At 73.4% G+C, this 227,908-nt stretch carries 190 protein-coding genes, 6 tRNA genes, 2 pseudogenes and 1 riboswitch (2 of these 199 cut by a window edge); of the genes and pseudogenes, 95 read left to right on the forward strand and 103 right to left on the reverse strand.

Translation table 11 applies throughout. From position 1 onward, the window contains the following. The 4 genes from ACIQ9P_RS10400 to ACIQ9P_RS10415 form a co-directional block, all read right to left on the reverse strand. A protein-coding gene (locus tag ACIQ9P_RS10400) for a GAF domain-containing protein (protein WP_402352880.1) crosses the window boundary here: on the reverse strand, positions 1-192 show its 5' end (the start). 1,755 nt of this gene lie to the left of the window's left edge; 192 of the gene's 1,947 nt are visible here — the first part of the coding sequence; its start codon is at positions 190-192; its stop codon lies off the left edge, out of view. A gap of 104 nt (positions 193-296) precedes the next feature. Beyond that, positions 297-3,815: a thiol reductant ABC exporter subunit CydD gene (gene cydD / locus ACIQ9P_RS10405; protein WP_402352883.1), complete on the reverse strand. Its 3,519-nt coding sequence runs from the start codon at positions 3,813-3,815 to the stop codon at positions 297-299. A 4-nt stretch (positions 3,816-3,819) separates the two neighbouring features. Further along, positions 3,820-4,845, reverse strand: a complete 1,026-nt coding sequence (gene cydB, locus ACIQ9P_RS10410; protein WP_402352886.1) for a cytochrome d ubiquinol oxidase subunit II — start codon at positions 4,843-4,845, stop codon at positions 3,820-3,822. 31 nt (positions 4,846-4,876) lie between these two features. After that, positions 4,877-6,427, reverse strand: coding sequence for a cytochrome ubiquinol oxidase subunit I (locus tag ACIQ9P_RS10415; RefSeq protein ID WP_402352889.1), 1,551 nt, complete (start codon positions 6,425-6,427; stop codon positions 4,877-4,879). Positions 6,428-6,731: 304 nt separating this feature from the next. Between ACIQ9P_RS10415 and ACIQ9P_RS10420 the strand changes: the two genes are divergently transcribed. Beyond that, the gene (locus tag ACIQ9P_RS10420; RefSeq protein WP_402352892.1) at positions 6,732-7,547 is read left to right on the forward strand and encodes a nucleotidyltransferase domain-containing protein; all 816 of its coding nucleotides are present in this window, start codon (positions 6,732-6,734) and stop codon (positions 7,545-7,547) included. 59 nt (positions 7,548-7,606) lie between these two features. On the opposite strand, the gene ACIQ9P_RS10425 is transcribed toward ACIQ9P_RS10420, so the two are convergent. Then, positions 7,607-8,533 carry an oxidoreductase gene (locus tag ACIQ9P_RS10425; RefSeq protein WP_402352895.1) on the reverse strand — a complete coding sequence of 309 codons (927 nt, stop codon included), beginning with the start codon at positions 8,531-8,533 and terminating at the stop codon, positions 7,607-7,609. A gap of 57 nt (positions 8,534-8,590) precedes the next feature. Between ACIQ9P_RS10425 and ACIQ9P_RS10430 the strand changes: the two genes are divergently transcribed. Next, positions 8,591-9,271, forward strand: coding sequence for a DNA-binding response regulator (locus tag ACIQ9P_RS10430; RefSeq protein WP_402352898.1), 681 nt, complete (start codon positions 8,591-8,593; stop codon positions 9,269-9,271). Here ACIQ9P_RS10430 and ACIQ9P_RS10435 read toward each other — a convergent pair. From ACIQ9P_RS10435 to hisC, 8 genes are all read right to left on the reverse strand, one after another. After that, entirely contained in the window at positions 9,249-9,860 is a 612-nt protein-coding gene (locus ACIQ9P_RS10435; RefSeq protein WP_402352901.1) for a Uma2 family endonuclease, read from the reverse strand. The genes ACIQ9P_RS10430 and ACIQ9P_RS10435 overlap by 23 nt on opposite strands. A 127-nt stretch (positions 9,861-9,987) precedes the next feature. Beyond that, the gene (locus ACIQ9P_RS10440) at positions 9,988-11,598 is read right to left on the reverse strand and encodes a sensor histidine kinase (protein WP_402352904.1); all 1,611 of its coding nucleotides are present in this window, start codon (positions 11,596-11,598) and stop codon (positions 9,988-9,990) included. 20 nt (positions 11,599-11,618) lie between these two features. Then, positions 11,619-12,374, reverse strand: coding sequence for a response regulator transcription factor (locus ACIQ9P_RS10445; protein WP_093861266.1), 756 nt, complete (start codon positions 12,372-12,374; stop codon positions 11,619-11,621). 279 nt (positions 12,375-12,653) lie between these two features. Further along, a complete protein-coding gene (locus tag ACIQ9P_RS10450; RefSeq protein WP_402352908.1) occupies positions 12,654-13,310 on the reverse strand; it encodes a hypothetical protein in 657 nt (218 codons plus the stop codon). Between the two features lie 16 nt (positions 13,311-13,326). After that, positions 13,327-14,538, reverse strand: coding sequence for an ABC transporter permease (locus ACIQ9P_RS10455; RefSeq protein WP_402352911.1), 1,212 nt, complete (start codon positions 14,536-14,538; stop codon positions 13,327-13,329). Continuing rightward, positions 14,535-15,386 (reverse strand): ABC transporter ATP-binding protein, encoded by an 852-nt coding sequence (locus ACIQ9P_RS10460; RefSeq protein ID WP_402352914.1) that lies wholly within the window; start codon positions 15,384-15,386, stop codon positions 14,535-14,537. The genes ACIQ9P_RS10455 and ACIQ9P_RS10460 overlap by 4 nt, the downstream gene beginning before the upstream one ends. Further along, positions 15,386-16,855: an efflux RND transporter periplasmic adaptor subunit gene (locus tag ACIQ9P_RS10465; RefSeq protein ID WP_402352917.1), complete on the reverse strand. Its 1,470-nt coding sequence runs from the start codon at positions 16,853-16,855 to the stop codon at positions 15,386-15,388. Before ACIQ9P_RS10465 ends, ACIQ9P_RS10460 begins: the two co-directional genes overlap by 1 nt. 343 nt (positions 16,856-17,198) lie before the next feature. After that, entirely contained in the window at positions 17,199-18,269 is a 1,071-nt protein-coding gene (gene hisC, locus ACIQ9P_RS10470; protein ID WP_402352919.1) for a histidinol-phosphate transaminase, read from the reverse strand. A gap of 333 nt (positions 18,270-18,602) precedes the next feature. Here hisC and ACIQ9P_RS10475 point away from each other — a divergent pair, with 333 nt between their 5' ends. From ACIQ9P_RS10475 to ACIQ9P_RS10485, 3 genes are all read left to right on the forward strand, one after another. Further along, the gene (locus ACIQ9P_RS10475; protein WP_078879728.1) at positions 18,603-19,760 is read left to right on the forward strand and encodes a LacI family DNA-binding transcriptional regulator; all 1,158 of its coding nucleotides are present in this window, start codon (positions 18,603-18,605) and stop codon (positions 19,758-19,760) included. 148 nt (positions 19,761-19,908) lie between these two features. Further along, on the forward strand, positions 19,909-21,132 hold the full coding sequence (locus tag ACIQ9P_RS10480; RefSeq protein ID WP_402352922.1) for a metallophosphoesterase: 1,224 nt from the start codon (positions 19,909-19,911) through the stop codon (positions 21,130-21,132). 396 nt (positions 21,133-21,528) lie between these two features. Beyond that, positions 21,529-22,227 (forward strand): hypothetical protein, encoded by a 699-nt coding sequence (locus tag ACIQ9P_RS10485; protein WP_402352925.1) that lies wholly within the window; start codon positions 21,529-21,531, stop codon positions 22,225-22,227. A 67-nt stretch (positions 22,228-22,294) separates the two neighbouring features. On the opposite strand, the gene ACIQ9P_RS10490 is transcribed toward ACIQ9P_RS10485, so the two are convergent. Next, positions 22,295-23,230, reverse strand: coding sequence for a LysR family transcriptional regulator (locus tag ACIQ9P_RS10490; RefSeq protein ID WP_402352928.1), 936 nt, complete (start codon positions 23,228-23,230; stop codon positions 22,295-22,297). A 108-nt stretch (positions 23,231-23,338) separates the two neighbouring features. Between ACIQ9P_RS10490 and ACIQ9P_RS10495 the strand changes: the two genes are divergently transcribed. Beyond that, positions 23,339-23,731, forward strand: coding sequence for a VOC family protein (locus ACIQ9P_RS10495; protein ID WP_402352931.1), 393 nt, complete (start codon positions 23,339-23,341; stop codon positions 23,729-23,731). Positions 23,732-24,004: 273 nt separating this feature from the next. Continuing rightward, a complete protein-coding gene (locus ACIQ9P_RS10500) occupies positions 24,005-25,438 on the forward strand; it encodes an LPXTG cell wall anchor domain-containing protein (protein WP_402352934.1) in 1,434 nt (477 codons plus the stop codon). 135 nt (positions 25,439-25,573) lie between these two features. Here ACIQ9P_RS10500 and thiC read toward each other — a convergent pair whose 3' ends face one another. Continuing rightward, complete coding sequence (thiC, locus tag ACIQ9P_RS10505) at positions 25,574-27,346, reverse strand: phosphomethylpyrimidine synthase ThiC (RefSeq protein ID WP_402353887.1); 1,773 nt, start codon at positions 27,344-27,346, stop codon at positions 25,574-25,576. 55 nt (positions 27,347-27,401) lie between these two features. Further along, positions 27,402-27,536: riboswitch (TPP riboswitch) on the reverse strand. 164 nt (positions 27,537-27,700) lie between these two features. Between thiC and ACIQ9P_RS10510 the strand changes: the two genes are divergently transcribed. The 7 genes from ACIQ9P_RS10510 (at position 27,701) to ACIQ9P_RS10540 (ending at position 35,137) form a co-directional block, all read left to right on the forward strand. After that, positions 27,701-27,907, forward strand: a complete 207-nt coding sequence (locus ACIQ9P_RS10510; RefSeq protein WP_402352937.1) for a hypothetical protein — start codon at positions 27,701-27,703, stop codon at positions 27,905-27,907. A 125-nt stretch (positions 27,908-28,032) separates the two neighbouring features. Continuing rightward, entirely contained in the window at positions 28,033-29,598 is a 1,566-nt protein-coding gene (locus tag ACIQ9P_RS10515) for an SPFH domain-containing protein (RefSeq protein WP_402352939.1), read from the forward strand. A gap of 81 nt (positions 29,599-29,679) precedes the next feature. Continuing rightward, positions 29,680-30,693, forward strand: coding sequence for a 3-oxoacyl-ACP synthase III family protein (locus ACIQ9P_RS10520; protein ID WP_402352942.1), 1,014 nt, complete (start codon positions 29,680-29,682; stop codon positions 30,691-30,693). Then, a complete protein-coding gene (locus ACIQ9P_RS10525) occupies positions 30,690-31,430 on the forward strand; it encodes a glycosyltransferase family A protein (RefSeq protein ID WP_402352945.1) in 741 nt (246 codons plus the stop codon). The genes ACIQ9P_RS10520 and ACIQ9P_RS10525 overlap by 4 nt, the downstream gene beginning before the upstream one ends. Before the next feature lie 94 nt (positions 31,431-31,524). Then, positions 31,525-33,012 (forward strand): class I adenylate-forming enzyme family protein, encoded by a 1,488-nt coding sequence (locus ACIQ9P_RS10530; protein ID WP_402352948.1) that lies wholly within the window; start codon positions 31,525-31,527, stop codon positions 33,010-33,012. After that, positions 33,009-34,190 carry a cytochrome P450 gene (locus tag ACIQ9P_RS10535; RefSeq protein WP_402352951.1) on the forward strand — a complete coding sequence of 394 codons (1,182 nt, stop codon included), beginning with the start codon at positions 33,009-33,011 and terminating at the stop codon, positions 34,188-34,190. The genes ACIQ9P_RS10530 and ACIQ9P_RS10535 overlap by 4 nt, the downstream gene beginning before the upstream one ends. Beyond that, positions 34,181-35,137: an NAD-dependent epimerase/dehydratase family protein gene (locus tag ACIQ9P_RS10540; RefSeq protein WP_402352954.1), complete on the forward strand. Its 957-nt coding sequence runs from the start codon at positions 34,181-34,183 to the stop codon at positions 35,135-35,137. Before ACIQ9P_RS10535 ends, ACIQ9P_RS10540 begins: the two co-directional genes overlap by 10 nt. Positions 35,138-35,227: 90 nt before the next feature. Here ACIQ9P_RS10540 and ACIQ9P_RS10545 read toward each other — a convergent pair whose 3' ends face one another. From ACIQ9P_RS10545 to ACIQ9P_RS10555, 3 genes are all read right to left on the reverse strand, one after another. Then, complete coding sequence (locus ACIQ9P_RS10545) at positions 35,228-35,428, reverse strand: DUF5326 family protein (protein ID WP_030305494.1); 201 nt, start codon at positions 35,426-35,428, stop codon at positions 35,228-35,230. A 259-nt stretch (positions 35,429-35,687) separates the two neighbouring features. After that, positions 35,688-36,356, reverse strand: coding sequence for a thiaminase II (gene tenA, locus ACIQ9P_RS10550; RefSeq protein WP_320438441.1), 669 nt, complete (start codon positions 36,354-36,356; stop codon positions 35,688-35,690). 57 nt (positions 36,357-36,413) lie between these two features. Continuing rightward, complete coding sequence (locus ACIQ9P_RS10555; protein ID WP_402352958.1) at positions 36,414-36,731, reverse strand: cupin domain-containing protein; 318 nt, start codon at positions 36,729-36,731, stop codon at positions 36,414-36,416. Positions 36,732-36,845: 114 nt separating this feature from the next. Here ACIQ9P_RS10555 and ACIQ9P_RS10560 point away from each other — a divergent pair, with 114 nt between their 5' ends. Next, positions 36,846-37,220: a phage holin family protein gene (locus ACIQ9P_RS10560; protein WP_402352961.1), complete on the forward strand. Its 375-nt coding sequence runs from the start codon at positions 36,846-36,848 to the stop codon at positions 37,218-37,220. A 182-nt stretch (positions 37,221-37,402) separates the two neighbouring features. After that, positions 37,403-37,930 (forward strand): NUDIX domain-containing protein, encoded by a 528-nt coding sequence (locus ACIQ9P_RS10565; protein WP_402352964.1) that lies wholly within the window; start codon positions 37,403-37,405, stop codon positions 37,928-37,930. A 19-nt stretch (positions 37,931-37,949) separates the two neighbouring features. Here the strand turns inward: ACIQ9P_RS10565 and ACIQ9P_RS10570 are convergent, their stop codons facing one another. The 4 genes from ACIQ9P_RS10570 to pdhA (ACIQ9P_RS10585) all read right to left on the reverse strand — a co-directional run bounded on the left by ACIQ9P_RS10570 (position 37,950) and on the right by pdhA (ACIQ9P_RS10585) (position 43,632). Beyond that, complete coding sequence (locus tag ACIQ9P_RS10570; protein ID WP_402352966.1) at positions 37,950-39,836, reverse strand: globin domain-containing protein; 1,887 nt, start codon at positions 39,834-39,836, stop codon at positions 37,950-37,952. A 231-nt stretch (positions 39,837-40,067) separates the two neighbouring features. Beyond that, on the reverse strand, positions 40,068-41,468 hold the full coding sequence (locus ACIQ9P_RS10575; RefSeq protein WP_402353890.1) for a dihydrolipoamide acetyltransferase family protein: 1,401 nt from the start codon (positions 41,466-41,468) through the stop codon (positions 40,068-40,070). 5 nt (positions 41,469-41,473) lie between these two features. Next, on the reverse strand, positions 41,474-42,496 hold the full coding sequence (locus ACIQ9P_RS10580) for an alpha-ketoacid dehydrogenase subunit beta (RefSeq protein WP_402353893.1): 1,023 nt from the start codon (positions 42,494-42,496) through the stop codon (positions 41,474-41,476). Next, a complete protein-coding gene (gene pdhA, locus ACIQ9P_RS10585; RefSeq protein WP_402352969.1) occupies positions 42,493-43,632 on the reverse strand; it encodes a pyruvate dehydrogenase (acetyl-transferring) E1 component subunit alpha in 1,140 nt (379 codons plus the stop codon). The genes ACIQ9P_RS10580 and pdhA (ACIQ9P_RS10585) overlap by 4 nt, the downstream gene beginning before the upstream one ends. Positions 43,633-43,796: 164 nt before the next feature. On the opposite strand from pdhA (ACIQ9P_RS10585), the gene ACIQ9P_RS10590 reads away from it, so the two are divergent. After that, positions 43,797-44,243: an Lrp/AsnC family transcriptional regulator gene (locus tag ACIQ9P_RS10590; RefSeq protein ID WP_078879731.1), complete on the forward strand. Its 447-nt coding sequence runs from the start codon at positions 43,797-43,799 to the stop codon at positions 44,241-44,243. 34 nt (positions 44,244-44,277) lie between these two features. On the opposite strand, the gene ACIQ9P_RS10595 is transcribed toward ACIQ9P_RS10590, so the two are convergent. After that, positions 44,278-44,892, reverse strand: a complete 615-nt coding sequence (locus tag ACIQ9P_RS10595) for a TetR/AcrR family transcriptional regulator (RefSeq protein ID WP_402352972.1) — start codon at positions 44,890-44,892, stop codon at positions 44,278-44,280. A gap of 159 nt (positions 44,893-45,051) precedes the next feature. Between ACIQ9P_RS10595 and ACIQ9P_RS10600 the strand changes: the two genes are divergently transcribed. The 3 genes from ACIQ9P_RS10600 (at position 45,052) to ACIQ9P_RS10610 (ending at position 49,847) form a co-directional block, all read left to right on the forward strand. Then, entirely contained in the window at positions 45,052-46,320 is a 1,269-nt protein-coding gene (locus ACIQ9P_RS10600; RefSeq protein ID WP_402352975.1) for a glycosyltransferase family 39 protein, read from the forward strand. Between the two features lie 169 nt (positions 46,321-46,489). After that, entirely contained in the window at positions 46,490-48,190 is a 1,701-nt protein-coding gene (paaN, locus tag ACIQ9P_RS10605; RefSeq protein ID WP_402352978.1) for a phenylacetic acid degradation protein PaaN, read from the forward strand. A gap of 163 nt (positions 48,191-48,353) precedes the next feature. Beyond that, a complete protein-coding gene (locus ACIQ9P_RS10610) occupies positions 48,354-49,847 on the forward strand; it encodes an FAD-dependent monooxygenase (RefSeq protein WP_402352981.1) in 1,494 nt (497 codons plus the stop codon). A gap of 93 nt (positions 49,848-49,940) precedes the next feature. On the opposite strand, the gene ACIQ9P_RS10615 is transcribed toward ACIQ9P_RS10610, so the two are convergent. Then, positions 49,941-50,507 (reverse strand): CGNR zinc finger domain-containing protein, encoded by a 567-nt coding sequence (locus ACIQ9P_RS10615; protein WP_402352984.1) that lies wholly within the window; start codon positions 50,505-50,507, stop codon positions 49,941-49,943. A 306-nt stretch (positions 50,508-50,813) separates the two neighbouring features. Here ACIQ9P_RS10615 and ACIQ9P_RS10620 point away from each other — a divergent pair, with 306 nt between their 5' ends. From ACIQ9P_RS10620 to ACIQ9P_RS10635, 4 genes are all read left to right on the forward strand, one after another. After that, positions 50,814-51,830 carry a hypothetical protein gene (locus ACIQ9P_RS10620; protein ID WP_402352987.1) on the forward strand — a complete coding sequence of 339 codons (1,017 nt, stop codon included), beginning with the start codon at positions 50,814-50,816 and terminating at the stop codon, positions 51,828-51,830. 228 nt (positions 51,831-52,058) lie between these two features. Further along, a complete protein-coding gene (locus ACIQ9P_RS10625; RefSeq protein ID WP_402352990.1) occupies positions 52,059-52,526 on the forward strand; it encodes a VOC family protein in 468 nt (155 codons plus the stop codon). A gap of 242 nt (positions 52,527-52,768) precedes the next feature. Next, positions 52,769-53,707, forward strand: coding sequence for a pyridoxamine 5'-phosphate oxidase family protein (locus tag ACIQ9P_RS10630; protein WP_402352993.1), 939 nt, complete (start codon positions 52,769-52,771; stop codon positions 53,705-53,707). A 284-nt stretch (positions 53,708-53,991) separates the two neighbouring features. After that, complete coding sequence (locus tag ACIQ9P_RS10635; protein ID WP_402352996.1) at positions 53,992-55,347, forward strand: peptidoglycan-binding protein; 1,356 nt, start codon at positions 53,992-53,994, stop codon at positions 55,345-55,347. Positions 55,348-55,401: 54 nt separating this feature from the next. On the opposite strand, the gene ACIQ9P_RS10640 is transcribed toward ACIQ9P_RS10635, so the two are convergent. Together ACIQ9P_RS10640 and ACIQ9P_RS10645 are read right to left on the reverse strand one after the other, a co-directional pair. Next, positions 55,402-56,166 (reverse strand): TrmH family RNA methyltransferase, encoded by a 765-nt coding sequence (locus ACIQ9P_RS10640; RefSeq protein WP_402352999.1) that lies wholly within the window; start codon positions 56,164-56,166, stop codon positions 55,402-55,404. Positions 56,167-56,171: 5 nt separating this feature from the next. Next, the gene (locus ACIQ9P_RS10645) at positions 56,172-56,858 is read right to left on the reverse strand and encodes a TetR/AcrR family transcriptional regulator (RefSeq protein WP_402353002.1); all 687 of its coding nucleotides are present in this window, start codon (positions 56,856-56,858) and stop codon (positions 56,172-56,174) included. 102 nt (positions 56,859-56,960) lie between these two features. On the opposite strand from ACIQ9P_RS10645, the gene ACIQ9P_RS10650 reads away from it, so the two are divergent. Then, a complete protein-coding gene (locus tag ACIQ9P_RS10650; RefSeq protein WP_402353005.1) occupies positions 56,961-57,620 on the forward strand; it encodes a hypothetical protein in 660 nt (219 codons plus the stop codon). Between the two features lie 34 nt (positions 57,621-57,654). Here ACIQ9P_RS10650 and ACIQ9P_RS10655 read toward each other — a convergent pair whose 3' ends face one another. The 4 genes from ACIQ9P_RS10655 to ACIQ9P_RS10670 form a co-directional block, all read right to left on the reverse strand. After that, positions 57,655-59,802 carry an FUSC family protein gene (locus ACIQ9P_RS10655; RefSeq protein ID WP_402353008.1) on the reverse strand — a complete coding sequence of 716 codons (2,148 nt, stop codon included), beginning with the start codon at positions 59,800-59,802 and terminating at the stop codon, positions 57,655-57,657. A 5-nt stretch (positions 59,803-59,807) separates the two neighbouring features. Continuing rightward, positions 59,808-61,091, reverse strand: a complete 1,284-nt coding sequence (locus ACIQ9P_RS10660) for an HTTM domain-containing protein (RefSeq protein ID WP_402353011.1) — start codon at positions 61,089-61,091, stop codon at positions 59,808-59,810. Between the two features lie 47 nt (positions 61,092-61,138). After that, positions 61,139-61,798, reverse strand: a complete 660-nt coding sequence (locus ACIQ9P_RS10665; RefSeq protein WP_402353014.1) for a DUF5819 family protein — start codon at positions 61,796-61,798, stop codon at positions 61,139-61,141. A 128-nt stretch (positions 61,799-61,926) separates the two neighbouring features. Next, positions 61,927-63,090 carry a rhodanese-like domain-containing protein gene (locus ACIQ9P_RS10670; RefSeq protein ID WP_402353017.1) on the reverse strand — a complete coding sequence of 388 codons (1,164 nt, stop codon included), beginning with the start codon at positions 63,088-63,090 and terminating at the stop codon, positions 61,927-61,929. A gap of 266 nt (positions 63,091-63,356) precedes the next feature. Between ACIQ9P_RS10670 and ACIQ9P_RS10675 the strand changes: the two genes are divergently transcribed. After that, entirely contained in the window at positions 63,357-66,161 is a 2,805-nt protein-coding gene (locus ACIQ9P_RS10675) for a SpoIIE family protein phosphatase (RefSeq protein WP_402353021.1), read from the forward strand. A gap of 64 nt (positions 66,162-66,225) precedes the next feature. Here ACIQ9P_RS10675 and ACIQ9P_RS10680 read toward each other — a convergent pair whose 3' ends face one another. Both ACIQ9P_RS10680 and ACIQ9P_RS10685 read right to left on the reverse strand, forming a co-directional pair. Then, positions 66,226-66,993: a hypothetical protein gene (locus ACIQ9P_RS10680; RefSeq protein ID WP_402353023.1), complete on the reverse strand. Its 768-nt coding sequence runs from the start codon at positions 66,991-66,993 to the stop codon at positions 66,226-66,228. A 218-nt stretch (positions 66,994-67,211) separates the two neighbouring features. Beyond that, entirely contained in the window at positions 67,212-68,981 is a 1,770-nt protein-coding gene (locus ACIQ9P_RS10685; RefSeq protein WP_402353896.1) for a phosphatidylglycerol lysyltransferase domain-containing protein, read from the reverse strand. A gap of 297 nt (positions 68,982-69,278) precedes the next feature. Between ACIQ9P_RS10685 and ACIQ9P_RS10690 the strand changes: the two genes are divergently transcribed. Next, positions 69,279-69,992 (forward strand): response regulator, encoded by a 714-nt coding sequence (locus tag ACIQ9P_RS10690; RefSeq protein ID WP_402353026.1) that lies wholly within the window; start codon positions 69,279-69,281, stop codon positions 69,990-69,992. Then, on the forward strand, positions 69,989-71,128 hold the full coding sequence (locus ACIQ9P_RS10695; protein WP_402353029.1) for a sensor histidine kinase: 1,140 nt from the start codon (positions 69,989-69,991) through the stop codon (positions 71,126-71,128). Before ACIQ9P_RS10690 ends, ACIQ9P_RS10695 begins: the two co-directional genes overlap by 4 nt. Before the next feature lie 127 nt (positions 71,129-71,255). Here the strand turns inward: ACIQ9P_RS10695 and ACIQ9P_RS10700 are convergent. Beyond that, positions 71,256-71,339 (reverse strand) — tRNA-Leu (locus ACIQ9P_RS10700). Positions 71,340-71,757: 418 nt separating this feature from the next. Here ACIQ9P_RS10700 and ACIQ9P_RS10705 point away from each other — a divergent pair. The 6 genes from ACIQ9P_RS10705 (at position 71,758) to pknB (ending at position 80,402) form a co-directional block, all read left to right on the forward strand. Continuing rightward, entirely contained in the window at positions 71,758-72,624 is an 867-nt protein-coding gene (locus ACIQ9P_RS10705; RefSeq protein ID WP_402353032.1) for an FhaA domain-containing protein, read from the forward strand. Between the two features lie 13 nt (positions 72,625-72,637). Beyond that, the gene (locus ACIQ9P_RS10710; RefSeq protein WP_402353035.1) at positions 72,638-73,171 is read left to right on the forward strand and encodes an FHA domain-containing protein; all 534 of its coding nucleotides are present in this window, start codon (positions 72,638-72,640) and stop codon (positions 73,169-73,171) included. 53 nt (positions 73,172-73,224) lie between these two features. Next, on the forward strand, positions 73,225-74,913 hold the full coding sequence (locus ACIQ9P_RS10715) for a protein phosphatase 2C domain-containing protein (RefSeq protein WP_402353038.1): 1,689 nt from the start codon (positions 73,225-73,227) through the stop codon (positions 74,911-74,913). 141 nt (positions 74,914-75,054) lie between these two features. Next, positions 75,055-76,524, forward strand: a complete 1,470-nt coding sequence (locus tag ACIQ9P_RS10720) for an FtsW/RodA/SpoVE family cell cycle protein (RefSeq protein WP_402353041.1) — start codon at positions 75,055-75,057, stop codon at positions 76,522-76,524. Then, positions 76,521-77,978, forward strand: coding sequence for a peptidoglycan D,D-transpeptidase FtsI family protein (locus ACIQ9P_RS10725; protein WP_402353044.1), 1,458 nt, complete (start codon positions 76,521-76,523; stop codon positions 77,976-77,978). The genes ACIQ9P_RS10720 and ACIQ9P_RS10725 overlap by 4 nt, the downstream gene beginning before the upstream one ends. Before the next feature lie 273 nt (positions 77,979-78,251). Continuing rightward, a complete protein-coding gene (gene pknB, locus ACIQ9P_RS10730; protein ID WP_402353047.1) occupies positions 78,252-80,402 on the forward strand; it encodes a Stk1 family PASTA domain-containing Ser/Thr kinase in 2,151 nt (716 codons plus the stop codon). A gap of 345 nt (positions 80,403-80,747) precedes the next feature. Here pknB and ACIQ9P_RS10735 read toward each other — a convergent pair whose 3' ends face one another. From ACIQ9P_RS10735 to ACIQ9P_RS10755, 5 genes are all read right to left on the reverse strand, one after another. Then, a complete protein-coding gene (locus ACIQ9P_RS10735; protein WP_402353050.1) occupies positions 80,748-81,560 on the reverse strand; it encodes a class E sortase in 813 nt (270 codons plus the stop codon). A gap of 34 nt (positions 81,561-81,594) precedes the next feature. After that, entirely contained in the window at positions 81,595-82,899 is a 1,305-nt protein-coding gene (locus tag ACIQ9P_RS10740) for a class E sortase (RefSeq protein WP_402353053.1), read from the reverse strand. A 5-nt stretch (positions 82,900-82,904) separates the two neighbouring features. Further along, a complete protein-coding gene (locus ACIQ9P_RS10745; protein WP_402353056.1) occupies positions 82,905-83,567 on the reverse strand; it encodes an aminodeoxychorismate/anthranilate synthase component II in 663 nt (220 codons plus the stop codon). 57 nt (positions 83,568-83,624) lie between these two features. Then, positions 83,625-83,804, reverse strand: a complete 180-nt coding sequence (locus tag ACIQ9P_RS10750) for a hypothetical protein (RefSeq protein ID WP_402353059.1) — start codon at positions 83,802-83,804, stop codon at positions 83,625-83,627. A 74-nt stretch (positions 83,805-83,878) separates the two neighbouring features. Next, a complete protein-coding gene (locus ACIQ9P_RS10755; protein WP_402353062.1) occupies positions 83,879-84,640 on the reverse strand; it encodes a DUF881 domain-containing protein in 762 nt (253 codons plus the stop codon). Positions 84,641-84,754: 114 nt separating this feature from the next. Between ACIQ9P_RS10755 and crgA the strand changes: the two genes are divergently transcribed. Then, on the forward strand, positions 84,755-85,003 hold the full coding sequence (gene crgA / locus ACIQ9P_RS10760; protein WP_402353065.1) for a cell division protein CrgA: 249 nt from the start codon (positions 84,755-84,757) through the stop codon (positions 85,001-85,003). 362 nt (positions 85,004-85,365) lie between these two features. Here crgA and ACIQ9P_RS10765 read toward each other — a convergent pair whose 3' ends face one another. After that, positions 85,366-86,274 carry a rhomboid family intramembrane serine protease gene (locus tag ACIQ9P_RS10765; RefSeq protein ID WP_402353069.1) on the reverse strand — a complete coding sequence of 303 codons (909 nt, stop codon included), beginning with the start codon at positions 86,272-86,274 and terminating at the stop codon, positions 85,366-85,368. A 262-nt stretch (positions 86,275-86,536) separates the two neighbouring features. On the opposite strand from ACIQ9P_RS10765, the gene ACIQ9P_RS10770 reads away from it, so the two are divergent. Continuing rightward, positions 86,537-87,268 (forward strand): DUF5324 family protein, encoded by a 732-nt coding sequence (locus ACIQ9P_RS10770; RefSeq protein WP_402353071.1) that lies wholly within the window; start codon positions 86,537-86,539, stop codon positions 87,266-87,268. 72 nt (positions 87,269-87,340) lie between these two features. Here the strand turns inward: ACIQ9P_RS10770 and ACIQ9P_RS10775 are convergent. The 13 genes and pseudogenes from ACIQ9P_RS10775 to dnaA form a co-directional block, all read right to left on the reverse strand. Then, a tRNA-Ala gene (locus ACIQ9P_RS10775) sits at positions 87,341-87,413 on the reverse strand. Positions 87,414-87,603: 190 nt separating this feature from the next. Then, positions 87,604-87,732 carry a DLW-39 family protein gene (locus tag ACIQ9P_RS10780; protein ID WP_014137031.1) on the reverse strand — a complete coding sequence of 43 codons (129 nt, stop codon included), beginning with the start codon at positions 87,730-87,732 and terminating at the stop codon, positions 87,604-87,606. A gap of 256 nt (positions 87,733-87,988) precedes the next feature. Beyond that, positions 87,989-88,354 carry a DUF6191 domain-containing protein gene (locus tag ACIQ9P_RS10785; RefSeq protein ID WP_402353074.1) on the reverse strand — a complete coding sequence of 122 codons (366 nt, stop codon included), beginning with the start codon at positions 88,352-88,354 and terminating at the stop codon, positions 87,989-87,991. A 158-nt stretch (positions 88,355-88,512) separates the two neighbouring features. After that, positions 88,513-88,589 (reverse strand) — tRNA-Ile (locus ACIQ9P_RS10790). A 16-nt stretch (positions 88,590-88,605) separates the two neighbouring features. After that, positions 88,606-90,000, reverse strand: coding sequence for a class I SAM-dependent methyltransferase (locus tag ACIQ9P_RS10795; protein WP_402353077.1), 1,395 nt, complete (start codon positions 89,998-90,000; stop codon positions 88,606-88,608). A gap of 283 nt (positions 90,001-90,283) precedes the next feature. Then, positions 90,284-90,940, reverse strand: a complete 657-nt coding sequence (locus ACIQ9P_RS10800; RefSeq protein WP_402353080.1) for a DUF3566 domain-containing protein — start codon at positions 90,938-90,940, stop codon at positions 90,284-90,286. 239 nt (positions 90,941-91,179) lie between these two features. Further along, positions 91,180-93,726 (reverse strand): DNA gyrase subunit A, encoded by a 2,547-nt coding sequence (gene gyrA / locus ACIQ9P_RS10805; RefSeq protein WP_402353899.1) that lies wholly within the window; start codon positions 93,724-93,726, stop codon positions 91,180-91,182. A gap of 121 nt (positions 93,727-93,847) precedes the next feature. Further along, positions 93,848-95,878 carry a DNA topoisomerase (ATP-hydrolyzing) subunit B gene (gyrB, locus tag ACIQ9P_RS10810; protein WP_402353083.1) on the reverse strand — a complete coding sequence of 677 codons (2,031 nt, stop codon included), beginning with the start codon at positions 95,876-95,878 and terminating at the stop codon, positions 93,848-93,850. Positions 95,879-96,128: 250 nt separating this feature from the next. Further along, positions 96,129-96,650, reverse strand: a complete 522-nt coding sequence (locus ACIQ9P_RS10815) for a DUF721 domain-containing protein (protein WP_030392415.1) — start codon at positions 96,648-96,650, stop codon at positions 96,129-96,131. 171 nt (positions 96,651-96,821) lie between these two features. Then, positions 96,822-97,955 (reverse strand): DNA replication/repair protein RecF, encoded by a 1,134-nt coding sequence (recF, locus tag ACIQ9P_RS10820; RefSeq protein ID WP_402353086.1) that lies wholly within the window; start codon positions 97,953-97,955, stop codon positions 96,822-96,824. 41 nt (positions 97,956-97,996) lie between these two features. After that, positions 97,997-98,884: pseudogene (gene gnd, locus ACIQ9P_RS10825) on the reverse strand (phosphogluconate dehydrogenase (NAD(+)-dependent, decarboxylating)); the annotation flags it as partial. A 162-nt stretch (positions 98,885-99,046) separates the two neighbouring features. Next, positions 99,047-100,177, reverse strand: coding sequence for a DNA polymerase III subunit beta (gene dnaN, locus ACIQ9P_RS10830; protein WP_402353089.1), 1,131 nt, complete (start codon positions 100,175-100,177; stop codon positions 99,047-99,049). A 964-nt stretch (positions 100,178-101,141) separates the two neighbouring features. Then, complete coding sequence (dnaA, locus tag ACIQ9P_RS10835; RefSeq protein ID WP_402353092.1) at positions 101,142-103,064, reverse strand: chromosomal replication initiator protein DnaA; 1,923 nt, start codon at positions 103,062-103,064, stop codon at positions 101,142-101,144. 354 nt (positions 103,065-103,418) lie between these two features. Here dnaA and rpmH point away from each other — a divergent pair, with 354 nt between their 5' ends. The 9 genes from rpmH to ACIQ9P_RS10880 all read left to right on the forward strand — a co-directional run bounded on the left by rpmH (position 103,419) and on the right by ACIQ9P_RS10880 (position 110,267). After that, positions 103,419-103,556, forward strand: a complete 138-nt coding sequence (rpmH, locus tag ACIQ9P_RS10840; RefSeq protein WP_030392420.1) for a 50S ribosomal protein L34 — start codon at positions 103,419-103,421, stop codon at positions 103,554-103,556. An 18-nt stretch (positions 103,557-103,574) separates the two neighbouring features. Then, on the forward strand, positions 103,575-104,003 hold the full coding sequence (rnpA, locus tag ACIQ9P_RS10845) for a ribonuclease P protein component (RefSeq protein ID WP_402353095.1): 429 nt from the start codon (positions 103,575-103,577) through the stop codon (positions 104,001-104,003). Next, positions 104,000-104,371 carry a membrane protein insertion efficiency factor YidD gene (gene yidD / locus ACIQ9P_RS10850; RefSeq protein WP_045938903.1) on the forward strand — a complete coding sequence of 124 codons (372 nt, stop codon included), beginning with the start codon at positions 104,000-104,002 and terminating at the stop codon, positions 104,369-104,371. The genes rnpA and yidD overlap by 4 nt, the downstream gene beginning before the upstream one ends. Beyond that, positions 104,368-105,543: a membrane protein insertase YidC gene (gene yidC, locus ACIQ9P_RS10855; protein WP_402353098.1), complete on the forward strand. Its 1,176-nt coding sequence runs from the start codon at positions 104,368-104,370 to the stop codon at positions 105,541-105,543. Before yidD ends, yidC begins: the two co-directional genes overlap by 4 nt. 84 nt (positions 105,544-105,627) lie before the next feature. Then, a complete protein-coding gene (locus ACIQ9P_RS10860; protein ID WP_402353101.1) occupies positions 105,628-106,164 on the forward strand; it encodes a protein jag in 537 nt (178 codons plus the stop codon). Positions 106,165-106,339: 175 nt separating this feature from the next. Beyond that, positions 106,340-107,179 (forward strand): 16S rRNA (guanine(527)-N(7))-methyltransferase RsmG, encoded by an 840-nt coding sequence (rsmG, locus tag ACIQ9P_RS10865; RefSeq protein WP_402353104.1) that lies wholly within the window; start codon positions 106,340-106,342, stop codon positions 107,177-107,179. 296 nt (positions 107,180-107,475) lie between these two features. After that, the gene (locus ACIQ9P_RS10870; protein ID WP_094745482.1) at positions 107,476-108,453 is read left to right on the forward strand and encodes a ParA family protein; all 978 of its coding nucleotides are present in this window, start codon (positions 107,476-107,478) and stop codon (positions 108,451-108,453) included. Next, positions 108,450-109,526, forward strand: coding sequence for a ParB/RepB/Spo0J family partition protein (locus ACIQ9P_RS10875; RefSeq protein WP_402353108.1), 1,077 nt, complete (start codon positions 108,450-108,452; stop codon positions 109,524-109,526). Before ACIQ9P_RS10870 ends, ACIQ9P_RS10875 begins: the two co-directional genes overlap by 4 nt. A 123-nt stretch (positions 109,527-109,649) precedes the next feature. Continuing rightward, a complete protein-coding gene (locus tag ACIQ9P_RS10880) occupies positions 109,650-110,267 on the forward strand; it encodes a GNAT family N-acetyltransferase (protein WP_402353111.1) in 618 nt (205 codons plus the stop codon). Between the two features lie 183 nt (positions 110,268-110,450). Here ACIQ9P_RS10880 and trxA read toward each other — a convergent pair whose 3' ends face one another. The 7 genes from trxA to ACIQ9P_RS10915 form a co-directional block, all read right to left on the reverse strand. Continuing rightward, the gene (trxA, locus tag ACIQ9P_RS10885; protein ID WP_045938899.1) at positions 110,451-110,777 is read right to left on the reverse strand and encodes a thioredoxin; all 327 of its coding nucleotides are present in this window, start codon (positions 110,775-110,777) and stop codon (positions 110,451-110,453) included. Between the two features lie 133 nt (positions 110,778-110,910). After that, positions 110,911-111,876 carry a thioredoxin-disulfide reductase gene (trxB, locus tag ACIQ9P_RS10890; RefSeq protein ID WP_402353114.1) on the reverse strand — a complete coding sequence of 322 codons (966 nt, stop codon included), beginning with the start codon at positions 111,874-111,876 and terminating at the stop codon, positions 110,911-110,913. Between the two features lie 173 nt (positions 111,877-112,049). Then, positions 112,050-113,063 (reverse strand): zf-HC2 domain-containing protein, encoded by a 1,014-nt coding sequence (locus ACIQ9P_RS10895; protein WP_402353117.1) that lies wholly within the window; start codon positions 113,061-113,063, stop codon positions 112,050-112,052. Continuing rightward, positions 113,060-113,797, reverse strand: a complete 738-nt coding sequence (sigM, locus tag ACIQ9P_RS10900; RefSeq protein WP_402353120.1) for an RNA polymerase sigma factor SigM — start codon at positions 113,795-113,797, stop codon at positions 113,060-113,062. Before sigM ends, ACIQ9P_RS10895 begins: the two co-directional genes overlap by 4 nt. 43 nt (positions 113,798-113,840) lie before the next feature. Further along, on the reverse strand, positions 113,841-115,925 hold the full coding sequence (locus tag ACIQ9P_RS10905; RefSeq protein WP_402353123.1) for a protein kinase family protein: 2,085 nt from the start codon (positions 115,923-115,925) through the stop codon (positions 113,841-113,843). A gap of 231 nt (positions 115,926-116,156) precedes the next feature. Continuing rightward, positions 116,157-118,694, reverse strand: a complete 2,538-nt coding sequence (murJ, locus tag ACIQ9P_RS10910; protein ID WP_402353126.1) for a murein biosynthesis integral membrane protein MurJ — start codon at positions 118,692-118,694, stop codon at positions 116,157-116,159. Between the two features lie 56 nt (positions 118,695-118,750). Further along, positions 118,751-121,240, reverse strand: a complete 2,490-nt coding sequence (locus ACIQ9P_RS10915) for a DUF6049 family protein (RefSeq protein WP_402353129.1) — start codon at positions 121,238-121,240, stop codon at positions 118,751-118,753. 380 nt (positions 121,241-121,620) lie between these two features. Between ACIQ9P_RS10915 and ACIQ9P_RS10920 the strand changes: the two genes are divergently transcribed. Next, a complete protein-coding gene (locus ACIQ9P_RS10920; protein WP_402353902.1) occupies positions 121,621-123,042 on the forward strand; it encodes a CCA tRNA nucleotidyltransferase in 1,422 nt (473 codons plus the stop codon). A gap of 94 nt (positions 123,043-123,136) precedes the next feature. Here the strand turns inward: ACIQ9P_RS10920 and ACIQ9P_RS10925 are convergent, their stop codons facing one another. The 5 genes from ACIQ9P_RS10925 to ACIQ9P_RS10945 form a co-directional block, all read right to left on the reverse strand. Next, entirely contained in the window at positions 123,137-124,222 is a 1,086-nt protein-coding gene (locus tag ACIQ9P_RS10925; protein ID WP_402353132.1) for a hypothetical protein, read from the reverse strand. Positions 124,223-124,257: 35 nt separating this feature from the next. Beyond that, complete coding sequence (locus ACIQ9P_RS10930) at positions 124,258-124,908, reverse strand: hypothetical protein (protein WP_402353135.1); 651 nt, start codon at positions 124,906-124,908, stop codon at positions 124,258-124,260. Between the two features lie 122 nt (positions 124,909-125,030). After that, a complete protein-coding gene (locus ACIQ9P_RS10935) occupies positions 125,031-126,368 on the reverse strand; it encodes an MFS transporter (protein ID WP_402353138.1) in 1,338 nt (445 codons plus the stop codon). Positions 126,369-126,497: 129 nt separating this feature from the next. Next, on the reverse strand, positions 126,498-127,580 hold the full coding sequence (locus tag ACIQ9P_RS10940; RefSeq protein WP_402353141.1) for an inositol-3-phosphate synthase: 1,083 nt from the start codon (positions 127,578-127,580) through the stop codon (positions 126,498-126,500). A 128-nt stretch (positions 127,581-127,708) separates the two neighbouring features. Beyond that, the gene (locus tag ACIQ9P_RS10945) at positions 127,709-128,407 is read right to left on the reverse strand and encodes a helix-turn-helix transcriptional regulator (RefSeq protein ID WP_402353144.1); all 699 of its coding nucleotides are present in this window, start codon (positions 128,405-128,407) and stop codon (positions 127,709-127,711) included. 508 nt (positions 128,408-128,915) lie between these two features. On the opposite strand from ACIQ9P_RS10945, the gene ACIQ9P_RS10950 reads away from it, so the two are divergent. Further along, entirely contained in the window at positions 128,916-131,528 is a 2,613-nt protein-coding gene (locus tag ACIQ9P_RS10950; RefSeq protein WP_402353147.1) for a transglycosylase domain-containing protein, read from the forward strand. Positions 131,529-131,725: 197 nt separating this feature from the next. Continuing rightward, a complete protein-coding gene (locus ACIQ9P_RS10955; protein ID WP_402353151.1) occupies positions 131,726-133,264 on the forward strand; it encodes a glycosyltransferase family 87 protein in 1,539 nt (512 codons plus the stop codon). Positions 133,265-133,292: 28 nt separating this feature from the next. Here the strand turns inward: ACIQ9P_RS10955 and ACIQ9P_RS10960 are convergent, their stop codons facing one another. The 3 genes from ACIQ9P_RS10960 to ACIQ9P_RS10970 form a co-directional block, all read right to left on the reverse strand. Beyond that, the gene (locus ACIQ9P_RS10960) at positions 133,293-134,327 is read right to left on the reverse strand and encodes an alanine racemase (RefSeq protein WP_402353154.1); all 1,035 of its coding nucleotides are present in this window, start codon (positions 134,325-134,327) and stop codon (positions 133,293-133,295) included. A 58-nt stretch (positions 134,328-134,385) separates the two neighbouring features. After that, positions 134,386-135,504, reverse strand: coding sequence for a peptidoglycan bridge formation glycyltransferase FemA/FemB family protein (locus ACIQ9P_RS10965; protein ID WP_045938884.1), 1,119 nt, complete (start codon positions 135,502-135,504; stop codon positions 134,386-134,388). 207 nt (positions 135,505-135,711) lie between these two features. After that, on the reverse strand, positions 135,712-136,011 hold the full coding sequence (locus ACIQ9P_RS10970) for a hypothetical protein (protein ID WP_380227504.1): 300 nt from the start codon (positions 136,009-136,011) through the stop codon (positions 135,712-135,714). Between the two features lie 298 nt (positions 136,012-136,309). On the opposite strand from ACIQ9P_RS10970, the gene rpsF reads away from it, so the two are divergent. From rpsF to rplI, 4 genes are all read left to right on the forward strand, one after another. Continuing rightward, complete coding sequence (rpsF, locus tag ACIQ9P_RS10975; protein WP_030304539.1) at positions 136,310-136,600, forward strand: 30S ribosomal protein S6; 291 nt, start codon at positions 136,310-136,312, stop codon at positions 136,598-136,600. A 98-nt stretch (positions 136,601-136,698) separates the two neighbouring features. Beyond that, positions 136,699-137,316, forward strand: coding sequence for a single-stranded DNA-binding protein (locus tag ACIQ9P_RS10980; protein WP_402353159.1), 618 nt, complete (start codon positions 136,699-136,701; stop codon positions 137,314-137,316). A 78-nt stretch (positions 137,317-137,394) separates the two neighbouring features. Further along, entirely contained in the window at positions 137,395-137,631 is a 237-nt protein-coding gene (rpsR, locus tag ACIQ9P_RS10985; protein WP_030304537.1) for a 30S ribosomal protein S18, read from the forward strand. Positions 137,632-137,648: 17 nt separating this feature from the next. Then, entirely contained in the window at positions 137,649-138,095 is a 447-nt protein-coding gene (rplI, locus tag ACIQ9P_RS10990) for a 50S ribosomal protein L9 (RefSeq protein ID WP_402353162.1), read from the forward strand. A gap of 117 nt (positions 138,096-138,212) precedes the next feature. Here rplI and ACIQ9P_RS10995 read toward each other — a convergent pair whose 3' ends face one another. Beyond that, entirely contained in the window at positions 138,213-139,538 is a 1,326-nt protein-coding gene (locus ACIQ9P_RS10995; protein ID WP_402353165.1) for an MATE family efflux transporter, read from the reverse strand. A 596-nt stretch (positions 139,539-140,134) separates the two neighbouring features. Here ACIQ9P_RS10995 and dnaB point away from each other — a divergent pair. Then, positions 140,135-141,628: a replicative DNA helicase gene (dnaB, locus tag ACIQ9P_RS11000; RefSeq protein ID WP_402353905.1), complete on the forward strand. Its 1,494-nt coding sequence runs from the start codon at positions 140,135-140,137 to the stop codon at positions 141,626-141,628. Positions 141,629-141,714: 86 nt separating this feature from the next. Here the strand turns inward: dnaB and manA are convergent, their stop codons facing one another. After that, the gene (manA, locus tag ACIQ9P_RS11005) at positions 141,715-142,914 is read right to left on the reverse strand and encodes a mannose-6-phosphate isomerase, class I (protein ID WP_402353168.1); all 1,200 of its coding nucleotides are present in this window, start codon (positions 142,912-142,914) and stop codon (positions 141,715-141,717) included. A gap of 322 nt (positions 142,915-143,236) precedes the next feature. Here manA and ACIQ9P_RS11010 point away from each other — a divergent pair, with 322 nt between their 5' ends. From ACIQ9P_RS11010 to ACIQ9P_RS11065, 12 genes are all read left to right on the forward strand, one after another. Beyond that, positions 143,237-143,998, forward strand: coding sequence for a polyprenol monophosphomannose synthase (locus ACIQ9P_RS11010; RefSeq protein WP_030392455.1), 762 nt, complete (start codon positions 143,237-143,239; stop codon positions 143,996-143,998). Positions 143,999-144,307: 309 nt separating this feature from the next. After that, a complete protein-coding gene (locus ACIQ9P_RS11015; RefSeq protein ID WP_402353171.1) occupies positions 144,308-145,315 on the forward strand; it encodes an MBL fold metallo-hydrolase in 1,008 nt (335 codons plus the stop codon). 22 nt (positions 145,316-145,337) lie between these two features. Further along, positions 145,338-145,922: a molybdenum cofactor guanylyltransferase gene (locus ACIQ9P_RS11020; RefSeq protein ID WP_402353174.1), complete on the forward strand. Its 585-nt coding sequence runs from the start codon at positions 145,338-145,340 to the stop codon at positions 145,920-145,922. A gap of 97 nt (positions 145,923-146,019) precedes the next feature. Beyond that, positions 146,020-146,286, forward strand: coding sequence for a DUF6457 domain-containing protein (locus ACIQ9P_RS11025; RefSeq protein ID WP_402353177.1), 267 nt, complete (start codon positions 146,020-146,022; stop codon positions 146,284-146,286). Further along, a complete protein-coding gene (locus ACIQ9P_RS11030; protein WP_402353180.1) occupies positions 146,283-147,494 on the forward strand; it encodes a molybdopterin molybdotransferase MoeA in 1,212 nt (403 codons plus the stop codon). Before ACIQ9P_RS11025 ends, ACIQ9P_RS11030 begins: the two co-directional genes overlap by 4 nt. A 77-nt stretch (positions 147,495-147,571) precedes the next feature. Continuing rightward, positions 147,572-148,567, forward strand: coding sequence for a potassium channel family protein (locus ACIQ9P_RS11035; RefSeq protein WP_402353908.1), 996 nt, complete (start codon positions 147,572-147,574; stop codon positions 148,565-148,567). A gap of 11 nt (positions 148,568-148,578) precedes the next feature. Then, positions 148,579-149,142, forward strand: a complete 564-nt coding sequence (locus tag ACIQ9P_RS11040) for a YbaK/EbsC family protein (RefSeq protein WP_402353183.1) — start codon at positions 148,579-148,581, stop codon at positions 149,140-149,142. A 51-nt stretch (positions 149,143-149,193) separates the two neighbouring features. Further along, positions 149,194-150,171, forward strand: coding sequence for an NAD(P)H-quinone oxidoreductase (locus tag ACIQ9P_RS11045; RefSeq protein WP_402353186.1), 978 nt, complete (start codon positions 149,194-149,196; stop codon positions 150,169-150,171). Between the two features lie 171 nt (positions 150,172-150,342). Then, positions 150,343-151,341 (forward strand): hypothetical protein, encoded by a 999-nt coding sequence (locus ACIQ9P_RS11050; protein WP_402353189.1) that lies wholly within the window; start codon positions 150,343-150,345, stop codon positions 151,339-151,341. Between the two features lie 287 nt (positions 151,342-151,628). Next, the gene (locus ACIQ9P_RS11055; RefSeq protein WP_402353911.1) at positions 151,629-152,183 is read left to right on the forward strand and encodes a bacterial proteasome activator family protein; all 555 of its coding nucleotides are present in this window, start codon (positions 151,629-151,631) and stop codon (positions 152,181-152,183) included. 294 nt (positions 152,184-152,477) lie between these two features. Continuing rightward, a complete protein-coding gene (locus ACIQ9P_RS11060; RefSeq protein WP_402353192.1) occupies positions 152,478-153,878 on the forward strand; it encodes a protein kinase in 1,401 nt (466 codons plus the stop codon). A gap of 111 nt (positions 153,879-153,989) precedes the next feature. Beyond that, positions 153,990-155,798, forward strand: coding sequence for a protein kinase (locus tag ACIQ9P_RS11065; RefSeq protein ID WP_402353195.1), 1,809 nt, complete (start codon positions 153,990-153,992; stop codon positions 155,796-155,798). Positions 155,799-155,835: 37 nt separating this feature from the next. Here the strand turns inward: ACIQ9P_RS11065 and ACIQ9P_RS11070 are convergent, their stop codons facing one another. Together ACIQ9P_RS11070 and ACIQ9P_RS11075 are read right to left on the reverse strand one after the other, a co-directional pair. Further along, positions 155,836-156,924 carry a phosphotransferase enzyme family protein gene (locus ACIQ9P_RS11070; protein WP_402353198.1) on the reverse strand — a complete coding sequence of 363 codons (1,089 nt, stop codon included), beginning with the start codon at positions 156,922-156,924 and terminating at the stop codon, positions 155,836-155,838. A 65-nt stretch (positions 156,925-156,989) separates the two neighbouring features. After that, positions 156,990-157,649, reverse strand: coding sequence for a response regulator (locus tag ACIQ9P_RS11075; protein ID WP_402353201.1), 660 nt, complete (start codon positions 157,647-157,649; stop codon positions 156,990-156,992). A 380-nt stretch (positions 157,650-158,029) separates the two neighbouring features. Here ACIQ9P_RS11075 and pdhA (ACIQ9P_RS11080) point away from each other — a divergent pair, with 380 nt between their 5' ends. The 5 genes from pdhA (ACIQ9P_RS11080) (at position 158,030) to ACIQ9P_RS11100 (ending at position 164,767) form a co-directional block, all read left to right on the forward strand. Then, entirely contained in the window at positions 158,030-159,172 is a 1,143-nt protein-coding gene (gene pdhA, locus ACIQ9P_RS11080; RefSeq protein ID WP_402353204.1) for a pyruvate dehydrogenase (acetyl-transferring) E1 component subunit alpha, read from the forward strand. Continuing rightward, entirely contained in the window at positions 159,172-160,146 is a 975-nt protein-coding gene (locus ACIQ9P_RS11085) for an alpha-ketoacid dehydrogenase subunit beta (RefSeq protein WP_402353207.1), read from the forward strand. The genes pdhA (ACIQ9P_RS11080) and ACIQ9P_RS11085 overlap by 1 nt, the downstream gene beginning before the upstream one ends. A gap of 15 nt (positions 160,147-160,161) precedes the next feature. Further along, positions 160,162-161,580 (forward strand): dihydrolipoamide acetyltransferase family protein, encoded by a 1,419-nt coding sequence (locus ACIQ9P_RS11090; RefSeq protein ID WP_402353210.1) that lies wholly within the window; start codon positions 160,162-160,164, stop codon positions 161,578-161,580. 487 nt (positions 161,581-162,067) lie between these two features. Continuing rightward, positions 162,068-163,303 (forward strand): M64 family metallopeptidase, encoded by a 1,236-nt coding sequence (locus ACIQ9P_RS11095; RefSeq protein ID WP_402353213.1) that lies wholly within the window; start codon positions 162,068-162,070, stop codon positions 163,301-163,303. A 99-nt stretch (positions 163,304-163,402) separates the two neighbouring features. Then, entirely contained in the window at positions 163,403-164,767 is a 1,365-nt protein-coding gene (locus ACIQ9P_RS11100) for a nitrate/nitrite transporter (protein WP_402353216.1), read from the forward strand. 80 nt (positions 164,768-164,847) lie between these two features. On the opposite strand, the gene ACIQ9P_RS11105 is transcribed toward ACIQ9P_RS11100, so the two are convergent. Then, a complete protein-coding gene (locus ACIQ9P_RS11105; protein ID WP_402353219.1) occupies positions 164,848-165,687 on the reverse strand; it encodes a Bro-N domain-containing protein in 840 nt (279 codons plus the stop codon). 149 nt (positions 165,688-165,836) lie between these two features. Continuing rightward, on the reverse strand, positions 165,837-166,658 hold the full coding sequence (locus ACIQ9P_RS11110; protein ID WP_402353222.1) for a maleylpyruvate isomerase family mycothiol-dependent enzyme: 822 nt from the start codon (positions 166,656-166,658) through the stop codon (positions 165,837-165,839). A gap of 174 nt (positions 166,659-166,832) precedes the next feature. Between ACIQ9P_RS11110 and ACIQ9P_RS11115 the strand changes: the two genes are divergently transcribed. The 3 genes from ACIQ9P_RS11115 (at position 166,833) to ACIQ9P_RS11125 (ending at position 169,704) form a co-directional block, all read left to right on the forward strand. Then, positions 166,833-167,630 carry a carbon-nitrogen family hydrolase gene (locus ACIQ9P_RS11115; protein ID WP_402353225.1) on the forward strand — a complete coding sequence of 266 codons (798 nt, stop codon included), beginning with the start codon at positions 166,833-166,835 and terminating at the stop codon, positions 167,628-167,630. A 193-nt stretch (positions 167,631-167,823) separates the two neighbouring features. Next, positions 167,824-168,936, forward strand: a complete 1,113-nt coding sequence (locus tag ACIQ9P_RS11120; RefSeq protein WP_402353228.1) for a GntR family transcriptional regulator — start codon at positions 167,824-167,826, stop codon at positions 168,934-168,936. 120 nt (positions 168,937-169,056) lie between these two features. Continuing rightward, positions 169,057-169,704, forward strand: coding sequence for a hypothetical protein (locus ACIQ9P_RS11125; protein ID WP_402353231.1), 648 nt, complete (start codon positions 169,057-169,059; stop codon positions 169,702-169,704). Between the two features lie 123 nt (positions 169,705-169,827). On the opposite strand, the gene ACIQ9P_RS11130 is transcribed toward ACIQ9P_RS11125, so the two are convergent. After that, positions 169,828-170,613 (reverse strand): SLATT domain-containing protein, encoded by a 786-nt coding sequence (locus ACIQ9P_RS11130; protein ID WP_402353234.1) that lies wholly within the window; start codon positions 170,611-170,613, stop codon positions 169,828-169,830. A 471-nt stretch (positions 170,614-171,084) separates the two neighbouring features. On the opposite strand from ACIQ9P_RS11130, the gene purD reads away from it, so the two are divergent. From purD to ACIQ9P_RS11150, 4 genes are all read left to right on the forward strand, one after another. Continuing rightward, a complete protein-coding gene (gene purD, locus ACIQ9P_RS11135) occupies positions 171,085-172,362 on the forward strand; it encodes a phosphoribosylamine--glycine ligase (protein ID WP_402353237.1) in 1,278 nt (425 codons plus the stop codon). 723 nt (positions 172,363-173,085) lie between these two features. Further along, on the forward strand, positions 173,086-174,663 hold the full coding sequence (locus tag ACIQ9P_RS11140; protein WP_402353240.1) for a hypothetical protein: 1,578 nt from the start codon (positions 173,086-173,088) through the stop codon (positions 174,661-174,663). Positions 174,664-174,897: 234 nt separating this feature from the next. Then, positions 174,898-176,439: a N,N-dimethylformamidase beta subunit family domain-containing protein gene (locus ACIQ9P_RS11145; protein ID WP_402353243.1), complete on the forward strand. Its 1,542-nt coding sequence runs from the start codon at positions 174,898-174,900 to the stop codon at positions 176,437-176,439. 106 nt (positions 176,440-176,545) lie between these two features. Then, positions 176,546-177,445, forward strand: a complete 900-nt coding sequence (locus ACIQ9P_RS11150) for a phosphoribosylaminoimidazolesuccinocarboxamide synthase (protein WP_402353246.1) — start codon at positions 176,546-176,548, stop codon at positions 177,443-177,445. A 28-nt stretch (positions 177,446-177,473) separates the two neighbouring features. Here the strand turns inward: ACIQ9P_RS11150 and ACIQ9P_RS11155 are convergent, their stop codons facing one another. From ACIQ9P_RS11155 to ACIQ9P_RS11185, 7 genes are all read right to left on the reverse strand, one after another. Further along, the gene (locus ACIQ9P_RS11155) at positions 177,474-178,094 is read right to left on the reverse strand and encodes a response regulator (protein WP_402353249.1); all 621 of its coding nucleotides are present in this window, start codon (positions 178,092-178,094) and stop codon (positions 177,474-177,476) included. A gap of 25 nt (positions 178,095-178,119) precedes the next feature. Continuing rightward, positions 178,120-179,346 carry a sensor histidine kinase gene (locus ACIQ9P_RS11160; protein ID WP_402353252.1) on the reverse strand — a complete coding sequence of 409 codons (1,227 nt, stop codon included), beginning with the start codon at positions 179,344-179,346 and terminating at the stop codon, positions 178,120-178,122. A 128-nt stretch (positions 179,347-179,474) separates the two neighbouring features. After that, positions 179,475-180,329: an ABC transporter permease gene (locus ACIQ9P_RS11165; protein WP_402353255.1), complete on the reverse strand. Its 855-nt coding sequence runs from the start codon at positions 180,327-180,329 to the stop codon at positions 179,475-179,477. Beyond that, positions 180,326-181,330 (reverse strand): ABC transporter ATP-binding protein, encoded by a 1,005-nt coding sequence (locus ACIQ9P_RS11170; protein WP_402353258.1) that lies wholly within the window; start codon positions 181,328-181,330, stop codon positions 180,326-180,328. Before ACIQ9P_RS11170 ends, ACIQ9P_RS11165 begins: the two co-directional genes overlap by 4 nt. Positions 181,331-181,550: 220 nt before the next feature. Beyond that, positions 181,551-181,626: transfer RNA gene (locus tag ACIQ9P_RS11175), tRNA-Gly, on the reverse strand. A 35-nt stretch (positions 181,627-181,661) separates the two neighbouring features. Then, positions 181,662-181,734 (reverse strand) — tRNA-Gly (locus ACIQ9P_RS11180). A gap of 127 nt (positions 181,735-181,861) precedes the next feature. Continuing rightward, entirely contained in the window at positions 181,862-182,179 is a 318-nt protein-coding gene (locus ACIQ9P_RS11185) for an Lsr2 family protein (RefSeq protein WP_266270671.1), read from the reverse strand. Between the two features lie 466 nt (positions 182,180-182,645). On the opposite strand from ACIQ9P_RS11185, the gene purS reads away from it, so the two are divergent. From purS to ACIQ9P_RS11205, 4 genes are all read left to right on the forward strand, one after another. Beyond that, on the forward strand, positions 182,646-182,900 hold the full coding sequence (purS, locus tag ACIQ9P_RS11190; protein ID WP_402353261.1) for a phosphoribosylformylglycinamidine synthase subunit PurS: 255 nt from the start codon (positions 182,646-182,648) through the stop codon (positions 182,898-182,900). Continuing rightward, on the forward strand, positions 182,897-183,574 hold the full coding sequence (purQ, locus tag ACIQ9P_RS11195) for a phosphoribosylformylglycinamidine synthase subunit PurQ (RefSeq protein ID WP_402353264.1): 678 nt from the start codon (positions 182,897-182,899) through the stop codon (positions 183,572-183,574). The genes purS and purQ overlap by 4 nt, the downstream gene beginning before the upstream one ends. Continuing rightward, positions 183,574-185,829, forward strand: coding sequence for a phosphoribosylformylglycinamidine synthase subunit PurL (gene purL, locus ACIQ9P_RS11200; RefSeq protein WP_402353267.1), 2,256 nt, complete (start codon positions 183,574-183,576; stop codon positions 185,827-185,829). Before purQ ends, purL begins: the two co-directional genes overlap by 1 nt. Before the next feature lie 68 nt (positions 185,830-185,897). Further along, a complete protein-coding gene (locus tag ACIQ9P_RS11205) occupies positions 185,898-186,725 on the forward strand; it encodes a sterol carrier family protein (RefSeq protein WP_402353270.1) in 828 nt (275 codons plus the stop codon). A 54-nt stretch (positions 186,726-186,779) separates the two neighbouring features. On the opposite strand, the gene ACIQ9P_RS11210 is transcribed toward ACIQ9P_RS11205, so the two are convergent. From ACIQ9P_RS11210 to fbaA, 3 genes are all read right to left on the reverse strand, one after another. Next, positions 186,780-187,613 carry a DUF3152 domain-containing protein gene (locus ACIQ9P_RS11210; protein ID WP_402353273.1) on the reverse strand — a complete coding sequence of 278 codons (834 nt, stop codon included), beginning with the start codon at positions 187,611-187,613 and terminating at the stop codon, positions 186,780-186,782. Positions 187,614-187,948: 335 nt separating this feature from the next. Then, entirely contained in the window at positions 187,949-188,362 is a 414-nt protein-coding gene (locus ACIQ9P_RS11215) for a DUF3151 domain-containing protein (RefSeq protein WP_402353276.1), read from the reverse strand. Positions 188,363-188,417: 55 nt separating this feature from the next. Continuing rightward, positions 188,418-189,659, reverse strand: a complete 1,242-nt coding sequence (fbaA, locus tag ACIQ9P_RS11220) for a class II fructose-bisphosphate aldolase (RefSeq protein ID WP_402353279.1) — start codon at positions 189,657-189,659, stop codon at positions 188,418-188,420. Between the two features lie 148 nt (positions 189,660-189,807). Here fbaA and ACIQ9P_RS11225 point away from each other — a divergent pair, with 148 nt between their 5' ends. After that, positions 189,808-190,527 carry a DedA family protein gene (locus tag ACIQ9P_RS11225; RefSeq protein ID WP_402353282.1) on the forward strand — a complete coding sequence of 240 codons (720 nt, stop codon included), beginning with the start codon at positions 189,808-189,810 and terminating at the stop codon, positions 190,525-190,527. Positions 190,528-190,650: 123 nt separating this feature from the next. Here ACIQ9P_RS11225 and pyrE read toward each other — a convergent pair whose 3' ends face one another. The 8 genes from pyrE to ACIQ9P_RS11265 form a co-directional block, all read right to left on the reverse strand. Further along, a complete protein-coding gene (gene pyrE / locus ACIQ9P_RS11230; RefSeq protein ID WP_402353284.1) occupies positions 190,651-191,187 on the reverse strand; it encodes an orotate phosphoribosyltransferase in 537 nt (178 codons plus the stop codon). 50 nt (positions 191,188-191,237) lie between these two features. After that, positions 191,238-192,458 carry a hypothetical protein gene (locus tag ACIQ9P_RS11235; protein ID WP_402353287.1) on the reverse strand — a complete coding sequence of 407 codons (1,221 nt, stop codon included), beginning with the start codon at positions 192,456-192,458 and terminating at the stop codon, positions 191,238-191,240. Between the two features lie 121 nt (positions 192,459-192,579). Beyond that, positions 192,580-194,229 (reverse strand): polyamine aminopropyltransferase, encoded by a 1,650-nt coding sequence (locus tag ACIQ9P_RS11240; RefSeq protein ID WP_402353290.1) that lies wholly within the window; start codon positions 194,227-194,229, stop codon positions 192,580-192,582. Positions 194,230-194,371: 142 nt separating this feature from the next. Next, complete coding sequence (locus ACIQ9P_RS11245) at positions 194,372-194,899, reverse strand: DUF2617 family protein (protein WP_053642292.1); 528 nt, start codon at positions 194,897-194,899, stop codon at positions 194,372-194,374. A gap of 444 nt (positions 194,900-195,343) precedes the next feature. Continuing rightward, complete coding sequence (locus tag ACIQ9P_RS11250; RefSeq protein WP_402353292.1) at positions 195,344-196,534, reverse strand: pyridoxal phosphate-dependent aminotransferase; 1,191 nt, start codon at positions 196,532-196,534, stop codon at positions 195,344-195,346. Between the two features lie 156 nt (positions 196,535-196,690). Next, on the reverse strand, positions 196,691-197,254 hold the full coding sequence (locus tag ACIQ9P_RS11255; protein ID WP_402353294.1) for a YbjN domain-containing protein: 564 nt from the start codon (positions 197,252-197,254) through the stop codon (positions 196,691-196,693). 181 nt (positions 197,255-197,435) lie between these two features. After that, positions 197,436-200,042 (reverse strand): ATP-dependent chaperone ClpB, encoded by a 2,607-nt coding sequence (gene clpB, locus ACIQ9P_RS11260; protein WP_402353297.1) that lies wholly within the window; start codon positions 200,040-200,042, stop codon positions 197,436-197,438. A gap of 71 nt (positions 200,043-200,113) precedes the next feature. Next, on the reverse strand, positions 200,114-201,172 hold the full coding sequence (locus ACIQ9P_RS11265) for a LysR family transcriptional regulator (protein WP_402353300.1): 1,059 nt from the start codon (positions 201,170-201,172) through the stop codon (positions 200,114-200,116). 71 nt (positions 201,173-201,243) lie between these two features. On the opposite strand from ACIQ9P_RS11265, the gene ACIQ9P_RS11270 reads away from it, so the two are divergent. The 3 genes from ACIQ9P_RS11270 (at position 201,244) to ACIQ9P_RS11280 (ending at position 204,946) form a co-directional block, all read left to right on the forward strand. Next, complete coding sequence (locus ACIQ9P_RS11270; protein ID WP_402353302.1) at positions 201,244-202,368, forward strand: TDT family transporter; 1,125 nt, start codon at positions 201,244-201,246, stop codon at positions 202,366-202,368. 582 nt (positions 202,369-202,950) lie between these two features. Then, the gene (locus ACIQ9P_RS11275) at positions 202,951-203,940 is read left to right on the forward strand and encodes a LuxR C-terminal-related transcriptional regulator (RefSeq protein ID WP_402353304.1); all 990 of its coding nucleotides are present in this window, start codon (positions 202,951-202,953) and stop codon (positions 203,938-203,940) included. Positions 203,941-203,944: 4 nt separating this feature from the next. Continuing rightward, positions 203,945-204,946 carry a LuxR C-terminal-related transcriptional regulator gene (locus ACIQ9P_RS11280; protein ID WP_402353306.1) on the forward strand — a complete coding sequence of 334 codons (1,002 nt, stop codon included), beginning with the start codon at positions 203,945-203,947 and terminating at the stop codon, positions 204,944-204,946. A 7-nt stretch (positions 204,947-204,953) separates the two neighbouring features. Here ACIQ9P_RS11280 and ACIQ9P_RS11285 read toward each other — a convergent pair whose 3' ends face one another. From ACIQ9P_RS11285 to dnaK, 6 genes are all read right to left on the reverse strand, one after another. Next, positions 204,954-205,580 carry a hypothetical protein gene (locus ACIQ9P_RS11285; protein ID WP_051740548.1) on the reverse strand — a complete coding sequence of 209 codons (627 nt, stop codon included), beginning with the start codon at positions 205,578-205,580 and terminating at the stop codon, positions 204,954-204,956. A 562-nt stretch (positions 205,581-206,142) separates the two neighbouring features. Further along, positions 206,143-207,174, reverse strand: coding sequence for a hypothetical protein (locus ACIQ9P_RS11290; RefSeq protein WP_402353308.1), 1,032 nt, complete (start codon positions 207,172-207,174; stop codon positions 206,143-206,145). A 203-nt stretch (positions 207,175-207,377) separates the two neighbouring features. Beyond that, on the reverse strand, positions 207,378-207,890 hold the full coding sequence (locus tag ACIQ9P_RS11295) for a heat shock protein transcriptional repressor HspR (protein WP_402353310.1): 513 nt from the start codon (positions 207,888-207,890) through the stop codon (positions 207,378-207,380). 7 nt (positions 207,891-207,897) lie between these two features. After that, positions 207,898-209,055, reverse strand: a complete 1,158-nt coding sequence (gene dnaJ, locus ACIQ9P_RS11300; RefSeq protein ID WP_402353313.1) for a molecular chaperone DnaJ — start codon at positions 209,053-209,055, stop codon at positions 207,898-207,900. 158 nt (positions 209,056-209,213) lie between these two features. Next, positions 209,214-209,846 (reverse strand): nucleotide exchange factor GrpE, encoded by a 633-nt coding sequence (grpE, locus tag ACIQ9P_RS11305; RefSeq protein ID WP_402353316.1) that lies wholly within the window; start codon positions 209,844-209,846, stop codon positions 209,214-209,216. Then, a complete protein-coding gene (dnaK, locus tag ACIQ9P_RS11310) occupies positions 209,843-211,690 on the reverse strand; it encodes a molecular chaperone DnaK (protein WP_402353319.1) in 1,848 nt (615 codons plus the stop codon). Before dnaK ends, grpE begins: the two co-directional genes overlap by 4 nt. 333 nt (positions 211,691-212,023) lie before the next feature. Here dnaK and ACIQ9P_RS11315 point away from each other — a divergent pair, with 333 nt between their 5' ends. From ACIQ9P_RS11315 to ACIQ9P_RS11330, 4 genes and pseudogenes are all read left to right on the forward strand, one after another. Continuing rightward, positions 212,024-214,246 carry a (Fe-S)-binding protein gene (locus ACIQ9P_RS11315; protein ID WP_402353324.1) on the forward strand — a complete coding sequence of 741 codons (2,223 nt, stop codon included), beginning with the start codon at positions 212,024-212,026 and terminating at the stop codon, positions 214,244-214,246. A gap of 386 nt (positions 214,247-214,632) precedes the next feature. Further along, positions 214,633-215,706 (forward strand): annotated as a pseudogene (locus ACIQ9P_RS11320) (sugar phosphate nucleotidyltransferase); the annotation flags it as partial. A 201-nt stretch (positions 215,707-215,907) separates the two neighbouring features. After that, positions 215,908-216,942: a YIP1 family protein gene (locus ACIQ9P_RS11325; protein ID WP_402353327.1), complete on the forward strand. Its 1,035-nt coding sequence runs from the start codon at positions 215,908-215,910 to the stop codon at positions 216,940-216,942. A 151-nt stretch (positions 216,943-217,093) separates the two neighbouring features. Beyond that, positions 217,094-217,984: a metal-dependent hydrolase gene (locus ACIQ9P_RS11330; RefSeq protein ID WP_402353329.1), complete on the forward strand. Its 891-nt coding sequence runs from the start codon at positions 217,094-217,096 to the stop codon at positions 217,982-217,984. Positions 217,985-218,057: 73 nt separating this feature from the next. Here ACIQ9P_RS11330 and dcd read toward each other — a convergent pair whose 3' ends face one another. Together dcd and ACIQ9P_RS11340 are read right to left on the reverse strand one after the other, a co-directional pair. Further along, complete coding sequence (gene dcd, locus ACIQ9P_RS11335) at positions 218,058-218,633, reverse strand: dCTP deaminase (RefSeq protein ID WP_402353332.1); 576 nt, start codon at positions 218,631-218,633, stop codon at positions 218,058-218,060. A gap of 82 nt (positions 218,634-218,715) precedes the next feature. Continuing rightward, positions 218,716-218,952: a hypothetical protein gene (locus tag ACIQ9P_RS11340; RefSeq protein ID WP_402353335.1), complete on the reverse strand. Its 237-nt coding sequence runs from the start codon at positions 218,950-218,952 to the stop codon at positions 218,716-218,718. A gap of 260 nt (positions 218,953-219,212) precedes the next feature. Between ACIQ9P_RS11340 and ACIQ9P_RS11345 the strand changes: the two genes are divergently transcribed. Continuing rightward, a tRNA-Gly gene (locus tag ACIQ9P_RS11345) sits at positions 219,213-219,286 on the forward strand. Between the two features lie 417 nt (positions 219,287-219,703). On the opposite strand, the gene ACIQ9P_RS11350 is transcribed toward ACIQ9P_RS11345, so the two are convergent. The 3 genes from ACIQ9P_RS11350 to ACIQ9P_RS11360 all read right to left on the reverse strand — a co-directional run bounded on the left by ACIQ9P_RS11350 (position 219,704) and on the right by ACIQ9P_RS11360 (position 222,790). Further along, complete coding sequence (locus ACIQ9P_RS11350) at positions 219,704-220,366, reverse strand: TetR/AcrR family transcriptional regulator (protein WP_402353338.1); 663 nt, start codon at positions 220,364-220,366, stop codon at positions 219,704-219,706. Between the two features lie 511 nt (positions 220,367-220,877). Beyond that, a complete protein-coding gene (locus ACIQ9P_RS11355; protein WP_402353341.1) occupies positions 220,878-221,534 on the reverse strand; it encodes a response regulator in 657 nt (218 codons plus the stop codon). Beyond that, the gene (locus ACIQ9P_RS11360) at positions 221,531-222,790 is read right to left on the reverse strand and encodes a sensor histidine kinase (protein WP_402353344.1); all 1,260 of its coding nucleotides are present in this window, start codon (positions 222,788-222,790) and stop codon (positions 221,531-221,533) included. Before ACIQ9P_RS11360 ends, ACIQ9P_RS11355 begins: the two co-directional genes overlap by 4 nt. Before the next feature lie 340 nt (positions 222,791-223,130). On the opposite strand from ACIQ9P_RS11360, the gene ACIQ9P_RS11365 reads away from it, so the two are divergent. The 5 genes from ACIQ9P_RS11365 to ACIQ9P_RS11385 all read left to right on the forward strand — a co-directional run. Then, entirely contained in the window at positions 223,131-223,694 is a 564-nt protein-coding gene (locus tag ACIQ9P_RS11365) for a heme-binding protein (RefSeq protein WP_402353347.1), read from the forward strand. Between the two features lie 243 nt (positions 223,695-223,937). Beyond that, the gene (locus tag ACIQ9P_RS11370; protein WP_402353350.1) at positions 223,938-224,360 is read left to right on the forward strand and encodes a hypothetical protein; all 423 of its coding nucleotides are present in this window, start codon (positions 223,938-223,940) and stop codon (positions 224,358-224,360) included. A gap of 82 nt (positions 224,361-224,442) precedes the next feature. Continuing rightward, positions 224,443-225,327 carry an NAD(P)-dependent oxidoreductase gene (locus ACIQ9P_RS11375; protein ID WP_402353353.1) on the forward strand — a complete coding sequence of 295 codons (885 nt, stop codon included), beginning with the start codon at positions 224,443-224,445 and terminating at the stop codon, positions 225,325-225,327. A gap of 318 nt (positions 225,328-225,645) precedes the next feature. Continuing rightward, complete coding sequence (locus ACIQ9P_RS11380) at positions 225,646-226,923, forward strand: LPXTG cell wall anchor domain-containing protein (RefSeq protein WP_402353354.1); 1,278 nt, start codon at positions 225,646-225,648, stop codon at positions 226,921-226,923. A 143-nt stretch (positions 226,924-227,066) separates the two neighbouring features. Next, a protein-coding gene (locus ACIQ9P_RS11385) for a hypothetical protein (protein ID WP_402353356.1) crosses the window boundary here: on the forward strand, positions 227,067-227,908 show its 5' portion. 490 nt of this gene lie beyond the right edge of the window; the window shows 842 of its 1,332 coding nt (coding positions 1-842); it begins with the start codon at positions 227,067-227,069; its stop codon lies off the right edge, out of view.

Below are 227,908 nucleotides of genomic sequence, written 5' to 3' on the forward strand. Positions count from 1 at the left end.
CCGGTGCGGCGCCTGGTCGGGCTCCGGCTCACCGGCGGCGGGCCCGGCGAAGGTCCCGGCCACGGCCGAGGACGCGGCGGTCCCGGTGGACGGAGCGGCTGTCCCGGACGGCGCGCCGGGCTCGGACGTCGCGGCGGGCTCGGACGTCGCGGCGGGCTCGGCGGGCTCGGGCAGGGCGGGCATGGGGTCCATGAGGACGAGCGTAGTTTGTACGGTTTTCGGCAGAAGTAACGACGCGACGGGCGGCCCCCGACTCCCCGCCCCGGGACCCGGCCGCACGGACCGGGAGACAGCCCCTACCCGACCGCCAGCGGCACGCCCCCGGCCTCCCGCTCGCGCTCGCGCATCGCCCGCAGCCGCCCGTCCGGCCGGGCCAGCAGCTCCGACCAGCCGCCCCGCTCGACCACCCGGCCGCCGTCCAGGACCAGCACCTCGTCCACCGTGCCGTCGTCCAGTCCGGCCAGCCGGTGGGTGATCAGCACGGTGCTCCGGCCGGTGGTGGCGGCGAGCAGGTCGGCGGTCAGGGCGTCGGCGGTGGGCAGGTCCAGGTGCTCGGCCGGCTCGTCCAGGACCAGCACCGGGAAGTCCGCGAGCAGCGCCCGGGCCAGTGCGAGCCGCTGCCGCTGACCACCGGAGAGCCGGGCGCCGTGCTCGCCGACCATGGTGTCCAGGCCGTCCGGCAGCGCATCGGTGAAGTCCAGCAGCCGGGCGGCGGCCAGCGCGGCCCGCAGCTCGTCCTCCCCGGCGTCGGGCCGGGCGAGGCGCAGGTTCTCCCGGAGCGAGCTGTCGAAGACATGGGCGTCCTGGGCGCAGAGCCCGATCACCCGGCGGACGTCCTCCCCCGCGAGCTCCCGGCTGTCCACGGCCCCTGGACGGCCGGCGCCGAGCACCACCGATCCCGCGCGCTGGTCCAGGAAGCGCAGCAGGGTCCGCCCGAGCGTGGTCTTGCCGGAGCCGGACGGGCCGACCACGGCGATCCGCCGGCCGGGGGCGAGGTCGAGGTCGACGCCGGTCAGCGCGTCCACGGTCCGCCCGGGGTGGCGGACGGTCAGTCCGCGGACCGCGATCGGCAGCGGGCGCGAGGGCAGGGCCCGCGCCGGGTCGGGCTCGGCGACGACGGCCGGCGCCTCCAGCACCTCGGCCAGCCGGGCCGAGGCGGCCCGGGCGCGCCGCCGGGCCTGGACGGCGGCCGGCATCCCGGTGACCGCCTCGAAGGCCGCCAGCGGGGTGAGGACGACCACGGCCAGACAGACCGGGGCGAGCGCCCCGGACGCCACCCCGCGCAGCCCCACGGCCGCCGCGGCCGCCGTGGTGAGTCCGGTGAGCAGGGTGATCAGCCCGGTGCCGAGCGCCGCGGTGGCGGCCGAACGGGCGGCCAGGCCGGTCAGCGCGGTGTCGGCGGCGCGGACGGCGGCCAGCCGCCCCGGCAGCGCGCCCGCCACGGTGAGTTCCGCGGTGCCGCTGAACGCGTCCAGGACGGCGGTGGCGAGCCGCCCCCGCGCGGGGGCCTGCCGCCGTTCGGCCCCGGCCGACCAGCGGGCGGTGAGCACCGGCACCACCAGTCCGGCGAGCAGCAGCCCGAGCCCGAGCACCAGACCGGCGGCGGGCAGGAAGGCGCCCATCGCGAGCGCCGCGGCCGTGGAGACCACCACCGCCACCGCGGCCGGGAGCCGCCAGCGCAGGTAGTGGTCCTGGACGGCGTCGACGTCGGCGACCAGCCGGGAGAGCAGGTCGCCGCGCCGGAACGCGGGCAGCCCCGCCGGGGCGAGCACCGCCAGTCGGCGGTAGACCGCCGCGCGCAGGGTGCCGAGGGTGCGCAGCACCGCGTCGTGCGAGACCAGCCGCTCGGCGTAGCGGAAGACGCTGCGGCCGATGCCGAAGGCGCGCACCGCGGTGACGGCCATCATCAGGTGGAGCACGGGCGGCAGCTCGGAGGCCCGGGAGATCAGCCAGCCGGAGGTGGCCATCAGCGCCACCGCGCAGCCGAGCGCGAGCGCGCCGAGCAGCACCGAGAGCGCCAGCCGGGGGCGGACCGCGCCCGCGGCGGGAACCGTCCCCTCCCCGTCCGTCCCGTCCTCGTCCGGCACCGGCGGCGTCGGCAGCCCCCGGTGCGCGAGCAGCGGTACGGCCGCCGGGGGGACGGGGGGAGCGGCCGGTCCGGCCAGCCGGACCAGCCGGTCGGCGGCGGCCAGCAGCGCCGGCCGGTGCGCGACCATCAGCACGGTGCGCGCCGGATCGGCGGCCAGCGCCCGGACGGCGTCCACGACGGCCGCCTCCGAGGCGCTGTCCAGGTGGGCGGTGGGCTCGTCGAGCAGGACCAGCGGACGGTCCCCGGCGAGCAGCACCCGGGCGAGCGCGAGCCGCTGGCGCTGCCCGGCGGAGAGCCCGGCGCCGTCCTCGCCGAGGCGGGTGCCGAGGCCCCGCGGCAGCCGGTCGACGAAGTCGAGGGCGTGCGCGGAGCGCAGGGCCGCGCGCTGCTGTTCCTCGGTGGCCCCGGGCCGGTGCAGGGTCAGGTTGTCGGCGACGGTCCCGGCGAACAGGTGCGGCTGCTGCGGCACCCAGGCGATCTGCCGCCGCCAGCTGTCCGGCTCCAGCTCGGCCAGGTCGTACGTCCGCCCGTCGGCGGCGGTGATCCGGACCGTCCCGGCGGTGGGCGCGGTGAGGCCCAGCAGGACGCCGAGCAGGGTGGACTTGCCGGCGCCGGACGGGCCGGTGAGGGCGACCGTCCCGCCGGGGGCGAGGGTCAGCGAGGCGCCGTCCAGGGCGGGCCCGGTCCGGCCGGGGAAGTCCACCACCAGGCCCTCGGCCTCGATCACGGCCCCGGCCAGGGCGGGCGCGGGGACGGTGCCGGTCGGCGGCAGCGGCGTCTCCAGCACCTCGAAGATCCGGTCCGCGGCGGTGAGGCCCTCGACGCTGGAGTGGTAGAGCGCGCCGACCTGGCGGATCGGGAAGTAGACCTCGGGGGCGAGGACCAGGATCAGCAGCCCGGTCTCCAGGCCGAGGGTGCCGTCGACGAGCCGGAAGCCGACGGTGACGGCGACGAGCGCGACCGAGAGGGTGGAGAGCAGTTCCAGCGCGAAGGAGGAGACGAAGGCGATCCGCAGGGTGCGCAGGGTGGCCCGGCGGTAGTCGGCGGTGATCCGGGCGATGGTGGCGGCCTGGGCCCGGGACCGGTTGAACACCTTGAGCGTCGGCAGCCCGGCGACCACGTCCAGGAAGTGGTGCGAGAGCCGGGACAGGCCCTCCCACTGACGGTCCGTCCGGGCCTGGGTGGCCATCCCGATCAGCACCATGAACAGCGGGATCAGCGGCAGGGTGCCGGCGATGATCGCGGCCGAGGTGACGTCGGCGCCGACGATCCGCAGCAGCACCGTGGCCGGGACGACCACGGCGAGTGCCAGCTGCGGCAGGTAGCGGGCGAAGTAGTCGTCGAGCGCGTCGACGCCCCGGGTGGCCAGGGTGGTGAGTTCGCCGCTGCGCCGGCCCGCCAGGTAGGCCGGGCCGAGCGCGGTGGCGTGGTCGAGCAGCCGGCGCCGCAGGGTGGACTTCACCCGGGCGACGGACCGGTGCGCGACCAGTTCGGTGAGCCAGCCGACCAGCCCGCGCCCGACCGCGGTGAGCACCAGCAGCAGCAGCGGGGTGGTGAGGTCACCGAGCCCGGCCCGCTGCTGGAAGCCGCGCACCACGAGCTCGGCGATCAGGCCCGCCTGGGCCACCACCAGGGCCGCGTTCACCGCCCCCAGCAGGACGGACCCGGCGAGGAAGACCCGGGTGGCGCGGGTGTACGCGAGGAGTCGGGGGTCGACCGGCTTCATGGCCTCAGCCCTGGTCGGGGGCGGCGGCCGGGGCGTGCCCGGGGATGTGCTGGACGCCGATCCGCTTGCGGAACACCCAGTACGTCCAGCTCTGGTAGAGCAGCACCAGCGGGGTGAACACGGCGGCCACGATCGTCATCAGCTTGAGCGTGTACGGCGAGGAGGCCGCGTTGGTCACGGTCAGGCTCCACTCCGGGTTCAGGGTGGACGGCATGACGTCGGGGAAGAGCGCGAGGAAGAGCATCGCGACGGCGGCCACGATCGTCGCCCCGGAGAGCACGAAGGCCCAGCCCTCGCGGCCCACCTGGTTGGCGGCGAGCGCGCCGACCAGGGCGAGCACCGCGACCACCAGGGCGGCCAGGCTCCGGCCGTTGCCGTGGTCGGCCTGGGTCCAGATCAGGAAGACCGCCGCCAGCGCCGCGGCCGCCAGACCGGCCTTCAGGGCCGCGGCCCGGGCCCGGTCGCGGATCTCGCCGACCGTCTTGAGCGCGGCGAACACCGCACCGTGGAAGGTGAACAGGCTGAGCGTCACCAGTCCGCCGAGCAGCGCGTACGGGTTGAGCAGGTCCCAGAAGCCGCCGACGTAGTTCTTCTGCGCGTCGATGTCGACGCCCCGGACGATGTTGGCGAAGGCGACGCCCCAGAGGAAGGCCGGGATCAGCGAGGTCCAGAAGATCGCCTCCTCCCAGTTCCGCTGCCAGCGCGGTTCGGGCCGCTTGGCCCGGTACTCGAAGGCGACGCCGCGCACGATCAGGCAGACCAGGATCAGCAGCAGCGGGATGTAGAAGCCGCTGAAGAGGGTCGCGTACCAGTCCGGGAAGGCCGCGAAGGTGGCGCCGCCGGCGGTCAGCAGCCAGACCTCGTTGCCGTCCCAGACCGGGCCGATGGTGTTGATCAGCACCCGGCGCTCGGCGGTGTTCCGGGCCAGCGGCTTGGTGAGGATGCCGATGCCGAAGTCGAAGCCCTCCAGGAAGAAGTAGCCGATCCAGAGGACGGCGATCAGGACGAACCAGACGTCGTGAAGTTCCATGGTGTGTCGGTCCTATCGATCCTGGGTGGCCTCAGTAGGCGAAGGCGAGCGGCTTGTCGGCGTCGTCGCCGGAGGCGGGACCGCGCAGGGTCGGGTCCTCGGTCGGCGGCCGCTCCTCGGTGACCGGTCCGGCCTTGGCGTACTTGACCAGCAGCCGGACCTCGACGACGGCGAGGATCGCGTACAGCGTGGTGAAGGTCGCCAGGGCGCCGATCTGGGTGCCGATGCCGACGTTGGGCGAGACGGCGCTGGCGGTGGTCATCAGTCCGAACACCGCCCAGGGCTGCCGGCCCATCTCGGTGAAGATCCAGCCGAAGCTGTTGGCGATCAGCGGGAAGCCCATGGTGAGGATGCCGATCCGCCAGCTCCACTTGGTGAGGAAGGGACCGAGCTCCCGTTTCGGCGTCAGCATCAGCCTCGGCACCTCGGTCTCCCCGGTGCGGAACTCCGGGTGGAGGAAGCGCTTCTTCCTGGTGGTCCAGAGTCCGATCACCCCGGCCACGAAGGAGGTCATCCCGAAGCCGATCATGAGGCGGAAGCCCCAGTAGGTGACGAAGATGCTCGGGATGTAGTCCTTGGGGTCGCCGCCGTACTTGGCGGCCTCGGCCTCGGCGGTGTCGTTGATGCCGGGGACGGAGGAGCTGAAGTCGCTGTTGGCGAGGAAGGACAGTATCCCGGGGATCTCCAGCTCCACCGAGTTGTGGCCCTTGCTCACGTCGCCGACCGCGAAGACCGAGAACGGCGCCGGCGCCTTGCTGTCCCAGAGCGCCTCGGCCGCGGCCATCTTCATCGGCTGCTGGCGGAACATGACCTTGGCCAGCGAGTCGCCGCTGAGCGCGGTGCCCAGGCCGAAGACCACCGCGAGCACCAGGCCGAGCCGCAGCGAGGTCCGCATCACGGCGACCTTCTCCGGGGCGGCGGCGGCGCTCTCCGGCTTGCGCTTGGCCTTCCAGAGGTGGAACGAGGCGATGCCGACCATGAACGCGGCGCCGGTGAGGAAGGCGGCGGTCAGAGTGTGCAGGACGACGGTGACGGTGGTGTCCTGGAACAGCACCTTGGCGATGTCGGTCAGCTGGGCCTTGCCGGTGACCGGGTCGATCGCGTAGCCCACCGGGTGCTGCATCCAGGAGTTGGCGGCCAGGATGAAGTAGGCGGAGAGCACGGTGCCGAGCGCGACCATCCACATGCAGGCGCAGTGCAGCTTCCGCGGCAGCTTGTCCCAGCCGAAGATCCACAGGCCGATGAAGGTCGATTCGAAGAAGAAGGCGATCAGCGCCTCCATCGCGAGCGGGGCGCCGAAGACGTCGCCGACGAAGCGGGAGTAGTCGGACCAGTTCATGCCGAACTGGAACTCCTGCACGATGCCGGTGACCACGCCCATCGCGATGTTGATCAGGAAGAGCTTCCCCCAGAACTTCGTGGCGTGGAAGTACTTCTCCTTGTCCGTCCGCACCCACGCGGTCTCCAGCCCCGCCACGATCGCGGCGAGGCTGATGGTGAGCGGTACGAAGAGGAAGTGGTAGACGGTGGTGATGCCGAATTGCCATCGCGCGATGGTTTCGTGAGCGATTGCCAGTTCCACGTCGCCCTCTCTCCAACCGACCCCGTTCGGGTCACATTTCGGACAAACTTCATCTATAGCCGGGGACCGCTGCCCTGGTGCGCACGCTTGCCCGCTTGTGAACGTGAACACGTTCACAAGCTCAGTATCCACCACCCTTATCCGGGAAGAACGGGCGGGGTGGGCCTCCACCGGCGGCGATGCCGTGCGCACAGTCTGCGAACCGGTCCGTCGGGCCACAACGAGCAGCCGGGACGGTGGGACGGGAAATATGGACGGTCCGTAGCATTGACAGCCATCGCCCTGACAGAAAGGCAGGCCCACCGTGGAAGCGATCATCGAAGCGATGGCCGACCGGCTGGCCGGGGTGCCCGGCGTGGTCGGCGTCGTCCTCGGCGGCAGCCGGGCCCGGGGCGAGCACACCCCCGACTCGGACTGGGACCTCGGCCTCTACTACCGGGCCGGCCGCCTCGACCTCGACGCCCTGAGCGCCCTCGCCGGCCCCGGGGTCGAGGTGGCCGGCCCGGGCGGCTGGGGCCCCTGGGTCGACGGCGGCGCCTGGCTGACCGTCGAGGGCCCCGGCCGGGTCGACTGGATCCTGCGCGACCTCGACCGGGTCGACCGGGTCCGCGCCGACTGCCTCGCCGGACGCTACGAGGTCGGCGTCCAGGCCGGCCACCCGCTCGGCTTCTGGTCGCCCTGCTACGTCGGGGAGTTGGCGCTCGGCGTCGTTCTGGCCGACCCGACCGGGGAGCTGACGGAGCGTCGGGCCGCGTACGCGCGCTACCCGGAACCGCTGCGGGCCGCGCTCGTGGGCGGTGCCTGGGAGGCCGGTTTCCTGCTCGACGGCGCGGCCAAGGGCGCGGCCCGCGGCGACACCCTGTACGTCGCGCTCTGCCTCGCCCGCGCCGTCGGAGTCCTGGTGCAGGCGCTGTACGCGGCCGACCGCCGCTGGTGCCTCAACGAGAAGGGCGCCCTCGCGGTGGCCGAGACCCTGCCGACCGCCCCGCCCGGCTTCGGCCCGCGCGCCCGCGCCCTGCTCGCCGCCCCCGGCGGCGACCCGGCGGCCCTCACCGCCACCGTCGCCGCCGCCCGCGCCCTGGCCGAGGACACCGCGGCCGCGCTCCGCCGCGCCGGGTGAACTCCCGGGCCCGGCGGAACAGTCGGGTACCGGGGGCGGAGGACTCGGGCGCGACGGTCCTACTCGGCGGGCGCCGTCAGCGTCTCCAGCTCCGCGAGGTCCGCCGCGTCCAGCCACAGCGCGGCGGCGGCGACGTTCTCCTCCAGATGCGCCGGCGAGGAGGTGCCCGGGATCGCCAGCACCGACGGCGAGAGCGCCAGCAGCCAGGCCACCATCACCTGCGCCCGGGTGGCACCGTGGCGCTCGGCGACCCGGCGCAGGGCCGGGTGCTCGGGCACCCCGGAACCGCCCAGCGGGTAGAACGGGACGAAGGCGATGCCCCGCTCGGCGCAGTCCGCCAGCAGCCGGTCCTGCTCCGGCGTGCGGTCCAGCACGCTGAACTTGTTCTGCACCGTCACCACCGGGGCGATCGCCTCGGCCTCGGCGAGCTGGGCCCCGTTCACATTGCTGACGCCCAGGTGCCGGATCAGACCCTCCGCGCGCAGCTCCGCCAGGGCGGCGAAGGGCTCGGCGATCGACGACTGACTGGGCATCCGGCGAAGGTGGACCACGTCCAGCCGGTCCACCCCCAGCTCGCGCAGGTCGCGGTGGACGGCGGCGCGCAGGGCCTCCCGGTCGGCCGGCTCCAGCCAGCGGCCCTCCGGGTCGCGGCCCGGACCGACCTTGGTGGCGATCACCAGGCCGTCCCGGTAGGGGTGCAGGGCCCGCCGGATCAGGCCGTGGGCGGAGACGTCCCGGAAGAAGTAGAACCAGGCGGTGTCGATGTGGTCGACGCCCAGCTCGACGGCCCGGCGCAGCACCCGGACGCTCTGCTCGGGGTCACAGGCGGGCCCGTGCCAGTCGCGGGAGGGCAGCTTCATCGCGCCGAAGCCCATCCGGGACACCGGCAGGTCGCCGCCGAGGAGGAAGGTGCCGGCGGCGCTCGCGGGGGTGGCGGCGTCGGTGCGGGAGGCGGGGTTCGCGGAGGGTGCGGGAGTCGTCGTCATGGCCCCAAGCCTCGGCCCGGCTCGCGGCGACCCCGACCGATCTGGCACTTTGCTGCCATGAGCACCGATCGGATCATCACCCTGCACGGCGAGCAGGAGCTCGTCCAGCGGGCCGGACACCTCTTCGTCGCCTCCCGCGAGGAGTTCCTGGTCGCCGCCACCGATCTGATGACCTTCTCCGCGGGCGTCAACGCGGCCTTCCGGGAGGGGAAGCGGCCGCACGTCGTCCCCGGCCTCACCATGCGCAAGATGTACAGCCGCCGGGCCCTCGCCGACCCCGAGTCGCTCCGGCGGCTGCGGCGGATCGCCGCCTCCGGCATCGAGATCCGGATCTCCGACGGGCCGATCACCCGGGAGGCGATCGTCATCGACCGGCGCACCGCGATCCTGGCCGGCCCACCGGTACGGGGCGTGCACGCGTACACCGTGGTGAGCGCGCCGGAGGTCGTCGACGGCGTGCGCTCGCTGTTCCGCGCCACCTGGGAGACCGCCACCGCCCTCGCCGACTGCGCCGCCCCGCCGCCCCCGCTGTCCGGCCCCGCCCGCGAGACCCTGCGCGCCCTCGCCGCCGGCCACACCGACGAGACCGGCGCCCGCCTGCTCGGCGTCTCGCTCCGCACCTACCGCCGCCGGGTCGCCGACCTGATGGCCGCCCTCGGCGCCTCCTCCCGGTTCCAGGCCGGCCTGCTCGCCCGGGACCTGCTCCGGGAGGAGGTCAGTCCCGCCGCTCCCCGGTGATCCCCGGCCCGATCGCGAACCCCTTCGCGGGCCCCTCCGGGATCACGGCGTCCTCGCCGTAGGGTGTCCGCTCCGAGCGGGCGTAGGCGCCGCGTTCGGGGTCGGGGCCGGAGAGGACGGTGACGGCGCCGCCGTCGTCGTAGTCGTCGACGATCACGTACACGGGGATGCCGGCGGTGGCGTAGGCGCGGTGCTTGAGGACACGGTCCCGTTGCCGACCTTCCTTGCCCGGAGAGACCGTCTCGACCACCAGGGCCACGCCCGACGCGAGGACGCCGAGACCCTCGGGGTGTTCGATCTCGTCGTCCTCGTCGGGCGCGACAAAAACATCGGGGATCAGCACCTTGAGACCTGCGATGACGTTCCCGTCCTGGGCGGAGCTGAACCCAGTGCCGGCCAAGTGCCGGTCCAGCGCCTTGCTCAATCGCCGATTGACGCTGAAATGACGGTGCCCCCCGGTGGGTGACATCTCAATAGCTCCCTCGATGAGCTCCGCGCGGAAGCCCTCGGGGACCTCCATCGCCCTCCACACCTGCCACAGCGCCTGGTCCAGGTCCACGACGGTCTCCTCGGCTACGAGCGCGATCATTGAGACACCCCTCATTCCCGTCCAGTGTGGTCAGCCCGTGCAAGCCCGCACAAGCTGTACGCGCACGCTCGCACGGAGCTGCCTCCGGGCCGGGGTGAACGAACGGGATTCACCCGATCGGGCGGTTTCAGCGCTGGTGGGGGAGTTCCAGGCGGAAGGTGGCGCCGGTGCCGGGGGCGGTGTGGAGGGTGAGCGCGCCGCCATGGGCGTGGGTGAGGGCGGTGGCGATCGCGAGGCCGAGGCCCGCGCCACCGCGCTGGTCGTTGCGGCTGCGGGAGGCGTCCACGCGGTAGAAGCGGTGAAAGACCAGGGCGGCCTGGTCGGCGGTGAGGCCGGGGCCGGAGTCGGCGACCTCCAGCAGGCAGAGGCCGCCCTCGTGGCCCACCCCGATCCGCACCGGGGTACCGGGCGGGGTGTGCTTGACGGCGTTGCCGACCAGGTTGGTGACCACCTGGCGGAGCCGGGCCTCGTCGCCGAGCACCGGCGCCGGGCCGGGCGGGCCGCTGCCGGCCGGGCCGGTGAGGGCGACCGGGCGGCTCGGGTCGAGGGCGGTGAGGTCGTGCAGGGCGTCCGCGGCGAGGGTGCGCAGATCCATCGGCGCGAGGTCGAGCGGGCGCTCCTCGTCCAGCCGGGCGAGCACCAGCAGGTCCTCGACCAGGGTGCCCATCCGGATCGCCTCGTTCTCGATCCGGTCCATGGTGCGGCTGACGTCGGCCTCGGCGGGCAGGGCGCCCATCCGGTACAGCTCGGCGAAGCCTCGGATGCCGGCCAGCGGGGTGCGCAGCTCGTGCGAGGCGTCCGCGACGAACCGCCGCATCCGGCCCTCGGACTCCGCCCGGGCGGCGAAGGCGGCCTCGATCTGCGCCAGCATGCCGTTGAGGGCGACGGAGAGCCGGCCGACCTCGGTGTGCGCCGGAAGCTCGGGCATCCGGTGCGAGAGCTCGCCGGCGGCGATCCGCTGGGCGCCCTCCTCGATCCGGCGCAGCGGCCGCAGTCCGGTCCGGACGGCGAAGAAGCCGAGCGCGGCGATCACCAGCAGGACGGCGCCGCCGATCGCCAGGAAGGCGGTGCGCAGCCGGCTGACGGTGGTGTCGATGTCCTCGCGGGAGACGGCGACCATCACGTAGGCGGCGCTGGGCACGGGCGCGGCGAAGACGCTGGCCGGGGCGCTCGGCCGCTGGACCGGCAGCACGATCGCCCGCCAGCTTCCCCGCCCGCGCCGGTCGGGCAGGTCGATCGGGCTGTCCGGGTCGACGGCGGCCGGGTCGAAGCCGTCCAGCTGCGGCGCCGGGTCGTTCTCGGACATCGGCTGGCGCACCACGTACTGCACCTTGCCGTCGGTGCCCAGGTACTGCACCAGGTACTGGCTGGGTAGCGAGGCCAGGTACGGGGCGGCCCGCTTGCCGCTGACCGAGGGCTGTTGCTGCTGCTTGGGCTCCGCCCAGCTGTTGCGGGTCGGCGCGCGGCGGGCCAGCGGTTCGCCGAAGCGTTCCAGTTGCTCGTCGAGCCGCTGCACCAGCTGGTGCCGGACGGTGCCGAGCACCACGGTGTCGCTGACCACCAGACCGGTGGTGACCAGGGCGAGCACCAGTACCAGCAGCCGGGCGCGCAGCGACAGCCGGCCGAGCGGACGGCCGAGGCGGTGACCCAGTGGACGGCCGAGCAGCCGGGCGAGCGGCCGGGCGAGCAGCCGGGTGGAGGGGCGCGCGGACGCGCGGCGGGGGAGCGGGAGGGGCATCGGGGCGGCGGGGTCCGGGGTCAGCTCTGCGGGGGGCGGCGCAGGGCGTAGCCGATGCCGCGCACGGTGTGGATCAGCTTCGGCCCGTGGCTGGGTCCGGAGTCGAGCTTGCGGCGCAGGTAGGAGATGTAGGACTCGACGATCGAGAGGTCGCCGCCGAAGTCGTAGGCCCAGACGTGGTCCAGGATCTGCGCCTTGGAGACGACCCGGCCCACGTTGGCCATCAGGTAGTGCAGCAGCTTGAACTCGGTCGGGGAGAGCGCGACCACGACGCCCCCGCGGGTGACCTCGTGGGCCACCGGGTCGAGGACGAGGTCGGCGACGATCAGCCGGCCGTCCTCGGCCGGTCCGCCGGAGCGGCGCAGGATGGCGCGGATCCGGGCGATCAGCTCCTCCAGGCTGAACGGCTTGGTGACGTAGTCGTCGGCGCCCGCGGCGAGGCCCTGGACCTTGTCCCCGACGCCGTCCTTGGCGGTCAGGAAGAGCACCGGCAGGTGGTCGCCGGGGTGGCCGTGGCCGGGGCCGGCGATGAGGCCGCGGCTGGTCTGCTCCCGGAGCCGCTCGACGACGGTGAAGCCGTCGAGGTCGGGGAGCATCACGTCCAGGACGACGAGGTCGGGGCGGTCGACGGCGATCAGTTCCAGCGCTTCGGCGCCGCTGGCGGCGGAGGCCACCCGGAAGCCGGAGAAGCGCAGCGAGGCGGAGAGCAGCTCGCGGATGTTCGGCTCGTCGTCGACGACGAGGAGGTAAGCCTCCCCCTGGCCGCCGTTGTTCACCGCCGGAGCTCCTGGTGTCGAGACAGTGCCTTGCACGGGGGTTCCGCCTCCCGGTCGGACGATGGCGTTCAGCTTGAGGCTAGCTCGGGGAGGCCAAGGGCCATCGATGAATGTTGGATTAACACCTTATCGGGCGGTTTTGTACGGACGGACCCCCAGGTCGGGCCTCGGTGGTGTGCGCACCGTCCCGACGGTACTCCGGCGCAGGTCGGCGGGGGAATACGCGGCCCGGCCCACCGGAGGAGGTCGGGCCGGGCCGCGCGGGCGCGCGGCGGCCGGTCAGCCGCCGGACGCCGTCCGGGAGCCGCCGCCGGCACCTCCGCCGAAGCCGCCGAAGCCGCCGCCGGCGGCGCCGCCCTCGACCAGCTGGGTCGCGGCGTAGCCGCCGTCGGACGGGGTGCCGACCACGGTGACGCTCTGGCCGGGCTGGAGGTCGCCGACCTTGCCCTCCTTGTTGAGCTGCACCTTGGTGCTGTCGCCGGTGGTCACCTTGACGGTGTTGCCGTTGGCGTCGGTCAGGTAGACGGTGGTGCCGTCCACGGCCTTGACCGTGCCCCGGGTGAAACCGCCCTGCCCGCCGCCCTGACCGCCCTGGCCGGTGCCGCCGCCCTGGGCCCCCTGGCCGCCGCCCTGGCCGTTGCGGCGGTTGCCGGCCCCACCGGCACCGGTCGCGCCCGGCCGCGGCTGCTGGGTGCCCGCGGCGGCCGCCCGGCCGGCGCCCCCGGCGGTCTTGGTGGAGCCGTGGTCCCGCTGGTACCAGGCCCCGCCGGCGAAGGCCGCCGTGGCGATCACCGCGCCGGCCAGCACCAGCGGTACCCAGGGCAGTCGGCGGCGCGGCGGGGCGGACAGCTCGGCGCTGACGTCCCGGGCGTCCGGCGCGGTGGAGAGCAGGACGACCTGCTCGGCGGGGGTGGACGGCTCGATCTCGTTGCTCATGGTGTGCGGTCCTTGGTCACTCGTGGCGGAGGGCGTCGATCGGGCGCAGCGAGGCGGCCCGGTTGGCGGGGTAGCTGCCGAAGAACAGGCCGATGGCGACGGCGATCCCGAAGGCGCCGAGCACCGATTCGGGGATCACCACCGGTTCGATGCCGACGATCCGGAAGTGCGAGCCGGCGATCCCGGCCAGCACCCCCAGCCCGGCGCCCACCACCGACAGCAGGGTGGCCTCGGTGAGGAACTGCCCGAGGATGACGCCGCGGGGGGCGCCGAGTGCCTTGCGGATGCCGATCTCCCTGGTCCGCTCGGTGACGGTGACCAGCATGATGTTGGTGATGCCGATCCCGCCGACCAGCAGCGAGATGGCGGCCACCGCGCCGAGCAGCACGGTGAAGGTCTTCGTGGTCGACTCCCGGGCGCTGAGCAGCGAGGTCTGGCTGCTGATCCGGAAGTCCGCCTTGGCCGGGTCGGCGATCGCGTGGGTGCCGAGCAGGATCCGGCTGATCTCGGACTGGGCCTGGGCGGTGCTGTCCGCCGAGGCCGCCTGCACCATGATCTGGTTGACCGAGCCGAAGCCGGTGAAGGCGTTCTGCACCGTCGGCAGCGGCGCGATCAGCACGTCGTCCGGGTCGGTGAAGCCGCTGCCGCCCTTGGCCTTGAGCACGCCGACCACGGTGAACGGGGTGCCGCCGACGACGATCGGCCGGCCCACCGGATCGGCGCCGGCGAAGAGCTGCTTCGCGGTGGTCGCCCCGAGCACCGCGACCTTGCGGGAGGCCAGCACGTCGTCCTGGGTGAAGTACTCGCCGTGGTCGACCTTCTGGTTGGCGGTCTCGAAGTACGCCGGGTAGGTGCCGACGATCGAACCAGGGCTGTAGGAGACGTCCCCGTTCAGGGCGGTGCCGGTGGTGGTCACCACCGGGGCCACCGAGCGGACGGCGTTCGGGTCCGCCTGGGTGGCCAGCGCCTTGGCGTCGTCGACGGTCAGCTTCTTGGTGGTGCCCGCGGAGCGGGAGCCGCCGAAGGAGGAACCGGAGCTGACGGTCAGCGCATTGGTGCCGAGCGAGGTGATCGACTCCTTGACCGCGACCGAGGAGCCGTTGCCGACCGCCAGCAGCAGGATCACCGAGGCGACGCCGATCAGCACCCCCAGCATGGTGAGGGCGGAGCGGACCTTGTTGGCGGCCAGGCCGCCGGCCGCGAAGCGGAGGGTCTGCCAGAGGATCACGCGGGCACCCCCACCCGGTGCAGGGCGGGCGGCGGCCCGTCGACCGGGGCCTGCCGGACGTCCGCGACGATCGCGCCGTCCACCAGCCGCAGCACCCGCTTGGCGTGCCGGGCCACCTCGTCCTCGTGGGTGATCAGCACGACCGTGCGGCCGGTGGCGTTGAGGCCGTCGATCAGGCCGAGCACCTCCTCGGTGGAGCGGCTGTCCAGGTTGCCGGTGGGTTCGTCGGCGAGCAGCATCGCGGGCGCGGTGACCAGTGCCCGGGCCACCGCGACGCGCTGCTGCTGGCCACCGGAGAGCTCGTTGGGACGGTGCCCGGAGCGCTCGGCCAGACCGACCAGGGAGAGCGCGGCGAGCGCCCGCCGACGGCGTTCGGCGGCCCGCACGCCCGCGTAGGCGAGCGGCAGCTCGACCTGCGCGAGCGCGGTGGTGCGGGGGACGAGGTTGAAGGACTGGAAGACGAAGCCGATCTTGCGGTTGCGCACCAGCGCGAGCTGCCCCTCGTCCAGGTGGCCGACGTCGATGCCGTCCAGCAGGTAGCGGCCGGCGGTCGGCACGTCGAGGCAGCCGAGGATGTTCATCAGGGTGGACTTGCCGGAGCCGGAGCTGCCCATCACGGCGACGTAGTCGCCCTGCTCGACGACCAGGTCGACGCCGAGCGGGGCGCCGGTGGCCGGGTCGTCCGGGCCGCGCAGCGCGTGCACGGTGGCGTCGCCGTGGCCGTAGGACTTGGTGAGCCGGTGGATCCGGATCACCGGCGGCGGCGTGTCCGGGTGGACCGGACCGGCCGGGCCGACCGGGTGGACCGGACCGGCGCCCGGCCGGGCGGGGAGGGCGCGGCGGGCCATCAGCGGCCACCGCCCCGTCCGCCGCCCGCGCCGGCACCCGCGCCACCGCCGCCGAGACCGGCCACACCCGCGCCGCCCGCACCGCCGCCGTTGCGGCCGCCCTGACCGCCGGCGCCGGGGAAGGAGCCGTTGGGGAAGCCGTTGGAGCCGCTGGTGGAGGCCAGTTCGACCTTGTCGCCCTCGTTCAGCCCGGTCAGCACCTGCACGGTGGTGTCGCCCTCGACCCCGACCCCGACGGTGACCCGTTCGGTGCTGCCGTCCTCGTGGACCACGGTCGCGGTGCGGCTTGAGCCGGTGCCGGACAGGGCCGCCGTGGGCAGCGAGAGCGCGTTGTCCGCCTCGCCGGTGACCACCGAGACGGTCGCGCTGAGGCCGGTCCGCAGCTTGCCGGTGTCGCCGGAGATCTGGAGCGTCGCCGAGTACTGCACGGCGGCCGCGCCACCGCCGGAGCCGCTCACCGGCAGCGGGCTGACCGAGAGCACCGAGGCGTTGAACTTGCTGTCGGACTGCGCGTTCAGGGTGACGGTGGCCGCCTCGCCCTTCTTGAGCTTGAGCGAGTCCAGCTCGGAGAAGTTCGCGGTGACCTGCATCCCGGTCGGGTTGGTCAGCACGATGAAGCCGCTGGGGGCGGTGGCGGAGCTCCCGGTCGACTTGGTGCCGCTGCCGGAGGTCCCGCCGCCGGCCGCCCCGACCGTGTCGCCGACCTTGGCCGCCACCGAGGCGACCGTGCCGTCCACCGAGGCGCTGAGCGTGGTGCCGGCCAGCGCCGTCTGGGCGTTGGAGAGGTTGGTCTGCGCGGTGGAGAGCTGCTGCTCGGCCTGGGCGACCGCAGCCTCGTCCACCTTGGTGGTGGAGATGGTGGTGGTCTGCGGCTCGGGGACGGCGGGCGGCGCCGCCGGGACGGTGGCCTGCGCGGACGGGGCGGTCTGCCCGGACGGGTCGGCCGAGGGGGCGGACGCGCTGCTCCCGCCCGCCCCACGGCCGCCCGTGCCGCCCGTGCCGTTCCCGCCGGACGACCCCGACGAGCCCGACGAGCCGTTGGCCTTGGCCGGCAGCTGCTGGACGGTCGTGGTGGTGACGCCCGCCCGGGCCTTGGTCAGGTTGGCCGCGGCGGTGTTGAGCGCCGCCTGCGCGGCGTCCACCTGCTGCTGGGCGGCCGTGGTGTCGACGGTGGCGAGCACCTGGCCCTTGGTCACCTGGTCACCGACGGCGACCTTGACGGCCGTCAGCCGCCCGCCGGTGGTGAAGTCCTGGGCGGCGTCGGTGGGCGAGGCCAGGGTGCCGGTTCCGGACACCGTGGCCAGGACCGTGCCCTTGGTCACGGACGCCGTGCGGACCGGGGCCCTGGCGGCCGTGGCACCGGTGCCGTCGTCCAGCACCGTGTACGTCAGGGCGGCGGCACCGAGCAGGGCCACGCCGAGCGCGGAGTTGACGAGGACGGCACCTCGCCGTCGCGGGAACACCTTCATGGCGCACAGCTTCCCGGGGCGCTCTTGCACCGTCCTGGGCGCCGACTGGGAGAAGGCTGACCGGCCGAACCGGGCATTTGCCGCGCTCCGCCCACCGGCGGGGCCCGCTTGGCCGGTTCCGGGCGAGCCGTTGACCGTCCTCCCAGTCGACTCCCAGGAATCCCCAGGCACTCCTGATCGACGCGCCCCGGGGAACGGCCGCGGACCGCCCGGGAAGGCGTCCGCGACGGGACGCGTCCGCGACACCCCGCGGACCGCCCCCGGAACGCGCCGCGGCGGAGCGGGGCAGCCGGTGCGAACCCGGCCGCCCCGCTCCGCCGCGGGGCCTGTCCGAACGAGCGGGCTACAGCTCCTTGCGGAACGCCTCGGCCACCGAGAGGAAGATCGAGTTGCCCTCGACCTCACCGATCGAGATCCGGACGCCCTCGGGGAACGGCCTCACGATCACACCGGCGGCGGCGCACGCGGCCGCGAAGTCCTGCGATCGCTCGCCCAGCTCCAGCCAGACGAAGTTGGCCTGCGAGTCCGGGATCTCCCAGCCCTGGGCCCGCAGCCCGGCCACCACCCGGGTCCGCTCCTCGACCAGCGCGTCGACCCGGACCATCAGCGCGGCCTCGGCCCGCAGCGAGGCGACCGCGGCGTCCTGGGCGAGCTGGACGACACCGAACGGCACCGCGGTCTTGCGCAGCGCGCTCGCGACCGGCTCGTGCGCGACCGCGAAGCCGACCCGCAGGCCGGCCAGACCGTACGCCTTGGAGAAGGTGCGCAGCACGCAGACGTTCGGCCGGTCCCGGTAGAGGTCGAGGCCGTTGGGCACCTCGGGGTCGCGGATGAACTCGATGTACGCCTCGTCGACGACGACCAGCACCTCGGCCGGGACGGCGTCCAGGAAGCGCTCCAGCTCGGCGCGGTGGATCACGTTGCCGGTGGGGTTGTTGGGGTTGCAGACGAAGATCAGCCTGGTCCGCTCGGTGATCGCGGCCAGCATCGCGTCCAGGTCGTGGTCGCCGCCCGCGGTGAGCGGCACCGGCACCGGGGTCGCGCCGGCGATCTGGGTGATGATCGGGTACGCCTCGAAGGAGCGCCAGGCGAACATCACCTCGTCGCCCGGGCCCGCCGTGGCGAGGATCAGCGACTGGGCGACGCCGACCGAACCGGTGCCGGTGGCGATGTGCTCGACCGGCACGTCGAAGTGCTTCGCCAGTTCGGCGGTCAGCTCGGTGACGGCCATGTCCGGGTAGCGGTTGAGCTTGCCGGCCGCCGCCACCGCCGCTTCCAGCACCCCCGGGAGCGGCTCGTACGGGTTCTCGTTGGAGGACAGCTTGTAGGCGTCGGGGCCTGCCGGCTTGCCGGGCTTGTAGCTGGGAATGCCGTCCAGGCTCGGCCTGAGGCGGGGGCCCTGTGCTGCGGTCACGGTCGGTCTCCTTCGGTCTTTCCGCTGCGTTCGCCCGCCACGGTCGGGGTCGCCGCCGTGCCCGGGCAGTCGGAACGCGTGCGGTTCCACCCCGGTCGGGTGCCCTGAACGATACCGACCGCACTCACCCGTAGGGGTGAGATGCCCGGTCGGGTTACAGACGCGGATCAGCCATTCTGCTGGGTTCCTTTGGCACATGTCAGAGGTAAACCAGCTGCTTCCGTCCGGGGATCGAAGGGGCGCACACGGGCTCACTCACGGAGAAACGTATCTCCACAGGCTCCCAATGCGCCGGTCACAGACCCTTGTCAGGAGCCATACGATCGGTCCGCCATGACAGCAGCAGCCAACCAGAGCGGTCGGCGACCCACCACCTCACGGCGTCTGGAGCGGGCCGGCATCCGGGATGTGGCAGCAGCCGCCGGAGTGTCGATCACCACCGTCTCCGACGCGCTGAACGGGAAGGGCCGCCTGCCCGACGAGACCAGAAGCCGGGTGCGCGAAGTCGCCGAGCGCCTCGGATACCGCCCCTCGGCGGCGGCCCGCACCCTGCGCACCGGACGGTCCGGCCTGATCGGGCTGACCGTCACCACCTACGGCGAAGAGCCGTTCACCTTCACCGAGTTCGCCTACTTCGCCGAGATGGCCCGGGCCGCCACCAGCGCCGCCCTCGGCCGCGGTTACGCGCTGGTGGTACTGCCCGCCTCCTCCCGGCACGACGTCTGGGGCAACATCGCCCTCGACGGCACCGTGGTGATCGACCCGCCCGACCAGGACCCGCTGGTCAGCGAGCTGTACCGGTCCGGCGTCCCGGTGGTCAGCGACGGCAAGCCCGGGAACTGCCCGGTCACCGCCTGGGTCGACAACGACCACGAGGCCGCCGTGCTCGGCATCCTCGACCACCTCTCCGAGGCCGGCGCCCGCCGGATCGGCCTGCTCACCGGCACCAGCACCGACACCTACACCCGGCTGTCCACCGAGGCGTACCTCGGCTGGTGCGCCAAGGTCGGCCAGGAACCGGTCTACGAGACCTACCCCGCGCACGACCCGGCGGCCGGCGCCGTCGCCGCCGACCGGCTGCTCGCCCGCCCGGACCGGCCGGACGCCGTCTACGGCCTGTTCGACCCCAACGGCACCGACCTGCTCGCCGCCGCCCGCCGCTACGGCCTGCGGGTGCCCGACGACCTGCTGCTGGTCTGCTGCAGCGAGAGCGACGTGTACGCCACCACCGAGCCGCCCATCACCACCCTGTCGCTCAAACCCCGGCGGATCGGCACCACCGTGGTGAACCTCCTGATCGACGCCATCGAGGGCGTGGACTCCGGCACCGGCGTGGACATCGCCCGGCTGTTCCCGCCGCGCTTCCGCACCGCCGGCACCGGCCCGCCGCCCGGCACCCTGATGCCGACCGAGCTCATCGTCCGCGCCTCCTCGCAACGGCGGAGCCCGCGCACCACCGTCAGCCCGCCCCGCCCGCCGGGTGAGGTGTGACCCCCGGGACCGCACCCCAGCGGGCTGTGGTCCGGACCATGCCGAGTCGGGACAAAACGGACCTGACGGACCGCCCGGCTGACGCTCCGGAGGATTGGATACCCACCAGGTGACGACGCCGGGAGAGTGGTCTTCCTATGATGGGCGAATGACACCCGAGGACCGCTTCCCCGGGCCTGAACACCCGGACTCAGGCCCACGCCACCAGCCGGACCTCGACGTGCTGCCGTACGGCACCTATTACGAACCGGACCCCAACGGCGGGTACTCCGCGACCGGCTACGAGGCCGAGACCTACAGCGGCTACGGCGGCGCCCGGTACCTCGAACAGCACTGGCCCGCCACCGGCCCCGAACAGGGCCACGCCGTGCGCTCCCAGAACGGCCCCCACGAGCAGGCCGGTTACGAGCCCACCCTGCGGGACCACGCCTCCCCCGCCCACGGCGGCCACCCCGGCGCCGGCCCCGGACCGCAGAGCGACGACCCGCCGACCATCGAGCTCGGCCCCCCGCTCGCCGAACCCGGCCAGCCCTACCACCCGTACCCGGCCCCCGGCCCCGGCGAGCCCCCCGGCCCGCTCTACGTCGTCGGCGACGTGCACGGCTACCTCGACGAGCTCCGCGCCGAGCTGCGCCACCAGGGCCTGATCGACGCCGACGGCCACTGGTCCGCCGGCCGGTCCCGGATCTGGTTCCTCGGCGACTTCACCGACCGCGGCCCGGACGGCATCGGCGTCATCGACCTGGTCATGCAGCTCGCCGCCGAGTCGGCGGCGGCCGGCGGCTACTGCCGGGCCCTGATGGGCAATCACGAACTGCTCTTCCTCGGCGCCGCCCGGTACGGCGACGAGCCGGTCCAGTCCACCGCCGGCACCGCCTCCTTCCTCGCCGCCTGGCGGCTCAACGGCGGGCAGCAGAGCGACCTGGAGCGCCTGGAGGCGCACCACATCAGCTGGCTCTCCCGGCTCCCGGCGATGGCCCTGGAGGACGGCCACCTGCTGCTGCACTCCGACACCACCGCGTACCTGGAGTACGGCGAGTCCATCCCCGAGGTCAACGACGCCGTCCACGACCTGCTCGCGGACGAGGGCGTCGACGAGTGGTGGGACTGCTTCCGCCGCTTCACCAAGCGCTTCGCCTTCCGCGGCGACTCCGGCCCGACCGCCGTCCGCGAGCTGCTGGACACCTACGGCGGCACCCGCGTCGTGCACGGCCACAGCCCGATCCCGTACCTCACCGGCGCGGTGCACGCGGACGACGGCATGCCGCCGCAGATCCCGGGGCCGTACGTCTACGCGGAGGACCTCGCCGTCGCCATGGACGGCGGAGTGACCATGGACGGCCGGCTGCTGGTCTCCCGCCTGCCGATCTGAGCCGGCGCGCCCCCGCAGGCCGGCACCGCTCCGGGCGGTGACCGCCGGCTGCTGGCCGCCGCCGGCCCCGGGCAGCGACCGCCGGGGCCGGGGATGAACGACGGCACCGGGCGGTGAACGTCACCGAGTGGTGTTTGCAGAGTCGCGGCCGGACTTTGCAAACACCTCCGGAACACCCTCCGCCCACCGCAGGTGACGCACCGTCGACCGAACGCGCGTTCCCGGCGCCCGGACGGTCGCGCACGCGCACCCCGGGGCGCGAAATTCCGGAAAGTCACTGTCGACCCGGCCGCACCCGCCCCTACCATCGGGGGCACACCACACCCGGCCGCCCGTCCGGCGGCCCGACTCCGCGCCCAGCCCCGCGCCCGCGGGGCGGAGAGCGCGGGGGTCCGCATGAACGGGGTCCCCATGAACGACGCCCCGCACCTGCTCGCCGAGGACCGCCCGGACTTCGAGCGCCTCCTCGACGACGCACTGCGCGACGACACCCTCCGCACCGTCCTGCGCGCCGACGGCGCGCCCACCCCCGACGACCTGCGCACCCACGCGCTCGCCTCGGCCGACAGCGTCGCCGCCCCGGCGGCCACCGAGTACCAGCACTACCTGCGACTGCGCGAGAACCTGCGCGCCACCCCTCCGGCCCCCGGCGAGCCCGCCGCGCCCGGGCTGCTCACCCAGCTGCGCTCGGCGAACGGCGGCGCCGGGCTGCTCCCGGTGCTCACCGTCCTGACCCCGATCCTCGCCTGGGCGGCCGCCCTGGTCCTGCTGCTGCTCGGCTACACCCTGCGGGCCGCCGACCCGGACAACGCCCTGGCCCGCTCGCTGCTCACCGCCGGGTGGCTCGCCCTCGCCGCCGGAGTGGCCGCGATGGCGGTCGGCATCGTCGGGCTGATCCTCACCGCCCTGCGGGACGGCTCGGCCCCGCCCACCGTCCCGTTCCCGCCGGGCACCGACCCGGAACTCGCGGCCGAGCTCGACGAAGCCCGCCGCGACTGGCAGCGCGCCCTGCGCGAGCGGGCGCTCGTCCCCCACCTCACCGCCGCCGCCCGGACCGGCACCGCCCCGGCCCTCACCGGCCCCGACGACGCCTGACCGGGCCGGACCGCGGCGCCGCGACCTGCGGCCCGCCATCCGGCCGCCCGGGTCGACGCCGCCGGCGCTACGGCGTCGCGGAGCGCGCCGCCGCAGCGGAGTCGCCCGCCGCCACGGAGTCGCCCGCCGCCCGGACGAACTCGCGGACCCGCTCCGTCGTGTTGCCCTCCCGCCAGACCGGACCGCGCTCGATCGGCGGAGCGTCCTCGATCGGCACATAGGCGAGGTCCGGACGCGGGTGGTACCGCAGCGAGAGTTCGCCGACCGGCAGCACGCCCCGGCCCAGCGCGACCAGCGTCAGCATCTCGGAGAAGGACCCGCCGACCGGTCCGGGCGGCACCGGCCGCCCCGACGGGGTCCGGTCGGGGGTGCGGTCCCGCTTGAACGCCGCCGAGGTCACCGCGGGGTACTGGACCACCGGATGGTCTCCCAGCACCTCCAGCGACACCGACGCGGCGCCGGCCAGCGGGTGCCCGGCCGCCACCGCGAGCACCCGGCGCTCGGTCATCAGCACCGGGCCGTTCGCCATCCCGTCGAACGGGAAGGCGGCGATCAGCACGTCCACCGAACCGTCCAGCAGGCTGGACCGGGTGTTCGCCAGCTGCGCCTCCCGGACCTCCACCCGGCAGTCCGGGTGCCGCTCGCTGAACAGCGCGACCGCCCTGAGCAGTACCGGCGCCGTGCCCTCCCCGAGGAACGCCACCGTCAGCTCGCCGCCGACGCCCCGGTGCGCCCGCGCGGCCCGGTGCACCGCCGCCGTGATGCCGTCCACCAGGGGCGCCAGCTCCTCCGCCAGCCGCCGGCCCACCGGGGTCGGCCGCACCGACCGGCTGCTGCGCTCGAACAGCGGTCCCCCGACCCGCCGTTCGAGCTGTCGCACCACCTGGCTGACCCGCCCGGTGCTGAGCCGCAGGCGTTCGGCGGTGCGGCCGAAGTGCAGCTCCTCCGCGAGTGTCAGGAAGACCTCGATCTCCACCCGTTCCAGCACCGTCCACCCCTCCATCGTTCACTCCCGCTCAATGATCGTTGACCGATGCCGTCTTGATGACACCGGCCGCCTGGCGGATCGTGGAACACGTCACCGGCAGCACCCCTCCCGACTGGAGCCACCATGACCGCCATCCGTGTGAAGGCTTTCGACCACCTCGTGCTCAACGTCCGCGACATCGAGCGTTCGCTGGCGTTCTACGGCGGCCTGCTCGGCCTGGAACCGGTCCGGGTCGAGGAGTGGCGGGCCGGCAAGGTCTCGTTCCCGTCCCTGCGGGTCACCCCCGAAACGATCATCGACCTGATGTCCCGCCCACGCGGCGAGTCCAACGTCGACCACATCTGCCTCACCGTCGACCCCCTCGACTGGCAGCAGGTGATCGACACCGGCGTCTTCAAGGTCCTGGAGGGCCCCGTCCCCCGCTACGGCGCCCGCGGCAACGCCACCTCGATCTACGTCCAGGACCCGGACGGCAACACCGTCGAACTCCGCTGGTACCCCGAGGACGCCGCCTGACCCGGCCCTGACCACCGGAACGCCGGAACGCCGGTCCCCACCGCGGCCGGGGCAGATCTCCCCTGGTGACAGGTGGAGTTCGGCCCCGGCCGCAACCGTTCGGCGACCCCGGAAATCGGTCCGATCACCAGTTACACAGTAGTGACGATTGTGTGATGGTCGGTGGGCGAATTTGCTGCGAAGATTCTCACATCGCAGCCGCGACACCGCGAGAACGGCACGGACCGAATACCGCGCGCAGCTGCCTCTGTTGATTCCTCGGGGAGACCACTCATGCCTGCGCGCCCGCTGACCCGCCGTTCCCGTCTGCTCGCCGCCGCCACGCTGATCGCCGCCACCGGGGCCACCGTGCTCGCCCCGGCGACCGCCTTCGCCGCCGCCCCGCCGGCCGCCGTCGCGCCGGCCGCCGACGTCCCCGCCACCGACGCCCCCGCTGCCGACACCCCCACCACGAAGGCGGACCAGAACGCGGCCAAGCCCCTGGCCGCCACCCTGGAGACGGCCCCGGGCCAGGCCCCGATCACCCGCGGTGGCGAGGGCGCGACCATGAGGCTGACGGTCACCAACAGCTCCGACCAGGAGCAGCAGTACCACCCGACGCTGAGCGTCGCCCCCACGGGCTCCGCCCCGTCGGGCTGGAACTGGATCGAGTTCAGCGCCAAGGAGGTCTCGGCCCCGGTCAGCTACGGCGTGTCCGGCTTCGGGAACAACGGCTTCGTCGGCTACGTCCTGCCCAACAACGCCATGTCGTTCGTGAGCTTCAAGGTCCCGGCCGGCGCCACCTACACCTGGGACGTCACCGTCAAGGTGCGGGCCTCCCTGCCCGCGGACAACACCTCCCTGAAGGTCACGCTGCAGAACGACAAGGACAACAGCACCAACAGCGCTCCGGTCGCGCTGGCGGTCTCCTCCCCCGCCCCGGCCCTGTTCCAGCGGTTCACGTCCGCCGAGAACCGCGTCTCCTTCGCCAAGCCCTTCGAGACCGACCTCCTCCTGGCCAACAACGGGGCCGGCATCACCGCTCCGATCACCCCGACGCTGCGGTTCCCGGTGAACGGCGCCGTCCTCAAGCTCGACGCGCAGCAGCCGGACGGCACCTGGGTCGCGGTTCCGGGTTCGAACAACACCTGGCAGCTGCCGGCGGTGGCCGGCGGCCTCGGCAAGGGCGAGAGCCACCACTACAAGCTGAGGCTCTCCCTCGTCGGGACGACCGGTCCCGGGACCTTCTTCTCCGAGTGGCTCTCGCTGCTGCCCGACACCGACCAGGGGCCGGTCGACATCATCGTCCGCGAACTGGTCGAGGTGAACGGCTACCGCGCCACGCCCGACCCCGAGCCGACGCCGAGCACCCCGACCACCGCTCCGGCCGACACCCCGAAGCCCACCGCGTCCGACACCCCGGCCGCCGCGGCGACCACCGCTCCGGCCCCGGCCGTGACGCAGGCCGCCGTCCCGGCCGCCGTCCCGACCACGACGCCGTCCGCGGCCACCGGCGCCAAGGTCGTCACGGCGGGATACACCTCCGGGAACCAGGCCGCCACCACGACCACCACCACGACGGCCACCGGCACCACCGGCGCGACCGGCACCACGCTGGCCTCGACCGGGGCCGGCGAGTCCGGTGCCCTGTTCGGCACCGCCGGCGCCCTGGTGCTGCTCGGCGCCGGCTCGGTCTTCTACGCCAGGCGCCGCCGCGCCCAGGACTGACGCGGCACGCGGGTGCCCCCGGACGGCCGAGGCCGTCCGGGGGCACTCTCCGTTTCCGGGCTCCGACCACGGCGGGGCCGACCCGCGGCTCCCCCCACGGGTCGCGGGGCGACCCCGCCGCTCCGGTGGACCCGCTCAGTCCGCCAGCGGCAGGTACACCCGGTTGCCCTGGGCCGCGAACTCCGCCGACTTCTCGGCCATCCCGGCCAGGGCGTCGGCGCCGTACCCGGACTCGACCGCCGTCGACCCGTCGCCGTGCTCGTCGCGGATCTTCTGGGAGATCTTCATCGAGCAGAACTTCGGGCCGCACATGGAGCAGAAGTGGGCCGTCTTCGCGGGCTCGGCGGGCAGGGTCTCGTCGTGGAACGCGCGGGCCGTCTCCGGGTCGAGGGCCAGGTTGAACTGGTCCTCCCAGCGGAACTCGAACCGGGCGTCGGAGAGCGCGTCGTCCCACGCCTGGGCGCCGGGGTGGCCCTTGGCCAGGTCGGCGGCGTGGGCGGCGATCTTGTAGGTGATGACGCCGGTCTTCACGTCGTCCCGGTTGGGCAGGCCGAGGTGCTCCTTGGGGGTGACGTAGCAGAGCATCGCGGTGCCCCACCAGGCGATCATCGCGGCGCCGATGCCCGAGGTGATGTGGTCGTAGCCGGGCGCGACGTCCGTGGTCAGCGGGCCGAGGGTGTAGAACGGCGCCTCGTCGCAGATCTCCTTCTGGAGATCCATGTTCTCCTTGATCTTGTGCATCGGGACGTGTCCCGGGCCCTCGATCATCACCTGGACGTCCCTGGCGCGGGCGATCCGGCCCAGCTCGCCCAGGGTCTGCAGCTCCGCGAACTGCGCCTCGTCGTTGGCGTCCGCGATCGAGCCGGGACGCAGGCCGTCACCGAGCGAGAAGGTGACGTCGTAGCGCGCGAGGATGTCGCAGAGTTCCTCGAAGTTGGTGTAGAGGAAGTTCTCCTGATGGTGCGCCAGGCACCAGGCGGCCATGATCGAGCCGCCCCGGGAGACGATGCCGGTCTTGCGGCGGGCGGTCAGCGGCACGTAGCGCAGCAGCACGCCCGCGTGCACGGTCATGTAGTCGACGCCCTGCTCGCACTGCTCGACGATCGTGTCCCGGTAGACCTCCCAGCTCAGGTCCTCGGCCCGGCCGTCGACCTTCTCCAGCGCCTGGTAGAGCGGCACGGTGCCGATCGGCACGGGGGAGTTGCGCAGGATCCACTCGCGGGTGGTGTGGATGTTGCGGCCGGTGGAGAGGTCCATGACGGTGTCGGCGCCCCAGCGGGTGGCCCAGGTCATCTTCTCCACCTCCTCCTCGATCGAGGAGGTGACGGCGGAGTTGCCGATGTTGGCGTTGATCTTCACCAGGAAGTTGGTGCCGATGATCGACGGCTCGACCTCGGGGTGGTTCACGTTGACCGGGATGACGGCGCGGCCGCGGGCCACCTCGTCCCGGACGTACTCGGGCGCCAGGCCCTCGCGCAGGGCGACGAACTCCATCTCGGGGGTCACGATGCCGCGCCTGGCGTAGCCGAGCTGGGTGACCGCGACGCCGTCGCGGCCGCGCAGCGGACGGCGCGGGCGGCCGGGGAACACCGCGTCCAGGTTGCGGAGGTTCCCGCCGCGCGGCGAGGTGTGCTTGATGCCGTCGTCCTCGGGGCGCGCCTCGCGGCCGTCGTACTCCTCGACGTCGCCGCGCTGGCGGATCCAGGCGTCCCGCAGCGCGGGCAGCCCGCGCCGGACGTCGGGCTCGTAGGCCGGGTCGGTGTACGGCCCGGAGGTGTCGTAGAGCGGAATGCTCTTCCCGTTGGTGAGCACGACCTCGCGGTACGGCACGCGCAGGTCGGGGCGGGACCCCTCGCGGTGGGCCTTGCGCCAGGCGGGGGTGGGGTAGCCGGTGCCGGCGCTGGTCACGGCGGTGCCGTGCGCGGACGGGGACTGGGCAGACTGCGGCTGTGCCTCAAAGGTGGTCAACGGACCTTCAACTCCCTACGCCGGCATTACCCGGTCAGGTTCCTGCGGTCGACGCAGCCTCCGGTCCGTCGTCCGACGTCCCGTTCAGCGCCCTCTCAGCCCGGTGCTCCGAGCTCCCGCGTCCGCAGGCGGTGTTGCCCGCGCATGACGTCCAACACCGTAGCGAGCCGACCGCCGGAGGTCCAGAGGGGGTCCTCGCGGGAGAACGGCGAGGTCCGGCGGGTGAACGGTGGGGCGCGGACGCCTCCCGGGGGGCAGACTGGCTTCGGAGCTGACGAGTCGAGGGAGGCCGACGTGGTCGGGAGCACGGGGCGGGTCACCGGAGCGGTGGGTGCCGGGCTGGTCGGCGAGGTGATGGTGCACGTCCCGGAGCGCCGGGGCGCCGAGGCGTTCCTCGCCTACCTCGCCGTTCCCGGGGACCGGCTGGTGGTGGGCACGCCGGTGGTGGTGATCGACTACCAGCCGCCGCGGACCGTCTACGTGGCGCCGCTCGGTCCGTGACGATCCGCGGACCTTCCCGTGACGATCTTGTGACGGTGCGTCAGGTCAGTTCCCTTTCCCCGCGGACAGCCCGGGCGGACAATCCATTTCGGCGCATCTCCTGCGCCGGAAGGGGGAGTTGAACCATGGGATACGTCATCGTCGGGGCAGTCGCCGCGGCCGTGGTGGTCGGGATCACGCTCTTCAAGCTCATGTGGCGGGTGGCCGAGCCGAACGAGGCACTCATCATCTCCGGTTCCCGCCACCGCACCGAGGGGGTCGGTGACGGGCTGGGTTTCCGGATCGTCACCGGCCGGGGGACCCTCGTCACCCCCGGTCTCCAGGGCGTCCGGCGGCTCTCGCTGGACCTCAACGAGGCCGAACTGAACGTCGAGTGCGTCACCACGCAGGGCATCCCGGTCCGGGTCAAGGGCGTGGTGATCTTCAAGGTCGGCGACGACGACGTCTCCATCGCGAACGCCGCCCGCCGCTTCCTGGACCAGCAGAAACTGATCAGCCAGCGCGTCCACAACGTCTTCGCCGGACACCTGCGGTCGATCGTCGGCGGCCTCACCGTCGAGGACATGATCCGCGACCGCGAGCGGCTCACCGGCGAGACCCGGGCCGCCTCCGGGCTGGAGATGGAGAAGCTCGGGCTGATCATCGACACCCTGCAGATCCAGGAGATCATCGACCCGACCGGCTACATCAAGAACCTCGCCATCCCGCACGCCGCCGCCGTCCAGCGGGACGCCCGGATCGCCCAGGCCCAGGCCGACCGGATGGCCACCGAGGCCGAGCAGGAGGCCGCCGCCCGCAAGGCCGAGGCGACCAGGGACAGCGAGATCCAGCAGTCCGCCTACCAGGCCGAGATGGACACCGCGACGGCCCGCGCCCGGCAGGCCGGACCGCTCGCCGAGGCCGCCTCCCGCCAGGAGGTGGTGGTTCAGGAGACCCGGGTCGCCGAACTGGAGGCCCAGCGCAAGGAGCAGCAGCTCCAGATCGACGTGCGCAAGCCCGCCGACGCCCGCGCCTACGACACCCGCACCAGCGCCGACGCGGACCGCGACGCCCGGATCTCCGCCGCCCAGGCGCAGGCCAGGGAGACCGAGCTGGCCGCGGCGGCCAAGGCCAACCGGGTCCGGATCGAGGCGGAGGCGGACGCCGACGCCACCCGGGCCCGCGGTCTGGCACAGGCCGAGGCCACCACGGCCACCGGCCGGGCCGAGGCGTCCGCGGTCGAGGCCCGCGGCCTCGCCGACGCCGCCTCCGCCCGGGCCGTCGCACTGGCCCGGGCCGAGGGCATCAAGGCCCGTGCCGCCGCCCTCGCCGAGAACCAGGAGGCGGTGGTCGCACAGGAGTTGGCCGAGCAGTGGCCGCAGATCGTGCGGGCGGCGGCCGAGTCCTTCGGCAATGTGGAACACATGGTGCTGCTCAACGGCGCCGACGGGATGGGCGAAATGTTCGCCAAGGCGCTCGCGATGGGCGGCACCGGGCTCGGACTGGCCCGGCAGCTGCTGTCCACCGTCGGCGGGGACGCGACGGCCGGGGATCCGGCCACCGGCGCTCCGGCCACCGGGACTCCGGCCACCAGCGCTCCGACGGCGGCGGCGACGGTCTCCGTCCCGGTGCCGGTGGACGCCGTACCGTCCGACTTCCTCCCCCGCGGCGGCGCCGACCGCGACCGGAAGGAGGCGCCCGAACGGGACTGACCCGGTCCGAGTAGCCCGGCGGCGCCCGCCTGAGTACCCGTACTCAGGCGGGCGCCGCCCCGTCCGCAGCACGATGGGCCCATGCACCCAGCAGCTCCCGCGCGGATCGGCATCACCGCCGTCGGATCCCAGCTCCCCGCCCGCCGACTGACCTCCCGGCAGCTCCAGGACGAGATCACCGCCGGCGGTCGGCTGCGCCTTCCGGAGCGGACTTTGGAGAAGGCCACCGGCATCGTCACCCGGCACTTCGCCGCCGACGGCGAGTACGCCTCCACCCTCGCCCTCGGCGCCGCCCGGCGCGCCCTGGACCGCCGCGGCCTGGACCCGGTGGACATCGACCTGCTGCTCTTCGCCTCCGCCACCCGGGACGTCGCCGAACCCGCCACCGCGCATCTGGTGCAGGACGAACTCGGCTCGCGCGCCCATGCGTTGGATGTCAGTAACGCCTGCAACAGCTTCCTCAACGGGATCGACCTGGCCCGCTCGATGATCCTGGCCGGCCGGGCCCGGCGGGCCCTGGTGGTCACCGGCGAGACACCCAGCCGGGCGATGCGGCGGGACCCGGGCGGCGCGGAGGAGTTCCGCGCGGGCTTCGCCGGCTACACCTTCGGCGACGCGGGCGCCGCCGTCGTGGTGGAGGCCGTGGAACGGGGCGGCATCCTCGACGTGGAGACCGAGACCGCCTCCGAGCACTGGGCGACCGGCGGCATTCCGGGCGGCGGCTCGCGCCACCCGCGCGGCGACGAGTACAGCTACTTCCGCGGCGGCGGCACGGAGTTGCGCGGCGTCTTCGAGAAGATCGGCCCGGACATCCTGAACCGGGTGGCCGCCCGCACCGGCCTCGGCTGGGCGGACTACGCCCGGGTGCTGGTGCACCAGGTGACCGTTCCGTACCTGGAGCGCTTCGTGGAGGCCACCGGCGTGCCGGAGGAGAAGCTGGTGGTGACCGTGCCCGAGCTCGGCAATGTCGCCAGCGCCACGATCGGTATCCAACTCGACCGAATACAGGATGAGTTGAAACCAGGGGACAAGGTACTGATGCTCGGCCTCGGCGGCGGAGCGAGCCTGATGACGATGGTCTGGGAGGCGTCGTGACCGCGCTCTGGGTGATCGTCCCCGCCTACCGGGAGGAGGCCAGGATCACCGCCGCGCTGGAGGCCCTCGCCGCCCAGCGGGACCGGGAGTTCACGCTGCTGGTCGCCGACAACGGCTCCACCGACGGCACCGTCGAGGCCGTCCGCGACTTCGCCGCCCGGGCACCCTTCCCGGTCGAGGTGCTGGTCGAGCCGGAGAAGGGGGTCGGCTCCGCGGTCGACACCGCGTTCCGGCACGCCATCGCGCGCGGTGCCACCCTGCTCGCCCGCACCGACGCCGACTGCCTGCCCGCCCCCGGCTGGACCGCCGCCGCCCGGGCCGCCCTGATCGACGGCGGCGGACTGGTCTGCGGCCGGGTCACCGCCCGCCGGGACGAGCACGGGGCGGCCGGGCGTGCCGTCTTCCTGGTCCTGGTCGCGCTCGGCGCGTTCTTCGGCCGGATCCGGCCCGCGCACCACCGCCGGCACGGCTACCTCACGCCGTACCGGATGCACGCGGGCAACAACATGGCGATCACCGCCGAGCTGTACCTCGCCGTCGGCGGCATGCCGCGCCGGCCCTCGCCCACCGACCGGCTGTTCATCAACCGCGTCCGACGGCACACCACCGCGATCACCCGCCGCCGCGACATGGTGGTGCAGAACTCCACCCGCCGGATCCGCGCCTACGGGGTGGTCGGCACCGCCCGCTGGTACCTCGACCGCGGCGCCGGCACCCGCCCCGTCGACATCCGCTGACCGCGGGGCGCGGAGCTCCGGGCACCTCGGCCCCGGCCCCGGCCCTGGCCCGGCCCACCTTGCAAAGTCACCCACCTCGACCCGAGGACACCCCGTGCTCGACCGGCTCGCCCACGACCTGCGCACCCGGCACCCCGACCGCCCCGCCGTCCTGACCCACACCCGGCTCGGCGGCACCCGCGTCCGGATCCGCCGCGGCGAACTCGCCGCCCTCGCCGACTCCTACGCCGTCGCCCTGAACGCCCGCGGCCTCGGCGCGGACACCACCCTCGGTCTCGCCCTGCGCCCCGGCCCGCGCGCGCTCGCCGTCATGCTCGCCGCGCACCGGCTCGACCTGCGGATCGCCGTCCTCGACCCCACCGCGGGCCCGGACGTCCTGGCCGCCCGGCTCGCGCTGGCCCGCCCCGACCTGGTCCTCGCCGACGCCGCCGCCCAGGCCGTGGCCGGCTGGGCCCGGCCGCTGGCCCGCCGCGCCGACCTCGCGCTGCCCCCGCTGGACCTGCTCGGCCCGGTCGCCACCCTCGGCCGCCGGCTGCCCGGCTGCGCGCCCCGGCTCCGGGTCGGCCGGTTCGGCGCCTCGGTGCCGAGCATCCCCGGCTCCGCCGCGCCCGCGCGCGACGGCGACGCCGTCATCGTCTTCACCTCCGGCACCACCGCGAGCCCGCGCGCCGTGGTGCACTCCCGGAGCGGCCTGGCCGCCGGTCTGCGCACCGTCGGCGAACTGGTCGACCCGCGCCCCGGCTCCGTAGTCCTCGGCGGCACCTTCTTCGTGCTCGTCCCCGCGCTGAGCGCCGGCGCCGCGGTCGCCCTGCCCGCCCGCGAACCGTCCGCGCTGGCCCGTCAGCTCTCCCGGCTCGCCCCGGCCCACACCTACCTCACCCCGCCGCAGCTGCGCGCCGCGCTCGGCGCCGGCGCCCGGTTCACCGGCCGGGTCTGGACCGGCTCGGCGCCCGCCGACGCGACCCTGCTCCGCCGGGTCAAGCAGGCCGGGGCGGAACGGGCCTGGGGCGTCTACGCGCTCACCGAGCTGTTCCCGGCGGCCGCCGTCGAGGAGGCCGAGAAGAGCGCCTGGACCGGACCGGGCGACCTGGTCGGCGCACCACTGCCGGACGTGCGCACCGCACTCGCACCCGACGGCGAACTGCTGCTCGGCGGCCCGGGCGCCCGGCACCGCTACCTCGGCGAGGAGCCCGACCCCTGGGTGCGCACCGGCGACCTCGCCACGCTCGACCCGGACGGCCGGATCGTGCTCGGCGGGCGGCTCAAGGACATGGTGCTGCGCCGCGCCGAGAACATCTATCCCGGCCTCTACGAACCGGCCCTGCATCTGCCGGGCGTCGAACTCGCGGTGCTGGTCGGCGTCCCGGACGGGGACGGTGACGAACGGCTGGTCGCCCTGGTCCAGCCGACGCCCGGCACCGACCCGCGACAGCTGCGCGCCGCGCTGGCCGGGCCACTGGCGCGGATGGGCTCGGCCCGCCCGGACGCGGTGCTGTTCGGCCGGGTGCCGCTGGCCGGGCGCTCCCGCAAGCCGGACCGCGCGGCGGCGTCCGCCCGGTGTGCCCGGGAGCTGGCCGGATGAGCGCGGACACACACACGGGGGAGCGGACGGACAGCCCGCCGGAGCCCGCCGCGCACCGGGCCGCCCGCCGCCGGGACCGCCGGGTCTACCTGCGCAGCCACCCACTGCTGTTCGCGCTGCTCGCCGCCACCCGCCACCGCCCGGTCGTCCGGCTCGGCCGGACCGTGCTGGTGCACGACGCCGACGCCTACCGCACCGCGCTCACCCGGATCCCGCTGGACCGCACCGCCCCCGGCACCACCGGCGGCGCCGCCGCCGAACTCACCTCCGGCGGAGTCCTGTTCGACCAGGAAGGCGCCGAACACCGTTCCGCCCGGCGCGCGTCGGCGGCCGACCTCGACGCCTCGGCCGTCGACCGGCTCCGTCCGTCCTGGCAGGCGGTGCTCACCGCGCGGATCCCGGCACTGGCGACCCGCGACCTCGAACTCGTGCCACTCGCGCGGGAATTGGCCGGAGTCACCGCCGCCGCGTTGACGGGGTCGGCAGCCTGCCCGACCGCCCTCGCCGGATCCGCCGCCGCGGCCGCCGCGGCCGCCGCCCGCGACCACCTGCCCGGTCCCCGGCCCCCCGGCACGGCCCGCACGGCCGCCGCCCGGGCCGCCGAACTCGCCGCGCTGCTGCCCGACCCCCGGGCCGCCATGGTCGCGGTCGCCGCCGTCAACACCGGCGTCGCCGCGCTCCCCCGGGCCGCCGCCTGGTGCGCGGACGCCGGGCTCTGGGCCTCGATCGACGCCGTCGGCGCACCGGCGCTGGCCGCCGAACTGCTCCGGCTCACCGCGCCCTCGCCGCTGCTCCCCCGGGTGGCCGCCGCCGATGCCGTGCTGGCCGGACGGCGGATCCGGGCCGGGGACCGGCTGGTCCTGGTCGCCCGGCACGCCGCCGGGGCGCACCGGTCCGCGCCCTCCCCCGGGCCCGCCGCCGCCCAGGCGGTGTTCGGCGCCGGCCCGCACGCCTGCCCCGGTGCCGGGATGGCCCGCGCGCTGCTCGCCGAACTGCTGCTCGCGCTCGCGCCGTACCGGCCGGTGGTCGTCCGGGCCCGGGCGGACCGGCGTGCCGCACTGCCCGGCTGGGCCGAACTCACCCTGCGCGCCACCCGCACCCCCGCCCGGACCGGACCGGACGCCGCCCGACCGCACCCGGCCCGACCGCACCCCACCGAGGAGACCCGATGCGGATAGCCGTCACCGGAGCGAGCGGTTTCTGCGGCTCCCACGTCGTCCGGGCCGCCGTCGCCGCCGGCCACGAGGTGCTCTGCCACGGCCGCCGGCCCGGACCGGCCGGCAGCCACGTCCCCTGGGACGCCACCGTCGGGGAACCCGACCTCACCGGCGCCGACGCGATCGTGCACTGCGCCGCGGCCGTCGCCGACCTGCCCCGGGGCACCGGGGCCGAGGCCGCCCAGCACGCCGTCAACGTCACCGGGACCGAGCGGCTGCTGCGGGCCGCCGGGGACCGCCCGCTGGTCTGGGTCTCCAGCGCCAGCGTCTACGACCCGAGGGCCGACCGGGGATCCGTCGACGAGGACCACCCCACCGAGGACGGCCAGCTCAACGCGTACGGGCGCAGCAAGGCCGCCGGGGAGCGGCTCGCCCTCGCGGCGGGCGCCGTGGTGCTGCGCCCGCGCGCGGTGTACGGGGCCGGTGACCCGCATCTGGTGCCCCGGCTGCTGGAGCGGGTCCGGCGGGGCCGGTTGCTGCTGCCCGGCGACGACGTCCGGCTCAGCCTCACGGCGGTGCAGAACCTGGCCGACGCCTGTCTGTCCGCGGTCGGCGCCGGACGCACCGGCGACCGCCCGTGGACGCCGGTCGCCTACAACATCGCCGACGCCCGCCCCTACCGGCGTGACGAGGCGGTCCGCGCGGTGCTGGCCGCGTACGGCGTGACCGTCCGGATCCACCATGTGCCGGCCCCGCTGGCCCGGCTGGCCGCCCGCTCCGGGCGGCTGCCCGGCCTGACCCCCTACGCGGTGGACCAGCTCTCCCGCGACGTCGTGCTGGACCTCACCCGCGCCCGCACGCAGGGCTGGCGGCCGCACCGGGACCTCGACGCGTTCCTCCGTGAGACCGCCACCGGGACCGCCCCGCCCGTGGAAGGCCCGGCACCGGTGCCCGCCCGGCACCCATGACGGCAGGACGCCGATGACCGCGAGCCGCCCGTGAACGCCCGACGCCCGCGCCCCCGGAAGGGGACGCGGGCGTCGGAGCGGGTTCAGGCACTAGTTCCTCGCGGCCTTCTTCACCAGGATCACCACGGCGGCGGCGATACCCACCACCACCAGCGCCTTGACGGCGAAGGCCAGCAGCGCGCCGACCACACCGAAGACGAACATCAGCAGGTTCCACGCCAGGATCAGCACCAGCACCGGGACCACGATGTTCCGCACCCACGAGGGCAGCGACTTCCAGAGCTCAGCCATGTCCGTTCCTTCTCTCCCCGGGGGGTCGGCTGCCGTCCGGTGCCGCATCCCGCTCGCTTTCGTAATTCGATCGTACGGCGGCCGGAGTGGCGGAACGAGGGCCAACGGCCCCGAGAGAACCCGGAGATCACCCCGAGCCCGAACCCCGGGTGAACCCGGCCCCGACCTCGGGGAACGACCCCCACGAAGCGTCGACCGGGCCCCCGCGACACCCACGCCGCACTCCCGGCGGCGGCCCGGCGGCCCGCCGTCCCCGGCCTCAGACCGGCCAGGACTCCCGGCGCCAGGCGGCGTCCCAGAACATCCACTCGTACCGGGAGGTGGTGACGAAGTGCTCGACCACCCGGCGCCGCTCGGTGGGGGAGATCTCCTCGCCGAGTCGGTCGGTGAGCGCCAGCACCCGCCGCACCACCGACTGGAACGCCTCGTCGCCGTAGGTGGCGATCCACTTCGCGTAGAGCGGGTCGGGGGAGCCCTCGGCGAGCAGTCGCTCGCCGACCCGGGCGTAGATCCAGTAGCAGGGCAGCACGGCGCCGACCGCCTCCGCGAAGGAGCCGCCGTAGACCGTGGCGAGCAGGTAGCTGGTGTAGGCGCGGGTGGTCGGCAGCACCGGTTCGGCGGCGGCCTCCTCGGCGGTGTCGCCGAAGGCGTCGAGGAACTCGGCGTGCATGCCCTGCTCGGCGGCCAGCGCGCCGATCGCGTCGTCCGCGAAGGCCCGCACCTCCTCCTCGCCGGGGGCCCTGGCCGCGCAGACGGCCAGCGCGCGGGCGTAGTCGCGCAGGTAGTGCGAGTCCTGCACGACGAAGTGGCGGAACGCCTCCCTCGGCAGGGTGCCGTCGGTGAGACCGGCGATGAAGGGGTGATCGAGGATCTCGGCGTAGACCGGCTCGATCGCCGCCCAGAGTTCTTCCGTCAGGCTCAGGCTCATGTCCCGACCCTAACCGGCCGTCCGAACAGCCCGACCCGGCCCCGCTCCGCTCCCGGTTCAGTCCTCCGGCGGGGAGAACACCACCAGTACCCGCAGTTCCTCGGTGATGTGGTGGAAGCGGTGCGGGGTGCCGGCCGGCACGTGGACGACGGTGCCCCGGCCGACGGTGGCGGTCTCGTCCCCGACCGTCAGCTCGGCCCGGCCGCTGATCACCTGGTAGATCTCGTCCTGGTCGTGCGCGGTCTGGGTGTCGGTGTCGCCGGGGGCGAGCGCGTAGAGGCCGGCCGACATCCGGGGCTCCCGCAGGAAGCGCAGGTACGCCCCGTCGTTGGCGGCACGCTCGGCGTCCAGACGGTCCAGCCGGAACAGCTTCATCGGGGAGCACCCCTTCTCGTACGGACCTCGAACCACCGGCATTCAACACCACCGCGACACCACCGCGCTGCCCGGAGCACCGTCACCCCTTGACCGACCTGGGACGCTGGCCCCATGAAGGGTTTCGTCATCAAGACACTGATCAACGCGGCGGCCATCTGGGTCGCCGCCTGGATCGTCCCCGCGATCTCGCTCACCGGGGACGACTGGAAGCACAAGACGCTCACGGTGATCGCCGTGGCACTGGTCTTCGGCGTGGTCAACTGGCTGATCAAGCCGGTGGTGCAGCTGTTCTCCCTCCCCCTGTTCATCCTGACCCTCGGCCTGTTCACCTTCGTGGTCAACGCGCTGATGCTGTGGCTCACCTCGTGGGCCTCGGACAAGCTCGACCTCGACTTCAAGGTCGACGGCTTCTGGGCCGCGCTGTTCGGCGCGCTGATCATCAGCCTGGTGTCCTGGGGACTGAGCCTCGCCCTCGACGACGACTGAGCGCGAACGCCACCGCCCCGCGTGCCGGCGCCGCCGCCCGGCACGCGCTCACCACCCCGCCCCGCCCCGCACGCCCCGCCCCGGCCCGCACGGCCCGGACGGCCGCAACCGGGGCGGGGCGCGTTTCGGCCGGTCCGGGCTGCGGGAGACTCCCGCACAACGCTCCAGCCCCGGAGGTCGCCATGCGCACCCCGCCCCGCCCCGTCGTCAAGCGCACCGCCCGGGCGATCGTGCTGGAGGTGGACCCGAACGACCCGTACGGCACGGCCTCGCTGATCCTGATCAGGCGCACCCGCCCCGGCTCCCCGCACCCGTACTGGATCACGCCCGGCGGGGGTGTCGAGCGGAGCGACCGCACCGTGGTCGAGGCCCTGCACCGCGAGGTGGACGAGGAGCTCGGCGGCAAGGTCGTCGACGTGGTCCCCGCCTTCGTGGACACCATCAGCCACACCCACCACGACGACGGCAGCCTGCTCCACCCGCACGGGGTCAAGGTGCAGCACTTCTTCGTCTGCCGGCTCGCCTCGATGGACCTCGACCGCCGGCACGGGCCCGAGGTGGACGAACCCAACGGCGCCTACGAGGTGGTGCGGGTCCCGTTCACCCGCGAGGGCGTGACCTCGGTCAATGTGGTGCCGCCCGCCCTGCGGGCCTACCTGGCCGCGAACATCGAGGGCGTCCGCGCCCTGCTGGCGCCCGATCTCGGCTGACCCCGCCCGGCGGCGCGGTTCACGGCGCGGCCAGGTCACCGACCAGGTCGTGCCGGATCCGCTCGGCCGGCAACCCGGCCCGCAGCAGCACCCCGCTCGCCCGCCGGACCATCGCGGGCGGGCCGGACAGGTAGGCCGTCCGTCCGGTCCAGGGCCCGAAGCGGGCGACGGCCTCCGGGAGTTCGCCCGCGAGCAGGCCCGCGGCGGCGGCCTCCGCCGTCCCGGCGCCGGGGCCGGACAGCACCGCGCGCACGGTCAGCCAGTGGTGCCGCTGCGCCAACTCCCGCAGCGCCGCCAGGTCGTACAGCTCGGCGGGGGTACGCGCGCCGTGGAACACCTCCACCGAGCGGCCCCCGGCGCCGCGCCCGGCGACCTCCTCGACCAGGGCCCGCAGCGGCGCGATCCCGGTGCCGCCGCCCACCAGCAGCAGGTCTCCGTGGTCGGTGTCGTCGAGGGTCATTCCACCGACCGCCGGGCCGAGCCGCAGCAGGTCCCCGGGCGCGGCCCGGTGCACCAGCGCGTTGCTCACCCAGCCCGCCTGCACCGCCTTGACGTGGAAGGTCAGCAGGCCGTCCGGCCGGGGCGCGGAGGCGAACGAGAAGTGCCGCCAGACCCGGGGCCACCAGGGCGTCTCCAGGCTGGTGTACTGCCCGGCGCGGTAGGGGTACGCCTGGTCCGGGCGGACGGTGATCACCGCGACGTCGGGCGTCCGGCGCTCGTGCGCCACCACTTCGCCCTGCCACCAGGCCGGCGAGGTGCGGGCGGCCTCCTCGGAAGCCTCGATCATGATCGACGAGACCAGCCGGTACACCCGTCGCCAGGCCAGTTCGGTCTCGGCGTTCCACCGGCTGCCCGCGTACTTGGCCAGCGCGGCCACCAGGCACTCGCCGACGGGTCCGTAGTGGCCGGTCAGTGTGCCGTAGCGGCGGTGGCCCCGGCCCAGCGCGCCCAGGTGGGCCCGCAGGCCCTCCGGGTCGCCGGCGCCGCGGGCGGCCGTCAGCAGGGCGCGGAACAGCCGGTCGCGCTGGACGTCCATGGCGGCCGGGAAGAGCGCCCTGATCTCGGGGTGGCCGAGGAAGATCAGCGCGTAGAAGTGCGCGGTGGCCCGGTCCGCGACCGGCTCGACCACGGCCAGGCTGGTCCGGATCAGCTCGATGTCCCTTGCCGTGGGCGGCAGTTCGGCGGCGGCCCGGGGATCGGGCGCCGCGGCGGGCGACAGGGCCGGACCACAGGCCCGCGACGCGGTCCCGTCCGGTGGCGCGGCCTCCGCCGGTGGCGCGGCCCCGTCGAGGGTGCGCAGCGCCCACGCGCGGGACCACTGGTCGCCGGGTCCGGCCCAGTTGAGACCGGGTGCGCTGGTGAACAGCGGCTCGATCACGGGGCCGCCGGTCGCCGCCGCGGGCGGGGCCGGGACGGCGGGCGGTTCCGCGGGCCGGGGCGGGACGACCGGCGCCGGCGGGACGACGGGGGGCGCGGCCGGCGGCTCCGGCGGCAGCGGCCGGACGGACTGCAGCGGCACCACGGGCCGGACCGGCCCGGTCGCGATCGGCTCCGGCAGTACCGGCCCGGTCACGGGCGGACCGGCGACGGGCGGACCGGCCACTACCGGCCAGGGCACCAGAGGCCCGGGCTCCACCGGCCCGAACACCGGCGGTGCGAACACCGGCGGCAGGTCCGGCGAGGCCGGCGGCGCGGGCGGTACGACGTCCGCCACCGCGTCCGCCGTCGGGCCCGCCGTCGGGCCCACCCCGGCCGCCGCCCCCTGCGCGTCCGTCCCGGCGTCCGGCACGGCGTCCGGCACGGCGTCCGCCCCGGTGTCCGGCGCGGTCTCGGACAGGCCGGGCACGGCCGAGGCCGCCACCGAGCCGTGCCCGGTACGGACCAGAAGTGTTCTGCGGGACTTCACCGCAACGTTTCGAGTACCCAAGAGAATCGTTTCGCCTCCGGCCGGCCTACGCCACCACCTGGCTTGTCTCTGTTGACGCCCAGGAAGCGTGGCATGCCCGAAGTGCTCATCCGACAAATAGCGTGAAGCCCGGACACCCGCCCCCCGGACGCGCTACTCTCCCCGCCGCGCTCGCCCTGGGTGTCGGTTCCACCACCCAGGGCGATCGGGGTCGCCGGCCGGAACGCCGGCTCAGAGCCGCCGCAGCAGTACGCCCGGCTGCTCGACACAGTCCGCGACGAACCGCAGGAACCCGCCCGCGGTACCGCCGTCGCAGACCCGGTGGTCGAAGGTGAACGACAGCTGGGTCACCTCACGGACCGCCAACTCGCCCTGGTGGACCCAGGGTTTGGCGGTGATCCGGCCCACCCCGAGCATCGCCGCCTCCGGGTGGTTGAGGATCGGGGTGGAGCCGTCCACGCCGAACACCCCGTAGTTGTTGAGGGTGAACGTGCCGCCGGTCAGCTCGGCCGGGGCGATCGCCCCGGTTCGCGCCGCCTCGGTCAACCGGCCCAGTTCCTCGCCGAGTTGCTCGGTGGTGAGGCGCTGCGCGTCCCGCACCACCGGGACGACGAGACCGCGCTCGCCCTGCGCGGCGAACCCCAGGTGCACCGCGGAGTGCCGCAGGATCCCCGAACCGTCCTCGGTCACGCTGGAGTTGAGATCCGGAAAGCGCTCCAGCCCGACCGCGCAGATCCGGGCGAGCAGCGCCAGCACGCTCACCTTCGGCCCCGGCACGGCATTCAACTGCCGCCGCAGCGCCATCAGTTCGGTGGCGTCGGCGTCCACCCAGCAGGTCGCGGCGGGGATCTCCCGGTGGCTGCGGCCGAGCTTCTCGGCCACCGCCTTGCGCAGCCCGCGCAGCGGGACGACCGTGCCGGCGCCGGAGGGCACCGCCGCCGGACCCGCCGAACCCGCCGACACGGTGGCCGGGGCGGCCGCAGTGGCGGGCGACGCGGCGACCTTGGCGGCGACCGCCCGTTCGACGTCCGCCCGCATGATCAGGCCGTCCGGGCCGCTGCCCGCGACCGCCGCCAGCTCCACGCCCTGTTCCCGCGCCAGCCGCCGCACCAGCGGCGAGATCACCGCGGGCACACCGCCCGCGACGACCGAAGCCACCGCGGCCACCGGCACCGGAGCGGCCACCGCGGCCGCAGGAGCCACCGGCACCGGAGCGGCGACCGGTGCCGGAGCCCGGGTCACCGGAGCCGGAGCCCCGCCGCCCCCGACCCGGCGCCGTCGCCCGCCCCGGTCCGGCTCGGCGACCCCGTACCCGACCAGCGGCCGTTCCACGGCCGCCGCCCGCTCCACCACCGGCACCGCCGCCAGCGGCCGCTCACCCTCGCCCGGCGACACCGCGACCGTCACCAGCGGCGCGCCGACCAGGACCTCCTCACCGACCACGCCGAACAACGCGGTGACCACCCCGCCGTAGGGACAGGGCACCTCGACCACCGCCTTGGCGGTCTCCACCTCCACCACCGGCTGGTCGATCGCGATCACCTCGCCGACCTCGACCAGCCAGCGCACGACCTCCGCCTCGGTGAGCCCCTCACCGAGGTCGGGCAGGGTGAACTCGCGCACGACGGGCATCATCCTCAGTCCTCCCACTGCAGCCGGGCGACCGCGTCCAGGATCCGGTCCACCCCGGGCAGGTGGTGGTGCTCCAGCATCGGCGGCGGGTACGGGATGTCGAAGCCGGTGACCCGCAGCACGGGCGCCGCCAGGTGGTGGAAGCAGCGCTCGGTGACCCGGGCGGCGATCTCCGCGCCGGTGCCGCCGAAGCCGGTCGCCTCGTGCACCACCACGGCCCGGCCCAGCGAGCGCACCACCCGGCAGACCGTCTCGTCGTCGAACGGCACCAGGGTGCGCAGGTCCAGCACCGCGAGGTCCCAGCCCTCGGCCCTGGCCACCTCGGCCGCCTCCAGGCAGACCGGCAGCGACGGGCCGTAGGTGATCAGCACCGCGGAGGTGCCGGTCCGGCGCAGCACGGCCGTCCCGATCGGCTCGACCGGGACGGCCGGGTCGAACCCGTCCTTCCCCCAGTACATCCGCTTGGGCTCCAGGAACACCACCGGGTCGTCCGAGGCGATCGAGGCCCGCAGCAGCCCGTACGCGTCGGCCACCGTGGCGGGCGTCACCACGTGCAGGCCGGGGGTCGAGGCGTAGTACGCCTCGGAAGCGTCGCTGTGGTGCTCGACGCCGCCGATGCCGCCGCCGTAGGGGATCCGGACGGTGATCGGCATGGGCAGCCGGCCGGCGGTGCGGTTGCGCATCTTGGCGACGTGCGAGAACAGCTGCTCCAGCGCCGGGTAGGCGAAGGCGTCGAACTGCATCTCGACCACCGGCCGCAGCCCGTACATGGCCATGCCTACGGCGGTGCCGAGGATGCCGGCCTCGGCCAGCGGGGTGTCCAGGCAGCGGTCCGGGCCGAACTCGGCGGTCAGCCCGTCGGTGATCCGGAAGACGCCGCCGAGGGCGCCGACGTCCTCGCCGAGCACGTGCACCGCCGGGTCCTCGCGCATGGCGTCGCGCAGCGCCGCGTTGAGCGCCTGCGCCATGCTGGAGGTCCGGGCCGGGGCGGCGGCGGGGGCGGCAGGGGGGACAGCGGTCGTCATCAGGGCTGCACCTCGGCCTCGGCGGCCAGTTCCTCGGCCAGCCGCGCCGCCTGCTCGCGCAGCTGCGGGGTCGGCTCGGCGTACACATGGGCGAACAGGGACATCGGGTCGAGCCCGGGCTCCGCGTGGAACTCGGCGCGCATCCGGGCCGCGAGCGCCTCGGCCTCCTCGGCCGCGTCCCGGACCAGGTCGTCGTCCAGCACCCGGAGCTCGCGCAGCGCGCGCTCCATCAGCAGGATCGGGTCGTGCTCGCTCCAGGCCGCGACCTCGTCCCCGGTCCGGTAGCGGGTGGCGTCGTCGGCGTTGGTGTGCGCCTCGACCCGGTAGGTGAGCGCCTCGACCAGGGTCGGGCCACCGCCGGTGCGGGCCCGCTCGACGGCCTCGGCCAGCACCGTGTGCACGGCGGGCGCGTCGTTGCCGTCGACCAGTCGGCCGGGCATCCCGTAGCCGACGGCCTTGTGGGCCAGGGTCGGGGCGGCGGACTGCGCGCTGAGCGGGACGGAGATCGCGTACCCGTTGTTCTGGACCAGGAAGACCACCGGGGCGCGGAGCACGGCGGCGAAGTTCAGCGCCTCGTGGAAGTCGCCCTCGCTGGTGCCGCCGTCGCCGAGCATGGCCAGCGCGACCGCCGGCTCGCCGCTCAGCCGGGCGGCGTGGGCCAGGCCGACCGCGTGCGGGCCCTGGGTGCCGAGCGGGGTGCAGAGCGGCGCGGTCCTGGTGGCCCGGGGGTCGTAGCCGGTGTGGGCGTTGCCGCGCAGCAGGGTGAGGGCCTCCAGCGGGTCCACGCCGCGGGAGACCACGGCCAGGGTGTCGCGGTAGCTGGGGAAGAGCCAGTCGCGCTCGTCGAGCACCAGCGCGGCGGCGACCTGGCACGCCTCCTGCCCGGTCGAGGCCGGGTAGACGGCGAGCCGGCCCTGCTTGGTGAGGGTGGTCGCCTGCTGGTTGTAGCGGCGGCCGACCACCAGGCGGCGGTACAGCTCGCGGAGCAGCGCGGGATCGTACTTCTCCAGCGCGGGCGTACCGAGGACGCGGACCGGAGCGGGGTCCGGGAGCAGCGGCGCCGGGTCGGTGCGGGGGGCGGTGGCCCCGGGCAGCCAACCGGGCACGGCCGTGTGGTGTCTGTGGTCGAGAACGGTCATCTCGGGGCACCTCCAGGGGTGGCGGGGGCTCCCTACCGATTGTTCGGTCGTCTGTTCATCTTGACCAGAAGCGTGCGAAGGTGGTGGACAATCGGCCCGGGTGGCGGTCGACTGGTGGCATTGCGTCCAATCGTCGGGGGTGGGGGGTCATGTCGGCTGAACAGATGTCCAGACTCGACCGGGTCGACCGGGCGATCCTGCGGCTGCTGCAGCAGGACGGCCGCGCCTCCATCCGCTCGGTGGCCGAGCGGGTGCACGTGTCCCGGGCGAACGCGTACGCCCGGATCTCCAGGATGGTCGAGGACGGCGTGATTCGCGGCTTCACCGCCCGGGTGGACCACGAACGGGCAGGTCAGGGGGCTTCCGCCTACATCACCCTGAAGATCGTGCAGAACTCCTGGCGGACGGTGCGGGAGCAACTGCTGGCCCTGCCGGGGGTCGCGCACATCGCGCTGGTCGGCGGCGACTTCGACGTGCTGCTGCTGGTGCACACGGCCGACAACCACGCCCTGCGGGAGCTCGTGCTCAACCGCATCCAGTCCATCCCGCAGGTGCTCGGCACCCGCACCATGCTGGTCTTCGAGGAGACCGACCAGGTCCCGCCGGACTGACCGCGGGAGGGGGTCGCGCAGGCCCGGATCCGCCCTACCGCGTCCGGAGCCCGGAACCCGGAACCCGGGGCGCCCGGAGGCCGTCGAAGGCCAGGTGGACCACCGCGTCCGCGACGCCGTCGGCGGCCTTGAGGCCCGGCCGGTACCACTCCACGATCGAGTTGATCATGCCGAAGAGCAGCCGGGTGGCCAGCCGGGGCTCGACGTCCGCCCGCAGCGCGCCGTCCGCGACGGCGGCCCGCAGCAGCTCCGCCACCTGGTGGTCGAAGTCCCGGCGGCGCTCCAGCGCCCACAGCTCGGTGGCCGTGTTGCCGCGCACCCGCAGCAGCAGGGTCACATAGGGCAGCTCCGCGAGCAGCACCTCGGCGGTGCGCCGCACCACGTGCTCCAGCCGCTCCACCGCCGGTCCCCCGACCGCGCCCGGCTCGGCCAGGATCCCGAACAGGCCGTCCAGCGCCCGTCCCACGGCCAGCCGGAGCAGTTCCTCCTTGCCCCGCACATGGTGGTAGATCGAGGACTTGGAGATCCCGGCCGCGCGCGACAGGTCCTCCATCGACGTGCCGTCGTACCCGCGCTCGTTGAACACGTCGACGGTCACCGCGAGCAGGGACTCCACGGTGTAGGCGGTGCGCGGGGTGTGATCGGCCATTCTCCGAGTATCCCGCCCCGCCCGGCCCCGCCCGCGCCCGGGCCCCCGGTCCGCACCGGAGTCCGACCGCGTCCGGCCCCTTGGTCCACACCAAAGCCCGACGGCACGCCCTAGACTCGGCGGACGATCCGTCCGAGGCCGAGCAGGTGGGGAAGTCGCATGAGCGCAATACCGGCAGTCGAATCCGATCTGCCCGAACAGCGCAGCGACGAGGCGACGACCGGACCCGCCCTCGACTGGCGTGAGCGCGCCCGGGGGCTCGTCCTGCGCTTCGGCCCGGCCGTGTGGTGCTACGCCGTCCTGAAGCTGGTCGGCTTCACCGTCTTCATGAAGCTGCTCTCCTTCTCCGGGGACTACCTGAAGAAGCACCCCCGTTTCGGCGGCGGCGCCAACCCCTGGGACGTGCTCGCCAGCTGGGACGGCTGGTGGTATCAGCAGGTCGCCCAGTTCGGCTACCACCCCGCGCTGGTGACCGTCCCGAACGGCGTCCCGGGCTTCACCGTCGAGCAGAACTCGGCCGCCTTCTTCCCGCTCTACCCGGGCCTGATGCGGCTGGTCTCCGAGGTGAGCCCGTTCGGCCTGTACGGCGCCGGGATGATCGTCTCGGTGATCGCCTCGCTGTTCGCCGCGGCCGGCATCTACGCCGTGGTGGACCGGATGGCCGGCCCGCGCGCGGGCGTGATCGCGGCCGGCCTGTGGGCGATCGCCCCGGGTTCGGGCGCCGAGTGGGCGCTCTACTCCGACTCGCTGTTCATCGCGCTGGCCGCCTGGTCCTGCTACTGCGTGATGAGCAAGCAGTGGCTGGCGGCCGGGGTGCTCACCCTGGTCGCGGGCCTCAACCGGCCCACCTCGGCGGCGCTGATCGGCGCGGTCGGCCTGGCCGCCCTGGTGGAGCTGTACCGGCGGGAGAGCGGGGTGGCGCGCCCGCTCACCGCGATGCTGCTGGCCCCGCTCGGGCTGCTCGGCTACGTCGGCTGGGTGGGCTGGCGGACGGGCGAGTGGGGCGGCTACTTCACCCTCCAGCACGACGCCTGGCTGCACTACTTCGACTGGGGCCAGGGCACCTGGGCCGCGATCCGCGGCGTGCTGCTGGGTCGCAACGACTACCCGTTCGCCTGGCACACGGCCGACATGCTGGCGACGCTGATCGTGCTGAGCCTGCCGGCGCTGATCGTGCTGCTGTTCCGGCTGCGCCCGCCGCTGGTGCTGACCGCGTACACCCTGGCCACCATCGTCTCGGTGCTCGGCAGCCTGGGCATCTTCGGCAACACCTCGCGCTACCTGCTGCCGGCCTTCCCGCTGCTGATCGCGCTCGCGGTGGCGATGCGGAAGCTGAGCTGGCCGGTGCTGGCGGCGGTGCTCGGCACCGGGGCGGTCGCCTCCGGCTGGTACGGCGGGTACGTGATCTTCGAGCTGGGCATCCCGTAACCCCCGCGGTTCCCGTCGCCCCGGGGGCGCGTCCGGTCCGGACGCGCCCCCGGCGTTCTTCCCCGCCCCCGTGCGCTCCGGCGGTCCGGTCCCGTCCGCCCTCTTGAGCCGACCGATCGTTCGGTTACTCTGTGACGTGTCCCGTCCTCCCCTCTGAGGAGCGCACACCATGTCCGCAGCGGTCACCCACCCCCTCGTCGCCGAACTCGTCGAACGCCACCGGGCCACCCTGGCGGCCGCGGTCGACGCCGCCGCCGAGCGCGACTACTGGTCGCCCTATCCCGAGTTCCCGAAGGCGTACGGCGAGAGCGCCGCCGCGGACGGCCGGGCCGCCTTCGAGGCCCTGCTGAACCGGCCGTTCGAGCTGCCCGGCCACCCCACCGACGGCGACCTCGTCGGCGGCGAGGTCTCCCCGTACGGCGTCGAGCTCGGCATCGGCTACCCGCACGCCGGACCGGACGCCCTGATCGCCGCGCTCTCCGCCGCCCGCCCGGCCTGGGCCGCCGCCGACCCGATCACCCGCGCCGCGGTCTGCCTGGAGATCCTGGCCCGGATCAACGCCCGCTCGCACGAGTTCGCCAACGCCGTCATGCACACCACCGGCCAGGCGTACGCGATGGCCTTCCAGGCCGGCGGCCCGCACGCCCAGGACCGCGGCCTGGAGGCCGTCGCCTACGCGTACGCCGAGCAGACCCGGCTGCCGCGGAGCGCCGGCTGGACCAAGCCGCAGGGCAAGCGCGACCCGCTGGTGATGACCAAGGAGTTCACCGTCGTCCCGCGCGGCCTGGCGCTGCTGATCGGCTGCAACACCTTCCCCACCTGGAACGGCTTCCCCGGCCTGTTCGCCTCCCTGGCCACCGGCAACCCGGTGCTGGTCAAGCCGCACCCGCGGGCCGTGCTCCCGCTGGCGCTCACCGTCCGGACCGCCCGCGAGGTGCTGGCCGAGGCCGGCTTCCCCGCCGACCTGGTCTGCCTGGCCGCCGAGCACGAGGGCGGCACCGTGGCCCGGACCCTGGCCGTCCGCCCCGAGATCAGGCTGATCGACTACACCGGCTCCACCGCCTTCGGCGACTGGCTGGAGGAGCACGCCAAGCAGGCCGAGGTCTACACCGAGAAGGCCGGTGTCAACACCGTCGTCGTCGACTCCACCGCCGACTACAAGGGCATGCTGAACAACCTGGCCTTCTCGCTCTCGCTGTACAGCGGCCAGATGTGCACCACCCCGCAGAACCTGCTGATCCCCCGCACCGGGATCGACACCGACCAGGGCGCCAAGTCCTACGACGACGTGGTCCGCGACCTCGCCGCCGCCCTGGAGGGACTGCTCTCCGACGACGCCCGCGCCGCCGCCGTCCTCGGCGCCGTGGTCAACCCCGGCGTGCTCCAGCGCTCGGCCGCCGCCGCCGGCGGCGAGTACGGCGAACTCGCGCTCGCCCCGAGGGCCGTCGAGCACCCGGAGTTCCCCGGCGCGACCGTCCGCACCCCCGCGCTGGTCAAGCTGGACGCCGACAAGCCGGACGACCGCGCGGTGTTCCGCGCCGAGTGCTTCGGCCCGGTCTCCTTCGCCGTCGCGGTCGAGAACACCGCCGCCGCCGTCGAACTGCTCCGCGACACCGTCCGCGTCCAGGGCGCGATGACCGCCTCCGCCTACACCACCTCCGCCGAGGTCGAGGCCGCCCTGGTCGGGGCCGCCCTCGACGCCGGCGTCTCGCTCTCCCTCAACCTCACCGGCGGCGTGTACGCCAACCAGACCGCCGCCTTCTCCGACCTGCACGGAACCGGCGCCAACCCGGCCGCCAACTCCGCCTACTGCGACGGCGCGTTCGTCGCCAACCGGTTCCGCACCGTGGAGATCCGCCGCCACGGCTGAGCCCCGCGACCGAGCCGTGCCGCCCTCCCGGCGGCCCCGCTCCTCCGGTCCCCGGCCACCCGCCGGGGACCGGAGATTCACAACGTCACTCCCGGGAAGCGATGATGGGGGCCGGGGAAACGCCACACACGGCGTCCAGCCGCTGAGCACCGGGAGCTGACACATGACCGACAAGCAGACCGTCACCGACGTCATCGTGGTCGGCGCCGGGCCGACCGGCCTGCTGCTGGCCGGCGACCTCGCCGCCGCCGGCCTGGGCGTCACCGTACTGGAGAAGCGCGCCACCGAGTCCGACCTCACCCGGGCCTTCGCCGTCCACGCCCGCACCCTCGAACTCCTCGACGCCCGCGGCCTCGCCGACGAGCTCATCGCCACCGGCCGCCCGGTCGAGGCCCTGAAGGCGTTCAACCGGGTCCGGATCGACCTCGGCCACCTGCCGACCCGCTTCCCGTTCGTCCTGCTGACACCGCAGTACAACACCGAACGCCTGCTCCACGACCGGGCGGTGAAGGCCGGCGCGACCCTCCTGCGCGGCGCCGAGGTGACCGGCCTGCGGCAGGACCCCGACGGCGTCACCGTCGAGACCGTGCGGGACGGCGCCACCAGCACCCTCCGGGCCCGCTACGCGGTCGGCGCCGACGGCGTCCACTCCACCGTCCGCGACCTGCTCGGGCTGCCCTTCCCCGGCGAGTCCGTGGTCGACTCGGTGCTGCTCGCCGACGTCCGCCTGGAACGCGAGCCCGAGGACGGCATCGCCGCCGGCGCCGACGACAACTGCTTCGCCCTGCTGGTGCCGTTCGGCGACGGCTGGTACCGCGTACTCGCCCACGACCGCGCCGAACACGCCCCCGACGGCACCGCGCCCGGACTCGACCTGCTCGCCGACATCACCCGCCGCGCCCTCGGCGAGGACCACGGACTGCACGACGTCCGCTGGAGCTCCACCTTCCACAGCGACGAGCGACAGGTCCCCGACTACCGCTCCGGCCGGGTGTTCCTCGCCGGCGACGCGGCCCACTGCCACTCCCCGGCCGGCGGCCTGGGCATGAACACCGGCCTCCAGGACGCCGCCAACCTCGCCTGGAAGCTCGTCTCCGTCCTGCGCGACCGGGCCGACGGCAGCCTGCTCGACAGCTACCAGACCGAACGGCACCCGGTCGGCCGGACCGCCCTGCGCGCCTCCGGCGCGATGATCCGGGTCGCGCTCGCCCAGAACGCCGCCACCCGGGCCCTGCGCGGCGCCCTGGTCCAGGTCGCCGGACGGGTCGACGCCGTGGTCGACCGGGGCGCCCGCACCGTCTCCGGCCTCGGCATCTCCTACCCCGCCCCCAAGGACGCCCACCCGCTGGTCGGCAAGCGCGTCCCGGACCTCCGGCTGACCGGCCTGGAACCGCCCCGCGAGGACGGCCCGGCCGCACCGCAGCGGCTCTACGAGGCCCTGCGGGCCGGAAAGTTCGTCCTGGTCAGCAATGACGAGGTGACGGCCGCCGACCCGTGGCGGGACCGCCTGGTCGCGGTCGCCCCGGCCGACCCGCACGGAAAGCTGCGCGACACCGTGCTGCTGATCCGCCCGGACGGCTACGCCGCCTGGGCCGCCGTCGACCCGGGGGCCGGTGAGCTGCGCGCCGCCCTCACCGAGTGGCTCGGCGAAGCCTGACCCGCCCGCGCGGCCCGGGGGAGCGACGCCCCCGGGCCGGCGCCCGGCCGGCCCCGGGCCACCGCCCGGACCACGGCCCGGGCCACGGCCCGACTACGGCCGGGCCTTCTCGTAGTGCCGGGCCGCCTTGGCCCGGTTCCCGCACACGGCCATCCGGCACCAGCGGCGCCGGCCGTTCTGCGAGGTGTCGAAGAAGTGCAGGATGCACGCCTCGTGCGCGCACTTCTTGATCCGTTCCGGCCCCCGCGCCAGCAGCCCCAGGAAGTCGTCCACCACCAGCCAGGCGGCCAGCCGGCCCGGCTCGTCCACCTCGATCCGGTCCACCGGCCCGGCCGCCGAAGCCTCCCGCCGGACCCGCCCGTGCCGCAGCACCGCGTCCAGCCCCGCCAGCGCGCCGGCCCCGGGCACCCCGCCCGCGTCCAGCTCCCGGACCGCCGCCGCGACCGCCTCCCGGGCCTCCCGCAGAGCGGCCAGCCCGGCCTCGTCCGCCGGGCAGCGCCCGGCCAGCCCGGCCGTGGAGAGCCAGATCGCGAAGCCGTCCGGCTCGGCCAGCAGGTCGTTGACCGGCTCACCGGCCCACCGCGTGTTCAGCAGGTCGAGCGCGAGCGGCTCGCCGAGCAGCGGGCGCGGGTCCCGCGGGTCTGCTGTCGGCTCGGTCATCGGCACTCCCTCGCTCTCGGCCGGTCCCCGAGTCTACGTCGGGCCCCCTTGCCGGGACCGCTGGCCGGAACCTGCCGGTACCGGACCGGAACGCACCACCCGGCCGGGAAAGGGCCCGTCTGTTTCCGCACTGTTTCAAGATCGCTCACCTTGCGGTACACCCCCCGTGACCACTGTCATACGCACGACTGATGACGTAGCCTCTCGACCGTGCATAGGGTTCCCCACAGCTCGGCGAGGCCGTTGACGGCGCGTTCCGGCGCCGTACCGGGTCTGCCGAACCCGCTCGGTGGGGAAGGTAACCACATGGCCTCACAGCATCCCCAGGACGCACGACTCAGACTGGTCGGGCCGGACGCGGTCGCGCCGGCGTCCCGGCCGCCCGTGCCCCCGCTGTCGCCCGCGCCGACGCCGGGGCGTCCCAGCCCGACCGGCGGCTTCGCCGACACCCTGCACGTGGCGATCGAGGCCAGCGGCCTCAGCCTGGACCGGATCCGCGCCGCCCTCGCCCAACGGGGCGTCAGAGTCAGTGTCACGACGCTGAGTTACTGGCGCCGCGGCCGCAGCCAGCCCGAACGGGCCAGCTCGCTGCGCGCCGTCCACCTGCTGGAGGAACTCCTCGGCCTGCCGCACTCCACCCTGTCCGCGCTGCTCGGTCCGCCGCGCCCGCGCGGCCGCTGGGCCGCCAGCGCCGGCGCCAGCCACCTGCGGCTGGAGGACGTCTGGCCGGGCGAGCAGCAGATCGCCGACGTCTTCGCCGAGCTCGACGCGCCACCGGCCGGCGAGCTGGAGCGACTCTCGGTCCACGACTCGTACTTCGTCGACGCCGACCGGCGCGGCAACCTGCTGCGGATGCGCCAGGTGGTCCGCGCCACCGTGTCCGGGGTGACCCGCTGTCTGGTGGTGCACAAGGCCGACGAGGAGGCGACCGGCTGCCCGGAGATCACCGGCGTCCGGCACGGCCGGCTCGGCCGGGTGCGACGCCGCCCGGACACCGGCCTGATCGTCGGCGAGGTGATGCTGGACCGCCCGCTGGGCCTCGGCGACAGCACGGTCTTCGAGTACGAGGTGGAGATCCCCTCCGGCGGCGCCGAGACGACGGAGTACAGTCGCCGCTTCGCCACGCCGGTGCGCGAGTACGTGCTCCAGGTCCACTTCGACCCGGCCACCGTGCCGGTGCACTGCGAGCGCTACGACCGTGACCCGGGCGCGGACGTCGACCGCCGCCGCGAGCAGCTCTGGATCGGCGCCTCCGCCAGCGCCCAGATCCTCGCCCCCGACCAGCAGCCGGGCCACATCGGCGCCCGGTGGGAGTGGGAGTAGCCGCACTCCGGCCCGCCACCCGCGTACTCGGCGCCCGCGCTCCGGACGCCCGCGCGCCCGCCCTCCGGCACCCCACACCCCCTTGTTTGTCATGGCACAGCCATGATCGGAAATTCTAACCATTGAAACCACCTGCACTGGTTGCCTCCTTCCAGACTAACCACTACTGTCGCTAGTAACGGTTAGATGACGGCGCCCCGAGGCGCCCGACCACGGGAGTGATCAGGCATGTCCGGCACCATCAGCAGCACCCTGCAGACCGGCCACGTGGGCCTGAACGTCACCGACCTCGACCGGTCCACCGCCTTCTACCGGCGCGGCCTCGGCCTGGAACTGGTCGCGGAGGGCACCGACCCGCAGCGCCCCTACGCCTTCCTCGGCCGCGACGGGCGCCCGGTGCTCACCCTCTGGCAGCAGAGCGAGGGAGACTTCGCCACCGCCGCCCCCGGCCTGCACCACCTCTCCTTCCAGGTCGACTCGCTCGACGAGGTCCGCGCCGCCGAGGCGCTGCTGCGCGAACTGGGCGCCACCTTCGCCTACGACGGCGTCGTCCCGCACCGCGAGGGCGCCGCCTCCGGCGGGATCTTCTTCACCGACCCGGACGGCATCCGGCTGGAGATCTACACCCCGGCGGGCGTGGACACCACCGACGCCGAGGCCCCCACCGCCTCCGCCCCGACCTGCGGCTTCTTCTAGGAGGTCTTCGCACAAGAGGTCTTCGCAGAGCCCTCCAGGACTTTGCGAAGTGGCTCTTCGCAAAGCGACGAGCCACTTCGCAAACACCGCCCCAGGACACACCGCACGGGGTCTTTGCAAAGACGCGCCACCCCCACGCCGCACGGCACAGGCACTTTGCAAAGTCCCCCCACCACGCACGGCGGCGGGACTTTGCAGAACACCCCCACACCGTCCGGCCAGGCCCGAAGGAGGCACCCGTCATGACCGCCACCGGCACCACCACCCCCTACCACGCCGGCGAACGGGCCGTGCAGGCCCGGGCCGGCCGGACCGACCGGGCGGACCACTCCGGCCGCGCCGTCGGCAGCACCGTCCCCGCCGTGGCCGCCCGCTTCCTGACCGAGCGGCGGATGCTGGTGGTCGGGGCGGCCGACGCCGACGGCAGGCTCTGGGCCACCCAGCTCAGCGGACCGGCCGGCTTCCTGCGCGCGCCCGACGAACGGACGGTCACGGTGGCCGCCCACCCGACCGAGGCCGACCCGCTGGCCTCCGCCCTGGCCGGCCCCGCCGAGGTCGGCACCGTGGCCCTGGACCCGGCCGCCCGGCGCCGGATGCGGGTCAACGGCCGCTCCGCACCGGACGGCCGCGGTGGCCTGGTGATCACCGCCGAGCAGGTCTACGCCAACTGCCCGAAGTACATCCAGCGCCGCCACCCGGTGGACCGCCCCGGGGCCGGCGCCCCGCACCGGGTGGCGGCCGGCCCGCTGCTGAGCACCGCCCAGCAGCTGCTGCTGAGCACCGCCGACACCTTCTTCGTCGCCACCGCCGGACCGGACGGCCGGACCGACGCCTCGCACCGGGGCGGCAACCCCGGCTTCCTCCGGGTCCTCGGCCCGGACCGGCTGCGCTGGCCCGACTACGCGGGCAACAGCATGTTCATGACCCTGGGCAACCTGGAGCTCGACCCTCGGGCCGGACTGCTCGTCCCGGACTGGGAGACCGGCGGCGCGCTGCTGGTCACCGGCGAGGCCAGGACGGACTGGTCCGACCCGGCCGCCGCCGGCCTGCCGGGCGCCGAACGGGTGGTCGACCTGACCGTCACCGGAGTCGTCGAGCTGGCCGACGCCACCCCGCTGAGCTGGACCGAACCCGAGTACTCACCCGCCAACCCGCCGCCCTCCGCACGTTCCGTCAGCTGACGGACAAACAGCCCGACGAGCCGCCAAGCCGGCCGGGCACGAGGCCCGACGGACCACCGACCCACCGCCCGCCCCGCCCCCGGACCGACCGCTGGCCCCCTCCCGCGCCACGCCCGGGATACCGGACGACCATCACCCGCGCGGAGCAACCCACCGCGCCGACCAGGTGTCAGCTTTGGGACTTTTGTCCGTATGACACCCGGTGTCGCCCCGGAAGAGGAACGTGCTGTCGCACCGTCAGCGGCCCGCCGGACACCTCCCTCACCGGGAGAAGGAGGCGGAGCATGACCACAACCGGCCGACCGGCCCCGTTGCTGCGGTTCGACGAGGTCGAACCGGACGAGGACTGCATATGCGGCGGCTGCGGCGCCCGCCGCCGCGCCCGGCTGCACGCCGCACCGGTGCACGAGGGCGGCCACGCGGCTGCCCGCAGCGTCCGCCGCCGGGCCGCCGTCCTGCTGGCCGCCGTCGGCACCGCGCTCGGCGGCGGCACGGCCGGGGCCGCCGCCGCGGCTCCCGCTCCGGCCCCGACCCCCGGCGGCCCGACCGCCCCCCGCGGCGACACCCCGCAGGGCGAGGTCGGCGGCCTCTACGGCGAGAGCGCCGCCGACGACCGGACCGCCGACGCCCAGCCGGTCACCCGGTCCGCGATCATCGAGCGGGCCCAGCGCTGGGTCGACCAGAAGGTCCCGTACAGCATGAGCCGCTACTGGTCGGACGGGTACCGCCAGGACTGTTCCGGCTTCGTCTCGATGGCCTGGGGGCTCGGCAGCAGCCAGACCACCTGGACTTTGCCGGACTTCGCCGAGCGGATCACCAAGGCCGAGCTCCAGCCCGGTGACGTCCTGATCCACAACGACCCGGCCAGTCCCCGGGGCGGTTCGCACGTCACGGTCTTCGGCGGCTGGACGGACTCGACCCGCACCCGCTACCTCGCGTACGAGCAGACGTCCCCGGGCGCGACCAGGCGCGTGACCCCGTACGCCTACTGGTCCAACTCGGCCACCTACCTGCCGTACCGCTACAAGGCGCTGACCACCGGCGGGGGCAGCGGTGACAGCGCCGCGGCCGCGGCGTTCCCGGGGGTCGACAAGTTCGGTCCGGGCGCGGACAACGCCTATGTGACCAGGCTCGGCGAGATGCTGGTGCGGCGCGGCGGGGGCCGGTTCTACACCGAGGGGCCGGGGCCGCGCTGGAGCGAGTCGGACCGGCGGGCCACCGAGGCGTTCCAGCTCGCGCAGGGGTGGCGCGGCGGTGAGGCGGACGGTCTCCCGGGCAAGGACACCTGGGACTACCTGGTCAACGGCAAGGGCCGGGACATCGACGCCGCCCAGCTGCCCCCGTCCCCGTCTCCGCCCCCACCCCCGGACGCGCCCCCGGCCCCGGCCCAGGACGGCGTCCCGCTGGCCTTCCCGGGCCCCGGCGCGTTCGGCCCGGGCGCGGTGGGCGAGGCGGTCGAGCGGCTGGGCGCGCAACTGGTCCGCAGGGGTTTCGGCGACAGCTGCACCGAGGGACCGGGCCCGCGCTGGACGGAGGCCGACCGGAGCGCCGTCCGGGCGTTCCAGGAGTCGCTGGGCTGGAGCGGCGCCGAGGCCGACGGCTTTCCCGGGCCGGACACCTGGCGGCTGCTGTTCTCCTGACCCGGCCGGGCCGGGAGGGCGGCCGCCGGTCGGGAGAACAGGACGGCGACCGGGTCAGCCGGTGGCGCCGGGCGGGCGCCCCGACATCCAGTGGAACAGCCCCATCGCCACGCTGGTGGCCAGGTTGAAGCTGGAGACCCCGGGCCGCATCGGCACCGCGACCAACCGGTCGGCCCGCGCCCGCAGCTCCGCCGAGACGCCGTGCCGCTCGGTGCCGAAGGCGAGCACCGCGTCGTCCGGGAAGGCCGTCTCCCGGATGTCGGTGCCCTCGGGGTCGAGGACGTGGAGCGGGCCGGGCGGCAGTTCGGGCAGGGTCAGCCGCTCGACGGCGGTGGCGAAGTGCAGGCCCGCGCTGCCGCGGAGCACGGCGGGGTGCCAGGGGTCGAGTTCGCCGGTGGTGACGACGCCGGCGGCGCCGAAGCCGGCCGCGAGCCGGATGACGGCGCCGACGTTGCCCAGGTTGCGCGGGTTCTCCAGCAGGACGACGGGCGCGGGCCGGGGCCGGACGGCCAGCGCGGCGCGGTTGGCCTCGGCGGTGGGGCGCACGGCCAGGGCGATCACCCCGGTCGGGTTCAGCCGGGGTGCGAGGGTGCGCAGCGCGGTCTCCGGGAGTTCGACGGCCAGCGCGTCCAGTGCCGGGGCGACGTCCGGGGCGAGTTCGGCGGCCAGCGCGAGCAGCGCGGCCCGGTCGGTGGTCAGCACCTGCCGGACGGCGCCGCCGAACCGCAGCGCGTGCTTCAGCGGGTGGAAGCCGTCCAGGAGGACGGCCCCGGGCTCCTCGGCGCCGGTCCGCCAGGCGCGCAGCAGTTCGTCGTTCACCGGGCTCACTCTGCCATCCCGTCGCCGCCGGGCTCCCCGGGTCGTGCGGCGGCCGTGATCACCTGCTCGAACGACAGCGGCCCGGCGCCGCGCACCGCGTCGCCGTCCGCGTCAGCCACGTCACCGGCACCGTCCGCGCCGCCCGGCCGCAGGCCCGCCAGGGCGAGGTCGAGGTGCCGGTGGACGAGCGTGCCGTCGGCGTCCAGTGCGACCAGGCCGCCGGGCAGCGGCCGGGAGACCCGGACGCAGAGCAGCACCAGGTCGCCCGTGCCGATGTCCGTCCGCAGTTGTCCGGCGTCCTGGGCGGCCCGCAGCAGGGCCTCGGCCTCGGCGACGGCCTGGGAGCGGGCGGCGACCAGTTCGGCGTCGACGACCAGGTGTTCCAGCAGTGCCCCGATCGCCGCGCCCATCCGCAGGTCGGCGGCGGCGTGGGCGAAGCGGCGCAGGGCCCGGTAGGGGTCGGGTTCGGCGGCGCGGGCCTGTCGGGCGGCCTCGGCGAGCCGGGTGAGCAGGTCGGTGACCAGGGCCCGGACCAGCGCCGTCCGGTCGGGGAAGCGCCGGTAGAGGGTCCCCGGACCGACGCCGGCGCGACGGACCACGGCGTCGAGCGGGGCGTCCGGGCCCCGCTCCAGGAAGACCTCGCAGGCGGCGTCCAGGATCCTGCGTCGGCTGCGTTCCGCGTCGGCCCTCATCACAACCCCTTAACCGGAGAGCTTTTCTCCCCCTATGCTAGCGTCAGCAGAGACGGAGAAAATCTCTCCGCTTAAGTCGGGCATCCTCCGAGGAGCAACGCCATGACGACCACCACCCCCCTGCGCGTCCGCACCGACATCGACGGCGTCCGGCACGACCGCGCCGCCGTCCTCGGCTGGGAGCTGGAGCGCGGCCGGGCCGCCCTGCGGCTGCTGAAGCAGCGGCTGGGCGACGACCTCACCCGCGCGCTGCTGGCCCCCGACACCGCCGCCGCCGACGCCGCCATGGCCGGCTGGCTGCGCGCCTCCGGCGGCCGGTGGCGCGCGGCCGTGACCGAACTGACCGCCACGGGCATCGACGCCGCGACCTTCCTCGCCTGGTGGCAGGGGCGGCTGCACGCCCCCGACCGGGCCGCCCTGCTCGCCGCCAACCCCGAGCACTACCTGGCCGACTCGACCGGCGACACGGTGGAGATCGTCGAGACCGTCGGCGGCGGCCCGCTGCGCTTCTTCCTGCGCTTCCACCCGACCCCCGCGACCCCCCGGTACCCGGTCCGGATCGGCGGCACCGGCCACCTGGCGGACGGCTCCGAGGCCCTGCGGGTGATGCACGAGTTCGCCGACTCCCCCGAGGGCCTGCGGATCCGCCTCACCGTCGAGTTCCCGGCGGCCGCCCCGGCCGAGCTGTCCACCGGTCACCAGTGGCACTTCGCGTGCGAGTTCGCCAACTGGCTGGAGGCCGCGGCCGGAGAAGCACCCTGACACCCGCCCGGCGTCGCGCGGCCGGAGAAACGCCCTAACGCCCCGTCGGCTCCGGCTCGCGCCGCTCGGCGGAGGCCGCCGTGCCGCCGCCCCGCAACGCCCGCTCCAGGTCCTTCAACGCCTGGAGCAGCAGCCTGGTCCCGGCCCGCACCACGTCCCGCTGCACCCCCGGCGGCGCGTCGGAGAGCTGCCGCTCCAGCCGTTCCTGGGCCTCCCGGACGGCGCCGAACTCCACCGGCCGCCCGGTCAGCAGCGCGCCCGCCGCCAGCGCGGTGGCGAGCCGCAGCTCCTCGGCGAACTCGGCCGCCCCGGGCACCGGCTCGGCGTCGGGCCCGGGCAGGTGGGCCTCCAGCAGGACGGCGACCCGCCCGAGATGGCCGACCGCCGCCCGGGCCCGGTCCAGCTGCCGACGGCTGACCCCGGGCAGGCCGGAGGCGTGCCGGCCGGGCTCGGCGTCGGCCCGCTGCATGGCCTGGAGCAGTTCCGAGCGCGCCTCCCGGGAGTCCAGCAGCGCCCCGCGCACCGCCCGCCCGCGCGGGGCGGCCGGCCGCTCGTAGACGGCGAGCGCCTCGGCCGTGTACCGCCCGGCGGCGGCAAGCCACTCGGCCAGCCGCTCGCCGAGCCGGGCGGTCTGCCAGGTGGGGAAGAGCGCGTAGACCAACAGCGCGACCGAACCGCCGAGCAGGGTGAGGCCGACCCGTTCCACGGCGGTGACGAGCGGGTTCCCCTCCTGGAGGCCGAGCAGGAAGACCGCGTAGGAGGAGATGCAGGCGGTGATCACGGCGTAGCCGGTGCGGAAGGTCAGATAGGCGCCGCCGATCGAGAGCACGGCGAGTGCGGCCAGCACCCATTCCCCGGGCCGCGCCAGCTGCACCACCAGGGTGGAGACCGCCACCCCGACCGAGGTCCCGGCCAGCCGGGCCACGCCCCGGCTGTAGGTCTGGGCGAAGTCGGGGCGCATCACCATGGCGGCGGTCATCGGCGCCCAGTAGCCGTGTTCGAAGCCGGCCAGCCGGGCCAGCAGATAGGCGGCGGTGACCACTCCGGCCAGCCGGACGGCGTGCTGGAAGACCGCCGACCGCGGCCGGAACTGCCGCCGCACCGCGCGCAGCGCCGTCGGCAGCATCCGGATCAGCGGCGGCTTGCGCAGTGCTCCGCCCGGTTGGACGACGGGGGTGTCGATGGTGTCCTCGGCGCCCCGGTCGAGGGCGTCGGCGGCGCCGCGGAGCAGCCCGGCCAGCCGGCGGGCGGCGCGGCGGGCGGCGCCGCGCAGTTCCGGCCCCTCGGTCCGGGCGACCAGGGTGAGGGCCGGGGCGGAGGAGGGCAGCCGGAGCGGATCGCCGGTGCGGATCGCCCGGGCGAGGGCGTCCATCGCCTCGGCGGCGGCGGCCAGGACCTCGCGGGCGCGGTCGCGTTCGGGGCCCTCCTCGGGGGCGCCGATCTTGGGGTCGGCGATCGCCGCCAGGGTGGGCCTGATCCGTTCCGCGAGGCCGCGCAGCCCGCGCAGTTCGGGCGGGCGGTGCCGGTCCTGCCAGGGGGTGAGGGCGGCGGCGTGGCGGGCGGTCATGAACGGGGCCGGGTCGATGTGCGCGGTCGGGTCCTGGCGCAGCCGCCGGGCGTAGTCGGCGAGTTCGGCGTAGGTGTCGGCGAGCGCCTCGCGCTGGGCGGTCCAGCTGCCGATCGGCCAGACGGTGATGACCAGGGCCTGGACGGCGCCGCCGAGGGCGCAGACGAGTCCGTGGCCGAGCGCGGTGAGCGGGCTGACCGGCAGCTGGACCACGATCAGCATCACCGAGAGGGTGTTGGCGGCGACGATCCCGGCGGTCGGCCCGATCGCCCAGGTGAGTCCGGCGCCGAAGGCCCAGACCGCGAGCAGCACCGGGAAGGCTCCGGGGACGCCGACGGCGAGGTAGCCGAAGAACGTGCTGACACCGAGTCCGGCGCCGGCGGCGACGGCGAGGGTGGCCCGGGGGCGGAAGCTGCGCTGGAAGGTCGCGGTACCGGCGATGAACGCGCCCATCGCGGCCGAGGTGGCGAGCCGGGCGTCGCCGAGGGCCAGGGTCGGGAAGAGGACCAGGGCGACGGCGACGGCCCCGCGCACCGCCCGTTTGGGGTCGGTGAGCGCCCGGTCGACGGTCAGTCCGGTCCGCGCGGTGTCTCGAAGTGCGGCGAACCAGGACATAACGGTCAGCTTAGTGGCGCCCTCCGCGGCCGGATCCGCGCGACCCGCGCCCCGGCCCAGCAGAGCGCCGCAGTCGGCAGGAACACCGCGTCCGCCGCGATCATCGCCAGTGAGAACACCGGCAGCCCGAGCAGCACCGCGATCCCGACGTGCTCGGCCATCATCACCACCAGCAGCGCGTTCTTGACCCTCCGGTCGACCAGCGTGAACGGGAAGCCGACCTGGAGCAGCACTGTCCCGTAGGTGATCAGGAACACCGGCAGCAGCGCCCCGCCGACCAGTCCGGACAGCCCCGGCCAGGGCGTGAAGTAGTCCAGGTGCAGCGGGTAGTACAGCGCGGTGCCGTCCTGCCAGCGCGAGCCCTGCACCTTGTACCAGCCCGCCGTGGCGTAGATCAGCACCACCTCGACGGCGATCACCAGCATCGCGCAGTTGTGCACCATGGTCGCCAGCGCGTCCAGCACCGCCCGGGTCTCGCCCTCGGGTGCCAGCCGTTCGGCCAGCCACCACAGCCCGGCCACCGCCCACAGCCCCCAGAACAGCGGCGCCCAGCCGACGTACGGGAACCCGGGGGCCGTCCAGTCCAGGCTCGTCCCGGCGAAGCCGCCCAGCTGGCAGACCAGCAGCACCGCTCCGAGCAGTGTCCAGAGCGGCACCCCGCTCCGCCCGTACGCGCCCCGGCGGGCGTCCAGCGACCACACCTCGGCGCACCGGGTGAAGACCAGGTAGACCGCCATCAGGTGGACGATGTTGTCGCCGCCGTCGCCGAGGAAGACGTTGCGGTTCTGCAGCGACAGCACGGTGACCAGGAACAGCACCGTGCTGGCCCTGGTCCGCCAGCCGAGCAGGACGGCGAGCGCGGCGAGCACCGCCAGGTGGTAGACCAGCTCGAACCAGAGCCGGCCGCCGAACCAGGGCAGTACGGTCAGGGCCCGGTTGTCGGCCAGCAACCGCTGGGCCAGGTCGAGCGACCAGGGCGAGGTGTCGCCGTACAGCAGCCGCCGGTTGGGCCACTCCCGCAGCAGGTGGGCCAGCCAGACCAGCCCGAAGCCGATCCGGACCGCCGCCGCCTGGTACCGCCCGAGCACCCGCCCGGTGAACACCGCGGCCGCCCGGCCGGGCAGCCCGGTCAGCCAGGCCGCCCCCGGCCGCCGGGTGCCGGCGGGCGCGTCGTCGGGCGCGCCGCCGTCCTCCGGGCCGGGCTGCCGGGGGATCCCGGCCACCACCGCGGCCGCGGCCGCCGCTGTCGCAGCCGCCGCGTCCCCGGCCGCACCGCCCGCACCGGCCACTTCCCCGACCGGAACCGCTCCGCCCGGCCCGCCGGGCACCGCCGCGCTCACCGCAGCCCCCGCAGGTCCTCGGCCTTCACCGGCCACCAGGGCAGCTCCCGCACCTTCGGCGCGGCGGGCGCCGCCTCCTCGCTCCACGCCGGCGGCGCGACCGTCGTACTGGTCACCCGCAGCTCGACCGCCACCACCGGCCGGCCGTCCACGCTCGGCCCGATCCGCTGCACCGCGATCCGCTTCAGGTACTCCTCGGCGAGCGCCCCGCGCGCACCGGTCGTCGACTCGTCCTGGGCGCTGTGCGAGCCGTCGTAGAAGTCCCACGCGCGCCGCAGCAGGTTCTGGTCCGCGTGGCTGGGCGCCGGATTGCCCCGGATCGCGGCGATGTCCTGCGCGGTCAGCCCGACCCACGCGTGGATCCGCGCCTCCCCGTCCGGCGACTCGGTGCGCACCCGGGCGTCCACGGCGACGTTCTGCTGCAGCGGATTGGGCGCGAACAGCTTCCAGTTCTGCTCGAACTCCGGATAGATCAGGCCGTCCACCTGCTCCCGGTACTCCCGGGACAGCGAATTGGCGGGCGCCACATGCAGGAAGACCGCGCCGAGGAAGAGCCCGGTGGCACCGGTCAGCAGGGCCCCGGCCACACCCAGGACGACCCGCGCGGGCGTCGACCAGGGCCGGCGGACGGGCGGCGGGTCCGTACTCTCGGCCATGAACTCCCCCGGGGACGGGTGGGGCCGGCACCGCGCCGGCCCGTTCGCGCGCCCATCCTGCCCTACTCCCCGGGCCGGACGGAGCCCCCGGTCCCGGCCGGTCCGCTCCGGCCCGCGGGAGCGGCGGACTACAGGACGAACGCGTCCTGTCCGCCGCTGCTCACCATCGGACGGCCCGCGCCGTCCCAGGCGTACATGCCGCCGTCGACGTTGACCGCCTCGCGGCCGTTCTGCACCAGGTACTGGACGACCTGCGCGGAGCGCCCGCCGACCCGGCAGAGCACGTACAGCTTCGCGTCCGGCAGCTCCTCGATCCGGGCGACGACCTCGCCGATCGGGATGTGCAGCGCGCCCGCCACATGTCCGGCGTCCCACTCGTCCTGCTCCCGGACGTCCAGCAGGGCGGCGTCGGCGGGCACGGCGGCGGCGTCGATGGTGGGGATCTGCGCGAACATCGTCTGGTTCTCCTGGGCTTCGGGATCGGCGCCGTCATTGTCCCCCACCGGACGGCCGCCGAGCAGCCCTTCCAGCTCGGCCTGCTGCGCGGCGGCCCGGGCGAGCAGCTGCTCGGCCAGTTCGGCGAGCAGCCCGTCCGGGTCCTGCGGGGCGAGCGCGAGCAGCTCGCCCATCGCGCTGCGCTCCAGCCGGACCTGTTCGGCGGCCAGTTCGCCGATCCTCCCGGTCAGCCACTCCAGCCGGCGACGCAGCCAGCCGAGCCGGTCGGGGGAGTCGGTCGCGGGCGCGGCCTCGGGCGCGGTGGACCACTCGGCGGACAGCGCCTCCAGGGCGCCGGTGTCGCCGTAGGCGTACGCCTCGTTGACCCGGGCCAGGAACGCCGCCCGGCGCTCCTGCTCGGCCGGGTCGGTGGACAGGTCGGGGTGCGCCCGGCGGACCAGCTCGCGGTAGATCCGCTGGGCGTCCCGGCCGGGACGCACCCGGACCGGGGCGGCCGGCGGCGGCGGGGCGTCCTCCTGCTCCCGGACGCTGTCGAACAGCGCGTCCAGGTCCGGCATGTCCTCGACCCGCTGCCGTGCCTCGTGGGCCCGCCGGAGGTCCTCGGGGAGGCCGGTGCGGGCGGCCACGGCCTCGGCCAGCAACGCGTCCAGTTCGTCCAGCCGGGCGTAGAGCGGACCGAGCAGCTGGTGGTGGATCAGGGCGAAGTTGTCGATCTCGACCCGCAGCGTCCGGACGTCGACGTCCATGGTGAGCCAGGCGAGTTCGGTGGCCTCGACCCGCTCCTCCAGCTCCCCCTGCTGCGGATCCGTCCAGCGGACGGGGATCTGCGCGGTCACCTCGGGCCTCCGTCTCCTGCTGTCCGGTGCGGGGCCGGCCGGGCCCGTGCTGCGACCCTACCGCCCGCACCCGGCCCGGCCTGCGGGGTGGACGGGGAGTGCGGGAGGGCGCACGGCCTGTGACACGCAACTGATACCGAGGAATCTCCCCGTTTCGCTATCGAGTCCCGGCCGGTCCGTGCTTCGCTGGTATCCGCACAGCGTGCCTTCCTCCGGAGAACCGGCCGTCTCCAGGCGTGGCGGCCAGGCGGGAGCAGACCGAATCCATGGTGGACGATCCCCACTCCACACCGCGTCCGACGGGCACCGCTCCCGAGCCCGGCCCCGCACCGGGCGACCAGGCGTCGGGAGTGGTCGCCCTGGTCCGGCTCGCCGTCGTGCTGGTCGACCGCGAGGGGCGGATCGCCCGGTGGAGCCGGGGCGCCGAGGAACTGTTCGGACACCGCGCCGAGACCGTCCGCGACCGGCCCGCCGCCGGTCTGCTGCCCGCGGCCGAGCCGCGCAGCGTCCCGGGCCAGGCCGGACCGGGCGGCGGCGGCCGCCGCCGCGACACCTTCACCACCCTCGCCGAGCTGACCTCGGACGGCGCCGCCTGGGCGGGGCAGCTGCCCGTGGTCGACCGCGAGGACCATCTGCGGGACGTGCTCTGGTGGGCCTACCCGCTGGACGGCGCGGCCGGCCGACTGCTGGCCCTGGCCGCCGACGCCCGCCCGCTGCGCTCCGCCGGCCCCCGGCTGGCGCTCGGCGAGCGGCTGCTGCCGTTCGCCGCCGCCCCGGGCGCGCTGGGCGGCTTCCACCGGCTGTCGGCGGCGCTGGGCGCCGCCGGCCGGCCGGTCCCGGGTCCGCTCGCCGCCGTACTGCCCGGCGCCGCCGAGCGTCGCGGGCCGCTGCTCGCCGCGCTCGCCCGGGCCGGGCTGCCGGCCCTGCGGCTGGACCCGAGCACCGTGCTGCCGCTCCAGCCCGCCGACCCGGCGGCGGGCACCGCGCACGCGGCGGCCGGGATCGGCCGCCGCTACCCGACCGCGCAGCAGCGCACCGCCCGGCTCGGCCCGCCGGCCCCGCCCGAGCAGTCCGCGCCCGGACGCCGTCCCGCCGCTCCCCTGCCCGCCCAGCGCGAGGCCGCGGCCGCGACGGGCGCCGCGGACCGCGCCCCCCGGCCCGAACGCCCCGGGGGCGAGCTCACGGCCGGCGGGGTCCCGGCCCCGCCGAGAGGAGGCACCACCATCGAGCAGACCACCGTCGGACCGTCCGCCAACGGACACCGGCTCCACCCGGGCGACCCGGCCGCGCCGACCGCCGGCCCGGCCGGCCCCGTCCCCGCTGTCCCGGGCCCGGCCGTACCCGCTTCCACCCCCGCCACCGCCGCGGCCGCGCCCGGACCGCCGGCCGGCCTGTTCGGCCCGTTCCTGACCAACGGCCACGCCGGTGAGCAGCTGGCCCTGCTGAACGAGGTCGGCGGCAAGGTCGGCACCACCCTCGACCTCGGCTTCACCGCCCACGAGCTGTGCCGGGTGCTCGTCCCCCGGGTCGCCGACTTCGCCTGCGTCGACCTGGTGGACGGCCTGATCTCCGACTCCGAGCTGCCCGCCGCCCGCCCCGACGACGACACGATGCTCCGCCGGGTGGCCCTCGCCCGCAACGAGTCGGCCGGCCAGTGGGACCACGTGCTCGCCGAGGGCGCCCTGGTCGCCATGCCCCGCCGCACCCCGCCCGGCATGGCCCTCCAGCTGAACCAGCCGGTGCTGGTCCCGGTGGTCACCCGGGACGTCGCGGTCGACTACGCCGCCGCGCTCGGCGGCCCCGAGCTCGCCTCGGTGGTGTCCGGCCGCTCGATGCTGGTGGTGCCGCTCTCCGCCCGCGGCACCGTGCTCGGCATCCTCAAGCTGCTCCGGCTCCCGGACCGGGACCCGTTCGACGAGAGCGACGCCGCCACCCTCAAGGAGCTGGCCGCCCGGGCCGCGCTCTCGCTCGACAACGCCCGGCTGCACCGGGCCGAGTCCCGGGTCGCCACCACCCTCCAGCGCTCGATGATCCCGACCCGCCCGCCGCAGATCCCCGGGGTCCAGATCGCCCACCGCTACCTGCCCGGCGACTCCCGGGCCGAGGTCGGCGGCGACTGGTTCGACGCGATCCAGCTGCCCGGCAGCCGGGTCGCGCTGGTGGTCGGCGACGTCATGGGCCACGGCCTGCACTCGGCCGCCGCGATGGGCCGCTTCCGCACCGCGATGCAGACCCTGGCCGCGCTCGACCTGCCGCCCGGCCAGCTGCTGCGCCATCTGGACAACCTGGCCCACAAGCTCGGCGACGACCATCTCGCCACCTGCCTGTACGCGGTCTACGACCCGATCAACCGGACCTGCGAGCTGGCCAGCGCCGGCCACGTCCCCCCGGTCCTGGTCCACCCGGACGGCACCGGGGAGCTGCTGGAGATCCCGGCCGGCGCCCCGATCGGGGTCGGCGGGGTGCCGTTCGTCGCCAAGACCATCGACGTCTCGGACGGCTCGATGCTGGTGCTCTGCACCGACGGCCTGGTCGAGGTGCGGGGCGGTGACATAGGAGCGGGGCTGGCCGCGCTCTGCGGCAATCTGATCGACCCCCGGCAGAGCCCGGAGGAGGCGTGCGACGTGGTCCTCGACCGGTTGCACTCCGACGACCGCAAGGACGACGTCGCGCTGCTGGTGGCCCGCTTCGACGGGGTCGCGCCGAGCGAGGTCGCCACCTGGGACCTCACCGTCGACCAGCGCGAGGTCGGCCGGGCCCGGGCCCTGGTCCGCGAGCAGTTGGCCGCCTGGCACCTGGAGTCGATCGGCGACACCGTCGTGCTGCTGGTCAGCGAGCTGGTCACGAACGCCGTCCGGGTGGCCCGGGACCGGGTCCAGCTCCAGCTGATCCGGGTGGACAAGCTGCTGGTCGAGGTCAGCGACGACAACCACAACCTGCCGTCCCTGGAGCCCGCCGAACAGCTCGGCGAGACCGGCCGCGGCCTCACCCTGGTCACCAAGCTCGCCGAGCGCTGGGGGACCGCCCGCAAGGCGGTCGGCAAGGTCGTCTGGTTCGAACTGCCGCTGTGAACGGGAGGAGCCCGCGGACCGTCCGGTCCGCGGGCTCCTCGGTACCCGTCCCGCCCTTCGTCCCCTAGGGAACGGCCGCGCCGGCCGGCGTGCGGCGGCGGACGTCCGCGGCCGCCGCCTCCAGCGAGGCGGTGGCCGTCGCCACCACGTCCGCAGCGCCGACCCCGGCCAGCACCCGCGGCCAGAAGTCCCCGAACACCTCCACCGAGACCGCGATCAGCAGCGCCGCTATCACCGCGACCACGTGCTCCATCCCGGCCAGGTTCGGCAGCACGACCGCCTCGCCGACCATCACCGCCACGACCAGCCCGGCCGTGAACCAGGCCCGGCAGCGGAACGCGATGCAGATCGCCAGCGCCACCACCGCGGCCGAGGGACCGGTGTCCCGCACGTGCGCGACCCACTTCGGGAAGCCGAAGAGGTGGTCCGGGCCGATCGCCACCCCGACCCGGGCGAACAGCGTCCCGGCCAGGGTGCAGGTGTAGGCGACCACCAGGGTCAGCCGGCGGCCGAGCACGATCTCGGCGATGCCGAAGACCACGAAGACCTGCGCCAGCGCCCCCCACACCGGCAGGTCCAGGGCCGGCACGTACAACGACAGCGGCGTGCGCAGCAGCGAGACGTCCAGCGGCAGGGCCGCCTTGACGACGCCGATCCGGGTGACGAAGTGCTCGCCGCCCGGAAGGTGCTGGACGATGCTGAACAGCAGGATCAGACAGGTCGCCGCCGTGGCCAACGGAACGGCCGCGAACTTCTTCCGCGCGACCTGCTCCCGGACCGTACCGAACAGCGCTCCCCACTCGGCGACAGCGGCCTCCCTGGCAAAAGCCACCGGCCCCTTTCGCACGCCCCCCGCGTGGGTCCTCCGCATCACAACCGGTTCTCCGAATCCCCGTTGGCGCAAGCGCCTTCTCGACTACCTCCACATTAGAAGCCGGTTAACGAATCCACATCGGCAATTGTGCGGATCCGAGTCATCCTCAAGGGGGAGGAACAACCATGAGATCCCCCCGGACGGCTGCCCGGCCCCCTCCGCCCCCCGGCGGAGGGCTACCCCTTCCCGTCCTGTGCCGCCACCGGCACCCGGGGCTCCGCGGCGGGCGGGGCCTGGTGCCGACGACGGAACAGCGCGGGCAGGCTCGGTGCGGTGATGAAGCCCTCGGCCCGGGCGCTGGCGATGCCGATCCGCGGAATCTCGCTGCTCTTCTCGAACAGCAGATAACGCGGCTCCCAGATCGGCCGGTACTTGGCGTTGGCCCGGTAGAGCGATTCGATCTGCCACCAGCGCGAGAAGAAGCCGAGAACGGAACGCCAGAGCCGCAGCACCGGCCCCGCCCCGAGCTTCGAGCCCCGCTCGAAAACGGAACGGAACATGGCGAAGTTCAGCGAGACCCTGGCCAGGTTCACCTCGCGGGCGCGCTGCAGGAGTTCGATCACCATGAACTCCATCAGGCCGTTCTCGGTGTCCCGGGCCCGGCGCATGAGGTCCAGCGACAGCCCGTCCGCGCCCCACGGCACGAAGCTGAGCAGGGCCTTCAGCTCGCCCTCGGCGTCGTGGCACTCCAGCATCACGCAGCGCCCGTCGCCCGGGTCGCCGAGCCGGCCCAGCGCCATCGAGAAGCCGCGCTCGGTCGCGCCGTCGCGCCACTGGTCGGCCTTGGCCACCAGCTCGGCCATCTCGGACTCGGGGATCTCCTCGTGCCGGCGGATCCGCACCGTGTAGCCGGCCCGCTTGACCCGGTTGTACGCCTGACGGACCACCCGCATCGCCCGGCCGTCCAGCGAGAACTCGTCGAGTTCGACGATCGCCTCGTCCCCCAGCTCCAGCGCGTCCAGCCCGTGCCGGGCGTAGATCACCCCGGCCTCCTCGGAGGCGCCCATCACGGCCGGCGCCCAGGCGTGCTCACGGGCCTCGGCGAGCCAGGCGTCGATCGCGCCGGGCCACGCCTCGGGGTCGCCGATCGGGTCGCCGGAGGCCAGCGAGACGCCGCCGACCACCCGGTAGGTGACCGCCGCCTTGCCGCTCGGCGAGAACATCACCGCCTTGTCCCGGCGGAGCGCGAAGTAACCCAGCGAGTCCCGCTCGCCCTGCTTCTCCAGCAGCCCCCGGATCCGCTCCTCGTCCTCGACGGTGAGCAGCTCGGTGTTCCGCGGGCTGCGGAAGGCCATGTACAGGACCAGCAGGAAGAGCACCGCGCCCATGGCGTTGATGACCGCGTTCACCCAGGTCGGCGCGTCGATGACGGAGCGCAGGTGCTCGGAGGGGGTGATGGTGATCATCCGGCCGACCGAGTAGCGGAACATGTCCCAGAAGTCGGCGGCGCCGTGCAGGTTGTTGGTCAGGGCGACCAGGGCCGCGCCGACCACGCCGCCGAAGCCGAGGCCGGCCACGAAGGTGGCGGCGGCGGTCTTCGGGTTGGAGCTGTCGCCCTTGGAGGTGAACTCCTTCCGCCCGACCAGCAGCGCCAACACGAACCCGCAGGTCAGCACGGTGGAGACATAGTTCAGCGGGTGCTTGGTGAAGCCTCCGCCGGGCAGCGTCATGGCGAGCAGGTAGAGCACCGCGAACAGCCCGGCCAGCGCCGTGTTGAAGATCCACGCGGCCCGCTTGCGGCGCCGCATCGCGATCGCCAGGAAGACCGACAGCACCGCGCTGCTGAGCCCGGCGGTCATCAGGTAGGGGGTGAAGTACTCGCCCTCGTTGTGCGTCTCGACCTGGTCCCGGAACGGGGCCAGCAGCACGGTGACGAGGTTCAGCAGGACGATCAGCCGCAGGTACCAGACCGTCGCCGCCGCGGCGCGCGGGCGCCAGCGCGCCATCAGGGCGCCGGACCCGGGCCCGGACCCGGTGGGGGAGGTGGACGGCTCCGGCTTCACAGTGGACGACACAGCTCAATTCCAAACGATCAGATGACGGGCCGCATCCGCACGCGACCCGGCCGGCCACCCACCCCGGCCGCGGACCGACCGAACGGCAGCCGATTCCATGGTTCCGCACCTCCGGTGAGAATCGCGTGAACCAGGCAGCGGATTCACACCCCCGCCGTTCGGCGGGGGTTGCTCCGGGAGGCCGGGCCCGGCGAAGCCGCCGGTCAGGCCCTACTCTCGATTCCAGTCATGCGGACCGGCCCGGCCCGTCCGCCGAACCGAGGAGGGACCATCACCACCACCCGCGTGCTGATCGTGGACGACGAGATCCTGGTCCGGTCCGGGCTGGGCCTGATCGTCGGCTCCGCCCCCGACCTGGAGGTGGTCGGGGACTGCTCGGGCGCGCAGAGCGAGGAGTACGTCCGACGGCTGCGTCCGCACGTGGTGCTGCTCGACATCCGGATGCCCGACCTGGACGGCATCTCGGTGCTCCGCCGACTGCGGGCCCTGCCCGACCCGCCGGCCGTGGCGATGCTGACCACCTTCGACACCGAGGAGCACATCGGGACGGCGCTGCGGGCCGGCGCCTCCGGTTTCCTCCTCAAGGACACCGCCCCGGACCAGCTGGTGCACGCCGTCCGGGTGCTCGCGGCCGGCGGCAACATCCTCTCCCCGACCGTGACCCGCACCGTGATCGGCGGCTACGTGGACGGCGGCGGCCCGGACGCCGAGGCCGCCACCCTGGCCCGCACCCTGACCGGCCGGGAGCTGGACGTGCTGGCACTGCTGGGCGAGGGTCTGTCCAACGCCGAGATCGCCGACCGGCTGTTCCTCGGCACCGGCACCGTGAAGGACCACATCAGCGCGATCCTCGGCAAGCTCGGCGCCGCCAACCGGGTCCAGGCGGCCGTCGTCGCCCACCGGGCCGGTCTGGTCCGGCCGAAGCCGAGCAACGGGGCATGAGCGACCCCTCTCCCGCACGACGTCTCCCCGCCGGGTGCACCGCGCCCTGGCTGATGATCCTGCTCCCCGCCGGCTACTCCCTGATGGACGCCGCCCTGGTGGCCCGCGGCGCCCCGCTCTGGCAGACCCTGCTGTCGGTCCTGGCCGCCGTGGCGCTGCTGTGGCGGCGCCGCTTCCCGGTCACGGTGCTGCTGCTGACCATGCCCGGCAGCTACCTCGACGACATCTGGCTCGCCCCGATCACCGCCGTCTACACGGTGGCGGCCGAGCGCCCCGACTCCCGGGTGGTGCTCCCCTGCGCCTCGCTCTTCGCGCTGGTGGAGTTCTTCCACTGGCCGCTCTCCGAGCAGTCCTTCGAGCCGACCCGGGACACCGCGCTGTACGCCATCCAGTCCGTGATGCTCGCGGCGGGCCCGGCCGCCACCGGTCTGCTGTCCCGGACCAGGCGCGAGCTGGCGTCCCGGCTGGACGAGCTCACCCGGGGGCAGGCCCGGGAGAGCCGGCTGCTGGCCGACCGGGTGCTCAGCGAGGAGCGGGGACGGCTGGCCCGGGAGATGCACGACGTGGTCTCGCACCAGGTCAGCCTGATCAGCATCCAGGCGGGCGCGCTCCAGGTCTCCACCACCGACCCGGCGGCCTCGGGCACCGCGTCGACCATCCGCGAACTGTCCGTGCGCACCCTGGAGGAGCTGCGGCAGATGGTCGGCGTCCTGCGGGCCGGCGGGCCGCGGACGGGCGCCCCGCTGGCCCCGCAGCCCCGGCTGGCCGACCTGCCCCGGCTGATCGAGGAGAGCGGGCTGGCCGCCGACACCGAGCTCGCCCCGGGCGACCGCCCCTGGCCGGAGGCGGTCGAGCGGGCCGCCTACCGCACCGTCCAGGAGGCGCTCACCAACATCAGCAAGTACGCGCCGCAGGCCGCGGTGCACGTCCGGATCCGGGCCCGGGGCCGGCAGCTGCGGGTCGAGGTGCGCAACGACGCCCCGCCGGTCCGCCCCGACCAGGTCCTGCCCGGTGGCGGTCACGGCCTGGTCGGACTGCGCGAACGGGCGCAGTTGCTCGGCGGTTCGCTCAGCGCCGGTCCGACCGCGGACGGCGGCTTCGAGGTCCGCGCCGACCTCCCGGCGCCGAGCTCCTGAACCGGCCCCGCCGCCCGCCGCGGCGGTGCCGGGCGACCGGGCGGGGCCCGGGCCCGGACGACCGGGTGGGAACCCGCTCCGGGAACAAAAAAGCCCCGCAGATCCGAAGATCTGCGGGGCTTCGCTGTGCGCGAGGGGGGAGTTGAACCCCCACGCCCTTTCGGGCACTGGAACCTGAATCCAGCGCGTCTGCCTATTCCGCCACCCGCGCATGGGTGTTTTCACCGCTTGCCGGTCGATCAGCCGATCCGCTCGGTACCATGTGGCCTTCGCGGTTCTTCGATCGGGCCACCCGCTGGGCGCCCCTTCCGACATGCAAAACAGTAGCACGACCTGCGGGTCACCTCCGAATCCGTTCCCGGGGGAGGCGGAGCGCATCCGAACGGATGCCCGGCGAACACGCGAGCGAGGGATGGCGGGCCCACCGGGCGGGTAGCCCTGGCATGCTGCCGCCCGCATGCGTCACCCTGTGTGTCCGAGCCCACCCCCGGGCACCACGTGGTCCGGGAACCGTACGGATGGCCCCGGCGTGGATACGATCAGTACGGAAGTACCGCAATCAGGCGCGACCGGCTCCCCCCGGAAACCGGTCGGCCGGCAGGCGAACGAACCCTGGAAGGGGGTGCCCCATGGGAGTGCTGAAGAAGTTCGAGCAGCGACTTGAGGGTCTCGTCAACGGCACCTTCGCCAAGGTGTTCAAGTCCGAGGTCCAGCCCGTGGAGATCGCCGGCGCGCTGCAGCGCGAGTGCGACAACAACGCGAGCATCTGGAACCGCGAGCGGACCGTCGTGCCCAACGACTTCATCGTCGAACTCAGCCCGCACGACCACGAGCGGCTGAGCCCCTACTCCGGGCAGCTGGGCAACGAGCTCGCCGGCATGGTCCGCGAGTACGCGGAGGCCCAGCGCTACAGCTTCATGGGGCCGCTCCAGGTGAACCTGGAGAAGGCCGACGACCTCGACACCGGCCTGTACCGGGTGCGCAGCCGCACCCTCGCCGCGGAGGAGCCGCAGCAGCAGGCCCCCGCGCAGCCGACCCAGCCCGGCTACGGCCGCCCGCCGGCCGCCCCGGCCCCCGGCGCGCCGTGGCAGCAGGGCGGCGGCGCCCAGTACGCCGCGCCCCCGCCGCCGGCCGCGCCCCCCGCAACCCCGCCCGCGCCGACCGCCCCCGCCGGCGGCACCGTGCGCCCCTTCCCGGGCGCCGGCCACGGCGCCTCGGTGCGCCGCTGGATCGAGGTGAACGGCGCCCGCCACCAGATCTCCGGGAACGGCTGCGTGCTCGGCCGCTCCACCGAGGCGGACGTCCGCATCGACGACCCCGGGGTCTCCCGCAAGCACGCCGAGATCCGGCCCGGCACACCCTCGATGGTGCTGGACCTGGGGTCGACGAACGGCATCGTGGTGGACGGGCAGCACACCCAGCGCGCTACGCTCCGCGACGGCTCTCGAATCGTCGTGGGCTCCACCACCATCGTCTACCGACAGGTCGAAGGGTAGAGCGGGCGCGGTTATGTCAGAACTGACCCTCACGGTCATGCGGCTGGGTTTCCTGGCCGTGCTGTGGCTGTTCGTGATCGTCGCGGTCCAGGTGATCCGCAGCGACCTCTTCGGAACCAGGGTGAACCCCCGGTCCTCCCGCCGGGGCGGTGCCGCCCCGGCGGCGCCGACGGCCGGTGCGGCCGGGCGGGCCCCGCAGGGCCAGCCCCCGGCCGGCGGTCCGCCGACCCAGGGCGGCGGGCGCCGTCGCGGCGCCCCGACCCAGCTGGTCGTGGTGCAGGGCTCCCTGGCCGGGACCACCGTCGCGCTGCAGGGCCAGACCATCACCCTGGGCCGGGCGCACGACTCCACCATCGTGCTGGACGACGACTACGCGTCCTCCCGGCATGCCAGGATCTATCCCGACCAGACTGGGCAGTGGACGGTGGAGGATCTAGGCTCCACCAACGGCACCTATCTGGACCGTCAGCGCCTGACCGCGCCGACCCCGCTCCAGCCGGGCATGCCGATCCGTATCGGCAGGACCGTCATCGAACTGCGGAAGTAGTAGCGCATGAGGGACAGCATCCCGTCCATGACCCAGAGGGGGGCACAGGTCGCATGACCCTGGTGCTGCGCTTCGCCGCCGGCTCCCACAAGGGACTGATCCGGGAGGGCAACGAGGACTCCGGCTACGCCGGCCCGCGGCTGCTGGCCGTGGCCGACGGCATGGGCGGGGCGGCGGCCGGTGAGGTCGCTTCCTCCGAGGTGCTCGGCTCGATCGTCCGCCTGGACGAGGACGTGCCGGGCGCCGACCTGCTGACCCTGCTCGGCGACGCGGTCCAGGGCGCCAACGACCGGCTCCGGCAGATGGTCGAGGAGGACCCGCAGCTCGAAGGCATGGGCTGCACCCTCACCGCGATGCTCTGGACCGGCCAGCGGATGGGTCTGGTCCACGTCGGCGACTCCCGCGGCTACCTGCTGCGGGACGGCTCGCTGGTGCAGATCACCCAGGACCACACCTGGGTGCAGCGGCTGGTCGACGAGGGCCGGATCACTCCGGAGGAGGCCGAGACCCATCCGCAGCGCTCGCTGCTGATGCGCGCGCTGGACGGCCGGGGCCAGGTCGAGCCGGACCTCTCGATCCGCGAGGTCCGGGCCGGCGACCGGTATCTGATCTGCTCCGACGGCCTCTCCGGCCCGGTCAGCCACCAGACCCTCCAGGACACCCTGGGCAGCTACTACTCGCCCGAGCAGACCGTGCAGGAGCTGATCCAGCTCGCGCTGCGCGGCGGCGGCCCGGACAACATCACCTGCATCGTGGCGGACGTCCTCGACGTCGGTGCCACGGACACCCTGAGCGGCCGGTTCAACGACGTGCCGGTGGTGGTCGGCGCGGTCGCCGAGACCCCGCCGTCCTCGACCGCCGCGGACCGGTCGATCCGCGACACCCCGGCCGGCCGCGCCGCCGGGCTCGGCCGCGGCCCGCAGGGCGCCTTCGGCCCGGCCGAGGGCTACGGCGCCGGCCACCCCGACGCCGGATTCGGCCCGGCCGGCGGCTACGACGGCGGCTACCCGGACGGCGGCGCCGAGCCCTCCGTCCACGGGACCGAGGACTACGACGACGAGGCGCCCCGGCGGCCGAAGCGCAAGAACCGGGCACTGGCGTTCTCTCTGGTCGGCCTGGTCACCGTGGGCCTGCTGGGCGCGGGCGGCTTCTTCGGCTACCAGTGGACCCAGAGCCAGTACTACGTCGGCGCCGAGGGCGACCACGTCGCGGTCTTCCAGGGCGTGAACCAGAGCCTGGCCGGAGTGAACCTGTCCTCGGTGCACACCCCGTACAAGGACATCGAACTCAAGTACCTCCCGCAGGACCAGCGGACCCACGTCACCAACACCATCTCGGCGACCAGCCTCGGCGACGCCGACGACAAGGTGAAGAAGCTGGGCGAGCAGGCCGCGTTCTGCCGCCGGGTCTCCGACGTCCGGGCCACCGCCGGCGGCCTGTCCGGCGGCACCCCGGCGACCGGCCAGCCGACCCAGCAGGCCGCCGCCGGCACCGTGGCGACGCACGCCGGGTTCGTGACGGCGACCACCACGCCCGGCCCGGCCGCGACCGGACGCGCCCCCGCGGCGGGCGTCCCCACGACCACCCCGGGCACGACCACCCCGAGTCCGAGCACGCCGGGCACCACCGTCCCGGCTCCCGTCGCGCCCAGCCAGGGCGCCACGGTCCCGGCGGCCCCGCCGAGCGACCTGCCCGGCCTGACCGACGAGGAGCGGCAGCGCGCCGACTCCTGCCCGAAGTGACGGCCGCGACCCGACAGAGACCCGCCCCGCGCGGGTCCGCCGGCCGTCAGGGAGCGGCTACCACGTGAGAGAGCGAAGCGAACAGGCCGACGAGAGGCGCGTGCGGGCGGATGCCCCTGCCGGGCGGAGCGGGGCGGGAGCATGAGTACCTTCGATGTGAGCAGCGACCCCAACAGCAGGTCCGCCGACGTGCCGCCCGACCGGGCGTCCTCGCGGCGGCGCCGCAACACCACCATCTCGCCGCAGGCGACGCCGAACCGGCGCAACACCGAGCTGGCGATGCTGGCGTTCGCCGTGGCGCTGCCGGTCCTGGCCTACGCCAACGTGGGCCTGGCGATGGACGACAGCCTGCCCGCCGGGATGCTGGGCTACGGCCTGGGCATGGGGGCGCTCGCCCTGATCGCGCACCTGCTGATGCGGAAGTTCGCGCCGTACGCGGACCCGCTGATGCTGCCGATCGCCACCCTGCTGAACGGGCTCGGCGTGGTGATGATCTGGCGGCTGGACAAGGCCGGTCCGCTGCTGCACAACAACTTCCCGGCCGCCTCCAACCAGCTGATGTGGTCGGGCCTCGGGATCGCGTTCTTCATCGTGGTGATGGTCTTCCTGAAGGACCACCGGGTCCTCCAGCGCTACACCTACATCTCGATGGCGGTGGCGCTGGTGCTGCTCGCCGCCCCGGCGTTCTTCCCGGAGCGCAAGGAGGACCTCGGCGCCAAGATCTGGATCCGGATGGGCGCCTTCTCGATCCAGCCCGGTGAGTTCGCCAAGATCATCCTGACCGTGTTCTTCGCCGGCTACCTGATGGTCAAGCGCGACGCCCTGGCACTGGCCAGCCGCCGTTTCATGGGCCTGTACCTGCCGCGCGGCCGCGACCTCGGCCCGATCATCGTGATCTGGCTGCTCAGCCTGCTGATCCTGATCTTCGAGAACGACCTCGGCTCCTCCTTCCTGTACTTCGGTCTCTTCGTGGTGATGCTCTACGTCGCCACCGAGCGGACCAGCTGGATCGTCGTCGGCCTGCTGATGTCGGTCGGCGGCGCGGTCGCGGTGGCCTCCACCGCCAGCCACGTCAAGACCCGCATCGACGCCTGGCTCGACCCGATGGCCGCCTTCGCCCCGAAGCCGCCGCAGGGGGCCACCGAGCAGATCGGCCAGTCCCTGATGGCGCTCGGCTCCGGCGGGGTGACCGGCTCCGGTCTGGGCCAGGGCCGCTCCTGGCTGATCGACTTCGCGGCCAAGAGCGACTTCATCCTCGGCTCCTTCGGCGAGGAACTCGGCCTCACCGGCATGATGGCGATCTTCATGCTCTACGCCCTGCTGATCCAGCGCGGTCTGCGCACCGCGGTCGCCGCCCGCGACCCCTTCGGCAAGCTGTTCGCGGTCGGGCTCTCCTCCGCGATGGCGCTGCAGGTGTTCGTGGTCGCCGGCGGTGTCACCGGTCTGATCCCGCTGACCGGTATGACGATGCCGTTCCTCGCCCAGGGCGGCTCCTCCGTGGTCGCCAACTGGGCGCTGGTCGCGATCCTGCTGAAGATCAGCGACAACGCCCGCCGTCCCGGGGTGGAGCCCACCCCGACACCCGAGATCCAGGGGGGCAACGCCTCGTGAACAAGCCGATCCGCCGGGTCTCGATCTTCTGCCTCGTGCTGATCCTGGCCCTCATGGTGCGCACCAACTGGGTCCAGGGCGTGCAGGCCGACGCCTGGGCGAGCAACAAGTACAACAAGCGGCAGGTCTACGACCGCTACGCCTACCCGCGCGGCAACATCATCGTCGACGGCCAGCCGATCACCCAGTCCACCTTCGTGGACGGCCTGCGCTACAAGTACAAGCGGTCCTGGACGGACCCGCAGATGTACGCCCCGGTCACCGGCTACTCCTCGCAGGCGTTCGGCGCCAGCCAGCTGGAACAGCTGGAGGACGGCGTGCTCTCGGGCAGCGACGACCGGCTGTTCTTCCGCAACACCCTGGACATGCTGACCGGGGAGCAGAAGCGCGGCGGCGACGTCGTCACCACGATCAACTCCAAGGCCCAGAAGGCCGCCTTCGAGGGGCTCGGCAACAAGAAGGGCGCGGTCGTCGCGCTCGACCCGAAGACCGGCGCGATCCTGGCCCTGGTCTCCACGCCGTCCTACGACCCGGCGAGCTTCGCCGGCAACGAGTCCACCGACAGCAAGGCGTGGACCGACCTCAACGCCGACCCGAACAAGCCGATGCTCAACCGGGCGCTGCGCGAGACCTACCCGCCCGGCTCGACCTTCAAGCTGGTCACGGCCTCGGCGGCGTTCGAGAACGGCCTCTACCAGAACATCGACGACCAGACCGCGACCCCGGACCCGTACACCCTGCCGGGCACCAACTTCGTGCTGAAGAACGAGTCCGACCGGGAGCAGTGCGGCAACGCCACCATCAAGTCCGGCATGGACCAGTCCTGCAACACGGTCTTCGCCAAGATCGGCGCCGACCTCGGCAAGGACAAGATGCGGGTGCAGGCCGAGAAGTACGGCTTCAACAGCACCGTGGACACCCCGATCCGGTCCGAGAAGAGCGTCTACCCGTCCAACTCCACCCCGGACGGCACCGCCCAGGACTCGATCGGCCAGCACGACACCCAGGCCACCCCGCTGCAGATGGCGATGGTCTCAGCGGCGATCGCCAACAACGGCTCGCTGATGCAGCCGTACCTGGTCGCCGAGGAGCGCTCCGCCTCGCTGACCACCATCTCCAAGCACAGCGAGAAGCAGTTCTCGCAGCCGATCAGCCCGGCCACCGCGCAGAAGATGCAGGACCTGATGGTCTCGGTGGTCGAGAACGGCACCGGCAAGAACGCGAAGATCCCGGGCGTCACCGTCGGCGGCAAGACCGGTACCGCCCAGCACGGCGAGGGCAACGCGGGCCTGCCGTTCGCCTGGTTCACCTCGTACGCCAAGGCCGCCGACGGCCGCACGGTCGCGGTCGCGGTGGTCGTCGAGGACGGCTCCAACAACCGCGACGGCATCAGCGGCGGCCGGCTGGCCGCGCCGATCGCGAAGTCCGTGATGCAGGCCGTGCTCGGCAAGTGACGAAGGCCGTGCCGGTGGCCGCGGCGGGTGAGGGAAATGTCACGATCGGCACCCCTGTCCGGATACCGGTCTGATATCGGCCTGCGGTCGACTCGGGTCCGGTACGGTCCGACCGGTAGCGTGTCCGCAGCAGCGGGTGTACCCGCTGCCGTCCGTGCGGTGCCGGTCCGGTCCTGACCGCAGAACCATCCGGGGCCCGGACGGCGTCACAGGGAGCGTGCGGGGACACCTACGTCACAACCTCACCGGCGGGTGAGGGAGAGGGTCGCAACTATGGAAGAGCCTCGTCGCCTCGGCGGCAGGTACGAGCTGGGCGGCGTCCTCGGACGCGGCGGCATGGCCGAGGTGTACCTCGGCCATGACACCAGGCTCGGCCGCTCCGTCGCCGTGAAGACGCTCCGGGCCGACATGGCCCGCGATCCGTCCTTCCAGGCTCGGTTCCGTCGCGAGGCACAGTCCGCGGCGTCGCTGAACCACCCCGCGATCGTCGCCGTGTACGACACCGGCGAGGACTACATCGACGGCATCTCGATCCCGTACATCGTGATGGAGTACGTCGAGGGGTCCACCCTGCGGGAGCTGCTGCACTCCGGCCGCCGGCTGCTGCCGGAGCGCGCGCTGGAGATGACCATCGGCATCCTCCAGGCCCTGGAGTACTCCCACCGGGCCGGGATCGTGCACCGCGACATCAAGCCCGCCAACGTCATGCTCACCCGCCAGGGCAACGTCAAGGTGATGGACTTCGGCATCGCCCGGGCCATGGGCGACGCCGGCATGACGATGACGCAGACCTCCGCCGTCATCGGCACCGCCCAGTACCTCTCCCCGGAGCAGGCCAAGGGCGAGCAGGTGGACGCCCGCTCCGACCTCTACTCGACCGGCTGCCTGCTCTACGAACTGCTCACGGTCCGGCCGCCGTTCGTCGGCGACTCGCCCGTCGCGGTCGCCTACCAGCACGTCCGGGAAGAGGCGCAGCCGCCGTCCGTCTTCGACCCCGAGGTACGACCCGAGGTCGACGCGATCGTGCTCAAGGCGCTCGCCAAGGACCGCGACTACCGCTACCAGAGCGCCGACGAGATGCGCGACGACATCGAGCGCTTCCTCGACGGCCTGCCGGTGGCCGCCGCCCAGCAGGCCGCCGCCTACGGCATGGGCGCGGCCGGGTACGGCTACGACCAGAACGGCTACCCGCAGCACGACCCGTACGGCCAGACCAACCTGCTGCCGCAGCAGGCCCCCGGCGGTCCGACCACGGTGCTTCCGCAGGCCGGCTACGCCGCCCAGCCCCAGCCCGGCTACGACGACGGCTACGGCCAGACCTACGCCGGCGCCCCCGGGGCCGGCGGCAACGACGGCGACGGCTACGGCCGGAGCGGCCGGCGCGGCGAGGAGCCGCCGAAGAAGAGCAACACCTCCTGGATCGTGCTGGCGGTCGCCGCCGTGCTGGTCCTGGTGGGCACCTTCTTCGTCGCCCAGGCGATGTTCGGCGACAAGAAGGGCAACGACGACAAGAAGGAGCCCGCGAAGATCGCGGCGCCCGGCCTCGTCGGGAAGACCCTGCCCGAGGCGAAGGCGCTCGCCGTCCAGGCCGGTCCCAAGCTGGTGGTCACCGAGGGCGAGAAGATCGCCTGCCCGGACGCCAACATCAAGAAGGACCAGGTCTGCACGCAGAACCCGGCGGCCGGCACCCAGGTCGCCGAGGCCGCCACGATCACCGTGCAGCTCTCCTCGGGTCCGGCCAAGAGCACCGTGCCCAACGTGGTCGGCAAGTCCAAGGAACAGGCGGTCAAGGCGCTCGCCGACGCCGGCTTCACCAATGTGACGACCGACTACAAGGACGACGACAACGCCCCGCTGGACCAGGTGCTCTCCCAGGACCCGGCCAGCGGCGGCGCCGATCCGACCGCCCCGGTCAAGCTGACCGTGTCGCAGGGCAAGGCCAAGATCAACGTGCCGAGCGTGGTGGGCCAGCAGAAGGAGGCCGCCGAGGCCGCGCTGACCGGCGCCGGCTTCCAGGTGGACTCCTCGAAGACCCAGACCACCAACGAACCCGCCAAGGTCAACACGGTCGCCTCGCAGAACCCGGCCGGCGGCAAGCAGCCCGCCAACACCAAGATCACGCTGACCATCTTCAAGGCACCCGAGAAGGTCGCGGTCCCGCCGCTGCAGAACGTCCCGCTCAAGGACGCCATCAAGACCCTCCAGGGCATGGGCCTGCAGTACACCGTCGTCCAGGGTCCGCAGGACCCGAACTCGATCGTGACCGCCTCCAACCCGGCGGCCGGGACCCAGGTGGACCCGAACACCTCGGTCGGGCTGATGACCAAGGCGGTGGATCCGCCCAAAGGGGGGGACACACCGACCGTCCCCGGGATCCCCGGCCTCCCCACCCCCAGCAACACCAAAGGGGGACCCAACAACTAAGCCCTGGTTCCCCTGGTTCTGAGCCCCTCGGGGCCGGACCGACCGGCTGAGTTGTTCCCGGCCGTGAGCCCGCAGTGGGCCCGCAGCGAGCCCGAGGGCCCGTCGACACCGCGTCGACGGGCCCTCGGGCGTTCCCCGGGGCACTGCGGGCGCCTCCGGGGCTCCCGGGGCCCTTCCGCTCCCTCGACGGCCGTCGAGGGCCGTTGAGGGCCGGGAGGGCCCGCACGACCCCTCCCAGGGCCTCCTCGGCCCCGGGGTGCCCCGGGTCCGGGCCCGCCGGGGACGCCGAAGGCCCCGGGGTCCCGGGGGCCTTCATGACGGCCTCGACAGCGCCTCGGCGCCGGCTCAGCGCTGCTTGAGCTCGGCGGGCGGCGTGCGCGCGGCGTCCATGCCGTCCACCCGCACCAGGCTCCCCCACACCGCCATCCGGTAGCGCGAGGTGTAGACCGGCGTGCAGGTGGTCAGCGTGATGTAGCGGCCCGGCCCGGCGTAGCCGGAGCCCTTCGGCACCGGGGCGACGATCCCGGTGTCGTACTTGGACGTCTCGGGCAGGGTGCTGTCGACCCGGTAGACGTACCACTTGTCGCGGGTCTCGACCACGATCGCGTCGCCCTTGCCGATGGCGTCGAGGTCGTGGAACTTCGCCCCGTGCCCGTCCCGGTGCGCGGCCAGCGCGAAGTTCCCGGACTCGTCCCAGGGCATCGCCGAGCGGTACGGCTGCTCGTACACCCCGGCCACGCCCTCGGCCAGGGTCGCCGTGTCGGTGCCCATCCGGATCAGCACCTGGTAGTCCCGGCCCATCGCCGGGACGTGCAGGAAGCCGATCCCGTCGCCCGCCGCGTAGGACGGCGCCGCGGCGGACGGCCCGGACGACGGGGAGCCGGACGGGGGAGCGGCCGGAGCTCCGGCCGCCCAGGAGTCGCGCAGCTGGTCGGAGGCCGCCGAGGCGGACCGGTCCGCCAGCACGTCGGTCCACCACAGCGAGTAGGTGACGAACAGGCCGAGCACCAGCCCCAGGGTGATCAGCAGCTCGCCGACGACGCCCAGGACGGCCAGCGCCCAGCCGCCCCGCCCACGGCGGCGCCGGGGTCGGCCGCCGGACTCGGGCGCGGACGACGGGGCGGCCTCCTCGGCCGCCGGCTCGGTCCCCTGGGTCACGTCTCTCCTCGTGTCGTCGCCCGCCCGCTCGTGGTCAGCCTCCCGTGAGGGCGGCAGGTTTGCCCTGGCTGCGCGGCCGTTCCTCGATCATCTTGCCAAAGACGATCAGGCGCGCCTTGGAGCTGAACTCCGGGGTGCAGGTGGTCAGCGTGATGTACCGGCCCGGAGCGGAGAACCCGGAGCCGCTCGGCACGGACTTGATCACACTCACATTGGACGGCGGTGTCTCCGGGATGCCCCCGGTGACCTCGTAGGTGTAGTACGCGGTCGCGGTCTCCACCACGATCTTGTCGCCCTTGCCGAGCTGGTTGATCCGGCGGAACGGCTCACCGTGCGTGTTGCGGTGCGCGGCCAGGGCGAAGTTGCCCGCCTTGTCGGCCGGCATGCCGGTGCCCGAGTAGTGCCCGACCAGGCCCTTGTCCAGCACGGGGGCCTTGGCGGTGCCCTCGGCGATCGGGAACTTCTGGCCGAGCTTCGGCAGATGGATGATCGCGAAGCCCTTGCCGGGCTCGAAGGTCTCCGGCTTGGCCGGGTCCGGCGCCGGCTGGCCCGGCCCCGGGGCGCCCTGGGCCGCGCCCGCGTCGAACTGCTCCTCCAGCCGGTTGCGGGCGCCGTCGGCGGCCGCGTCGGCCTGCACGTTGGTCCACCAGAGCTGGTACGAGACGAAGAGCAGCATCACCAGGCCGAGGGTGATGCACAGCTCGCCGAGGAACCGGGCGAGGACCACCGCCACCGACTCCTTGGGCCGGGGACCGGCGGCGGCCCGGCCGCCCGCCCGGCGCCGGCCGCGGCCCTGCGCGGCGCGGCGGCGCTCGGCCCGGCCGCCCGGGGCGGGCGGCTGCCGTTCGCCGGTCACGGCGGCCATGGTGACCGTCTCGGCGGCGGCGAGCGGCGGCAGCGGCCCGTCCGGCGCCGACGGCACCGGGACGACGGGCGGCGCCGGCTCGTAGACGCCCCAGCCGTCCTCGGCCCCGGGCTGCGCGGACCGGGCCCGGTCGGTGCCGGAGCTCCCGTCCCGGCCCCGGCCGTGGTGGGCCGGCTCGGCCTGGTACGGGTCGTAGGACTGGTACTGGCCCTGTTGCGGCTGCTGGCCGTACTGGCCGTACTGGTCCTGCCGCGGGTTCGCGCCCTGCTGCGGGTACGGTCCCGCACCGCCCTGCGGGTACGGCTGCGGATACTGCTGCGGGACCTGTTGCGGGTCCTGCTGGTACGGGCCCCCCTGGGGATGCTGCCCGTACGGGCCGTACTGCTGCTCGAACGGCCCCCCGGCACGGTACGCGTCACCGCCCTGCGGGTCCGCCCCCGGCTGGTATCGCCCCTCCGGACGCGTCGCGGTCACGCCGCTCAGCCCCGGCCGATCACCGGGGCGAGCCCGGCCGACCGGTCCACGGCCCCCGGGTCACCGCACTCGGCCAACCAGTTGGCGAGCATCCGGTGACCGCCCTCGGTGAGCACCGACTCCGGGTGGAACTGCACGCCCTCCACCGCGAGGTCGCGGTGGCGCAGCCCCATGATCACGCCGCTGCCGGTGCGGGCGGTGACCACCAGCTCGTCCGGCACGGTGGCCGGCTCGACCGCCAGCGAGTGGTACCGGGTCGCGGTGAGCGGCGAGGGCAGGCCCGCGAACACGCCGCCGTCCTCGTGCTCGACCAGCGAGGTCTTGCCGTGCAGCAGCTCCGGCGCCCGGCCGACCACCGCTCCGTGGGCGACCGCGATCGACTGCAGGCCCAGGCAGACGCCGAACACCGGGAGGCCGGCCCGCGCGCAGTGGTGCACCATCTCGACGCAGACGCCGGCCTCCTCCGGGGCGCCCGGGCCGGGGGAGAGCAGCACCCCGTCGAAGCCCCGGTCACCGTCGCGGCGCACCGCGTGCTCGACCGTCACCTCGTCGTTGCGGACCACCTCGCAGGTGGCGCCGAGCTGGTAGAGGTACTGGACCAGGTTGAAGACGAAGCTGTCGTAGTTGTCGACGACCAGGATGCGGGGCTGGCTCGGCCGGGAGGTCATGGGCGCGCGTTCTCCGAGGGGTGCGGGGACCGGGACGGGACGGGGCGGGTCGTCGGCTCAGCCGACGGCGCCGTCGCCGTTCCCGTCCACTGTGACGTCACCGAAGGGGAGCAGCGGTTCCGCCCACGGGAAGACGTAGGTGAAGAGCAGGTAGACCAGTCCCAACACGACCAGCACCGAGATCGCGGCCTTGACCAGGATGTTCCCCGGCAGATGACGCCAGATCCAGCCGTACATGGTGCTCCCTCGACGTATTGGACTGGGGTCAAGAGTAGACCCGGCTCCTGGGAGCGGTCCGGCGCACCGGACCGCTACTGCCCGGTGGCCGAGCGGAGGTCCGCCGTGCCCGAGTAGCCCGGCAGGGCGAGGTCGCCGCTCTCCTGCGTCTTCCAGCCCAGGCCGTACGCCTGCACGTACTTGAGGTAGGTGCGGACCGAGGGGTCCGCGTCGACCGCGGCGCGCAGCGCGTCGGTCCGCCCGACCGCCTTGACCACGTAGGGCGGGGAGTAGACCCGGCCCTGGAGCAGCAGGGTGTTGCCGACGCAGCGGACGGCGCTGGTGGAGATCAGCCGCTGGTCCATCACCTGGACGCCCTCGGCGCCGCCGCGCCAGAGCGCGTTGACCACGGCCTGGATGTCCTGCTGGTGGATGACCAGGTCGTTGACGTCCGGCTCGCGCACCCCGGGGACCCGCGAGGTCGCGTTCGGCGGGGCGTCGTTGAGGGTGACGGTGAGGCCGGGGCCCTGGAGCGGCTCCAGCGCGGCGGCGTGCTCCAGGGCGGTCAGCCGGGCGGCGTCGGCCGGGCTGCCGCCCTGCTGTTCGGTGAGCCGCTGGGACCGGTCCTGGAGGTCGGCGAGCTGCGCCTGGGACTGCTGGTTCTGGGCGCTGCGCTGCCGTATCACGTCGGAGAGGCTGAGCAGCGAGTTGTCGGTGCGCAGATCGGTGCCGCGGGCGGTCTGCGCGCTGATGTAGAAGAGCAGTCCGGCGAGCGCGAAGACGGCGCAGGTCAGGGCACGTCCGACAATTCGGGTGCCGGAGGCGCGGGTACGGACGGGCCGAGGGGGAATCGACAAATTAGGCACCGTACCCTTATCTCCTTCGGACCCGCCGAGCCACTACGCTAACGGACGCCGCCACACCACCGTGAACCCCTGCGCGGTCACAGCGCATCGACAGGAGAGCTCCTCGTGCCGAAGTCCCGACTCCGCAAGAAGTCCGACTACACGCCGCCGACCACGGCCGTAGTGAAGATCAGTTCGGGCCGCGGCTGGGTTGCCCCCTTGATGCTGGCGATGTTCCTGATCGGTCTGGTCTGGATCGTCACCTACTACGTGACCAGTGGCAGCTGGCCCGTCGAGAGCTGGCGGAACTGGAACATCCTGGTGGGCTTCGGCTTCATCGCGGCGGGCTTCGGCGTCTCCACCCAGTGGAAGTGACGTCCGGGCCCCGGCCCTGAGTTCCTCCACCGCCGCCCCGGTTCGGTCCGTCCCCGGGGCGGCTTCGTGGTGCGCCCAGACGGCCGTGCGGAACGCCGGAGTTCGCGGTTATCCGCTTATCCCGTTTATCCACATGGTTATCCACACTGGGGAAAAGTCCCGCGGGCCTGTGGATAACTTGCGCCGGGGGCGCTTTCCACACCATCGCGCGCCCGCTCCCGAATGCCGAATACGTACAGCGGGACACGCGTAGAACAGTCGTCCGCACCTGTCGGCCGGCACCGCCTGTGCACAACCCCGCACCCGCTGTGGACAACCGTGCGAGTTCCGCACTGGCGCGCGTACCGTCCGGCGCGGTCGGATCACCCGCTGTAGAGCGACATCCCGACCAGGAGCATCACCAGCACCAGGCCCGCCACCCCCGCCAGGGTCAGCCCCTGCACCACCGCCCGGCGGCCCCGCGGCGCGTACATCAGGCCGGCCGCGGTCAGCATCCCGGCGACCAGGCCGCCGAGGTGGGCCCGCCAGTCGATGCCCTGCACCGAGAAGGTGACGATCAGGTTGAACACCAGTAGCGCGATGATCGGCCCGAGCGGCGCCCGGACCCGCCGGTACAGCACCACGGTCGCGCCCAGCAGGCCGAAGACCGCTCCCGAGGCGCCCAGCGACCGCATCGAGTCACCGGCCACCAGGAACGCGAAGGCGCTGCCGGCCAGCCCGGAGAGCAGGTAGAGCGCCAGGAAGCGGATCCGCCCCAGGGCGGACTCCAACTGCGGGCCGAGCACCCAGAGCACCAGCATGTTGGTGGCGATGTGCCAGGGCGCGGTGTGCAGGAAGACCGTGGTCAGCAGCCGGTACCACTGGCCCGGGCCCTCGGTGATGCCCCAGGTGAAGGGGTAGTCCTGGTCCGGGGCGTGGCTGTGGAGCTCCAGGTCGACGGCCAGCCACGGGGTGAGCACGTAGGCGGCCAGGACGAACACCACCAGGTTGATGCCGATCAGCGCCTTGGTGACCAGGGGGTCACCACCGGCCGGGCGGCCGCCGAACCGGGTGGTCGCCCGCCGGACCTGTCGGCCGCCCTCCGCGACGCACTCGGGGCAGTGGAAGCCCACCGAGGCGTTCACCATGCACCGCGGGCAGATCGGCCGGCCGCAGCGCGAGCAGCCGATGCCGGTCTCCTGCTCGGGGTGCCGGTAGCAGCGGGCCGGTACGGGGCCGCCCCCCGCTCCCGGAGTCCGGTCGATCGGCGGCCTGGGCTCGTCCGGGAGCATCGGCTATCCCCTTCTGCCACGAATTGCTGCGACGACACACGCGCTCCGGGCGGGGACCCGCCGGAACCGCCAGCCTACTGCGGCCGTACCCGCGCCCGGCCGGCCCACTCGCCCCCGCGGCCCGCCCCGCCGGCCCGCCCGGCGGCACGCACCGGTACCCCGCGTACGGCCCACTCCGGCATGCCGTCGGACAAATACACATGCATGATCAGCATTCAGGTGGATAAGTGCATATAGGACGCCACCAGGAGGAGAGACTCTCGTGACCCGTTTGGACTCGGCCCGTGAGACGGCCGGCAATCTCGCGGACAACGCCCGGCAGCAGGCCACCCAGGCCGCCCACACCGCGCGTGTCCAGTACGACCGGCACATCGCCCCCCAGGTCGGTCACGCCTTCGCCAGCCTGCCGCCGGAGGCCCAGCAGAACGCCCTCAAGGCGCTGCACCGCGCCCAGGAGACCGCCCTGGCCGCCCGCCTGTCCGCCTCCCGCGCCGCCGACCAGGCCCGCTCCACCGTCGCCCCCAAGGTCGTGCACGCCGTCGAGGAGGCCCGCGCCGCCGTCGTCCCGGTGGCGCAGGAGGCCCAGATGCGCGGCGCCGCCGCCCTGACCGCGATGCGCGGCAACGTCACCTCGGCCGAGATCGGCGACCTCGCGGCCCGCAACGCCCGCCGGTCCTGCCGGAGCGGCTGGGCCACCGGCCTGGCCGTGGCCGGCCTGGTCGCGATCGGCAGCGGACTGGTCGCCTGGCAGTGGTGGCGGCACCGCAGCAACCCGGAGTGGCTGGTCGAACCGCCGGCCTCCCCCGCCGCCCCGGTCGGCGCGCACGCCTCGGGCACCGGCGGCAGCGCGGTGAACGGCTCGGCGGACACCCCGGCCGGCGCCGCCGCGGTGGAGGACCGGCCCGGGCCGGACCCGTCGCGGGAGCACGCCCGGCCCGCCCCGGCCGACGGCGACGACCGTCCGAAGCCGCACGATCCGCGCAAACCGCACTGAAAAAGCCCGGCGGCCGCCGACCCTGGTTCAGGTCGGCGGCCGCCGGGCCGTCCACACGCGGTGGACACACTGTGGAGCTTAGGAGACTCGAACTCCTGACATCTGCCTTGCAAAGGCAGCGCTCTACCAACTGAGCTAAAGCCCCGGGGTAGCACCTCGCGCACCACCGGGCACTAGCGTACCCGGTCCCGGCGCGAATCCGGTGCCCGGTTTCCGGCGCCCCGCCGCGCGGGGCCGGAACGTCCGGCCGGCCCGGTCACCCGACCGGGCCGGCCGGCCCTGGAGGCGCCGTGCGGCGCCTCCGAAGACTGTCGATCGTCAGATCGTCCGGGGCCTCAGCGACCGGCCGGGACCGGGTCGGTGGCCTCGGTCCACAAGTCCTGCTCGGCGCGGTCCGCCTGGACCTGACGGTAGACAAAGAAGCCGCCGAGGGCGACCAGGGCGACCAGGAGAAGCTTCTTCACCGCGGGACCTCGTCCTTCTTGCGTTGACGGACTCAACAGCCGGGCGCCGATCGATCCGATCGGGCCGACGAGTCCATGGTTTGTTACGAGCACGAACGGGCTGTCGGCTGGCCGGACTGCCCTTGCGGCCGATGATACACACCGGTGTCCCAATCGTGACCAGCCACCGCTGCCTCCAACCGACCCGTCCGGTCGGAGGATTGACGCCACACCTCCTGTCCCGCGTTCCACCCGGCGCAGACCCTTCGCAGGGCCGTCACCGTTCCTGCCCGACCGACCCCGGACGCGGGTCGGACGCCGGAACGGGAGCGGGCGCGGGAGCCGGGGCGGACGCCGTCGGCGACACCACCACCGCCACCCCGCCCGCGAGATCCACCCTGGTCCGCGGCGGCGCCCCCTCGCCCTCCTCGTCGCGCAGCATCAGACTGCTCTGCCGCTCGTCGAGCTGGTGCTGCTTGCCGGCCGCGAACTGCGCGTGCAGCTGTTCGAAGCCGGTCGCGGATATCTGACCCTCCCGGCCGGTCCCCCGCCAGGGCACCCGCTTCGACCGGCGCGCCCGCAGTGCCAGCTGGTCGACGAAGGCCAGCCCGATCAGCACGCAGACCAGCCCCGGAATGGTCATCGCGAAGACCATCGCCATGTGCGCCACCGCCTCGTCCGTCGGAAGCCGCCGGGAAGTCCCGGCCCCGCCCGGTACAACCACCGGGCGGGGCCCGTGGTTCCGGCTCCGCGCCGGGAAAACGCCGAAGGGCCCGGAGCGATGCTCCGGGCCCTTCGCGGTGGTGGGGCTAACAGGACTTGAACCTGTGGCCTCTTCCTTATCAGGGAAGCGCTCTAACCGTCTGAGCTATAGCCCCTTGCCGCACTGAAAGATTAGCGGACCGATCGCCGATCCCCCAAATCCGATACGCCCGGCCCTCCACCGGGGTCCTCCGGGACGGGCAGGTCGGAGGCGGTGCCCGGGGCGGACGACCACTCGGCGCGGGTGGCGGGCAGCCCGGCCGCGCCGTCAGCGCCGGTGCGGACGGCGAGGACCTGGTTCACCCCGATCCGGTTCTCCTCGAAGGCGAGTGCGGAGGCCGCCATGTAGAGCCGCCAGACCCGGGCCCGGCCGCGGCCGACCAGCCGGACCGCCTCCGTCCAGTGCGCCTCCAGATTGGCCACCCACTCACGCAGGGTCAGCCCGTAGTGCTCGCGGAGCGACTCCACGTCGCGCACCTCGAAACCCGCCTCCTCCAGCCGGGACACGGTGGAACCGACCGGGGACAGCTCGCCGTCCGGGAAGACGTAGCGGTCGATGAACGGACTGGGGCGGTACGGCTCCCCGGGCCGGTCCGGCCGACGGGCGATCTGGTGGTTGAGCAGCCGGCCGCCGGGCGCCAGCAGCCGGTACAGGTGCTCCGCGTACACCCGGTACTGGGCCTCGCCGACGTGCTCGGCCATGCCCACGCTGGAGATCGCGTCGAACGGGCCGTCCGGGACCTCCCGGTAGTCCTGGAGCCGGATCTCCACCCGGTCCGCGAGACCGGCCTCCTCGACCCGACGGCGGGCCAGCGCCACCTGCTCCTCGGAGATCGAGACCCCGACCGCCGTCACCCCGTAGTGCCGGGCCGCGTGCAGCACCAGGGAGCCCCAGCCGGAACCGACGTCCAGCAGCCGCATCCCGGGCCGCAGGCCGAGCTTGCGGCAGATGAGGTCCAGCTTGGCCTCCTGGGCCGCCTCCAGGCTCTTGGCGGACGGCTCCCAGTACGCGCAGGAGTAGACCATCGAGGGCCCCAGCACCAGCGCGTAGAAGTCGTTGCCGACGTCGTAGTGGTGGTGGATCGCGGCGCGGTCCCGGCCCCGGCTGTGCGCCCGGCCGCGACCCTCCGGCGCCTCCTCGGCCGGCGGGGCCGGCTCGGGGCCGAGCGCGCCGGCCCGCAGCAGGGCGCCGACGGCGCGGCGGCCCCTGGCCCCCAGCACGTCCCCGGGGCCGAGCCGGAGCCCGCGGACCTCCGGGAGGTCGGCGACGTGCGCGACGGCGCGCAGCACCTCGTACAGGTCACTGCCCGGGGCGACGTCGAGGTCCCCCGCGACGTAGGCGCGGGCCAGGCCCAGCTCGTTCGGCCGCCACAGCAGCCGGCGCAGCGCCCGGCGGTTGCGCAGCACCAGGGTGGGTGCCCCCGGTGGCCCGGCCGCGCTGCCGTCCCAGGTCCGCACCCGCAGCGGCACCGGGACCCCCAGCAACCCGTCCAGGGCCTCGACCAGTCGCCTTGCGAGCTCCGCCACCGCGCGCCTCCGTCCTGCCGTGCCTGTGCGGCCGTACCGGTCCCGGCCGGTGGGTCCGGACGGGACCGGGAGGCCGGCGGTGGCCGGGAGACGCGGAACGGGCTGACCAAGCTAAGCCCACCGTCCGCCCGGCCCGTCCGGGAGGCGCGCCGCACGCCGCGGCTGTCACCCGAACGCCGACGGGCCCCACCGGCTGCAACAGCCGGTGGGGCCCGCTGATTCCGCCCCCGGGCGGAAGCGCCCCCTGCGGGGCGGGAACTGAGTCCGGGTCACGCCCGGACGGTCAGTCCTCCTCGGCCAGGGTGAGCTCGATGCCGCCGGTGAAACCGGCAGCCGCGTTGTAGATGAACGCCGAGAGCGTGGACAGCGCGGTCAGCAGCACCACGTCGACCACGGCGATCAGCGAGGTGAAGGTCATCACCTTGCCGAAGCCCACGTAGTCCATGAGGTTCAGACCGCTGTTGTTGGTGTCCGAGCCGGTGACGTCCTTGAGCGTCTTGGTGAGCGAGTCGAAGACGCCGAGCGAGTCCAGCGTCATCCACAGCACGGCGGCCGCCACGATGATGATGATCCCGACCGCCAGCGACAGCAGGAAGCTGACCTTCATGACCGACCACGGGTCGGCCTTGGTCACCCGCAGCCGGGCCTTCCTGGTCCGTCCCAGGCCGCCCGCGGCCACCGGCGGGGCGGCCGGACGGCGGGTGCCGCCGGCGGGCGTCCCGCCGGGCGGGGTCGGGCCGCCGCCGACCCGGGTGCCCCGGGGCGGGGTCGGCTGCCCCTTGGCATAGGTGGTCGGCTGCGAGAACCCGCCCGCGCCCCCCGCCGGTGCGCCCGGCGGCGGAGCCGGCTGGCCGCCGTACCCCGCGCCCTGGCCCGCACCGCCGACCGGGGGCATCAGCGAGGTGGACGCGGCCGGGTGCTCGGCCGGCGGCTGTGGCACGCCGTAAGCCCCGCCGCCGCCCTGTGCTGCGCCCGGACGGCCGCCGGTGGCTCCTCCCGCAGCACCCGTGGCTCCACTCACTGGTCCTCCCGCACTTCCCACCAGGACGGCCGCACCGCCCTGCTTCGTCACTCGTCATCCAGCGCCCGGCGGGATTGCCCGGTACTGGTCGTCGGCCGGTACCGGCACGTCGCGCACGCATGTACGGACGTGACGGTACCGGCCGACGCGGTACGAGGTCAGCTCTGGGCGGTCTGCTCGCCCGGAGCCGTCCCCGTACCCTCGGCCACCTCGGTGGACCCGGCGGCCTCGACGGCCACCTCGTCCTCGATCGACTCCTCGTCCTCGGCCTCCGCGTTGCGGGCCATGCCCACGACCGCATCGCGCTTACCCAGGTTGATCAGTTGGACGCCCATGGTGTCACGTCCGGTTTCACGAACCTCGGAAACCCTCGTACGGATCACTCCACCGGACAGGGTGATCGCCATGATCTCGTCGCTCTCGTCCACGACGAGGGCGCCGACCAGCGAGCCCCGGCCCTCGACGATCTTCGCCGCCTTGGTGCCGTAGCCGCCCCGTCCCTGGACACGGTACTCGTCCACACCGGTGCGCTTGGCGTAGCCGCCGTCGGTCGCGGTGAAGACGTAGGTGTCCGGACGGACCACGTTCATCGAGAGCAGTTCGTCGTCCTCGCGGAAGGACATGCCCTTGACGCCCGAGGTGGCGCGCCCGGTCGGGCGCAGCGCGTCGTCGGTCGCGGTGAAACGGATCGACTGGGCCTTCTTGGAGACCAGCAGCAGGTCGTCCGCGGCGGAGACCAGCTCGGCGCCGATCAGCTCGTCGTCCCGGCCCTCGTCGTCCTGGCGCAGGTTGATCGCGATCAGGCCGCCGGAACGGGGGGAGTCGTAGTCCTTGAGCGGGGACTTCTTGACCAGACCGGCCCGGGTGGCGAGGACGAGGTAGGGCTTGTCCTCGTAGGTGCGCACGGCCATCACCTGGGCGATGTGCTCGTCCGGCTGGAAGGCCAGCAGGTTGGCCACGTGCTGGCCGCGGGCGTCGCGGCCGGCGTCCGGCAGCTCGTAGCCCTTGGCGCGGTAGACCCGGCCCTTGTTGGTGAAGAACAGGATCCAGTTGTGGGTCGTCGTCACGAAGAAGTGGTCGACGATGTCGTCCTGCTTGAGCTGGGCGCCGCGCACGCCCTTGCCGCCGCGCTTCTGCGAGCGGTAGAGGTCGGAGCGGGTGCGCTTGACGTAGCCGCCGCGGGTGATCGTGACGACGATGTCCTCCTCGGCGATGAGGTCCTCGATCGAGAGGTCGCCGTCGGAGGGGATCAGGGTCGAGCGCCGCTCGTCGCCGTACTTCTCGACGATCGCGGTGAGCTCCTCGGAGATGATCTCGCGCTGGCGGACCGGCGAGGCGAGGATCGCGTTGTACTCGTCGATCTTGCGCTGCAGCTCGTCGTGCTCGTCCATGATCCGCTGCCGCTCCAGGGCGGCCAGCCGGCGCAGCTGCATCTCCAGGATCGCGTTGGCCTGGAGTTCGTCGATCGAGAGCAGCTGCATCAGGCCGCTGCGGGCGGCGTCGGCGCTGGCCGAGGCCCGGATCAGCGCGATGACCTCGTCGATCATGTCCAGGGCGCGGAGCAGCGCGCGCAGGATGTGGGCGCGCTCCTCCGCCTTGCGCAGGCGGAAGGTGGTGCGCCGGACGATGACCTCGACCTGGTGGTTGACCCAGTGCCGGATGAAGGCGTCGAGCGACAGCGTGCGCGGCACGCCGTCGACCAGGGCCAGCATGTTGGCGCCGAAGTTGGTCTGCAGCTCGGTGTGCTTGTACAGGTTGTTCAGCACGACCTTGGCGACCGCGTCGCGCTTGAGCACGACCACCAGGCGGGTGCCGGTGCGGGACGAGGACTCGTCGCGGACGTCCGCGATGCCGGCCACCCGGCCGTCCTTGACCAGGTCGGCGATCTTCAGCGCGAGGTTGTCCGGGTTGACCTGGTACGGCAGCTCGGTGATCACCAGGCACTGGCGGCCCTGGATCTCCTCGACCTCGACCACGGCGCGCATGGTGACCGAGCCGCGGCCGGTGCGGAAGTAGTCGTTGATGCCGCGGTGGCCGACGATCAGCGCGCCGGTGGGGAAGTCGGGGCCCTTGATCCGCTCGACCAGGGCCTCCAGCAGCTCCTCGTTGGAGGCGTCCGGGTGCTCCAGCGCCCAGAGCGCGCCGGAGGCGACCTCGCGGAGGTTGTGCGGCGGGATGTTGGTGGCCATGCCGACCGCGATCCCGGTGGCGCCGTTGACCAGCAGGTTGGGGATGCGGGCCGGCAGGACGGTCGGCTCCTGCGAGCGGCCGTCGTAGTTGGAGGCGAAGTCGACGGTCTCCTCGTCGATGTCGCGCATCATCTCCATGGCCAGCGGCGCCATCTTGCACTCGGTGTAGCGCATGGCCGCGGCCGGGTCGTTGCCCGGCGAGCCGAAGTTGCCGTTGCCGTCGACCAGCGGCATCCGCAGCGACCACGGCTGGGCCAGCCGGACCACGGTGTCGTAGATCGAGGTGTCACCGTGCGGGTGGTAGTTGCCCATCACGTCGCCGACGACGCGGGCGCACTTGTAGTAGCCCTTCTCGGGGCGGTAGCCCCCGTCGTACATCGCGTACAGCACCCGGCGGTGGACCGGCTTCAGGCCGTCGCGCACCTCGGGCAGCGCCCGGCTGACGATCACGCTCATGGCGTAGTCGAGGTACGAGCGCTGCATCTCGGTCTCGAGCTCGACCGGCTCGATGCGCATGGTCACCGTGGCGGCTGCCTCGGGGGTCTCGGGCTGCTCGCCTTCGGGACGGTTGTCGTCGACCACTGGTGGTCAGTTTCCTTTCACGCGGACTGGTACGTGCGGGGCCTGCGGGCAGGCGTCACACGTCCAGGAAGCGGACGTCCTTGGCGTTGCGCTGGATGAAGGACCGGCGGGCCTCGACGTCCTCGCCCATCAGGACCGAGAACAGTTCGTCGGCGCGGGCGGCGTCCTCCAGGGTGACCTGGAGCAGCAGGCGGTGCTCGGCGTCCATGGTGGTGACCCGGAGCTCCTCGGCGTTCATCTCGCCGAGACCCTTGAACCGCTGGATCGCGTCGTCCTTGGGCAGCCGGCGGCCGGCCTCGACGCCCGCCGCGATCACGGCGTCGCGCTCGCGGTCGGAGTAGGCGTACTCGAAGTCGTCCTTGCCCCACTTGATCTTGTACAGCGGCGGCATCGCGAGGTACACGTAGCCCGACTCGACCAGCGGCCGCATGAAGCGGAACAGCAGGGTCAGCAGCAGGGTGCGGATGTGCTGCCCGTCGACGTCGGCGTCGGCCATCAGCACGATCTTGTGGTACCGCAGCTTGGACTCGTCGTAGTCCTCCTGGATGCCGCAGCCGAAGGCCGAGATCAGGGCCTGGACCTCGGTGTTCTGCAGCACCTTGTCGATCCGGGCCTTCTCGACGTTCAGGATCTTGCCGCGGATCGGCAGGATGGCCTGGGTGCGCGGGTCGCGGCCCTGCTTGGCCGAGCCGCCGGCGGAGTCACCCTCGACGATGAAGATCTCGCACTCGGACGGGTCCTTGGACTGGCAGTCGCTGAGCTTGCCCGGCAGCGAGGCGGACTCCAGCAGGCCCTTGCGGCGGGTGAGGTCGCGGGCCTTGCGGGCGGCGACGCGCGCGGTGGCGGCCTGGATGGACTTGCGGATGATGTCCGCGGCCTCGTTGGGGTTGCGGTCCAGCCAGTCGTTCAGCTGCTCGTGGACGACGCGCTGGACGAAGGTCTTCGCCTCGGTGTTGCCGAGCTTGTCCTTGGTCTGGCCCTCGAACTGCGGCTCGCCGAGCTTGACCGAGATGATCGCGGTCAGGCCCTCGCGGATGTCCTCGCCGGAGAGGTTGTCGTCCTTCTCCCGGAGCAGCTTCTTGTCCCGCGCGTAGCGGTTGACCAGGCCGGTCAGCGCGGCGCGGAAGCCCTCCTCGTGGGTACCGCCGCCGTGGGTGTGGATCGTGTTGGCGAAGGAGTAGACCCCCTCGGTGTACGAGGAGTTCCACTGCATGGCGACCTCGACCGAGATCGCCTTGTCCTTGTCCTCCGCCTCGAAGTCGATCACCGAGGGGTGCACCACGTCGCCCTTGCGGGAGTTGAGGTGGGCGACGAAGTCGGCGATGCCGCCGTCGTACTTGTAGGTGACCGAGAGCGGCTTGCCCTCCTCGTCGACGTGCTCGGGGCGCTCGTCGGTCAGGGCGATGGTCAGGCCCTTGTTGAGGAACGCCATCTCCTGGAAGCGCCGGGAGAGCGTCTCGAAGGAGTAGACCGTGGTCTCGAAGATGTCCGGGTCGGCCCAGAAGGTGACGCTGGTGCCGGTGAGCTCGGTGGCCTCGTGCTGGGACAGCGGAGCGGTCGGCGCGCCGACCTTGTACTCCTGGGTCCAGCGGTGGCCGTCGGTGTGGATCTCCACGGCGAGGCGCGTGGACAGCGCGTTCACCACCGAGACACCGACGCCGTGCAGACCGCCGGAGACCGCGTAGCCGCCGTTGCCGAACTTGCCGCCCGCGTGCAGGACCGTCAGCACGACCTCGACGGCGGGCTTGCCCTGGCCCGGCATGATGCCGACCGGGATGCCTCGGCCGTTGTCGACCACGCGGACGCCGCCGTCGGCCAGGAGCGAGACGTTGATGGTGTCCGCGTGCCCGGCCATCGCCTCGTCGACGGAGTTGTCCACGATCTCCTGCACCAGGTGGTGCAGGCCGCGCTCGCCGGTGGAGCCGATGTACATGCCGGGGCGCTTGCGGACGGCGTCGAGGCCCTCCAGCACCTGGATGGCGCTGGCGTCGTACGACCTCTCGGCCTGGTCGGTCTGGTCTGGGATCTGGCTGGGGTTGCCGGAATCGGCCACGAAGCGCCCTCTCTGGCACAGCGCGGGCCGCATCCCCGCTCCCCTACGGGCGGGCGTGCGACCACGGCGTTTCGACTCGGTTGCCACTAGCAACAGTGTTTGCCCTTCAGTCTACCGGTACGACTGACATCGATGGGCGTTTGGCAGCCTCTGAGGGCAGAAATGCCGCCCTGAATCCCCTCGGGACATGTCCCGATACTCGACCGGGGGGCTCAGAGCGCCTGGAAGGGCCGTCAGGGGTTCCGGAGGATTACGGTCCGCTCCCTCCCGGCACCCTCCGGGGTCACCCCCAGGTGTCACCCGGCCCCTTGCTGCCGGGGGCGCGCAGCCGGCCGTAGCCGCGGACCGGGGCGGCCGGGCCGAGCACCTTGATCGTGCGCACCGTGCCGTGGCCCAGCTCGTGGTTCAGTCGCGCCACCAACTGCCGCGCCAGCCATCGCAGTTGAGTGGCCCAGGCGGTGGAGTCGCACTGCACCGTGAGCACCGCCGCCTCGTCGTCGTAGGCGGTCGGGGTGCAGTGCGCGGCGATGTCGGGGCCGACGATCTGCGGCCAACGGCCCATCACCCCGCCGACCGCCGCGGAGGACTCCCAGCCACGCTCGGTCAGCAGCCGGTTGAGCGCCGCCCCCAGCGGCACCGGGTCGCGGCCGTCCGAACGGGCCCCGCTGCGCAGACCGGTCCGCTTCGCCTCACGCTTCTCGCGCACCTGCTCACCGCGCTGGCGGGCCTGCGCCCGGGCCGCCCGCAGCGCCGAACGCGCCAGATCGGCACCGGTCGGCCCGGGGTGCTCCGCCGACTCGCTCACGGCGATCTCCTTATCCCCACCCTGTGGACAACGGTGAGCCGTCCAGCGTACGGGAGCCGGAGCGGCCCGGGCGGCGCGGGTGGGTGTCGTACGAAGGCGTCCGGGACCGCCCGGACGGCCTCCGGCGGGGCGGGGGAGCGGCGCCGGGGCCGGGCGGGACGGACGGCGGGATCAGCCGGTGACGCGCTGGACCGCGCCGTCGGCGACCGTGTACCGGGCTCCGGCCAGCGCCTTCGGCACGTCCTCGGCGACCGCCGCGGTGACCAGCACCTGCTCGCCGCCGGCCACCAGCTCGGCCAGCCGGTCGCGCCGGGCGGCGTCCAGCTCGGCGAAGACGTCGTCCAGGATCAGCACCGGCTCTCCCCCGTCCGAGCGCAGCAGCTCGTAGGAGGCCAGCCGCAGCGCCAGCGCGAACGACCAGGACTCGCCGTGGCTGGCGTAGCCCTTGGCGGGCAGCGGACCGAGCTTGAGCTGCAGCTCGTCCCGGTGCGGTCCGACCAGGGTGATCCCGCGCTCGACCTCCTGCTTGTGCACCGTCCGCAGCGCCTGGAGCAGCTGCTCCTCGGCCTCCTCGCGGCTGGTCGGCAGCTCGCCCTCGAAGGAGCTGCGGTACTCCAGCGCGGTGTCGCCGCCGCCCGGCGCGAGCTGCCCGTAGGCGGCGGTCACCAGCGGCTGGAGGGAGGCCACCAGCTGCAGGCGGAAGGCCGTGAGCTCGGCGCCGGCCCGGGCCAGGTGCCCGTCCCAGACCTCCAGGGTGGAGAGGTCGGCGCCCTTGCCGCCGCCGGCCCGGCGGGCCATCGCGGCGGTCTTCAGCAGGGCGTTGCGCTGCTTGAGCACCCGCTCGTAGTCCTGCCGGACCCCGGCCAGCCGGGGCGCGCGGGCGGTCAGCAGCTCGTCCAGGAAGCGCCGGCGCTCCCCCGGGTCGCCCTTGACCAGGGCGAGGTCCTCGGGGGCGAACAGGACGGTCCGCAGCAGGCCCAGCACATCGCGCGGGCGGACGTTGTCGGAGCGATTGATCCGGGCCCGGTTGGCCTTGCCGGGAGTGATCTCCAGCTCGACCAGGGTGGAGCGCCCCCGGTCGACCACCGAGGTGCGGACGACCGCGCTCTCGGCGCCCAGCCGGATCAGCGGGGCGTCGGTGGCGACCCGGTGGCTGCCCAGGGTGGCCACGTAGCCGACCGCCTCGACCAGGTTGGTCTTGCCCTGGCCGTTGGGGCCGACGAACGCCGTCACGCCCGGGTCGAGGGGAACCTCGGCCCGGGCGTAGGAACGGAAATCGGCGAGCGACAGGTGCGCGACGTGCATGGCGGTGGACTGCGCTCGCCTTCTGTGGAGGAGCTTCGGGACTACTTCGACTCGACCGCGTGGCCGCCGAACTGGTTGCGCAGCGCGGCGATCATCTTCATCTGCGGCGAGTCGTCCTGCCGGGACGCGAAACGGGCGAACAGCGAGGCGGTGATCGCCGGCAGCGGGACGGCGTGGTCGATCGCGGCCTCGACGGTCCAGCGGCCCTCGCCGGAGTCGGCGGCCCAGCCCTTGAGCTTGGCCAGGTGCTCGTCGTCGTCCAGGGCGCGGACGGCCAGGTCGAGCAGCCAGGAGCGGATCACGGTGCCCTCCTGCCAGCTGCGGAAGACCTCGCGGACGTCGGTGACCTCGGGGGCGGCCTCCAGCAGCTCCCAGCCCTCGGCGAACGCCTGCATCATGGCGTACTCGATGCCGTTGTGGACCATCTTGGCGAAGTGGCCGGCGCCGACCGCGCCCGCGTGCACCGAGCCGAAGTCGCCCTCGGGCTTGAGCGCGTCGAAGACCGGCTGGACCAGCGCGACGTGCGCGGCGTCGCCGCCGTACATCAGCGCGTAGCCGTTCTCCAGGCCCCAGACGCCGCCGGAGACGCCGCAGTCGACGAAGCCGATGCCCTTGGCGGCCAGCGCCTCGGCGTGCTTGACGTCGTCGGTCCAGCGGGAGTTGCCGCCGTCGACGACCACGTCGCCGGGGGACAGCAGCTCGGCCAGCTCGTCCACGGTGGCCTGGGTGGCGGCACCGGCCGGGACCATGACCCAGACGACGCGCGGACCCCGCAGCTCGGAGACCAGCTCCTGGAGGCTCTCGACGTCGGAGACGTCGGGGTTGCGGTCGTAGCCGATGACGGTGTGGCCGGCGCGGCGGATCCGCTCGCGCATGTTGCCGCCCATCTTGCCGAGACCGATGAGGCCGAGCTCCATAGCCAAATCCTTACCTGTGGTGACGTCTCTGCGGGCGGCGCCGTTGCCGCGCTTCCCTGAGCCTACGTGCTGGAGCGGAAGCGCCTCCCCGCGATCGGGGCCGACCGGGGGAGGCTTCCACAGGTTTGTTCACAGGGCTGTGGGTGAACGGCGGCGCGCCCGCGCCGCCCGGGCTCAGCCGGAGAGGCGGACCGGCATGATCAGGTACTGGTACGCCTCGTCGGCCTCGGCGTCCACCGCGGCCTTGCCGCTGAGCAGCGCGGGCTTGGTCGGGGTGGTGAAGCTCAGCTGGGCGTAGGGGGAGTCGATGGCCTTGAGGCCCTCCTCCAGGTAGCCCGGGTTGAAGGCGATCGAGATGGCGTCGCCCTCCAGGGAGGCGTCGATCCGCTCGGTGGCCTGGGCGTCGTCGCCGGAGCCGGCCTCCAGGGTGAGCACGCCCTCCTCGAAGTTCAGCCGGACCGGGGTGTTGCGCTCGGCCACCAGGGAGACGCGCTTGAGCGCCTCCAGGAAGGGCTGGGTCTGGATCGCCGCGATCGCGTTGAACTCGGTCGGGAAGAGGCTGCGGTACTTGGGGAACTCGCCCTCCAGCAGCCGGGTGGTGGTCCGCCGGCCGGCGCCCTCGAAGCCGATCAGGCCCTCGCCGGCGCCGCCCGAGGAGAGCGCGATGGAGACGCTGTCGCCGCTGCCCAGGGACTTGGCGATGTCCTGGAGGGTCTTGGCCGGGACCAGCGCGACCGCCGAGATGTCGGACTGCTCGGGCTTCCACATCAGCTCGCGGACGGCGAAGCGGTAGCGGTCGGTGGCGGCCAGGGTGATCCGGTCGCCCTCGATCTCGACCCGGACGCCGGTGAGCACCGGCAGGGTGTCGTCGCGGCCCGCGGCCACGGCGGCCTGGCTGACCGCGGAGGCGAAGACGTCGCCCGGGACGGTGCCGGTCGCGGTCGGCATCGCCGGCAGGGCCGGGTACTCGTCCACCGGCAGGGTCGGCAGGGTGAACCGGGAGCTGCCGCAGACCACGCTGACCCGCTGGCCGTCGGTGGAGATCTCCACCGGCCGGTTGGGCAGGTTGCGCGAGATGTCGTTGAGCAGCCGGCCGGAGACCAGCACCGTCCCGGCCTCCTCGATGTCGGCCTCCAGCCCGACCCGGGCCGAGACCTCGTAGTCGAAGCCGGACAGGGCCAGGCTGCCGTCCTGCGCCGTCAGCAGCAGGCCGGCCAGCACCGGCACCGGCGGCCGTGCCGGGAGGCTGCGAGCCGCCCAGGCCACCGCCTCCGCGAGGACGTCACGCTCCACCCGGAACTTCACCGGTAACCGCCTCCTGGATCGAGCGCTCCCGCTCGCACGTCTGGTTCTTCTGATCTTGGTCTTCGGTGCGCCTGCCCGCCGAGCTCCGCCGCTCCGCTTCCAGTCGCCGAGGACAGTCTGACGTACTCCACCGACAGACGGGGCAGACGGGCGGAAGCAGCTCGAACGGATGTCGGGGCGCGGTTGTCCACAGATTTCGGGCCCACCTGCTTTTGAGCAAGTCGATGGGTCTATAGGTGTAGTGGTAGTAGTAGGGCCTGTGGAAACCGTGGATAACCCTGTTTTAGCAGGTCAGGCCCGGTTTTTTGTCCACAGGACATGTGGACGGCAGCTGTGGACGAACACGGCCCGCTGTGGACGGCGGAGCGTTACCCACAGGGCACGCTGGGTATCCACAGGTTATCCCCAGCTCCGTCCCCAGATCCGGGCCCGGTTATCCACGGGGGCCGGTCAACTTTTCGTGACGCCTTTCACACCTGCGTGTGAACGCCCGCAGAAGGTTGTCGAACTGTGGACGCAGCTGTGGACAACCTGGGGACAACCGCCCTCTTCCTGGGGACAACCGGTGGACAACCCGAACGGCCCATTGACGGCCCGCCAATTGTCCACAGGCTGTGGACAACGGTTGTGCACAAGTCCACAGGCACCTGACCTGCGCGGAAGAGCGTAGCGGCGGCCGCCCTGTGGAGGAATTCTGGATAACTTCCGGCCACCGGGCCTGTGGACAGTGGAGAACCCGTCCGGCCTGTGGATTTCGGCCTCACGCACCCAGGTCGTTCGAATCCCTGGTCAGATGTTCGGTGCGGGCCGTGGACTGGCGGAGCGTCCGTCACCGGCATCCCTGCCCCGCGGGCCCGCCGCGCACACCTGTGGATATGCCGAAAGGGCGTCAGGATCGCTCCTGACGCCCTTTTCCGGCCATCCGCGCCCGCAGCCCGCCGCATCCCGCGGACGGGCCGGGAAGTCAGCTCTTGATGCGGTTGGTGAGCTCGGTGACCTGGTTGTAGATCGAGCGCCGCTCGGCCATCAGCGAGCGGATCTTGCGGTCCGCGTGCATCACCGTGGTGTGGTCGCGGCCGCCGAACTGCGCGCCGATCTTCGGCAGTGAGAGGTCGGTCAGCTCGCGGCAGAGGTACATGGCGATCTGGCGGGCCGTCACCAGCACCCGGCTGCGGGAGGATCCGCAGAGGTCGTCCACGCCGAGGCCGAAGTAGGCCGCGGTCTGCTGCATGATCACCTGGGCGGTGATCTCCGGCCCGGCGTCCTCGTCGCCGCCGGGGATGAGGTCCTTGAGGACGATCCCGGCCAGCTCCAGGTCGACCGGCGCCCGGTTGAGGTTCGCGAACGCGGTGACCCGGATCAGCGCCCCCTCCAGCTCCCGGATGTTCCGGGTGATCCGGGACGCGATGAACTCCAACACGTCGGCCGGGGCGTTGAGTTGCTCCTGGATCGCCTTCTTGCGCAGGATCGCGATCCGGGTCTCCAGCTCCGGCGGGGTGACGTCGGTGATGAGTCCCCACTCGAAGCGGTTGCGCAGCCGGTCCTCCAGCGTGGTCAGCAGCTTCGGCGGCCGGTCGGAGGAGAGCACGATCTGCTTGTTCGCGTTGTGCAGGGTGTTGAAGGTGTGGAAGAACTCCTCCTGCGTGGACTCCTTGCTCGCCAGGAACTGCACGTCGTCCACGAGCAGGATGTCCATGTCCCGGTAGCGCTTGCGGAAGGTGTCCGCCTTGCCGTCCCGGATCGAGTTGATGAACTCGTTGGTGAACTCCTCGGAGGACACGTACCGCACCCGGGTGCCCGGGAAGAGGCTGCGCGAGTAGTGCCCGATGGCGTGCAGCAGGTGGGTCTTGCCCAGCCCGGACTCGCCGTAGATGAAGAGCGGGTTGTACGCCTTGGCCGGGGCCTCGGCGACCGCCACCGCCGCCGCGTGCGCGAAGCGGTTGCTGGCGCCGATGACGAAGGTGTCGAACAGGTACTTGGGGTTCAGCCGGGCGGCCGGCTCGTCCTTGCGGGACCCGCCGGCGGGCGGTGCGCCGGGCGGCGGGGGGACCCCGGGGACGGCCGGCCGGTCGGTGGCGCGCTCGGGACCCTTGTCCGCGGGACGCCCGGCGGGGCGGCCGCCCGGGCCTCGGCGGCCGGAGGCGGTCCGGGGGTGCTCGCCGGGGCCGGGGCCGTAGGCGCCGCCGAACAGGTCGCCCTGGGTGGTCGAGGACGGGGGCAGGGCCCTCGGCGCGGGCCGGTCCATCTGCTCGTCGGGCTCGCGGTAGCCGGGCGGCTGCTCCTGGTAGCCGGGCCAGGCCGGGCCGGCCGCCGGGGCGCCGTAGGGCGCGGGGCGCTGCTCGTAGCCGCCGGTGTCGTAGCGGGGCCGGTCGTATTCCGACTCGTAGGGGCGCTGGTAGCCCGGGCCGCCGTAGTGGCCCTCGTCGTGTCCGCGGCGGTCGTCACGGCGGTCCTCGCGGGGGTGCCGGTCGTCCTGCCCGCGGCGGTCGTCCTGGCCGCGGCGGTCGTCGCGTCCGTGCCGGTCGTCGTGCGGGTGCCGGTCGTCGGTCTCCGGCCCGTCGTGGTCGTCGTGGTCGTGCCCGGACGGGTACGGCTCCACGGGTGCCTGGGCGGTGGGCATCGCGTTGGCGTCCACCATCACGGCGATCCGCACCGGGCGGCCCAGCTCGCGGGAGAGCGCCTCGGCCAGCTGCGGCAGCAGCCGACCCTCCAGCACCTGCTTGGCCCGCTCGTTCGGGGCCGCCAGCAGGGCGGTGTCGTGCATCATCCACATCGGCTGGGTGCGCTGCACCCACTGTTTGTCCATCTCCCCGATGTCCGGGTCTGTGACCAGGCGCTCGACGACTCTCGCCCAGACCGGGACGAGGTCGCTGTTGACATCAGCCACTGGTGCACGCTTTCCAATGAACAAACCAGACAAGTCCTGCAACGGTAGTCAGCGAACAGAGCCGGATCAAGTCGTTGTCCACAGCCTGTGGGCAAACCGGCTCCGGGCGGCCGGTTTGACCCTCGTGCCCCGTCCCGCGTACCGTAACCAGGTCGAGTTGTCGATGGCCGCTGCCGCATGTCCGCGGGTCCACCCGCTCCATAAGGCGCGCAGCACGGGCGCCGTGGATTGCCTCAAACCCCAGCCGAACTGGGGTGATGGGCCGGATTTCCGAAATCGGGGAGATCACGCGGACGCACGGTGACGGCCAAGCGATCGGCTCGTCATCCTACGATTCACCTCAGGAGCCCCCGAGTGAGCAAGCGCACCTTCCAGCCGAACAACCGTCGTCGCGCGAAGACCCACGGCTTCCGGCTGCGGATGCGTACCCGCGCCGGCCGCGCCATCCTGGCTGCCCGCCGTGGCAAGGGCCGCACCAGCCTGTCCGCCTGATCCGCACCAGAGTCTGCTGTGCTGCCCTCCGAGAATCGGCTGCGGCGGCGCCAGGACTTCGCGACCGCGGTCAAACGCGGTCGTCGGGCCGGTAAGCCCTTGCTGGTCGTCCATCTCGCCAGAGAGGACGCCTCCGGGGAGCACACCGACCGGACCAGCGACACCAGCCCGCACGTCGCCGAGGGGACTCCTTCGGCGCGTGCGGGTTTCGTCGTGAGCAAGGCCGTCGGCCCGGCGGTCACCCGCAATCTGGTCAAGCGCCGGTTGCGTCACCTTGTGCGTGATCGTCTGTCCCGGCTGCCCGCCGGTAGCCTGATAGTGGTGCGTGCGCTGCCTCCGGCCGCGTCCGCCTCGTACCAGGAACTCGAACGTGACCTGGACGCGGCGCTCAAACGGCTGCTCAAGGCCGAGCATGCTGTTTCGGCGCCGATGGGAGCAGGTCGATGAAGTACCTGCTGATGGGTCTGATCAGGGTCTACCAGTGGACCATCAGCCCACTGCTCGGTCCGGTGTGCCGCTATTACCCCTCCTGTTCGCACTACGGCTTCGAGGCCGTGCGAACGCATGGAGCGGTGAAGGGCGGCGCACTGACCGTGTGGCGCATTCTGCGCTGCAATCCATGGACGCCCGGTGGGGTCGACCATGTCCCGCCGCGCAAGCATCCGGTGTGGCACCGCCGGCTGCGGGACCGGCTGAAGGGCCGGTCCGCCGCCGACCAGCCGGTGATCATGCCCCCCGCCGGTCCGGACCCAGAGGGCCCGGCGACCATTGGCCCTGTGGGGCCGATCCCAATGTCCAAGGAGCCTGACCGGTGACCTTCTCCTTCCTCAACCCCCTGTACACAGCGGTGTCCTGGATCATCGTCCAGTTCCACTCGCTGTACAGCCACGTCTTCGATCCGAACGGTGGCTGGGCCTGGGGTCTGGCCATCGCCTCGATGGTGGTCGTCATCCGGATCTGCCTGATCCCGCTCTTCGTGAAGCAGATCAAGGCGACCCGGGCCATGCAGGCGATCCAGCCGAAGATGAAGGCCATCCAGGAGCGGTACAAGAACGACCGCCAGCGCCAGTCCGAAGAGATGATGAAGCTGTACAAGGAGGCGGGTACCAACCCGTTCTCCAGCTGCCTTCCCATCATCGTGCAGGCGCCGTTCTTCACCGCGCTCTACGGCGTGCTGGCCAAGGTCGCCGACGGCAAGCCGATCGGCGTGATCGACGGCACCCTGCTGGACAGCGCCCAGCAGGCCCACATCTTCGGTGCCCCGCTCTCGGCGACCTTCGTCGGCAGCAGCGAGGTCAGCGTCAAGATCGTCGTCGCCGTGATGATCGTCATGATGTCGCTCTCGCAGTTCATCACCCAGCGCCAGCTGATGACGAAGAACATCGACCTCACCGTGAAGACGCCGTTCATGCAGCAGCAGAAGATGCTGATGTACGTCTTCCCGATCATGTTCGCCGTGATGGGCATCAACTTCCCCGTCGGTGTCCTGGTCTACTGGCTGACCACCAACGTCTGGTCGATGGGCCAGCAGCTGATCGTCATCCGCAACAACCCGACACCGGGCAGCAAGGCGTGGGACGAGCGCCAGGACCGGCTGAAGAAGCAGGGCCGGCTGAACCCGGACGGCTCGGTCATCCAGGGCCCGCTCTGGGGGCTGCTGCCGGCGAAGAAGTCGGCCGCGACGGCCGAGGCCGTGGTGGAGGAGTCGGTGCAGGTGCGCCGCCAGCAGCCGCGGAAGCAGACCAAGTCGCAGCGCCAGCACGGCGCCGGCCAGCCGGCGAGCCTGACCAAGGACGCCCCGGCCGAGCAGCCCGCGGACGCGGTGTCCGCGGACCCGACCGACGCCGTCGACACGACTGCCGCCGGCACGGCCGGTGCCGCCAAGCAGACCGCGGCCCGTCCGGCCGCCGCGAAGCCGGCCGCGACCCGTCAGCAGGGCGGCCGACAGCAGCCCAAGCGCGGCGGGCAGCGGCCGAAGAAGAAGTGACCGGCCCGGTCCGGACCGCCTCCGCGGCCCCCTGAACCTCGTTACCGGCCCACCACCCGGGCCCATCTCCGAAGGAGTCCATCAGTGACGGAAGGCACCACCTCCGCCGTCGAGGCCGAGGCCGAGGCCGCCCCCGGCGCCGACGAGAACATCGTCGCCCGCCTGGAGCAGGAGGGCGACATCGCGGCGGACTACCTGGAGGGTCTGCTCGACATCGCGGACCTCGACGGTGACATCGACATGGACGTCGAGGGCGACCGTGCCCTGGTCTCCATCGTCAGCGACGGCAACGACCGGGCCCTGCATCGGCTGGTCGGCCAGGACGGCGAGGTGCTGGAGGCGCTGCAGGAGCTGACCCGGTTGGCCGTCCACCGGGAGACCGGCGAGCGCAGCCGCCTCATGCTGGACATCGCCGGCTTCCGGGCCCGCAAGCGCACGGAACTGGCGACCCTCGGGTCCCAGGCCGCGGAGCAGGTGAAGGGCTCCGGGGAGCAGGTCAAGCTGCGTCCGATGACCCCGTTCGAGCGCAAGGTCGTCCACGACGCGGTGGCCGCGGCCGGTCTGCGCAGTGAGTCGGAGGGCGAGGAGCCCCAGCGTTGCGTGGTCGTGCTGCCGGCCTGACGGCGGCACGACCGTCGGCCGCCCGGGCGGCCGGCAAGCGACACGAGGACCCGACCCCGTCCGCCACGTGCGGGCGGGGTCGTCGTCCCTTCGCGGGGCGTCGCCCCGGCGAGAGATGTTTCACGTGAAACGGTGCAGGAGCGGGTCGGTGGATCCGGGGAGCGGAGAGGTCGAGATGGACACGGAGAGCGTGCCTGCCGGAGAGCCGGAGACGGGGGCCGGTGGTCCGGAAGCCGGGAGCGCGTCCGCCGGTGGGCGGCCGGCGGTCGAGCCGCCGCCCGCCCCGCCGGCCGTCGCCCGGGAGGTCTTCGGCGAGCGGTTCGACGCCGCCGTCCGCTACACCGAGCTGCTGGCCACCGAGGGCGTGACCCGGGGACTGATCGGCCCGCGCGAGGTGCCCCGGCTCTGGGACCGCCATGTGCTGAACTGCGCGGTGCTGGCCGAGCTGCTGCCGGCCGGGACGACGCTCTGCGACGTCGGCTCCGGCGCCGGACTGCCCGGCATCCCGGTGGCGCTGGCCCGCCCGGACGTCTCGGTGACCCTGCTGGAGCCGCTGCTGCGCCGGACCACGTTCCTGGAGGAGGTGGTCCGCGAGCTCGGCCTGGAGAACGTCACCGTACTCCGCGGCCGGGCCGAGGAGATGGTCGGCAAGGTCGCGGTGGACGTGGTGACGGCCCGCGCGGTGGCGCCGCTGGAGCGGCTGGCCGGCTGGGGCCTCCCGCTGCTGCGGCCGCACGGCCAGATGCTGGCGCTCAAGGGCGACAGCGCGGAGCAGGAGCTCGCCGACTCGCGGGCCGGGCTGGCGAAGCTCGGCGGGGTGGAGTGGTCGGTGATCTCGGTCGGTGACGGCACCCTGGAGACCTCGACCCGGGTGATCCAGGTCAAGGTGGGCGAGAGCCCGGGCGGTGTGCGGGCGGCGACCCGTCGGGCCAAGGCGGCGGCCAGGGCCGGCCGGGCCGGTGGCGCGGTCCGCGGCGGCGACCGCGCCCGCAACCCCCGGCGGCGTCCGCGCTGACACGCCGGAGTGACGCGACACGGGTGGGTGGTCCTCGGACCACCCACCCGTTGTGGTTCCCGGCCGCCCCGGCCGCCCCGGCCGCCCCGGCCGTCGTCGGGCGCTGTCCGGCGTCCCGGTGACGGGAGGGCGGCCGCCAGGACGACATGGGATTCACCGGAGTGTCGCATCGTCAGAATTCCGACATTGCGGGCATGGTGTTTCACGTGAAACGTCGCTCTCTGCTCTCGGGAATCCTCGCGCGCAGCCGGGCGGTGACTGTTGCCGCTCCGGTTTCACGTGAAACACTGAGCCCCATGCAGGACTCGGAGACCATCGACCAGATCGATGACACGCCCATCGCGCGTGCCGCCCAGGCTGCGGTCCAGGCCATCGGCCGAGCGGGCGAAGGACTGCCCCGGCCCGCCGCCACCCGGGTGATGGTGGTGGCCAACCAGAAGGGCGGGGTGGGCAAGACCACCACCACCGTCAACCTCGCCGCCTCGTTGGCCATGCACGGGCTGCGGGTCCTGGTGGTCGACCTCGACCCGCAGGGCAACGCCTCGACCGCGCTCGGCATCGACCACCACGCCGAGGTGCCCTCGATCTACGACGTGCTGGTGGAGGGCAAGCCGCTGGCCGACGTGGTGCAGCCGGTGGTCGAGGTCGAGGGGCTGTTCTGCGTCCCCGCGACCATCGACCTGGCCGGCGCGGAGATCGAGCTGGTGTCGCTGGTGGCCCGGGAGAGCCGGCTGCAGCGGGCCATCGCCGCGTACGAGCAGCCGCTGGACTACATCCTGATCGACTGCCCGCCCTCGCTGGGCCTGCTGACGGTCAACGCCCTGGTCGCCGGCCAGGAGGTGCTGATCCCGATCCAGTGCGAGTACTACGCGCTGGAGGGCCTCGGCCAGCTGCTGCGCAATGTGGAGCTGGTCCGGGCGCACCTCAACCCGGCGCTGCACGTCTCCACCATCCTGCTCACCATGTACGACGCCCGGACCAGGCTGGCCGCCCAGGTGGCGGAGGAGGTCCGGACGCACTTCCCGCAGGAGGTGCTGCACACCGCGATCCCGCGCTCGGTCCGGATCTCGGAGGCACCCAGCTACGGTCAGACGGTGCTCACCTACGACCCCGGCTCCACCGGAGCGCTCTCCTACCTGGAGGCCGCCCGGGAGCTGGCGCTGCGGGCGGTGCCGGCGGCGGGCGGCGGCTCGTTGGTGGGGCAGCAGCGGGACGGTTCGGGGCAGCAGGGCGCCCCGGTGGCACAGCACGGTACGACGGAGGGCAATCGGTGAGTGGTCGCAGGGGTCTGGGACGAGGACTCGGGGCGCTGATCTCCCCGGTGGCCCCGCCGGTCGGAGGGTCCGGGGGCACGGCGCAGACCGCGACGGCCCCGGTGGTCCAGGGCGGTGCGGCGTCGCCCACCGCGGTGCCGACGCTGCCCTCGGGCCGGGGCACGCTGGCGGCCAGGGCGGCCGCGGAGAGCCTGCGGGAGCAGGCCGCCGCCGAGGCGGAGCTCGCCCGGGTGGAGGGTGCCTACTTCGCCGAACTCCCGCTGGACGCGATCACCCCCAATCCGCGCCAGCCGCGCGAGGTGTTCGACGAGGACAAGCTGGCCCAGCTGGTCGCCTCGATCAAGGAGGTGGGCCTGCTCCAGCCGGTGGTGGTGCGCCAGTCCGCGCCGGGGCGCTTCGAGCTCATCATGGGCGAGCGGCGCTGGCGGGCCTCCCGGGAGGCCGGGCTGGAGCAGATCCCGGCGATCGTCCGCGCCACCGAGGACGACAAGCTGCTGCTGGACGCCCTGCTGGAGAACCTGCACCGGGCGGAGCTCAACCCGCTGGAGGAGGCGGCCGCCTACGACCAGCTGTTGCGGGACTTCTCCTGCACCCATGACGAGCTGGCGGACCGGATCGGGCGCTCGCGTTCGCACGTGTCCAACACCCTGCGGCTGTTGAAGCTGCCGCCGCCGGTGCAGCGACGGGTGGCCTCGGGCGTGCTGACCGCGGGCCACGCCCGGGCGCTGCTCGGGGCGCCGGACGCCGAGCGCCAGGAGAAGCTGGCCAGGCGGATCGTCGAGGAGGGCCTCTCGGTGCGGACCACCGAGGAGATCGTCAAGCTGATGGAGCGGGAGGAGCGGCCCAAGCGCCAGGCGCCCAAGGCCGGGAAGATCCTCTCGCCGGCCTTCAACGATCTGGCGAGCCGGCTCTCGGACCGCTTCGAGACCCGGGTGAAGGTCGAGGTGTCGCAGCGCGCGGGCAAGCTCGGCAAGGGCAAGGTGGTGCTGGAGTTCGGCTCCGTGGAGGACCTCAACCGGATCCTGGACAGCCTCGCGCCCGGTGAGGACGGACTGCGGCTGTCGCAGGGCTGAGCCGGGCCGATCGCGGTACGCGGTGGGTGCATGTTCCACGTGGGCGCTGTTTCACGTGAAACATGCACCCATCGGCGTTCGGGGGGAATGCTCGACTGTGGAGTGGACGAGGAGGTGCGGGGCATGGGACGCCGGATCGTTGCGCTGACGCTGGACAACCTCGCGGACCTGCCGTCGACCTGCCGCTCCTGCGTGTTCTGGGAGCTGGACCCGGTCAGCGGCCGGGCGGCGGTGGAGTCGGGCAAGCCCGAGGCGGACAAGGAGGGGTGGATCTCCGCGGTCCTGCTGGAGTGGGGGTCCTGCGGCCGGGTGGTCTACGTGGACGAGCAGCCCGCCGGTTTCGTGCTCTACGCCCCGCCCGCGTACGTGCCGCGTTCGCAGTCCTTCCCGACCAGTCCGGTGGCCTCGGACGCCGTTCAGCTGATGGTCAGCCGGGTGCTGCCGGGCTTCCAGCGGCAGGGGATCGGCCGGGTGCTGGTGCAGACGGTGGCCAAGGACCTGCTGGGCCGGGGGTTCCGGGCGATCGAGGCGTTCGGGGCGGTGGGGCGGCAGCCGGTCAGCTGCGTGCTGCCGGCCGAGCACCTGCTGGCGGTGGGCTTCAAGACGGTCCGCCCGCACCACCGGTACCCGCGGCTGCGGCTGGAGGCGCGGACCACGCTCTCCTGGCGGGGGGACGTCGAAGGGGCGCTGGAGCGGCTGCTGGGCGGCGCCCGGAAGGAGCCGGCACTGCGGCCGTTCTGAGCGGGCCCGGGCCCGGGTGGAAGCGCGGTCGGGCGGGGACGGCGGCGGGGCAGCAGCGGGGCGAACGGTGCGGACGACAGAACGGCGCGGACGACAGAACGGCGCGGACAACAGCGGGGACAACGGACGAGGGCGGGACTCCCGGTGGGGAGTCCCGCCCTCGTGGCGTTCCGGGGGACGGACCTAGATCAGGCCGTCCAGCTCGCGCAGCAGCGCGGCCTTCGGACGGGCACCGGTGATCTGCTTCACCGGCTCGCCGTTCTTGTAGAGGATCAGGGTCGGGATGGAAATCACGTTGTACGTCGCGGCGGTCTGCTGGTTCGCGTCGACGTCGAGCTTGGCGATGGTGAGCTTGTCGCCGTGCTCGGCCGCGATCTCCTCCAGGACCGGGGCGACCTGACGGCACGGGCCGCACCATTCGGCCCAGAAGTCGACCAGGACGGGCTTGTCGCTCTTGAGGACGTCCGCGTCGAACGTCGCGTCGGTAACGGTGGTGGTGGCGCCGGCCACGGTCACTCCTAAGGGTCAAGCGGGAGAGGGGCTGCCAGGTCTACAACACCGCACGGGGCGGATCTGTTTCGTCCCGGCGGGGCGGATGTGTTCCACGTGGAACACATCCATCCGGACGGTGGAGCGGTTCGGGTCAGACCGCCACGGTGGCGGCCTGGGCCTCCAGGTCGGCCAGCGAGGCCAGGTAGCGCTCGGCGTCCAGGGCGGCGGAGCAGCCGGTGCCGGAGGCGGTGATGGCCTGGCGGTAGGTGTGGTCGACGACGTCGCCGGCGGCGAAGACACCCGGGATGTTGGTGCGGGTGGAGGGGGCCTCGACCTTGAGGTAGCCCTCGGCGTCGAGCTCCAGCTGGCCCTTGAAGAGCTCGGTGCGCGGGTCGTGGCCGATCGCGATGAAGAGGCCGGTGACCGGGAGCTCGCGGGTCTCGCCGGTGGTGGTGTCGCGCAGGGTGACACCGGACAGCTTCGGGTCGCCGTGGATGGCCTCGACCGCGCTGTCCCACTCGAAGCTGATCTTCTCGTCCGCGAAGGCGCGCTCCTGCATCGCCTTGGAGGCGCGCAGGGTGTCCCGGCGGTGGATGACCTTGACGCTGCGGGCGAAGCGGGAGAGGAAGGTCGCCTCCTCCAGGGCGGTGTCGCCGCCGCCGACCACCGCGATGTCCTGGTCCCGGAAGAAGAAGCCGTCGCAGGTGGCGCACCAGGAGACACCCCGGCCGGACAGCTTGTCTTCGTTCGGCAGCTCCAGCTTGCGGTGCTGGGAGCCGGTGGTGACGATCACCGCGCGGGCCCGGTGGACGTTGCCCTCGGAGTCGGTCACGGTCTTGATGTCGCCGGTGAGGTCGACCGAGACGATGTCGTCGGGGATCAGCTCGGCGCCGAAGCGCTCGGCCTGGGCCCGCATGTTGTCCATCAGCTCGGGGCCCATGATGCCGTCCCGGAAGCCCGGGAAGTTCTCGACCTCGGTGGTGTTCATCAGCGCGCCGCCGGCGGTGACGGCCCCCTCGAAGACCAGGGGCTTGAGGGAGGCGCGGGCCGTGTAGAGCGCGGCGGTGTACCCGGCGGGGCCGGAGCCGATGATGATCACGTTACGGACGTCGCTCACTGCATCTCCTGGTTCGCATCGCGACCCGCGTTTGCTGCGGGGAGGGCGGTCCTGCTCCGCCGCCCGGGACAACGACTGACCAGTGTCCCGCATTCCCAGGAGGATCAGTACCAGGCAACCGCACTCCGGGAGTGTCGCGCGGCCCGGGCCATGGATCGCGGGGGAACCACCGGTCAGGGCGCGGGGACGGTCAGATGGCGCAGCACCGGCCCGCAGTCGGGGGCGCGGAGGTAGACGTCGACCAGCTCGGGACGGTCCGGCAGGGCGTACACCAGGAGGTCCGCGGCCGCGCCGGCGTAGCTGCCCCGCTCGGTGGCCAGCAGGGCGGCGGCACTGGGGGGCGGGCAGGCCGGAGTGGAGCGGTTGCCGCCGGCGAGGCCCTGGCCGCCCTCCGCGGGCGGTACGGCGGTGGCTCCGGGGGTGTCCGGGGGGTCGGTGGCGGCGGGGCCCGAACCGGGACCCGCGGAGGGCTTGACCGGGCGGGCGGTGCCCGTCGTGGCCAGCAGCTGCCCGACCTGGGCGGGGAGCAGGTCGTCCTGGTAGACCGTGCCGCCGGCGGAACGGTCGGTCTTGGCCCCGGCGGAGGAGCTCTCCGGCGCGGCGGTGCCGGCGGCGGGGGTGGCGGGCGCCCCGGCGGTGGTGCTGAGGTCCTGCCGCCCGGACGGGGAGGACAGGGACAGGAAGGCGCCCCCGAGGCCGAGGACGAGCAGCGCGGCGGCCGAGCCGAGCAGCAGCGCCCGTCGGCGCCGACGGGTCCGTCCCGGGCCGGTGGCGGCGGCGGGGCGGGCCGGCGGAGCCTTCGGCGGCGCGTCGGCCGGACGCGCTTCGCCGACCGCCGCGGGGACGGTGGGCGTGGCGGTCGGCGCGGCGGTGGGCGTGGCGGCCGGCCCGCTCGCCGCGGGCACGGCGGTCGCCGCCTCGGCCGCGAGGGCGGCGTCGATCCGGGCGGCGACATCGGCCGGCAGGGCCGGGGGCTCGGTGCCGCCGAGCAGCGTCCGCACTTCGGTGAGCGCGTCGACGGTCTCCCGGCAGTCGGCGCAGCCGGCCAGGTGCTCCCGGAGCGCCTCGGCCCCGGCGGGGTCGAGCAGGTCCTCGGCGAGGTCGGCCAGCTCGTCGACCGAGGGGTGCGGTCCGACCGAGGCGTGCGGTCCGGCGGAGGGGTCGGAGGAGGAGGGCGGTGTCGTCATCGCGTGCTCGCATCTCCTTCCAGAATCGGCCGGGCTGGATCCGGGGCTGTCCCTGTGACGGTCCGGCCCCCCGGTGGGTTCCCGGGCGGTCGGGAGGCGGTGCCCGCAGGCGGTGTTTCACGTGAAACACCGCTCCCCCGCGGCTCCGGGGCCGACTCCTCGCGCAGGTGCCGGACGAGCGGCAGCAGCCGGGCCCGCCCCCGGGCGCAGCGGCTCTTCACCGTGCCCACCGGCACCCCCAGCAGATCGGCCGCCTCGGCGACCGGATAGCCCTGCATGTCGACCAGGACCAGGGCGGCCCGCTGCTCGACGGGAAGCTCGGCGAGCGCGGCGGACAGCTCGCGGTGCACCTCGGCGCGCACCACCGGGGAGTCGGCCGGTTCGGCCGAGCCGACCAGGGCGTCCAGCCGCTGCGGATCGTCGTCCAGCGGCTTGGTCCGGCGGGTGGCCGCCCGGCGGGCGCGGTCCAGACAGGCGTTGACCACGATCCGGTGCAGCCAGGTCGTGACGGCCGACCGGCCCTGGAAGGTGTGGGCGGAGCGGAAGGCGGAGACCAGGGCGTCCTGGAGGGCGTCGGCGGCCTCCTCGCGGTCGCCGAGGGTGCGCAGGGCGACGGCCCAGAGCCGGTCCCGGTGGCGGTTCACCAGCAGTCCGAAAGCCTCCCGGTCGCCGCCGACGTGCCGGGCGAGGAGCGCGGCGTCGTCGTCGGCCCGCTCCGGTCCGTCCTGCGCCACGTCCACCCCTCGCCGTTCGTGCCCCGCCGCCACCGGCGGCGGGTCAGCCGAAGACCTTCACGTCGCCGAGGAAAGCCTGGTACTTGCCCTGGTTCGGACCGTCCGGATTCTTGGACAGGTTGGTCAGCCAGATCAAGAGATAGCGGGTGGTGACCGGGCTGTCCAGGCTGTACTCGACCGCCGTGCCCGCCTTCTTCCCCAGGACGGTGAACTCACCCGGCTTGGCGCTCTGCGCGTTGCCGACGTTCTTGCCGGGCATCCGGAGCTCGGCGGTGGTGGCGGTGCCCCACTTCAGGGTCACCTTGGAGACCGTCTGCACCGAGCCGAGGTCGAGCAGCAGCCCGGTGCCCTCCTTGGTGCCCTTGGACCCGAACGCGTCGTTGTACCAGTTGGTCTGCCATTCGCTGGCCGGGTCGTCGTCGATGGCCTTGGCGAGGCTGGCCGCGCCGTCCGCCCGGTCGCCCAGCGGGTTGTACGACAGCGCCTCCTTGACCGGCACCGGTGCCGGGTCGTGGGTGGCGGTGTGGGCGGTCGGGGTGGCGGAGGAGGAGCTGGGCTGGGGGGAGGCGACGGCCGTGTTCCCGGGGCGGAGGTTGTCCACCAGCTGCCAGGAGGTGACGCCGATGGCGCTGAGGGCGACCGTCCACGCGGTCACCTTGACCACCGTGCGCAGCCGCCGTCCGCTGCGCCGCACCGGGGCGACCACCGGGGTCGGCGCGGTGCCGGGGGCGGCGACCACCCGGGTCGGGTTGGGCGCGGTCGGCAGCGCGTGGGTGTTGTGGCGCGGCGGGCTGGTGAAGGCCGGGAGCTCGGGCTGGGGCTGGCGGATGCGCGGCATCAGGGCGATCGCCCGGGCCAGCCCGTCGGGGGTGGTGATCGGCTCGGCGTGGTGCGGCGGGTGGTCGAGCAGGGCGCGGGCGGCCAGCTCGGACAGGCCCTTGTGGACGCCGGCGCGGACCTGGTCCGGCGCCACGTCGCGGAGGTTCCTGGGCAGGCCCTGGAGGTCGTAGCGGTCCTCGGGGTAGGGCCAGCGGTGGGTGAGGGCGGCGAACAGCAGGGCACCGATGGCCTTGGTGTCGACGCGCTCGGCGTCCTCCCCGCCGCCCTCTCCGGTGAGGCCGCGCAGCGCGGCGTCGACCGCGATGCCGTTGATCCGGTACTGGCCGCTGTCGGTGCGCAGCACGCAGCGCGGAGTGAGCCGCAGGTGGGCCTGGCCGCGACGGTGGGCGGTGGCCACCGCGTCGGTGACCTGGCGGACCATCTGGTACGCCTCGTGCGGCTCCAGCGGCCCGTCGCTGAGCAGCTTGGCGAGGTCGGAGGCGTGCGGGAGCCACTCCCGCACCACGTAGACCAGCTCGCCCTCCTGGACCGCGTCCAGGACCTGGACGAAGCGCGGGTCGCCGAGCAGGGCGGCGGACTTGGCGGCGGCCAGCACCTTGCGGGCGCGCTGGTGGCCGGAGGCCATCAGGTGGACCCCGACCGCCCGGCGGAGCTTCTCGTCGACGGCCCGCCAGCTGCTGAAGGTCTCGGTGGAGGAGATGCACTCCTCCAGCCGGTAGCGGTGGCCGATCATGTCGCCGCTGCGCCGCTGCGGGGCGGGGAGGGTCTGCGGCAGGGTGGCGGTGTCCCGGGGGTCGTGGGTCGGCTGCGGGTCCCGCGGGGGGCGTTTGGCGGGCGCCGCGGCGGTCGGGGCGGGTTCGGTCCGGCCGGCGCGGGCGTCGTTCGAGGCGAGTTCGGCGGCGATCTCGGAGACCGACAGCGGGGCGGTGGTCTCCGGGGCGGCCTCGCCCGGGGCCGGTGCGGTCGCGACGGGCGCGGCCGGGCGCGCGGTCCGGGCCTCCCCGTCGGCGGCCTTCGGACCGGTGCTCTTCGCGTCGGTGCTCTTCGCGTCGGTGCTCTTCGCGTCGGGGCTTCCGGGACCGGTGCTCTTCGCGTCGGGGCTCTTCGCGCCGTCGTCGGCGGCGGCCGTGCCGTCGCCGGTGCGCCCGTCCCGCTTCACGGGGGAGCCGGCCGCGGTGGCCCGGGCCGTGCCGTCGGCGAGTTCGTCGATCGCCGCAGCGAGCGCGGCCTCGTCCGCCGCCCCGTCAGCTGCCGATGTGTCGACGACCGCCTTGGTGCCATCAGCCACCGTGGTCCTGCCTCCCCTTGTGTCGCCCCGGGCCTGAGAGAGAGTCGTTGGAGCGCATCGGCGGGTGACTCCGGTGCTCCAGGACAATTGTGCCCACTGTTCTCCACCGGGTACGACCGCCGAAAGGTCCCGGCGGTTGCCCGATGGTGGAGAGATGTGGTGCAGATCCGGCGCCGGGCCGCCCTGCCGGGCCCGGGGCGACCCGGGGCGCGGTGGCGGCCCGACCCCGGGTCAGCGGCCGAGTCGGCCGCGCACCATACCCAGCATGGCGTTGAGTTCCTCGATCCGCAGCCGCTTCGCGATGATCACGAAGACGGCCAGCTGGAGTCCGCCGGCCAGGACGACCGTCAGCACCGCGCCGGCCCAGCCGTCGACGACCTCGGTGACGCCCAGGCTGACGGCCAGACCGACCACCGCGGCCGGTACGGAGGCCGTCGTGAGGCGGGAGTAGGTCTTGCCGATCCGCTTGGTGTCCAGCCCGCCGATCTTCTTCTTCAGCTTGGGCACCGCGACCGTCACCCCGATGGCGTACGCGAGGCCGTAGCCGAACGCCATCCCGGTGACCGTCCACTCCGGGGGCAGGAGCACCCAGCACAGCAGCGAGAAGCCGGCCTGGCAGGCGGCCACCCACACGGTGTTGGAGAACGGGGTGCGGGTGTCCTCGTAGGCGTAGAAGCCGCGGAGCATCACGTACTGCGCCGAGTACGGGATCAGGCCCAGGGCGAAGGCGGAGAGCATCAGGCCCACGTTGCGCGCGTTGTCCATCGCGGTGTCGCCGCCGCCCACCGCGTAGATGGACTGGCCGATGGCCGGCCCGAGCGCCAGGAACAGGAACGCGGCCGGGACGACCGCGACGGCGGTGGTGCGCAGTCCGTACGAGATGTCGTCGCGGACGGCGCCGGCGTCCTCGTCGGCGGCCGCGCGGGACAGCCGGGGCAGCACCGCGCTCATGATCGAGACGGTGATGACGGCCTGCGGCAGCTGCCAGATCAGCAGCGCGTTGGAGAAGGCCGCGAGGCCGACACCGCCGTGTCCGCCGGTCTCGGCGTCGGCGCCGGCGGCGGTGGCCAGCTGGGTGATGACCAGGTAGCCGGCCTGGTTGGCGAGGACGAAGAAGAACGTCCACTTGGCCAGCCGGGCGGCCTTGCCCAGGCCGTGCCCGCGCCAGTCGAAGCGCGGCCGGAAAGAGAAGCCGGCCGCCCGCAGGTACGGGATCATCGCCAGGGACTGGACGGTGAGGCCCACCAGGGTGCCGAGGCCGAGCAGCCGGACGCCCTCGGGGGTGATCGTCTCCGGCTTGACGTGGGTGCCGTCGAAGCCGCCGTAGACCCAGATGTAGGCGCCGAAGGTGAAGATCACCACGAGGTTGTTGAGGACCGGGGTCCACATCATCGCGCCGAACCGGCCGCGGGCGTTGAGGATCTGTCCCATCACGACGTGGATGCCCATGAAGAAGATGGTCGGCAGGCAGTACCGGGCGAGCGCCACGGTGGTGTCCGCGCGGGCCGGGTTCTCCATCATCGGGTGGGCGATCAGCTGGACCAGCAGGGGCGCCCCGAGCACGGCCAGGAAGACCACGCCGGCCAGGCCGACCATCACCAGGGTGAGCAGCCGGTTGGCGTAGGCGGTCCCGCCGTCCGCGTCGTTCTTCATGCTGCGGACCAGCTGCGGCACGAAGACGGCGTTCAGCGCGCCGCCGCCGATCAGGATGTACAGCAGCGTCGGCAGGGTGTTGGCGGCGTTGTAGGAGTCGCCCATCACGGCGATGCCGATCGCGCCGGCGATCACCATGGTGCGCAGGAAGCCGGTGCCCCGGGAGACCAGGGTGCCGGCCGCCATGATCGCGCTGGAGTTCAGCACCGAGGCGATCTTGCCGCCGCCGGTGGCCGGCCCGGCGGGCGCGGCCGGGGCGGCGTCCGCGGGATGGGACTGCTCCTCGGCCACGAGGTCGGCGAGCGGCTCCACGGCGGGAGGCAGCTGCACCGCGGCCACCTGGAGGGTGGCCTCCTCCTCGGAGAGCGGCGGGTCGAACTCGATCGGCGGGACGAACGGCCGGGGGCCGTCCTGACCGTGGCCGCCGTGACCGCCGTACGCGGGCTGGGGGGCGTGCTGCGGTGCGTGCTGTCCCGGGTACGCGCCGGCCGGGGGGAACGGCGCGGGCGGGACGGCCGGGCCCGGCGGCTGCGCACCTTGCGGCTGCCGCGGGTGCTGGTGGGCGGGGGACTGCTGGGCCGGCGGGCGCGGGGCCTCGGCCGTGGTCCGGGCGCCGCCGAACAGCGAGTCGACCCCGACGTACTCGGTGGACTCGGAGTCCCAGGCGGAGTGCGCCGGGCCGGGCTGCCATTGCTGCTGTTGCTGCCCGCCCCAGCCCTCGGCCGCGGGGGCCGCGGCGGCCGAGGGTCCCGGAACACCCGGCTGCTGCTGCCGGTCGTCCCGCCAGTCCACCCGCGCGGCGGGGGTGTCCCAGCCGGGCTGGACCGGGGGCACCGGCGGGCCGAACGACGACGGCGGCACCGGAGCCGGGTAGTCGCCGCCCTGGGGCGGCAACTGCGGCGGCACGTCGTACGCGGCCACCGGCTGCTGCGGCGCGGCGGGCGGGGTGGTCCGCAGACCGTACGGGTCCGGCTCGCCCGGACCGTCGTGGTACGCGTCGGCCGCGTACGGGTCCTGGGCGTAGGTGTCGGCCACGTACCAGTCGCCGGACGGCGACTCGGCCCCGGGACGGCCCTCTCCGCGGCCCGGAGGCCGCTCCTCGCTGCGCCCGGTCATGTCACCTCTTCGCTGTCGTGGGGAGGCCGCTCCGGAGTCGGGCGGTATCGGCGGTGTCAAGGACCAACCTTCTCATCACTGGTGGCCCGATCCCGGCCATCCGCGCTGCTGTCGCGCGGTGTCCGCGCCGCTCCGTCGTGTTCCGGCCGTTCCGGGCCTCCCGGACCGTCCGCGTTCCCGCCGTCGGCGGTGGCCCCGGGGCCGCCCCCGTCCGCGCCCGGGCCCGGCCCGTCGGTGCCGTCCGGGCCGGTCCCGCCGTCCTGCGGGGCGAGCGGCGCGTCGCCCTCGTCGCCGTGCGCGACCCGCCGCTTGCGCTGGCGGACGAAGCGCAGCGCGGCGAGCAGGAGCAGCAGCACACCGCCGCCGAAGACGTAGAGCACCCCGTTGGTCACCGAGGTGACCTGGACGGTGAAGGTCACCGGTTCGCCGTACTTCTGCGGGTTCGGCCCGGTGGTGTACAGCTGGGCGGTCATGCTGACCGGCCCGTTGTTCTTCGCCTCGGCGGGGAAGCGCAGGGTGACGCTCTGCGAGGCGGGCAGCACCAGTTCCTCGGTCGGCAGCTCGACCCGGAGCCGGTTGGGCTGGGCCGGGGTGAGGACCAGCTTGAGGTTGGTGACGGTCTGGGTGAGGTCGTTGCGGACGCTGACCTGGAGCACCCCGGTGTCGCCCGCGAAGGTGATCTCCCGCTTCGGCGGCACCTTCACCGCGCCGGTCAGCTCCTTGAGGTAGCGCTTCACGCCCTCCCGGTAGTCGGCCCCGGCCCGGCCCTCGGTACGCCACTCGGTGGACAGCGAGCGGACCATGGCGGCGCTGAACGGGCCGCGCACCCGCTGCGGCAGGGTGAGCACCCGCATCAGTGTGTCCAGGTCGGTCTGGATCCGGGTGGTGGTGGTCAGGTCGAACGCCGACAGCTCCGAGTCGCGGGCCCGGGCCGGGTAGTCGGTGGGGGCCGGGACGGTCGAGTTCGCCTTCGGGTCCGGTGTCAGCTGGGCGAGCGCGTCCAGCTTGACCGGCTCCACCCACTTGCCTTCCTGGGCGGCCTGGAGGGCGGTCGCGAGCACCTTGGCGGTGCCGGCGCCGAGGTCGCGCGGCGGCATCACCAGCAGGCCGCGCGGGTTCTGCGGCTCCTGGCGGGAGATCACGAAGGTCTCGGCGAGGAAGCGCTGGACGGCCCGGGTCTGCTCCTCCTGGGTCGCGAGCTCCCCCTCGAACAGCGAGGAGATCAGCTGGTCGGCGACCAGCGCGGTCTGCCCGTTGCCGATCTGCCGGGTGGCCGAGGGGGTGTACTTCAGCGCGTCGGACTCGGGCATGCTGGAGCCGTTCACCAGCATCAGGCTGTTGCCGGTGCGCTGGGCGACGGCGGCGATCCGCTGGTCCAGGTAGCCCCGGTAGGGCCAGGCGACATCGGCCCGGGTGTCCACCGACAGCCGGCCTTCGACGGTCAGCCGTCCGGCGGTGGCCGCCTTGCCGAGCGCCGCGTCGATGCCCTCCAGCTCGGGGGCGTTGTGGGCGATCGAGGCGAGGTCGGGATCGGCGTACGGCAGCGCCACCACCTGGCTGCCCGGCTTGGCCACGGCGGCCCGGAGCTTCTCCAGCCAGGCGATGGCGGCGGGGGTGCCGGTGCCGGCGACGGTGTTGTCGTCCTTGGCCGCGTTGCCCCCGGTGCCCGGCTTCTGCACCACGTAGCGCCTGGTCATCGCGAACGCGGTGTCCAGCAGGTCCGGGTCCACCACCCAGGTCAGCCCGGTCAGGGCGGCGCCCGTGTCGACCAGCGCGTACAGCCGGCCGCCGGGGGCGAACTCGGTGGCCAGGCTGTCGTCCCGGAGCACCGGGACGGTCTGGTCGTTCTCGGAGAGGGTCTGGGCGGCCAGCACCGGCGCGTGCGTCAGCGGCCACAGGGTGGTCACCTTGGACGGCTGCGCGTCGCCCGGGGACGGGTTGTAGGGCAGGTAGCTGCGGGCGATGCCCAGCGGCCGGTCGCGCTGGTTGTCGGCGGTCGCGCCCCAGACGTCCACCGCCAGCTCGTACACGCCCTCGCCGGAGAACTGCAGGTCGGCGACGGCGACGCTGAGGGTGTACGGCTGGCTCTGGCCGGGGCCGAGCTCGTTGAGGGCGTACTGCGGGCTGTCCATCGAGATGCCGTCCGCGTTGAGCGGGACGCTCCGGGAGGACACCGAGGCGAGCTCGCTGCGGGTGGTGAGCGGCTTGCTCGGCCAGGGCCGGCGGACGGCCGCGTGCGCGGACTTCAGCACCGACCTGCCGGCGTTGGTGACGTGCCCGGTGATCGTCACGGTGCCGCTCTGGACGGCGACCGGCTTGCTCACCGAATCGATGGTCATCGTCACCGGGAGCTCGGCGCTGACCGCCGTGTCGGCGACCGGCCGGTTCCCCCCGGCCGGAGCCGCGCCGGCGGATCCGCCGGGCAGCGCCGAGGCGAGCACCAGCGCGGCGCCGAGCGCGCCCGCCAGCCGCCGGACGGTTCGTCCCAGGACCCGCCCCGGGCGCCCGTCCGCCTCCGGACCCGGGTGCCGTGCCGGCTCACTCACGCGGTTCGCCCTCGTTCACGGGTTCGCCCTCGCCGTTCTCGATCGCTGCTGCTGCTGCCGTGCTGCTGCGGATGTTCCGTCGGCGGTGGAACGCCGTGAGGAGCAGCCGTGAAGAAAATGTGGCGGTCCGGTGCCCCGGTGGCCGTGACGGCGCACCGCACCGCGGCCCGTGCTCGGTGCATCCGGACTCGTTCCACCGGCATGGTAACGATGTGGCGCGGGGTGCGGTGTTGCGGGCCGGGGAGTGAGCCGGTGGAAACACGCGGGCGACCGGGCCGCCGGGCCACGTACCCTTGTGAGCCGTGTCCACTGCCAATGAGCCCACCGCCCACCCGACCGGCACCCATCATTCCAGTTCCGCCGTCCAGGTCGTCCCCGGCCTGAGCGAGGCGCAGACCCTGGGCCTGCAGGAACTGCTGCGGGTCTCCCCGGTCGCCGACGAGATCGCCCGCCGCTTCCAGGCGGCCGGTCACCGGCTCGCGCTGGTCGGCGGCTCGGTCCGGGACGCCCTGCTGGGCCGGCTCGGCAACGACCTGGACTTCACCACCGACGCGCGTCCGCAACAGGTGCTGAAGCTGGTCAAGGGCTGGGCCGACGCGGTCTGGGACGTCGGCATCGCCTTCGGGACGGTCGGGGCGCGCAAGGACACCCCGGAGGGGTCCTTCCTGATCGAGATCACCACCTACCGCTCCGAGGCGTACGACCGGACCTCCCGCAAGCCCGAGGTGAGCTACGGCGACACCATCGAGCAGGACCTGGTCCGCCGCGACTTCACGGTCAACGCGATGGCCGTCGACCTGCCGGGCCGGGGCTTCGTCGACCCGCACCGCGGTCTGGACGACCTGGAGGCGCGGGTGCTGCGCACTCCCGCCACGCCCGAGGAGTCCTTCTCCGACGACCCGCTGCGGATGATGCGGGCCGCCCGGTTCGCCGCCCAGCTGGACTTCGAGCCGGCCCCCGAGGTGGTCGCGGCGATGACCGCGATGGCCGAGCGGATCACCATCGTCTCCGCCGAGCGGGTGCAGGCCGAGCTGAACAAGCTGCTGCTGGCCGCGCACCCGGTCAAGGGCCTGCGGCTGCTGGTCGACACCGGCCTCGCCGACCACGTGCTCCCGGAGCTGCCGGCGCTGCGGCTGGAGCACGACGAGCACCACCGCCACAAGGACGTCTACGAGCACTCGCTGACCGTTCTGGAGCAGGCGGTCGACCTGGAGCGGGAGGGGCCCGACCTCACCCTGCGGCTGGCCGCGCTGCTGCACGACATCGGCAAGCCCCGCACCCGCCGCTTCGAGCAGGACGGCCGGGTCTCCTTCCACCACCACGAGGTGGTGGGCGCCAAGATGACCCGCAAGCGGATGCGCGACCTGAAGTACTCCAAGGAGCTCACCGAGGAGGTCTCGCGGCTGGTCGAGCTGCACCTGCGCTTCCACGGCTACGGCGGCGGCGAGTGGACCGACTCGGCGGTGCGCCGCTACGTCACCGACGCCGGACCGCTGCTGGAGCGGCTGCACAAGCTGACCCGCTCGGACTGCACCACCCGGAACCGGAAGAAGGCGGCCGCGCTCTCCCGCACGTACGACGGCCTGGAGAGCCGGATCGAGGAGCTCAGGGCGCAGGAGGAGCTGGACGCCGTCCGCCCGGCGCTGGACGGCAACCAGATCATGGAGCTGCTCGACCTGAAGCCCGGCCCCGCGGTCGGCAAGGCGTACAAGCACATGCTGGAGCTCCGGCTGGAGCACGGCCCGATGGAGCACGAGGCGGCGGTCGCCGCGCTGCGCGCCTGGTGGGCCGACCAGCAGTAGCGCACGCGCGTGACGGCGAGGGGTGGTCCCGGGTTCTCCCCGGGGCCACCCCTCGTCCGTGCGCGGGCCGGGCGGCGCGGGCCCGGCCGCGGGTTCAGAGCTTCTTCAGGCAGAGCACGTAGCTGAGCGCCTCCGTGGTGGAGTCGCGGGTGTAGGTGCTCTCGGCGCCGGTGACGTTCTCGCACGCCTTGTCGTTGTCGCTGGTCCCGTAGACCTTCTTGAGCACCTTGTACTGGGCCTTCGGGTCGCCGCAGGGCAGCATGGTGATCCGCGGGCTGGCGTCGTGGGTGGCGCTGGTGCCGTTCTCGTTGCGCAGGCAGTCACCGGCCTTGGCGGTGTCGATGTCGTTGGGCACCTTGGTCGCGGTCGGCGTCGGCAGGGTGATCGTGGGCACCGGTACCGCCGGAGCGGTCGCCGCCGGGACCGTGGCCGCCGGGACGGACGGGAAGGTCGGCGAGGGGAAGGCCGGCACGGTCACCGAGGGCATCACCAGCGGACGGTGGGGGGTGTCGCGCTCGGTGGAGGCGAAGAGCGCGCCGGTGGCGATCAGGACGATCCACGAGCCGATCCCGAGCACCGGCAGCAGCAGCATGAGGATGTGCGGCCGCTTGGTGAGCGGTACACCCGGGTCCAGCTGCGGCCCGTGGGTGCCGGGCACCGGGGGCGGCAGGTCCTTGATCCGGTTGTGGGCCGCGAGGTTCCGCAGCAGGGTGACCACGGTGAAGACGCCGGAGAGGTAGCTCCACCAGCCCTGCACCAGGGTGCGGGCGGACATGTCGCGGACCACGGCGGTGCCGCAGGTGCGGCAGAACGGCCCCGGCTGCTTCAGGAACCGCATGATGACGATGATGCCCTGGTGGCCGCGGACCGTGGTCTCGACGGCCGGGAAGCCGCCGCAGAACCGGCACACCGGACCGCCCTGCGGTGCGGCGTACCCGGCCGGGGCCGGGTAGCCCCCGGCCTGTGGCGGGTAGGCGTAGCCCCCGGGCGGTGCCTGGGCGGGAGCGCCGTAGCCGGGCGCGGCCGGCGGCGGCGCGGCCGGGTAGCCGTAGCCGGCCGGGGCCGGTGCGCCCACCGGCTGCGGGGCCGGCGCGCCGGCGTACGGGTTGCCGGTGGCGTACGGGTTGGCGCCGTCGGCGGGCGGCGGCGAGCCGTACGGCATCTGGGGCGGAACGGACAAGGGGATCCCCCGGAGGAAGTGCGGGTGGCGGACGGTCAGGACTTCTTGACCGGCGGGACGCCGGCGAGCGGGCCGAGGCAGAGCACGTAGCGCTTCTTGTTCCAGCGGCGGCCGCTCTTGCCCGAGACGGTGCTGGTGGTGCCCGCGGCCTCGCGGCACCGGCCGGTGTCGGTGGTGGAGTCGAACTTGGCGAGCACCTTGTAATTCGCCTTGCTGTCAGTGCACTTGACCACCGAGACGTCGCGGGTGCCGGAGGTCTTGACGCAGTCGCCGGCCTTGGCGCTGCTGACGCTGGGTCCGGTGACGAAGTAGCCGACGATCAGGGCGATCACACCCAGGACCAGGCCGACCGCCTTCAGCCGGGCCCTGCCGCGGCCCTTGGCGGCCGGTCCGGGCTGCGCGGCGGCCGGCGGGTAGCCGTGCGGCGAGGGCGGGCCGTACGGGCCGGGGGCCTGCGGGTACGGCGGCGGGGCGGCCGGGTAGGGGCCGGGCTGCGGCGGGTAGGGCTGCGCCGCCTGCGGGGCGGCGGGGTAGCCGTAACCGGGCGGGGGCGGCGGTGCGCCGTAGCCCGCGGGCACCGGCTGGGGCTGCCCGTACGGCGTGGGCGCCGGGGGACCGTACGGCTGCGGAGCCGGCCCGGGGCCGTAGCCGGGCGGCGGTCCGTACGGACTGGGTGGTGTGCTCATCAGATTGTCCCCCGAGACAGAGTGCTGCCACTGCGACAGATCTGACGTACCTTAGCGACTCGGAACGACGCCTCCGGGGCACAGGGGCCGCCCGCGCGACCCGGTCGGCCGGACGTCCGTGGTCAGCGGGCCGGGTCGCCGGGGAGCGGGCCGGTGCGGCGGGCCGCGCGCAGGTAGAGCACGGCCGCGGCCGCGTACACCAGGGAGACGCCGGCCACGACCGCGGCCGAGCGGCCGGAGAGCGGCAGCACCAGCGCGGTGACCAGGGCGGCGGCCACGAAGGCGACATTGAAGAGAACGTCGTAGATGGCGAAGACCCGGCCGCGGAACTCGTCCTCGACCGACTCCTGCACCACGGTGTCGGCGCAGATCTTGGTGCCCTGGGTGACCACGCCGAGCAGCAGCGCCGCGATCAGACAGGGCACCAGGCTGAAGCCGAGGCCGAGCGCGGGCACGAAGACCACCGGGGCGGCCAGGCAGAGCGTCATCCAGCCGGCCAGTCCGAGCCGGTGGCTGCACCAGGGGCTGATCACCGCCGCGATGAAGAACCCGGCGGCGGAGAGGCCGACCGCCTGCCCCAGGGTGGCCAGACCGGCCGCGCTGTCCGCCGGGTCGTTGAAGGTGTAGCGGGCGAGCATCACCACGACGACGATCAGCACGCCGTAGCAGAACCGGGCGGCGGTCACGGCGGCCAGCGCGTGCGCCGCCGGGCGGCGGTCCCGCACCAGGTGGGTGACGGCGGCCCGGAGCTCGCGGGCGGCCTGGGCCAGGGCCTGGCCGATCGCGGGCCGGCCCGGGTGGTGCTCCGGGCCGAGCAGGTCCTTCTCCATCCGCAGCGCGGCCAGCGCGGCGGACAGGTAGAGCAGCGCGGCCAGGCTCACCAGGGCGGCGTCGGCCCGCGGGCCCGGCGGCATCACCTGGTGCAGCAGGAAGCCGAGCCCACCGCCGCAGGCCGCCGCGACGGTGCCCAGGGTGGGGGAGAGCGCGTTGGCGGTCACCAGCTGCTCGGGCCGCACCACCCGGGGCAGCGCGGCCGACAGTCCGGCCAGGATGAACCGGTTGAGCGCGGTGACCAGCAGCGCGGAGGCGAAGAACAGCCAGGTCGGCGCCTGGGCCAGGAGCAGTCCGCCGGTGACCAGGCCGAGCCCGAACCGGCCCAGGTTGCCCAGGTAGAGCACCTGTCGCCGGCGCCAGCGGTCCAGCAGGACACCGGCGAAGGGGCCGATCACCGAGAACGGCAGCAGCATCACGGCCAGCACCGAGGCGATGTCGGCGGGCGAGGACTGCTTCTCGGGGGAGAAGACGACATAGGCGGCGAGCGAGACCTGGAAGACGCCGTCGGAGAGCTGGGACAGCACCCGGGCGGTCAGCAGCCGGCGGAAATCGCGGCCGCGGAGCAGGCCGAAGAGCGTGGCGCGCTGCGCGGCACGGTGGGTACTGCCGTTCTCGGTGATCGCCACCCGCCCAGGGTGCCATGGATCCGGGCGGTGTTTCACGTGAAACATTCGCCGGGAAAAGGTGAACGGGCCCGCGGTCGTGGACCGCGGACCCGTTCGGTGCTCAAGGGCTCAGCACGGGGTGGGGCGAGCTCAGCGCTCGACCTCGCCCTTGATGAACTTCTCGACGTTCTGGCGGGCCTCGTCGTCGAAGTACTGGACCGGCGGGGACTTCATGAAGTACGAGGAGGCCGAGAGGATCGGGCCACCGATGCCGCGGTCCATGGCGATCTTCGCGGCGCGCACGGCGTCGATGATGACACCGGCCGAGTTCGGGGAGTCCCAGACCTCGAGCTTGTACTCCAGGTTCAGCGGGACGTCGCCGAACGCGCGGCCCTCGAGGCGGACGTACGCCCACTTGCGGTCGTCCAGCCAGGCCACGTAGTCCGAGGGACCGATGTGGACGTTGTTGGCGCCCAGCTCGCGGTCGCGGATCTGCGAGGTGACGGCCTGGGTCTTGGAGATCTTCTTGGACTCCAGGCGCTCGCGCTCGAGCATGTTCTTGAAGTCCATGTTGCCGCCGACGTTCAGCTGCATGGTGCGCTCGAGGACGACACCGCGGTCCTCGAACAGCTTCGCCATCACGCGGTGCGTGATGGTGGCGCCGACCTGGGACTTGATGTCGTCACCGACGATCGGCACGCCGGCCTCGGTGAACTTGTCCGCCCACTCCTTGGTGCCGGCGATGAACACCGGGAGGGCGTTCACGAAGGCGACCTTGGCGTCGATGGCGCACTGGGCGTAGAACTTGGCGGCGGCCTCGGAGCCCACCGGCAGGTAGCAGACCAGGACGTCGACCTGGGCGTCCTTCAGGGCCTGGACGACGTCGACCGGGGTCTCGTCCGACTCCTCGATGGTCTCCCGGTAGTACTTACCCAGGCCGTCGAGGGTGTGGCCGCGCTGCACCGTGATGCCGGTCGGGGGCACGTCGCAGATCTTGATGGTGTTGTTCTCGGACGCCGTGATGGCGTGCGCGAGGTCCTGGCCGACCTTCTTGGCGTCGACGTCGAAGGCGGCGACGAACTGCACGTCACTGACGTGGTAGTCACCGAACTGGACGTGCATCAGCCCGGGGACCTTGCCGGCCGGGTCGGCGTCCTTGTAGTACTCGACACCCTGCACCAGCGACGTGGCGCAGTTGCCCACACCCACGATGGCTACGCGAACCGAACCCATTCCCGGTTGCTCCCTGTGATCTCATGAGCGCCGCCGAAGGTCGGCGGTACTCGTCCTGCTTATTCGATGACTGCGAACGGGCGCATGACGCGCCCACTCCTGCCGCGCGGCACAGGGCTGACGCGGTCTCAGCGCTCCTGGGCGGAACGCCCCGGGCGGTCGTGCGGTGGCCCGGGCGGGTCGACGGACCCGTCCTCCTGGCCTCGGCCGTCCGAAGTCTGGGGTACTGCGGAACCGGTCCCGCCGGCGGGCGTCCCGGTCCGGCCGGAGCGGTTGGCCCGCTCGGTCTCGATCAGCTCGTTCAGCCAGCGGACCTCGCGCTCCACCGACTCCAGTCCGTGCCGCTGCAGTTCGACCGTGTAGTCGTCGAACCGCTCGCGGGCCCGGGCCAGCGAGTTGCGCATCCGCTCCAGGCGCTCCTCCAGCCGGCTGCGGCGGCCCTCCAGGACGCGCATCCGCACGGCCCGGTCGGTCTGACCGAAGAAGGCGAAGTGCACACCGAAGTGCTCGTCCTCCCAGGCGTCCGGGCCGGCGTCGGCGAGCAGCTCCTCGAAACGCTGCTTGCCCTCGGCGGACAGCCGGTAGACGGTCTTGGACCGCTTGCCGTTGAGCGCGGTGGCCGGCACGTACTCGACGTCCGGGTTGTCCTCGACCAGGAAACCCTGGGCCACCAGGCTCTTCAGACAGGGATAGAGCGTCCCGTACGAGAAGGCGCGGAACGAGCCGAGCAGGACGTTGAGCCTCTTGCGCAGCTCGTAACCGTGCATCGGGGCGTCGTGGAGCAGTCCGAGAACGGCGAACTCCAGCACTCCTGAGCGTCTGCCCACTGCCTTCGTCCTCCCTTCTCCGGCCCGTCCGCGACCCGCCTCGATCGGCGGTATGCCGTCCCGATGTATCGGCTCGATATATCGAGAACAGTAAGCCTGGGTCCGCGAACCGGCAAGGGGGACGCGCGTGAATGTGATCACAAGACGACGCGCGGGTGTGCTTGGCAACGGGCGTGTAATGATCTGTTGCCGTTTTGCGGTTATTGGCGATTGATGCCCGATTAGTTCGGATTCGGAGCTGCGTACGCTGTCGCGTGTGCACGAGGACCACCTCCGGGGTTAGGGCGGTTACGGGCATCGGACGTGGACCCTGCCTTCAGGCTCGACCGGCCTGGCGAGGAGTAGCTGGAAGATGAGCGAACGACGGCGCAGGGCGCCCGGCGGCGACGGTCGCCCGCCGGGCGGCGGCAACGGACGGTCGGAAGGACCCGGGCGCGACGAGCTGGGCTCGGAGGGTCTGGGCCGACGGCGCCCGCCGGGCACGCGGGACACCGCCCAGCAGCCCCGGATGACCCGTGCCGAAATGCGGAAGGCCGCGCAGAAGGGCGGCCGCCGCGGGGACGGGACGGCCGCCGACGGCGGCGCGGCCGCCGGTGCGGCCGAGGGCAAGAAGCGGTTCATCGACTACCCGCGCTTCGGCAAGCGGGGAGTCCGCCGCTGGCTGCCCTCCTGGCGGCAGTGGCTGAGCGCCGTGCTGCTCTTCGCCGCGGTCTGCGTGGGGGCGGTCTTCTACGTCTACCAGAGCACGAAGATCCCGCCGCTGAACGCCCTGGTGAACGACCAGAACAACATCTACTACTGGGCCGACGGCACCGAGATGGTCCGCAAGGGCGAGACCAACCGGCAGATCGTCGAGCTGACGGACATCTCGCCCAACCTCCAGAACGCGGTCATCGCGGCGGAGAACGAGACCTTCCGCACCGACAGCGGCATCGACCCCAAGGGCATGCTGCGCGCGGTGGTCAACATGGCGAAGGGCGGCCAGACCCAGGGCGCCTCGACCATCACCCAGCAGTACGTGAAGAACGCCTACCTGACGCAGGAGCAGACGCTCAGCCGCAAGGTGAAGGAGTTCTTCATCACCCTGAAGGTCAACCAGGAGTACGAGAAGCCCGACATCCTCAAGGGCTACCTCAACACCAGCTGGTTCGGCCGCGGCGCCACCGGCGCCCAGGCCGCCGCCCAGGCGTACTACGGCGTCAACGCCAAGGACCTCGACCTGTGCCAGAGCGCCATGCTGGCCGCCCTGCTCAAGGGCGCGTCGTACTACGACCCGACCATCAAGGCGAACCAGGCCCGCGCCGAGGAGCGCTGGAAGTGGATCCTCGACCGGATGGTGGAGACCAAGAACGCCAGCGCCGAGGAGCGGGCGAAGTGCACCGCCTTCCCCACCCCGATCAAGCAGGTCCCGTCGGCCAATATGAACGGTCAGATCAGCTACATGGTCGAGACCGCCAACAAGTACGTGATGGCCAAGGACCCGACGATCGACCAGCGGGCGATCGACAAGGGCGGCTTCAAGATCTACACGACCTTCCAGAAGGAGAAGGTCGACGCCCTGAAGAAGGCCGTGGACGACGTCAAGGCGGAGACCCTCAACGTCCAGAAGCGCCCGAACAACGACAACTTCGTCCAGTTCGGCGCCTCCAGCATCGTCCCCGGTGACGGCGCGATCGTCGCCATCTACGGCGGCGAGGGCGTGGAGAACGGCAACTTCGGCAACAACGCCGACGCCCAGGGCGTCCAGGTCGGCTCGACCTTCAAGCCCTTCGTCCTGGCCGCCGCCATGCAGACCGGTGTGCAGACCGCGACCGACGACAAGGGCAAGCCCAAGCGGATCAACGCCGACAGCCGCTACCTGTCCGACGACCTCTCCGAGATCCGCAAGCCGGACGGCTCGCTGCTGCTCGGTGACGACGGCAAGCCGTACCGGCAGAAGAACGAGGAGAAGGGCAAGCGCGGCTACGTCTCGCTGCGCATGGCCATGCAGTACTCCTACAACGTGCCCTTCGTGCAGCTGAACCAGGACGTCGGCGGCCAGGTCGTGATGCAGACCGCCGAAGCGCTGGGCATCCGCAAGGAGAGCATCGAGAAGGAAGCGAAGACGGCGACCTTCCCGCTCGGCGTCTCCACCGTCAGCCCGATCCGGATGGCGGACGCCTACGCGACCTTCGCCGCCAGCGGCAAGCAGGCCGAGCCCTACTCGGTCACCAAGGTCCTGGTGGACGGCAAGGAGCGGGCCGGCTTCGGCAAGCACGAGACCAAGCAGGCGGTGGAGGCGGCCGTCGCCGACAACATCACCGACGTGCTGGTGAACGTGGCGCAGAAGGGTACCGGTACCAAGACCAACGCCCTCGGCCGCCCGGTGGCCGGCAAGACCGGTACCACCGACGAGAACAAGTCGGCCTGGTGGGTCGGCTACACCCCGCAGCTGGCCACCAGCGTGGCGATGTGGCGCGAGGACCCGAACGCGCACGAGCGGCTCTCGCTGAACGGCACCGGCGGCAAGGACTCGGTGCACGGTGGTGACGTCCCCGCGGACGTCTTCACCCGGTACATGAAGGTCGCGCTGGCCAACGAGAAGAAGCTGAACTTCCCGACCCCGCAGCCGGTCGGCTCGCAGGTCGACTCCTCGGGTGCCCCGAGCACGGCGAGCGCCGTGCCGACCCCGACCACGAGCGAGACCGTGACCGCTCCCCCGGTCGACCCCAACGCCGGGCAGCCGACCCAGCCGCCGGCCACCCAGGGTCCGGCCTGCGTCCCGGGCGTCGACTGCCCGGGCACGGTGCCCACTCAGCCCGGTCCGACCAGGACCAACCCGAACCCGGGCGGCGGGACCAACGGCGGTGGCGCCAACGGCGGCGGGACCAACGGCGGTGGCGCCAACGGCGGCGGCGCGGCCGGGGGCGGTGGTACCAACGGCGGCACCACCGGCGGCGGCACCAGCCCCTCGCCGAGCTGCCTGCTCGGTCCGATCGGCTGCACCACGCCGACCCAGCCGACGACCCCGACCCCGGACCCGGGCGGCGGGGCGGGCGGCGCGACCGGCGGCCCGACCACCAGGCCGCCGAAGCCGACCACCTCGCCCTCGCCGGGCGGTGGCAACGCCGTGGCGCCGTAGCGACGCGGTGGCGCGGTGACCGGAACGGCGGTGGGAGCTCCCCGGAGCCCCCACCGCCGTTTCGCCGTATTCGGAGCGATTCGTACCGGTACCCGGCCCCCCGGAGGCCCCCCGGCGCCGCCCCGGCCGCCGCGGAGCCGGGAAAAGGGGCAGGGTCCTCCTCGTACGGGCGGGCGGGGTGCGGCAGGATGTCCGCCATGACGTCCAGCACTCGCGAGGAAGAGGACCGGGCCGCGCCGGCGGCCGGTCCGCAGGCCAACACCGTGGTGGTGCCGGCGGACGAGGACCCGGTCGCGGCCGCCGGCAGCGAGGTGATCGGCGGTCCGCCCGGACGGCGCGCCCTGCTCGGCGTCTCCTGGTGGATCCCGGCCCGCTTCCTGGCGCTGGTGGTGATCGTGGTCTCGGTGCTGGGCATGGCGCAGAAGCTGCCCTGCTACAACGCCGCCTGGTTCCAGCCCGGCTCGCCGCAGTACGTGCACGCCTGTTACAGCGACATCCCGCACCTGTTCTCCGGGCGCGGCTTCGCGGCCGGACTGCACCCCTACGTGGACCGCATCCCGGGCACCTCCGGGGATCTGCAGTTCCTGGAGTACCCGGTGCTGACCGGCCTGTTCATGCAGGTCGCGGCCTGGCTGACGCCCGGCGGCGGTGCCCTCCAGGACCAGGAGCGCTGGTTCTGGACCATCAACGCGGGCCTGCTGATGGCCTGTGCCGTGGTCGCCGTGGTCGCGCTCTCCCGCACCCACCGGCGCCGCCCCTGGGACGCGCTGATGTTCGCCCTGGCACCGGTGCTGCTGCTCAACGCCACCGTCAACTGGGACCTGCTGGCGGTCGCCCTGGCCGCCGTCGCGCTCGCCTGGTGGTCCGGCTCGCGGCCGCTCTGGGCCGGTGTGTTCATCGGCCTCGCCACCGCGGCCAAGCTCTACCCACTGCTGCTGCTCGGGCCCCTGGTGGTGCTCTGCTGGCGGGCCGGGCGCGGACGCGACCTGCGGGCGCTGCTCGGCGGCGCGGTCGGCGCCTGGCTGCTGGTCAACCTGCCGATCATGATGGCGAACTGGCAGGGCTGGTCGACCTTCTACGTCTTCAGCAAGCACCGCACCGAGGACTACGGCTCGCTGTGGCTGATCCTGATGCAGAACCGCGGTGTCGGACTGGCCAACCTCGACACCTTCATCGCCGTCCTGATGCTGCTGAGCTGCGCGGGAATAGCGTGGCTCGGGCTCGCGGCGCCCCGCCGGCCGAGGGTGGTGCAGCTGGCCTTCCTGGTGGTGGCCGCGTTCGTCCTGTTCAACAAGGTGTACTCGCCGCAGTACGTGCTCTGGCTGCTGCCGCTGGCGGTGCTGGCCAGGCCGCGCTGGCGGGACATCCTGATCTGGCAGTGCTGCGAGGTGCTCTACACCCTGGGCATCTGGTCCCACCTGGGCTTCGTCACCGGCGCCAAGCAGCACGGGCTCGGCGAGTCCTGGTACCACTTCGCGATCGTGCTGCACCTGCTCGGCACGCTCTACCTGGTCGGCCTGGTGATCCGGGACATCCTGCTGCCGGACCGCGACCCGGTGCGCTGGGACGGCAGCGACGACCCGTCCGGCGGGGTGCTCGACGGGGCCCCGGACGTGTTCGTGCTCGGCGGCGCCCGCCGGCTGCGCGAGGAGGAGAGCTACGCCGGGTACGCGCCGGCCGGCCCCGAGGCGTGGCTGGAGGAGCCGCCCGCCGCGGAACCGGCCGAGAAGGTCTGACCGGACCGGCCCCCGCGGGGGCCGGTCCTCAGCGGTCGACCACGCGGTCGAAGTGCGTGGTGGTGTGCCGGACCTGGAGGCCCAGCTCGTCGCCGATCGCCGGCGGCGCGCTCTCGCCGTCCAGGAGCAGCAGCGAGACCTGCATGTGCGGCGGCTCGGCGAACCAGAGCTGCTTGCCCGCCCAGTGGTACGGCGACTTGGTCTTGTTGACGGTCGCCAGGCCGGCCCGGGCGATGCCCTTGGCCCGTGAGGACATGCCCTGGACGTACTTGGGTGCCTCCAGGCCGATGCCGTGCGCGGTGCCGCCGGCGACCACCAGCAGGTGACCGTCGGCCGGCGCCGGGTGCTGGCGGTAGCCGTAGCGGTCGCCCTTGCGGACCGGGGTCACGTCCAGCACCGTGGCCCTGACCTCCAGGGCGCCGTGGTCGCCCAGCCAGAGCCGGGTGCCGATCCGGGCCCGGAAGACGGTGCCGGGGAAGCGCTGGGTCAGCTGCTCCATGCCCGCCGCGCCGAGGTGGCTGACGAACACGGTGTGCACCGGGAGTCCGGCCGCCCGGGCGGTCTCCACCCAGTACGCGACCTCGTCGACGGGGTTGGAACCGTCCGGCCGGTCCATCGGCAGGTGCAGCGCCAGGCCCTCGAAGGCGACGCCCTCCAGTTCGGCGGCGACCATGGTGAGATCGGCCGCCGAGACGCCGTGCCGGCGCATGGTGGTCATGCACTCCACCACGACCCGGGCGCCGTGCAGCGCCCGCAGGCCCTCCAGGTTCGCCACCGTCCGGATCACCCGGGCGTGCGGCAGCGGGAGCGCCTCCTCGCCCACCCGGTAGGGGGTGAGCACCAGCAGCTCACCGCCGTACCAGTCGGCCGCGTCGGCGGCCTCGTAGGCGGTGCCGACGGCCAGCACGCCGGTGCCGAGGAGGGTCGCCTCCTCGGCCAGGCGGTGGTTGCCCAGTCCGTAGCCGTTGCCCTTCGCCACCGGCACCAGGCCCGGGAACTCGGCCAGGACGGAGCGCTGGTGGGTTCGCCAGCGTTCGGTGTCGAGATAGAGCGACAGCGTCATCGGGTCATCTCCCAGAAGGTGTTGGGCACGGCGGCTCGGGGGCTCGGCGGGGCGCTGCTCAGCGGCGCGACATGTAGAGGTCGAGGGCCTTGTGCAGCAGCTTGTTGAGCGGGAAGTCCCACTCGCCGAGGTACTCGGCGGCCTGGCCGCCGGTGCCGACCTTGAACTGGATCAGGCCGAACAGGTGGTCGTTCTCGTCCAGGGTGTCGGAGATGCCGCGGAGGTCGTACACCCCGCCGCCCAGCGCGTAGGAGTCGCGCATCATCCGCCACTGGATCGCGTTGGAGGGCTTGACCTCGCGCTTGTGGTTGGCCGAGGCGCCGTAGGAGTACCAGACGTGCTCGCCGACGACCAGCATCGTGGTCGCCGCCAGCGGCTCGCCCTCGTGGTACGCGATGTACAGGCGCATCCGGTTCGGGTCCTCGGCGGTGAGGGCGTTCCACATGCGCTGGAAGTACGACAGCGGGCGCGGGGTGAACTTGTCGCGCTCGGCGGTCACCAGGTAGAGCTGGTGGAAGATCGGCAGCTCGTCGTAGCCGCCCTGGACCACCTCGACGCCGCTCTTCTCGGCCTTCTTGATGTTGCGGCGCCAGAGCTGGTTGAAGCCCTTCTGGATGTCGTCCAGCGAGCGGTTGGCCAGCGGCACCTGGAAGACGTAGCGCGGCTGGACGTCGCCGAAGCCGGCGCCGCCGTCCTCGCCCTGGAGCCAGCCGGCCTTGCGCAGCCGGTCGGCCACCTCGAAGGCGCGCGGCTCGTACCAGTCGGCCTCGATGTCGCGCAGGCGCTTCGCCTCCTTGCCGGCGATGGCCTCCTTGATGGTGGGGGCGTTCCAGCGGCGGATGACCACCGGCGGGCCCATCTTCACCGAGAAGGCGCCCTGGGACTTCAGATGGGCGAGCATCGGCTGCAGCCAGCGGTCGAGGTCCCGGTCGAACCAGTCGATCACCGGGCCCTCGGGCAGGTAGGCGAGGTAGCGCTTGACCTTGGGCAGCTGGCGGTACAGCACCAGGCCGGCGCCGACGAGCTGGTTGTTCTGGTCGAACCAGCCGATCGACTCGGTGCGCCACTCGGCCTTCACATCGCCCCAGGACGGCACCTGCATGTGGCTGGCCGAGGCGCGGCTCCTGATGAAGGCGAGATGCTCCTCGCGGGTGATCGTCCTCAGGCGCAGGCTCATGCTCGGTGCTCCTCGTCGGTCGGGCTGCGGTGGGCCCCGTGTTCTCGGGCTGACCCTATCGTCCGGGGTTCCGGCGGCCGTGGGTCGCGTCCGCCGCGGCTGCCCGCGGGCCGGGGACGCGGCGGCGCCCCCGGGGCGTACCGGTCCGTTGAAGACAAGTACGCCGCGGGGGCGCCGGGGGTTCCTGGCGGGGTGGTGCGGTGGGGGCTAGCCCCAGAGTCCGCCGCGGGCGATGCCGAGGTAGAAGCCGATCGCCGAGGCGCCGAGGGTGACCATCAGGACGAAGCGTTCGGCCGTGGTGACGGAGACGTACATCCCCACCAGTCCGGTGATGATCCCGAACAGGCCGGTCCACGAGGTCAGCAGATGCAGGTTGTGGAAGAACGAGGTGATGAAGGCGATTGCCCCCAGGACGGCGGTGAGGCCGACCAGGGTGTTCTCGCGCGGGTGCGGGTGGCCGTCGGTGTTCAGGGTGAGGGCGGGCATGCGGTGGACGGTCTGGGCCATGAGTCCCACCTCCTGGCGTGGAGACGAACGAGCAGGAAACCCGTTCCGTCCAGATTGCGGCGGTTGGGCCGGTCTCACAACCCCTATGCGTTTTGTTCGTCCGTCCGGGGCGGGTAGGGTGTGTCGTCTGCACTGGTGTAGCTGTGCCCTCCGCTGCCCTCTTCCGGGTGAACGGGGACGGGCTGTCCGACCCGGCCGCTACGGTGGCCGAAGTCGGCACTGCACCGGTGTCGACGCTGCACAACCCTCCTGCCACGGAGAGACCGTGGCCGCTGAGTCCAAAGGAGGTGGGTTACTCATGCGTCACTACGAGGTGATGGTCATCCTCGACCCCTCGGTCGAGGAGCGCGCCGTTTCCCCCCTGATCGAGAGCTTCCTGGCTGTCGTCCGCAACGCGGGCGGCAAGGTCGAGAAGGTCGACACCTGGGGTCGCCGCCGTCTGGCCTACGAGATCAACAAGCAGTCCGAGGGCATCTACTCGGTCATCGACCTCCAGGCCACGCCTGAGGTCGTCAAGGAGCTCGACCGCCAGATGGGCCTGAGCGAGTCGGTTCTGCGGACCAAGGTCCTGCGCCCGGACACCCACTGAGCCACCTCTGAGACCCCTTCGGGTCTCGGGTAGCTCGCGACCGCTGTTTCACGTGAAACAGCGGTGAACGGACATCTTCCGGAGAGGTCACCACCACCATGGCAGGCGAGACCGTCATCACCCTCGTCGGCAATCTCGTCGACGACCCCGAGCTGCGCTTCACCCCGTCGGGTGCGGCGGTCGCGAAGTTCCGCATCGCGTCCACTCCCCGCACCTTCGACCGTCAGACGAACGAGTGGAAGGACGGCGAGAGCCTCTTCCTCACGTGCAACGTCTGGCGGCAGCCGGCGGAGAACGTGGCCGAGTCGCTGCAGCGCGGCATGCGCGTCATCGTGCAGGGCCGACTGCGCCAGCGGTCTTACGAGACCAAGGAAGGCGAGAAGCGGACGGTCTTCGAGGTCGAGGTCGACGAGGTCGGTCCGAGCCTGCGCTCGGCGACCGCGAAGGTCACCCGGGCCAACCGGTCCGGTGGCCCCGGCGGCGCACCCGGCGGCGGCGGCTTCGGCGGCGGCCCGCAGGGCGGCGGCCAGGGCGGCGGCAACTGGGGCGGCGGTGGCGGCCAGCAGAGTGGCGGCTGGGGTGGAAACTCCGGCGGCCAGTCCGGCCCCTCCGACGACCCGTGGGCGTCCAGCGCTCCCTCCGGTGGAAACCAGAGCGGCGGCAGCTGGGGCGGCGCCCCGTCCGGTGGCGGCTTCTCGGAAGAGCCCCCGTTCTAAGAGCTGACAGATTTCGTGCGGCCAGGGTGCCGGGCGTCGTGAGACGCCGGCCCGGTCGTGAACCCAATGGAGCACACAATGGCGAAGCCGCCTGCTCGCAAGCCGAAGAAGAAGGTTTGCGTCTTCTGCAAGGACAAGGTCAACTACGTTGACTACAAGGACACGAACCTGCTGCGGAAGTTCATCTCCGACCGTGGCAAGATCCGTGCCCGCCGGGTCACCGGCAACTGCACCCAGCACCAGCGTGACGTCGCCACGGCCGTGAAGAACAGCCGTGAGATGGCGCTGCTGCCCTACACCAGCACCGCGCGCTAAGAGAGGGTGACCGAACAATGAAGATCATCCTCACTCACGAGGTGCCGGGTCTCGGCTCCGCCGGCGAGGTCGTCGAGGTCAAGGACGGCTACGCCCGCAACTACCTGGTCCCGCGTGGCTTCGCCATCCGCTGGACCAAGGGTGGTCAGAAGGACGTCGACGCCATCCGTCGCGCCCGCAAGATCCACCAGATCCAGACCCTCGAGGCCGCCAACGAGGTCAAGGGCAAGCTCGAGGGCGTCCAGGTCAAGCTGGCCGTTCGTTCGGGCGAGGCCGGCCGTCTGTTCGGCTCGGTGACCCAGGCCGACGTCGTCGAGGCCATCAAGGCCGCCGGCGGCCCGGCGGTCGACAAGCGCGCCGTCGCGATCGGCTCGCCGATCAAGACCGTGGGCACCCACAAGGTCTCGGTCAAGCTGCACTCGGACGTCCAGGCCAACCTGGACATCGCCGTCGTCGCCGCCTGATCGACGACAACGCCGTAGCAGTGGCCGCAGGGCCGGTCTCCCCCTCGGGGGAGGCCGGCCCTCGGTCGTTCCCCGGGGCGGGGGCCACGCTGCCCGCGGGCCCCGGCGAGCCGGGGCTCAGCCCCGGACGGCGCCGGTGACCAGCCACTTGCCGCCGCGGGCCCGCCAGGCCAGGAAGCCGGCGCGGACCAGCATGAAGAGGTTCAGTGCCCACCAGAGCCCGGCCAGCCCGGTGCCGCTGGCCGGCACCGCGAGCGCGGCGGGGGCGAACACGAGGAGCGTGGCGAGCATGGCCCGGGCCAGGAAGGCGCCGTCCCCCGCGCCCATCAGCACCCCGTCCAGGACGTAGACCAGCCCGGAGACCGGCTGGCAGAGCGCGAGCAGCAGCAGGACGGTGTTCAGCTCCTGCTGCACGGCCGGGTCCGGGGTGAACAGCGGGACGTACAGCGGCCGGGCGACCACGATCAGCACGCCCAGCACCACCCCGGCGCCGATGCCCCACTCGATCATCCGCCGGGTGGCCGCCCGGGTGCCCGGAACGTCCGAGGCGCCCAGGTAGCGGCCGATGATCGCCTGGCCGGCGATCGCGATGGAGTCCAGCGCGAAGGCGATGAACAGCAGCACCGTCATGGCGATCTGGTGTGCGGCGATCTCCCTGTCACCGAGCCCGGCGGCCACCGCGGTGGCGATCATCAGGATCGCGCGCAGGCTCAGGGTGCGGACCATCAGCGGCCCGCCGGCCCTGGCGCTCGCGCGTATCCCGGCGGCGTCCGGCCGGAGCGAGGCCCGCTCCCGGCGGGCGCCGCGCACCACCACGAACACGTAGACGCCGGCCATCCCGGTCTGGGCGATCACCGTGCCCCAGGCGGAGCCGGCCACCCCGAGCCCGGCGCCGTACACCAGGCCGGCGTTCAGCCCGAGGTTGGCGGCGAAGCCGGCGACGGCCACGTACAGCGGGGTCCGGGTGTCCTGGAGGCCCCGCAGCACGCCGGTGGCGGCCATCACCATGAGGACGGCCGGGATGCCCAGCGCGCTGATCCGCAGATAGGTCACCGCGTACGGGGCGGCGGTAGCCGAGGCGCCGAGGACGTCGGCCACCCAGGGGGCGAGCAGGAGGGTCAGCGCGACCACGGCGACCGAGAGCGCCAGGGCCAGCCAGATGCCGTCGACGCCCTGCTGGATCGCGGCCCGGCGGTCCCCGGCGCCGATCCGGCGGGCGACCGCGGCGGTGGTGGCGTAGGCGAGGAAGACGAACACCCCGGTCGCGGTGGTCAGGGCGGCCGAGGCGACGCCGACACCGGCCAGCTGGGCCGTGCCGAGGTGGCCCACGATGGCGGAGTCGGCCATCAGGAAGAGCGGCTCGGCGACCAGGGCGCCGAAGGCGGGGACGGCGAGGGCGAGGATCTCCCGGTCGTGACGGCGGCGGTCGGCGGTGAGGGTCATGGGGTCCAGGCTACTCATCCACAGGTAAGTGGTGCCAGCGGATATCGGTGCTTACTCGTACGGCTGGGCGACTGGGCCGTCCGGGTCTGTGTCCACCGCCACCCGACTGTGTGTGAAGAATTTCTCATGCACAGGCCCTGGAGGAGGGAATCCCAGGTCAGCAAGTTGACGGTGGATCGATGGTCTGGTTATCCACAGGGCTTTCCACAGGGGCGTCCACAGGTTTGCGGTACTTCTCCACAGCCATCGGGCACTCGTCCACACCCCCTGTGGATAACCGCCTTGGCCGAAAGGCTCCCGGCGCCTTAGCGTGGGCCCTCCGTCCGACACTCCCACCCGTCCCGGCGTCCGATTTGTCGGTGCGGTGGCGTAGAAATGCGGTGGCGGGAGCTCGGGTTCCGCTCCCTCCCGGCCACCACCGGCAAGGCCCGCTCCAACTCGCACCACTCGCTGATCGGGGAACACGCGTGACCGGCCCCCAGTACGACGACCACGACGCCCCGCCCCCGCCGGAGGACGACTGGCAGGGCACCGACGACCCCTTCCCGGTCGGCGCCTTCGCCGACGGCCCCTTCCCGGACGGGCCCGGCGACCGGCTGCCGGTCTCGCGCGCCCGCGGCAACGGCCAGGGCCAGGGCCAGGGAGGTGGCTTCCAGAAGGGCGGCAAGGGCGGCTCCGGTGGTTCGGGGGGCGGCGGCTTCCAGCGGGACGGCAAGCGGCGCCAGGGCGGCGAGGACGAGCGTTCCGGGGACGGCGGGCTGGAGGGCTTCGAGCGGGTCCCCCCGCAGGACCTCGCGGCCGAGCAGTCCGTCCTCGGCGGCATGCTGCTGTCCAAGGACGCCATCGCCGACGTGGTCGAGGTGCTCAAGCCCGCCGACTACTACCGGCCCGCGCACGAGCTGGTGCACGGCGCGATCCTCGACCTGTACGCGCGCGGCGAGCCGGCCGACCCGATCACCGTCGCCGGTGAGCTGACCAAGCGCGGCGAGCTCCAGCGGGTCGGCGGCCCCGGTTACCTGCACACCCTGGTCAACTCCGTCCCGACCGCCGCCAACGCCGAGTACTACGCGCAGATCGTGCACGAGCGCGCGGTGCTGCGCCGGCTGGTCGAGGCGGGCACCCGGATCGCGGGCATGGGCTACGCCGCCGAGGGCGACGTCGACGAGATCGTCAACGCGGCCCAGGCGGAGATCTACGCCGTCACCGAGCAGCGCACCAACGAGGACTACGCCCCGCTCGCCGACATCATGGAGGGCGCCCTCGACGAGATCGAGTCGATCGGCTCCCGCAACGGCCAGATGTCCGGCGTCCCGACCGGCTTCGCCGACTTCGACGCGCTCACCAACGGGCTCCACCCCGGCCAGATGATCGTCATCGCCGCCCGTCCCGCGATGGGCAAGTCCACCCTGGCGCTGGACTTCGCCCGGGCCTGCTCGATCCAGCACAAGCTGCCGAGCGTGATCTTCTCGCTCGAAATGGGCCGCAACGAGATCGCCATGCGCCTGCTCTCCGCCGAGGCCCGGGTGGCGCTGCACCACATGCGCTCCGGCTCGATGACGGACGACGACTGGACCAGGGTCGCCCGCCGGATGCCGGACGTCAGCGAGGCGCCGTTGTTCATCGACGACTCGCCGAACCTGTCGATGATGGAGATCCGCGCCAAGTGCCGCCGACTCAAGCAGCGCAACGACATCAAGCTCGTCGTCATCGACTACCTCCAGCTGATGCAGTCCGGCGGCTCCCGCCGGGCCGAGAACCGTCAGCAGGAGGTCTCCGACATGTCGCGGAACCTGAAGCTGCTGGCCAAGGAGCTGGAGGTGCCGGTGATCGCGCTGTCCCAGCTGAACCGTGGTCCCGAGCAGCGCACCGACAAGCGGCCGATGGTCTCCGACCTGCGTGAGTCCGGCTCGATCGAGCAGGACGCGGACATGGTCATCCTGCTGCACCGCGAGGACGCCTACGAGAAGGAGTCCCCCCGCGCCGGCGAGGCCGACCTCATCGTCGCCAAGCACCGTAACGGCCCGACCGCCACCATCACCGTGGCCTTCCAGGGTCATTACTCGCGCTTCGTCGACATGACCCGCGACTGACCCGCGACCGACCACCGACCGGTCGGCGGTCGGGGCCGCACGGTCCGGCGCGCGGTTCCGCGACCGGGCCGGACGGTGCGGCCGGTTCAGAGCGTGACGGTGGCCCGGAACACGGTGGCGCCGGTCCCGGTCAGCGCGGTGGCCGTGCCGGTGGCCGGGAGGAACGCGGACTCGCCGCGGGCCAGCTCCAGCGTCCCGCCGTCGGCCGAGGCCAGCCGGGCCGAGCCCGCCGTGCAGAGCAGGATCTGCGGCGCGTCACCGGGCAGCGTCCGCTCCCGGCCGTCGAGGACGAACCGGGAGAGCCGGAACTCGTCGATCGGCACGGGGTACAGCTCCTCGCCCGGCGTCGCGTCCACCGCGACCGGCAGCAGCGGCTGCGGCGCGCTGGAGGCGAACCGGACCACCTTGAGCAGTTCGGGCACGTCGATGTGCTTGGGGGTGAGCCCGGCCCGCAGCACGTTGTCCGAGTTGGCCTGGAGCTCGACGCAGACACCGTGCAGGTACGCGTGCGGGACGCCGGCGCCCAGGTAGAGCGCCTCGCCGGCGCGCAGCAGGACGTGGTTGAGCAGCAGCCCGGCGATCAGCCCCCGGTCGCCGGGGAAGTCCCGGGCGATCCGGACGTACGGCGCGTAGGGCCCGGACGGGTCCTCGGCGGCCGCCTTGCCGACCGCCTCGGCGGTGTCCCGGACCGCGGCCGCGCCGGCCGGACCGTCCAGGCCGAGGGCGGCGGCCAGGGCGCCGCTGAGCGCCGCGGACTCGTCGTCCGCCCGGAGCTCGGCGATCACCGGCTCCAGCGCGGGAACGCCGAGACCGGCCAGCAGCGCGACCGCCCCGGCGGGCCGGCGGAAGCCGCACAGGCCCTCGAAGTCGCCCAGGGCGCAAATGAGTTCGGGCTTGTGGTTGGCGTCCCGGTAGTTCCGGTGCGGGGCGTCCAGCGGGATCCCCAGGGCGTTCTCGGCGGCGAACCCGGCCCGGGCCTGGTCGAGCGAGGGATGGGCCTGGATGGAGATCGGGACGCCCGGGGTGAGCACCTTGAGCAGGAACGGCAGGGTGGGGCCGAACCGGGCCACCGAGGCGGCCCCCAGCTCGCGCTCGGGATCGGCGGCGATCAGCTCGTCCAGCCGGCGCGGTCCCTCGCCCCGGTCGGCCCGGGAGGGGTCGCCGGGGTGGGCGCCCATCCAGAGCTCGGCCTGCGGTTCGCCGGTCGGCTCCTGCCCGAGCAGCTCGGGGAGGGCGGTGACGGATCCCCAGGCGTACGGGCGGACGGTGTTGGCGAGCTTGTCCATGGGCGCGGTCCTGCTCCTTTGCTGCGGTGGGCTGGCGGGCCTCGCCGCCGGGCGGCGCCCCGCGGGCGGTGCCGACGGTGGGAATCCGGGCAAAGGCCGGGCGTCGACCCTAGCCGACCCGTGCCTCCGCAGGTGAAACGTCGGATGCCGGTGGGGAGTGCCTCGGGGGGCGGGTCGGTCCGACAACGCGGTAGTAGGATGCCAGGACCCAGTGTTTTCCACAGTGTCCTCCAGTCGGCGGGTGCCGGCCGGGACAGTGTTTCCTGATGAGTGCGGGCAACGGTGACTGGCACTTCCCGCCCACCGGCCGAGAGGTTAGTACGTGACCGTCAACCAGCAGAGTTTTGCTGATCTCGGCCGGGTGCTGGTGATCATCCCCACCTACAACGAGGTGGAGAACGTCGAGCGCATCGTCGGCCGCGTCCGCGCCGCCGTCCCCGAGGTGCACATCCTCGTCGCCGACGACAACAGCCCGGACGGCACCGGTGAGCTCGCCGACAAGCTGGCGGCCGAGGACTCCCACGTGCGCGTCCTGCACCGCAAGGGCAAGGAGGGCCTGGGCGCCGCCTACCTGGCCGGCTTCCGGTGGGGCATCGACGAGGGCTACGACGTGCTCGTCGAGATGGACGCCGACGGCTCCCACCGGCCCGAGGAGCTGGAGCGGCTGCTCACCGCGCTGCGCGGCGCCGACCTGGTGCTCGGCTCGCGCTGGGTGCCCGGCGGCCGGGTGGTGAACTGGCCGAAGTCCCGGCTGCTGCTCTCGCGGGCCGGCTCGACCTACTCGCGGCTGATGCTGGGCGTGCCGATCCGGGACGTCACCGGTGGCTACCGGGCGTTCCGCAAGGAGACCCTGCTGGGCCTGGGCATGGACGAGGTCGCCTCGGCCGGCTACTGCTTCCAGGTCGACCTGGCCTGGCGCACCGTGAAGGCCGGCTTCAAGGTGGCCGAGGTGCCGATCACCTTCGTCGAGCGGGAGCTGGGCGCGTCCAAGATGAGCCGGAACATCGTGGTCGAGGCGCTCTGGCGGGTCACCTCCTGGGGCGTCGCCGACCGCTTCGCCCGGCTGACCGGCGGGAAGCGCTGACGACACCGGGCCACCCGGACACGTGAGCGGGAAGGCGTGCCCCGTCGGGCGCGCCTTCCGCGTTTTCGGCCTGCCCTGCTCCCATGCTGTAGGGCGCGAGGCCCGGCCCTCCCCGGGGCCGCCGCCGTCCGTGACCGGACCGTCGGGCGCGGACCGCCCTCGCACGCACACCGCGACATCCGGGTGCCGCGGCATCCGGGCACACCGCAGCACCCGGGCACATCCAGCACCCGGGCACACCGCCGCACGTTCCACCGCCGCCACCGAGCCGGACCGAAACCGGGGCCGCCGAACCAGAGGGAGCCACCAGTGACGCCGTCCCCGTCCGAGGAGAACACCGCCGAGGCGGCGGTCCGGCCGCTGGAGGTCGCCGTCTTCACCGGCCCCGAGTCGGCCTTCTTCGCCACCTCCACCCTGGTCCTCGGCGAGCACACGGCGATCCTGGTCGACGCCCAGCTCACCCGCAGCGCCGGCCGCGAGCTGGCCGAGTGGGTGGCCGGCAAGGGCCGTCGGCTGCTCGCCATCGTGGTCACCCACCACCACCCCGACCACTACTTCGGCGCCGAGGAGGTGCTGCGGCTCTTCCCGGAGGCCCGGCTGCTGGCCGCGCCGCCGGTCGTGGACGGCATCCTGCGCACCGCCGCCGCGAAGGTCGCCCAGTGGAAGCCGGTGTTCGGGGACGACATCCCGGACCACCCGCTGGTCCCGGCCCCGCTGCTCCCCCAGCCGCTGATGATCGACCGGCAGGTGATCCCGGTGCTGCTGCTCGGGCAGGGCGACTGCGACGGCTCCACCGTGGTGCACGTGCCCAGCGCCCGCACCGTGATCGCCGGTGACTTCGTCTACAACGGCACCCATGTCTGGACCGCCGACACCACGCCGGAGCGCCGCGGCGAGTGGATCCGCAACCTCGGCCGGATCGCCGAGCTCGGCGCGGAGCGGGTGATCGCGGGACACCGCGCGCCCGAGCAGGGCGACGACGCGGCCCGGGTGCTCGCCTTCACCGGGGAGTACCTGCGGGACTTCGACCGGCTGCTGGCCGGGCACCCGGACGACGCGGAGGCGCTGGTCGCCGCCGTGAACGAGCGGTACGGGGAGCTGACCCTGCCGGCCGTGCTGGAGCTGAGCGCCGCCGCCAACATCGCCGCCGTTGCCGCCGCCGCCGCTGCCGGTCCGGAGACCGGTCCGGAGACGGCGGAGGAGACCGCGGAGGAGCCCGCCGGGGAGGCGGCCGGGTCGGACGTCGTGGACGCGGACGCGGCGGCGGACGGGGCCGGCCCGGACGACGGGGAAGCACCCGGCCGGGCCGCCGACTGAGCCGGCGGCGGATACTGGCGGCATGACGCCGTACGACGTGATCGTCCCGGCCGGGGGAGCCGCCCGGCGGCTCGGCGGCGCGGACAAACCGGCCCTGACCGTCGGCGGGACCACCCTGCTGGACCGGGTGCTCGCCGCCTGCGCCGACGCCGGGACCACCGTGGTGGTCGGCCCGGCCCGGCCCACCGCCCGCCCCGGCGTCCGCCGGACCCGCGAGCGACCGCCCGGCGGCGGGCCGGTGGCCGCCGTCGCGGCCGGCCTCGCCGAGGTCACCGCCGAGCTGGTGCTGCTGCTCGCCGCCGACCTGCCGTTCCTCGACGAGCGGACCGTCCACCGGCTGGTCACCGCCCTCGACGAAGCCGGACCGGACACCGAGGCGGCCGTCCTGGTCGACGCCGCCGGCCGTGACCAGCCGCTCGCCGCCGCCTACCGCACCGCCGCCCTGCGCGCCGCGCTGGCCACCGTCGGCGACCCCGCCGGCCTCCCGCTGCGCCGCTTGACCGGCAATCTGCGCACCCTGCGGCTGGCCGACACCGATGACGTCGCCTACGACTGCGACACCTGGGAGGACCTGGCCCGGGCCCGTGAGCGCGACGGTGCCCCGTAGTCCTCACCCCGCTCCGCACCCGGGTGTGCGGGAAACGACGCGCGGCGCTCACCGGGCAAACATCCCGGGGAAACCGCCGATCAGGCAGCATGTCCGCATGGAGCGCACGCTGGATGACTGGATCGCCGAGGCATGTACCGAGCTGGGCATCGACCTGGACGTCGATGTCCGGGGTCTGCTCGACCTGGCCCGGGTGGTCGCGCACGGGGTGGACCGGCCCGCCGCCCCGCTGACCACCTTTCTGATCGGGTACGCCGCCGCGTCGCGCGGCGGCGGGCCGGAGGCGGTGGCCGAGGCGTCCCGGCAGGCCGCCGCGCTCGCCGAGCGCTGGGCCGCCGAGGCCGCCGACCAGGGACAGCCGTGAGCGCGGTGGACGACCTCGTCGTGCTCGACCAGCCGCCTGCCCCGACCGGCCCGACCGGCTGGGCGGCGGCCCGGGAGACCGCCCGCCGGGCCGGCCGGCCGGCGTCCGCGCCCCCGAGCGTCCCGCTGGCCGAGGCGCTCGGCCGCACCCTCGCCGAGCCGCTGACGGCGCTCACCGACCTGCCCGCCTTCGACACCTCGGCGATGGACGGCTGGGCGGTGGCCGGCCCCGGCCCGTGGCGGGTGGCCGGCCGGCTGCTGGCCGGGCGCCCGGCGGACGGCCCGCTGGCCGACGGCGCCGCCGTCGAGATCGCCACCGGCGCCCAGCTCCCCCCGGGCGCCACCGCCGTGCTCCGCCGCGAGCACGGGGAACCGGTCGGTCCGCTGCTGCGCGAGCGCGCCCCCGGCGCGCTGACCACCGGCCAGGACGTCCGGCCGCGCGGCCAGGAGTGCCGGCGCGGCGAGGAGCTGCTCCCGGCCGGGACCAGGGTCGGTCCGGCCGTGCTCGGCCTGGCCGCGGCCGGCGGCCACGACCGGCTGGCCGTGCACCGCCGCCCGGTGGTGGAGCTGCTGGTGCTCGGCGACGAGCTGCTCGGCTCCGGCCTGCCCCGGCCGGGTCTGGTCCGGGACGCGCTCGGTCCGCTGCTGCCGCCGTGGCTGCGGGCGGCCGGCGCCGAGACCGGTGAACCGCGCGCCGTCCGCGACGACTTCGGACTGCTCAGGGACGCGCTGCGGCACTCCACCGCCGATGTGGTGGTCACCACCGGGGGGACGGCGGCCGGCCCGGTGGACTTCCTGCACCGGGCGCTCGCCGAGATCGGCGCCAGGCTGCTGGTGGACGGGGTCGCCGTGCGGCCCGGCCATCCGATGCTGCTGGCCGAACTGCCCGGCGGGCGGCACCTGGTGGGCCTGCCCGGCAATCCGCTGGCCGCGGTCGCGGGGGCGGTCACGCTCGCCCTGCCGCTGCTGCACGCGCTGGCCGGGCGGGGCCCCGGCGAGCCGGTCCGCGCCCTCGCGGTCGACGACCTGCCCGGGCACCCGGTGGACACCCGGCTGCTGCCGGTCCGGCGGACCGCCCGCGGAGTGGCCCAACTCCCCTACGACGGACCGGCGATGCTGCGCGGGGTCGCGCTGGCGGAGGCGCTCGCCGTGGTGCCGCCGGGCGGCGCGGCGGCCGGCACCGCGGTCGAACTGCTGGAGGCACCGTGAACGCCGGCGGGGGACGGGGGTTCGGCCGTTTCTCCGGCCGGGCCCCGGCCGAGGCGGAGTCCTGGGCGGACGCCGGGATCGTGCTGCCCGCCCGGCGCAGTGCCCCGGCGGTCCGGCAGGTCGGCTTCCGGCTGCTGCTGGCCCTGGCGGTGCTGGTGGCCACCACGCTGATCGTCTGGGTGGACCACGAGGGCTACAACGACAACGCCGGGGGCGGGGTGAGCCTGCTGGACTCGGCCTACTACGCCACGGTGACGCTCTCCACCACGGGCTACGGCGACATCACCCCGTACAGCGACACCGCCCGGCTCACCAATATCTTCGTGATCACCCCGCTGCGGGTGCTGTTCCTGATCATCCTGGTCGGCACCACCCTGGAGGTGCTCACCGAACGGACCCGTCAGCAGTGGCGGTTGAACCGATGGAGGTCCACCGTGCGCGAGCACACCGTCGTGATCGGCTACGGCACCAAGGGCCGCAGCGCGATCGACACCCTGCTCCTGCAAGGTGTGCGCAAGGAGGAGATCGTGGTGGTCGACCCGCAGCGCAAGGCGGTCGACCAGGCCGCCGAGCACGGTCTGGTGGCCGTGCTCGGCGACGCCACCAGGACCGACACCCTGCTGCGGGCCGGACTCCCCACCGCCGCCCGGGTGGTGGTGGCGCCGGAGCGGGACGACACCGCGGCCCTGATCACCCTGACCGCCCGCCAGCTCACCCGCACGGCGACCGTCGTGGCGGCGGTGCGCGAGGACGAGAACGCCCCGCTGCTGCGGCAGAGCGGCGCCGACGTGGTGGTGACCAGTTCCAGCGCGGCGGGCCGGCTGCTCGGCATGTCGATGCTCAGCCCGCACACCGGCGCGGTGATGGAGGACCTGCTCACCTACGGCGACGGCCTGGACGTGGTCGAGCGCCCGGTCACCCGGGCCGAGGCCGGGCACAGCCCGCGCGAGTGCGAGGACCTGGTCGTCGCGGTGGTCCGCGGCCGCCGGGTGATCAACTACACCGAGCCGGAGGCGCAGACCCTCCAGCTCACGGACCGGGTGATCGTCATCAAGTCGGCCGCCCCGGCGTAGGGTTGTCCGTCATGAGTGATCAACCACGGCTCCCCTTCGGCGCCTTCGAGTTCCACGCCACCGCGCTGGAGGTGGCCGACCGGCTGGCGGCCCCGGTGGCCGAGGCGCTGGCGGCCTGGCCGGACCGGGAGGCCGCCGGCTCGGTGCTCTACGTCGAGACCGACCCGGAGAAGGCCGACACCGCCGTCTTCTGCGAGACCTACGACGTGCCGCTGGACGCCTCGGCGAACTGCGTGGTGGTCGCCGCCAAGCGCGGCGGGGAGACCACCCTGGCCGCCTGCCTGGCGCTGGCGACCACCCGGGTCGACGTCAACCGGGCCGTCCGCAAGCACCTGGAGGCCCGCAAGGCGTCGTTCGCCCCGGTGGACACCGCGGTGGGGGCGACCGGCATGGAGTACGGCGGGATCACCCCGGTCGGGCTCCCGGCCGGCTGGCCGCTGCTGGTCGACGCGGCGGTCGCGGCGGCCCCGTTCGTGCTGGTGGGCAGCGGGCGGCGGCGAGGCAAGCTGATCCTGCCGGGGCGGGCGGCGGCCGCGCTGCCCGGCGCCGTGGTACTGCCGGACCTGGCGGGCTGACACGCGGGTCGGCCCGCCGTCCGGCCACCGGTCCGCAGTAGCGTCGGGCCCATGCATGCGATGACGATTCCTGAACCCGGCGGGCCCGAAGCGCTGCGCTGGGCGGAGGTGCCGGACCCGGTGCCCGGGGCGGGCGAGGTCCTGGTCGAGGTGGCGGCCACCGCCGTCAACCGCGCCGACCTGCTCCAGCGGCAGGGCTTCTACGACCCGCCGCCGGGCAGTTCGCGCTATCCGGGGCTGGAGTGCGCGGGCCGGATCGCCGCGCTGGGCCCGGGGGTGGCCGGCTGGGCGGTCGGCGACGAGGTGTGCGCGCTGCTGGTCGGCGGCGGCTACGCGGAGCGGGTCGCGGTACCGGTCGGCCAACTGCTGCCCGTGCCGAGGGGGCTGACCCCGGAGCAGGCCGCCGCGCTGCCGGAGGTGGTCTGCACGGTGTGGTCCAACGTCTTCCTCACCGCGCGGCTGCGGCCCGGCGAGACGTTCCTGGTCCACGGCGGCGCGAGCGGCATCGGGACGATGGCGATCCAGCTGGCCAAGGCGGTCGGCGCCCGGGTCGCCGTCACGGCGGGCGGCCCCGAGAAGCTGGCCCGCTGCGCCGAACTGGGCGCCGATGTGCTGATCGACTACCGCGAGCAGGACTTCGTCGAGGTGCTCCGGGAGGCGACCGGCGGGGCCGGGGCGGACGTGATCCTGGACATCATGGGCGCCAAGTACCTGTCGCGGAACGTGGACGCGCTGGCGGTCAACGGGCGGCTGGTGATCATCGGGCTGCAGGGCGGGGTGAAGGGCGAGCTGGACCTCAACACCCTGCTGCGCAAGCGCGGCGCGGTGATCGCTACCAATCTGCGCGGGCGGCCGCTGGCCGAGAAGGCGGCGATCGTGGCGGCGGTGCGCGAGCACGTCTGGCCGCTGGTCGAGTCGGGAGTGGTGCGGCCGGTGGTCGACCGGGTGCTGCCGCTGGCGGAGGCGGCCGAGGCGCACCGGGTGCTGGAGGCCGGGACGCAGGTCGGGAAGGTGGTGCTGCGGGCCTGAGGTCGGCGGGGCGACGGGCACGGAGAGTCGGCGGCGGCGCGTCGGCGGCCCGGGCAGGTGGAGCAGATCGTCCGACATGCCCGGAATGTCGGACTGTGTGAGTCTGGACGGGAGCTGTCCCGCCGCCGACCCCGCCCCGCGCGGGTCGGCCGTCGCGGAAGGACCTCGACCGTGCCCGCACCTTCGTCCGCGTTCCTCGGGCCGCTGCCCGTGGCACTGCCGCCGCATCCTTCCCCCTCCCCCCGCCGACCGGCGCGTGCCCGGCGGCGGGCCCGGCGTGCCGACCGGGTCGGGTGGCGGCTGCTGGCGGTGGCGGTGCTCGGGCTCGCCGTGCCGCTCACGGTCGGTCCGGCCGCGATCGCTCTGCCCGGCGCGCCGGCCGGTGCCGTCGGAGCCGTCGGTGCCTTCCCCTCCCCGGTCGCCGACCCCGGACCGGCGGAGCAGCCGGGGGCGCCGGTGCCCTCCGGTCCGGCGGCGCCTTCGGACGGGCTCTCCCCCGGCCCCGCGCCACAGCCGGAGCCACAGCCGGAGCCGCCGTCGGCCGGCCCCGGGCCGGAGTCGGAGGCCGACGCGGAGACCCCCGTGGCGGAGGCCCCGGCCGAGCCGACGGCGTCCGAGCCGCCCTCCCCCGGGCCCGCCGCGTCCGAGCCGTCCGTCCCCGAGCCGTCCGTCCCCGCGCCGTCCGTACCGGGGACGGCCGCCCCGGTGTCGCCGCCCCCGGCGGCCGCGGCCGCCACGACGGTGGCCTGGCAGTCGGCCGGCCGGGTCCGCCCCGGCCCCTCCTGGGCCGACCGGGAGCAGCGCCACGGCCGGCACCGCCCCGCCTCGGCGCCCGAACGCACCGGGTCCGCCCCCGAGGGGGCGCCCGACGCGGGCCGGGCGCAGGCGGTCGAGCAGGTGCCGGAACAGCCCGCCGCCGGGGCGGACAGCGCCCCGGGCCCGGTCGCCGGGGGAGCCGACAGTGCGGTGGAGCCGGTCGCGCCGGAGGACGGTTCCGGCGGCGAGACCCTGGCCCTCGGCCGGTCCGGGCCGCAGGCGGTGCTGGTCGGTCCGGCCCTGCTGCCCACCCGCTGGGACGACGCGGCCACCCGCCAGCTGCCGCTGGGCGCCGGTCTGGGCCTGATCGGCTGCGGTCTGGGCCTGGTCGGGCTGCGGCTGCGCCGGGGCTGACCTCGCCCCGGAAAGCCGGACGGCCGCTCGTCCGGCTTTCCGGGGCGCCGACCGCCCGGTCCGCCCCCGGATCCGGGGGCGGACTGAGTATCCGTACGGATACCGCCGCCCCCGCCGCGGGCGTAGCGTCGTCCCCGGGTGCCGGCGCGCGGCCGGTCGCGGCACCGGCCCCGGGCGGGGCGGGTCGGGTCGGCCGGGGGCCTCCTCCCCGGCAACCCCAGTGAGGGAGAATGTGGTTCATGACGAATCCGATGAACGAGTACTCGTCGCAGGAGTTCCACCAGGCCATGGGCGGGCAGCCGCAGGACGGCCAGAAGGTGCTGATCGTCGGACCGGACGGGCTGCCGGTGGGTCCGGCGATGGGCCCGCTGGGGGGCGACGGCGACGGTCCGCGTGAACTGCCGGTGACCGAGATGGTCGAACAGCCCGCCAAGGTCATGCGGATCGGCAGCATGATCAAGCAGTTGCTGGAGGAGGTGCGGGCGGCTCCTCTGGACGAGGCCAGCCGGGCGCGGCTGAAGGACATCCACGCCAGCTCGATCAAGGAGCTGGAGCTGGGCCTGGCCCCCGAGCTGGTGGCCGAGCTGGAACGGCTGTCGCTGCCGTTCACCGAGGACTCGATCCCGACCGAGGCCGAGCTGCGGATCGCCCAGGCGCAGCTGGTGGGCTGGCTGGAGGGCCTGTTCCACGGCATCCAGACCGCGCTGTTCGCGCAGCAGATGGCGGCCCGGGCGCAGCTGGAGCAGATGCGGCGGGCGCTGCCGCCCGGTCTGCACGGCGGGGAGCCGGAGGGGGACGAGCCGGGCGAGGGCCGCGGCATCCGCTCCGGTCCCTACCTGTAGGCGTCGGCCGTACCCGTACCGCCGCGGCCCCGCCGGGGCGGCACGGAACGGGGCGCGGCCGGGCGCCCCGGCCGCGTGAGCACTACCGACCGGTACCGGGTCGCGACCCGGACACAGTCCCGGCCCTGGGCCGGTCGGTGTCCTCGTGAGCCGATACCCTGACCCCCTGTCGCAGTCCGGGCGAGCGTCGCGACAGGGGTCGGGCAGGCCAGCGGGCCGGGCCCGGAACACGCACGGACGAGACCGAATGTCACGGCGGCGGCGGTACGGCCGCGCCGAGGGGGAGCAGAGACCATGAGCGAGCACGGCAACGCGGCGGCCGAGGGCTACTCCCTGGGCAACGGGCGGTACGTGCTGCAGCGGGTGCTGGGCGAGGGCGGCATGGCCTCGGTGCACCTCGCCTACGACAGCGTGCTGGACCGCCAGGTCGCGCTGAAGAGCATGCACGCCGAGCTGGGCCGGGACGACTCGTTCAAGGAGCGGTTCCGCCGCGAGGCCCAGGCGGTGGCCCGGCTGGAGCACCCGAACATCGTCACCGTCTACGACAGCGGCGAGGACATCGCCCAGGACGGCTCCAGCACGCCGTACATCGTGATGCAGCTGATCGACGGCAAGGGCCTGCGGGACGCCATCAACGAAGCGGTCGGCCAGCACGGCGCGATGCCGGTCGAGGAGGCGCTGCGGGTCACCATCGGTGTGCTCAACGCGCTGGAAGCCTCGCACGACATGGGCCTGGTGCACCGTGACATCAAGCCCGGCAACGTCATGTTCGACCGCAAGGGCAACGTCAAGGTCATGGACTTCGGCATCGCCCGCGCGCTGGAGAGCGGGGTGACCTCGATGACCCAGACCGGCATGGTGGTCGGCACCCCGCAGTACCTCTCGCCCGAGCAGGCGCTGGGCAAGCCGGTGGACGCCCGCTCCGACCTCTACTCGGTCGGCGTGATGCTCTTCGAGATGATCACCGGTCAGCTGGTCTTCGACGGCGACTCGGCCTTCTCGATCGCGTACAAGCACGTCCAGGAGGAGCCGCCGGCGCCGTCGACGCTCAACCCGCGGCTCGCCCCGGCGGTCGACGGGTTCGTCGCGACGGCGCTGCGCAAGGACCCGGCGCACCGGTTCCCGAGCGCGGCGGCGATGCGGGACGAGGCCGAGCGGCTGATCGCGGCCGGCAAGGGCGGCGGCAGCCCGCTGGCGGCCAGCAACCCGCTGGTGATCACCGACGGACCGCGCTCGGTGCACGCCGCGCCGCAGACCCCGCCGCCGGCCTTCCAGACCCCGCAGCCGCAGCCGTTCCAGACCCCGCCGCCGGTGTTCCAGGCCCCGCACACGCCGCAGCCCTTCCCGCAGCCCCAGCCGTTCGCGCAGCCGCAGCCGTTCCAGACCCCGCCGCCGGCCTTCCACGCCCCGCACACGCCGCAGCCCTTCCCGCAGCAGGCGCACACCCCGCCGCCGCACCCGATGCCGGCGCCGCCGTTCCAGCCGGCGCCCGCGTCGAACAGCGGGGGCTGCTCGACCGCCCTGGTGATCATCGGCATCATCGTCGGTGTGATCGTGCTGGCGGTCATCATCATCGCGATCGTGGTCAACCGGGCCGAGGGGCAGTCGACGGGCGGGTCCACCAGGGGCGTCTCGGGTGCCGCGGTCACGGTGCTGCGGCTGGACGACCAGGCCGACCGGAATGGCCTGCTCTGACAGGTTCCGCCCGAATCACGCGTGCTCCGGGGACCGGCCGGAGGCGGTAGCGTTCCGGGGACACGAGCGACAGGGCACCGCGATCCGAGCGAAGGCCCGGGGCGAGGAGCGATGGCACAGACGCAGCATCCGGACGACGACGGGGCCTGGGCGACCGGTCCGGGCGGCGGGCCCCCCAGGATGCCCGAGCCCGGTGGCGACGCCGGAACGACCGCGCTCCCGCCGTACGGCGCTCCGCAGACGCCCGGCCGGGGCACCGCCGCCCCGCTGGGCACGGTCGGTGACGGCCGCTACCGGCTGACCCACCGGCTCGGCCGGGGCGGCATGGCCGAGGTGCTCGCGGCCCAGGACGTCCGGCTCGGACGGACCGTCGCGGTGAAGCTGCTCCGCGGCGAGCTGGCCCAGGACGAGATCGCCCGGCTCCGCTTCACCAGGGAGGCGCACGCCGTCGCGGCGCTCAACCACCACGCGATCGTCGCCGTGTACGACACCGGCGAGGAGTACGTCGGCGAGGAGTCGACGCCGTACATCGTGATGGAGCTGGTCGAGGGCCGGACCGTCCGCGAGCTGCTGGTGGACGCGGAGGAGCCGCCGGTCGACCAGGCGCTGATCATCATCGCCGGGGTGCTGGAGGCGCTCGCCTACAGTCACCGGCACGGCATCGTGCACCGTGACATCAAGCCGGCCAACGTGATCATCACGACCACCGGCGCGGTCAAGGTGATGGACTTCGGCATCGCCCGGGCGCTCACCGGCACGGCCTCGACCATGACCCAGACCGGCATGGTCATGGGCACCCCGCAGTACCTCTCGCCGGAGCAGGCGCTGGGCAAGCCGGTCGACCACCGCTCCGACCTGTACGCCGCCGGCTGCATGCTCTACGAACTGCTGGCGCTGCGACCGCCGTTCACCGGCGACACCCCGCTGTCGGTGGTCTACCAGCACGTCCAGGACATGCCGGTGCCGCCCTCGCAGGCCAATCCGCGGGTCCCGGCCGGCCTGGACCACCTGGTGCTGCGCTCGCTCGCGAAGAACCCGGACGACCGCTTCCAGGACGCGGACGAGTTCCGCGCCCACATCGAGCACGCGCTGCGCGAGCTCACCGGCGGCACCGGCGGCTGGCCGATCGGCGCGACGGCCGGACTGGCCGCGGCCGGCCAGGGCTACGGCGGCATGCCGCCGATGGGCGTGGACGAGACGGCGGTGCTCGGGGCGGGTGTCCCGGGCGACCCGACGGCGATGCTGCCGTACCAGGTGCCGGGCGGCCCGCACACGCCGTCCTCCGCCTACCCGCCCTACGGCGACGGCGACGGTTCGGACGGCGGGCAGGGCGGCGGGCACGGGCGTGGCGGCGGCGGGCGTCGTCCGTGGCGCTGGGTGGCCGCCGTCGTTGCGGTGGTCGTCGCGGCCAGTGCGGGCATCGCCATGGCGCTGAGCGGCAACGACAACGGCGGCGGCGGCGGGAAGCCGAGCGACCTCGGCCCGAGTACCGGGGTGGTGTCGACGGCGCCGGAGGCGACCGCGCCCAGCGCCGGCTCGACCACGACCACGCCCCCGGCCGGTCAGACCTCGCGCCGTCCGCAGCAGCCGACCGACACCAACAACAACGGCGGCAACCAGAGCCAGGCACCGAGCCAGCCGACCGGCAAGCACACGACCAGTCCGCCGGCGACGCCGAGCACGACCGGCAGCAAGGCGCCGAGCCCGACCACCTCGCCGACCGGGTCGGCCACCGCCCCGCCGACCAACACCCCGACCACGGGGACGGGCGGCGGCGCGACGACGCCCCCGGCGACGGCACCGCCGGCGACCAACCCGCCGCCGACCGGGGCCGGCAGCCAGACGCCCCCGGCCGGCGGCGGTGCCGGCGGCAACACTCAGAAGCCGACCGGCGGTGCGGCCACCCCGGCCGTTCCCTGACGGCTGCCCGGCGGTCGCCCGACGGCCGGCCCCCGGGTCAGTTGGCGAAGGCGTCCAGGACCTGCTCGTACTCCTGGCACCACCACGCCAACTGGCCCGCCGAGGCGGGATAGAGCGGGTCGGCCCGGTGGTCGCCCCGCTGGTAGCGCCACTGGAGCATCCAGAAGTCGTTCAGCCGCTCCCACCAGACCCGGTGGGCCGCGGCGGCCAGATGCTCGGCGGTGGCGGCGCCGGTGGCCCGGTACGCCTGGGACCAGTGCCGCACCCGGACCAGGTCCAGTACGCCGGTGGCGCGGTCGTTGAGGACCAGGGTGGCCGCGCGGACGGCCTCCTCGGCCCGCGGCTGCCGTCCCAGCTTGTCCCAGTCCAGGACGGCCGCGATCCGTCCGTCCCGGTGCAGCAGGTTGAGCCCGTGGAAGTCGCCGTGGGTCCAGCCGGTGGGCGGGGCGGCCCCCGGGGCGGGGCGCCGGTGGGCGTGCTCGGCGAGCAGCTCCAGCCGTTCGGTCAGCCGGCGTTCGGCCAGCGCGTCCAGCTCGTCGTGCGGGCGGTGCTCACGGGCCCGTTCGCGCAGGTCGTGGGCGAGCGCGGAGCTGTCGAGCGGATCGGCGCTGCGGTAGCCGGAGGGTTGTGCGACGGGGGCGCAGACCTCGTCGAGGGCGCTGTGCAGCCGACCGAGCAGCGCGCCCAGTTCGGCGCACTGCGGCGGGGAGAGTTCGGTTCCGTGGCGGTGCCCGCCGTCCACCCAGGGGAAGAGGGCGAACAGTCGGCCGCCGAACGCGGCGATGGTGCCGGTCCGTTCGGCGAGGGCGAGCGGGGGCTCGACGGGCAGGCCCAGGGCGGCGAGGGCGCCCATCGCCCGGTGGTGGCCGGCGACCGCCTCGCGGCCGGCGGTCGCGGCGTCGACGTAGCACTTCAGGAAGTAGCCGCCGGCCTCGGTGGTGACCCGGTAGCCGCGGTTCAGCAGGCCCTCGGCGACGGGTTCGGCGGTGAGCAGGCGGCCCACCCGGTACCGGCGCAGGACCTCGGCGAGCGCCGCGTGGGGGACGGGAGGGCTGAGCGTTCCTATCGGGGGAGCGGTGAGGTCGGGACGGGCTGGTGCACAGGCAAGGGTCTGGCTGAAAGTCACAGCCAGAGGTTAGGACCTCTCGGCGGGGGTCCTTGACAGTTCCTCAATTGTGTGCTGCACCAAGATCAGTGCTGTTGGTCCGCCTGGTGCCGTGCCACGAACGCCGCCGCCTGGGTCCGTCGCTCCATCCCCATCTTGGCGAGCAGACTGGAGACGTAGTTCTTCACCGTCTTTTCGGCGAGGTGCAGTTCATTGCCGATCTGACGGTTGGTCATCCCTTCGCCGATCAGGTCCAGAATGCGGCGCTCCTGCTTGGTGAGCTGGGCGAGCCGTTCGTCCTCCTTCTCGCCGCCGTCCCGCAGCCGTGCCAGCACCCGACTGGTGGCGACCGGGTCGAGCAGCGACTTGCCGGCCGCGACGTCCCGGACCGCGGTGATCAGGTCGGTGCCGCGGATCGCCTTCAGCACGTAGCCGGAGGCGCCCGCCATGATCGAGTCGAACAGGGCCTCGTCGTCCGAGAACGAGGTCAGCATCAGACACTTGATCTCCGGCAGCCGGGACCGGATCTCCCGGCAGACCTCGACGCCGTTGCCGTCCGGCAGCCGGACGTCGAGCACCGCGACATCGGGGTGGACGGCGGGGATCCTGGTCAGCGCCTCGGCCGCGGTGCCGGCCTCACCGACCACCTCGATGTCCTCCTCGACGGAGAGGAGTTCATGGACACCCCGGCGGACCACCTCGTGGTCGTCGAGGAGGAATACCGTGATTTGTCCTTTATCAGTCACGCGCAAAGCCTCCCATATCACCCTACGAAAGACCTCTTGCCCGCAGCGCGGCGGGGGCACGATCCGGCCAGAGCGGTCCAAACCGATGCCGGTAACCCCCTTACGCCGGAGCCTCCGCCCGGATAACGTGCGCTGGTGTCCTGAACGCGACCGAATTGAGAGCTGCGCCACACGCGCGGTTTGTAGACCCCGAACAAGTAGGACGTCCTAGCGCAGACGCGTCGAGGACGGACGCTGGGTAACGTTCTCGTGAGGGACGCCGTCGGAAAAGGATCACCACCTGCCCCGCTGCGGGTGCGCACACCCACGCGCGCCCCGCGAGGCGGTGACCGGACCGGTCACCGGCGACCCCGGGCGGCCGGACAGACCGAGGAGTGAACGTGACCGTCAAAAGCACGGCGAGGGCCCGCAAGAAGGCTGCCCCCGGCGTCCGCGCCACGGCCAAGGACGCCCAGCCGGAACTCGTACAGCTGCTGACCCCGGAAGGCGAGCGGGTCGAGCACCCGGACTTCCCGCTCACCGTGGAGGCGGACGAGCTCCGGGCCCTCTACCGTGACCTGGTACTGGTGCGCCGCTTCGACGCCGAGGCGACCTCGCTCCAGCGCCAGGGCGAGCTGGGCCTCTGGGCCTCACTGCTGGGCCAGGAGGCGGCCCAGGTCGGTTCCGGCCGCGCGATGCGACCGGGCGACTACGCCTTCCCCACCTACCGCGAACACGGCGTGGCCTGGTGCCGCGACGTCGACCCGCTGAACCTGCTCGGCATGTTCCGCGGCGTGAACCACGGCGGCTGGGACCCGAACGAGAAGAACTTCCACCTGTACACCATCGTGATCGGCGCGCAGACCCTGCACGCCACCGGATACGCGATGGGCATCACCAAGGACGGCGCCGACGACGCGGTGATCGCGTACTTCGGCGACGGGGCCTCCAGCCAGGGCGATGTCAACGAGGCGTTCACCTTCGCCTCGGTCTACAACTCGCCGGTGGTCTTCTTCTGCCAGAACAACCAGTGGGCGATCTCCGAGCCCACCACCACCCAGACCAAGATCCCGCTCTACCGCCGCGCCTCCGGCTTCGGCTTCCCGGGCATCCGGGTCGACGGCAACGACGTGCTGGCCTGTCTCGCGGTCACCCGCTGGGCCCTGGAGCACGCGCGCACCGGCAACGGCCCGGTGCTGATCGAAGCCTTCACCTACCGGATGGGCGCGCACACCACCTCCGACGACCCGACCCGCTACCGGGCGGCCGACGAGACCGAGTCCTGGAAGGCCAAGGACCCGATCACCCGGCTGCGCACCCTCCTGGAGAAGGAGGGCCTGGCCGACGAGGAGTTCTTCGCCTCGATCGAGACCGAGAGCGAGCAGCTCGGGCTGCGGGTGCGCGAGGGCGTGCGCGGCATGCCGGACCCCGACCCCACTCTGATCTTCGACCACGTCTACGCGGAGCCGCACGCGCTGGTCGATGAGGAACGGGCCGGGTACATCGAGTACGCGGCCTCCTTCGAGGCGGGGGAGAACCACTGATGGCCGGCCAGCTCAGCATCGCCAAGGCGCTCAACGGGGCGCTGCGCAAGTCGCTGGAGAGCGACCCGAAGACCGTCCTGATGGGCGAGGACATCGGCAAGCTCGGCGGCGTCTTCCGGATCACCGACGGCCTGCAGAAGGACTTCGGCGAGGACCGGGTGATCGACACCCCGCTCGCCGAGTCCGGGATCGTCGGCACCGCGATCGGCCTCGCGCTGCGCGGCTACCGCCCGGTCGTGGAGATCCAGTTCGACGGCTTCGTCTACCCGGCCTTCGACCAGATCGTCTCCCAGCTGGCCAAGATGCACGCCCGGGCGCTCGGGCACGTCAAGATGCCGGTCACCGTCCGCATCCCCTACGCGGGTGGCATCGGCGCGGTCGAGCACCACAGCGAGTCGCACGAGGCGTACTTCGCCCACACCGCCGGCCTGCGGGTGGTCACGCCGTCCAACGCGCACGACGCGCACTGGATGCTGCGCCAGGCCATCGAGTCGGACGACCCGGTGATCTTCCTGGAGCCCAAGCGGCGCTACTGGGACAAGGGCGAGGTCGGCGACGCCGCCGACCTGGGCCTGCACGACGCGCGGATCGTCCGCCCCGGCGCGGACGCCACGCTGATCGCCTACGGGCCGATGGTCAAGGTCTGCCTGGAGGCCGCCGCGGCCGCCGAGGAGGACGGCCGCCGGCTGGAGGTCGTCGACCTCCGCTCGCTCACCCCGGTCGACTTCGCCGCCCTGGAGGAGTCCGTCAAGCGGACCGGACGCGGCATCGTGGTGCACGAGGCCCCGGTCTTCCTGGGCATGGGCGCCGAACTGGCCGCCCGGCTCACCGAACGGTGCTTCTACCACCTGGAGGCGCCGATCCTGCGGGTCGGCGGCTACTACGCGCCGTACCCGCCGTCCCGGGTCGAGGAGTCCTTCCTTCCCGACCTGGACCGCGTGCTCGACGCCGTCGACCGCGCGTTCGCGTACTGAGACCGGGGAGCGCTGATGACCACCGAAGTTCGCTCGCTCCGCGAGTTCAAGATGCCCGATGTGGGCGAGGGCCTGACCGAGGCCGAGATCCTCAGCTGGTACGTCAAGCCCGGTGACACCGTCACCGACGGGCAGGTCGTCTGCGAGGTGGAGACCGCCAAGGCCGCCGTGGAGCTGCCGATCCCGTTCACCGGGGTCGTCGAGCAGCTGTTCTTCCCGGAGGGCGCGACGGTCGACGTCGGTACCGCGATCATCTCGGTCGCGGTCGCCGGGGAGGCGGGGACGTCCGTCGCCACCGCCCCGGCCCCGGCCCCCGTCGTCGAGGCCCCCGAGGCGCCCGAGCCGGAGCGGCGCGAGGTGCTGGTCGGTTACGGTCCGCGGACCGGCGGCAGCCAGCGCCGGGCGCGGCGCACCACGGTCACCGCCACCGCCACGGCCGCCGGGCCGGCTCCCACGCCGGCTCCGGCGCCCGTCGCCGCCCCGGCCCCGGCGCCGGCCGTCGAGGTGTCCGGTGACCGGCCGCTGGCCAAGCCGCCGGTGCGCAAGCTGGCCAAGGACCTCGGGATCGACCTCCGGGCCGTCACCCCGACCGGTCCGGACGGCGTGATCACCCGCGAGGACCTGCACGCCCACGCGGCCGCCGCCGCTCCGGCGCCGGCTCCCGTCGAGGCCCCGGCCGCCGAGCCGGTGTCCGCCGCCCCGGTGTCCGCCGCCGTGGTCCTGCCCGGCGCGGGCGACGTCCGGGTGCCGATCAAGGGCGTCCGCAAGGCGACCGCGCAGGCGATGGTGGCCTCGGCCTTCACCGCTCCGCACGTCACCGAGTTCGTCCAGGTCGACGTGACCCGGACGATGAAGTTCGTCCGCCGGCTCAAGGAGAGCGGCGAGCTGGGCCGGGACGTCCGGGTCAGCCCGCTGCTGCTGGTCGCCAAGGCGCTGCTCACCGCGGTCAAGCGCCATCCCGGGATCAACGCCCAGTGGGACGAGGCGGCCCAGGAGATCGTCATCAAGGGTCAGGTGAACCTCGGCATCGCCGCGGCCACCCCGCGCGGTCTGATCGTCCCGAACATCAAGGACGCCGGTGCCCGGACCCTCTCCGGTCTGGCGGTCTCGCTCGGCGAGCTGATCGAGACGGCCCGCCAGGGGAAGACGGCGCCCGGCGACATGCAGGGCGGCACGATCACGATCACCAACGTCGGCGTCTTCGGCGTCGACAGCGGTACCCCGATCCTCAACCCCGGTGAGGCGGCCATCCTCGCCTTCGGGGCGGTCCGGGAACTGCCGTGGGTGCACAAGGGCAAGGTCGTCCCGCGTCAGGTCACCACGCTGGCCCTCTCCTTCGACCACCGGCTGGTGGACGGCGAGCTGGGCTCGAAGGTGCTGGCCGACATCGCGGGCATCCTGGAGCACCCGAAGCGCCTGATCACCTGGGGCTGACCCGCCCGGGAGACATGAAGGGGCCCGGCTCCGCACCGTCGTGCGGAGCCGGGCCCCTTCGTTCCGCGGTCCCGGTGGTGTCCGGTTCCTGGTGGTGTCGCAGGACCCGAGTGGTGGTCAGGACCAGGCGGTGTCGTCGTCGTGGCGGACGGTCTGTTCGTACATGGTGCGGCTCCAGGGGTTTCGTCCTCTGATGCATGGGACGTCCGACTCCGTGCGGGGTTGTCGCCGTTCCGGCGGGACTTCCGCACCGCGGCGGCGGAGGCGGACGGCTGGGTCGTGGTGGCGGGGGTGCCGTCGGAAAAGTCACGGTCGGTGATCAATATCCGCCTGCCTGGACTCATAGGTATGACTGGTTGGATTCTTGTGGTTCGTCCACATCGGTGACTTTTTCGCCTTTCGGTGAGGACGACACGCCGGTGCGGGTACGTCTTCGCGTCCACCACCCGGGCGACGCGGGTGACCGGAACGTCGAGGACGCACCCGTATGCCGCCTGGCAACCCTGGCCCGATCGTCCGGAGTCTGGCCGTGCTCGTGCTGGTGTCCACCGCCGTACTGCCGGCCGCGCTCGAACTGGTCGGTCCCTCACCGTTCGGGGTGATCGGGGCCGGCGCCCCGGCCGACCGCGCGGTCCCACCGCACACCGCGGTGCAGCACGCCGACCTGCGCACCGCCGGGGACGCGCCGACCGTCGACATACGGCGGACCGGCGACCCGGCCAACCGGATCACCCTCGTCCTGCTCGGCGACGGCTACACCGCCGAGGAGCAGGACGTGTTCCGCGAACAGGCCGACCGGGCCTGGCGCGCGCTGATGGAGATCGAGCCGTTCCGCAGCTACCAGGGGTTCTTCAACATAAGGCGGGTCGAGGTGGTCTCCCCGGTCTCCGGCATCGCCGAGACCGAGAGCCGCGGCCGCAGCCCGGCCACCCCGCTCGGCATGCACTTCTGGTGCGAGGGCACCGCCCGGCTGCTCTGCGCCGACGAGGAGGCGACGGCCCGGTTCGCCGGCCGCGGCGAGGGCCCGCAGTACCTGATCGCGCTGGCCAACTCCACCGAGTACGGCGGCGCCGGCGGCACCGGGGTGACCACCCTCGCCGGCGGCAGTCCCGACGCGGGCCGGATCATCCAGCACGAGATCGGGCACACCGTCGGGGACCTCGGCGACGAGTACGACAGCGCGCCCGACGACGCCGACTACCCCAACCTCTCCACCGAGAACGCCGACGACATGCGCCGCAAACAGTCCAAGTGGTGGCGCTGGCTCGGCGCGGACTCCCCGGACGGCGCCGGGACCATCGGCGCGTACCGCAGCGCCAACGGCATCTACCGGCCCACCCCGGACTCGGTGATGCGCACCCTCGGCGGGGCCTACAACCTGCCCTCGCGGGAGGCGATCATCGAGGAGATCTACCGCCGGATCCGCCCCACCGACGCCGCCGTTCCGGCCCCCGGCGACGTCACCGGCCGGCCCCGGCTGGAGGTCCGGCCGCTCCCGCTGACCGGCGCCCGGCAGCTGCGGGTGGACTGGACGGTGGACGGCGCCCCGGTCGAGCCGCAGGCGGCGGACCACAGCTGGCTGGACACCGCGTCGCTGTCGCTGGAGCCCGGGCACGCCGCGACCGTCACGGCGACCGTCCGGGACACCACGGACTGGGTGCGCGACGAGGCGTTCCGGGAGCGGTACATGACGCGCTCGGTCTCCTGGACGGTGGCCGGCTGAGGCGTGGGCGGAGGCGGGGCGGGAAGCGGGCCCGTGGCGGGCTCCGTGGCGGCCGTCACCCTGGGCATCCAATGATGGGATGACTAATCTGGGGCCACTATGACCGTGGAGCCCGCCCGTTCAGCCCGCCCCCTGTCCGCCTCCGCTCCTCGCGCCACAGCCGACCGCACCGGTGGGCCCGTCGCCGGTCCCGCCGCCGGCCCCTGGCAGCCGCCCGGGGGCCGCGCCGCCTGGACCGCCTGGTCCATCGGGGCGAGCGTCTACGTCCTGGCCGTCATCCACCGCACCAGCCTCGGTGTCGCCGGCCTGGACGCCGCCGACCGCTTCGGTATCGGCGCCTCGGCGCTCTCCACCTTCTCGATCCTCCAGGTCCTCGTCTACGCGGCCATGCAGATACCCGTCGGCGTGCTGGTCGACCGGTTCGGCCCGCGCAAGGTCCTGCTGCTGGGCGTGGTGCTGCTCAGCGCCGGCCAGCTCGCCTTCGCCTTCTCCGACGCCTTCGGGCCCGCGCTCGCCTCCCGGGCCGTGCTCGGCTGCGGCGACGCGATGACGTTCATCAGCGTGCTGCGGATCGCCGCCCGCTGGTTCCCCGCCGCGAAGAACCCGCTGGTGGCCCAGCTGACCGGTCTCGCCGGGATGAGCGGCAACCTGGTGACCACGGTCGTCCTCGCCCAGGCCCTGCACAGCGAGGGCTGGACGCCCACCTTCACCGCCATCGCCCTGCTGGGCATCGCGGTCTTCGCGCTCGTCGCGCTCTTCCTCCGCGAGTCGCCGCAGGGGCCCCCGCCGGCCGTCACGGCGGTCGGGCGGCCCCGGCTCGCCGTCCGGCGCCAGGTCCGGGACGCGTGGCGGGAGCCGGGCACCCGGCTCGGGCTCTGGATCCACTTCACCACGCAGTTCCCCGGCAACGCCTTCGGTCTCCTGTGGGGCCTGCCCTACCTGGTCCAGGCCCAGGGCATGACCCGTACCGAGGCGGGCGGGGTGCTCACCCTGCTGGTGCTCGCCAACATGAGCTTCGGCTTCCTGTTCGGCCGGCTGCTCTCCCGGACCTCGCGGGCCCGGATGCCGATCGTGCTCACCACCATCGGCGTCACCGCGCTGCTGTGGGCGGTGACCCTCGCCTGGCCCGAGGGTCATCCGCCGCTCTGGCTGCTGGTCACGGTGGTCCTGGTGATGGGCAGCAACGGCCCGGCCTCCCTGGTCGGCCTCGACTACGCCCGCGCCCGAAACCCCGTCGAACGCCTCGGCACGGCCTCCGGCATCGTGAACATGGGCGGCTTCATCGGCACGATGATCACGCTCTTCGGCATCGGCGTGCTGCTCGACACCCTCACCCCGGCCGGGGCGGACGGGTACTCCGCGAGCGCCTTCCGGTGGGCGTTCTGCTGGCAGTACGTGCCGATGGCGGTGGGCACGGTGATGATCCTTCGGCTGCGGCGGAGGCTTGCCGCGGAGCCGGCGTAGGACTTCCGACCTTTACGACCTTCCCGACCTGCGGAAATGGGGGATACCCTCAGTCCCACTGAGGGTATCCCCCAGTTCCCTCAGCCCCGGTACTCGCGCATGAACTCGGCGAACTGCCGCGGTGTCCCGTGGATCCGGTCGATCCGGCCGCGGTCCACCACCGCGTACATGAGAGCGTCGTCACGCGTCGGTTCGGCCGCCGGCCGGGGCCGGGCCTCGTCCCGCATCCGGACCAGGTCCACGATCCGCAGCTTCGGGCAGCCCGGGACCGGTCGGCTCCCCCGGATCCCGACGTGCTCCCCGCCCCGGCACTCGAAGTACGGGCCGAACGGCGGCCCGCTGTCGTCCTGGCCGGGCAGCCGGAGGGACATCTCCCCGTGCCGGCAGTGGACTGTGCCGTCGGAGTGGACGGTCAGGCCCGGCCAGTCCTCGTGTTCGATCCGTGCGACGACGTACACCTGCTGCCCGATCGCGTCGGTGAGCGTCTCCGCCATCCGCCGTTGCTGGGTGGGGATGTCGGTGTCGCCCCGGCGGACGGAGGGGAGCAGGTCCCGGCTGACCCACTCCTGGAACGGCTTGGAGGCCGGCTTGTTCGAGCGCATGATCAGCTTGTAGAGGCCGGCTTCGCTGATCACGTTCAGCATCGGATTGCCGCGCTCGTAGGGTTTCTCACCTGCGGAAACGCGATTAACCTTCCCGAAAGTTAGGTTAATCAAGCGTGAGTTGACCAGCTGTGTGTGTTCGATTCCGACAACCTCGCGGACACGGCTCGGGTTCATTCGGCCCAACACCGTGCACACGTCCGCAGTGACGAACCACGGCTCGCCGTCGATCATCACGACCCTGATCGGTTGTCCCGTGACCGGGAAGCTCGACCGGACCAGCTCCATCCGCCCCTGCATCGTCTGTTCGTCGTCCATCTGGACGCCCCTCCTTCGTTCGGGTGACGCTGCCCGGAACAACGACGGCGAACAGGGGGGGGTACTGGTTCCAATGTGACGTACGGGAGCACGAGGCGCACTCACCCGGCGCGCGCGGTGCGTGTACGCCGGGCGAGTGAACGGAGGGGCTACGGGGTGACGGAGAAGTTGGCCAGGACGCGGTTGGCGAGCTCCCGGTCGCCCTCGACGATCACCGAGCCGGGGCGGCCGCGGCCGCAGGCGAGGCGGACGTAGGTCTCCCAGTCGAGGGTGAGCTGGACGTCGGGGGCCAGGCTGATGGACTCGTCCACGCTGCCGCGGCCGGAGGAGTCGACCCGGACGGTGCGCAGGAACTCGACCGGGCCGGTGACGTCGACGACCAGGGTGGTGCCGGCGGGGGCGCCGGACCGGTGGGCGACGGCCTTCGGCAGGCCCTGGAGCAGGACGTCACGGGCGACCAGCGCGGCCGGGGAGTCGAGGTTGCCCGGGGTGCCGAGGGCGCGGCGGAGGTCCTGCTCGTGCGCCCAGACGTCGAACGCGCGCAGGCGGAGCAGCTCGTGGTACGGAAGGTCGCGGCTCTGCGGGCCGGCCGGCCAGCGGACCGGCTCGTTCGGCAGCTGCTTGGCGTTCCGCAGCGCCCGGGAGCGGCGGATGATCGTGTAGTCCAGTTCGCCGGTCATCTCCAGCGCGGTGTGGCACCGGCGCTTGTCGACGGGCAGTTCGAGGTAGCGGGCGGCCTCGGTGGTGACGTGCAGCAGGTCGCGGGGCAGCGCGTGGATCGGGCGCGGGTCGCCCAGGAGTTCGGACTCGACGGCGATCACGTGCGAGACGACGTCCCGGACCGACCAGCCGGGGCACTCGGTGGCCCGGTTCCAGGAGCCCTCCGGCAGGGGCGCCACCAGTTCGGATATCGCCTCGATGGACTGCGTCCACGCGTCGGTGTACGCCTGCACGGTCTGGTTGTCCGTCACGGGAATCTCCGGCCCTCCGTCAGCTGCCTTGCCACGCGTGTCGCGCACTCGGGGACCGGTCGGGAAGGTCCGGGTCCCGGGCGCACACGCTAACCGCACGTTACGCTGCCGGGTGAGAGCAGGGCAGCGCTTTCGGGTGACGATCGTAGGACTCTTGCCGTGGACGGTGGTACTGTGCGCGCTTCATTGATCCAACTCGTGGTCTCCGACACCGAGCCCCCGGCCGAACGGCGGGCCCGTGCGGCCGCCCTGGTGCGGGCCCAGCGGGGATCCGACCTGGTGGTGCTGCCCGAACTGTGGGCGCTCGGCGGTTTCGCCTACGACCTCTGGTCGGACGGCGCGGAGGCGCTGGACGGGCCGACCTCGGACGCGATGGCGGCGGCGGCGAAGGCGGCGGGCGTCTGGCTGCACGCCGGTTCGATCGTCGAGCGCGATCCGGACGGGCCGATCTACAACACCTCGCTGCTGTTCGCCCCGGACGGCGAGCTGGTGCACACCTACCGCAAGATCCACCGCTTCGGCTTCGACAGCGGCGAGGCGGTGGTGATGGGCGCCGGGCAGGAGATCGTCACGGCCGCCACCGATGTCGGCACGCTGGGCCTGGCGACCTGCTACGACCTGCGCTTCCCGGAGCTGTTCCGGGCGCTGCTGGACGCCGGTGCCCAGGTCCTGGTGGTCCCGGCGGCCTGGCCGGCGCGGCGGCGGGAGCACTGGACGCTGCTGAACCGGGCGCGCGCGGTGGAGGAGCAGGCGTACGTCCTGGCCTGCAACACGGCGGGCACGCACGGCGGGGTCGAGCAGGCGGGCCACAGCATCGTGGTGGACCCGTGGGGCCGGGTGCTGGCCGAGGCGGGGGTCGGCGAGGAGGTGCTGACCGTGGAGTTCGATCCGGCCGAGGTGACCCGGGCGCGGGCGGAGTTCCCGGTGCACCGGGACCGGCTGCTCGGTATCCCGGCGCCGGTGCAGCGCTGACGGCACCCCGGGGCTCCGGAGCGGGGCCGGGGTCGGGCCGGGGCCCGGGCAGGGCGGGAGCGCGGCGGGGCACATGTGGGGGCTTGTACACAGCCGTGTCCTTTTTGAGAAGATGAGCCCTCGTCGTGTTACCAGCCGTTCTTCCGCCGGCCTGTCCCGTCAGGCCGCCAGCCCGCCCGAGGAGGTCGCGCGCATGTTCGGCACCGGCGCGGGCGGCACCCGTCCCGTGATCCAGCGCAACAGCCTGCGCGAGCAGATCGCGGGCGCGCTGCGCGAGGAGATGATGGCCGGCCGGCTCGCCGCCGGGCGGAACTTCACCGTCAAGGAGATCGCCGAGCTCTACGGGGTCTCGGCGACCCCGGCCCGGGAGGCGCTGGTCGATCTCGCCGGGCAGGGACTGCTCCGGGCCGAGCACCACCGGGGCTTCACCGTTCCCGAGTTCGGCTGGGACGACTTCCGGGAGATCTTCGAGTCCCGGGTGCTGATCACCGACAGTTACGTCCGGCGGCTGGCCGCGAACCCCGGCCCGCCGGACGAGAGCCGGCTGCCCTCGCTGCGCCGCCGGGCGGACGCCGCGGTGCGGGCGGCCCGGTCGGGCAACCTGGACGTGATGGTGGGCTGCGACCGCCGGTTCTGGCAGGAGGTGGCCGGCCTGCTGGGCAACCGCCGGATCGCCGACTACCTGGACTGGCTGCGGGTGCAGTCGTGGATGTTCGCCGCGCGGTACCTGCGGTCGATGCCCCAGCTGGCCGGGGTCTGCTGGGACAGCCACCTCGACCTGGTGGACGCGATCGAGGCGCGCGACGTGGCGCGCGTGCACCGGATCGTCTGCGAATACAACCTGTTCACGGTCGGACTGCTGGCCGAGCTGGCCGGGCAGCCGGTGGAGACGGTGGGGGTGCTGCCGCTGCTGACCGGCCGCCCGGTCACCGGGGTCCCGGACGGTGCGGTGCCGGACGGTGCGGTGCCCGCGGCCGGGGAGGGGGCGGAAGCCGACGGCGGGCCGCGGCCGGAGAGCGCCGCGCAGGCTCCGCGGACCGGGTGGACACCGGGCGGGACCGGGGCCGGACAGCCGGCGCCGGGTACCGCGCACCACCCGGCGGAGCCGGGCCGGGAGGCCGGCGGCGCCCGGGGCCGGGAGCACGACCTCGGCCGCGAGCTGGGCCGGGAACTGGGCCTGGGCCTCGGTCTGGTACCGCAGCCGAGGTCGGTCCCGTACGGACGGTTCGGTCGCCGGCTGCCCGATCCGCCGTCCGGCCAACTGCCCGAGGGACGGCCCGATCCGCATCGCGCGCCGGGCCGGTAGGGTGGGCGGACGTTCGTCCTGGCCGCTCCTCGTACCGACCGTCCGGGTACCGACCCCCGCCCATTCGCCGTCCGCCGCCGCGCGGCCGGTTCCCGCCGCCCGGAGAGGAAGAGCCGGCCCATGGCCTGCGACCTCTGGCTCGTCCCGCTGGTGGACGTACTGAGCCACAGCCCCGACAACCCGTTCCGGGACGACTTCGCGCTCTACAACCGGGTGCTGGCCGGGAACGGCCTGCCCGAGATGCCGGTCTACCGGTACGTGCCGGGACTCAGCGGGGCGGTCGAGCCGATAGCCGCCTTCGACTACGACTCGCTGCACTTCCTGCGCCGCGCCTACCTGCTGGGTCTCACCGGTCTGGACATCACACCGGTGGACGCGCTGGGCGGGGACTACGAGCAGCTGCTGGAGATGTTCGAGAGCAGCGCCGAGCAGTCGCACCTGGTCTGGCACTTCGACCACGCCGGCGCCTATGTGCCGATCGAGTTCGCCGCCCCGCTGGTGGAGGAGTCGCTGCTGGCCTCGGGCGGGCCGCTCGGCTCCAGCCACGGGCTGCTGCGGGAACTCCAGGCCGTGGCCCCGGCGCTGGGCATCGACCCGCTGGACCCGCCGGCGCCGACCCGGCCGCTCGGGCCGACCGGCCTGGAGCAGCCGTTCGGCCCGCCGCTGGACGACCTGCACCCGTTCGCCCGGGAGCGGCACGCCTGGGCGGGCCTGTACGCGGCGGCGACCCGGAGCCTGCACCAGGGCTCGATGGTCGTCTTCGCCTGAGCCGTCGGGCCGTCCTCGCCCGAGCCGCCGCGTCGTCCTCGCCCGAGCGCCGGCCGGCGACCGCCGACCCCCGGCCGCCTGCCCGGCTTCTCGCCTCCCCGCCCCCGGCCCCGCCGCCTCCCGCTACCGCAGCGGACCCTCCGGCGGCCGCTGGCGCGGCATGGTGGGCCTGGCCCCCGGCGGCGGCAGCACCCGGACCTGGGCCCCGACGCCCGGCTCGGTGCGCCCGCCCCAGCTGCCGGCGGCCTGGGTGGGCAGCCGGGTCATCCCGGCCCGGAACTCCAGCATCCACTCCGAGGTCTCCGTGCGGACCATGTCCGAGACGTCCTCGCAGAACCTCCGCAGCACTCCGAGGCACCGCTCGGCGGCCTCGCCCGCCGTCCCCTCGGTGGGGCCGAGCACCTCCCGGACGCACTCCGAGGCCCAGTCGAACTGGAAGGCTTCCAGCCGTCGCTGCAGCGCCTGCGCGGTGGAGACGTCGCGCATCCAGCCGGAGGTCAGCCCGAACGCCCGGTCCGCGCCGTAGCAGGCCCCGGCCAGCGCCAGTCCGACGTAACCCCAGCCGGCGGCGTGCGAGACCGTCCCGGTGAGGTCGACCAGCGGGGCGGTGACCCCGCCGATCGCGAAGCCGGTCGTGCCGAAGCGCAGCAGCCGGGCCCAGCGGCGCTTCCAGATCCGGTCCCGGCGGTACCAGTCGATCGCCTCGACCGCCCGCTCCTCGGACCAGCGGTACAGCTCCTCCAGTCGCTCGGCGGGCTCGCCCCAGTCCCCGAGCGGGAACTGGCGGGCGCTCAGGTCGGACCGGCGGCGGGTCGACGCCTGGCGCGCGATGGTCGCGGCGGGCGGATCCTCCTCGCCGATCTCCTTGCCCCAGGCACTCTCCTCGGGCTGCATTTCCGGCTGGCTCACCTGTGGGGCTCCCTGTGGCGGGCGGACGGCTGGTCTGACTGGTCCCGACTCCGCGCGGACTGACGTGTCATCGGCCTGACGGCTCGTGAAACGCCGGACAACGCGCCGAACACGCCGCCGTTCCGGGGCGGGTGCGGGTGTCCCGGGGCGGTACCGCCGACGGCCGCCGACGGTGGTCCAACAGCACTTCTTACCGCCAAATGGCTGACCATGGGGGCGCTTCACCAATGATCGTTATCGGATTCGGCCACCGGATCCCGAGGTGGGAGGGTTGCGGCGGTCGGCGGGATTTCACCCGTCCGAGGGAGTCGTCGGTGACCCGCTGTCCTGACCCGGGCACCGCGGAGCGACCGCGGGACCCCCGGGACTGGATGATCCTCCGAGGCCGTGCGTGTACCCGACCCCCTCCGTTGTCTCTTCCTACGGGACCGGAGAGCGGCCGGAACCGGCCACCGACTAGGCTCTCCCAGCGTGAAGGTCCTCGTCATCGGCGGCGGCGCCCGCGAACACGCCCTGTGCCGCTCTCTGTCCCAAGATCCCGCCGTGACCGAGCTGCACTGCGCCCCGGGCAACGCCGGGATCGCGCAGGTGGCGACGGTCCACCCGGTCGACCAGCTCGACGGCGCGCAGGTCACCGCGCTCGCCGGGCGGCTCGGCGCCGAACTGGTCGTGGTCGGCCCGGAGGCCCCGCTGGTCGCGGGCGTCGCCGACGCCGTGCGCGCGGCCGGCATCGCGGTGTTCGGCCCCTCCGCGGAGGCCGCCCTGCTGGAGGGTTCCAAGGCTTTCGCCAAGGACGTGATGGCCGGCGCCGGTGTGCCCACCGCCCGCTCCTACCTCTGCACCACCGCGGCCGAGGCCGCCGAGGCCCTGGACGCCTTCGGCCCGCCCTACGTGGTCAAGGACGACGGCCTGGCCGCCGGCAAGGGCGTCGTGGTCACCTCCGACCGCGCGGAGGCGCTGGCCCACGCCGAGGCATGCGTCGAGGCGGCTCCCGGCCGCCGGGGCGGTGGGAGGGTGGTGATCGAGGAGTACCTGGACGGTCCCGAGGTCTCGCTCTTCGCGATCACCGACGGCACCACCGTCCTTCCGCTCCAGCCCGCCCAGGACTTCAAGCGCGCCCTGGACGGCGACCAGGGTCCCAACACCGGTGGCATGGGCGCCTACTCGCCGCTGCCCTGGGCCCCCGAGGGCCTGGTCGAGGACGTCCTGGCGACGGTGCTGCAGCCGACCGTGGACGAGCTGCGCCGCCGCGGCACCCCGTTCTCCGGCCTGCTCTACGCCGGTCTGGCACTGACCTCGCGCGGGACCCGGGTGATCGAGTTCAACGCCCGCTTCGGCGACCCGGAGACCCAGGTCGTGCTGGCCCGGCTGCGCACCCCGCTGGCGGGCGTGCTGCACGCCTCGGCCACCGGCACCCTGGACCAGCTGGAGCCGCTGCGCTGGGACGAGGGCGCCGCGGTCACCGTGGTGATCGCGGCCGAGGGCTACCCGGCCGCGCCGCGCACCGGCGACCCGATCGAGGGCCTGGCCGATGCCGAGGCCGCCGACGGCACCGCGTACGTGCTGCACGCCGGGACGAAGGCGGACGACGAGGGCCGGGTGCTGAGCGCCGGGGGCCGGGTGCTGTCCGTCACCGCGACCGGCGACGACCTCGTCGAGGCGCGCGAGCGGGCCTACCGTTCGGTCGCGCTGATCTCGCTGGCCGGCGGCCAGCACCGCGGGGACATCGCGCTGAAGGCCGCGCGGTAGCGGCACCCGCCCCCGTTCCCTCCTCCGGGCCCCCGGCACGCCTCCGCGCGCGCCGGGGGCCCGGGCGTTCCGGGCCGCGCCCGCCCGCCCCGTCGGGCCGTCGGCGATCGGGCGGCCCGGATCCCGCCGGCCCGCCCGCCCGCGCTCCGGCCCGCCCGCGGGACCGGCCGGCGCGGCCCCCGGACGCGGACGTCCCCCCGTGCCCCCGCACCCGCTCCGCGGCCTCCCGGACAACCCCCATGGCCGCAGCGCGCCCCGGCGTTTCCGAGCCGGGTGGGACAGGAGCGACACCCGGTGCCGCCACACCGTTCGGTCCCCGGAATCCAGCCCATCGAGTGACAGCGACCGCATCCGGCTGACGCAACCGACTGCCCGGCCTTATGGTGCGCTGGACCACGGCACCACAGGTCGGGCCGCTTCCGGCCGCCGCCGGGTAGCGGTGGCCGTGCGGGGGGATGCTGGACGGCGTCCGGCCGGACCGGACCCGCCGGGCGCTTCCCGGGGGCGGTCGTCCGGTTTTCGGGCGGTGTCACCGGGACGAGTGGAAACCGGGGCGATCCGGAACACCCACCCGGACCCGGGCGTCGAAAATGTCAGAAGCGCCACACAGCATGTACTACCGGGGCTCGGACACCACCGTTTCCCGGTCGGAACTGATCGTTTCGAATCGGCTCACGGCCCCGTCACGGGTGCCCGGGGGCTCCGAAGGGGGTGCCGCACCGTATGGCCGCTGTCGACACCGCGCGCGCTCACGCCCAGGTGGTCCTGCGGATCCGAGGTCTCGCCCTGGCCGCCGCCGCGCTGCCCGCCGCCACCGCGGTGGTGCTGCTCGCCGGCCGCTTCACCGGGCGGATCGGTGCTCCGGGCTCCCCCGACGGGGCGGGCTGGGACATCGCCCGCTGGACGGTCTGCGCGGTCGCCGCGCTGACCCTCCTGGTGGCCGGGCTGGCCGCCCGCGCCTACCGCCGGGCCGTCCCGCCGCAGACCCCGGCCGTGCCGCTGGACCGCGCCCAGGCCCCCGAGCTGTACCGGCTGATCGACGAGCTGGCGGACCGGCTGGAGGTCCCCGCGCCGTCCGCCGTCGCGCTCACCCCGGACTGCGACAGCTGGCTGGAGGACGTCCCCCCGACGCGGCCCCGCCGCTCCCGGGCCGCCGGTCACGAGCCGACCGCCCCGGTGCTGGTCATCGGCTCGCCGTTCCTCTGGTGGATGCGGGCCGGTGAGCTGCGGGCCCTGCTCGCGCCGGTGGTGGCCGGTACCGCGGCCGCCGCGGACCCGGAGATCGCCGCCGCCCGGCACTTCCTGCGCGCGCTGGACGCCAGCCTGGACGTCGGCCCCGACGCCGGTCCGGCCGGACTCCCCGTGGGCGGCGCACCGCGCCCACCGCGCCGGGGCCCGGCCGCCCTGGCCGACCGCCTCACCGACCGGATCACCCGCCGGCTGCTGGGCGCCTGCCGCGAGCACGCCGCCGAGTTGGAGCGCTCCGTCGCCGGCTGGGCCTCCGAACAGGCCCGCGGCGTCGACTACGGGCTGCGGATCGCCGCCCAGGAGCAGGTCGGCCTCGCCTACGCGGGCTGGGACCGGCTGCTCACCCGGGTCGCGTTGCCCGCCTGGCGGCTCGGCCGGCACCCCGCGCACCTGAACGCCGGCGTGGTCGCCGCGCTCACCGAGCTGTCCCGGCGCGACCGGCTGGCCGACGGCTACAGCAGCCGCCTCGGCGACCGCCCGGCCTGCGACCTGCTGGAGGAGCCGGGCGAGGTGGACACCGCGGTCTCCCGGCTCGCCGCCGAGCTGTTCTTCGGAGCGCCAGCCTCCGGCGCCTGGCGCGAGCTGGAGTGGGTCGACTACCCGGCCGAGGCGGTGGACGCCGGCTGGCGGTCCCGCGCCGCCGCCCTGCAGTCCGCGCTGGACCTGCTGGCCCCGCAGGCCCGCCCCGGCGCCCCGACGCTGACCCGGCTGCTGGGCCGGCTGGCCGACGGCGACGGCGAGCGGCTGGCCGCCGCGCTCGCCGCCCAGCTGGCGCGCACCACCGCACCCGCGCCGCTGCTCGAACCCGTCCGGTCCGGGCGGGACGTCCTGGTCGACCACGTCACCGCGATGGTCTGCTGCGCCGCGGTGGACACCGCGGGCGCGGTCCCCGGCCTCGACTGGCTGGACGGCCCGGTGCTGCTGCTCGGCGGGGTCCGCCGCACCGACCTGGCCGAGCCGGTCGCCCAGGCCGTCGAACAGGGCCAGGACGGGCCGCTGCGGGCCTGGCTGGACGCCGCGGACGTCCGGCTGGAGAAGCCGGTCCGGCTCTGACTCCGGCTCCCCCGGCCTCTCGGGGGCGCGAGCCCCGGCGGTGAGCGCCCCCGGCCGATTCGGCCACCCCGGGTCGTCGCAGGCCGGAGGCCCTCCGTCCGACGGCCCGGAAGATTCCCGCCACTAGTTGCTACCGTGGGGTGACGCAGCGCCAGCGCGGTGTGGTGTATTAGACCGCACGCACATCCGGGAGGCACGTGCCAACCGGCGGAGGTGCACCTGGGAGGGGCGCGCGTGGGGACCGAACTCAACCGCCGCTGGGAGTCCGGGACGCACGCGCACAGCGTCTCCGACCCCTTCGGCCAGGGCCCGCTGCCCTGGCTGCGCAGCCCGGACCAGTACGTCGCCGGTGCCGAGGGCGACGAAGTGCCCTGGTACGTCTCGGTGGACGCGCCCGGGCAGCGCCCGCTCTCCGCCGGGGTGCGGGGCAGACCGGCGGTCGGCAGCCCGCTCGGTGCCAACGACGAGGAACAGCAGATCAAGGGCTTCGCCTCGGCCGGGGTGGTCCGCCCCGGCGGCTCGGTGGACCTGCGGGTCACGGTGAACCCGCCCCGCGAGTTCACCGTCGACGTCTTCCGGATCGGCCACTACGCGGGCGACGGCGCCCACCACATGACGTCCAGTCCGCTGATCGCCGGGATGTCCCAGCCGGCCCCGATGGTGGTCGGCCGGACCGTCTCCTGCCACCACTGGTGGCACACCTGGCGGCTGCAGATCCCGCAGCACTGGCGGCCCGGCGCGTACGTCGCCGTGCTCACCACCGCCGACATGCTGCACCGCAGCCACATCCCCTTCACGGTGCGGGACTTCGAGGACCAGAACCGCTCCGCCGAACTCCTGCTGGTGGTCCCCGACGTGACCTGGCAGGCGTACAACCTCTTCCCCGAGGACGGCCGCAGCGGTGCCAGCCTCTACCACGCCTGGGACGGCGGCCGGCTGGTCGGCGAGCCCGAGGCGGCCGTCACCGTCTCCTTCGACCGGCCGCACGCCACGGCCGGCCTTCCTTTGCACGTCGGCCACGCCTACGACTTCATCCGCTGGGCCGAGCGCTACGGCTACGACCTCTCCTACGCCACCGCCACCGACCTGCACGCCGGCCTGGTCGACGCCTCCCGGCACCGGGCGCTGGTCTTCCCCGGCCACGACGAGTACTGGTCCGAGCCGATGCGCCGCGCCGCCGAGCGGGCCCGGGACGGCGGCACCTCGCTGGTCTTCCTCTCCGCCAACACCATGTACTGGCGGGTCGAGCTGAGCCCCGGGCCCTCCGGCGAGCCCAACCGGATGCTCAACTGCCGCAAGCGCCAGAAGGTCGGTCCGGGCAGCTCGGCGGCCGGGGTGCCCGGTGCCGCCAGCGCGCTCTGGCGGGACGCCGGCGAGCCCGAGCAGCACCTGCTCGGACTGCAGTACTCCGGCCGGGTCGCCGCGCCGGTCCCGATGGTCGCCCGGCACACCGCGCACTGGCTCTGGGACGGCACCGGCGTCCAGGAGGGCGAGGAACTGCCCGGGCTGGTGGCCGGCGAGGCGGACCGCTACTACCCCAAGGTCGCCCTGCCCGAGCACAGCGAGCGGGTACTGCTCTCCCATTCGCCGTACCGGGACCTGGCCGGCCGCACCCGGTACCAGGAGACCTCGCTCTACCGGGCGCCCAGCGGCGCGTACGTCTTCGCCTCCGGCACCTTCGCCTGGTCGCCCGCGCTGGACCGCCCGGGGCTCACGGACGAGCGGATCCAACGGGCCACCGCGAACCTGCTGGACCGGCTCTGCAAGAACGCCTGACCGGTCCGGCCACCGGGCCGGACCGGTGGCCATGACAGACTCGACGCCAGTGACCTCCCCTTTCGCGCCCCACGCCCGCGAACGACCCCTGAGGACTGAGACGATCTTGAGCGGATTTGTCACCAAGCCCGAGCCGGTCCAGGTGCCCGGCCTGGTCCACCTGCACACCGGCAAGGTGCGCGACCTCTACCGCACCGAGTCGGGCGAGCTGGTGATGGTCGCCAGCGACCGCACCTCGGCCTACGACTGGGTGCTGCCCAACGAGATCCCGGACAAGGGCCGCATCCTCACCCAGCTCTCGCTGTGGTGGTTCGAGCGGATCGCCGACATCGTGCCCAACCACGTGCTCTCCACCGAGGTCCCGGCCGGCGCCCCCGCCGACTGGAAGGGCCGCACCCTGGTCTGCCGAAGCCTGGACATGGTGCCGGTCGAGTGCGTCGCCCGCGGCTACCTGGCCGGCTCCGGCCTGGAGGAGTACCGGGTCTCCCGCACCGTCTGCGGCATCGCGCTGCCCGAGGGCCTGGACGACGGCTCCGAGCTGCCCGCCCCGATCTACACCCCGGCGCTCAAGGCCGAGGTCGGCGAGCACGACGAGAACGTCTCCTACGAGGAGACCGCCCGCCGGGTCGGCGCCGAACTGGCCAACCAGCTCCGGCGGACCACCCTGGACGTCTACGCCCGGGCCCGGGACATCGCCCGGGACCGGGGCATCCTGCTGGCCGACACCAAGTTCGAGTTCGGCCTGCTGGACGGCGAACTGGTGATCGGGGACGAGGTGCTCACCCCGGACTCCTCGCGCTTCTGGCCCGCCGACGCCTGGGAGCCGGGCCACCCCCAGCCCTCCTTCGACAAGCAGATCATCCGCGACTGGCTGACCTCCCCGGCCTCCGGCTGGGACCGGAGGAGCGAGCAGCCGCCGCCGGAGCTGCCGGCCGAGGTCGTCGACCGGGTCCGTGCCAAGTACGTCGAGGCGTACGAGCGGATCACCGGTCTGACCTGGTCCTGAGGCCGGGCGGGTGCCCGCGGGCCGGCGGTCAGATCCAGCCGTGCTCGCGGGCGATCCGCACCGCCGAGTGCCGGTTCTCCGCGCCCAGCTTGGCGACGGCCGAGGACAGGTAGTTGCGCACGGTGCCCTGGGAGAGCGAGGCGCGTTCCGCGATCCCGGCGATCGAGGTGCCGTCGGCGGCCAGTTCCAGGACATCGGTCTCGCGCGGGGTCAGCGGTGTCTCGCCGGCGGAGATCGCGTCCGCCGCGAGCTCCGGGTCCACGTACCGGCCGCCGGCCCGCACGGTCCGGATGATCCCGGCCAGGTCCGCCGCGGAGACGGTCTTCGGCAGGAAGCCCCGGACGCCGACCTCCAGCGCCCGCTTCAGATACCCGGGGCGGCCGTGACCGGTGACGATCATGCAGCGGCAGTCCGGCAGCAGCGTGCGCAGCCGGGTGGCCACCTCGATGCCGTCGAGGCCGGGCATCTGCAGGTCCAGCACCGCGATGTCCGGCCGGTGCGCCTCCGCCATCGCCACCGCCTCCGGGCCGGAGGCGGCCTGCGCCACCACGGTGATGTCCTCCTCCAGGGCGAGCAGCGCGGCGAGCGCGCCGCGGATCAGGTGCTCGTCGTCGGCGAGCAGGACGCGGACGGGCGCGGGGTCGGTCATCGGCGGGCCTTCCGTACGGCGGGGGTCAGAGCGGGACGCTGGCGAGCAGCCGGAAGCGGCCCGGCCCGGCGTCCGGGAGGGTGAGCTCGCCGTCGTGGGCGGCGAGCCGCTCCCGCAGGCCGCTCAGGCCGGTCCCGCCGCCCTGGGAGGGCAGCGGCACGGCCGGCACCCCGTCATTCTCCAGTTCCAGCAGCACCTGGCCGCCCTCGCGGCGGAGCCTGATCGAGCAGTGGCCCGCCTCGCTGTGCCGCAGCACATTGGTGGTGGCCTCGCGGATCACCCAGCCGAGCACCGACTGGACCGCCTCCGGCAGCCCCTCGGCGTGCTCGCCCAGGTCGATCTCGCAGGCCACGTCGGCGGAGCGGAGCACCGCGCGGGCGCCGACCGCCTCGGCGTGCAGGGCCGCCGTGCGGTAGCCGCGGACCACGTCGCGGACCTCGCGCTGGGACTCCTGGGCGATCTGCTGCACCTCGGCCATCTGCTCGGCGGCCTCCGGGCGGCCGCGCCGGGCCAGCTGGACGGCCAGCTCGCTCTTGAGCGCGATGGTGGTGAGGTTGCGGCCCATCACGTCGTGCAGGTCGCGGGAGAACCGCAGCCGCTCCTCGGCGACGGCCAGCCGGGCCTGGGCCTCGCGGGCGGTGTCCAGCTCCTGGACCACCGACTGGAGCCAGGCGAAGCTGCGGCAGCTGCAGCCGACGAAGAACATCACCAGTCCGGTGCCGACCAGGAGACCGGCGGTGGTGCCCGGGTCGGCGCCGGCCAGCAGCATCGCGGGGGCGACGGCCAGCAGTCCGGTGGCCCCGGCGAGCGCCGCCCGGAGGGGTCGCAGCCCGACCGAGGCCGGGCCGAAGGCGGAGAAGAGCATGGTGCTTGCCACGGGGAGGGTGAACACCACCTCCTCCGCGCCGGGGCCCGAGCCGACCCGCGGGCCGAGCAGCAGCACCGCCCAGGACCCGGCCACCGCGACACCGCCGTTGACGGCCAGCCAGCGCAGATGGTCGGTGGGCCGGTTCAGGTAGTGGTCCAGCGAGGTGCGGTAGGTGCGCAGGGTGACCAGGGTGAGGGCGACGCCGATCACCAGGGCGACCCGGGCGGCCGGGTGCCCGCCGTTCTCCTGGTCGGCGGCGTTGATCAGCAGCGTCACCGGCAGCGGGGCGAGCGCCATCAGGTAGAGCGACCAGCGGAGGTAGACCTCGGAGCGCTGGGGCTTGGAGGAGTCCCGCCACCTGCGCACCGGATTCACGACACCCATCTGTTCCGCCCCCCGTTTCCTCATGATCGTGCTGCGGTCTTCCTATCAGAGGCCGGACGGCGCGCGGACCCCCGGTCCGGACCCGGACCGGGGGTGCCGCCGCGGCCCGGCGCTGCCGGGTCCGGGGCTCAGCGACGCGGCTCCCAGCGGAAGTACCGGACGGCGCCCCAGACCGCGAGGGCGAGCCAGACGCTCCCGGTGACCAGGTGCGGAGCGGCGGTGGCCCAGCTGCCGACGAACCCGGTCGGGGCCTCGGAGCCGTCGGTGCCGAACCAGCCGACCCGGACCAGCTGGAAGGCCGGAGTGGTGGGCAGCAGCCGGCAGATGTCGGCGAGGCGCTCGGGCATCACCTCCAGCGGGTAGAACAGGCCGGAGCCGAACTGGGTGAGCAGCAGGATCGGCAGGGTGGTGATGCCGGCGCTCTCGACGGTCCGGGTGAAAGCGCTGGAGACGGCGGCCAGCGCCATCAGCGTCGCGACGACCAGGACGAGGCCGACGACCAGCAGCAGCGGGTTGACCGGTGCGGAGAGGTCCAGGGCGGTGGCGCCGACGACGCCGATCACCCCGCACATCAGCAGGGCCAGGCCGACCGAGGGGACGGCGGTGCCGACCATGATCTCGATGTCCCGGGCCTCCCCGGTGCGCAGCCGCTTGAGCACCAGCTCGCCGCGGCGGGCCACGTAGGCGGCGGTCAGGTTGTAGTAGACGACGAAGGCCAGCACCATGCCGACGGCGCCGTTGACCAGCAGCGAGTCGACGTCCAGGCCGGGGCTGCTCTCGGCCTGCTGGTCGAGGATGTTCTTGAGCCCGCCGATCAGCAGCAGCGGCAGCAGGAGGGCGGTGAACAGGGCGGTCCGGTTGCGGAGCAGCAGGACCCCCTCGGCCCGGCCGAGGGCGAGCAGCCGGCGGACGGTGGTGCTCCGCGGGCCGACGCCGGGGGAGCCGGCGCGGTGCGGACCGGCGGTGGTGGTGGCGGTGGTCATCGGGAGAGTCCGATCAGCTTGCGGCGGGCGGGGGGAGCGGCGGGGGTGTCGGCGGGGGGCTGGTGGCCGGCCTCGGAGGCGATGGCCAGGAAAGCCTCCTCCAGCGAGGCGCTGCGGGCGTCGAGGGCGCCGAGCGCGATTCCGTGCCGGTCGGCCCAGCCGAGCAGCTCGGTCAGGGTGGCCTGGAGGCCGGGCGTTCTGACGGTGATCCGCCGGCCCTCCACGGTGACCGTGGCGCCGGCCAGCGGCGGGAGGGAGGTGCCGGTGAACGCGGGGAGTTCGAAGCTGATCCGGGACGGTCGGCCGGCGATCACCTCGGCCACCGTGCCGGTCGAGACGATCTGCCCGCCGTGCATGATCGCCAGCCGGTCGGCGAGCTCCTCGGCCTCCTCCAGGTAGTGCGTGGTGAGCAGCACCGTGGTGCCCTGGGCGCGCAGGTCGCGGACCAGCTGCCAGACGGCGGCGCGGGCCTCCGGGTCGAGGCCGGTGCTCGGCTCGTCCAGGAACAGCACCTCGGGCCGTCCGAGCAGGGCCATCGCCAGGTCGAGCCGACGGCGCTCGCCGCCGGAGAGCTGCTTGACCCGGACGTCGCGGCGGTGGCCGAGGTCGACCAGCTCCAGCGCCTCGTCCAGGGGGCGGGCGTAGCTGGTGGTGCCGGCCCAGGCCCGGCCGGTCTCGCCGACGGTGAGGTCGCCGGGGAAGCCGCCCTCCTGGAGCATGATGCCGATCCGGGGGCGGACGGCGGCCCGCTCGCGGTGCGGGTCGTGGCCGAGCACCCGGACCCGGCCCGTGCTCGGGGCGGCGAGGCCCTCGATGAGTTCCATGGTGGAGGTCTTGCCGGCCCCGTTGGTGCCCAGCAGGGCGAACAGCTCGCCGCGGCCGACGGTCAGGTCGACGCCGCGGACCGCGTGGTAGCGGTCACTGCCGACGCCGTAGTGGCGGTGCAGGTCGGTGACCTCGATCACGTGGTCGCCGGCGGAGTGGGGCTGGCTCGTTTCCATGTCCCAAGCCTCCCGTCGGCCGGGCCGCGCGGGCAGTGCGCGGTCTCACCGGAACCCGGTGCGGATCCACGGGTGGGCGATGACAAATGTCATGGGTGCCTCCCGGAACGGTCGGCCGGCCGGAATCCCGGCGGCGGATCCGGGGATGCCCCGGGCGGGTCCGCCGGGGCCGGGACGGGAAACGCCGAAGGGCCCTCTCGATCGAGAAGGCCCTTCGTACTGGAGCGGACGACGAGATTCGAACTCGCGACCCTCACCTTGGCAAGGTGATGCTCTACCAACTGAGCCACGTCCGCAGGATGGAACTATTGAGTTGTGCTCGCTTACTGCGAGCGGACGACGAGATTCGAACTCGCGACCCTCACCTTGGCAAGGTGATGCTCTACCAACTGAGCCACGTCCGCCTGGTGCCTGGGGCACCTGCCGCCTCTCCGGATCTCTCCGTTGCGGCGACGAGGAATACTCTACAGCATCTTTCGGGGTGGTCGTCCCACCCTTCTGTCGAGGGCGGGACGACCGGTGCCGGGGCGGTCAGTTCGCCTCGGCGAAGGACTCGTAGACGTGCTTGGGGATGCGGCCGCGGGCGGGCAGCTCCATGCCGCGGGACTGGGCCCAGGCGCGCACGGCGGCCGGGTCGGGGGTGAGGGCGGTGCGGCGGAAGGACTTTCCGGTACGGCTCTGGCGGCGGCCGGCCGCGACGAACGGGGCGAGGGCCTCCCGCAGCTTTTCCGCGTTGTCCACGGACAAATCGATCTCGTACGACTTCCCGTCGACGCCGAAGTGGACGGTTTCTGCGGCGGCGCCGCCGTCCAGGTCGTCGGAGAGCGTGACAACTACACGCTGAGCCATGGGTGTCAATCCTCTCGGGCAATTCGGCCGACAAGGACGCGGGTGCGCCCCGGGGCCTGATGTGCACCCTTCGCGCAAGCGCATACGGGCAGGCCGGATGGCCGTGCCGGATACGCAGCACTCGCCGCGGCAGGTGGCCCTATTCTGCACCCGAAGCGGGGAGAAATCGAAGAGTCCGGCTTTCTTTTCCGGATATTCACGTGTCTTCGCCGGTTGCCGGATACCGGTGCACTCGGCTGGCCGATCTGTCCGGAGTGCCGGTATTCGGGTGCTCTTCGGTGGTTCCCGCGGCGGTTCCGGAATCCGGTGAAAAGGGGCACCGGGCGGGGGGTGGCGGGCCGGTGGAGCCCTTGGGGCGTAAGGGTCGTCGGTCTACGCGCGTCACCGTCCCCGGCCAGCAAACACGCCCGAAACCCCCGGTAGTCTGGAGTTCCCCCGCCTCACGAAGACACCACCGGGAGTGCCAGTGGCACGCGTCGTAGTCGACGTCATGCTCAAGCCGGAGATCCTCGACCCCCAGGGACAGGCGGTGCAGCGCGCGCTGCCCCGTCTCGGATTCACCGGGATCGCCGACGTCCGCCAGGGCAAGCGTTTCGAGCTGGAGCTGGAGGGCCCGGTCGACGACGCCGCGCTCGCCCGTATCCGCGAAGCCGCCGAGACCTTTCTCGCCAACACCGTGATCGAGGACTTCACCGTCCGCGTCGAGGAGGACGGCAAGTGACCACCCGCGTCGGCGTCGTCACTTTCCCCGGCTCCCTCGACGACCGCGACGCCCGGCGCGCGGTCCGCCTCGCCGGCGCGGAGCCGGTCGCGCTCTGGCACCGTGACAAGGATCTCCACCAGGTCGACGCCGTCGTCCTGCCGGGCGGATTCAGTTACGGCGACTATCTGCGCTGCGGTGCGATCTCCCGGTTCTCGCCGGTGATGGAGACCGTCATCGAGCAGGCCCGGCAGGGAATGCCCGTTCTGGGTATCTGCAACGGCTTCCAGGTGCTGTGCGAATCGCACCTGCTGCCCGGCGCCCTCACCCGCAACGACTCGCTGCACTTCGTCTGCCGCGACCAGAAGCTGCGGATCGAGAACAACGGCAGTGCCTGGACCCGGGATTACACCCCCGGGCAGGAAATCGTCGTGCCGCTGAAGAACGGCGAGGGCCGCTTCGTCGCCGACGAGCGCGTCCTGGACGAGCTGGAGGCCGAGGGCCGGGTGGTCGCCCGATACCTCGACGTCAACCCCAACGGTTCGTACCGTGACATCGCCGGCATCAGCAACGCCGCCGGCAATGTCGTCGGTCTGATGCCGCACCCCGAGCACGCCGTGGAGCCGCTCACCGGTCCCACCACCGAGGGCCTGGGCTTCTTCACCTCCGTACTGAAGCAGCTGGTGAACGCCTGATGAGCCTCGACACCGTCAAGAACGCCCAGCAGACCCCGGACGCCGCCCAGCCCTGGGCCGAGCTCGGCCTCAAGCAGGACGAGTACACCCGGATCCGGGAGATTCTCGGCCGCCGCCCGACCGGCGCGGAACTCGCCATGTACTCGGTCATGTGGTCGGAGCACTGTTCGTACAAGAGCTCCAAGGTCCACCTGAAGCAGTTCGGCGACAAGAAGCCCGAGACGGACGCCATGCTCGTCGGCATCGGCGAGAACGCCGGTGTGGTCGACGTCGGCCAGGGCTACGCGGTCACCTTCAAGGTCGAGTCGCACAACCACCCGTCGTACATCGAGCCCTACCAGGGCGCGGCCACCGGCATCGGCGGCATCGTCCGCGACATCCTGGCGATGGGCGCCCGCCCGGTCGCCGTGATGGACCCGCTGCGGTTCGGCGCGGCCGACCACCCGGACACCCGGCGCGTGCTGCCCGGGATCGTCGCGGGCATCGGCGGCTACGGCAACTGCCTGGGCCTGCCGAACATCGGCGGCGAGGTCGTCTTCGACTCCTGCTACCAGGGCAACCCGCTGGTCAACGCGCTGTGCGTGGGCGTCATGAAGCACGAGGACATCCACCTCGCGCAGGCGTCCGGCGCCGGCAACAAGGTCGTCCTGTACGGCGCCCGCACCGGTGGCGACGGCATCGGCGGCGTCTCGGTGCTCGCCTCCGAGACCTTCGACGACACCAAGCCGGCCAAGCGCCCGGCGGTCCAGGTCGGCGACCCGTTCCAGGAGAAGCTCCTGATCGAGTGCACCCTGGAGATCTTCCGGGAGAAGCTGGTCAAGGGCATCCAGGACCTCGGTGGCGCCGGGCTGTCCTGCGCCACCTCCGAGCTGGCCTCGGCCGGCTCCGGCGGCATGCGGATCGACCTCGACACGGTGCACCTGCGCGACCACACGCTCTCGCCCGAGGAGATCCTCATGAGCGAGTCGCAGGAGCGCATGTGCGCGATCGTGGAGCCGGACAAGATCGACCGCTTCCTGGAGATCTGCGAGAAGTGGGACGTCATCGCCAACGTCATCGGTGAGGTCACCGACGGCGAGCGGCTGGAGATCTTCTGGCACGGCGAGCTCGTGGTGGACGTGCCCCCGCGTACCGTCGCCCACGAGGGCCCGACCTACCAGCGCCCCTACGCCCGCCCGAGCTGGCAGGACGCGCTGCAGGCCGACGCCCCGACGGCCGAGCGGCTGGCCCGCCCGACCACCGGCGAGGGTCTCAAGGCCGATCTGCTGAAGCTCGCCTCGCACCCGAACCAGGCGTCCAAGTCCTGGATCACGGACCAGTACGACCGGTACGTGCTCGGCAACACCGTGCTCTCGCACGGCGAGGACTCGGGCATGATCCGGATCGACGACGAGACCAACCTCGGCGTCTCGGTCGCCACCGACGGCAACGGCCGCTACACCAAGCTGGACCCGTACACCGGTGCCCAGCTGGCCCTCGCCGAGGCGTACCGCAACGTCGCGGCCGGCGGTGCCAAGCCGCTCGCCGTCTCGGACTGCCTCAACTTCGGCTCCCCCGAGGACCCGGACGTGATGTGGCAGTTCGCCGAGGCCACCCGCGGTCTCGCCGACGCCTGCCTGACCCTGGGCACCCCGGTGACCGGCGGCAACGTCTCGCTGTACAACCAGACCGGCGAGGTCGCCATCCACCCGACCCCCGTGGTCGCGGTGCTCGGCGTCATCGACGACGTCACCCGCCGCACCCCGATGGCGTTCGCCGAGGAGGGGCAGCTGCTCTACCTGCTGGGCGACACCGAGGACGAGCTGGGCGGCTCGGCCTGGTCGCAGGCGGTCCACGACCACCTGGGCGGCCTGCCGCCCAAGGTCGACCTGGAGCGCGAGCGGCTGCTGGGCGAGATCCTGATCGCCGGCTCCCGGGACGGCATGGTCGACGCCGCGCACGACCTCTCCGACGGCGGCCTGGGCCAGGCGCTGGTGGAGAGCTGCCTCAAGGGCGGCCGCGGTGCCCGGATCGTGGTGCCCGAGGGCATGGACCCGTTCGTGTTCCTGTTCTCCGAGTCGGCCGGCCGCGCCGTCGTGGCCGTGCCGCGCAGCGAGGAGCTCCGGTTCAACGACATGTGCACCGCGCGCGGCCTGCCGGCCGTCCGCATCGGTGTGGTGGACGGCGACTCCCTGGACGTCCAGGGGCAGTTCACCGTCCCGCTGGCGGAACTGAAGGACGCCCACACCGGCGTCATCGAGGCCCTGCTGGCCTGAGTCGGGCCCCTCTCCCACGGGCGGACGGTTCGCGAGAACCGTCCGCCCGTGGGCGTATGTTGGGGCCCATGCCTCCCAAGTCCCGTACCTACCAGCCGGCCAGGGTGAACGCCGCGCTCGCGGCGCAGACCGGCGCGCTTCGTCACGCCGTCCGGCGGCTGTGCGAACGCCCCGACGCCGAGGAGTGCCTGGCTCGGCCGACCCGGCTGGGTGAGTGGCGGGTGCGCGAGCTGCTGGCCCACCTCGCGGTCCAGATCGAGTGGCTGCCGACGCATCTCGACGATCCGGCGGAGGGCCGGCCGCCGCTGGACCTGGCGCGCTGGGTGGAGCGGGTCGGCGCCCTCGCCCCGCTGCTCGACGACCAGGCCAGGGCGCGGGCGGCGGACGGGTTCGACGGTGACCCGGCCTCGGTGGCGGCGGCCTTCGACCGCGCCGCCGGCGCGCTGCTCGGCGCCCTGGCCCGGCCGGAGGCGGCCGATCCGGGCCGGCGGTTCGAGATCCGGCTCGGCTCGATGGCGTTCACCGAGTTCCTGGTGACCCGGCTGGTGGAGACCGTCGTGCACGCCGACGATCTGGCCGAGGCGCTCGGCGCCGACGCCTTCCCGCACGACCGGCAGGCGGTGGCCGCCGTCACCAGGATGCTCGCCGACGCCTTCGCCGAGCTGGTGCCGGGCGGCGCGGTGGAACTCCGGGTCCCCCCGTACGCGGTGGTGCAGGCCGTGGAGGGGCCTCGGCACACCCGGGGCACCCCGCCGAACGTGGTCGAGACCGATCCGCTGACCTGGATCCGGTTGGCCACCGGCCGGGCCGGCTGGGCGGACGCGGTGGACTCCGCCGCGCTGTCGGCCAGCGGCGAGCGCAGCGACCTGGGGGCGTACCTGCCGTTGCTGGGCTGAGCGCCGCCGGGCGACCCGGCGGGCCGGGCGTCAGGGCGTCGGGGGACCGCCGCGTCAGGGGACCGCGGGGCCGCTCAGATAGGTGCCGTCGGCGCTGTACGGCCAGGCGTTGGCCGTACAGCCCTTGAGGCCGTAGATCTGCTGCATCATCGCGGGCGCCGCTCTGCCGGGGCCGGGGCAGCCCTCGTGGCCGTGGCCGATCCGGTGGCCGACCTCGTGGTTGATCACCAGGGCCCGGTACTCGTCGATCGGACCGTCGAACTGGGGCGAACCGATGGTCCAGCGCTTGACGTTGACCACGACCTGGTTGCCGACGTTGCAGTTCACCTCGCCGCGGGTGTCCAGACCGGCGGCGCCGCAGATCCGGTCCACGGTGGCGGGGGAGGCGATCTTCACGGTGAAGTCGTAGGCACCCGCGGAGACCAGCTGGAAGCCGTTCCTGCGGTCGTTGGTCCAGCCGCGCTTGTCGGCGAGGATGCCCTGGATCTGTGCGGCGGAGGCGGTCGGGTCGATGCCGATGCCGTCCTCGACCTCGACCCGGTAGCGGCGGACGGTGCCCCGGCCGACCGGGTCGGCGGAGCCCTGGGCGATGGTGAAGGTGCCGGCACCCTTGGCCGGAGGGGTCTCCGGGGCGCCCGGCTGCGGGGTGGCGGTCGGCGCGGGCGGAGCGCTCGGCGCGGCCGGTGCCGGGTCGGCGGACGCCGGGGGCGGGGACTGCGGCGCCGAGGGTGCCGGGGCGGCGGGCGCGGCCGGGGCGCCGGTGCCGCCGTCCGGCGGGGCGACCCTGGCCTGGGCGGTCCGGTCGGCGCCGGGCAGCGCGTCGGGGCGGTTCAGGACGACCAGGGTGCCGCCGAGGATCAGTACCGCGGCGAGCAGCGCGGTGAGCATGCCGGGCCCGAGCCGGCGGCGGGGCGGGCGCCGACGGCGGGAGCCCGTCCGGCCGCGGGGCCCGGTGCCGGATCCGCCGGTACGGCGCGGCGGGCGCCCCCCGGGGTGTGCGGCGGTGCGGGAACGGCGGGCGGGACTGCTTGCGGGCACGCTGGGGCTCTCTGTCGACCCGTGGGGCCGCGAAACCTCGAACTGACGTGCGCGCCCCCCTGGCCCGCTCACCCTGGCATGGCGAACCGGTGAATGTCCACGCGCGGGTGCGCACGGAACGGACAAGAACCGCCCCCGGTGTCCTGTCGGACACCGGGGGCGGTCGGTCGCGGTTCGGCCGGGGGTCAGCCCAGGGTCGCGGCGGCGGTCGGCGAGCTGTCCCGGAGGAACTGCGCGCAGCGCTCCGCCTCCTCCTTCTCCTCGATCGCGGCGGCGGCCCGGCCGAGCGCGTGCAGCGCCCGCAGGAAGCCGCGGTTCGGCTCGTGCTCCCACGGCACCGGGCCGTGGCCCTTCCAGCCGCTGCGGCGCAGCGCGTCGAGTCCGCGGTGGTAGCCGGTGCGGGCGTAGGCGTAGGACTCCACGACCCGGCCGGCCGCGAAGGCGTCGTCGGCGAGCTGGGCCCAGGCCAACGAGGAGGTCGGGAACTTCGCCGCCACCTCGGCCGGGGAGGCGCCGCCGGCCATCAGCTCCAGCGGGCCGGACTCGGCGGGCAGGTGCGTCGGGGCGGGACCCCCGAGGAGGTTCTCGTGAATGCTCATGCCCCCCAGTGAACCACCGGGGGGCATGGACGCGGGACCACTGGGGGCGGGGGCCCTACTTCAGGCGGTTGCCCGCCGAACGCAGCTGCTGGGCGGCCTCCAGCACCCGGGCGGCCATGCCGGCCTCGGCCAGCTTGCCCCAGGTGCGGGGGTCGTAGGTGTTCTTCTTGCCGACCTCGCCGTCGACCTTCAGCACACCGTCGTAGTTCGCGAACATGTGGCCCACGACGGGGCGGGTGAACGCGTACTGGGTGTCGGTGTCCAGGTTCATCTTCACGACGCCGTTCTCCAGCGCGGTGGCGATCTCCTCGGTGGTCGAGCCCGAGCCGCCGTGGAAGACGAAGTCGAACGGGTCGTTCTTGCCGTACTGCTTGCCGATCGCGTCCTGCAGCTCGCGCAGCAGCTCCGGCTTCAGCACGACGTTGCCCGGCTTGTAGACGCCGTGCACGTTGCCGAAGGAGGCGGCCAGCAGGTAGCGGCCCTTCTCGCCCAGGCCCAGGGCCTCGGCGGTGCGGACGGCGTCGTTGACGGTGGTGTACAGCTCGTCGTTGATCTCGTGGGTGACGCCGTCCTCCTCGCCACCGGTCGGGGTGATCTCGACCTCAAGGATGATCTTGGCGGCGGCGGCCTGGGCGAGCAGCTCCTGGGCGATGGCCAGGTTGTCGCTCAGGGTCTCGGCGGAACCGTCCCACATGTGCGACTGGAACAGCGGGTTCTGGCCCTTGGCCACGCGCTCGGCGGAGACCGCCAGCAGCGGGCGGACGTAGCCGTCCAGCTTGTCCTTCGGGCAGTGGTCGGTGTGCAGCGCGACGGTGATGTCGTACTTGGCGGCGACGATGTGCGCGAACTCGGCGAGCGCGACGGCGCCGGTCACCATGTCCTTGTTGTGCTGGCCGCCCAGGAACTCCGCGCCGCCGGTCGAGATCTGGATGATGCCGTCGCTCTCGGCCTCGGCGAAGCCGCGCAGCGCGGCGTGCAGGGTCTGCGAGGAGGTCACGTTGATCGCCGGGTAGGCGAACTTGCCCGCCTTGGCCCGGTCCAGCATCTCGTTGTAGATCTCGGGAGTTGCGATGGGCATGCGAATCCGCTCCTGTCGGTGTGCGGCGTACGGACGGTGCTGTCCGACGCTGTGTACGCCTGGTGACGACTCCGGGGTACCGGGGCCGGTGCGCGGCTCTGCGTGCGGCTGGACCGGTACCGAGGTAGAGGCAGCGGCCGCGGAGCGGCGATGAGGGTGTTCGCCACCGCGGGCCGGTCGCCGGTGCCATCTTCCCAGAATGCCCACCGCCTCCACCATGCGGCCCGCCAGTCGGGACGGCCGCCCCCGGCGGCCACCGTTCCGGAGGCCGGCTCCGGGGACCGCGGTGACGTGCGACGAAAGGATGAGGACCCGCTCGCCCCCCGGGGCGAGGTCCGGGTAAAGACGGGCCCGCTATCCTGCGGCCGTGGACTACAACCAGCTGGCCGTCAATCTGCTCGACGCCAAATCACTGATCTCGTCCCTCGGTGCGATCGGGCTGATCGCGATCATCTTCGCGGAGACCGGCCTGCTGGTCGGGTTCTTCTTCCCGGGTGACTCGCTGCTCATCATCGCGGGTGTCGCCTCCTCCAGCGCCGCCTCGTCGGTCCTCGGCGAGGGTCACCGGCTGCCGATCGCGACCCTGCTGATCGGGGCGCCGATCGCGGCGATCGCCGGAGCCCAGCTCGGGCACCAGATCGGGGTGAAGGTCGGACCGCGGATGTTCGACAAGCCCGAATCGAAGATCTTCAAGCGCGAGTACGTGCTGAAGGCCGAGGAGTACTTCAACCGCTTCGGCCCGGGCAAGGCCGTCGTGCTCGCCCGCTTCATGCCGATCGTCCGGACCTTCCTGAACCCGGTCGCGGGCACGCTGGAGATGCCGGCCAGGACCTTCTTCCTCTGGAACGTCGTCGGCGGCGTCCTGTGGACCGAGTCGATGCTGCTGATCGGCTACTTCTTCGGTGACGCGCTCGCCCCGGTGATCGACAAGTACCTGATCCCGGCCGTGCTGCTGATCGTGCTGCTCTCCATCTCGCCGATGCTGGTCGAGGTGATCCGCGAGCGCCGGAAGAAGAAGGCCGCCGGCCCCGAGGCCGAGGCCGAGGACACCGTCCAGGCCGGCGGCGGCCGGCACCGGCGCGGCTGAGAGCCGCCGGGCGGGGCCGAGCACGGCTGGGCCTTCCACCGAGGACAACGGCCGGGGCCCGGTGCTGTTTCACGTGAAACAGCACCGGGCCCCGGCCGTTCGGTCGTGCGGGGGAGCCGGGGCTCAGAGGCCCAGGTCGTCCAGGTCGTACGCGGTGACGTAGGGCAGGCCCTCGGCCTCGACCGCGGCGGCGCCGCCACGCTCGACGATCACCGCGACGCCCACCACCTCGGCGCCCGCCTCGCGCAGGGCCTCGACGGCGGTCAGTACCGAGCCGCCGGTGGTGGAGGTGTCCTCGACGGCCAGCACCCGGCGGCCCTTGACCTCCGGGCCCTCGATCCGGCGCTGCAGGCCGTGCGCCTTGCCGGCCTTGCGGACCACGAACGCGTCCAGCTCACGGCCGCGCGCGGCGGCGGCGTGCAGCATCGCGGCGGCGACCGGGTCGGCGCCCAGGGTCAGCCCGCCCACGGCGTCGTACTCCAGGTGCGCGGTGGCGTCCAGCATCACCCGGCCGACCAGCGGAGCGGCCTGGCCGTCCAGCGTGATCCGGCGCAGGTCGACGTAGTAGTCGGCCTCCTTGCCGGAGGAAAGGGTGACCTTGCCGTGGACGACGGCCTTGTCCTTGATCTGTGCCAGCAGGGCGTCGCGGTCATTGCTCATGGACGTCCACTTTAGGCCCTCCCGCTCGGATCCCGCCCGGGCCGGCCCGGTCAGCGGCGCCGGCGCAGCGCCCTGACCAGCACGACGGTGCCGCCCAGCAGGGCCACCCCGCCGCCGATCATCCACGGGACCGTGCTGCGGCCGCCCGCACCGGGGACCACGATGCCGCCGGCGTCGCCGCCCCAGCGGGAGGCGGCCCGGGCGCGCGCGCTGCGGGCCGGCAGGGCGGGCGCGTACGGGCCGCGCGGCGGGGCGTGGTCGACCTCCTCGGCGGAGCGGCCGACGATGCTGCGGCGGACCGGGCCGCCGAGCACCGGCTCCGGCTCGTAGCCGAAGGGCGGCTCGGCGGGGAGCTCGGCGGAGACCTCGCGCTCGATCCCGGCGGCGGGCGGGTCGGCCACGCCCGCGGCGGGCTCGTCGACGTCGTCGGCCTCGTCCGGGTCGCCGAGCGGGAGGCCGAAGCGCTCCGCGTCGGCGTCGGAGAAGGCGATGAGGTCGGAGAGGTCGTCGTCGAGGTCGTCGCCGGGCTCGTCCTCGCGGTCCTCGTCGAGGCCCTCGTGGCGGTTCTCCAGGAACACCACGGTGGCGGAGTCCTCGGAGTCCTCGGGGTCCTCGCTGCCGTCGGGGCCCTCGGGGTCCTCGCTGCCGTCGGGGCTCTCGGCGCCCCGGGCCTCTTCGGCGGTGTCCGGGTCGGTCGCGGCGGTGTCGGTGTCGGCCGCGTCCGTGTCGGTCACGGTGACGGCGTCCGCCGGGAGGTCCGCCCCGTCCCCGTCCGCGCCGCCGGCCTCGGACTCGCCCTCGGTGTCCGGCCCGGTCGCCCCGGTGCCGTCCGGCGAGGCGAGCGAGGTGGCGAAGCGGTCCAGCAGGCGGCGGCCGGCCGCGTCGAGGGTCTCGCCGTCGAACTCGGTCAGCCGCCCGGTGGCGCTCAGGTCACCGGTGAAGCGCACCACCGCGGTGCCCTCCGCGGTGCCCTCGGCGACGCTGATCCGGACGGTGGCGGTCGCCTCGCCGCTGCCACGTGCCTCCTGGCCCTCGGCGAACGCGGTCAGGACGCCCTCACGGCCCTCGATCAGTGAGAGCACGCCCTTGTAGGTGATGGTGGAGCTGCCGATCCGCAGCTTCAGCCGCCCCCCGATCTCCTCCGCCGGGCCGCCGCCGACGGCGGCCGGTTCGGTGCTCAGCCCCGGCACGGAACGCGCCAGCAGCGCCGGATCCTGCAGGGCCTGCCGGACCTGCCCGGCCGGCATCGGGACGACAACCTCATGCTCCATGCCACGGAGCCTACCGACCGAACCCGCGCCCGGCCCCGCCCTGTCCCCTACCTGTCGCCGTGGCTCGCCCGCGGCCGGCCGGCCGCGCGGCCCCCGGGAGGCGGGGCCGCGCGGGTCCGGTTCAGTGCGGGCCGAGCAGGGTGAGGGCGGCGGGCGGGCGGAGCGGCCGCAGGGCGGTGAGCCGGGCGGCCGAGGCGCGCAGGCCGTCCGCGGTGAGGGCGCGGGGCGGCGGGGCGTCCGGGGAGAGGGTGAGCGGCGGCTGCGCGGCCGCGGCGAGCAGGAAGCTCTGGCTGCTCTCCGGCCCCGGCCGGCAGCTGGCCGTCGCGCTGCCGGGGACGGCGTACGGGACGGTCCGCAGCCCGGCGGCCCGCAGCCCGGACTCCACCTGCCACAGGCCCTGCCGCCCGTGCTGCTCCTCGCCGCCGCGCACGGCGAGCCGTCCGCCCGGGGCGAGCAGCCGGGTGGTGAGGCCGTAGAACTCCTGGGAGTGGAACTTCACCGGCCCGCCGTCGGCAGGGGCGGGCAGGTCGGCGAGGACCACGTCGAAGGACTGGCCGGGCGAGGGCCGGACACCGCGCAGCCAGTCCAGCGGGTCGGCCTCGGCGGTGCGCACCCGGGGGTCGTCCAGCGAGCGGCCGGAGAGCGCGGCGAGGCCCGGGTCGGTGCGGGCGAGCCGGGGGAGCGCCGGGTCCGGGTCGACCACCAGCACCGAGCGGACGCCGCTGTGCCGCAGCACCTCCCGGAGCGCGAGCCCGTCCCCGCCGCCGAGCAGCAGCACCCGTCCGTCCGGTCCGGCGGCCATGGCCGGGTGGACGAGCGCCTCGTCGCCCCGGTAGGCGTCCGGTCCGCAGACCGCGAGCCGGCCGTCGACGTACAGCCGGAGCGGACCCTCGGCGGGGCCGGTGAGCACGATCTCCTGGTCCCGGCTCTGGGCGACGGAGCGGATCTGCCCGCCGTACAGGGCCTGCCGGGCCGCCCGCTCGACCGCGCCGGACCACAGGGCGGCCGCGGCGAGCAGGGCGAGGACGAGTGCGCACCCGCCCCACAGCAGCCGCCGGATCCGGGGGTCCGGCTCCTCGCGGAACAGCCAGAGCACCAGGGCGCCCCCGGCCACGGCGTTGACCGCGCCGGTGACCAGCGCGCCGCTGCCGGGGCCGAGGACGGGCAGGATGAGGAACGGGAAGGCCAGGCCGCCGATCAGCGCGCCCACGTAGTCGGCGGCGAACAGGTCGGCGGCGGCGCGGCCGGCGTCCTCGCGGCGGATCCGCTGGATCAGCGTCATCAGCAGCGGGATCTCGGCGCCGATGAGGACGCCGATGAGGCAGGTCAGGCCGACCATGGCGGCCTGGTAGCGGCCGATCCAGGCCCAGCAGGAGTAGAGCGCCAGTACGGACAGGCCGCCGGTGAGGGCGAGGGCGCACTCGACCAGGGCGAAGGCGGTGGCGGGCCGCCGGGTGAAGCGTTTGGCGAGCAGTGAGCCGAGACCCATCGCGAACACCATGACGGAGAGCACGACCGAGGTTTGGGTGACCGAGTCCCCGAGCAGATAGTCGCCGAGGGCCACGAGTTCCAGCTCGTAGACGAGTCCGCAGGCCGCGCAGACGAACGCGGCGAGCAGGACCACCAGCCGGGCGAGCTCGGGGCGGGCACGCAACCGGGAGCGACGGCGGGCGGGCAGGGAGGTCAGGCTCCGCCCGGGCCGGGGCGGGCTGCCGTCGTCGAGGTCGAAGCCCGGCTGTGCGGGGGGCGGACCGGCCGGATGATTGATCACGAACAAACGCTAGGCGACGTTCGGGACGGACGGCTGCGCCCATTCGACGGACAGGGCGGTATCGCAGGTTGACGAATCGTTCCTGCGTACGAATGAAGGTGCGGGGCCGGGGCTGTCGACGACCCGGCGGGACCGGTGCGGGTCATCGGGCGACCACCAGTGAGGAGCGGGTGCAGACCAGCCGTCCCTCCTGCGGATAGGCGTGCCAGGTGCGCCAGAGCAGGCGGTCCACCCCGCCCTGGGTGACCAGCGCGGTGAAGGCGCTGGGATCGCCGGGGAAGACGCCGGCCAGGCCGCGCGGATGGCCCTCGACCAGGGCGAGCAACTCCTGGGCGCGGGCGGCGAAGTCATGCGGCGGAAGGGCCTCGATCCGGGCCGCGAACTCGTACTCCCAGCCGTCGACCTGCTTGGCCACCCGGGCGGGCAGCGGCGTCCGGCGGCCGGGCAGGCAGGCGACGGTCTCCAGGCAGTGGCCGGGCCCGGCGGCGATCACCACCTGGTGGGAGGCGCCCAGCAGGCGCAGCTGGAGGGTGCCGGACGGGCCGGGGTGGCCGGGGCCGTCGAGTCTCAGGTCGCGGACCGCGAGGGCGGGCAGCGGCTCGCCGCCCAGGCACCAGGCCAGGTCACCCGCGCGGGTGTCCGTGTAGGAGGTCTGCAAAGTGGTGAGCATGCTCGGCTCCGGGTTTCAGCTCCGTGCGCGCCCTCCGAGCAGCAGCGAATGGGCCCGGGCCGAGGCGGGGCTGGTCGTGGCTGTGCGGTCCAGGGCGCGGCCGACCGTGGAAGGAAGGATTCCGGCTGGAGATTCAGCAGCAGAGAAGCACGAATACGCCGGGTCCGTCGGTGATTTACCCAACTTTGTCAAGCATTCACCGTTTCGAGCACATCGGCTTCGCTGCTCTGATCGACCCGGTGTGCGACTGTGCACCGCGCGCGCCTTTCGCCCCGGCCTGCACGCCGTGTGAGCGGCTCGCACGCCGTTCGCACGACGCGTGCGCCCTCGCCCCCGATGTGCCGGGCGCACGGCACCGGCCTTCGGCGAAACCCTGCCGCGCAGGCAGGACGCATTGCCCGACGGGCAGCAAGGCCACTGCCTGTCGGGGGAATTGACGAATCGTCAGGACGTGCGAGAGGTCCGGTCGACGGGACGGAGCCGGGTCAGTCGGTCCACCGCCTCCTCCAGCACGTCCACCCGCTTGCAGAAGGTGAAGCGCACCAGCGGGCGGCCCGCCTCGACGTCGTCGTAGAAGACGGCGTTGGGGATGGCCACGACTCCGCAGCGTTCGGGCAGGGTGCGGCAGAACTCGATGCCGTCCTGCTCGCCCAGGGGGGTGATGTCGGTGGTGACGAAGTAGGTGCCCCCGGGGCGGAAGACCCGGAATCCGGCCGCGTCGAGGCCGTCCGCGAGCAGGTCGCGCTTGTACCGCAGATCCGCGCGGAAGCCGTCGAAGTAGCTGTCGGGCAGGGCGAGGGCCTCGGCGACGGCGTACTGGAACGGGCCGGCGCTGACATAGGTGAGGTACTGCTTCGCGGTGCGGACGGCGGCGACCAGCTCGGGCGTGCCGGTCACCCAGCCGACCTTCCAGCCGGTGAAGGAGAAGGTCTTGCCGGCCGAGGAGATCGACACGGTGCGCTCGCGCATGCCCGGCAGGGCGGCGATCGGGTGGTGCGCGCCCTCGAACACCAGGTGCTCGTAGACCTCGTCGGTGACCACCAGGAGATCGCGCTCGACGGCGAGTTCGGCGACGGCCGCGAGTTCCTCGGGGGAGAGGACGAGACCGGTCGGGTTGTGCGGGGAGTTGAGCAGCAGCAGCCGGGTGCGGGGAGTGACCAGCGAGCGCAGCCGGTCCAGGTCGGGGCGGAAGTCGGGTGCGCGCAGCGTGAGCGGGACCCGGACCGCGCCGGCCATCGCGATGCAGGCGCTGTAGGAGTCGTAGAACGGTTCGAGGGCGATGACCTCGTCACCCGGCTCCAGCAGGGCGAGCAGGGCGGCGGCGATGGCCTCGGTGGCGCCGGCGGTGACCAGGACCTCGGTGTCCGGGTCGTGGTCGAGGCCGTAGCGGCGCCGCTGGTGCGCCGAGATCGCGGTCCGCAGCTCGGGGACGCCCGGGCCGGGCGGGTACTGGTTGCCGCGCCCGTCGCGCAGGGCCCGGACGGCGGCCTCGCGGACCTCCTCGGGGCCGTCGGTGTCGGGGAACCCCTGGCCGAGGTTGATCGAGCCGGTGGCGGTGGCCAGCGCGGACATCTCCGCGAAGATCGTCGTACCGAGCCCGTCCAGTCGACGGTTCAGCAGCGGCCTCGCACCCATCACGGCTCCTCGTACCTCGGTGTCGGCGGCGGTCGGGCCGTTCCCGGCCCGGTCGGGCCCGGTCGGGCCCATCCTGGGGCCCGAGGGGCCCCGGGGACAAGAACGGCCCGCCACCGGGCGTCGGTGGCGGGCCGGGCGCGGGGTCTCCCCGGCGGCTCAGTTCTGGTCGGTGCCGTCGGCGGGCTTGTCCTCGCCGCCCTCGCCCTCGATCTCGTCCTGGAGGCCCAGGCGCTCGACGATCCACTGCTCGAAGCCGACCGCGGCCTGGGTCCAGTTGGCGGTGGTGGTGACGAAGTAGTCCAGGTTGACGCCGGTGCCGACGATCATCTGGGCCTCACCGATCAGCCGGACCACGCCGTCCTCGTGGGTGTGGGTGTAGACCTTGGGCCACAGGGTCTCCCGGTTCCACTCGTCGATCAGGTCGAGGATCTCGCCCTTCTTCTCCAGCGGGTACGCGCGGTCGTAGAACGCGCGCACCGCGAAGAGCTCCTTCTGCTCGCCGCGGAACATGTAGTAGACGCGGAAGCCCTCCCAGGGAGCGGTGAGGTCACCCTCCTCGTCGACCACGTGCTTGAGCTGCATCTGGTCGAGCAGCTGGCCCACCAGGGCCTGGTCCGGGACGATGATCGGCGGCGGGCCGGCCGGTCGGCCGTCCTGGCCGCCGGGCTGACCGCCCTGCGGCGCGCCGAAGGACGGGATGGACGACGGGTCGATGCTCATGGGGTCCTCTTCCTCAGTGCACGTGGTGGTCGGCAATGAGAGGCCGCCCTTCCGAGTCCATCCTGCCTCATCCGGGGCCCACCTCACAGGGGTGCCCGCAAGCCGGGGCGGCATGGCCGGATCGGGGCGCGCCCCCGGGTGATCCGGGGGCGCGCCGGGCCCGGCGCACCGGTCCCGGGGGTCATTTCTCCAGTGGTCCGCGGGCCCGCACGGTGAGGCGGTCGCCCGTCTCGTCCCGCTCGACCAGCACCGTGTCGCCGTCGTGCACCTGGCCCGCCAGGATCGCCCGGGCCAGCTGGTCGCCGATCGCGGACTGCACCAGCCGGCGCAGCGGCCGGGCGCCGTACGCCGGGTCGTAACCGGTGAGCGCCAGCCAGTCCCGGGCGGCCGCGGAGACCTCCAGGTCGAGCCGGCGGTCGCGCAGCCGGTCGGCGAGCCGGGCCACCTGGAGGTCGACGATCCGGGTCAGCTCGGCGGTGCCGAGCGGGTCGAAGACCACGATGTCGTCCAGCCGGTTGAGGAACTCCGGCTTGAAGGCGGCCCGCACGGACTCCAGGACGAGGTCCTTCTTGCGCTCGTCCGGGGTGGTCGGGTCAACCAGGAACTGGCTGCCCAGGTTGGAGGTGAGGATCAGGATCGCGTTGCGGAAGTCCACCGTGCGGCCCTGGCCGTCGGTGAGCCGGCCGTCGTCGAGCACCTGGAGCAGCACGTCGAAGACCTCGGGGTGGGCCTTCTCCACCTCGTCCAGCAGCACCACGCTGTACGGGCGGCGGCGGACCGCCTCGGTGAGCTGGCCGCCCTCCTCGTAACCGACGTACCCGGGCGGGGCGCCGACCAGGCGGGAGACGGAGTGCTTCTCGCCGTACTCGCTCATGTCGATGCGGACCATCGCCCGCTGGTCGTCGAAGAGGAAGTCGGCCAGCGCCTTGGCGAGTTCGGTCTTGCCGACGCCGGTGGGGCCGAGGAAGAGGAAGGAGCCGGTCGGGCGGTCCGGGTCGGCGATGCCCGAGCGGGTGCGCCGCACGGCGTCCGACACGGCCTGTACGGCCTCCGGCTGGCCGATCAGGCGTCGGCCCAACTCCTCCTCCATGCGCAGGAGTTTGGAGCTCTCGCCCTCCATCAGCCGGCCGGCCGGGATGCCGGTCCAGGACGCCACCACATCGGCCACGTCGTCCGGGCCGACCTCCTCCTTGACCATCGAGGCGGAGGTGTCCTCGCCGGCGGCGCGCTCCTGGGCGTCGGTGAGCTCCTTCTCGGCGGCCGGGATCTCGGCGTACATCAGCTTCGACGCGCGCTCGAAGTCGCCGTCCCGCTGGGCGCGTTCGAGCGCGCCGTGCAGGTCCTCCAGTCGCTCCTTGAGCTCGCCGACCCGGTTCAGGCTCTTCTTCTCCTGCTCCCAGCGGGCCGTGAGAACGCTCAACTGCTCGTTCTTGTCGGCGAGATCGCGGCGGAGCTTGGCCAGCCGGTCGACCGAGGCCGGGTCCGACTCCTTCTCCAGGGCGAGTTCCTCCATCCGCAACCGGTCGACGGCGCGCTGGAGTTCGTCGATCTCGACCGGAGAGGAGTCGATCTCCATCCGCAGCCGCGAGGCCGCCTCGTCGACCAGGTCGATCGCCTTGTCCGGCAGGAAGCGGGAGGTGATGTACCGGTGCGAGAGGGTGGCCGCGGCGACCAGCGCGGCGTCCGCGATCTGGACCTTGTGGTGCGCCTCGTACCGGCCCTTGAGGCCGCGCAGGATGGCGATCGAGTCCTCGACGTTCGGCTCGCCGACCAGCACCTGCTGGAAGCGGCGCTCCAGGGCCGGGTCCTTCTCGATCCGCTCGCGGTACTCGTCCAGGGTGGTGGCGCCGACCATCCGCAGCTCGCCGCGGGCCAGCATCGGCTTGAGCATGTTGCCGGCGTCCATCGCGGAGTCGCCGCCGGCGCCCGCGCCGACCATGGTGTGCAGCTCGTCGATGAAGGTGACGACCTGGCCGTCGCTCTGCTTGATGTCGTTGAGGACGGCCTTCAGCCGCTCCTCGAACTCGCCGCGGTACTTGGCCCCGGCCACCATCGCCCCGAGGTCCAGGGAGACCAGCCGCTTGCCGCGCAGCGACTCCGGCACGTCGCCGGCCACGATGCGCTGGGCCAGGCCCTCGACCACGGCCGTCTTGCCGACGCCGGGCTCGCCGATCAGCACCGGGTTGTTCTTGGTCCGACGGGAGAGCACCTGGACCACCCGGCGGATCTCCTGGTCCCGGCCGATCACCGGGTCGAGCTTGCCGTCCCGGGCGGCCTGGGTGAGGTCGGTGCCGTACTTCTCCAGGGCCTTGTAGGTGCCCTCGGGGTCCGGCGAGGTGACCCGGCCGCTGCCGCGGACGTCCTTGAACGCGGCCAGCAGCGCCTTGGCGGTGGCGCCCTGCCGCACCAGCAGCTCGGCGACCGCCCCGCCCTCGGCGGCCAGGCCGACCAGCAGGTGCTCGGTGGAGACGTACTGGTCGTCGAGGTCGTCGGCGCGCCGGCCGGCCTCGGTCAGCACGGCCATCGTGTCGCGGGCCAGCTGCGGCGCGGCGACGGTGGAGCCCGAGGCGCTGGGCAGCGCGGTCAGCTGTCGGCGGGCGTCGGCGTCGATCGCGGGCACGTCCGCGCCGACCGCCTCGAGCAGCGGTTTCGCGATCCCCTCGGGCTGTTCCAGCAGGGCGATCAGGATGTGCACCGGTTTGACGTCCGGGTTGCCGGCCGAGCCGGCCTGCCGGATCGCGGCGGACAGGGCGTCCTGCGTCTTGGTGGTGAACTTGCTGGCGTCCACTGCTGGGGGGTCCTCCCTCGTCGAGCTGATGTCTGCTCTCTACAGCATGCACTAAGTTGAGTCCATTCCGCTCAACTTCTGCGTGAACGGTCGGGGCGGGCCCGCAGAACGGGCCGCTCGCTCCGCGCGGCGGCGGCTCCGGCCGTGCCCGTCCCGGTGGCCGGACGGGCCGCCGCCCGCGGCGGCAGGGTCCGCGCCTGGGCCATCCTCGCCTGGTGCGTCCCCGCCGTCCGACGGGTCAGGGCCAGCAGCTCCCGGGCCGGGCCGGTGGGCCGCTGCCCGGACGGCCAGACCGCCCGCAGCGGCCGCCGCAGATCCAGCTCGTCCGCCAGCCGCACCGCCACCAGCCGCCGGGTCGCCAACTCCTCCACCACCGCCAGCTCGCTCAGACAGACCGGCCCGGCGCCGGTCATCGCCGCCGCCTTCAGCGCCGTCGACGAGGCCAGCTCCAGTCGCGGGGGCGCGGTGCCGCCGTAGGGCGCCAGTGCCATCTCCAGCACCTCCCGCGTCCCCGAGCCCGGTTCGCGCAGCACCAGCGGGGTCGCCGAGAGCTCCGCCCCGGACAGCGGGGAACGCCGCCGGGCCCACGGATGGTCCGGTGCCACCACGACCACCAGCCGGTCCGCCGCCACCACCGCGCCCGCCAGGCCGGCCGGCGGCAGCGGCCCCTCGACGAAGCCCAGGTCGGCGTCCCCGGCCAGCACGTGCCCGGCCACGTCCGCCGAGTTGGCGGTGCGCAGCGTCACCGCCGTGCCCGGGTTGGTCGCGTGCAGCGCCAGCAGCCAGCCCGGCATCAGGTACTCGGCGACGGTCAGGCTGGCCACCACGGTCAGCCGGGCGTCCCGGCGCTCGCGCAGCGCGTCGATCCCGGCGTCCAGCGCCTGCGCCGCCTCCACCACCTGCCGGGCCCACTCGACCACCAGCCGGCCCGCCTCGGTGGGCCGGGAGCCGCGCGGGGAGCGCTCCAGCAGCGCGACGCCGATCTGCCGCTCCATGCCCTTGATCCGGGCACTGGCGGTCGGCTGGCTCACCCCGAGCTCGGCGGCCGCCCGGCCGACACTGCCGAGCCGGGCCACCGCGAGCAGCAGCTCCAGGGCACCGATTTCGGGGACGCGCGGGGAGAGGGGCATAGATTCAGGCTATGCCCTCATAGAGCGGGCGGCGCTACCGGCGGCCGCCGCCCCGGGAGACGGTTGGTGGCATGGTCACCCTGCTCAGCGCCGCTCCCCCCCCGTCCGCCCGGGCCCGCCTCGTCGCCCGGGGTCGCCGCCTCGACCTCTCCCAGCTCACCCCGAACTGGTACGCGGTGGTCATGGGGACGGCGATCGTGGCGAACGGCGCGGCCGCCCTCCCGGTCCGGTGGCCCGGCCTGCTGGGGTTCGCCGAGGTGGTGTGGGCACTCGGACTGGTGGCCCTGCTGCTGCTCGGCACCGCCCGCGCGGTCCACCTCACCCGGCACCGCGAGGCCGCCCGGGAGCACCTGCTGGAGAACCCGGCCACCGCCGTCTTCTACGGCTGTCCGCCGATGGCGCTGATCTCGGTCGGCCTGGGAACCCTGACCATCGGCTCCCGGGTCGTCGGCACCGGCCCGGCCGTCGCGATCGACCTGGTGCTGTGGACGGTGGGCACGCTGTACGCGCTGGCCGTCGCGGTCGGCATCCCGTACCTGATGATCACCCGGCACAGGGTCTCCCCGCTCGGCGCCAACCCGACCTGGCTGCTGCCCGTGGTCGCCCCGCTGGTCGCCTCCGCCGCCGGCCCGGCGCTGGTCCCGCACCTGCCCGCCGGCGGGGCCCGGCAGGCCCTGCTGTACGGCTGCGCGACGCTGTTCGGGGTCGGCCTGCTGGCCACCCTGGCCCTGCTGCCGGTGGTGCTCACCGGCCTGGTGCACAGCAAGCTGTCCGCGCCGGCGCTCACCCCGACCCTGTTCCTGGTGCTCGGCCCGCTCGGCCAGTCCACCACCGCCGTGCACCAGCTCGCGGACGCCGCCGGCCCGGTCCTCCCCGACCTCGCCCCGGTCGCGCTCCCGCTCGCCGAGCTGTACGGCGTGGCCGTGCTCGGTGTCGCGATGCTGTGGCTGCTGCTCGCCCTCGCCGCCAATCTGCGCGCCCGCCGGGCCGGGATGGGCTTCGGGATGACCTGGTGGGCGTTCACCTTCCCGATCGGCACCTGCGTCACCGGGGCGGCCGCGCTGGCCCGGCACACCGGCTTCGCCGGCTTCACCGGGCTCGCCGTCGGCCTGTTCGCGCTGCTGCTGGCGGGCTGGGCGCTCGCGGCCGGCGGCACGGCCGCCGCGCTGGCCGGCGGACGGCTGCTGGCCCGCTGAGGCCCGCCGGGGCCGGCGCCGACCGCTCCCCGCGTCCGGTCTTCCGGACTCCACGCGTCCGCCACCAACCGGACGGACGGTTGGAAAACTTCCGTCATACCCGTCTGACCTGGGCTTTCGCAGGAATCGGTAGTGGCGCGCGGTGGTCGGGGCCGCCCCGGTGCTGCAGGTTCCTGCAATTGCGAGAACATGCAGCAGGGCGGCACTTGTTCACCGGCCGTCACGCTGTGAGGGTGGAGTCACGCCAGGTCGTCCGGGCAACCGCAGCCCGATGACGGTGACTTGCTCTTCAATACTGGATGCGACCGGTACGTCCGCACGTGCCTGCATATCGGGGGGAAGAGCGCCGGCCGGGACGCCATGTGTGGTGATGGCCCCCGGGACCGGAGCCGGCGAGGCGTTGCTGCTCCGCCTCGCCGGAAGCACCGGGACCGCGGCGTGGACCGACGGCTCCCCGGACCCGTGTGCGACGGCACCCGAGGTCCGGGGGCCCGTCGGTCCCCAGTACGGTGAGGGCCGTCGGCACCGTGCGGCGCGCGAAGAGCACGCACACCCCAGAGAACCCGGCAGGGAGCGTTCGACGTGACGTTCGGAGCGACGGCGGACGCGGAGGACGCCCCGGGCGGAGTCCCCGACGAGACCGCCCGCCGCCTCTACCTCGCGATCCTGGCAGACGGTGGCCGGATCCGCTTCGCCGACGTCCCCGAGGCCGACCGGGAAGCCGTCCACGGACTCGTCTCCATCGGCCTGCTGGTGCCCAATCCGATGGACGCCTGCTACACCGCCGTGAGCCCCCGCTCGGTCAGCGACCGCCTCGGCGCCGAACTCCGCAGCGAGGCCACCCGGCTCCTGGTCCGCGCCGAGAACCTCCCCGGCACCCTGGACACCCTCACCCGCGCCTACGACGCGATGCCCCGGCCGCCCGAGCGCTCCGGCGGGGCCGTCCACATCGAGGGCCACATCCACATCCGGCACCGGATCTCGCAACTGGTCTCCGACTGCCGCACCGAGGTCCTCACCGCCCAGCCGGGCCCCCGCCCGGCCGACGCCCTCGAGATCGCCATCCAGCAGGACGTCCAGCTGCTCCGGCGCGGCTGTTCGCTGCGCACCATCTACCAGCCGGTCGCGATGTCCGAACCGCCCGCCCTCGCCTACGCCGAGGAGGTCACCCGGCGGGGCTCGCTGATCCGGATCCTGGACGAGCCCATCCAGCGGCTGATGATCTTCGACCGCTCGGTCGCCGTGATCTCGGCCTCCGAGGACCACAGCACCGCCGCGTTCATCTCCGACCCGGCCGCGATCGCCTTCATCGTCAACGCCTTCGAACGCGACTGGTGTCGTGCCGACGCCATCGGTCGCGCCGCCCCGCCCACCCGGGCCGCCGCCCACAGCGCCCCCGAACGCGTCGGCCGCCTGCTCGCCCGCGGCCTCACCCAACGCGCTGTCGCCACCCGCCTCGGCCTCAGCGAGCGGACGGTGGCCGCCCACATCTCCCGCCTGCGCGACCGCTACGGCGCCCAGACCCTGTTCCAGCTCGGCTGGCTGATGCGGGGCGGCCGTGACGACGGATGACCCGGTGACCCCGGCCGTGCCCATGACCTCGGAGGTGCTGAACGCGGCACTGCCGGACGAGGCCGCGCGGGAGCTCTACCTCGCGGTGCTGCGCGAGGGCGGCCGGATCGGGGCCGCCGAGGTGGACCCGGCGGACCGGGGCGCGCTGGAGGCGCTGATCCGTCTCGGCCTGCTGGTGCCGCACGCCCTGGACTCGTCGTACGTGGCCGTGAGCCCGCGGGCGCTCGCCGACCAGGTGGCGGCGGACCTGCGGGCGGAGGGGGTCAGGTTGCTCCAGCAGTCCGAGCGGTTGCCGGACCGTCTGGACGAACTCGTCCGGGCCTACGAACGCACCTCGCGCCACCTCGATGTGACGGGAGGTGTGGAGCAGGTCGAGGGTGTGCCGGAGATCCGCACACTGCTGACCTGCCTCGCGCGGGAGTACCCGCACGAGTCGATGACCATGCAGCCGGGAGGCGCCCGTCCGGCCGGTGTCATCGCGGACATGCTCCACCACACCAGTGCCTACCTGCGCAGGGGCGGCAGCATCCGGACGATCTACCAGCCGCCGGCCAGGCTCGACCCGGCCACCGTCGACTACGCCGCGGAGGTCACGCGACTCGGCTGCTCGATCCGGACGCTGGCCGCCGACTTCACCCGGCTGGTGATCTTCGACCGATCGGTGGCGGTGCTGCCGAAGGGCGCCGACGGGACGAGGGCCGTGCTGGTGACCGATCCGGCCGTGGTGGCGTTCCTGGTGGACACCTTCGAGCAGCACTGGCACCACGCCGAAGGCGTCAACTGGGACGCGCTGGCCGCCGGTACGGCCGATTCCGCGGTGCACGAGCAGGTCGGCCGGCTGCTCGCCCAGGGGCTCACCCAGCGGACGATCGCCGCACGGCTGGGACTGAGCGAGCGGACCGTGGCCGCCCACATCTCCCGGCTCCGGGAGATGTACGACGCGGAGACGCTGTTCCAGCTCGGCTGGCAGATGCGGGGAGCCCGGACGGGGGAGTCCGGTGGCTGACCCGCGATCAGCCGGTGGCCGCGCCGGTGGGCCAGTAGCCGGTCGGGCCGACGGCCGGGGGCTGCTGCCGGGGGACGGTGAACTGCTCGCCGGGGGCGGTCCAGAAGCCCTCGCGCAGGGAGAGCGCCATGCCGGCCCAGTCGAGGGCGGTCTCCACGGTGTGGTGGAGGGCCTCCTGGGACCAGGTGTCGTCGAAGACCAGCGGCAGGACGGGGGCGACCTGCTCGATGGTGGCGATCAGCGGGTTGTGGGTGATGGCCTCGTCCACCAGCAGGACGATCGGCTTGCGCAGCGCGGACGCCCAGCCCAGCTCCAGGCTGACGCCGGCGGAGAGCGGCGCGCCGACGTAGGCGAAGACCAGGTCGGCGGACTGCAGGGCGCGGAAGTCGGACGGCACCCGCGGCTCGGGGGCGCGCCCGGCGACGGTCCAGGCGTCGCTGTGGTGGGCACTGTAGACGGCGGCGCCACTGCGGAGAAGGGTGGTGCGGAGGGTCGTCAGCCGCGTCCGGCTGGCGAGAGTCACCACACTGTCCGCCGGCCCGGTCAACCGCATCAGCGGCGCGGCCAGGAAGACTCGTGCACGCCGACCCTCGTGGGCCTGGCTGTCGTGGTGACGCAGGTAGGGCTCAGTCATGTCGACTCCGGGGAGTGGCTGATCGGGTTCACCAGGTCCGGCAGGGTTGGGTCAGGGGTTCCGATCGGCGTGGCTGCGGTCTCCGCCCGAGATGCGGGGCCGAATGGTGAATTGAAGGTACATCGGCAAGTGTGGTGAGCTTGCCGGGACCATCGGGAGCGAACTGATCGTCCATCGCCCGGGGCGGTCGAGTCCACTGCTGAGAGGTGTCATCTGACTGCCTGGCATGGAGATGACGCACTTCTGCGCAGGGGGCATGTGGCGCGCGCGTTCGAGCTGGGGCATTATGTGGTCGATTGCTCAGCTGTTCCCATTGCTCGATACCTTGCGACTACTCAGGAAGGCGTGATCGCATGCTTCGCCTGCGCCGGCACGTTCGCATTGTGGCAGTTTCGATCGCTGCCGTTGTAGCAGTATTGACCGCGAGCAGCCAGATTGTCTCGGCAGCTTCCGGCCACCAGCCCGCGTCGCACGGCCCCGCGTCCTCGGAGCTGCGGACGGTGGCACTGACGGACAGCGACAGCAACTGGACCTGAGCCGGTCCGTCGGAGGGCTCGCCGGGTCAGTCGGTGACCTGGTCCAGCCCGTCCGACCGGCTCTCGGGGTGACCGTGCTGAGGGGTCCGGGCCAGCACGTATCCGAGCTGGAACAGTGAATCGACCTTGTAGTCCTCCCGCATGTCCGCTATGTGACGTGCGAGGGTCCGTTCACTGATGCCGAGGCTCCTGGCTATGACGCGATGACTGGTGCCCTTGAGCAGCAGATCGATGATCGTCTGTCGCAGGCGTGAGATGACTTCCTGGGGCACCGCTCGGGCGCCGTCGAATTCGAGCGCGCGGTTCCAGTTGCGCTCGAAGACCTCGGAGACCAGATAGCTGATGATCGCCCGGTCGTGAATGAACGCGGCCACATTCAGGTCGTCGGCGACGGGAATGATGGCGGTGCGCCGATCGACGACGATGAGGCGCGTATAGGGCTCGTCCAGCGTGCGGACCTCCCCACCCCCGTCCGTGATCGCCAGGACGTAGTCCCTGGTGGCCGGATGGTAGCGGGTGCTCGGGTGGTAGATCGTCCGGAACTTGGCGCCTCTCTGGAGGAGGGCCAGATCCCGGTCCCGACTGCTGGCGAGGGCCTCCGGAGGCCGGGGACCGCCCGGCTGCGCGGCCAGGAACTCCTCGGTGCAACTGGTGGTCAACTGCCCCAGCCGTTGGTTGATCAGCACTTTTCCGCGCACGTACTCGATGCTGCCGCCGGTCTGCTTCGGCGTGTGGAAAGCCTCGGTCAGGTCCTTCAGGTCGATCGGCAGTGCCTCGGCCCGGGAGAGCAGGTCGAGGGCCTTGCGCTGCCAGGAGGCGATGAGTCCGGACGAAAGCTGCTGCGGGTCCACGGCCACCAGGACGTTCGGATCGTCCGTGTCCGGCACCAGCAGGCCGATGTCGAGAAGCTCCTGAAGGTACTTGGCGTCGGTGGCCTCCCGGTTTTCGGGCATCAGGCGACCGTGGGTGTGCAGGATGTCGAGATACAGCTTGCGCGCATTATCCGAAAGGACGCCGAGACCGCCTGAGGTGAGTCCGGGATCGGCCGTCTCGCTCATCTGCGGCTCCCTGGTGTCGGATAGGGCTGTGCGAAGCCGGGGCGCCGACTTCGACGGGGATCTTGGACAGAGCCTTCGAGGGCCGGCATCGGTGTTTCTCGATCTGCTGCTACCTGCACCGAGCACTCTCTCACCAAAGGCCGCGCCGCCGGCACCCCCCGGCCAGGGGGAAACCGGCGGCGTCGGCAGGGCGGCGCGGGAGGTCAGCGCCTGGGACGCCAGACGACGAGGGCGCTGGAGTGCGGGGTGGGGGGCTGGTAGGGGACCAGGTCGCGGCGGTAGGAGGCGTGGATGGTCGCCTCGCGCTGCTGGAGGGCGGTGGCCGCGCCCTCCAGGGAGTCGGCCAGTTCGGCGATGCGGGACTGGAGGGCGGTGACCTGGTTCTCCAGCTCGATGATCCGCTTGATGCCGGCCAGATTGATGCCCTCGTCCTGGGAGAGCCGCTGGACCTCGCGCAACTGCTGGATGTCGCGCGCGGAGTAGCGGCGGCCCCGGCCGGCGGTGCGGTCGGGACAGACCAGGCCGAGCCGGTCGTACTGGCGGAGGGTCTGCGGGTGCAGACCGGAGAGCTCGGCAGCCACCGAGATCACGTAGACCGGGGTCTCCTCGGTGAGCACGTACTGGGGCTGCGGGGCGCTGCGGCGCGTGGTGCGCCGGGCGCCGCCACCGGGCAGGCCGTCACCGAGGCCGGGTCCGATGGGTTCGTCGGGGATCATCTGGTCGTCACGCTCCCTTCGCCGCTCTGAACAGGGCGGCTCGTGGGTCGTCGGAGGCGGTCGCCTCGCGGTACTGCTCCAGGGCGGACAGCGCGTCGCCGGTGACGGTCTGGGGCACCACGACCTCCACGGTGACCAGGAGGTCGCCGCGGGTGCCGTCCTTGCGGGTGGCGCCCTTGCCGCGGGCCCGCAGGGTCAGGCCGTTGGCGCTGCCCGGGGGCAGCTTGAGCTTCACCGACGGGCCGTTCAGGGTCGGCACCTCGATGGTGCCGCCGAGGGCGGCCTCGGGGAAGGTGACCGGCACGGTCACGGTCAGGTTGTCGCCCTTGCGTCCGAAGACCGGGTGCGGGTCGACGTGCACGCTGACGTAGAGGTCGCCGGGCTGGCCGCCGCGTTCGCCCTGGGCTCCCTTGCCCTTGAGCCGGATCCGCTGGGCGTCCTGGACGCCGGCCGGGATCCGGACCTGCATGGTGCGGGCGGAGCTGGCCCGGCCGCTGCCGTGGCAGTCGGTGCACGGGTCGTCGACGATCATGCCGCGGCCGCGGCAGTCCCGGCAGGGCTCGGAGAGCGCGAAGGCGCCCTGCCCCCGGCTCACCGTGCCGGAGCCGACGCAGGTCGGGCAGACCCGCGGGGTGGTGCCGGACTTGGCGCCGGTGCCGTTGCAGAGGCGGCAGGGGGCCTGGCTGGTCATCCGCAGCGGGACGGTCGCACCGTCGACGGCCTCCTCGAAGGAGAGCGTCACCTCGGTCTCGACGTCGGAGCCGCGCCGCGGCTGGGCCTGCCGGCCGCCCCGGTTGAAGAGACCGCCGAAGACGTCGCCGATCCCGCCGCTGCCGTTGCCGCCGCCCTGGCTCCCGCTGAAGAGGTCGCCGAAGTCGAAGCTGTAGTTGCCGGTGCCACCGGGGCCGCCGGACCGGAAGCCGCCGTTGGCGAAGAGGCTGCGGGCCTCGTCGTACTCCTTGCGGCGCTTCTCGTCGGAGAGGACGTCGTACGCCTCGGAGATGTCCTTGAACCGCTCCTCGGCCTTGGCGTCGCCCTTGTTGGCGTCGGGGTGGAACTCGCGCGCCAGTTTCCGGTACGTCTTCTTGATCTCGGTGGCGCTGGCGTCCTTGGGCACGCCGAGGACCTTGTAGTAGTCCTTCTCCACGTAGTCCTTGCCGCTCATGGCCGGTGCCACCTCCCGAGGTCCATCGTCACAGTGCTGTCAACGGTTGGGACCCGGCCAGTGGTGCCGGGGAACGTCGACAGCGCGCTGCGGAGCCGTCCGCCGTACTGGCCGGCGTACGACTCCGCAGCGCACAGGTTGTCAGCTGTCACCGGTGGTCAGCTGTCCGAGCCACCGTCGGCCTGGTCCTTCTTCTCCCCGCCCTTGGCGGTGTCGGCGTCCGGGCCGGGCGTGGTCTGGGTGCCCGGCTGGGGCTCCGCGACCGCGACCATCGCCGGGCGGATGATCCGCTCGCCGATCCGGTAGCCGGGCTGGAGGATCTGGACGCAGGTGTCCTCGGTGACCTCCGACGAGTAGCTGTGCATCAGCGCCTCGTGCATGGTCGGGTCGAAGGGCTCGCCCTCCTTGCCGAACTGCTGCAGGCCCAGCTTGGCGACGACCGTCTCCAGCGACTCGGCGACGGACTTGAACCCGCCCGTCACCTCGCCGTGGTCGCGGGCCCGGCCGATGTCGTCCAGGACCGGGATCAGTGCCTCCAGGATGTTGGAGACGGCGATCTCGCGGACCGTCAGCCGGTCGCGCTCGACCCGCTTGCGGTAGTTCTGGTACTCGGCCTGGAGGCGCTGGAGGTCGGCGGTGCGCTCGGCCAACTGCTTGGCCGTGCCGTCCCCGGGGGTGCCCGCGTCGGTGCCCTCGGCACCGGCCGCGGCGGCCTCCTCGGCGGCCTTGATCACGGCCTCCTCGGCGGCGGAGTCGTCGCCGGGCTCGGCACCCTGCGGCTTCTCCGTCATGCCGCACCGCCCTTGGGCTTCTCGTCGTCCACGATCTCGGCGTCGACGACGTCGTCGTCCTTGGCACCGGCGTCGGCGGCGTCACCGGCCGCGCCCGCCGCACCGGCGGCGTCGGCGTTGGCGTAGAGCGCCTGGCCGAGCTTCTGGGCGGTGGTGGAGACCTTCTCCGAGGCTTCGCGGATCTTCGCGATGTCCTCGCCCTTCAGGGCCTCCTTGAGCTCGCCGATGGCGGCCTCGACCTCGGTCTTGACGTCGGCCGGGAGCTTGTCGGAGTTGTCGGCGATGAACTTCTCGGTGGAGTACACGAGCTGCTCGGCCTGGTTGCGGGTCTCCACGGACTCGCGGCGCTTGTGGTCCTCCTCCGCGTACTGCTCGGCCTCGCGCATCATGCGCTCGATGTCGTCCTTCGGCAGCGCGGAGCCGCCGGTGACGGTCATCTTCTGCTCCTTGCCGGTGCCGAGGTCCTTCGCGCCGACGTGCATGATGCCGTTGGCGTCGATGTCGAAGGTGACCTCGATCTGGGGCAGGCCGCGGGGGGCCGGCGGCAGGCCGGTCAGCTCGAACATGCCGAGCTTCTTGTTGTACGCCGCGATCTCGCGCTCGCCCTGGTAGACCTGGATCTGCACGGACGGCTGGTTGTCCTCGGCCGTGGTGAAGATCTCGGAGCGCTTGGTCGGGATCGTGGTGTTGCGCTCGATCAGCTTGGTCATGATGCCGCCCTTGGTCTCGATGCCGAGGGACAGCGGGGTGACGTCGAGCAGCAGGACGTCCTTGACCTCGCCCTTGAGGACACCGGCCTGGAGCGAGGCGCCGATGGCGACGACCTCGTCCGGGTTGACGCCCTTGTTGGCGTCCTTGCCGCCGGTCAGCTCGCGGACGAGCTCGGCGACGGCCGGCATCCGGGTCGAGCCGCCGACGAGGACGACGTGGTCGATCTCGGAGAGGGCGATGCCCGCGTCCTTGATGACGTTGTGGAACGGGACCTTGCAGCGCTCCAGCAGGTCCGAGGTGAGCTGCTGGAACTGGGCCCGGGTGAGCTTCTCGTCCAGGTGCAGCGGGCCCTCGGCGGAGGCCGTGATGTAGGGCAGGTTGATCGAGGTCTCGGAGGACGAGGACAGCTCGATCTTGGCCTTCTCGGACGCCTCGCGCAGACGCTGCAGCGCCATCTTGTCCTTGGACAGGTCGACGCCGTGGCCGGCCTGGAAGACCTTGACCAGGTGGTCGACGACCTTCTGGTCCCAGTCGTCGCCACCGAGGTGGTTGTCACCGTTGGTGGCCTTCACCTCGACGACGCCGTCGCCGATCTCCAGCAGCGAGACGTCGAAGGTGCCGCCGCCGAGGTCGAAGACCAGAATGGTCTGGTCGTCCTTGTCCAGGCCGTAGGCCAGGGCGGCCGCGGTCGGCTCGTTGACGATGCGCAGGACGTTGAGGCCCGCGATCTCACCGGCCTCCTTGGTCGCCTGGCGCTCGGAGTCGGAGAAGTACGCCGGGACGGTGATGACAGCGTCGGTGACCGTCTCGCCCAGGTAGGACTCGGCGTCGCGCTTCAGCTTCTGCAGGATGAAGGCGCTGATCTGCTGCGGGTTGAAGTCCTTGCCGTCCAGCCCGATCTTCCAGCTGGTGCCCATGTGGCGCTTGACCGAGCGAATGGTGCGGTCCACGTTGGTGACCGCCTGGCGCTTGGCCACCTCGCCGACGAGCACCTCGCCGTTCTTGGCGAAGGCGACGACGGACGGCGTGGTCCGCGCGCCCTCGGCGTTCGTGATGACGGTGGGCTCGCCACCCTCCAGAACGCTGACGACCGAGTTCGTCGTGCCGAGGTCGATGCCGACCGCGCGTGCCATCGTAAATACCTCCACGGAAGAGTTGAGCTTTACAGGCTCAAGGATGCATGACGGGCCGGGACGCGTCAACAGCTATGAGTCCTCGGCGCTCAACTTTGGTGAGTGGAAACGTGCGCGAACGGGTGCCGGGGAGCGGCCGGGACGCGGTCGGGACACGGCCGGGGGTGCCCCGGGCGTGCGTTCACGTGACTGCCGCCATACCTTGAGCATCTTCAGGAGAAGTGTTGCCCAGCGGTAATGTCCGGGCCGTCGGCCCTGGAAGTTACCGGCGAGTACACTGCCCCGAAGACACCGCACACCCGCAACAAGCAAGCCGCAGGAGACGGAGAGCCGATGCAGCTAGCAGCGATCGTCATCTCGCTGGTCACGTTCGTGGTCGGCACCGCGCTCGCCGCTCGCGCGGCGCTGTACATCTACCGGGTGGTGCGGACCGGCCAGCCGGACGCCAGCCGCTTCGGGCAACCCGCCCAGCGCGCGAGGACCGTGGCCGTGGAGTTCGTCGGCCACACCCGGATGAACCGCTGGGGGATCGTCGGCGTCGCCCACTGGTTCGTCGCGGTCGGATTCTTCACCCTGGGCCTGACCCTGCTCACCGCGTTCTTCCAGCTGTTCGACGCCGAGTTCGTGCTGCCGGTGCTCGGCGGCTGGCTGCCGTACGAGCTGTTCACCGAGCTGGTCGGCACCTTCACCACGCTGGGCATCGCCGCCCTGATCGTGATCCGCCTGCTGAGCCTGCCCGGCCGGGCGGGCCGCAAGTCCCGCTTCGCCGGCTCGATCGCCTGGCAGGCGTTCTACGTCGAGTACACGATCCTCGGCATCGGCCTGTGCATCATGATCCTGCGCGGCCTGGAGGGCGCGCTGGAGCACGTCGGCTCCTACGAGGCCAAGTACCTGATCTCCTACCCGCTGGTGGCGGCCTTCCGCGGCCTGTCCCACGGGACCCTGGAGAACCTGGTCTACATCTTCGCGATGCTGAAGATCTGCACCTCCTTCGCCTGGGCGATCACCATCGGCGTCAACCCCTCGATGGGCGTCGCCTGGCACCGCTTCCTGGCCTTCTTCAACATCTACTTCAAGCGCGCCGAGGACGGTTCCACCGCGCTCGGCGAGCTGCGTCCGATGACCAGCGGCGGCGCGCCGATCGACTTCGAGGACCCGGCCGACGACGCCGTCTTCGGCGTCTCCCAGGTCGAGCACTTCTCCTGGAAGGGCATCCTCGACTTCTCCACCTGCACCGAGTGCGGCCGCTGCCAGTCGCAGTGCCCGGCCTGGAACACCGGCAAGCCGCTCTCGCCGAAGCTGCTGATCATGAGCCTGCGCGAGCACGCCTTCGCCAAGGCCCCCTACCTCCTGGCCGGCGGCGGCAAGGACATGGAGGGCGAGGAGCGGGCCACCGCCGAGCAGCTGGCGGACGTCCCCGCGGCCGCCCTGGCCGAGGCCGAGCGCCCGCTGATCGGCACCGCCGAGGAGAACGGCGTCATCGACCCGGACGTGCTGTGGTCCTGCACCACCTGCGGCGCCTGCGTCGAGCAGTGCCCCGTCGACATCGAGCACATCGACCACATCGTCGACATGCGCCGCTACCAGGTCATGATCGAGTCCTCGTTCCCCACCGAGGCCGGCACCATGCTCAAGAACCTGGAGAACAAGGGCAACCCCTGGGGCATGGCCACCAAGGCCCGCCTCGACTGGGTCAAGGAGCTCAAGAAGGAGACCGGCATCGAGGTGCCGGTGATCGGCGAGGACATCGACCCCGCCGAGGTCGAGTACCTGTACTGGGTGGGTTGCGCCGGCGCCCTGGAGGACCGGGCGAAGAAGACCACCAAGGCGTTCGCCGAACTGCTGCACACCGCGGGCGTGAAGTTCGCGATCCTCGGCAAGGAGGAGTCCTGCACCGGTGACTCCGCCCGCCGCCTGGGCAACGAGTTCCTGTTCCAGATGCTCGGCGCGCAGAACGTCGAGACCCTGAACGCCGCGCTGGAGGACGCCCCGGTCAAGCGGATCGTGGCGACCTGCCCGCACTGCTTCAACACCATCGCCAACGAGTACCCGCAGCTGGGCGGCCACTTCGAGGTCATCCACCACACCCAGCTGCTGCAGCACCTCATCGACGAGGGCAAGCTCGTGCCGGTCAACCCGGTCGAGGGCCTGATCACGTACCACGACCCCTGCTACCTGGGCCGGCACAACAAGGTCTACAGCCCGCCGCGCGAGATCATGGACAAGGTCCCCGGTCTGCGCCAGCAGGAGATGCACCGGCACAAGGAGCGCGGCTTCTGCTGCGGCGCCGGTGGCGCGCGGATGTGGATGGAGGAGCGCATCGGCAAGCGGATCAACACCGAGCGCGTCGACGAGGCGCTGTCCCTGAACCCGGACATCGTCTCCACCGCCTGCCCGTTCTGCCTGGTGATGCTCTCCGACTCGGTGAACGGCAAGAAGAACGAGGGCGCGGCCAAGGAGCACCTGAAGGTCGTGGACGTCGCCCAGCTGCTGCTCGACTCGGTCAAGGCCGTCCCGCCGGCCGGGGCCGAGGAGCCGCAGACGGTCGACGCCTGAGCGGCGTCCCGCCCGACGGGGCCGTGAACCGGCCCGGTTGTTCGACAGTTCTGCAACAACCACCCGGCCCGGGGGGTGCCACCGGCACCCGCCCGGGCCGGGCGTTTCCGGCGGGCGTTCCCGGCCTCCCGGGCGGTCGCTCCGCGCATTTCCGGTGACCGTTCCGGACTTCTCGCGGCGGCGGACCTCCCGCGCCCGGGCCCGTCCCGGGCGCGGGAGGTCCGGACCACCGGGCGGCGCTCCTGTCAGAAGGAAATACAGTAGGCCGCGGACCGGCCGTGAGCCGGTCGATCCGTTCCGGCCCCCGGAACGGCGTACACCACACCGACGGAGGTATCGGCCCGCCGGGCCGGGCCGCACAGAGCACAAGGGGAACAGCGCAGACCATGACCGAGGCGATCATGCTGGTCGGTGGTAAGGGCACGCGACTGCGTCCGCTGACCACCCACACCCCCAAGCCCATGCTGCCCGTGGCAGGCGTCCCGTTCATCGCGCATCAGTTGGCGCGCGCGGCGGCGGCCGGGGTCACCCGCGTGGTGCTCGCCACCTCCTACCTGGCCGAGGTCTTCGAGGACCACTTCCAGGACGGCACCCCCTACGGCATCGAGCTGGTCTACCTGACCGAGCGCGAGCCGCTCGGCACCGGCGGCGCGATCCGCAACGCGGCCACCGGGCTCACCTGCGGGCCCGACGAGCCGGTCCTGGTCTTCAACGGCGACATCCTCTCCGGCGTCGACATCGCCGCCCTGCGCGACGGCCACGTGGCCGCCGGGGCCGACGTCACCCTGCACCTCACCCGGGTCGAGGACCCGCGCGCCTTCGGCCTCGTCCCGACCGACGAGCACGGCCGGGTGCTGGAGTTCCTGGAGAAGCCGGAGACGCCGGAGCAGATCGTCACCGACCAGATCAACGCCGGCTGCTACGTCTTCACGCGTTCCGTCATCGACCGGATCCCGACCGGCCGCGAGGTCTCCGTCGAGCGCGAGACCTTCCCCGAGCTGCTGGCCACCGGCGCGCTGCTGCGCGGCGTCGTCGACACCTCGTACTGGCTCGACCTCGGCACCCCCGCCGCCTTCGTCCGCGGCTCGGCCGACCTCGTCCTCGGCAAGGTCGACTCGCCCGCCGTCCCCGGCCCGACCGGCGACGCCCTGCTGCTGCCCGGCTCGACCGTCCGGCACGGCGCGGTGCTCAGCGGCGGCACCGTGGTCGCCGAGGGCGCGGTGGTCGAGGCCGGCGCCATCGTCGAGGGCAGTGTGATCCTGCCCGGTGCCGTCATCGGCTCCGACACCCTGGTCAAGGACTCGATCGTGGGCGCCTTCGCGACCATCGGCGACCGCACCGCGCTGGACGGCGCGGTGATCGGGGACGGCGCGATCGTGGAGTCCGACAACGAGCTGCCGAACGGTGTCCGGATCGCCTGCGGCACCCTGCTGCCGGTCGGCGCCGTCCGCACCTCGGCCGGCCCGGGCGGGTGCCCGGCCGGCACCAGCGCCGCGGCCTCGGTGCACGGGCCGAAGGTGGCCGTGCGGCGGTAGCGCGCCGCCGGGGCTCCGGGGCGGTGGGCTGCCGCCGGGCTCCGGGGCGGTAACAGGCTCGCTGCAAACCGGACCCGGTCCGGCGCCCGGCCACCGGGGCGACCGCCGGACGGGTACCTTCGGAACGTGGCTGGCAATCGATACGACAGCGGTCAGGGCGCCGACCCCCGTGGCGGGTGGTCGGCTCCCCCGCAGCAGCAGGCGGCGCCCGGGGGGTACGGGCAGACGGACGGGCCGGAGTACTTCACCGGCCCCCAGCAGGGCCCCGGCGGCCCGTCCGCACCGCAGGGCCCGACGGACCCGTACGGTCCCGGCCCCCGCTCCCCGTACGCCTCCCAGCGGGACCCGTACGGGGAGCCGCAGGGTCCGTACGGCGGACCGCGGGGCCCGTACCCGGGTCAGCAGCCGTACCCGGGGCAGGAACCCCACCCGGGTCAGCAGCGGGACCCGTACGCGGCCGACCAGCCCGGTCACACCCGGGCCTTCCCGGTCGGCGCCGACCCGTACGCGGGCGAGCCCTCCTCCTACGGACCGGACGACCGGGGGCGGCAGGGCTACGGCGAGGACAACATTGCCGTCTACCGGGCCGGCGGCCAGTCCGCGCCGCAGGCCACCGGGCCGAGGCCGACCTGGCGCGAACTGCTGACCGGTCTCTTCCGCACCCCCACCGCGATCTTCGACCGCACCCGCGACCACCAGGTCTGGCTGCCCGCCGTCACGGTCTCGCTGCTGTACGGCGCCCTCGCCGTGCTCGGCCTCGGCATGACCCGCGACGACGTGGTCAACTCGACCTTCACCGTGGCGCTCACCGCGCTGCTGGCGGCGGCGATCGGCTTCACCCTGGCCGGTGCCATGCTCGGCGCGGTCACGTACGCGCTGGCCCGGCAGTTCGGCGGCGACGGCCCGTGGCAGTCCACCGTCGGCCTGGCGGTGCTGATCGGCTGGGTCACCGACGCGCCCCGGCTGCTGCTGGCGCTGGTGCTGCCGGCCGACAACCTGCTGGTCCAGGTGGTCGGCTGGGCCACCTGGCTGCTCTGCGGGTTCCTGCTGACCAGCATGGTCCGCCGGGTGCACGACCTGCCCTGGGGCAAGGCGGCCGGTGCGGCGGCACTGCAGCTGCTGGCGCTGCTGGTGCTGATCAAGCTGCCGACCCTCGGCTGACCCCGTCCCCCTCCCGGGCGCGCCCCCGGACCTCGGGGACAATGGAGCACGGGCCTCGCCTCGCGGGGCCCGTTGCCGTTGCCCGGGCCGTCCCGTCCGGGCCGCGCCGTTCGTCCTGTTCCAGTCCACCCTCACCCGCACGGAGCCAGGCATGACCCTCCCCACCACGCACGTCAGCTTCCCGGCCGGGGCGGTGACCGGCGAGTCGACGGTGCTCGCGGTGCACCCGCTGGACGGCGGCCGGTACGCCGTGGTCACCGGGGCGACGCCGTTCCACCCGCTCGACCACACCTGGCCCGACCAGCCCGCCGACCTCGGCACGCTCACGGTGGACGGCGTCGGGCTGGCCGTCGTCGACTGCGTCACCGGCGCGGTCGGCCCGGACGGCGGTCAGGTGCTGGTGGGCGCCGACATCCCGGTCCGGCGCGGCGACGAGGAGTGGTCCTGGCTGGTCCTGCACGTCCTCGCGGCCGACCCGGGCGACATCGTCGGCCGGACCGCCGCGCTCGCCGTCGACGCCGCCCGGCGCGGGGCGCTCAGCGCCTCGCACAGCGGCTGCCACCTGCTCGCCCTCGCCCTCAACGAGGCGCTCGCGCCGCGCTGGCGCAAGGACCCGGGCCGCACCGACGCCTTCGGCCACCCGGACTTCGACAGCCTCGCCATGGCGAGCTCGGTCATGGACACCGAGGCGAGCACCGACACCTACCGGCTCGGCAAGTCGCTGCGGAAGAAGGGCTTCACCGCCGAGGCCACCGAGGAGTTCCCGGCCCTCGCCGACGCCCTCCCCGAGCTGACCGAGGCCGTCAACCGCCGGCTGGCCGGCTGGGTCGCCGTCGACGCCCCGGTGCGCGTCGACGTCCCCGGCCCGGAGCTGACCGCCCGCCGCGAGTGGCACTGCGAGCTGCCCGAGGGCGCGGCGCGGATCTTCTGCGGCGGTACCCATCTGCACCGGCTGGGCGAGCTGGCCGAGCTCCGCACCGAACTGCGGCTCTCCGAGGACGGCAGCGAGCTGGTCGCCGTCACCCGCCCGAAGCGGGCCTGACACGGCGGCGGGCGGCCACCCCGTCCAGGGTGGCCGCCCGCGTCGTGCCCGCTCGCGCTGCTCGCGTCGCCGCTCAGACCTCGGAGCGGTGGAAGTTCAGGTAGGAACGCGACGGCGTCGGGCCGCGCTGCCCCTGGTAGCGCGAGCCGTACCGCTCCGAGCCGTACGGGTGCTCCGAGGGCGAGGAGAGCCGGAACAGGCAGAGCTGCCCGATCTTCATCCCCGGGTAGAGCTTGATCGGCAGGGTCGCGACGTTCGACAGCTCCAGCGTGACGTGCCCGCTGAAGCCGGGGTCGATGAAGCCCGCCGTGGAGTGCGTCAGCAGCCCGAGCCGACCCAGGCTGGACTTGCCCTCCAGCCGCGAGGCGACGTCGTCGGGCAGCGTGATGACCTCGAAGGTCGACGCCAGCACGAACTCGCCCGGGTGCAGGATGAACGCGTCGTCGCCCTCCGGCTCGACCAGCCGGGTCAGGTCCGGCTGCTCCTCGGAGGGGTCGATGTGCGGGTAGCGGTGGTTCTCGAAGACCCTGAAGAAGCGGTCCAGTCGCACGTCGATGCTCGACGGCTGGACCATCGCGGGGTCGAACGGGTCGATCGTCACCCGGCCCTTGTCGATCTCGGCCCGGATGTCCTTGTCAGAGAGCAGCACGCTTCGAGGTTACGTGCACGACGCGGCCCCGGACGAATCGCCCGGGGCCGCACCCGTCACATCTCTCCCTCGACCGCCCTCGTCAGGCGAGGAACTCCGCGGCCTCCAGCCGCAGCGCCCGGGCCAGTTGCGGCCCGGACAGCTCCCGTACGTCGGCCAGCACCGAACTCCTCAGCCGCCCGCACCGCGGGCACCGGATCAGCCGGCCCGGCCCCAGCCGGCCGGGTCCGAGATTCTGCATCGGGAACGTGGTGGTGCTGAACAGGTGCCCTTCGGCACAACGAACGACGGCGCGCTGCTCCATCGATCCCCTTCCCATCCTTACCCCGGTACTCGCCCGTACTCGTCGCCCCGAACGGCGGAGCCCCCGGGACCAGCGTCACATTAGGGGAAGTTCCGGACATTCCACACCAAGGCTCGCCGCCCGCGCCCACCCGCCGGGGCAGTCCCGCGCGGCCCACACAGTACGCCTCCACCCCCACCCCGCGGGGCTCCGCCACGACCTCCGGTCACCTGTGCAACGACCATCACGGATGGGGTACAGTGAGGACAGATCGAGCGTCCCTGACGTCTCGTCAGGCGGGCGTAGTTTAATGGTAGAACATGAGCTTCCCAAGCTTATAGCGCGAGTTCGATTCTCGTCGCCCGCTCCATTGGTAAAGCCGCAGGCCATCTGACCTGCGGCTTTTGTGTTCCTCGAACCGATCCGGGCCCGCCGGGCCCGGATCGGCCCGCCCGTTCGGTCGCGGAGGCGAAGCTGCACGGCGGCATGCCGGCCGTTGGCGTCGCGGAACAGCGGAAGCACGTCGAGCAGCCGCGTCGCCGCCGTCACGTCGCGGACGACCGGCAGGACCCGCCGGCACCGTCCGCGGGTGGTCCAGCGGGCCGTGTCGGGCCCCACCGGTACGCGAACCCAGTGCCTCAGGTCCTCGGCCACGTTGCCGTCCCAGCGCTTCCGCTTCGAGGCCCCCTGCGGCCACCGTGTCCGATCCCGGAGTCGGCGGTGCCCACGTATCGCGTCGGACGGCGAAGCCCTGGCGCCTCCCGCCGCCCGGGAGCCGGAAGCCGCGTCAGAAGCCGGGTCGGGGGCGGGGGTAGAGGCGCAGGAAGGCTCTGACCCCGGTGGCGACCGTGGTGTGGAGGGCGGTGTCGGGGATGGGCACCGCGCCGTAGAAGGACTGGTCGGCCGCCCCGCTGAAGGTGAGCAGGGTGAAGTGGGTGGCGGCGAGGTCGGGGTCGTCGAAGGCGAGCAGGTCCTGGCGGGCCAGGCGGGTGAGGTGGTCGGCCAGGTCGCGCTGGGAGGCGAGTGGGCCGGCGGCGAGCCAGGCGGCGAGGACGTCGGGCGGGAGGTTGCCGGCTTCGGCGCGGATGGTGCGGCCGAGGGCGTAGTGCTCGCCGGTGGAGAGGACGGCCTTGGCGCGGTCGACGGCGAAGGCGGTGAGGTCGGCCTCCAGGTCGACGATCTTGTGCAGGTGACGGTCGGCCAGGCCGGCGATGATCTCGGTGAGTTCGCCGGCCGTCTCCAGGGCGACGGAGAGGAAGAGCTTCTCCTTGTCGCCGAAGTGGTTGTAGATGGTGCGCTTGGACACGCCGGCCTCGGAGGCGATGGCGTCGACGCTGGCCCGGGTGTAGCCCTCGCGGCCGAACACCGTGCTCGCCGCGCGGGCGATGGCCCGGCGCTTCTCGGGCATGCGGCGTGAGCCGGTGGTCGCTGCCGGGTTCGCTGTGCTCATCGGGCGGGTTCCCTCCTCGGCGGGTTGCACTACCCGGTGCAGTTTACCTGGAGGGGTGTGAAGTGCGGACGGTGGTGAGGGTGGCAATAAGAGGCGGTGGAAGGGCCCGGAAAGCAGGGAGGCGCGGAGCGAGTCCCCCCGGACCCGCTCCGCGCCGCGTCGACGCGCGGCTGCTCGCCGCTCCCCCCGACCACCCCGGACTCCACCGTCCCCCCTGGCGTCGCTCTCCGGCGAGAGCGCTCCGCACAGGCCCGGCAGGCCCCCTTTGCCGTGGGGCGTCGTTGATCATCACCGTAACAAACCGCATGGTTGGTTTGTCAATACCCCTAATCCATGAAACATCCACAATCGGGGATGGCCGTCCGGTTGGCAAGTGGCGGCGGGTGCGGGCGGGGGTGGGCGGAGGCGGCCGAAGTGAACGGTCGTTCGGGTGACGGGGGATTTCGGCCGGAGGCCGCGACAGATGGTTCGGTATCCGATATTCCGAACGGAATGTCGGTATTCGCCGCCGTCAGCGCAGCAGGCGGCGCTCCTTGGCGACCGCCACCGCGCCCGAACGGGTGTCGACGCCCAGCTTGTCGTAGATCCGGCCCAGGTGGGTCTTCACCGTCGCCTCACTGATGAACAGCGCGCGGGCGATCTCCCGGTTGCCGAGCCCCTGGGCGAGCTGGGCGAGGATCTCGGTCTCGCGCTCGGTGAGCTGCGGGGCGGGGGCCCGCATCTGGGCCATCACCCGGGAGGCGACCGGCGGCGAGAGCACCGTGCGGCCCTGGGCGGCCGAGTGCACCGCGGCGAACAGCTCCTCCGGCCGCTCGGCCTTCAGCAGGTAACCGGTGGCACCCGCGCCGATCGCCCGGGTGATGTCGGCATCGGTGTCGTACGTGGTCAGCACCAGGACGTGCGGCGCCCCGGGGACGGCGGTGATCCGCCGGGTGGCCTCCACCCCGTCGATGCCGTCGCCGAGCTGGAGGTCCATCAGCACCACCTGCGGGGCCAGCCGGGCCGCGAGGTCGACCGCCTCCTCGCCGCTGCTCGCCTCGCCGACCACCTCGATGTCGCCGGCGCTGGCCAGCAGGGCGAGCAGACCGGCCCGGACCACCGCGTGGTCGTCGCAGACCAGCAGCCGGACCGGGGACGGGGCGGGAGAGTGGGCGGGGGCGGGGTTCATCGGACGGCTCCTGGGCCCTGGGCGGGAGTGTCGGGGGAATCGGGACGGTCGGGGGAGCCGGCGGCGGGGGTGAGCGGGAGCGCGGCCGAGACGACGGTGCCCTCGCCCGGGGCGCTCTCCACGGTCAGGGTCCCGCCGAGCTGGCGCAGCCGGGCCCGCATCGCGGGCAGTCCGTGACCCCGGCTCCCGGTGGGGGCGGTGGCGTCGGGGGCGAAGCCGCGGCCGTCGTCGGCGATGTCCAGGACGGCCTGGTCGCCGAGGAAGGAGAGGGTGAGGGCTGCCGCCGAGGCCCCGGCGTGCTCGCGCACGTTGGCGAGCGCGCCCTGGGCGATCCGCAGCAGCGCGGACTGCGCCGCCGCCGGGAGCGGCACGGGCGCGCCGTCCAGGTGGAAGCGGACCGGCAGCCCGCTCTCGGCGGACTCCCGTTCGGCGAGCGAGCGCAGCGCCCGGTCGAGCCCGCGGCCGTCGGCGAGCTCGGCGGGCGCGAGGTCGTGGACGAAACGGCGTGCCTCGGCGAGGTTCCGGGCCGCCACCGAGGCGGCGGTCCGGACGTGGCCCCGGGCGGTCGCCGGGTCGCCGTCCCAGGTGCGGTCGGCGGCCTGGAGCAGCATCTGCTGGCTGGAGAGGCCCTGGGCGAGGGTGTCGTGGATCTCCATGGCGAGCCGTTCGCGCTCGGCGAGGGTGCCCTCCCGCCGTTCGGTGGCGGCGAGTTCGCGCCGGGTGCGGACCAGGTCGGCGATCAGCGCCCGCTGTCGTTCGGCCTGCCGCTCCATGTAGAGGAAGACGCCGGTGGCCAGCGCGGCGACGGCGGGCGGCAGCAGGAGGAGATTGGCGTCGACGGCGCCGGGCAGCCGGACCTCGCCGACCACCACCAGCAGGGTGAGCGCGGCCACCAGGGGGAGGGCCGCGCGGGTGGGCAGGGTGCGCAGGGCCGTGTAGACGAGCGGCACCGCGCACCAGGAGAAGCTCGGCGCGAGCAGTACCAGGACCACCCAGAGCACGGTCACCACGGCCAGCGGCCAGGGGCGGCGGCGCTGCCCGGGGGCGGGCGGGCGGCGGTGGGCGAGCCAGGAACCGAGCGGCTGGACGACGGCCAGGGCGATGCTCAGGCCGAGCACCCAGGGGATGCGCGGATTGCCCGGGTGGTGGGTGAGGAAGCGGCTCAGCGAGGTGGCGAGCAGCAGCAGGAACGCGGAGTCGAGCAGGACGGCCAGCCGGTCGGCGTCCGGGTCGAGCGGGGGGCCGGGGTGGTGCACGGGCCGCTCCTCGCTCGTTCGCTCGCTTCCGATGACCGCTCGCCGTGGTGGTCGGGGGCCGGCGGCCGGCGGCCGTGGCCGGTGGTCGGTGGCCGTGACCGCCGGTTGTCGTGACGGTCCGCGTGACCGCCGGTCGTCGTGACGACGGCCGCCGCCGCCCTGGCCGGGGCGATCCCTCGATGGTGACCCGTCCGGCCCGGGGGCGCATCAGCCGATCGGCTGACGGGTCCGTCCTCCATCATGCCCGCGGGAGCTGTCCGGACCGCCGATGCGGTGGAGGGGGCTGTCGCCGGAGGATCGATCCCGTTCCCAGCGACACCGTCCGACGAGGAGCCCGACCATGAAGAAGATCTCCGTTCGCACCAAGGTGCTGACCGGCACCGTCGCCGCCGCCGCCCTGGCCGCCGCCACCCTCGGTGCCGTCTCGGCCAGCGCCGACGCCACCGACACCCCGGCCGTCGCCGCCGCGGCGGTCAAGACCGACATCCGGGACAAGAACCTCGCCCAGACCACCGGTCTGACCATCGACGCCGCCACCAAGGCCGCCCAGGCCACCCTGGACGCGGCGGCCAAGGCCGGTCAGAAGGTCTCCGTGGCGGTCGTCGACCGTGACGGCGTCACCCGGGTGCTGCTCAAGGGCGACGGCGCCGGCCCGCAGTCGCCGGAGTCGGCCGTGCGGAAGGCTTTCACCGCCGTCTCGTGGAACGCGCCCACCTCCGAGCTGGCCAAGCGGCTCGCGCAGGCGCCGAACCTGAAGGACATCCCGGGCACCCTGTTCCTGGCCGGCGGCGCGCCGGTGCAGTCGAAGGGCGCGCCGGTCGCGGGCATCGGTGTCGCGGGCGCCCCCAGCGGCGACCTGGACGAGCAGTTCGCGCAGGCGGGCGTCGAGGCGATCGGGAAGTGATCCCCGGCGGGTGAAGGGCGCTCGGCCGGAGCACGCGCCGGAGCGGACCCCCGACCGCTCCGGCGCGCACCGGCCCGCGCCCGGACCCGCCGTGCGCCTGCCCGGGCCGTCGTCCCGACCGGTGCTCCGGGGCTCCCCGGGGGCTCCCCGTACGGGTGAAGGTCACCCAGGTCGTCGCAGAACACGGGCTCTTTGGCCGAAAAGCCGCTGCCGCTGTCGGTGCCGCGTGGCAGGCTTCCCGCTATGACGGCGTGGACCCTCAACGACATCGAACGTGCGATCCGCTCCTCCTGGGGTGTCGACACCTGCGCGCCCGAGGACCAGGCCCACTGGCGTCCCGACAATCCCGCCCACGGCCAGTGCCGGGCCACCGCCCTGGTGGTGCACGACCTGCTGGGCGGCGAGCTGATGATGGGCGAGGTGCGCGTCGGCGGGGTCCGGACGGACCTGCACTGGTGGAACCGGTCCGCCGCCGGCACCGAGGTCGACATGACCCGCTCCCGTTTCGGCCCGGACGAGGAGGTCGGCCCCGGTCGGCCGGTCGCCCGTCCGCAGGGGCCGGGCCGGCTCCAGGTCCAGTACCAGTTGCTGCGCCACCGGGTGGCCGCGCGGCTGGAGGCGGCGGGGACGGGGGTGGCGGACGGGCACCGCGCGGCGGCCGCCTGACCGCCCTCGAAGAGCTGACGTACAGTCGGTTGCTCGTGGTCGGACGACCGGTCCGTCCGCCGGGTGACAGCGGGAGTGTGCGATGAGCGGGACGACGGTCGGCTTCGTCGGACTGGGCGCGATGGGCCGGGGCATGGCCGGCAGCCTGCTGCGGGCCGGGTACGGCGTCCGGGTGTGGAACCGCTCGCCCGGGCCGGTCGCCGAGATGGTCGCCCTGGGCGCCGAGGCCGCCGAGGGGCCGGCCGACGTCTTCGCGGCCGACGCGGTCGTCTCGATGCTCGCCAACGACGAGGCCGTCGAACGGCTGCTGCTCGATCCGGTCCTGCTGGCGGGTGCCGCGGCCACCCTGCACGTCAACACGGCCACCGTCTCGGTCGAACTGGCCGAGCGGGCCGAGGCCCTGCACACGGAGCACGGCATCGGGTACGTCGCCGCGCCGGTGCTCGGCCGCCCGCCGGTGGCCGCCGCCGGGGAGCTCGACATCCTGGCCGCCGGGGCCCCGGCGGCGCTGGCGGCCGCCGAACCGCTGCTCGCCGCGATGGGCCGGCGCGTCTGGCACTTCGGTGACCGCCCGGTCCAGGCCAACACCGCCAAGATCAGCACCAACTTCCTGCTGGCCTGCGCGATCGAGTCGATGGCGGAGGCGTGCAGCCTGGCCGAGGCCAACGGGGTCCGGCCGACCGACCTGATCGAGATGCTCAGCGGCACGCTGTTCCCCGGCCCGGTCTACTCCGGGTACGGCGCGATGGTCGCCGAACGCCGTTACGAGCCCGCCGGGTTCAAGCTGCCGCTGGGGCTCAAGGACGTCGGCCTCGCGCTCGCCGCCGGGGCCTCGGCGCGGGTGCCGCTGCCGTTCGGCAGTGTGCTGCGGGACGCGTTCCTGGACGCGCTCGCGCACGGGGACGGCGAGAAGGACTGGGCGGCGGTCGCGGCCGTCGCGCGCCGGCGGGCGGGCCTCCCCGCGTAGCCTCCGGTCCGGCAGCCGCGTCGGCAGCCGCGCCGTCCGGCGCTCCCCGGCCGGGGAGCGCCGCCGTCCCCCACCGTGTACCAAGCACCCGCCGCTCCCCCTCGGGCGAGAGCAAAACTCTCTTTCCGGGGCAGAGTTGGGCCAACCGGACAGAAATCGGTCCTCGGTAGTTTAAAACCGGCACCCACCTTTCGGCACGGCGGGGCCCCCCGGTAGTCTCCGTCGGACTTTCAGCTTCGCGGGGGGATCGCGGCTCGGACAACCACCGGGTCCACCCGCGCTCCCGGGCCGCGCCCGGACACTCCCGTGAGGTTTTCCTTGTCCATCTCCATACCTCGCAGTCTGGCCCTGGCCGGTGCCGCCGCGCTCGCCGCGTCGATGGCCCTCACCGGCGCCCAGGGCGCCGTGGCCGCGGCCACGGGCTCGCCCTCGGCCGCCGCCGCGCCGCAGGCCGACAAGGCCGCGCACCGCCAGCTCGACCTGTCGCTGGACGGCGTGCCGGGCACCTTCGTCGCCGGCGGCGAGTCCAAGCAGTTCAACTTCACGATCGACAACAACACGAAGACGGACTTCGTCTTCTACCCGCTGCTGAAGTTCAAGAACGCCCAGGGCACCCTGAAGGCGAAGGACCTCAAGGTCGAGTACCAGCTGCCCGAGTCGCTGGACAAGACCCGGACCTGGAACCCGGCCGGGGTCGCGCCGGGCGGCGGCGACACCGACGACGACAGCGTGCTGTTCCTGCTCGCCAAGCTCCTCGACGGCGGCATCCCGGACTACGAGAACTCGCTGCTGGCCGCCACCAAGGGCAGCAGCGTGACGGTCACCGTCCGCGTCACCGTGGCCAAGGACGCGCCGCGCGGCAACGCCGGCGTGGTTCCGGTGGTCTTCTCGGCCGAGGCCGAGGGCAAGACGCCGACCGGCGAGGGCGAGTTCAGCTGCGACGGCATCCGCGGCAAGCGCTTCAAGATCGTGGCCGACGGCGGTGGCAAGCCGAGCCCGACCGCCACGCCGTCGACGACCAAGCCGACCACCCCCAGCACCAGCCCGACGGTGAAGCCGACCGGCAGCCCGAGCACCAGCACCTCGCCGTCGCCGAGCGCCTCGACGACCCCGAGCACGACGGCGACCCCGTCGACCTCGGCCACGCCGTCCACGACGGGCACGCCGTCGACCTCGGCCACGCCGTCGACGACCGCCACCCCCTCGACGACCGCCACGCCGTCGACCTCGGCCACTCCCTCGGCGAGCACCACCCCGTCGACCTCGGCCTCGCCCTCGGCGAGCACCACCGCGACGCCGAGCGGGAGCACCTCCCCGAGCGCGCCCGCGACCGCCGCCCCGTCGAGCCCCGCGCCGACCCAGGACGACGGTGCCGCCGGGCCGATCGACTTCCCGGTGAGCGTTCCGGCCGTCAAGCCGCTGCCGATCACTCCGGCTGCCGTCGTCAAGGCCAAGTCCAACGCGGACAAGGCGCTCGCCACCACGGGTGGCGGTGACGACACCACCGCCATCGCGATCGCGGGTGGCGCCGTCCTCGCGGCCGGTGTCGGCACCCTGGTCGTGCTGCGCCGCCGCCGCACCGCGCAGCAGGGCTGATCCCGGTCCGTCCCGGCCCACCGCCGAGGCACACCGCCTGAAGCGGAACCGCCCGTGCTCCCGTACCCCGGGGGCACGGGCGGTTCCGTTCGGTCGCCTAGGATGACCGGCCGAGGGGGCGGCACGGCGGACGAGGTACTGGGGTGCGTGGAACGGGCGCGGGGCGCCGGGAGCGGTCAGGACGGCCGGGACGGGCCTGGACCGACTACGAGGCGGCCACCGGCCGGATCGCGGGTCTGCCGGTGCGCAGACACCACGTTCTGCTGCTGGCGTGGACGGTGCTCTGGTTCCTGCTGGTCGAGCCGAGCGGCGGCTTCTCCTGGCACTACCTGCGCCAGGGCGAGGAACTGCTCTTCAGCGACCGGTCGGACGGCGGTCTCGCCCTCTACGCGCACCACCCCGAACTGCAGATCGGCCCGGTCAGCCTGGCCGTGGCCCGGCTCTTCGCCCCTTTCCCGGGGCACTCCGGCGAGGTGCTGGCCGAGGCGGTGATGTCCGGCCTCGGGCTGGCGATGCTGGTCCTGGTGGGCCGCACGGCCGCCCAGTACCACCTGGGCACCGGCACCAACCACCGCCGGCTCCAGCAGCGACTGCTGGTCGCGGGCCTCGCGTTCATCCCGATGTGGGTCGAGGTGTCGGTCCGCTTCGCGCACCTGGACGACGTGCTGGCGCTGTTCTTCACCACCCTCGCTGCGCACGAGCTCAGCCGGGGCCGGGCCGTCGCGGTCGGGGTGTACCTGGCGCTGGCGGTGGACTCCAAACCGTGGGCACTGGCGTTCGCGCCGCTGATCCTGGCCCTGCCCAGGGCCAAGTGGGTGCGGACGGGGCTCTGCTTCGCCGGGCTGGTGGCGGTCGCCTGGCTGCCGTTCTACCTGGGTGACCTGGACACCATGGCGGCCGCGAAGTTCACCATCCCCAACCAGACCGCCTCGGCGCTGCGCTGGTTCGGGGTGACCGATCCGACCACGCCCTGGTGGGACCGCCC

Origin of the sequence: Kitasatospora sp. NPDC094019 (genome assembly GCF_044764505.1) — a bacterium.
Taxonomy (GTDB): Bacteria; Actinomycetota; Actinomycetes; order Streptomycetales; family Streptomycetaceae; genus Kitasatospora.

Bases quoted from the DNA above. Each gene is read 5' to 3' on its own strand.
- ACIQ9P_RS11375 (WP_402353353.1), top strand. From the start codon at position 224,443: ATGAGCGGGACGACGGTCGGCTTCGTCGGACTGGGCGCGATGGGCCGG.
- ACIQ9P_RS10720 (WP_402353041.1), top strand. From the start codon at position 75,055: ATGAGTACCTTCGATGTGAGCAGCGACCCCAACAGCAGGTCCGCCGAC.
- ACIQ9P_RS10675 (WP_402353021.1), top strand. From the start codon at position 63,357: ATGGTGGACGATCCCCACTCCACACCGCGTCCGACGGGCACCGCTCCC.
- ACIQ9P_RS10520 (WP_402352942.1), top strand. From the start codon at position 29,680: ATGCACCCAGCAGCTCCCGCGCGGATCGGCATCACCGCCGTCGGATCC.
- ACIQ9P_RS10560 (WP_402352961.1), top strand. From the start codon at position 36,846: ATGAAGGGTTTCGTCATCAAGACACTGATCAACGCGGCGGCCATCTGG.
- ACIQ9P_RS10590 (WP_078879731.1), top strand. From the start codon at position 43,797: ATGTCCAGACTCGACCGGGTCGACCGGGCGATCCTGCGGCTGCTGCAG.
- pdhA (WP_402352969.1), bottom strand. From the start codon at position 43,632: ATGACCGTTCTCGACCACAGACACCACACGGCCGTGCCCGGTTGGCTG.
- rsmG (WP_402353104.1), top strand. From the start codon at position 106,340: ATGGACACGGAGAGCGTGCCTGCCGGAGAGCCGGAGACGGGGGCCGGT.
- gyrB (WP_402353083.1), bottom strand. From the start codon at position 95,878: ATGCGGCCCGCGCTGTGCCAGAGAGGGCGCTTCGTGGCCGATTCCGGC.
- ACIQ9P_RS10930 (WP_402353135.1), bottom strand. From the start codon at position 124,908: ATGAGCACACCACCCAGTCCGTACGGACCGCCGCCCGGCTACGGCCCC.
- ACIQ9P_RS10475 (WP_078879728.1), top strand. From the start codon at position 18,603: ATGACAGCAGCAGCCAACCAGAGCGGTCGGCGACCCACCACCTCACGG.
- ACIQ9P_RS10750 (WP_402353059.1), bottom strand. From the start codon at position 83,804: ATGTACGGCTGGATCTGGCGTCATCTGCCGGGGAACATCCTGGTCAAG.
- ACIQ9P_RS10965 (WP_045938884.1), bottom strand. From the start codon at position 135,504: ATGAGCCTGCGCCTGAGGACGATCACCCGCGAGGAGCATCTCGCCTTC.
- ACIQ9P_RS11095 (WP_402353213.1), top strand. From the start codon at position 162,068: ATGCCGCCTGGCAACCCTGGCCCGATCGTCCGGAGTCTGGCCGTGCTC.
- ACIQ9P_RS10970 (WP_380227504.1), bottom strand. From the start codon at position 136,011: ATGGCCCAGACCGTCCACCGCATGCCCGCCCTCACCCTGAACACCGAC.
- ACIQ9P_RS11255 (WP_402353294.1), bottom strand. From the start codon at position 197,254: ATGAGCATCGACCCGTCGTCCATCCCGTCCTTCGGCGCGCCGCAGGGC.
- dnaJ (WP_402353313.1), bottom strand. From the start codon at position 209,055: ATGAGCGGCAAGGACTACGTGGAGAAGGACTACTACAAGGTCCTCGGC.
- pyrE (WP_402353284.1), bottom strand. From the start codon at position 191,187: ATGAGCAATGACCGCGACGCCCTGCTGGCACAGATCAAGGACAAGGCC.
- cydD (WP_402352883.1), bottom strand. From the start codon at position 3,815: ATGAAGCCGGTCGACCCCCGACTCCTCGCGTACACCCGCGCCACCCGG.
- ACIQ9P_RS10465 (WP_402352917.1), bottom strand. From the start codon at position 16,855: ATGAAGGTGTTCCCGCGACGGCGAGGTGCCGTCCTCGTCAACTCCGCG.
- purL (WP_402353267.1), top strand. From the start codon at position 183,574: ATGAGCCTCGACACCGTCAAGAACGCCCAGCAGACCCCGGACGCCGCC.
- ACIQ9P_RS11045 (WP_402353186.1), top strand. From the start codon at position 149,194: ATGCATGCGATGACGATTCCTGAACCCGGCGGGCCCGAAGCGCTGCGC.
- ACIQ9P_RS11210 (WP_402353273.1), bottom strand. From the start codon at position 187,613: ATGCTCACCGCGCTGCTCGCCGCGGTACTGATCCTCGGCGGCACCCTG.
- ACIQ9P_RS10995 (WP_402353165.1), bottom strand. From the start codon at position 139,538: ATGACCCTCACCGCCGACCGCCGCCGTCACGACCGGGAGATCCTCGCC.
- ACIQ9P_RS10895 (WP_402353117.1), bottom strand. From the start codon at position 113,063: ATGACGACACCGCCCTCCTCCTCCGACCCCTCCGCCGGACCGCACGCC.
- ACIQ9P_RS10460 (WP_402352914.1), bottom strand. From the start codon at position 15,386: ATGGCCCGCCGCGCCCTCCCCGCCCGGCCGGGCGCCGGTCCGGTCCAC.
- ACIQ9P_RS10500 (WP_402352934.1), top strand. From the start codon at position 24,005: ATGCCTGCGCGCCCGCTGACCCGCCGTTCCCGTCTGCTCGCCGCCGCC.
- ACIQ9P_RS10880 (WP_402353111.1), top strand. From the start codon at position 109,650: ATGGGACGCCGGATCGTTGCGCTGACGCTGGACAACCTCGCGGACCTG.
- ACIQ9P_RS10955 (WP_402353151.1), top strand. From the start codon at position 131,726: ATGACGTCCAGCACTCGCGAGGAAGAGGACCGGGCCGCGCCGGCGGCC.
- grpE (WP_402353316.1), bottom strand. From the start codon at position 209,846: ATGACGGAGAAGCCGCAGGGTGCCGAGCCCGGCGACGACTCCGCCGCC.
- ACIQ9P_RS11065 (WP_402353195.1), top strand. From the start codon at position 153,990: ATGGCACAGACGCAGCATCCGGACGACGACGGGGCCTGGGCGACCGGT.
- ACIQ9P_RS10615 (WP_402352984.1), bottom strand. From the start codon at position 50,507: ATGACCGAGCCGACAGCAGACCCGCGGGACCCGCGCCCGCTGCTCGGC.
- ACIQ9P_RS10940 (WP_402353141.1), bottom strand. From the start codon at position 127,580: ATGGGTTCGGTTCGCGTAGCCATCGTGGGTGTGGGCAACTGCGCCACG.
- ACIQ9P_RS11040 (WP_402353183.1), top strand. From the start codon at position 148,579: ATGAGTGATCAACCACGGCTCCCCTTCGGCGCCTTCGAGTTCCACGCC.
- ACIQ9P_RS10980 (WP_402353159.1), top strand. From the start codon at position 136,699: ATGGCAGGCGAGACCGTCATCACCCTCGTCGGCAATCTCGTCGACGAC.
- ACIQ9P_RS10545 (WP_030305494.1), bottom strand. From the start codon at position 35,428: ATGGCTGAGCTCTGGAAGTCGCTGCCCTCGTGGGTGCGGAACATCGTG.
- ACIQ9P_RS10705 (WP_402353032.1), top strand. From the start codon at position 71,758: ATGGGAGTGCTGAAGAAGTTCGAGCAGCGACTTGAGGGTCTCGTCAAC.
- manA (WP_402353168.1), bottom strand. From the start codon at position 142,914: ATGGACAAGCTCGCCAACACCGTCCGCCCGTACGCCTGGGGATCCGTC.
- paaN (WP_402352978.1), top strand. From the start codon at position 46,490: ATGTCCGCAGCGGTCACCCACCCCCTCGTCGCCGAACTCGTCGAACGC.
- ACIQ9P_RS11170 (WP_402353258.1), bottom strand. From the start codon at position 181,330: ATGGAAACGAGCCAGCCCCACTCCGCCGGCGACCACGTGATCGAGGTC.
- ACIQ9P_RS11020 (WP_402353174.1), top strand. From the start codon at position 145,338: ATGACGCCGTACGACGTGATCGTCCCGGCCGGGGGAGCCGCCCGGCGG.
- ACIQ9P_RS10630 (WP_402352993.1), top strand. From the start codon at position 52,769: ATGACCGCCACCGGCACCACCACCCCCTACCACGCCGGCGAACGGGCC.
- pknB (WP_402353047.1), top strand. From the start codon at position 78,252: ATGGAAGAGCCTCGTCGCCTCGGCGGCAGGTACGAGCTGGGCGGCGTC.
- ACIQ9P_RS10435 (WP_402352901.1), bottom strand. From the start codon at position 9,860: ATGATCGCGCTCGTAGCCGAGGAGACCGTCGTGGACCTGGACCAGGCG.
- ACIQ9P_RS11125 (WP_402353231.1), top strand. From the start codon at position 169,057: ATGGCCTGCGACCTCTGGCTCGTCCCGCTGGTGGACGTACTGAGCCAC.
- ACIQ9P_RS10950 (WP_402353147.1), top strand. From the start codon at position 128,916: ATGACCCGTGCCGAAATGCGGAAGGCCGCGCAGAAGGGCGGCCGCCGC.
- tenA (WP_320438441.1), bottom strand. From the start codon at position 36,356: ATGAGCCTGAGCCTGACGGAAGAACTCTGGGCGGCGATCGAGCCGGTC.
- ACIQ9P_RS10565 (WP_402352964.1), top strand. From the start codon at position 37,403: ATGCGCACCCCGCCCCGCCCCGTCGTCAAGCGCACCGCCCGGGCGATC.
- ACIQ9P_RS11315 (WP_402353324.1), top strand. From the start codon at position 212,024: ATGCAGCTAGCAGCGATCGTCATCTCGCTGGTCACGTTCGTGGTCGGC.
- ACIQ9P_RS11235 (WP_402353287.1), bottom strand. From the start codon at position 192,458: ATGGAGCATGAGGTTGTCGTCCCGATGCCGGCCGGGCAGGTCCGGCAG.
- rpsR (WP_030304537.1), top strand. From the start codon at position 137,395: ATGGCGAAGCCGCCTGCTCGCAAGCCGAAGAAGAAGGTTTGCGTCTTC.
- ACIQ9P_RS10745 (WP_402353056.1), bottom strand. From the start codon at position 83,567: ATGACCTCCCGGCCGAGCCAGCCCCGCATCCTGGTCGTCGACAACTAC.
- ACIQ9P_RS11160 (WP_402353252.1), bottom strand. From the start codon at position 179,346: ATGGGTGTCGTGAATCCGGTGCGCAGGTGGCGGGACTCCTCCAAGCCC.
- yidD (WP_045938903.1), top strand. From the start codon at position 104,000: ATGAAGTACCTGCTGATGGGTCTGATCAGGGTCTACCAGTGGACCATC.
- ACIQ9P_RS10625 (WP_402352990.1), top strand. From the start codon at position 52,059: ATGTCCGGCACCATCAGCAGCACCCTGCAGACCGGCCACGTGGGCCTG.
- recF (WP_402353086.1), bottom strand. From the start codon at position 97,955: ATGCACGTCGCGCACCTGTCGCTCGCCGATTTCCGTTCCTACGCCCGG.
- ACIQ9P_RS11155 (WP_402353249.1), bottom strand. From the start codon at position 178,094: ATGACCGACCCCGCGCCCGTCCGCGTCCTGCTCGCCGACGACGAGCAC.
- rpsF (WP_030304539.1), top strand. From the start codon at position 136,310: ATGCGTCACTACGAGGTGATGGTCATCCTCGACCCCTCGGTCGAGGAG.
- ACIQ9P_RS11025 (WP_402353177.1), top strand. From the start codon at position 146,020: ATGGAGCGCACGCTGGATGACTGGATCGCCGAGGCATGTACCGAGCTG.
- gyrA (WP_402353899.1), bottom strand. From the start codon at position 93,726: ATGCGCATCGAGCCGGTCGAGCTCGAGACCGAGATGCAGCGCTCGTAC.
- ACIQ9P_RS11060 (WP_402353192.1), top strand. From the start codon at position 152,478: ATGAGCGAGCACGGCAACGCGGCGGCCGAGGGCTACTCCCTGGGCAAC.
- ACIQ9P_RS10555 (WP_402352958.1), bottom strand. From the start codon at position 36,731: ATGAAGCTGTTCCGGCTGGACCGTCTGGACGCCGAGCGTGCCGCCAAC.
- ACIQ9P_RS10620 (WP_402352987.1), top strand. From the start codon at position 50,814: ATGGCCTCACAGCATCCCCAGGACGCACGACTCAGACTGGTCGGGCCG.
- ACIQ9P_RS11295 (WP_402353310.1), bottom strand. From the start codon at position 207,890: ATGATCCCCGACGAACCCATCGGACCCGGCCTCGGTGACGGCCTGCCC.
- ACIQ9P_RS10650 (WP_402353005.1), top strand. From the start codon at position 56,961: ATGACGACCACCACCCCCCTGCGCGTCCGCACCGACATCGACGGCGTC.
- cydB (WP_402352886.1), bottom strand. From the start codon at position 4,845: ATGGAACTTCACGACGTCTGGTTCGTCCTGATCGCCGTCCTCTGGATC.
- ACIQ9P_RS10450 (WP_402352908.1), bottom strand. From the start codon at position 13,310: ATGAGCAACGAGATCGAGCCGTCCACCCCCGCCGAGCAGGTCGTCCTG.
- ACIQ9P_RS10595 (WP_402352972.1), bottom strand. From the start codon at position 44,892: ATGGCCGATCACACCCCGCGCACCGCCTACACCGTGGAGTCCCTGCTC.
- ACIQ9P_RS11290 (WP_402353308.1), bottom strand. From the start codon at position 207,174: ATGAGCGAGACGGCCGATCCCGGACTCACCTCAGGCGGTCTCGGCGTC.
- ACIQ9P_RS11330 (WP_402353329.1), top strand. From the start codon at position 217,094: ATGACCCTCCCCACCACGCACGTCAGCTTCCCGGCCGGGGCGGTGACC.
- ACIQ9P_RS10575 (WP_402353890.1), bottom strand. From the start codon at position 41,468: ATGCCCGTCGTGCGCGAGTTCACCCTGCCCGACCTCGGTGAGGGGCTC.
- ACIQ9P_RS11120 (WP_402353228.1), top strand. From the start codon at position 167,824: ATGTTCGGCACCGGCGCGGGCGGCACCCGTCCCGTGATCCAGCGCAAC.
- fbaA (WP_402353279.1), bottom strand. From the start codon at position 189,659: ATGGTGGAGGCGGTGGGCATTCTGGGAAGATGGCACCGGCGACCGGCC.
- ACIQ9P_RS11090 (WP_402353210.1), top strand. From the start codon at position 160,162: ATGACCACCGAAGTTCGCTCGCTCCGCGAGTTCAAGATGCCCGATGTG.
- ACIQ9P_RS10495 (WP_402352931.1), top strand. From the start codon at position 23,339: ATGACCGCCATCCGTGTGAAGGCTTTCGACCACCTCGTGCTCAACGTC.
- ACIQ9P_RS10540 (WP_402352954.1), top strand. From the start codon at position 34,181: ATGCGGATAGCCGTCACCGGAGCGAGCGGTTTCTGCGGCTCCCACGTC.
- ACIQ9P_RS10690 (WP_402353026.1), top strand. From the start codon at position 69,279: ATGCGGACCGGCCCGGCCCGTCCGCCGAACCGAGGAGGGACCATCACC.
- ACIQ9P_RS10485 (WP_402352925.1), top strand. From the start codon at position 21,529: ATGAACGGGGTCCCCATGAACGACGCCCCGCACCTGCTCGCCGAGGAC.
- ACIQ9P_RS11100 (WP_402353216.1), top strand. From the start codon at position 163,403: ATGACCGTGGAGCCCGCCCGTTCAGCCCGCCCCCTGTCCGCCTCCGCT.
- ACIQ9P_RS10440 (WP_402352904.1), bottom strand. From the start codon at position 11,598: ATGCCCCTCCCGCTCCCCCGCCGCGCGTCCGCGCGCCCCTCCACCCGG.
- ACIQ9P_RS10695 (WP_402353029.1), top strand. From the start codon at position 69,989: ATGAGCGACCCCTCTCCCGCACGACGTCTCCCCGCCGGGTGCACCGCG.
- ACIQ9P_RS11215 (WP_402353276.1), bottom strand. From the start codon at position 188,362: ATGAGCATTCACGAGAACCTCCTCGGGGGTCCCGCCCCGACGCACCTG.
- murJ (WP_402353126.1), bottom strand. From the start codon at position 118,694: ATGACCGGGCGCAGCGAGGAGCGGCCTCCGGGCCGCGGAGAGGGCCGT.
- ACIQ9P_RS11185 (WP_266270671.1), bottom strand. From the start codon at position 182,179: ATGGCTCAGCGTGTAGTTGTCACGCTCTCCGACGACCTGGACGGCGGC.
- ACIQ9P_RS11340 (WP_402353335.1), bottom strand. From the start codon at position 218,952: ATGGGAAGGGGATCGATGGAGCAGCGCGCCGTCGTTCGTTGTGCCGAA.
- ACIQ9P_RS10785 (WP_402353074.1), bottom strand. From the start codon at position 88,354: ATGACCATTCCGGGGCTGGTCTGCGTGCTGATCGGGCTGGCCTTCGTC.
- ACIQ9P_RS11085 (WP_402353207.1), top strand. From the start codon at position 159,172: ATGGCCGGCCAGCTCAGCATCGCCAAGGCGCTCAACGGGGCGCTGCGC.
- ACIQ9P_RS11365 (WP_402353347.1), top strand. From the start codon at position 223,131: ATGAAGAAGATCTCCGTTCGCACCAAGGTGCTGACCGGCACCGTCGCC.
- ACIQ9P_RS10635 (WP_402352996.1), top strand. From the start codon at position 53,992: ATGACCACAACCGGCCGACCGGCCCCGTTGCTGCGGTTCGACGAGGTC.
- ACIQ9P_RS11370 (WP_402353350.1), top strand. From the start codon at position 223,938: ATGACGGCGTGGACCCTCAACGACATCGAACGTGCGATCCGCTCCTCC.
- ACIQ9P_RS10535 (WP_402352951.1), top strand. From the start codon at position 33,009: ATGAGCGCGGACACACACACGGGGGAGCGGACGGACAGCCCGCCGGAG.
- ACIQ9P_RS11355 (WP_402353341.1), bottom strand. From the start codon at position 221,534: ATGAACCCCGCCCCCGCCCACTCTCCCGCCCCGTCCCCGGTCCGGCTG.
- ACIQ9P_RS11350 (WP_402353338.1), bottom strand. From the start codon at position 220,366: ATGAGCACAGCGAACCCGGCAGCGACCACCGGCTCACGCCGCATGCCC.
- ACIQ9P_RS10610 (WP_402352981.1), top strand. From the start codon at position 48,354: ATGACCGACAAGCAGACCGTCACCGACGTCATCGTGGTCGGCGCCGGG.
- ACIQ9P_RS10710 (WP_402353035.1), top strand. From the start codon at position 72,638: ATGTCAGAACTGACCCTCACGGTCATGCGGCTGGGTTTCCTGGCCGTG.
- ACIQ9P_RS10490 (WP_402352928.1), bottom strand. From the start codon at position 23,230: ATGGAGGGGTGGACGGTGCTGGAACGGGTGGAGATCGAGGTCTTCCTG.
- dnaK (WP_402353319.1), bottom strand. From the start codon at position 211,690: ATGGCACGCGCGGTCGGCATCGACCTCGGCACGACGAACTCGGTCGTC.
- ACIQ9P_RS11285 (WP_051740548.1), bottom strand. From the start codon at position 205,580: ATGACTGAGCCCTACCTGCGTCACCACGACAGCCAGGCCCACGAGGGT.
- ACIQ9P_RS10685 (WP_402353896.1), bottom strand. From the start codon at position 68,981: ATGGCGCGCTGGCGCCCGCGCGCCGCGGCGGCGACGGTCTGGTACCTG.
- ACIQ9P_RS10600 (WP_402352975.1), top strand. From the start codon at position 45,052: ATGAGCGCAATACCGGCAGTCGAATCCGATCTGCCCGAACAGCGCAGC.
- ACIQ9P_RS11270 (WP_402353302.1), top strand. From the start codon at position 201,244: ATGGTCACCCTGCTCAGCGCCGCTCCCCCCCCGTCCGCCCGGGCCCGC.
- ACIQ9P_RS10715 (WP_402353038.1), top strand. From the start codon at position 73,225: ATGACCCTGGTGCTGCGCTTCGCCGCCGGCTCCCACAAGGGACTGATC.
- ACIQ9P_RS10515 (WP_402352939.1), top strand. From the start codon at position 28,033: ATGGGATACGTCATCGTCGGGGCAGTCGCCGCGGCCGTGGTGGTCGGG.
- ACIQ9P_RS10425 (WP_402352895.1), bottom strand. From the start codon at position 8,533: ATGACGACGACTCCCGCACCCTCCGCGAACCCCGCCTCCCGCACCGAC.
- ACIQ9P_RS11265 (WP_402353300.1), bottom strand. From the start codon at position 201,172: ATGCCCCTCTCCCCGCGCGTCCCCGAAATCGGTGCCCTGGAGCTGCTG.
- ACIQ9P_RS10480 (WP_402352922.1), top strand. From the start codon at position 19,909: ATGACACCCGAGGACCGCTTCCCCGGGCCTGAACACCCGGACTCAGGC.
- rplI (WP_402353162.1), top strand. From the start codon at position 137,649: ATGAAGATCATCCTCACTCACGAGGTGCCGGGTCTCGGCTCCGCCGGC.
- ACIQ9P_RS10960 (WP_402353154.1), bottom strand. From the start codon at position 134,327: ATGACGCTGTCGCTCTATCTCGACACCGAACGCTGGCGAACCCACCAG.
- ACIQ9P_RS11105 (WP_402353219.1), bottom strand. From the start codon at position 165,687: ATGGACGACGAACAGACGATGCAGGGGCGGATGGAGCTGGTCCGGTCG.
- ACIQ9P_RS11250 (WP_402353292.1), bottom strand. From the start codon at position 196,534: ATGGGTGCGAGGCCGCTGCTGAACCGTCGACTGGACGGGCTCGGTACG.
- ACIQ9P_RS10870 (WP_094745482.1), top strand. From the start codon at position 107,476: ATGCAGGACTCGGAGACCATCGACCAGATCGATGACACGCCCATCGCG.
- ACIQ9P_RS11205 (WP_402353270.1), top strand. From the start codon at position 185,898: ATGCCTCCCAAGTCCCGTACCTACCAGCCGGCCAGGGTGAACGCCGCG.
- ACIQ9P_RS10765 (WP_402353069.1), bottom strand. From the start codon at position 86,274: ATGCTCCCGGACGAGCCCAGGCCGCCGATCGACCGGACTCCGGGAGCG.
- ACIQ9P_RS10645 (WP_402353002.1), bottom strand. From the start codon at position 56,858: ATGAGGGCCGACGCGGAACGCAGCCGACGCAGGATCCTGGACGCCGCC.
- ACIQ9P_RS10430 (WP_402352898.1), top strand. From the start codon at position 8,591: ATGAGCACCGATCGGATCATCACCCTGCACGGCGAGCAGGAGCTCGTC.
- ACIQ9P_RS11140 (WP_402353240.1), top strand. From the start codon at position 173,086: ATGGCCGCTGTCGACACCGCGCGCGCTCACGCCCAGGTGGTCCTGCGG.
- ACIQ9P_RS11165 (WP_402353255.1), bottom strand. From the start codon at position 180,329: ATGACCACCGCCACCACCACCGCCGGTCCGCACCGCGCCGGCTCCCCC.
- ACIQ9P_RS10655 (WP_402353008.1), bottom strand. From the start codon at position 59,802: ATGTCCTGGTTCGCCGCACTTCGAGACACCGCGCGGACCGGACTGACC.
- ACIQ9P_RS10665 (WP_402353014.1), bottom strand. From the start codon at position 61,798: ATGGCCGAGAGTACGGACCCGCCGCCCGTCCGCCGGCCCTGGTCGACG.
- ACIQ9P_RS11245 (WP_053642292.1), bottom strand. From the start codon at position 194,899: ATGCTCACCACTTTGCAGACCTCCTACACGGACACCCGCGCGGGTGAC.
- ACIQ9P_RS11055 (WP_402353911.1), top strand. From the start codon at position 151,629: ATGGGCGGGCAGCCGCAGGACGGCCAGAAGGTGCTGATCGTCGGACCG.